Genomic DNA, 222,624 nt, shown 5'->3' with positions numbered 1-222,624 from the left:
TCGACAGGTTCTCGTCGACGATCTCCGAGGAGAACGATTCGAAGCTGAGATCGTCGGCATAGCCGATAGCGGTCAGCGCATCGAAGATCGCCGCGAAGTCGATGTTGCCGGTGCCGAGGAAGCCGCGATGGCTTTCGCCGATATGGACATAGCCGATCTTGGCCGCCGCGTGGCGGATGGCGAGCCCGACATCGGCCTCCTCGATGTTCATGTGAAAGGTGTCGAGATGCAGGAAGATGTTGTCTGAGCCGGTGTCCTCGATGAAGGCGAGCCCCTGCGCGGCGGTGTTGAGGAGGTTGCTTTCGAAGCGGTTGACGATTTCGAGATTGAGCGTGACGCCGGCGGCCTTGGCCGTCTCGGCGACCTTGGCCAGCGCTGCTGCGCTGCGGTTCCATTGATCGCGTGTCGGCGCCTCGGCCTGCAAGCCGTGGCTGGTCGACAGGATGCCGGCGACCTTGCGGCCGCCAAGGTCGCGCGTCAGCGCGATGGTCTGGTTGAGGATTTTGACGCCGCGCGCCGCGACCGCCTTGTCGGCGCTCGATATGTCGCCGTCGGCGGGCAGTCCGATGCTGATCGCCACCCCAAGCCCGAGATCGGCGATGCGCTTGGCAAGCCCGCCAATGTCGACATCCGCCGGGTCGAGATAGGAGAATTCGATCAGCTCGAAGCCGGCCTCCCTTGTGTTGGCCAGCGTGCGTTCGAGCTCGCCTTGCGCCGAGCTTGCCGACCAGACGAAAGAATGGATTCCGATGCGCGACATGATCGTCTCCGGATTGCGGCGAAAAGGATGGGCGCGGCCGGGATCAACCGGCCGCGCTTGTTGAAACGATCAGCGGGCCGCGGTCCAGCCCTTGTAGTCCTTGAGGTTGTCGGCGGTGATCAGCTTGGGATCGAGCAGCACGGTGGCTTCCGCCGGCTTCTTGCCGGCCAGCAGCTCGGCCGCCATGGTCAGCGACTGGCCGGCCATCACATAGGGATCCTGCGAGGCCGAGGCCTTGATCATCGACTTGCCGGAAGCGAGCTCCTTTTCGATATCGGGCGCGCCGTCGACCGCGGTGATGATGAATTCCGAACGGTTGAGCTGCTTGGCGGCAAGCTGGGCGCCGATGGCCGTCGGATCGTTGATGGCGAACACCGCGTCGATCTTGTCGAAGCGGGTGAGCAGCGACTGGAACACCTTCAGGCCGCCGTCGCGCGAGCCTTCGGCATTCTGGTCGTCGGAAAGGATCTTGATGTCGGGATGCTGCGCGAGCACGTTCTTGCAGCCCTTCACCCGCTCCAGGATCGACGACGACGCCGGGCCGTTGAGGATGACGTAGTCGCCCTTGCCGCCAGTGTTGTCGACCAGATACTGGCAGGCCTCCTCGCCGGCCTTGACGTTGTTGGTCATCACGGTGACGTCGGCGCCCGGCGCCGAAACGTCGAACGCGGCAACGATGACGCCGGCGGCCTGCGCCTTCTTCACCGCCGGCGCGATCGCCTTGGCGTCGACTGCGTTGAGCATGATCACGTCGACGCCGGCGGCGATGAAGGAATCGACCTGCGAAACCTGCTTGTTGAGGTCGTAGTCGGCGGATACCGACGTTACCTCGACCTTCGGGTTGATCTTCTTGGCCGCGTCCTCGATGCCCTTGATGGTGGCGACGAAGAAGGGATTGCCGAGCAGGCCGACAGAGATGCCCACCTTGTTGAGATCCTTGGCCGATGCCGGCGCGATGGCGACGGCCGCGAATGCGGCGCCGCAGAGCAGTTTGGCGATGGTCTTCATTACGCTTACTTCCTCCGATTGCCCGCGCCTCTCACGGTGCGTTACACAAGCCGGCATTTGCGCCGGCGACCAGGTCACTCACGTTCTTGCCCCTGCCTGGAGCCTGTAGCGGTCGAGGGCGACCGCCACGATGATGACCAATCCCTTGATGATGTACTGCCAGATGTCCGAGACACCGGCCAAGATGAGCCCGTTGGAGAGCACCGCGATGATCAGGCCGCCGATCAGCGTGCCCCAGATCGAGCCGACGCCGCCGACAAAACTGGTGCCGCCCAAAATCACGGCGGCGATGGCGTCGAGCTCGTAGGACTGCCCGAGCTGCAAGCCGTTGGCGGCGTAGAGCCGTGCCGCCGACATGGCGCCGCCGAGGCCGGCGAGCAGGCCCGAAACGCCATAGACGAAGAGCAGCACCAGCGGCACCTTGATGCCGGTCAGCCGCGCCGCCTCGGCATTGCCGCCGACGGCGTAGATCCAGGTGCCGAGCACCGTGCGCTTGAGCACCAGCCAGGACAGCACCACCACCGCCAGCGCGATGACGACCAGCCAGGGAATGCCGAACAGCGAGCCATTGCCGATGAAGTCGAACGGCAGGTCGGAGTTGAACACCGTCGTGTCCTGCCCGAGCAGGCGGGCAACGCCGCGCACCGCCGTCAGCGAGCCGAGCGTGACGATGAAGGGTGGCAGCTTGATGTAGGCGACGAGCAGCCCGTTGATGAGGCCGAAGCCGAGGCCGACGAGAATGGCTGCCGGCACGCCGAGCAGGCCCCAGTCCGGCACCAGGGACACCAGCACCGCCACCATCGCCGAGGCGGCGAGGATGGAACCGACCGACAGGTCGATGCCGCCGGTCAGGATGACGAAGGTCATGCCGGCGGCGAGCACGATGTTGATCGATGATTGCTGCGTGACGATCAACAAGTTGGTCTGGGTGAGGAAGCGGGGATTGATGAACTGGAAGCCGGCCGCCAGCAGCACCAACACCGGCAGCATGCCAAGCGCGGCGAAAACGGTGCTCAGCCGCCGGCTCCTGACCGCCGCCTGGTCCACTGCCGCCGTCCCGGTCGTCTTGTCGGTCGTTCTGTCGATCATTCCTGGGCCGCTCCCGTCGCAAGTTCCATGATCGCTTCCTGACGAAGCGGCTCGCCCCCGGATGCCGTCACCTCGCCCGATATGGCGCCGTCGCGCATCACCAGCACGCGGTCGGCGACGCCGATCACCTCGGGCAATTCGCTGGAGATCATCAGGATGGCGATGCCCTGGTTGGCGAGATTGTCGATCAGCCGGTAGATCTCCGACTTGGCGCCGACATCGACGCCACGGGTCGGCTCGTCGAGGATGACGACCTTCGGCTCGGTCTCCAGCAGCCGGGCGAGCAGCACCTTCTGCTGGTTGCCGCCCGACAGCGAGCCGGCATTGGCCTGTGCCGAGCGGGTGCGGATCGAGAGGTCCGCAATGGCCTTTGCCGCGCGCCTGTCGGCGGCGGTGAAGTCGCGGAATCCGCCCGCCCGTGCGTCCCTGGCCAGCACACCCATGCTGATATTGTCGGAGATCGACATGTCGAGGAACAGGCCGAGTTCCTTGCGGTCCTCGGTGAGGTAGGCGATGCCGGCGTCGAGCGCCTCGCGCGGCGAGCCGATGGAGATCGGTACGCCGTCGAGTTCAACCGTGCCGGCGCTGCGCTTGTCGGCGCCGAAGATCAGCCGGGCGAGTTCGGTGCGGCCGGAGCCGACGAGACCGGCCAAGGCCAGCACCTCGCCCTTGTGGAGATCGAACGAACAGTTCTTCAGCAGCCGCCCGTCGGACATGCCGCGCACCGAGAGCGCGACGGCCCGCTTCTCGTCCGGTGGGCGATGATCCTTCTTGTAGAAAGCCGAGAGGTCGCGGCCGACCATCATAGACACCAGGCGCGAGGCATTGAGGTCGGCGCGCTCAAGCGTGCCGACATAGCCGCTGTCGCGCAGCACACTGACGCGGTCTGCGAGCTGGTAGACCTCTTCCATGCGATGGCTGATGTAGATGATGGCGATGCCTTGCGCCTTCAGCGTCGCGATCACCTCGAACAGGCGGTCGGTCTCGCGCGAGGTCAGCGACGTCGTCGGCTCGTCCATGACGATGATACGCGCATTGGTCGACAAAGCGCGGGCGATCTCGACCAGCTGTCGCTCGCCGAGCGACAGGCTGGAGACCAGGACGCGCGCCGAGAAGGAGACGCCGAGCCGGCCGACGATCTCGCTGGCGCGCCGGTTGCATTGGTCACGATCGACGACGCCGAAGCGGCGCGGCTCATTGCCGAGAAAGATGTTCTGCGCCACCGTCAGATTGGGGGCCAGCGACAGCTCCTGATAGATCACCGCGATGCCGGCGGCGCGCGCCTTGATCGGATCGCCTGTCGCGGCGGGCACGCCGTCGATCAGGATCTCGCCACCGGGATCCGGCCGATAGGCGCCCGACAGGACCTTCATCAGTGTCGACTTGCCGGCACCATTCTCGCCCATCAGCGCGTGCAGCTCGCCAGCATGGACGCTGAGCGAGACATCGTGCAAGGCGCGGATCGCACCGAAGGTTTTGTAGATGTGGCGCATCTCCAGCACCGGCTGGCGTGTGTTTTCGACCTTGGCCGTCGCGGTCATCGCGCGCCTCCCGCCACTTTGCCCGCCGTGCCGCGGCCGGCGACGAGATCGCGCCAGTCGTCGCGGTAGCCGGCAAGGCCGGTGAAGCGCGCCGCTGTCACCGGTCCCGGTACCTCGGCGGCGAATTCGCGCCCGACACTCTCAAAGGCGAGCGCTGCCGCACCCGTGGCGCTGCCCTCCAGCGAGGCGCCCTGCATAAAACCCTGGCCGGGACGCAGCTGCGCCAGCAGCCCGGCAAGCAGTCCGCCAGCGTTCAGCCCGCCATCGACGATGACGGTGTTTTGCGAATGGATCAGGTCGAGGCAGAGATCGACCATCAGTGCGACATAGAGCAGTGCCACGGCCGCGCGCTCCCCGGCATCGGGCATGCGCCCAAGCAGCCGGCCGGGACGATCCGGCATCGGCCCGCCCGGCGCGAAGCTCGGCAGCGCCATGATGCCGGCGTCGATTGCCTGCTGGATCGAGCCATTCGGGATCGCGCGTTGCCAGCCATCGCTGATGACGGCGAATTCGCGCCCGCCCATGAAGCGGATGGTCGGCACCGGGCCGCCGTCGACATCGACATTGACCAGCATGTCGCGGTCCCGGTCGAGTGCCTCGAGCGGGCAGTCGGGATTGAGCACGACGACCCAGGTGCCGGTCGACACCACGGTCAGCGGGCCAAGCTCCTGCCGGCGATAGGCATGGAGAGCCGCATTCGAATCGTGGACGCCGTTGTGGATGGCGACCGGCCGCGCGGCGCCGCCAAGATGCCGCTCGCCGATGACGGCGCCGGCACGCGCGAAGGTCGGCATCCGGCCGCGCCACCCCTCGGCGTCGACCAGCGAAGAGAAATCACGCCGGCGCGGCGCCCACAAATGCGAATGGCAGCCGAGATAGGATACTTCCGAAACCGGCCTGCCGCCGAGACGCCAGCTCCAGTATTGCGGATAGCCGAGGATCGATGTCGCCGCCGCGAATGCGCCGGGATCGACCTCCTGCAGCCACAGCATATGGCGGCCATAGTTGAAACCGAGCGGCAGGCGCGGCGAGAACGTCTCGGCAAAATCCGGAATGCGAGGATCGATCCGAGCGGCGATCTCGGCCGGCGGCTCCTGCTCGTAGTCGAGAATCGGGTGCGTCAGCGCCTCATCGTCCACCAGGGCAAAGGTGCAGCCATGGCCGGATACCATCACCCCTTCGACACTATGGTTGTCGACCGCGTCAGTGACGGCGCTGAGCGCCCAATCGTGGAGGTCGGCCTCGTCAAGCACGCTGAAGCCGTTCTGGCGCGTCCATTTCGGCTGGGTCCGGCGCTCGTCGAGGATGCGTCCGTCCTGGCCGAAGACGAACAGCTTCGAATTGGTCTTGCCGAAGTCGAGCACCGCCAGTTTCATGGGACGGCTCCCAAGGTGGAAGCAATCCGCACCATGACGCCGGCATCGTCCAGCATGCGTGCATCGGTATCGGAGAGGCCATCATCGGTGATCAGCGTGCCGATGCGCGACAGTGGCAGCGAGACATTGCGTGCGTGGATGGAAAGCTTGCGGCTGTCGGCCAGCACCACGATCTGGTCGGCGCACAGGCTGAGATCTACGATCGAGCGCACCAGCAGCGGGTGCGACTCCAATAGCCCTTCCTGATTGAGACCTTGCGCGCCCAGAAAGAATTTCGAGGCGTAGAAGGAGGTGGCCTGGGTCGGCGAATGGATGATGCCGGGTTCGCGATGCAGCTCGCCGCCGGCAACCGTCAGGCTGCAATGGCCGTGATCGCTGAGATAGGCCGCGAGCGGCATCGAATTGGTGTAGAGCCGGATGTTGCGTTCGGCGAGCTTGACGCCGAGATGGAAACAGGTCGAGCCGCCATGGACGATGACCGCGTCGCCGTCGCGCACCATGGTCGCGGCAACGGCCGCGATCTGCCGCTTGGCCTCGACGGCGAGGTCACGGTTCTCGTCATAGGGCCGGGCATAGGCGACGCCCGCATGGGCAGCGCCGTCGAGCGCCGAGATGCCGCCATAGACCTTCCGTGCTTCCCCGGCTTCGTCGATCCTGTCGATATCGCGCCTGACCGTCGCCGCCGAAACGCCGAGCCGCTCCTGCAGCTCGCGTACCGAGGCGAACGGGCGGTCCCGCAGCAGTTCGACGATCTGACGCTGGCGGCCGAAGTCGCTCAACACTTCCCTCCCGAAATGCCATTTTTCATGACAATTGGCGCAACTTACTCAACATTAGTCGGATTGCAAGCTGTTTTGAGGATATTAGATCACTGTTGACGTAGATCACTCATATCTGCGATATCTCCGCCAAATGTCGGTCCCGGCGACGGGATTTCGTGCAGGGAGAAGAAGGCGGCATGGCAAACCAGGCTGATGCACAGGAACTGGCAGCCTTGCGGGCGCTTTCGGCCGGCATCGGGCTGAACCCCCACATGACCCAGGCGGCGGGCGGCAACACCTCGCTCAAGGCTGGCGATACGCTGTGGATCAAGGCTTCGGGCACTTGGCTGAAGGATGCGCTCAGCGACGACATCATGGTGCCGGTGGCGATGGCGCCGTTGCTCAAGGCGGTCGAAGAGCGCAATCCGGCAGCCGACAAGCCGCAGGCCTTTGCCATCTATGAACTCAATCCGCGCGGCCTGCGCCCGTCGATCGAGACTACGGTGCATGCGTTGATGCCGCAGCGCGTGGTTCTGCATGTCCACTGCGTGGATACGATTTCGCTTGCCGTGCAGGCCAACGGCGAGACCGAGGTCGCCAGGCGGCTGGACGGCATCGAATGGGCCTATGTCCCCTATTTCCGTCCAGGTCTGCCGCTCGCCCGCGGCATTGCCGAGAAGCTGCGGCCCGGTGTCGATGTGCTGATCCTTGGCAATCACGGGCTGGTCGTCGCCGCCAAAACCGTGGCCGAGGCTGACCTCCTGCTGCGCCGTGTCCGGTCGCTCCTGGCGCGACCGGCACGCGTTACCGCCGCGCCAGACATCGCGGCCCTGACAACGCTTGCCGGCGACAGCGTCTACCGATTGCCGGCGGATATCGAGGCGCATGCGGTCGCGCTCGATCCGGAAAGCCGCCGCATGGCCGAGGCCGGCAGCCTCTACCCCGACCATGTCATCTTCCTCGGCCAGGGCTCGGTCGTGGCCGAGCCAGGCGAGGACGCGGCCGGTGTCATCGCGCGGCTCGGCGCTGCTCCGGTGGCGATCCTGTTTCCCGGCGCCGGGATCCTGATGCGCGGCGACGCCAGTGCCGGCGCCGATGCCATGCAGCGTTGCCTCGCCGACGTGACGGCACGCGTCGACGTGGCGGCGCGGCTGAACTATCTCACTGCCGCCGAAAACAACGAACTGGTCAACTGGGACGCCGAGCAGTATCGCCAGAAGCTCAACGCGGCCGGCGGCTAGCAAAGGACTGAGATGATGCCCCTTGTGATCGGCATCGACATCGGCACATCGGGCGCGCGCGCCGTTGCCATGCGTCCGGATTTTTCCATTGCCGGCCAGTCCGCTGTCCGCCTCGACACGTTCAGCCAGGATCCACGCGCGCCCTCGGCATGGTGGCAAGCGGTCCAGGCGGCGCTGACGGAGCTGCTTTCGGGCATCGACGGCGCCGCGGTTCGTGCCATCGCCGTCGACGGCACGTCGGGCACGCTGCTGCCGGTCGACGCCGCCGGACGGCCGCTGGCGGAACCGCTGATGTACAACGACAAGGTCGCCGACGACGGAATCCTGGCCGCGGTCGCGCGCGAGGCACCGGAGGCTAGCGCCGCACACGGGGCGACGTCGGGCCTCGCCAAGGCTTTGCTGTTCCAGCATCTGCCCGGCATCGCGGCAGTGCTGCACCAGGCCGACTGGATCGCGGGAAACCTGTCCGGACGTTTCGACATCAGCGACGAGAACAACGCGCTGAAGTCGGGCTATGATGTCGAGGCCCGGCGCTGGCCGGACTGGATCGCGGCCGCCGGCATGCGCATGGGCTTGCTGCCGCGCGTGGTAGAGCCCGGCGATGTCACCGGCACCCTCACCCCAGCCATGGCGGATCTGTTCGGCCTGCCGCGCGACGTGGCCGTGGTTGCCGGCACCACCGACGGCTGCGCCTCGTTCCTGGCGACCGGCGCTACGGCCATCGGCGACGGCGTCACCGCGCTGGGATCCTCGCTGACCATCAAGATCCTGTCCGACCGGCCGATCTCGGCGCCGCGCTTCGGCATCTATAGCCATCGCCTCGGCGACACCTGGCTGGCGGGCGGCGCATCGAATTCCGGCGGCAAGGTGCTGATCCAGCATTTTCCGCTCGCGCGGATCATCGAACTCAGCGCGGCAATAGACCCGACGACCGAAACCGGCCTCGATTATTATCCGCTCGGCACAGCAGGCGAACGGTTCCCGATCGCCGATCCGGCCCTGCCGCCGCGCCTCACCCCTAGGCCGGCCGACGACGCCGACTATCTCAAGGCAATGTTGGAGGGCATGGCCGCGATCGAAGCGCTCGGCTACGGCAGGCTGGCAGAGCTTGGCGCACCGGCGCTGACATCGGTCAGGAGCGTCGGCGGCGGTGCGGCAAATCCGGCATGGACGGCGATCCGGCAGCGCAAGCTCGGCGTCGATTTCCTGCCCACGCTGTCTGACGAAGCCGCAGCCGGCACCGCGCGGCTGGCGCTAAAGGGTGCAAACAAGCAGGGACTCCTATGAGCGCGAAAACAATCGAACGTCTCGACGGCATCGCGCCGCTGGCTGAGCGTTACCAGGTCTTCCTGCTCGACCAGTTCGGCGTGCTGCATGACGGCCAGGCTCCTTATCCCGGCGCGGTGGCGGCATTGTCGGCGCTGAAGCACGCCGGCAAGACGGTGGTGCTGATTTCCAATTCCGGCAAGCGCGCCAGGCCCAACGAGGAGCGCCTGCTCAAGCTCGGCTTCGCCGCCGGAAGCTGGGATCATTTCGTCTCCTCCGGCGAGGTGGCATGGCGCTCCTTCAATGACATGGCGGCATCGGGAAAGCTGCGGCCGGGGACAAAATGCCTGCTGATCAGCCGCGACGGCGACCGCACGGCGATCGACGGCCTGCCCTTTGTGCTGACCGAGGCCGGCGAAGACGCCGAACTGGTGCTGATCTCGGCCAGCGAGGGCGACCGCTACGAACTCGACCACTACCGCGGGCTGCTTGCTCCGGCGGCGGCACGAAAGGTGCCCTGCTTCTGCACCAATCCCGACAGGATCATGCTGACCGCGGTCGGACCCCGCTTCGGCGCCGGGGAACTCGCCGATCTCTACGAAAGCCTTGGCGGCAGCGTCACCCGCATCGGCAAGCCCTATCCGGCGATCTTCGACGCCGCGCTTGCACTGGCCGGCGAGCCGGATCGTGGCAGCGTGGTCTGCGTCGGCGACAGCGTCGAGCACGACATAGCGGGCGGAAATGGCGCCGGCGTCGCCACGGCGCTGGTGCTGAGCGGAATCCTGGCCGACACATCGGATCTTGCCGCCATTTTCGACGAACAGCGGGCCTGGCCGGACTACATCACGGCTTCCTTCAGCTTCCGCTGACCGCATCGAGCATGCGCCTTGCGCTTTCCTCGTCGGTGATCAGGATCGTCGGTGCGATCAGGTTCATGGCGCCGAGCAGCGCCGCTGTCTTCTCCTCGCCGCCGGAAGTGAGGATGCGGATCGGCGCCTTGCGCAGGCGATCGACATCCACCGACATCACATGGCTGTTGACGGGATGGTCGACCAGATCGCCGTTGCGGTCGTAGAAATGGAACAGAAGGTCGCCGACGGCGCCACGCGCAAGCAGCGCCTCCCGGTCCGCTTCCTTGAGAAAGCCGCCGCGCGAGAAGGTGGTGGCCGAAGCGATGCCGCCAACGCTCAGCAGGACGGCATCAAGCGCGTCGGCCATTTCGAAAATCTCCTGCAGGCCGCAGCGCTCGACCAGCGCGATCTTGGTCTCGACGCTGTCGACGACGGCCGGCGTCGGCATCAGATAACCGTCACCCTGGAAGATCTGGGCGAAGCGCCACGCGAACTCGGCCGGGTTGACCCGGCGTGCGACGCCAACACCGCCAAGCAGCGATATCACGCTGAAATCGGTCAGCGACTTGGCGCTGATGAACGGCAAAGTGTGGAACAGCGTCACACCCCAGCCGACACCGACCCGCATGCCCGATTTCATCGCATCGGACAGGAACATGCCGGTCTTGGCGGCGATTGCCGGGATCGGATCGGCATTGGCCGCCGTCAGCGGCGCCACCAGCGCCTGCTGCAGGCCGAAGGTCTTTTCGAGCGCGCGCTCCAGCCGCACGATCTCCAGGAGTTCGCTCTCGATGGTGATCTTCACCTCGTTGCGCGCGCGGGCCTCCGCCAGCATGCGCACGATGGTGACGCGGCCGACGCCGAGCACGTCGGCAATCTCGTTCTGCGTCATCTGCTCGACGAAATACATCCAGGCGGCGCGGATCCTGAGGCGATCCGTCCGGCTCTCGCTGGCGACCTGCTCGATCGCTTCGGCTCCTATCCGCCCCTCGTCGGCCCGACCCTCTCCGGTTTGTCGTCGCCTGCCCAAATCATCCCTCCCCCGCAGCGATGGACCAGCACGCCATCGCCGATTCTGCATGCTGTTTTAGTATCGCCTATTGATCTGCCTATCGATAGGAACAATGTAGTGTTGGTGGCCGGCCGTTGCTGACGGCCCTCCACGGCACTTTCGAGGCGACCCGCGATGCTCCGACAAATCTCCGAAGATGTCCGCGTCAACCTGAAGGACCGGTTGCGGGAAGTCCGCGACATCATCCGCCAGAGCCGCCATGACGGCACCGGTGACGCCAGCCTCCTGCGCGAAGCCACCAGCCACCTGCCGTCATTTCCGGGCAAAGGCATCGAAGGCCTGCTCAGCCACGCCGCGAGTGCCGTCGACGAAGCGCTGTCGATCGCCGAATCCTTTGTCCCGCACGAGCGACCGATCAAGGTCGACGGAACGACCGTAAAGGGCCTCGGCACCTATTTCCCGGCCGGAAACGAGGACCGGCAGTTGAGCGCGGAGCGTCTGTTCCGGCGCGACATGTACTATCTGACCAAGGCGGTGCTTGCCGGGCTGAAGATCGACAATGCCCGTATCCATGAAGCCGATTTCGCCGCCGTTCATGCCACGATGCGCAAGCGGCATGGCGATCTGCTGGCCGCCCTGACCGCGACCGGTGCCGGCCTGCAGGCGATCGCGGCCACCTGTTCGGCGCTGCTGGTCGAGTGCCTCGGCCAGCGTCCGGTCCGCTTTGGCGAAACCGCCCCGGAAACGACGGCGGCGGGTGACCGGGCGCTCGACATAAGCTGCCTGGCGCCGGTCGTTCTGGCTTGCGGCCTGGCGACAACTGGCCGCGACGGCGCGCCGGAGCCCGACATGCTGGAGATCGCGATCCTGGCGGCCGATATCCGTCACGACCGCATCGTTCAGGCCTGCGGCAGGGCGAGCCCGGTCGCTGAACTGACCCCTGTCTTTGCCACCTTGCTTGCGCATTTGCCGTAGCTCAGGGATTTAGTCCCCGGCCATGGCCGTGATGGTTTTCTTGGCGCGCTGGATCGAGGCCGGGCTCATCGAAAGTTCGGTCAGCCCCATCTCGACGAAGGTGGGAATGAGATCCGGCCGCCCGGCCGCCTCACCGCACATGCCGACCATGATGCCGGCCGCGACGCCAGCCTTGGCCGTGAGCTCGATCGCCGACATGACGGCCGGATTGGTGACGTCGTTGAGCTTGGCCACCGTTGGGTTGAGCCTGTCGGCGGCCATGATGTACTGGGTGAGGTCGTTGGTGCCGATCGAGAAGAAGGCCACTTCTTTTGCCAGCGCCGGCGCGATCAGCACGGCGGCGGGGGTCTCGATCATCACGCCGAGGTCGAACGTTGCGTAAGGCACGCCTTCGGCCTTCAGCTCGGCGGCGCATTCGTCGACCAGTGCGCGGGTGCGCGTGACTTCGGAAATATCGGACACCATCGGCAGCATCACCTTGATGTTGCCGTGCACGGCTGCCCGGAGCAGCGCCCTGAGCTGGCGCTTGAAGATGTCGGGCCGGTCGAGGCACATGCGGATGCCGCGCCAGCCGAGGAAGGGGTTCTCCTCGTCGGGAAACTCGATGCCGGCAATCGGCTTGTCGCCGCCGATGTCGAGCGTGCGCACGATGACCGGGTGGGGCGCGAAGGCCTTGGCCAGCGCCGCATAGGTCTCGGCCTGCATGTCCTCCGAGGGGAGATGCATGTGGCGCATGAACAGAAGCTCGGTTCGGAACAGGCCGACCCCCATCGCGCCGGCTTCCTGCGCCGCCTCGATCTCTTCCAGCGAGCCGATATTGGCGGCGACCTCGATAACCGTGCCGTCGGCGCGCTTCGGCGTCACCGTCTTGAAGACGCTAAGCCCGGCACGCTCCTTTGCCGCCGCCTCGACGCGGCCCGCGAAATCGGCGCGCGTCGCCGCATCGGGGTCGACGATCACATGGCCGCTGTTGCCGTCGAGCGCCACCTCTTGAGCGGCACGCAGGGCATTGACCTTGTTGCCGAGGCCCAGCACCGCCGGAATGCCATGCGAGCGGGCGATGATGGCGATGTGGGAGGTGGCACCGCCATGGCCGCAAACCACCCCGCCGATGCGTTTCAGCGGCGCGCGCGCCAGATCCCAGGCGCCGATGTCGTCGGCGATGAGAATGGCGCCTTCGGGAATGTTTTCGAGGCTGACGTCGTCTTGGCCCAGCAGCACCAGGCAAATCTGCCGCCCGACGGCATGGACATCGTCGGCCCGGGCATTGAGATAATGATCGTCAACGGCGCTGAAATCGGCGGCGATGGTAGAGGCGGCGGTGATGACGGCCGAAACCGCGTCATTGCCGCCCCTGATGGCCTTTTCGGCCTCGCCGGTCAGGCTGTCGTCGGCGGCGATATCCCTGAGCGCGGCGACGATGCCGCGATCTCCGGCCGACAGGCTGTCCTGCGCCAACGCCCGGTCCATGCGCGCCTGGACGGCGGCAATGGCGGCGCGGAACCTGTCGATCTCGCCGGCGATCTCATCGGCCTGCAACAGGCGGCCTTGCCCGGCAATGTCAGGCGGGAAATGCGCGAAAGCCGGACCGATGGCGACGCCTTCGCTTGCGGCGACACCGCGCAGACCCCTGGCTTCGCTTGATATCGCCGGCGCGGAATGAGGCGCCGATGCAGGCGCGCCTTCGTGCCCGGCATCGTTCGCGGGGGTCTGCGGTTCTTCATCGTCGAGACCGGCCTTGGGGTTTTCCAGATAGCCGATCAGCGCCTCGATGGCCTCGCTGGCGTCGGCGCCATTCGCTCGCACCGTGACTTCCTGGTTTTCCTTGATCGCCAGCAGCATCAGCTTGACGGAGCTCTTGGCGCTGACCGCCTTGCCGTCCTTGACCAGCTCGACCTCGGATTCGAAACCCTTGGCGAGCTTGACGAACCGCGTGGCGGGACGGGCGTGCAGACCTTCATGCACTCTGACGATGGTCGAGCGTTCCATGGCAAATACTCTGCTTTTTTGCGCGCCAAAACCAGATGGGTCGCGGCGCGATGCTTTCAGGCGGCGATGGTGATGATCGCGTCTGTCTTCAGGGCGGTCACGAGCGCTTGTGTATCGACCTGCGATGCACAGATCTCGCCCGGCCTCTCGGCCTCGCTGGCGCCGTTGAACGAGATGACGACGTGGCCCATCTCCAGGACCTTGCTCCATGCGCTGGAGCCGACCGCGGTTATGGTCGCGGAAACATCGCCAAGGGTGATCGACGCGCCCTTCTGGGGCGCGCCGTCGCTGGGTCCGTGCTCCATCTTGTGGAGCACGGAAACCTCGGCGAGCTCGGGCGGCGAGCCATCCGCGAACAGGATGACCACGCCCCCTTCGGCAAGGTCCGCCACTTCGGGTCCGATGGCTGTGACCCGTGTTCTCAACAGAACCGTCATATGGCGAACCTCATTTTCCAACTCTCCTGAGATAGAGTGGCTCATCGCTTTATGGAAACGGCGAGCCACTCTATCTCTTTTGTTTTGAAGCAATTCCGGACGGAAAACCGTGGAACACTTTTCCTGGAATTGCTTCTTAGAACACGATCAGGCTGACGACCCAGGCGATCAGCACCGAGACCGGACCCATGATCTGGCGGCTGATGAGCACCGCCGGCACACCGATTTCGATCGTCTTCGGCTTGGCTTCGCCCAGCGCCAGGCCGACCGGAACGAAGTCGCAGCCGACCTGGGTGTTGTAGGCAAACAGCGCCGGCAGGGCCATCGCCGGCGAAATCGTGCCGTTGGCGATCTGCGGACCGATGATGGCGACGCCGATGACCTGCGCGATGACCGCGCCTGGCCCGAGGATGGGCGACAGGAACGGCAGGCCGCAGATCGCCGAGATGATCAGCAGGCCGACGATGTTGTTGGCCAGCGGTCCCATCGGCTGGGCCAGCACGTCGCCGATGCCGGTGTACAGGATCAGGCCGATGAGCATGGTCACGAAGGCCATGAACGGCAGCACGTTGCGCACGACCTGGTCGATGGTGCGGCGGCCGGAATTGAAGAAGATGCCGACCACACGACCCATGACGCGGCCGATCGAGCTGATCAGGCCGATAAGCCCGCCTTCGCTCGGCAGCGGCTGTGGTGCCGCGGCTGCATTGCTATTGCTTGAACCCATCGATGCTGCTCCCCCCGCAGTGGTGACCGTTTCGGATCCGTCCGCCATTGTGACGTTGGCCGGCTTCACGCCCGAAACGTAGATGTCTTCCGTGATGAACTGGGCGAGCGGCCCAGCCTGGCCGACCGGCGTCAGGTTGACGGTCGGGATGCGCTTGCGCGGGTAGACGCCGCAGCGGGCGGTACCGCCGCAATCGACGACGACGACCGCCATCTCGCCTTCGACAGGCGGCGCCTTGAAGCCGTCGACAGCCGTGGCGCCGGTCATGTCGGCGATGAGCTGTGCCACGGGATGGATGCCGCCTCCCGTAACGGAGACGATCTTGTCGCGCTGCGCGGTTGGCTCGATGACGAGCGGGCCGCCCCAGCCTGTGTTGCCCCTGGAGATGCGTACGGCTTTGTATGTCTTGGCCATGTTGTCCTCCCCGCCCTTACAGCTCTACGCCTTGGCGGCGTGCCATGATGGCGGTGATGCGCTCGGTCAGCATGCCCTTGAGCAGGATGACGACGAGGCCGACGATGGCGTACCAGATCGCCACCTTGACGTGGTAACCGGCAACGACCGCACCCTTCTTTTCCAGCTCCAGCAACGCGACGAGAATGCCGCCCCAGACGAAATATTCGCCGGGATTGATGTGCGGGAACAGGCCAAGCGGCGGGTGCACGTAGGACACGGCCGCGTCATAGAAGGCCGGCTTGTGCTTTTCTTCCAGGAACGATCCGAACGTATAGGCCATCGGATTGGTGAGGAAGAACACCGCCAGCAGCGGCAGCAGCGTATAGCGCGTCAGCGCGATACGGCCGGCACCGCGCGCCAGGCCATGCACGCGCTCTTCGCCGACCAGCTCGGTGACGGCATAGAAGGCGGTCATCAGCACCACCAGCGTCGGGATGATGCCGGTGACGAAGCCGGCGAACACTTCGCCGCCCTTCTGGAAGATGCCGATGAAGTATTTGCCGATGGCGGTCAGCCAGCCGAGCTGCTCTTCCTGCTGGACCTCTTTCAGCTTTTCCTTGAACTGATCGACTGTGATCGGTCCGCTGTCCGCCTGTGCGAGGACAACGAGATGGTCGGAGGCATGCTCGACAGCGAGCTTGCTATGCAAAGCAGCATCCGAGACCATGGCACCTGCGACATGCAGATTGTGCACGGCCATGTCGGCATGCTGCGCCAACAACGAAAATACAGACATTTCTCCTCCTTATGCCGCCCGCCGGTTTATCCCAGTCGGTGCGCGGCGTGCTTTAGGCCCTTGCTACGTTCAAACCGGATAGGCCCGGCTTCTTCCCCGGCTCCGACCGTGCCTTGTCGATCTGCTCGATCGCGCGCTTCACGGCCTCGGCCACACCGGGTTCCCCCTCCCCCATGATTGCAGGGTTGGACCGGAGTCGATCGAGGGCAACGCCCTCGAATTCTTGAAATCTCTTGAATTTGGTGAAGACGGAACGGCCGCTCATCACCATCACGCGGCGCACGACCAGGTCAGGCGTCACCACGACCAGCGCGATGGTGCCCTTGGCCAGCCGGCCGCGAAAATTGCCGGCTCCGACAAAACCATCCTTGTACTGGTCGGTGACACCGCGGAAGACATCCGAATAGTGCCGCATCTGCAGCCAGACGCCGAGCGACTGCAGCGCCCACACAATAACCAGCAGAAGCAGTCCCCACTGCCAAATCGCCATTCGGTTCTCCTCCCGAAGTCTCAGTTGAAGCTTACCTTGGACCGGCGCGCGACAACAGCAAAGTGAGAACATTTGTTTCCGCGAATGTCAATATGTATGATATTGACCCTGGTCACGGTCATCCACAGGGCCGTCGGCCGATTTCGGCGGCGGCACGGCTGTGCTAGCCTGTGACGAAACGGGATGCGTGAAATGGAACTGCCCTTCAGGGACGAACTGGCCCTCATGCCCGACCTGCGCCACCGGTTGCGGCAGCTGCGCTGGTTCCGCGCCACCTTCCGCGGCAGCGCCAAGGTGGTGTCGGACACGTTCGGCGTGCGTTTCGAGATCGACGAGGCGAAGCTGACCCGGGCTTTTCTCGACTGGGTCGAGATCATGGAAGAGCAGAAGCGCTTCGCCGCGGTCGACCGCGCCGACTTCATCGTCTTTGCCGCCGGCCTCGTGCTGCGCGAATTGATCAAGCAGGCGCCGGCCAGGGAAATCTCGGGCCTCGCGCAGCTCATCGAGACGGACCAGAATGCCGGCACGCTGGAAATCATCCGCTTCTGGCCGGAAGGCTTCCTCTACACCAACTACTGCGTCTCGGTGATTTCGGCGATCTATGAGCAGGAATTCGGCACGGCACCCAGCATCGACAAATGTGCCGACGATCTGCGCACCTGGTGGTCCTATCGCGAGAATGTCACCGAGATGCCGGCCTACGCGGTGGCTTTCCTCGACCGCTTCCTCGGGGCCGAACCGAACTGGATCACGCCGGACCGCGCGCAGTCCCGGCAAGCCATGCAACGAGCGCTCGGATCCGCCCGCGCCAGCGACGCGCTGCGCCAGCTTTGACCCCGCCAAAAACAGCCCGCTATTGAACATTTGACTTTTTGCCGATAGCGATGTGCGAAATCGAGTCCGGAGAGTAGCGCGTGGCGCGACCAAGGCCTATCATTTTCGATTGCGACGGCGTTCTCGTCGACAGCGAGCCGCTGGCCGCCAAGGCCTACGAGCGCGTCTATGAAAAGCACGGCATGCCCGGCGTCCATGGCGGCATCATCGCCCAGTGCGTCGGCATGAAGCAGTCCGACATCATCATCCGAATCAAAGAGTTAACCGGTCACCAGTTTCCCGCTTCGGCGGACGGCGACATCTGGGCCGAGACCAAGATCCTGTTCTCCGAAGAGCTGAACCCGACGCCGGGGATCGCGGCGTTCCTGGAAACGCTCGAGGGCGACCGCTGCGTTGCCTCGTCATCGTCGGTCGAGCGCATCAACCACAGCCTTGCCGTCACCGGCCTGGCAGGGTTTTTCGGCGACGCGATCTACAGTTCCTCGATGGTCAAGAACGGCAAGCCCGCGCCCGACATCTTCCTGTTCGCCGCCGCCAGGATGGGCGCCAATCCGGCGGATTGCATCGTCATCGAGGATTCCCCCTTCGGCATCCAGGGCGCGGTCGCCGCCGGCATGACGGCGATCGGCTACACCGGCGGCGGCCATACCTATGCCGAGCATGGCGCGCGGTTGACGGCGGCCGGCGCCGATTTCGTCTGCGCCGACTGGCATGAAGTTAGCCGACAATTGTCTGGGCTCGGCGTGCCCGCCTAATTTTGCGGTTAGAGCAATTCTGCAATTCTAAAGAGGCCGCGGCCACTGGCTCCTTGGGATCACGGCGCCGACACGGAAGTTGAACGACAAGACCCTAGTCGCCTCGGTATCGACCTCGCACCGGAAGCTCAGCTGGTACCAAGTGGTCATCGTGCTGAAGGCGGCCTCCGGTCGGCTGAGAACATTGCCCGCCTTGAGCGGAATAGTGGGCAGCCATTTGGGAGAATAGTCGGCCTGCTGCAATTCCTGGTTCAGTACGTTGGCGCAAAGGTTGGCAATGCGCTGATCGCGCGGCACGTTCTCCATGGAGCTTGTGGCGAACGCATTGCCGGTTGCCCCCTGCGAGTAAAGCTTCCTGACGCCCGGAAGGCCGGAATAGATCGGCGATCCCGCGACCTCTTTGTTCGTCGAACCTCGCTTCCCTGCATTCCCGCCTGGGGCCTTCAAGGCTCTTGCGGATTTGAACTTCATAGGCTTTGAAGGTTTGGGCTTTGCCTTTTCGGCCGAGGCTGGAGGCGCCGGCTTACCACCCGTCTCAGGCGGCAATGGCTCTGGCGTCACGGCCGCTTGCTTTTCGGCGGGTCGCGGTGCGACCTCCGGCGGCTGTTTGTCAGTGCCCTCGGCCGCCTGCTTCTCCTCGCTTTGCGCGGGCTTTTCGTCCGGCGCAACGGTGGCTGGCTTTTCGTCCGGCTTGCTGGGCTCTGCCTTCTGTTGTGGCGTTGCAGCCGGGGCAAGCTCGGTCGGCGTGGGTGTCGGTGCTACAGGCGGCTTCGCCGCCTCATCCTTGGCCAGCGACGGCGTGTTGGGCTTGGCGCTGCCACCGTCGAGCGATTTCTCCGGCCCGCTATCTTTCTGGCCGTACTGGAAAACGCGCTTCAGAACCTGTTCGTTTGGTGGTTTCGGCGGTTCCGGAGGCGGCTTTTGTTCAGGCGGCTTTTCAGCCTTCTTCTCAGGTTTCGGCTGCGGTGGCTTTGGGGCAGGTTTCGGCTTAGGCGTCTCGGGCGGCGGCACGATCGCGACATTGACCGGCTGCTCCTCCAGCGGCTGTGGGGGAGGCACGCGCAGGCCATAAACCAGCAGCGCCGCGATAAGCGCGTGCAGGATCAGCGATGCGGGAATGCCCCACAGCAGATTCCGACGCCGTTCTCGTGCCTCGTCCTTCATCCTGACCGATGTGGAATGAAATAGCGGCGGCTTCAAGCATAAGCACAGGATTGGCGCAATTTGGCCGCTGACAGCTTGGTGATCTGGATGATCACGCGCAGAAGATCAGCCCAGAATCCCGTCGAGAAACCGTTCGTCCAGCGGCGTTTCGCCAAACCAGTTCAGCCGGTTGATGCTGACAAAGCCGGCATCGATCGCCGCGTTATCGTCGCCCGGCTTGCTTGCATGGGCACGACCGCGCGGCACGGTGATGACGGTGCGATCGCCATCGCTTTCAAGGATTTCGGCGGTGCGGCCAATCTTGTCACGGCCGATGCGCGGCTGCCGGATTTCGGCCGGCAGCGAAGTCGGCAGGTTGACGCTGAGCCAATGTCCCTCGCTCGTCCAATCCCCGCGCGATTGCCACAATGAAGCAATCAACGTGCCGAGCCACTGGTCGTCGCCATCGGTGAAATCAGGATTCTTCACACGCGAAAAGCCGATCGCGGGGACGCCCCAGAAGGTCGCTTCTCGCGCAATGCCGAGCGTGCCGGAATAGGCGAGATCCTCGGCGACGTTGCGGCCGTCATTGACGCCCGACAGCACGAGGTCCGGCTTCTTCTCATCGGCGAAGAGCCATGTCATGGCGCTCACCACGCAGTCGGCCGGCGTGCCGGAGCAGGAATACCAATTCGGCTTGACGCGCAGCATCGTCAAAGGTCTCGCGATCGTCAGCGACGACCCGGCCGCGGTGCGCTTGCCATCGGGCGCGACCACCCAGACGTCGTCGCTCAGACCAGTGACCGCGTTGACGAGACGGGCAAGTCCCGGCGCTTCGATGCCGTCATCGTTGCAGATCAGGATTCTCATTGTTCGCTCCCCAGAGTATGATGCCGAAGAGTGTGAAGCGGTTTTTCGGACGACATCATGTTCTATCTCTTTGAATAAGAGCCGGCACCGCGATGCGTTGGCCGGTACGGCATTGCGCGCGCAGCGACGGAATGTGGCTTTTCAGGTCATCCAGGAGATCGGTGGTGCAGGAATGACCGAGCGCGTCGGGCCGTCCCGCCTTTTCCCAGATACCGACATTGCCGGAAAGCGTCGGATGGGTGGGCATGCGCACCCAGTCGGCACGGCCGGCCTTGTGCAGGAGATCGCCCGGTGAACCGGCGGGCAGATGCCCGGTAAGCAGCACCGGCAACCCTGCCTGGTCGGCGCGCGGCAGAAGGCGTGATGACGGACCGGCGGCGCCCATGCCGTCATCCGCGAGCAGCGGCAGAAGCGGCAACGGATCCGCATCGGTCCAGTCGGCGGCACTTGCCAAGCGGGCACGCAGCAGTTCGGAAACGCCGGGCAGCAAAGCCGCCGTGGCGCCGATCTGCGCTTCCAGCGACGTGCGCATGCCGGCGTGGACAGCGAACGGCCCCGGCAAGGCCGCGATCAGCTCCAGCGATCGTCCCGACAGCGGCGTCGGCAGCAGGCACCCATCTGAATGCCTTGCCACCCACTGCGAGATTTCGCGTGCCCGGACCGCGCCCGGCACAGGATCGGCGCCGTAGGAGGCATCAAGGACCAGAAGATCGCAGTGCGGGATCGTGTCCATGGCGAAGACATTGCTGTCCGGTACGACATCGGCCGAATAGGCGACACGGCTTTTCCCGTCATCGACGGCGAACCAGACGCCGCCTACGACATGCCCCGACCGTCCCGTCCTGATCGTCAGATTGCCGCTCTTCAGCGTGTCCCCGGGTTCGAAGATTTCAATACGATCGTCTGGAATTGGAAAACACCTGAAGCCCCCGGGATCGGCATAGGCGGCAAGTGTCGCCGGCGCCTCGTCGCGGGTTTCGGCCGTCATGAAGATCGGGCCGGCATAGCCGCGCGACAACAGCCAGCTCAGCGCACCGACATGATCCTCATGCGCATGCGAGACAAAGACCGCGTCGATGCCGGCAACCGAACCGTCGAGCGCCGGATAGTATTCCGCCCCCGTCGCGCCAACCTTGATGCCGATATCGAGCAGGATGCGATCACTGCCGCTGCCGACTGCGAGGCTGGTGCGGCCCTTTTCGCCAAAGCCGCCAAGCAAATCCAGCATCATCACGGTTGGGTCCCCGGGATCAGCCAACCGGACTTTATGCGCAGCCGTGCCTGGGCTCCGCTCTCCAGCACCACGGGATCGGGCTGTTCGAAATGCAAGGTGAGATCGGGACCGGCGGAAGGCGTGAATTCGATGCGCGCCGCACCTCCCTGGTAGATCACCCGCTTGACGAGGCCGTCGAAGCCGGGTCCGTCAGGCGAAACGTCGAGATCGGCGGAGCGGCAACAGATCTTTGCGCCGGCGCGTGGCTGCTCGCCGACCCGGCAGCGCACCACCAACTCGGTTCCGAGAACCCTGACCTTGCAATGACCGGCATTTTCGGCGCTCAGCACATCGGCAGGGAGCAAAATTCCTTGCGAAATGAACGAGGCCACCATTTCATTTGCCGGCTCATGATAAAGCTCGCGCGGCGTCGCCAGCTGCGCAAGGCGCCCATGGTCCATCACCGCGATGCGGTCGGCCAGCGCCATCGCTTCGGCCTGGTCGTGGGTGATGTAGACGATGGTCGTGCCCGTGCGCTTGTGGAAGGCGGCGAACTCGTCTTCCATCGAGGCTCTCAAATGCACGTCGAGATTGGCGAGCGGCTCGTCGAACAGCACCAGCGACGGCGCGGCGACCAGACAGCGCGCCAAGGCAACGCGCTGACGCTGGCCGCCGGAGAGATTGGCGGGCCTGCGATCGCCCAAGCCCTGCAGGTTGACCAGGGTGAGTGCATCCTCGACCTTCCGGCGCGCCACTGCTTTGTCGAGCTTCGCCACTTTCAGCGAATAGCCGATGTTTTCGGCGACCGTCATATGCGGCCACAGCGCGTAGTTCTGGAAGACGATGCCGACGCGCCGCTTTTCCGGCGCGACGCTGCCGCCCTTGGCCGACACGATTTCGCTGCCGATTCGGATCTCGCCTGACGTCACCTTCTCGAATCCGGCGACGAGCCGCAGCAGCGTGGTCTTGCCGCAGCCGGACGGCCCGAGCACCGCCAGGAACTCGCCGTCGGCGACGTTGATCGATACGTCCTTCACGGCGTCGAAATCGGCGAAGCTCTTGGTCACATGGTCCAGGGTCAGTCGCGCCATGGCAGAACTCCACTCGGAAGATGAGGGGCAAGCAGATTGGTCACCAGCATCAGCACGAAGGTGACCGCGACCGTGATGACCGACATCGCCGCCGCGTAGTTGGAATCGCCGCCCTGCTCGAAGGAAAACATCACGACGCCGATCGTCTCCGACCCGGACGACCACAGCAGCGCCGAGACGGTGAGTTCGCTGAGCGCCGTCATGAAGATCAGCAGTCCGCCCGCGATCGCCGCCGGTGCCACCAGTGGAAAGATGATGGTGCGCATGCGCGTGAACAGCCCGGCGCCCGCCACCTGCGCCGCCTCTTCCAGCGCCCGGTCGATCTGGTGATAGCCGCTGATGGTCGGCCGCAGCGCCAGCACCAGGAAACGGGCGAGATAAGCGTAGAGGATGATCCAGACGGTATTGTAGAGCTGGATGCCGGTCAGCGGGATCGGCCGCAGGAAGAGCAGCAGCGAAGCGATCGCCAGCACCACGCCGGGCAAGGCATAGGGCAGCTCCACCGACAGATTGAGCAGCCGCACCCAGCGCTGCTTGCCCCAGGCGATCAGATAGCCGATCGGCACTGCGACGAGGACCGCGAAGAAGGCCGCCGCGATCGACAGCCAGAAACCGTTGAAGAAGGCGCGGCTCGCCGCATCGTGCTCGAACAGCACGAAGCGATAATTGTCGAGCGTCGCCGTCTTGGCGGTGAGCGCAATGCCGTAGCCGGGCACCAGTGAGGTCAGCACCAGCCCGAACAGCGGCAGGAACAGCACCAGCACGATCAGCAGCCACATGCCCATCTGGACCACCAGTCGCCAGCGGCCAAGCTCGTAGGGCTCGGCCGACAGCGAGGTGGAACTGATGCGGTAGTCGCGGCGGCGGCTCATGAGCTCTTGGGCGAGAATGCCCGCCATGGCGATGACGCCGATCAGCACCGACAGGAAGGCCGTTTCGCCAAGCACGGCGGGGCCTCCGCCGGCCAGCTTCTGGTAGATGAGCGTCGGCAGCACGAGATAGTTGGCGGGAATGCCGAGGAAGGCCGGGATGCCGAAATTGCCGACGCAGGAGACGAAGGCGAGTGCCGCCGCGGCCATGATCGACGGCGTCATCAAGGGCAGCACGATGGTGACCAGCACGGTGAACCAGCCGGCGCCGCCGGCGCGGGCCGCCTCGACCAGTTCGCGCGGCAGCTTGCGCAGGCCGGCGCGCACGAGCAGGAAAACCAGCGGGCCATACTGCACGCCGAGCAGCAGGATGATGCCCGAGGTCGAATAGAGCGGGTTTTTGGTGCCTAGCGGCGGTGCTGCGCCGAACAGCTTGAGAAACGGACTGGCCGGGCCGAACAGTTGCAGCCAGGCCAGCGCCGTCACCTGCGGCGCGATCATCAGCGGCATGACATAGCAAAGCACCAGCGCGCTACGGCCGCGAATGTCCGTCAGCGAGACGAGAACTGCCACCAGCGTTCCCGACAGCACCGCAAGCAGGGTGCCGCCGATGCCGATGACCAGCGTGTGCCAGGTGGCGATCCAGGTCGCCGGGCTTCTCAGCCCGGCCTCGATGGCCACGGTCGACATCGTGCCGCCAGGCGCCACGATCTCCTTGAGGAGCCGCAGCATCGGCAGCAGGGAAAGCAGCACGATGACGACGGCCACCGCCGCCGTCAGGGCCGTTTCCTGGCCCCGACTTTCCCTTATCCGTGTGGACATGATTGATTTTCCTGAGATCGATCCGCGAACGGCTTTGTTCGTAGCGCTTCGGGATGCCGTCGAGGCGGCACCCCGAAGCGATTGCCGGCTCAGCCGCCGAACAGCTCGGAGAACTTCGCCTTGTCGGCGTCGGTCTTGGCGACGATCGCCTTGGTGTCGAACGACATCACCTTGACCTTGACGCCTTCCGGCATCCAGTCGGGACGGCCAATCGAGGCGCGCGCCGGCAGGTAGCCCATGGACAGCGCCAGCTTCTGGCCGTCATCGGAAAGAATGAAGTCGACGAACTTCTTGGCGCCTTCCACATTCTTGGCGGTCTTCATGATGGCGACCGGTTCGGTCACGGCGGGCACGCCCTCGCTGGGGAACACGAACTCGACCGGCGAGCCCTTCTTCTTGGCATTCATCGCCATGAAGTCGACCAGGATGCCATAGGGCTTCTCGCCCGATGCCACCGACTTCAGCACCGCGCCATTGCCGCGCACGCTGACGGTGTTGTTGGTCTTCAGCTTCTGGAAGAAATCCCAGCCATAATTGGCGTCGCCGACGAAGCCCGAGAGCAGGTAGGCGGCTGCTCCCGAATAGAGCGGGCTCGGCATGACCAGGCCATCGGCATAGGCGGGCTTGGCGAGATCGGCCCAATGCTCCGGCTTTTCGGCGGCCGCGGTGTTGTAGACGATGCCGGTGGTGATCAGCTTGCTTCCGAAATAGGTCTTGTCGGAATCATAGGCATCGGCCTCGATGCCGTCGAGCTTTGCCTCGGGATAAGGCATCAGCCGGCCGTCCTTCTTCAACAGCTCCATCGAGACCGCGTCGGCGATCAGAAGCACGTCGGGCTGCGGGCTGCCGGCGGCGAACTCGGCCGCCATCTTGGTCAGGATGTCGCTGGTTCCGGAGCGATAGATGGTCACGTCGATGCCGGGCTGCGTCTTCTTGAAGGCGTCCACGGTCTTGGCCGCGTCGGCCTCGGGCTGCGATGTGTAGAGCGTCAGTGTCTCGGCGTTTGCCACGCCGGCAAACAAAGTTGCCGCGAGCGCCAGCTGGCTGGCCAGCCGCTTGATGAAATGCGTCTTCATGAGACCTCCTGTCTTGTCTGTGCATGACCGGTCCGGCCCAGGCCGGCTCCCCGTCTCTTCCTCCCTGCACGGCGCATATGACTGGTGGATGACACAGCGCGTGAAACCCACAAAATATGTTCATATGTACAATGTCAATTACAAATGAACAGAGATGTGCAACTATCGGCATGCCGCAACCCGGCATCCGGTTGACATCCGGCCGGCGTTTCTCCGATGAGGGCAACGCGGCCTAGCCATGGCTGATGAGGGACGAGAAGACATGCCCACGCAAAAACCCACACCGGCCCGTTTGCCGATGGTGTCGTCGGATCTCAACGTCAAGACAGCCTGGCTTTATTATGTCGAGGGCTTCACGCAGGAGCAGATCGCCGAAAAGCTCGATGTCTCCCGGGTGAAGGTCATGCGCACGCTGGCCGCCTGCACCGCCGAAGGCATCGTCGTCACCATGATCAACGCGCCGACCGCCGAGCAGGTGGCCCTCGAACGGGCACTTGAGAAGCGCTGGGGCCTCAACGCCGCGGTCGTCATTCCGACGCCCTCGGCTCAGGACCGTCTGGAAAAGGCGATCGGCCACGCCGTCGCCGCCTTTCTCGGCGAGCAGATGCAGGACGGCATGACGCTCGCCATCGGCGGCGGCGCGACGCTGCATGCCAGCCTGGGCTTCCTCGCCCGCCGGCAGTTGAAGCGCGCCTCGGTGGTGGCGCTGGTCGGCAGCCTGCCGCATTCGCAATGGATCAATCCGTCGATCGTCGCCGCCAAGGTCGCCGATGTCTTCGAGGTCGACAGCTACCAGATCACCGCGCCGGTGACGGTCGACGATCCCTCGCTTCGCAATCTCCTGTGGGCGCAGCCAACCCTGCAGGACGTAAGGCAGCGCGCGGCCGCCGCCGACATCGCGTTGCTCACCGTCGGCGACATGTCGCCGGACGCCACCATCTTCCGGCACGGCATCGTCCCGTCGTCGCTGATCGCGTCGCTGAAGGCGAAAGGCGCGGTCGCCAACATGCTGTGCTACTTCGTCGATGCCGCGGGCAGGCTGGTCGACCACGAGGTCAATGGGCGCGTCATGGCCATCGATCTCGAAATGGTCGGCCAGGTGCCGAATGTCGTGCTGGCCGCCGGCGGAAAACGCAAGGTGGCCGCGATCCTCGCCGCGCTGAAGGCCGTCAGCACCAATGTGCTGATCACCGACAGCGACACGGCGACCGCGCTGCTGGCGAAAAGCGGTTAGGAGAGCTTCGATTCCTGTTCGAACTAGATAAGTCCGCGTTCGCGCAAAAAATCCTCGACGCCGACATGGGTCATGGATTCGAACTCGGCGATCGCCTCGGCCACCCGCTTGCGCTGGGCAGCCAGCAGCGTGAACACCTGCTTCATCTCGCCGGAAACGCCAAAACGGCTCCACCGCTCGGCGATATGCATGGGCAGGCCGATATCGGCACAGAATGCATCCAAGCTGTCGTAGCCGAGGCTTGCGACAAGCTGCTTCGTCTCTTCCGCCGACATGCGCGGTTCGAAGGCATGGTCGTGCAGGCGCTGCGCCACCAGCTTGATGTCGGATGGCGAGGCGCCCATGACCTTGCCAAACAGGGTTTTGACATCAGATGGGTCGAATGCGGGCATGCTGGCCTCCCTGGATCGCGGTCCACAGAAAAGATGGGGCAAGGGTCGGCGCCTGACAAGTCATTTCCGTCGTAAGCCGGCGCACCAATCGGCACCGGCTTGCAACAGAGGGCCTAGACCAGCATGCCCATCGGATTTTCGATCAGCCGCTTGAAGGCGACCAGCAGTTCGGCGCCGAGCGCTCCGTCGACGGCGCGATGATCGGTCGACAGCGTCACCGACATCACGGTGGCGATTTTGATCTCGCCATTCTTGACCACCGCCCGCTCCTCGCCGGCACCAACCGCCAGGATCGTCGCATGCGGCGGGTTGATGACGGCGGCAAAGTCCTTGATGCCGAACATGCCCAGATTCGAAACCGCCGTCGTACCGCCCTGATACTCTTCCGGCTTCAGCTTGCGGCTGCGGGCGCGGCTCGCCAGGTCCTTCATCTCGTTGGAGATGGTGGACAGCGTCTTTTCGTCCGCTTTGCGAATGATCGGCGTGATCAGGCCGCCGGGGATCGAGACGGCAACGCCGACATCGGCATGCTTGTGCTTGACCATGGCGCTTTCGGTCCACGAGGCATTGGCATCCGGCACCGCCTTCAGCGCCAGCGCCATCGCCTTGATGACCATGTCGTTGACCGACAGCTTATAGGCGGGAGCCTCGCCCTTATCGGTCTTCTTCATCGGCGCCGCCGCATTGATCTGCGTGCGCAATGCCAAGAGCGCATCGAGCTCACAGTCGAGCGTCAGGTAGAAATGCGGGATGGTGGTCTTGGCCTCGACCAGCCGCCGCGCAATGGTCTTGCGCATATTGTCGTGCGGGACGAGTTCGTAGGAGCCGGGTTCGAACAGGCGCAGCACGTCCCCCTCCCCCTTGAGGGGAGGGTGGCCGGCCGCAGGCCGGTCGGGTGGGGTCGGCTCGCCTGGGCTCGGCCCGACTGGACTCGGCGCGAAGGAGGTGCCTTCTGAGGCGACCCCCTCCGTCCGCTTCGCGGACACCTCCCCCTCAAGGGGGGAGGAAAGCACGGCGTCTATGTCGGCTTTTACAACACGGCCGTATGGGCCCGTGCCTGCGATATTGGAAAGTGCAATGCCTGCTTCACGAGCCAAGCGCCGAGCCAAAGGCGTCGCGCGGGTTTTCCCCTCCCCCTCGAGGGGAGGGTGGCCGGCCGCAGGCCGGTCGGGTGGGGTCGGTTCGACCGGGCTCAACGCAGGAGCGGTGCCTCCTGAGACGACCCCCTCTGTCGGCTTCGCCGACATCTCCCCCTCGAGGGGGGAGATTGGCGCCTTGTCCCCATACGCCTCCCCATCAGCATAGATCCAGGCAACAGCCGCGCCCACCGCGATATCGACGCCTTCCTTGCCGGTGACGTCGCGCAGCACGCCGCTGGCCGGTGCGTCGATCTCCATCGCGGCCTTGTCGGTCTCGATCTCGAACAGGACGTCGCCCTTCTTGACGTGGGCACCTTCCTCGGCGAACCAGCGCGAAATCTGTCCGGTCGCCATGTCCATGTCGACCTTGGGAAGAATGACTTCGGTCGGCATCTCTCAGCGAACCCCTTTCACGAGGTCGCGCGCGGCGCTGATGATGTCGGGAACCTGCGGCACGGTGGCCTTTTCCAGCTCCGGATTGTAGGGGATCGGCGTCTCGGCGCCGCCCAGCCGCACGATCGGCGCGTCGAGATAGTCGAACGCCTCGCTCTCGGCGATCATGGCGCTGACCTCGGCGCCGATGCCCAGCGTCTTGACCGCTTCGTAGACGCACATCAGCCGCGACGTCTTCTTGACGCTGTCGATGACGGTCTGCTTGTCCATGGGTCGGATGGTCCTGAGGTCGACGACCTCGACATCGATGCCTTCGGCTTCCAACGCGGCCGCGGCGTCGAGCGCCTTCTGCACCATGATCGAGGTGGCGACGATGGTGAGGTCGCGGCCCTCGCGGCGGATATCCGCCCTGCCGATCGGCACCGTGTAGTAACCTTCGGGCACCGGGCCCTTCATCTTGTAGAGCAGCTTGTGCTCGAAGATCATCACCGGATCGGGATCGGCGACCGCCGCCAAAAGCATGCCCTTGGCATCGTAGGGCGTCGCCGGCTGGATGACCTTGAGGCCGGGCACATGTCCGAGCCAGGCTTCCAGGCTCTGGCTGTGCTGCGCGGCGGCGCCGGTGCCGGAGCCGGCGGGAAAGCGCATCACCACGGGAACCGAAACCTCGCCGCCCAGCATGAAGCGCATCTTGGCCGCCTGGTTGACGATCTGCTCCATGGCGAGCGTCGCGAAGTCGGAAAACTGGAACTCGAAGATCGGCCGCATGCCGGTGAGGGCCGCACCGACCGCGACGCCCGCCCCGCCAAGTTCCGAAATCGGTGTGTCCATCACGCGGTCCGCGCCATAGCGCTCGACCAGGTCGCCGGTCACCTGGAAGGCGCCGCCATAGACGCCGATATCCTCACCCATCAGGAAGACGCGTTCGTCCATGTCCATGGCGATCGCCATGGCTTCCTGGATCGCCTGGGCGTAGCTCAGTTCACGCACCATCGCGTCCATCACGCCTGCTCCGTATAGACATAATTTCCGGTCTCGCTGATGTCCGGCGACGGACTTGCCTTGGCGAATTCGATGCCGTCGGCGATTTCCCGCGCCACCGCATCGCGGATGGCCTCGATGCCCTTGTCGTCGATGAAGCCGAATTCGCGCAGCTCGTTTTCGAACAGCGTGATCGGGTCGCGGTTCGACATCCAGTCCTCGATCTCCTCCTTGGTGCGATAGCGGTTGCGGTCGCTCTTGGAGTGGCCGCGATGACGGTACGTCTTGGATTCGATCAGCGTCGGCCCCTCGCCTGCACGGGCACGCTCGATGGCATTGTAGGACGCCTCGGCGACCTCGGAGAAGATGTTGCCGTTGACGATGACACCCGGCATCGAATAGGCGGCGGCGCGCTCGGCGATGTTCTTCACCGCGGTGGAACGGGCCGTCGACGTCGACATGCCGTAGCCGTTGTTCTCGCAGACGAAAATGACAGGCAGCTTCCAGATCGCGGCCATGTTGAGCGCCTCGTGGAAGGCGCCTTCATTGTTGGCGCCGTCGCCAAAGAAGGAGACCACGACCTTGCCGGTCTTCATCCTCTTGGAGGAGAGCGCTGCCCCCACCGCGATCGGAATGCCGCCGCCGACGATGCCGTTGGCGCCGAGATTGCCCTTGCCGACATCGGCAATGTGCATCGAGCCGCCGCGGCCCTTGCAGTAGCCCGCGGTCTTGCCGAAGAACTCGGCGAACATGCGCTTGACCTCGGCGCCCTTGGCGATGCAGTGGCCGTGGCCGCGATGGGTCGAGGTGATCTGGTCATCCTCGCCAAGCGGCATGCAGATGCCCATGGCGCTGGCCTCCTGGCCGATCGACAAATGCATGGTGCCGTGGATGAGGCCGCGCGTATAGCACTCCTCCGCGCCCTCTTCGAAGCGGCGGATGAGGTACATCTTGTAGAGCACCTGCTTGAGCTGCTCGGCGCTGTACTGGCGATAGACGAAGGGCAGGTTGGCACGGCTGTCCGCCACGGCTTTGCTCAATCCAGCCATGGTCAGGCTCCAACGGTTCCATAGACGAGCTTGTCCTGGCGGGCGCGCAGTTCGGCGATCTTGGAGCCCGGAGCCGGGGTCGCATTGGCATAGGTGATGAGTTCGCCCTTCTTGATCGGCGCCGTCACCGAGCCACCCTGCAGCAGGCCGCAGGGAATGGCCTTGGCGGCATGCGCTTCCGGCGCCGTCATGATCCAGGCGCGGTAGCAATATTCGCCGATCGCATCGAGTTTTTCGCCCGGCTGCATGTCCTTCTTGGCCACGGCGGCGACTTCCGCCACGGGCTTGGCCAGCGGCACCATATCGGCCTTGCCGTAGAGCACGACGCGGGCGCAGGTCAGCGGCACTTCGAGCGAGGTGAGGTGATAGGGGCGGTGGAAGGTGAAGTACGGGCCCTTGCCCATCTTCAGATCTTCCATGCGCTCCGAGATGCGCGGATGCGACATGTCGGCGACGACGAAGACGCCGGGTGCGACACCCTTGCCGATCGAGTAGTCGACGACGCCGACCCTGGACAGCACGCCGCCATCCTTCTGCGGCACCAGCACTTTCGAGAGTTCGCCGAGCGTCGCGGCCGGGCCATGCATGCCGGCCTTGTCGGGCACCAGCCCGGTGGCATTGGCGATCGCCGCCATCTCGACCATGGTCTTGGAGCCGTCGACGAATTCGACCAGCATGCGCACATTCATGTGCCGGCGCATGGCCTCTTCTTCATAGGCGGGCGGCGTGGCGTCGATATTGAGCGGGTTGTTCTTGCCCTTGCCGGCGGCGACGATCGGATGACCCATGGCCGAGACGAATTCGATCAGTTCCATGCAGGAGGACGGCTCGTCCCCGGCGCCAAGCGAATATGTGACGCCGAGCCTGTCGGCCTCGCTCTTCAGATAGGCGCCGATGGTGACGTCGGCCTCGACATTCATCATCACCAGGTGCTTGCCGTGCTCCATGGCGCGCAGCCCAATCTCGGCGCCGACGGCGGGAACGCCGGTGGCGTCTATGACGACGTCGATGAGATCATTGTTGATGACCAGGTTGGCGTCGTTGGTGACCGCCACCTTGCCGGCCTCCATGGCGGCCGTCATCGCCGACGCGTTCGACACCTCGCGCGCGTGGCCGGTTTCCTGGAAAGCAATGTCCACCGCCTTGCCGGCGGCGGGCAGGTTCAGTTCGGAAATCGCGCCGATCTCGATGCCGGACATATGCGCGACGCGGGTAACGATATCGGTTCCCATCTCGCCGGAGCCGATCAGGCCGATACGAATGGGCTTGCCCGACTTGCCGCGTTCCTCGAGATCGCGGGCAAGGCCCGTCAATGAAACATTGGAAGCCATACCGCTCATTCCTCCCGTAGTGCAGGCCATGTTCAAGTGCTTGACGGGTATTGAACATATGTATTCCTGTCAAGACTAATGTCCAAATTCGGTGCTTTTTGACGCGCCTTCGCGGAGGCCGCGTCGACCCCAGGCAATGGCGGCCGCACGCCGGACACATATCGACAGGCGGGCGCGGCGGCGGGGCCTCCCGACGCCGGGAACAAGCAGGCCGGTCCATGGCCATAACGACCGCTATGAAAGCGGACCGTCTCCAGTGTGGAGAGCCCTACGGATCGATCAGATGCCACCGGCAAGGGGAAAATCGTGGAAATGCACGACCACCCCATCGACATCGATGAAGACCACGGCATAGGCGGGCGGTTCGTGACCCAGGCTCCAGCTTTCCGAAAAATCGAGCGCCGTCTGGTGGTTGGTGCTGCGCAGCGTGCTGACCGGGATGCCGCGCCAGCTGCCGGCGATCAGCCGGTGAACGTGGCCGGCGAAGATGTGGCGGACATTGCCGTGGCGCGACAGGACGTCATGGAAGATATCGGCGCCGGCGAGCCTGGCCTCGTCGAGCACCGGAATCTGTATCCGGAACGGCGGGTGATGCATGAACAGGAGGACCGACCGGTCTCGCGCCTCTTGCAGCCGTTGGTCCAGCCAGTCGAGACGCGCTTGACATAGCCTGCCCTCGACATGTCCGCTGTCCAGCGTGTCGAGCAGGATCAGGCGGCCTTGGCTGCCATCGAAAACGCTCTGGACGAAGCCCCCTTCGGCGGCCGCCTGCGGAAACATCTCGAAAAACAGCGCCCGGTCGTCATGATTGCCGAGCATCAGCCGGCAAGGCGGGGCGAATGCCGCCAGTCTTTCCTTCAACGCCGCATAGGCGGCGCGCTCGCCGTCATTGGTGAGATCGCCCGAAATCACCACGAGTTCGGCGTCGGCGTGGTTCTTGCCGATATCGGCAAGGCAGGCGTCCAGCCGCGCCAGCGGATCGCCGCCGTAAAGGCGACCGCCAGGTGCCATCAGATGCGGATCGGAGAGCTGGATGACTTTCATGGTCCTGACCGTCGGCTTGCCTGCCGACGCCATGGGCATCAGCCGGCAAACGGAACGTGCTGGCTACCCTCTACTGCGCCGTCCAACCGCCGTCCATCGGCAAGGTCGTGCCGGTGATCTGCCTGGCCGCGTCCGAGCACAGGAAAAGCGCCAGCGCCGCAAGCTCCTCGACGGTGACGAATTCCTTCGTCGGCTGTGCAGCGAGCAGCACGTCGTGCTTGACCTGTTCCTCGGTCATGCCGCGCGCCTTCATCGTGTCGGGGATCTGCTTTTCGACCAGCGGCGTCCAGACATAGCCCGGCGCGATCGCGTTGACGGTGATGCCGTCCTGCGCAACTTCCAGCGCCACCGTCTTGGTCAGGCCTGCAATGCCGTGCTTGGCCGAGACATAAGCCGACTTGAACGGCGAGGCGACCAGCGCATGCGCCGACGCCGTGTTGATGATGCGGCCCCATTTGCGCGCCTTCATGCCGGGCACCACCGCCTTGATGGCATAGAAGGCTGCCAAAAGATTGATGCGGATGATCGCTTCCCACTTGTCGTCGGGAAAATCCTCGATCGGCGCGACATGCTGGATGCCGGCATTGTTGACCAGGATATCGAGACTGCCGAACGCGGCCTCGGCGTCGTGCACCATGGCGCTCACCGCAGCCCCATCCATCATGTTGGCGTCGGAGTAACGGCACTTGACGCCGAAATCCTTCTCGATGCCGGCGCGTTCCTGCTCGATCGCGGCGGCATCGCCAAGGCCATTGATGGTGACGTTGGCGCCTTCGGCGGCAAAGGCGCGGGCGATGGCCAGGCCGATACCGCTGGTCGAGCCGGTGACGAGGGCGTTCTTCGAAGACAGGGAACCCATGGTGATCTCGCGCGAAGTAGGAGGGAACATGACGATATAATTGTGCGTCGCAACATGACAATGACAGAGCCATGTGTCGATGCAATTACAGCCAGACGACACCGCCGGCACGGCCCCTCGCCCCCTTCGAAACCGTGGTCGTGAGCCTGACACGGCCCTGTCATGGTGCCATGCAACATAATCGCTTGCGCATTCGCGCGGTCATTCCTGACGAAAATATTGCCCGAAAAGAACTTCTGACAAACCTTGGGGGTGCAGCTTGGAAATCGCCGATGTCGTGAGGCGCGCCTATGCGATGCCGCTGACCAACCCGTCCTTCCCGCCAGGGCCCTATCGTTTCTTCGACCGTGAATACATCATCATCACCTATCGCACGACGCGTGAGGCGCTCGAGGCGGTCGTGCCGGCGCCGCTGGAGATCGACGAGCCGCTGGTCAAGTACGAGTTCATCCGCATGCCGGACTCGACCGGCTTCGGCGACTACACCGAGACCGGCCAGGTCATCCCCGTGCGCTACAAGGGCCAGCATGGCGGCTACGTCCATTCGATGTATCTCGACGACGACGCGCCGATCGCCGGCGGCCGCGAGTTGTGGGGTTTCCCGAAGAAGCTGGCCAACCCCAAGATCATCCATGAGGGCGAGGTGATCGTCGGCACGCTGCACTATGGCAGCGTTCTGTGCGCCACCGGCACCATGGGCTACAAGCACCGCGAGGCCGACCACGATTCCGTGCTCGCAGCGCTCGCCGCGCCCAATTTCCTGATCAAGATCATCCCGCATGTCGACGGAAGCCCGCGCATCTGCGAGCTGGTGCGCTACTACCTCACCGATATCACGCTGAAGGAGGCCTGGACTGCGCCGGCCGCGCTCGATCTGCGGCCCCACGTCATGGCCGACGTGGCGAAGCTGCCGGTGCTCGACATCTTATCCGCCGTTCATTTCAAAGCCGACCTGACGCTGGGACTGGGCGAGGTGGTTCACGACTATCTCGGCGATCACGGCCTGTCCGCCGCCAATCAGCTGGAGAAAGCCCGTGCTTGAACGCAACCGCAAGAAGGAGGCCACCGCCACCATCGAGGAAATCTCGGCGCAATACGACCGCATCGCGCTGGTGTTTCAGGGTGGCGGCGCGCTCGGCGCCTACCAGGCCGGGGTCTACCAGGCGCTGGCCGACGCCGGTTGCGAGCCGACATGGCTGTCCGGCGTCTCGATCGGCGCCATCAATGCGGCGATCATCGCCGGCAATGAGTCAAGCCGCCGCCTGCAGCGTCTGGAGCAGTTCTGGCAGACGATCTCGGGCCGCAAGATCTGGTCCTATACGCCCGAGGGCGATATCTATCGCGATATCCGCAACCGCACCTCCTCTTGGATGACGATGACCATGGGCCAGCCCGGCTTCTTCAAGCCGCGCAGTCCCAATCCCTGGTTCGAGCAGCAGGGCGCCGAGGGCGCCACCAGCTTCTACGACACCGCCGAGTTGAAGGACACGCTGGAAAGCCTGATCGACTTCGACGTGCTGAACGACGGCAAGAAGCGGCTGAGCGTCGGCGCGGTCAATGTCCGCACCGGCAACTTCGTCTATTTCGACACCGACAAGGTCCGCATCGGACCGGAGCACATCATGGCCAGCGGCGCGCTGCCGCCGGCCTTCCCCGCGATCCGCATCGAGGGCGAGTATTACTGGGACGGCGGCATCGTCTCCAACACGCCGCTGCAATATCTGCTCGACCAGGAAGAGGACCGTTCTTCCCTCGTCTTCCAGGTCGACCTGTTCAGCGCCCGCGGTGTCCTGCCGCGCAGCATGCCCGACGTGCTGTCGCGTCACAAGGACATCATGTATTCCAGCCGCACGCGCCAGAACACCGACAATTTCAAGCGCATCCACGGCCTGAAGATGCGCCTGCTCGACGCGCTGAAGCGGGTGCCCAAGGAGCAGCTGACGCCGGATGAGGAAGTGCTGATCGCGGACTATTCCGACGCCGGCATCGTCAACATCGTGCACCTGATCTACCAGCACAAGGGCTATGAAGGTCACGCCAAGGACTATGAGTTCTCCGGCACCTCGATGCGCGAGCATTGGGAGACAGGCCTTGAGGACACCCAGCGCACCTTGCGCCATCGCAAATGGCTGACCCTGCCGACCAATGTCGATGGCGTTGCCATCCACGACCTGCACCGCGAGGATCCGACTTAGAGTCGGGCAGAGGCGGTACCCCGCAACAATCCCGCCGTCGAGTTCCTTCACACCCCCCTCTGTCCCGCCGACACATCGGAATGAACAAGCAAAGGCAGCGCCGGTCGCCGGCGCTGCCTTTTTTCTGAAAGTGCATGTTCCGCTCAGAACACCTGGCGGAAGACGATGAACAGCACGAAGGCGAGCGCGACCGAGCACGGCAGGGTCAGCACCCAGGCCAGCAGCAAGTTGCGCACCGTCGACCATTGCAGGCCCGAGCCGTTGGCGGCCATCGTTCCGGCGACGCCCGACGACAGCACATGGGTTGTCGACACCGGCAGGCCGAGCCTGTCGGCCATGCCGATGGTCACCATCGCCACCAGTTCAGCGGCCGCACCCTGGCCGTAAGTCAGATGGCTCTTGCCGATCTTCTCGCCGACGGTGACGACGATGCGCTTCCAGCCGACCATCGTGCCGAGACCAAGCGCCAGGGCGACGGCGATCTTCACCCACAACGGGATGAACTTCGTCGCGTTGTCGACCGCCTTGTGGTAGTCGGTGACCGCCTTGAGGTCGGCCGCTTCCATCGGCAGCAGCTTTTTCTTGTCGATCAGCTTGAGCGCCTCGCCGATCAGATAGATGTCGTTACGGGCGTTGCTGACCAGATCGGTCGGCACGTTGTCGACCGAGGCATAGGGCTGCAGCCCGGCGGTCGTGTTGTGGACATAGGTCTGCAGCGCCACGGTGGTCTGGTCGCTCCACGTCCGGGTGCGAACGGCATCCTGGACAGCGGCCTTGGCGTCGTCGACGGTGATGCCGGGCTTTGCATATTTGCCGAGCGCCGTCTCGACATTGACGGAGGCCGACTTGTAGGCTTCGAGGTAGTTGATGTCGGGCGTCCTGTTCAGCGCATAGGCCGTCGGCACCACGCCGATCAGGATCAGCATGATCAGGCCCATGCCCTTCTGGCCGTCATTGGAGCCGTGCGCGAAGCTGACGCCGGTGCAGGTGAAGATCAGCAGGGCACGGATCCACCAGGGCGGCGGGGCATTGCCCTTCGGCGCCTCGTAGAGCGCCGGATTGCGCACCAGAAGCTTCATCGCATAGAGCAGGATGGCGGCGGCGAAGAAGCCGACGATCGGCGACACCAGCAAGGTGGTGCCGACATTGGTCGCCTGCGACCAGTCGACACCGCTGGTGGCGCTGCCGGCCGGCGCCATGAACTGGTTGGCAAGGCCGACGCCGATGATCGAGCCGACCATGGTGTGCGAGCTCGAGGCCGGCAGGCCGAGGAACCAGGTGCCGAGGTTCCACAGGATGGCGGCAACCAGCAGCGCGAACACCATGGCAAAGCCCGAGGAGGAGCCGACCTGCAGGATCAGCTCGACCGGCAGCAGCGACAGGATGCCGAAGGCGACCGCGCCACTGGAGGTGAGGACCCCGAGGAAATTGAAGACGCCCGACCACATGACGGCGAATTCGGCCGGCAGAGAGCGCGTGTAGATGACGGTTGCCACCGCATTGGCGGTGTCGTGGAAGCCGTTGACGAATTCGAAGCCGAGCGCGATCAGCAAGGCAATGCCGAGCAGGATCCACGGCACGGTCTTGGCCACCGCCAGATCCTGGCTGAGCGCGTAGGCGACATAGACGATGCCGACCAGCACCAGCACACCGAAGGCGGGCAGGAACCACTTCGCGCCACCTGAATGATCCAGCGGATGCTCCGGTCTCGGAATACCCGCCTCGCTAGAAACTATGTCCACCATGTCCCACTCCTATTGCATTGCAGCAAAGAACTGGGAACGACGCTATGTCCGGACGATGAACCCTGTGTGACGCCGGGGTGGACCCCTGAAGCTCCTAGGCCGGGCCGGAGCTTGTCTTCAGGATTGCCGAAAACAGCGGGTCGAAGGCGCGGCTGATCGGCGCCGCGGCGGCGCCGAGCGCGATCGACCAAGGGTCGGTGGTGCCAAGCTGCAGGCGCGGCAAGGTCCGGCCCGGCCGGTCGGCGATCGACGGCAGCAGCGGATGCATCGCCTCGACCAGCCGGCGGGCCAGTGCTTCCGGCGCGCCGCTGGTCAGGATGACGGTCTGCGGATCGAAGATCGTCTCGATCAGATGCACGCTCCAGCGCAAATCATGCGCCGCGCCGTCGATCCAGGCCATCATCCCGGGGTTCCCGGCCAGGACCAGGGCGTTCATCTGCTCGTAGATATCGCTGTCCGCCGGGTTGAGGCCGAGATGCTGGTAGAGCGAGGCCAGCGATGCGCGATGTTCGAGCGGCGTCGAGCCGGGGCCGGCCGGCGACAGCAAGGCCATGCCGATTTCGCCGGCATTGCCGTGGCCGCCGCTGTAGAGTTCGCCATTGAGGATCAGTCCGGTGCCGATGCCGTAGCCGACATAGAGGCAGACCGCGTGATCGACGCCATGCGCCGCGCCGACGATGCGCTCCGCCGTCGCACAAGCGGCGGCGTCGTTCTGCAGGCCGACGTTCAGCCCCGTGCCCGCGGCCAGCCTCTCCAGCAGCGGAAACTTCTGCCAGGCCGGCATCATCCATTTGTCGTCCGAATCCTTCAGTCCGAAAGGGCCGGGCATGGCCACGCCGAGACCGACCAGCCGTTTCTCCGACTGCGAGGAAATCCCGGCCAGGTCACGCCGGACGCCGTTGATCAGGCCGAGGATCACCTCGACGCCCTTCGACGGCTCATCGAACGGCAGGTTCGCCTCGGCGCGCGCCAGCACACTGCCCATCAGATCGACCGCGACCGCCCGCGTCAGGTAACGGTCGATCTGCAGGCCAATGGCGAAGGCGCCTTCGGGAACCAGCCTGTAGGGTGTCGAGGGCTGTCCCCTGCCCTTGCGCACCGCATCGAGCGCCACGACAAGGCCGTCGCTTTCGAGATCCTCGATGATGTTGGAAACCGCCTGCTTGGTGAGCTGCGTCGCCCGCGCCAGGTCGGCGCGCGACAGGGCACCATTGAGACGCAACGCCTCGATCATCACACGGCGATTGTGCGCGCTGGTGCCTTCCTGATTGGTGCCGCTTTTGGCGCGGATCGGGCTGATGTCATCCACCGGCGTTTCCCCTCTTGACTCCATTAGAATATTGATCGACTAATTAAGTCAAGCGAGTTGACTTAATGCGAACCGATTGCCGCAAAACAAGATGGCCAGGGCCTCGGCCCGTCGCCACTGGGCAGCCGGTAGTCACCAGGTCACGCGACATGGATCCGGGAAGACGATGCGAAACATCCGCACCGCCGGCCCGTCAACGCCGGAAATGGGAGAAGAAGATGCTTAAGACAATCACCAAAACACTGGTCGGCGCGGTCTTCGCTGGCGGACTGTTCGTTCCGCACGCTTTCGCCGAAACCACGCTCAACGCGCTTTTCATGGCCCAGGCCGCCTACAGCGAGGCCGATGTGCGCGCCATGACGGATGCCTTCACCAAGGCCAATCCGGACCTCAAGGTCAATCTCGAATTCGTCCCCTATGAAGGCCTGCACGACAAGACCGTGCTCGCCCAAGGCTCGGGCGGCGGCTACGACGTCGTGTTGTTCGACGTCATCTGGCCAGCCGAATACGCCACCAACAAGGTGCTGGTCGATGTGTCGTCCAAGATCACCGACGACATGAAGAAAGGCGTGCTGCCCGGCGCCTGGACCACCGTCCGCTACGACGGCAAATATTATGGCATGCCCTGGATCCTCGACACCAAATACCTGTTCTACAACAAGGAAATCCTGGAAAAAGCCGGCATCAAGACGCCGCCGAAGACCTGGGAAGAGCTTGGCGAACAGGCAAAGATCATCAAGGACAAAGGTCTGCTGAAGACGCCGATCGCCTGGAGCTGGTCGCAAGCCGAAGCCGCGATCTGCGACTACACCACGCTGGTCAGCGCCTATGGCGGCGACTTCCTCAAGGACGGCAAGCCGGACTTCCAGAACGGCGGCGGCCTCGAGGCGCTGAGATACATGGTCGACAGCTACAAGTCCGGCCTCACCAACCCGAACTCCAAGGAGTTCCTGGAGGAGGACGTGCGCAAGGTTTTCGAAAACGGCGATGCCGCTTTCGCCTTGAACTGGACCTACATGTACAACATGGCCAACGATCCGAAGGACTCGAAGGTCGTCGGCAAGGTCGGCGTTGTGCCGGCGCCGGGCGTTGCCGGCACCAGCGAGGTTTCGGCCGTCAATGGCTCGATGGGCCTTGGCGTCACGGCTGTCTCGAAGCATCCGGACGAGGCCTGGAAATACATCGAGTTCATGACCTCGCAGGCGACGCAGAACCAGTATGCCAAACTCTCGCTGCCGATCTGGGCCTCATCCTATGACGACCCGGCCGTCACCAAGGGCCAGGAAGAGCTGATCGCCGCCGCCAAGCTCGGCCTGGCCGCGATGTATCCGCGTCCGACCACACCGAAATACCAGGAGCTGTCGACCGCGCTGCAGCAGGCAATCCAGGAATCGCTGCTCGGCCAGTCCTCGCCGGAAGACGCCCTGAAGACCGCCGCGCAGAACAGCGGCCTCTGAGACCTTTCTCCAGTTGCGGGCGGCCTAGTGCCGCCCGTGCTATGTCTGAAATCACCATGAATGAAGAGAGGCTGCTCTGATGTCGGGCACCTGGATGACCACCCGTGCGTGGTTGCTGATGCTGCCGCTGCTCGTGGTCATGATCGCCGTCATCGGCTGGCCGCTGGTCGATACGGTCAGCCTTTCCTTCACCAATGCCAAGCTGGTCGGCACGGGTGGCGATTTCGTCGGCTTCGACAATTACACGAAGATGCTGTCGAGCACGAATTTCACGCGCACGCTGGTCACCACGGCGCTGTTCGCGGTCATCTCGGTTGCCGCCGAAATGGTGATCGGCGTTCTCGCGGCCCTTTTGCTCAATCAGGAGTTCCACGGCCGCGCCGTCCTGCGTGCCCTGATGATCCTGCCCTGGGCGCTGCCGACGGTGGTCAACGCCACCCTGTGGCGGCTGATCTACAATCCTGAATATGGCGCGCTGAACGCGGCTCTCACGCAACTCCATCTGATCGACGCCTATCGCTCCTGGCTCGGTGAACCCGGCACGGCGCTGGCGGCCCTGATCGTCGCCGATTGCTGGAAGAATTTTCCGCTGGTGGCGCTGATTGCGCTGGCCGCCCTGCAGGCGGTGCCGCGCGACATCACCGCAGCCTCGCTGGTCGACGGCGCCGGGCCCTTCAACCGCTTCCGCTTCGTCATCCTGCCCTATCTCGCCGGCCCGCTGATGGTGGCGCTGGTGCTGCGCACCATCGAGGCGTTCAAGGTCTTCGACATTATCTGGGTGATGACCCGCGGCGGCCCGGCCAACAGCACGCGCACGCTGTCGATCCTCGTCTACCAGGAGGCCTTCTCCTTCCAGCGCGCCGGCTCCGGCGCGTCGCTGGCGCTGATCGTCACGCTGCTCGTGACGGTGCTCGCCGTCGCCTATGCGACGCTGGTGCGAAAGACCGCCGGGAGTGCCGCCTGATGGAACGCAAGAGCCTCGGCTTCACCATCTTCATCCACGCCTGCGCATTGCTGCTCGCCGCAATCATCCTGGCGCCCATCGCCTGGCTGTTCATCATGAGCATATCGCCGGCCGCCGACCTTGCCGCTAAGCCGCTGCGCTGGTGGCCGCAGGCCGCCGACTTCTCGCGCTACCGGCAATTGCTGTCGACCGCTGAAAACAGCGCCGGCGCCGCCTTCACCTCGTCGCTGCGCAATAGCCTGGAGATCGCCGGCATGGCGACGCTGGCGGCATTGGCCCTCGCCATCCCCGCCGGCTGGGCGGTGTCGCGCACGCCGGCGATCGGCTGGTCGCTGTCGATGGTCATCGCCACCTACATGCTGCCGCCGGTGGCGTTGGCCGTACCGCTCTATATGGGCCTGTCGCATCTCGGCCTGCTCAACAATGTCTTCGGCCTGGCGTTGGTTTACCTGACCATACTGGCGCCCTTCACCACCTGGCTGATGAAATCGGGCTTCGATTCCATCCCGCGCGAAATCGAGGCGGCGGCGATGATCGACGGCGCCGGCCTGTTCCAGACCCTGCGCATCATCACGCTGCCGCTCGCCGCACCGGTAATGGCGACCTCGGCGCTGTTTGCCGTGCTGCTCGCCTGGGATGAATTCTTCTATGCGCTGCTGTTCACCTCCGACCAGCGCGCCAAGACCCTGACCGTCGCCATCGCCGATTTGGCCGGCGGCCGTGTTTCCGATTATGGGCTGATCGCCACCGCCGGCGTACTCGCCGCTCTGCCGCCGGTGCTGATCGGCCTGGTCATGCAGCGGGCGCTGATTTCGGGCCTGACCAGCGGCGGTGTGAAAGGATGATGATGACTGCGACAAAAACCCGGCCGGCCGGACTGGCCGCGATCGACAGCGAAATGGCGCGACAGCATGCCGACGCGCGCACTTCGTTCGAACAGAACGCCGCGGTGGCGCAACAGGTCGCCGCCGCGATCGGGAAGACCGGACGCCTGCTTCTGCTCGGCATGGGTGGTTCGCATGCGGTTGGACGCGCTGTCGAGCCGCTCTATCGCGCGCTCGGCATCGATGCCCTGGCGCTGCCGCTTTCCGAACAGCTCGGCCAGCCCCTGCCGCTGGCGGGACGGACGGTGCTTGTCACCTCGCAATCGGGCGAGAGCGCTGAGGTCGTCAGGTGGTTTGCAGAGGCCGGCAGTACTGTCGATGTTTTCGGCCTGACCCTGGAAAGCACCTCCTTCCTGGCGCGCACGGTGCCTTGCCTGGTCGGCGCCGGCGGCACCGAATTGGCCTTTGCCGCGACCCGCAGCCTGACCGTGAGCTTCGCCTTGCACCTGGCCATCCTTGCAGCCCTCGGCGACGACCCGAATGCCGCGCTCGGCGCGCTGGACCAGCCGCATGACACGGACATCAAGCAGGCGCTCGCGGCACTGGAGAAGGTGACGACCATCGTCACCTCCGGTCGCCGTCTGCAGGGCGTTGCCGAGGCCTTGGCGCTCGGCCTCACCGAACTGTCGCGGTTGCCGTGCTTTTCACTCGAAGGCGGCCAGTTGCGGCATGGGCCGATGGAGATGCTCGGCCCGCGGATCGGCGTCATCCTGTTCCGCGGCAACGACCCGACGGCGGAACTGGTGACCGCCATGGCCACCTCCGTGGTCGAGGCTGGCGCGCCACTCGTCATCTTCGAGGCGTCGGGGCAACCACCCGTGGCGGGTGCCGTCACGCTTCCGTTCAAGCCGGCCTCCGGCATGGCCGCCATCTTTGCCATGCTGCCGGTCGCCCAGCGCCTGATGATGGCTTTCGCCGATGCCCGTGTCGACAATGCCGGCACGCCTGTCCGCACCACCAAGATCACCAGGAGCGAGTGATGCGACCGCTTTCGGTGATCGGCAACGTCAATGTCGACCTGATCGTCGGCCCGGTCGCGCCATGGCCGAAGGCGGGAACCGAGACCGTGGTCGACCATGACGAATTGCGCGTCGGCGGCCAGGCCGGCAACAGCGCACTGGCGTGGCAGGCGCTGGGCGTCGACTTCGCCATTGCCGCCAATGTCGGCGACGACCAGTTCGGCCGCTGGCTTCGCGAGGCTTTCGCAAGCCGCGCCGAAAAATGGCCGGTGCGTCCCGAAGGCACGACGCTGTCGGTCGGCATGACCCATCCAGACGGCGAACGGACCTTCTTCACCACCCGGGGCCACCTGCCGCGCTTCAGCCTTGCCGACGTGCTGTCCGTTTTGGATGGCAACGCGCTTTCTGGCGGCTACGCGCTGTTGTGCGGCTCCTTTCTGACCGAAGACCTGACGCGTGACTACGAGGCGTTTTTCGACTGGGCGGACGGCCACGGCATTGCCGTCGCGCTTGACACCGGTTGGCCGATCGACGGCTGGACCGAGGCCAACTGCGCCACGACAAGAGCATGGCTCTCGCGCTGCCACCTCGCCCTTTTCAACGAGGTCGAGACGGTGACGCTGGCGGCAACCCCAAGCCCGGTGGAAGCCGCGCGCGAAATCCGCTCCAGCATGCGGCAGGGTGCGACCTTCGTCGTCAAGCGCGGGCCGGAAGGCGCCATCGCCATCGGTCCGGACGGGAACCTCGTCGAAGCCACGGCACCCGATGTCCGCGTTGTCGACACGATTGGCGCCGGCGACGTCTTCAACGCCGCCTTCCTGGCGGCCCTCGCCCAGGAACGGCCGCTGTCCGCCTGCCTTCGCGCCGCGACGCATGTCGCTTCGCGCGCCATTTCCACTCTGCCCCGCAACTATGGCGGGCCGATGCATCTCGAGGAGCCCATGCATGAGCGCGCTTGAAATCCGCGGCATCCGCAAGAGCTATGGCAGCGTCGAGACGTTGAAGGGCATCGACATCGCGCTGCAGAGCGGCGAATTCCTGGTGCTGCTCGGCTCGTCCGGCTGCGGAAAGTCGACGCTGCTCAACATCATCGCCGGGCTCGCCGAAGCGACCAGCGGCGATGTGCTGATCGGCGGCCGCTCGATCCTCGGCGTTCACCCCAAGAACCGCGACATCGCCATGGTCTTCCAGTCCTATGCGCTCTATCCGAACCTGACCGTGCGCCGCAACATCGGCTTCGGGCTCGAGATGCGCGGGGTTGCGGCCGATGAGCGCGAGACGGCCGTGAACGAGGCGGCGAAACTCCTGCAGATCGAGACCTTGCTCGACCGCAAGCCGAGCCAGCTTTCCGGCGGCCAGCGCCAGCGCGTCGCCATCGGCAGGGCGCTGGTGCGCAAGCCGCAGGTCTTCCTGTTCGACGAGCCGCTGTCCAACCTCGACGCCAAGCTGCGCCTGGAAATGCGCACCGAGCTGAAGCGGTTGCACCAGATGCTGGAGACCACCGTCGTCTACGTCACCCATGACCAGATCGAGGCGATGACGCTGGCGACGCGCATCGCGGTCATGCGCGACGGCAGGATCGAGCAGCTCGGCACGCCGGAAGAGATCTACAACGAGCCGGCAACGCTCTATGTCGCGGGCTTTGTCGGCGCACCGTCGATGAACATGCTTCAGGCCATCGTCATCGGCGGCAAGCTGGCCGTTGCCGAGTCCGATGTGCGGATGCCTCTGCCCGCGCGCTATGCGAACGCGGCTCGCGAAGGCGCTCCGGTGATCGTCGGTATCAGACCCGAAGCGCTTCGCGTGGCGAGCGACACCGCGACGGAACTGTCGTTGCCCGTGGAGATCGAGGTTGTCGAATTGACTGGCCCCGAACTGGTCACGACGGCACGGATCGGCACGCAAAGGCTGACCGCTTGCCTGCCGCCGCGAGCCCGGGTCGCCAAGGGCGAAAAACACAGCCTCACCTTCGATGAAGCAGCGCTTCGCCTTTTCGACCCTTCGACAGGCAAGGCCCTGACAGCGGCCTGAGACAAGCCGCAGGGGGCAGCGCTGTCGGCTCGCACCGCCCCGACTATTTGGCGATCTCAAGCAGGGAGGAGACCAGCAGCTCCCGCTCGTCTTTCGACAGCACATCGGAATCGAAGAGGTTCATGCTGCGCAGCCCCTCGATTGCGAGATAGCAGACCAGCAGCGATTTGAGGTCTGATGTTTCGCCCTTCAGCCGTTCGAAAAGCTGGCGCTTGAACGTCTTGATCGGCGTCATGAAATCGGGATCCTCGGCGATCGCCGAAAAGATCCAGGAGGCCGAGGGCTGCTTTTCCTCGCAGTCATTGGCCGACAGCCTGATGTAGACGGCGAGCGGGTTTTTACCCTCGCCATTGCGATTGGCGACTTCCAACGCCCGCTCGAATTCGCGCAGATAGTCCTCGACCAGCCCCTGCATCAATTTGGCCTTGGTCGGAAAATTGTAGAGCAGCCCGCCTTTCGACACGCCGGCGCGGCTGGCGACGGCCTCCAGCGAGAGGCTGCCTGGCCCGGTTTCCCGGGCAACATCTGCCGCCGCGGCGAGAATCTTCTCGCGCGAATTCGGTCGTTGGGCTCTCATGGCGCCTCCCTTGGCAAGCTTAGGCCCAATTGACAAGACCGTCCAGACGGTACAGTAAGACCGCCGCTATTTGAAATCGGGGCCTGCAGTCGATATGTGTCCCGATGTCCGCGCTTTGCGCCGGATTTCGACTGAGGGGACTTCCTTGTTCAAGCGCATACTCCGTATCATTATCATCATTGCGGTCCTGGCCGTGCTCGTCATCGTGGTCGGCGGCATCGTCGGCTTCAACTTCCTTCGCGACAACGGCATCAAGCAGTATTTCGCCACCATGAAGCCGCCCGCGGCGACCGTGTCGACGACCATCGTCAAGCCATCGAGCTGGACGCCCGGCGTCGAGGCGATCGGCACCGTGCGAGCCGTGCGTGGTGTCGACCTAACGGTCGAGACCGCCGGCATCGTCAAGGAAATCCCCTTTCATGCCAACGAGAAGGTGGCATCCAATGCGGTGCTGCTGCAACTTGACGACGCCGTCGAGCGCGCCGATCTCGACGCGCAGAAAGCGCAGGCCGCGCTCGATCAGGTGTCGCTGAACCGCGCCCTCGAACTGACAAAACGCGGCGTCGGCTCCGACTCGACACTGGACAGCGCGCGGGCGGCGGCGTCCGCTTCGGCGTCCCAGGTCACCAGGCTCCAGGCCGTGCTCGAGCAGAAGCAACTGACGGCTCCCTTCGCCGGTACGGTCGGCATCCCGAAGATCGACCTCGGCCAGTATCTGTCGCCCGGCACTTCCGTTGTGACACTGCAGGATCTCGACACGATGCGGGCCGACTTCACGGTTCCCGAACAGGAGCTCCCGCTGCTCAAGATCGGCCAGACGGTTCGCTTGGGACTTGGTGGCGACGACAAGCCGTTTGCCGGCGCCATTCGCGGCATCGACCCCAAGATCGACCCGTCCAGCCGACTGGTGAACATCCGGGCGGAGGTCGCCAACCCCGACGGCAAGCTGACTCCAGGCCAGTTCGTGCAGGTGCGTGTCGAACTGCCCGAGGAGCAGAACGTGCTGATACTGCCACAGACGGCGCTGACCACCAGCCTCTACGGCGACTACGTCTTCGTCGTGCAACCGGCCAAACCGGCTGCGGCAGCGCCGTCCAAGCCGGAAGAAAAGCCTGCTGCGGCTACCGACAAGGCGGCGGATGCCAAGCCAGCGGATGCCAGGCCGGCGGACGCGATGAAGCCGGCAACCGATGCCATGAAGCCGGCCGCTGAAGCGGCCAAGCCCGCGGCCGATGCGGCTAAACCTGCCGACCAGCCCGCTACCGATGCGGCCAAGCCGGCTGCGGAAGGCGACAAGCCAGCGCTGGTGTTGTCGCAGGTCTTCGTCAAGCCCGGTCGCCGCAACCAGGGCATGGTCGAGATCGTCAAAGGGCTGAAGGCAGGCGACGAGGTCGTCACCGCGGGCCAGAACCGCCTCTTCAACGGCATGTCCGTCAACGTCGACAACACCATCGACCCGACCAAATCGGCGAACAAGCAGGCCGACCAGCAATGAGCTTTTCCGATCTCTTTATTCGCCGGCCCGTCCTTTCGACGGTCCTTGCCTGCATGATCCTGCTGCTCGGGTTCCAGGGCATCTTCAACCTGTCGATCCGGCAGTATCCGAAGGTTGACGAAACGGCGATCACCATCACGACCGCCTATCCGGGTGCCAGCGCCGACCTGATCCAGGGCTTCATTTCCGCCCCGATCGCACGCGCCGTCGCCTCGACCGAAAACATCGACTACGTCACCTCGTCCAGCCGTCCGTCGTCCAGCACCGTGACGGTGCAGATGAAGCTCGGTTCCAACCCCGACGTGGCGCTGACCGAAGTGCTGTCCAAGGTCCAGGGCGTGCGTGGCACCTTGCCGGATGCGTCCAAGGACCCGGTCATCGTCAAGGGCACCGGCCAGCAGTTCGCGATGATGTACATCTCGATGCAGAATCCGAACATGACGAAGGAGCAGCTGACCGAGTATATCGAGCGCGTCATCAGGCCCCGCATGTCGACGGTCGAAGGTGTCGCCGACGTGCAGATCTTCGGCGCCCAGGAATATTCGATGCGCGTTTGGATCGACCCGGTCCGGCTTGCCGCGCGCGGGGTGACGGCAGCGGAAGTGCTGGCAGCGATCAACAACTCCAACTTCCTGTCTGCGCCCGGAAACACCCAGAACGAATATGTCGTTTCCTCCATTACGGTGCGTTCGACGCTGCAGACGCCGGAAGCCTTCGCCGAACTGCCGCTGCGCTCGACCGACGGCAATGTGGTGCGGCTGCGTGACGTGGCCCGCGTCGAACTCGGCGCCGAGAACACCGACACCAGGGTCTCCTTCAACGGCAAGCCCGGCACCTTCCTCGCCATCTTCCCGACCCCGGCGGCCAACCCGCTGACCACAGCGGCCGCGCTCACCAAGCTTGTGCCGCAGATCCAGGAAACGCTGCCGAAAGGCATGACGATCGAGGTCGTCTACGACGCCACCGGGCAGATCAGCGCCTCGATCGACGAGGTGTTCAAGACCATCGCCGAGGCGGTCGCCATCGTCGTCGTCGTCATCCTTCTGTTCCTCGGCTCTTTCCGTTCGGTGATGATGCCGATCATCACCATCCCGCTGTCGCTGGTCGGCGTCTGTTTCCTTCTGTTCGCGGTCGGCTATTCGATCAATCTTCTGTCGCTGCTGGCCATGGTGCTGGCAATCGGCCTTGTCGTGGACGACGCCATCGTGGTGGTGGAAAACATCCACCGCCACATGGAAGAAGACCACATGACGCCCATGCAAGCGGCGTTCAGCGGCATGCGCGAAATCGCCTCCGCTATCGTCGCCATGACCATGACGCTGGCCGCCGTGTTCGCGCCGCTGGCTTTCACGGGTGGCTTGACCGGTGCGCTGTTCCGCGAATTCGCCGTGACGCTCGCCGGCTCGGTGGTGCTGTCGGGCGTCATCGCCATCACCATCACGCCGATGATGTCGGCGCGTCTCTTGAAGCCCGGCAACGCCGGCCGTTTCCAGCGCATCGTCGACGGCGTTTTCTCGCGGGTCGAGCATGTCTACGAGCGTGCCGTCACCGGGTCGCTGAACTATCGCCCGCTGACGTTGCTCATCGTGCTGGCGCTGGTCGGCGTGACCGGCTTCATGTTCACCAAGACCTCGAGCGAACTGGCGCCGGAAGAAGACCAGGGCTTTCTGCTCTCGCTCGTGACCGCGCCGGCCTATGCGACATCCGATTACACCGAGACCTACGTGAACCAGATTCTCGGCCTGGTGAGGGACATTCCCGAAACACGGGCGCAGTTCTCCGCCGTGGCCTTCGGTGGCACGACAAACAGCGCTTTCGTCGGCTTCGCCTTCAAGGATTGGGCCGAGCGCAAGCGCAATTCCAAGGAGCTGCAGGCCGACATTACGGCTCGTATCAACAAGGTCGCGGGCGTCCAGGCCTTCGTCTTCGCCCCGCCGACGCTGCCGGGCTCGGGCGGCGGCCTGCCGATCGCCATGGTGGTGCGCTCGACCGGCGATTCCTCGGAAGTGTACCAGCAAGCCGAGCAGATCAAGAACAAGGCACAGGCCTCGGGCCGCTTCATCGTCGTGCAGAACTCGATGTCTTATGATTCGCCGCAGGTGACGGTCACCATCGACCGCGATCGCGCCGCGGCCCTCAACCTGCCTATCGCCGATATTGGCCGGACGCTGACGCTGCTGGTCGGCGGCGCCGAAGTGGCGCAATTCGACCGCGACTCCAACAGCTACGACATCATTCCGCAGGTGCCGCAGGAATTCCGCGACAACCCTGAAAAACTCGGCCAATACTTCGTGCGCAGCGTGACGGGCGAGATGGTGCCGCTGTCGGCTGTCGTGAAAATCTCGAACAATGCCTCGCCGGCCGCGATCGAGCAGTTCAACCAGCTGAATTCATCGACGATTTCCGCGCTGCCATTGCCCGGCGTTACCACCGGCGATGGTTTGAAAGTGCTCGAGGACATCGCCAGGGAGAGCCTGCCCGACACCTTCTTCATCGACTACTCCGGCCAGTCCCGGCAGGAGAAGGAGCAGGGCAACACGATCCTGATCGCTTTCGGGGCTGCCGTCATCGTCATCTATCTGGTGCTGGCGGCGCAGTTTGAGAGCTTCCGCGACCCGTTGATCATCATGATGGCGGTGCCGCTGTCGATCTTCGGCGCCATCGTGCCGCTCAATCTGGGCCTCGGCACCCTCAACATCTACACGCAAGTCGGCCTGATCACGCTGATCGGCCTAATCACCAAGCACGGCATCCTGCTGGTCGAGTTCGCCAATCAGCAGCGCGAACTCCACGGCATGCGACGGCGTGATGCCATCATCGCCTCGGCCAAGGTGCGCCTGCGGCCGATCCTGATGACGACGGCGGCGATGGCGCTCGGCGTCGTGCCGCTGATCACGTCCAGCGGTGCCGGTGCCGCGGCCCGCTATTCGATGGGCCTCGTCATCTTCACCGGGATCCTGGTCGGCACCATGTTCACGCTCTTCGTCGTGCCCATGTTCTACACCTTCATCGCCAGCAAGGACCTGCCGCATCTGGCGGAAAAGCCGGATCCGAAGCTGATGCCGGCCCTGCCGGACTGATAGAAAAGCCGAAGAACAAAAAAGAGGCCGGAAAAATCCCCGGCCTCTTTTTTTGGCTGTGCTCAGACCGCCGGTTTGAGCGGGCTCGATATCACCGGTTTGAGCGAGCTCGATACCGCGGACATTTCCGGCGGGAGCCTGAACACGGGCACGGCGGTAAACCGGCCGCTTCTTCAGCCTGCTACTTGACGATGACGATGCTGGTGTTGGCGGCCCCGAAGGTCTCGACCAGCTGGTAGAAATCCGCGGCATTGTCCGGGTGTAGCCGCACGCAGCCATGCGAGGCCGGCTGCCCGAGACGCTTGATGGCATAGGTGGCGTGGACCGCATAGCCGCCGCTGAAGAAGACCGAGTGCGGCATCGGCGCGTTGTCGTATTTCTTCGAATACCACATCTCATGCATGCGGGTCGGCTTGAACGAGCCGGTCGGAGTCACATGCGCCCTGTCACCGGTGGAGACCTTCCAGGCGAAAGTCGGCCGGCCATCGACCGAGATCTCCATGAGCTGCTGCGAAAGCGAGACCCGCGCCACGATCTTGTTGGCGGCGTGAGCGGCGTTGGCGCCGAACAGAAGCGCGGCGCCGGTGAGCGTGGCGGCGGTGATGTTGATGAGCTTCGCGGTGATGGTGGTGCGCATGTTGTCCCCTCTCTCTGCCGGTCTGGCCGGCTCCAATTCAATGGGGGGCTTATCGGCTCCGCATGTTTCGGAGAGATTTCGCGAAATGCTCGTTTGTGTTTCGAATCTGTTTCCTCTGATTAACGGCCCAAGTCATCGGGTGGCGCGATCGCTGTCGCCGAACGAGCGTGCAAATACCGCACATAGGTATTCAGCCCGAAACGAAAGTTCGAACTTCCCTTAATGAAAGGATAGAGGCGATTTCCCGAAACCAATCTGCAACAAAGCGCGGCTTCAAGCGGCATGAAGCCGATACAGCTGGCCGGCAAGGTTGACGTAACGAAAGCAGACGGCAACGGCCACGGGAACGAAAGCGAACACGCAGTTCTGGTTCTTCAGGATCAGCATCACGGCAGCGGCCATAGGTAGTGTCGGCATTCTTGCCGGCGCCCCCGTGACAAGGCTGGCGATGAGTTCGAGCGAGATCTCTACCCTGCACGTCGCTCTGTTTTCTGCCTCGGTCTGGATTACCACCAGCGTGCGCATCGCCCGATTGAAGGCCCTCTGGCGGGTTGGCCTTCGGCTGCTGGCATTGCGCGGCCCCTCCGGCAACTTGCTGCCGAGAGGACCGAAGGCCCGCGCCGCTGCGGGGGGCTCCGTGGGCGGCGCGGGCACTTCGGGAGTTTCCCGAGGCGACCCGCGACACATTCATTTTTTGAAGAATTGACATTCTGGGAGTCGGACGATGAAAACGAAATTCGCGGCCTCGGTGCTTTCCGCACTGCTTTATGCGCAGGGCCTGCTTGGCTTTGCCGCCCTTGCCACGGTGCTCCTCAAGGAGCGCGCCCAGGCAAACGAACTCGTCATGAGCAAAGACATGCCATCGGGTCCGTCGCTGCTGGTGGTACGCTGAACTCCGGGAGCATTGGCGAACAGGAAAATCCGATGCTCGGCCAAACCGTCACCGAGAGTGCCCAGCGGTCAGTCGGCGAATTGACGCGGCGGATCGAACCGGTAGCCTGCGCCACGGATGGTGGTGATGGTTTCGGTGTCGAGCTTGCGGCGCAGCCGCACGATGCGCGAATCGATCGAACGGTCGAAGGCGTCGGCGTTTTCGGCCGGCGCCGCCGCGATGATGTCGTCGCGCGTCAGCACCTTGCGCGGACTGGCCAGGAACAGCCTGAGCAGCGCCACCTGGCCGGGCGACAGCTGCTCTTCGGTGCCGGAGCGATGCATGACCATCGCCGACCTCAAGTCGACGGTCGCGTTCTCCAGCACGATCAGTTCCTGGTTGCCCCTGCCGCGTCGCGAAAGCAGGCCGCCGACACGGGCGGCGAGTTCCCTGACATTGAGCGGGCTCTCGACGACATCGGCAGCGCCAAGCTCGAGCGCCAGCACCTTGTCGACGAGGTCGGCCGGCCGGCAGATCAGGATGAAATCCGGTCCGTCCTCGCCGCCATTCCCCTGGCCGCCGTAACGCCGCAGCAGATCCCGGCCATCCGCCTGGCTGAGGCTGTCGCCGACGACCACGACATCGACGCCCTTCCCCGACAGCAACGATTCGGCTTCCCAGGGCTGCCGCGCCTGACGCACGTCATGGCCACGCCGCTCGAGATGATCGGCAAGTTCCGTCGCAATCACGTCGGCGACGGAAACAAGCGCAATGACGGCTCGTGGGGCCATATTCTCCAACCGTTCCCTGGCAACCCGATATGAGTGCTGGACATCATGTTTATACCCAATCTACTTTCCACTGAAAGTGGGAGCGAGAGCATCGTGCGGGCAAGAATTGTCATCGTCGAGGACGAGCCCGACCTGAGGGACGCGGTCGCCGAGTATCTCGACGCCGCCGGCTATGACGTTGCGACCGCGGAAACCGCCGCCGCGGCCCGCATTCTGATCGAGACGCAGCCCTTCCATCTGGCAATCCTCGACATCGCCATGCCGGGCGAGGACGGACTGTCGCTCGGCCGCTGGCTGCGCTCGAGAATGCCGATAGGCATCATCTATGCGACCGCCGCCGGCACCGCGCTCGACCGCATCGTCGGGCTGGAGCTCGGCGCCGACGACTATATCGTCAAGCCATACGAGCTGCGCGAAGTGCTGGCGCGGGTGCGCAGCGTGCTGCGCCGTGTTCCGCAGCCGTCGGAACTGCTGGACAGGAAAGCCAGGACGGATCGCCGCTCCGTTGCCTTCGGCCCCTTCCAGGCCGATCTCGACGGCAGGTTGGTGACCGGCGCCAACGGCGCGGTGATCGACATGGCAAAGAGCGAATTCGACGTGCTCGAGGTTTTCCTGACACGTGCCAACCGGCTGCTGACCCGCGCCGCGATTTCCGAGGCGATCGGCTTCACCGAGGATCCGGAATCATCGCGCGCGGTCGACATTCGCATCATGCGCCTGCGCAAGAAGATCGAGACCGACCCTGCCAACCCGAAATTCCTGCGGACGGTGCGCGGCGAAGGCTATATCTTCTCGCTGCCGACCGGCGACGGCAACTGAAAGCCAGGCCTACAGTTTCAGGTTCTCAGCCGTGGCTCGCCGAGCGAATTGGGCCGAGCGAATTGGCAGGACTTGGGAATAACGGCTGACGATGACCGCTGAAACAGCAAGCACGGATATGCAAGGGCTTAGGCAGGGCGCGGCGATGGCGGCCGTGCGCGTGGTTCGCCGGCTGCGCGAGGCCGGCGACTGGCAGCGCGAAATGGACGGCATACTGGAAACGCTGTGCCGCGCCATCGAATGCCAGCGCGGCATCCTGTTCCGCTTGCGCGAACTGCCCGGCCAGGGTTTTGCCCAGTCGGTCGCCGCCTATTGGATCGATCCCGACTTCGGCGGAGAGCTGGCGGCGCCGACCGTCATCATGCAGTCGATCGTCAATTCGGATCCGCTGCTGGAGCGGGTGGCCGAGGACGAACGCCAGGGCAAGATCTTCGCCGGACACACGCGCGATCTCGAGGGTTTCCTGAGGACCGACTTCGAAAAGCAGAACATCAAGTCGTTCCTGTCCGTGTCCGTCTTCGCGCATGGCCATCTGTGGGGCACGCTGGCGGTCAATGACTGCGTCGACGAGCGCGAGTGGACCGACGAGGAAGAGGCGACGCTGCATATCATCGCGCTCGCCATCGGCGACGCCATCGAACATTCGCTCTCCGACGCCCATGCCAGCGAGGTCATCCGCCGCACGATGCTGCAGGCCTCCCTGGATGCCATCATCGTCATCGACGAGGCCGGATCGATCATCGAATTCAATCCGGCCGCCGAAAAGATGTTCGGCTTCCAGCGCAGCGACATCCTCGGCAAGGATCTGCTCGACACCGTCGTGCCGGAATACTACCGCAAGGGCTATGCCTCGGGCGCCGACTACATGTCGGGGCGCGGCGCGCCGATGGTCGGCCAGCGGCTGGAAACGGTGACGCAGAATGCCGCCGGCGAGGTGTTTCCGATCGAGCTGACGGCGACCGAGATGCGCGTCGGCGACCGTCGCCTGATCTTCGGCTCGATCCGCGACCTGCGCGACCGGCTGCGCGCCGAGGAGGAAATCAACCGGCAGCGCGAAAAGCTGCACCAGAACGAGAAGATGGCGGCGATGGGCTCGCTGCTGGCCGGCGTCTCGCACGAGCTCAACAACCCGCTGGCGGTGGTGGTCGCGCAATCGACGCTGCTGCACGAATTCGCTTCCGACCCCCAGACCAAGGTTCGTGCCGAGAAAGTCCGCGCCGCCGCCGAGCGCTGCGGGCGCATCGTCAAGAGCTTCCTGTCGATGGTCCGCCTTCATCCGGCGGCACAGGCCGAAACCGACCTCAACCAGGTGATCCGCGCCGCTCTCGAGGTCACCGCCTATGGCGCACGATCGAGCGGCATCATCATCGACACGGATTTTGCCGCTGGCCCGCTGCTGGCCATGGCCGATGCCGACCACGTGACGCAGGTGGCGGCGAATTTCCTCATCAACAGCCAGCATGCGCTGGCCGGTGTCGCCGGCGACCGGCTGATCAAGGTACGGACGTTCCGCGGCGACCTGGGCAAACCCGGCTTTTCGGTCGAGGACAACGGGCCCGGTGTGCCAGAAGCCATCCGCTCCCGCATCTTCGAATCCTATTTCACCACCAAGCCGGTTGGGGTCGGCACCGGCATCGGCCTGTCGATCTCGAAGTCGATCATCGAGCGGCACAATGGCAATGTCTGGTTCGAGGAAGTGTTGCCGAGAGGCGCGCGTTTCGTCGTCCAACTGCCGGCCATTGAAGCCGGCATCGCTGCCGCCGGCGAGAACCAGCCGCGCTCGAGTGGCCTGCGCCATGCCCTGATCATCGACGACGAGCCTGACGTCGCCGGCTCGCTGTCCGACATTCTCGAATTGATGGGGATCAAGTCGCGGGTCGCGCTCGTCTGGGAATCGGGCGCCGCCACCTTGAGCGGCTACATGCCGCCGGACATCGTGTTTTCGGACCTGCGCATGCCTGGCATCAGCGGCATCGCCATCTATCGCGAACTGCTGGCCGAAAGGCCTGATCTGGCGCGGCGTTTCGTGCTGGTCACCGGCGACCTGATCGGTGCGAAAGCGGAGATCGAAGCCTTGCCGGCGCAGCAGCGGCCACAGATCCTCGAAAAGCCGTTCAGCACGCTCGATGTGCGTAGCGTGCTGTCCGCCATTGCCGAACAGGCGACGGTCAAAGGATAAAAAAGTGGCCCCCGGCGGATTGCGCCGCGGGAGCCGAATGGAGCGCTGGAGGAGCGCTCGGGGAGGTCAGGACACGATCCCGAGAGGGAACCGGTTCGGGATCATGCCTCGACGGAAATCAGAAAACGTTCGGCGTGTCGGTCAACGGTGCGGCGTTGGCGATCATGCGGATGGCGCGGTTCTTGTGCGTACCGGACTGCTCGGCAATGGCGCGCAGGCAATCCACGCTCTCGGCGCCCCAGGACTGGCCCTTGCAGGCGAAGTCGATTGCGCGCATCGGCAGGCGCGCGGTCTTGATGGTTGTCGGCGCGCCATCGATGGCGTTGGCCGGCGGGTTCAGCGAAGCGAAAGCCGGCCCGACCGTCGGCGTAAGCGCCATGCCGAGGAAGGCGCAAGCAGCCAGCCCCATGAACATGGCCATCGGGTGGTCGCTGGCGCGTTGGCGTAACGCCAGTTTCGGGCGGATGTCAGCGCGCTCTGGAGCCTCAAGGCGGTGCTCGCTGCTGATGATCTCAACTTTCGCATACATTGCCTTCCCCTTCGCTGAGTTTCTTTTTGGTGATGAAACGAACCTAGCCGCACTTTGTAACGGCGCAAAGGTGACGCGAGCCTGGCAATGTAACCGAAACGAAACATGGTTCCGGGCAAAATCGGGCAAAAACGGTCACAACCCAGCCCGCACGCTCGTCGAACCAAGGTTCGCGCCGCCGGTTTCGGACCCGATCCGTTCCAGGGCGCCGCAGCAGCGCGGACAGAGCCGGCCACGCCATTTTGATCCCTCGCAACAAGCCTTGTCCGTCCGTCGGCACGCCATGCGGAATCGAGCAGGGACAGCACCTTGGAAACCGTGACTAACGCCCGGATTCTCCGGGATTTTCCCGGCCAACTGCCCGATCGGATTCAAGCGGGAACGGCGCTCGGATTTCAGTGAGAAATCAGAACGATTTTCGCAAGCCATTGCATTTCAATGCAAAATATGCTTTTATTGAATGATTATTCAATAAAAAGAAGAGACTTTTATGAACCCGCACCTCCGTGACGTGGCGATCCCCAACGATTGGGACCGGCGGGGACTACCGGGCTGGAGTTACCATTCCGATGCCCTTCTCGAGCTTGAGAAGGAGCATGTCTTTCGCAACCACTGGCAGATCGTCGGACATGTCTCCGACGTACCCAACGCCGGCGACTATCTGACCATGGACGTGGTCGGCGAGCGTGCCTTGATCGTGCGCGGCAAGGATGGCGTGGTGCGCGGCTTCAACAACATGTGCCGCCATCGCGGCAGCCGCGTCGTCGCCGACAGCCAGGGCAATTGCAAGAATGCGCTGGTGTGCCCGTTCCATGGCTGGGTCTACAATCTCGACGGCACGCTGCGCGGCGCCGCGCGCCCGCGCTCTTTCCCCGATCTGGACAAGACCGAGTTCGGACTGATGCAGCTCGATCTCGAAATCTGGATGGGTTTCATCTTCATCCGTTTCCGCAATGGCGGGCCGCAGCCTTCGGTCGCCGAACTGATGAAGCCGATCGAGCCCGAATTCGCGCACTACAAGGCCGCCGACCTGGTGCCCTCCTGGGGCATCTGGACCCAGAAGACGCCGGTCAACTGGAAGTCGGTGCGCGATGTCGACAATGAAGGCTATCATGTCGCCATGGCCCATCCTGCCTTGCAGGATCTTTATGGCGCGACCTATTTCGACGAGCCGTTCATCAACGGCGTGTCGCGCTCCTTCGCCACCTACAACCCGCATGCCGGCCGCCGCTGGAGTGTCCGGAACTACGTCAAGATCGCGCCCGAGCCGACGCATCTGCCCGACTATCTGAAGAAGGCCTGGGTCTATTACGGCATCTTCCCCAATGCGGTCATCTCGGTGATGCCGGAATCGGTGCAGTTCTACCAGGAGTTTCCGCTGTCGACCGGGCAGACGCTGCTGCGCGGCGCCATCTACCGCTACCGCGACGAGAGCCGCGAGCAGGCCGTCGCCCGCTACCTCTCCTTCCGCATCGACCGCGACACCATGTCGGAAGACGTGCAGCTCTCGGTGTGGTCGAACGAATCCATGCTGTCCGAAGCCTTCGAGGGTTTTTACCTCTCCGACCTCGAATATGGCGTGCGCACCCACCACGACCACCTGCGCAAGATGCTGCCGGTGCTGGGCCTGGAGACAGCGCCGGAGGAGAAGGACATGTGGAACTTGAACGGCGCGCTCAGGTCGCGTTCGTAAGATGCTGACCGCGAAGCGAGCGTCCCTCTCGCCCGGTCTACGGGAAGGGGATGCCGGCAGGCAGGTGAAGGGCAGCCTTGCGGAATTGCATCGGGCAGGCAACGAGATGCGAATGCGAACAATCGCCAACGCTGGCGCCGCCTCTCATCCGCCTGCCGGCACCCTCGCCCCGTGAAACGGGAGAAGCCTCACCCCCGCCACACGCCCTCTTTCCTGAGATCGTCCATGGTGCGCGAAATGCCTTCGCGCAGGATGGCGACCATGTCGTCGATCTGCTCTCGCGAAATGATCAGCGGCGGCGACATCACGCACATGTTGATCAGCGGCCGCACCAGCAGGCCGAGCTCGTGGCAATGCGCGTCGATGCGTTTGCCGACATCCTTGTCGAGCTGCAGCGGGTCCTTGCTTTCGCGGTCGGCGACGCATTCGACGCAGCCCATCAGCCCGACGCCACGAACCTCGCCGACCAGCGGCAGCTCTTCCAGTGTCTTCAACTGCGCCTGGAAATAGGGCGCGACCGCCTGCGTGTGCGCAAGCACGCCCTGTTCCAGCAGGTCGAGGTTTTTCAGCGCCACCGCGCAGCCGACAGGATGGCTGGTGTAGGTCAGGCCATGGCCGAACAAGGCGTCGGGATGGTTCGAGCGGCGCAGTTCCTCCAGCAGCCGTTCCGAGATGATGACGCCGCCGAGCGGGAAATAGCCCGAGGTGACGCCCTTGGCGAAGGTGATCATGTCGGGATCGATGCCGAACACGTCGCCCGAGGCAAAAACATGGCCAAGCCGGCCGAAACCCGTCACCACCTCGTCGGAGACATAGAGGATATCGTTGTCGCGGCAGATCTCGCGGATGCGCTTGAGGTAGCCGTCGGGCGGCACGACGACGCCGCCGGAGGCCTGCACCGGCTCGCCGACGAAAGCGCCGATCTTGTCGGCGCCGACGCGGGCGATGGTGTCGCGGAACTGGTCGACAAGGAAATCGGTGAAGGCGGCAAGGCTCATGCCGTGCGGGCGGCGGAACGGATCGGGCGAAGACAGCTTGATCACCAGTTCGTCGGCGCCGTCCATCCAGTCGCGGTCGCGCGGGCGGCCGTTGAGCGAGGCCGACAGATAGGTCGAGCCGTGATAGGCGCCGCCCCGGCTCAGGATCAGCTTCTTTTCCGGCCGGCCGCGCACATTGTTGTAGAACTGCATGAAGCGCAGCGCCGTCTCGACGGCCGAAGAGCCGCCGGTGGTGTAGAAGACGTGGCTGAGATCGCCGGGCGCATGGCCGGCGATGCGCATGGCAAGCTCCGCCGACGGCGCGTTCATCGTGTACCACGGCGTGTTGTAGGACAGCGCCATCGCCTGGTCGTACATCGCCCGGGCCAGTTCCTCGCGGCGGTGGCCGACATTGACGCACCACATGCCGGCAGGCCCATCGATCAGCCGCTTGCCTGTGCTGTCGGTAATGTAGATCCCGTCGCCCTCGCCGATCAGCGCGCGCGCTTCGGCACCGACGGAACCGGCATACGGCCAAGGCTGGATGAGGTGGCGCTTTCCCAGTTCGATCGCATCGTCGCGGCCATGCGCTGCCATTTCAGTCGCCTTCAGGTCTCTCACCGCCGCCATCGTCGCCTCCATACCGCCTGTCAATCTTTTCTCGGACTGGAAATCGGCGGAAATGCCGGAAATGGCGGCTTTCTTCACCTGATTTTGAATGTCCATTCAATCAATATCTCAGAAATAGCGCTTGATTTCAATCGGCGGATGCGCGCATGATGAAAGAAAGCCGGCAAGCTAGGAACGCGATCAGCAAAAGTGGTCACCGGTTTTGCGTCCGATCGCGCTCCGAAACCAAAATGGGAACACAGCCGGCGCTAGCACAATGGGATGCCGCATGGCGGGACAGTCCAGGCCAGCAACCGAGATCACACCCGGAGACCTGCCCTCCGGAGTCTTGTTCCCCGGAGTCTGGCTCCCCGGAGTCTGGCCCCCTGGAGTCTGGCCCCCCGGAGTCTGGCAATGACGGCGGCCGCGGAAGGGGCGCCTCCGTTGCGCATGACGCGAGCCAGACGAAATGCCCTTTTGCAATCCGAACCCGTACAGGGCTTTGCGCTGATCAGTCCGACCTTTCTCTACGCGCTGATCCTGCTGGTCCTGCCGATCCTGGTGGTCATCGCCCACTCCTTCTGGACGCAGCACTATCTGACCATCGACCGCACCTTCACGCTGGAGAACTACCGCGTCGCGCTGACCGAGCCGATCTATCGCGATCTGTTGTGGCGCTCGCTCTACATCTCGCTGACGGTCAGCCTGTTCACCGTCGTCCTGGCCTACCCGATCGCGTATTTCATTTCCTTCCATGGCGGCCGTCATAAGAGCCTCTGGCTGTTCCTGATCACCATCCCGTTCTGGACCAGCTATCTCCTGCGCGTGATGTCGTGGAAGGTCATTCTCGGCTACAACGGAGTCTTGAATTCCGGCTTGATGGGCCTCGGCATCATCGACGAGCCGTCGACCGCGCTGCTCTACAATTCGAGCGCCGTCATCATCACGCTGACCCATGCCTGGGCGGCCTTCGCCATCCTGCCGATCTTCGTCTCGCTGGAAAAGGTCGACCGCACGCTGGTCGAGGCGGCGACCGACCTCGGCGACGGTCCGCTGCGTTCGTTCCTGCGCGTGACCTTGCCGCTGTCGGCGCCGGGCGTCATCTCGGCGGCCCTGATCGTCATGATCCCGACCGTCGGCGACTATGTCACGCCCAAGCTCGTCGGCGGCAAGGACGGCGTCATGATCGCCAACGCCATCCAGGCACAGTTCGGCAAGGCCTCTAACTGGCCGCTGGGCGCCGCCCTTTCCGTCACCACCATGGTGATCGTGACGCTGATGGCCGGGGCGACGGTGCTGATCATTCGCGCGCTGCAGAGGCTGGCACGATGACGGCGGTGCGGCGCTTCCTGTCCAGCGGCTGGCTGTCCGCCTATGCCTTCCTCTATGTCGCCTTCCTCTATCTGCCCGTGATCTTCCTGCCGATCTTCTCGATCAACACGGCAGCGACGCCGAAGTTTCCGCTCTCCGGCTTTACGCTGAAATGGTATGAGGATCTGCCCAACACCCCGGCCCTGCTCGACGCCGCCTGGAACAGCCTGAAGGTCGGCGTCTGCGCCTCGGTTCTCGCCACGGTGCTCGGCATCCTCGCCGCCCGCTCGATCACCCGCTACCGCTATCCCGGCCGCCGCACCATCAACGGCCTGATCATGGCACCGCTGGTGCTGCCCGAAGTGATCGTCGCCATCTCGATGCTGCTGGTGATGCTGCAACTCGGTTTGAGCCTCTCGCTGTTCACCGTGGTGCTCGGCCACGTGTTGATCTGCATTCCCTATTCGATGACGGTGCTGACCTCCGGCTTCGAAGGCTTCGACCGCAGCCTGGAGGAAGCCTCCGCCGATCTCGGCGAAAGCGCCTTCGGCACCTTCCGGCGGGTGACGCTGCCGATGGTGGCGCCGGCCATCATCTCCAGCCTGCTGGTCTGCTTCACCATCTCGCTCGACGAATTCATCATCGCTTTCTTCCTGACCGGCACCGAAGCGACGCTGCCGATCTACATCTGGGGCCAGTTGCGCTTCGCGGCGAAGCTGCCGGGCGTGCTGGCATTGGGCACGCTGCTTCTGGTTGCCTCCTTCCTGCTGATGACAATCGCCGAAATCCTGCGTCGGCGCGCGGCCAGACGCACCCAGAACGAGGGAGGCCTTTATGCCTGAGCAGGCGCAGCGATCCATGATCGAGATCCGCAACGTCACCCGCAGCTATGGAGCATTCAAGGCGCTGGACGATGCTTCGCTGACCATCAGGGAAGGCGAGTTCTTCTCGCTGCTCGGCCCGTCCGGCTGCGGCAAGACCACGCTGCTGCGCATGATCGCCGGCTTCGACAATCCGACCAGCGGTTCGATCGCGGTCGGCGGCCAGCCGATGGAAGGCATCCCGGCCAACCGCCGGCCGACCAACATGGTGTTCCAGAGCTACGCGATCTTCCCGCATCTCAATGTCGAGCAGAACGTCGCCTACGGGCTGAAGCGGCTGAGGCTGCAAGGCGGCGAGGAGAAGCGCCGCGTCGAGGAAGCGCTGGCGCAGGTGTCGCTGACCGGGCTCGGCAAGCGGCTTGCCACCGAACTCTCCGGCGGCCAGCGGCAGCGCGTGGCGCTCGCCCGCGCGCTGGTGATGCGGCCCAAGGTACTCTTGCTTGACGAGCCGCTGTCGGCGCTCGACAAGAAGCTGCGCGAGCAGATGCAAGTCGAACTGCGCCGCCTGCAGCAGGCGGTCGGCATCACCTTCGTGCTGGTCACCCACGACCAGTATGAGGCGCTCGCCATGTCGGACCGTATCGCCGTGATGTTCGGCGGCCGCATCGCGCAGGTCGCCTCGCCGAAGGAGATCTACCAGCGCCCGGTCAATCGCCAGGTCGCCGATTTCCTCGGCGGCATGAACTTCGTCAAGGCCGAGATCGTCGAGGAGAACGGTGCCTCGCTGGTCGTCGACACGCTGGGCTTCGGCCGCGTCAAGACCGACAAGCCGAAGGCTTTCGTGCGCAATGGCGGTGGCGCTACGCTGGGTATCAGGCCGGAGCGCCTGCGCGTGCTGTGGGACAATGCAACCGCGAAATTCGAGGTCGCCGGCAAGGTGGTCGAGCGCCACTATTTCGGCGAGATCACCCATCTGATCGTCGAGGTACCGGGCCTGGAAAAGCCGCTGTCGGTGACCGAGACCAACGATTTCGGTGCCGACGACATTCCGGTCGGCACCCCGATCCGCCTCGCCTACGACCCAGAGGCCTTGGTGGCGATGTCGGACTGAAGCGCGGCCGCGATCTTCCTGGCAGCGATGCGCCCCGCCACGATCGCGCCCTCGACATAGCCCGGAAATGACGGCGACAGTTCCGACGCGGCGAAATGCACGGGCGGCGCGCCGGCAAGGATCGTTCGCTCGGCGTCCCTCGCCGTCACGTCGACGACGAGATCGCTGTAGGCGCCGCCGCTCCAGCGGTCATGTGTCCAGTCTCGCGAACTGAAATCGACGACGGCGCCGGCATCCGGGCCGAGGGCTGCCTCCAGGCGGGCGGTGACTTCCGCGCGCAGCCCAGGCTCGCCAAGATCACGCCAGCGCAGCGCCAGCGGGCCGCCGATGAACACGACGAGCGCGGCATGGTCGACATCCTTGCTGGCGTCGCAGGCAAACAGTCCCGGCAGGTCGCGCCACATCACCATGCCGCACAAGTCGCGATCACGCCAGAACGGCCTGGCATAGCGCACCAGGATCTTGATCACCGCGCCGCTTTCCCACACGCCAAGCGCCTTGTTGAGGACCGCCGGCAAAGCAGGCGCGAAATCGAGCTTCGCGGCCGTCGCTGGCGGCAGCGCGACCAGCACTTCTCGCGCCTCTATGGCACCGCCGACCGAGACGACACGAACCCCTCGCGGACCGTGCTCGACGCGCGTGACCGGTTCGCCGAGCCGCACCCGGGCGCCCAGATCGCCCGCCAGATCGTCGGCCAGCGATTGCATGGTGTCGCGCAGGAAATATTGCAGCTCCGGCACCTCGTTGGTGATGCGCCGGTCGTTGTCGATCAGATGCCAGAGCGGCACCTGGTCCAGCGCCAGGCACCACAGGCCTTCGATCATCGAACGGAAGGCCGCCCTTGCATCGGCCGGATCGTGCTGGCGGGCAAGCCAGTCGGCGACGGTCAGTCCGGCAATCGAGGCCTCGTCCGGATCGATCCTGTTCATCCGCTCGCGGATCGCCATCGCGCCATGATAGGTTCGCTCGGCCTCTTCGATCGACATCGATGGATGGGTGATGAAATCGCCATTCACATAGGTTTCGACGAAGGCCTTGCCGCGCGCCGCGGCCAGCGACGTCACTTCCGGCATGTCTTCGCAGAAAAACTGGCCGCCACTATCGATCCGTTCGCCAAGCCCGTTGCGAACAGCTTCGACCCTGCCGCCGACGCGGTCGCGTGCTTCCAGCAGCAGGAAATCGATGCCGGCCTTCTTCAGCTCGAGCGCTGCCGATAGGCCGGTGAAACCGGCGCCGACGATGACGACATCGGTGCTTTCCAATTCGCTCGTCAATAGCCGGCCTTGATCTTCTCGAACTCGGCGACCATGCGCTGCTTCAGTTCCGGCGCCACCGGCTGCTGGAACAGCGTCTTGTCGAGAAACTTGTCGAGATTGTCGAAGCCGCGGTCGGCCAGCACCTTGTGGTCGATCGCGGCCATGCCGGCGCCGTTGCCGTGGCCATAGCCGAAGGTCTTGACCAGATAGTCCGAAACAGCGGGAGCGTTGACCGCGTTGAGAAAGTCATAAGCCTCATCCAGCTTGCCCGGCGCATCCTTCATCACCACATAGCCACACACCCAGGTCGAAATGCCTTCCTTGCTGTCGCGGTTCATGGCGATCGGCAGGCCCTGCCCCTTCAGCGTCACATAGGTCTCGTTCCAGCCCCAGACGAGATCGACCTCATTGCCGATGAAGGCCTGGTTGAGATCGGTGTCATCGGTCCAGTAGAAACGGATGTTCTTGTGCACATCGCGCAGGAAGGCCGACGCCTCCTGGAACTGGGCATCGGTCATCTTGGTCCAGTCCTTCAGCCCGATGACCAGGCTTGCCAGCGCATAGGCGTCGTCGACATTGTCGCCGATGGCGACACGGCCCCTATACTTCGGGTCGGCGAATATCCTGAGCGACTGCGCCTCGTCGGCCGTCACCTTGTCGGTGCGGTAGAGCAACGACGTGTTGCCCCAGTCGAAGGGCATGAACCAGGCCTTGCCATCGGCGGTGACGGCAAGGTCCTTCATCGCCATGATGCCGGGATTGAGGTCCTTCCAGCCCGCGATCCGGGAGGTGTCGAGCGGCTGCAGCATGCCGGCCTCGCGCCACTTGACCACGCTTTGCGAGCAGGGATGGGCGATGTCGGCCTTGAAACCCGCCCGCATCTTCTCGAAGGCTTCATCCTCGTCGCCGAAGAAGGCGAAGGTTGGCTCGGCGCCATATTTGGTCGTGTAGGCCGGGTGCAGCAGCGGGTCCTCATAGCCCGACCAGTCGAACACCACGAGATCGCCACCGCCTTCGGCGAAGGCATGGAGCGGACCGGCACCGATCATGCAGACAGTGGCAAGGGCAAGGCGGCGTAGCACTGACTTCATGGCAAACTCCCCCATCGCGAAAAAAGCTGCTGCGAGGTTAGGAGAATTCGGCTCTCTTGGCGAGCCCGTCCACCCGCTATCCCGGCGAGTGGACGGATAGTCGAAACCGGCTCAGTAGCCGGCTTTGATCTTCTCGAACTCAGCGATCATCTTGAGCTTGAGATCCGAGGGAACCGGCGACTGGAACAGGGTCTTGTCGATGAATTTCTGCACGTCGTCATAGCCCTTTTCCTTCAGGATCGCCTGATCGACGCCGGCCATGCCCTTGGCGTTGGCCTGGCCGTAGCCCCAGTCCTTGACCAGCACCTTGGCGGTCTCCGGATCGTTGACGGCGTTCAGATAGTCGTAGGCCTTGTCGATATTGCCGGGCGCATCCTTGAACAGCACATAGCCGCAGACCCAGGTCGAAATGCCCTCATTGGTGTCCTTCTTCGACTTGATCGGCACGCCGGCCGCGACCGACTGCACCGTCGCATCGTTCCAGGCCCAGGCGAGGTCAACCTCGCCACCGCTCAGCAGTTGAACGACGTCGGTGGTGTCGGTCCAGTAGGAGCGCACGTTCTTGTGCACCTGGCGCAGGAAGTCGGACGCCTGCTTGAACTGGTCGTCCGTCATCTTGGTCCAGTCCTTGAGACCGATGGCGAGGCTCGCCAGCGCATAGGCGTCATCGACATTGTCGCCGATCGACACTCGGCCCTTGAACTTCGGATCGGCAAACGCCTTCAGCGACTGGACGTCCTTCTCGTCGATCTTGGAGGAGTTGTAGGTCAGCTGCGTGTTGCCCCAGTCCCAGGGCATGAACCACGCCTTGCCATCATCGGTCGTGGCAAGGTTCTTCATCGCAATGATGCCGGGATTGAGGTCCTTCCAGCCGGTGATCTTCGACGTGTCGAGCGGCTGCAGCAGGCCTGCCTCGCGCCATTTCACGACGCTCTGCGAACAGGGATGGCCGAGATCGGCCTTGAAGCCGGAGCGCACCTTCTCGAACGCTTCGTCCTCGTCGCCGAAGAAGGCGAAGGTCGGCGAATCGCCGTTCTTCTCGACATATTTCGGGTGGAAGCTGGGGTCTTCATAGCCGGACCAGTCGAACACGATCAGATCCTTGTCGGCGGCGATCGCCAATGCGGCGGCCGAAGCCGCCAGCGTTCCCGCCAGAGCAAGCGTCAGTGTCAGGCGTCTCGTCAATGTCTTCATTGCTGTTCCATCCTCTGTGGTTTTCTTATGCTTTGGTCGCGCCTTTCAGCGGGTAGTGCTTCGGGAAAGCAGCCGACAGGAATTCGTTGGCCGCCAGCAGGGCGGTTTCGCGGGTGGTGTCCTCGGTCCCCATCATCAGCCGCAGCCACAGCCCCTCCAGCATGGCGCTGAGCGCCAGCGCCATCACCTGCGGCTCATAGGCATACGAGCCGCTCTGCTTGAGCGTCGTGCAGAGATCGATGAAGACCTGCTGGTAATAAGCATCGCGCGAACTGCTCAGCGCCTGATAGGTCGGCCGCGACTTGGCCTCGCCCCAAAAGGCCAGCCATGCGGCGAGCTTGCGCTTGTTGCAGATCGAGCGGTCGAAGTCGGCCCACACCAGTTGCTGCAGCTGCCGCGCCGGATCGTCGCCTGCCTTCTGCAGGGAGGCGCGCCAATGCACCGAATACTCGTCATACATATGCTGCAGCGTCGCGATCAGCAGCTTTTCCTTGCTCTCGAAATGGAAGTTGACGATGCCACGCGAGAGGCCCGCGCCATCGGCGACATCGGCCATCGTCGTCTCGGCGTAGCCGCGCTTGGCCAGCGAATCGATCGTCGCCTCGATCAGCTGCAGCCGACGGACCTCCTTCGAAGCCTTGCGGCCGCGCTTTTCGGCATCGCCCTTTGGCGCCGTTTCAGCGAGAATGTCCCTGGCTTCGGAAGTCTTCATGGGTGTGACGGTCTCCAGCATTGCCGGCTATCCAACCGGCTTCCAACCGCGCAGATGAGTGGGACGGTGCTCGCCACTGTCAAGCACCTTCTGCATGGCTTCCCAGGTCGTGATGTTCTTGTCGACATAGGCCGCGCCGACCGCGGCTGCGACCGGCGCATAGAGTGGTCCTTTCAGCCTTTCCAGCTCGCCGCGCGCCACCTCGCGATACCAGGGATTGCGGTCCCTGATGGTGACATCGGCAAAGCCTGCACCGCGCATCGCCTGTGCATAGCGCGCCGGCGATGCCATGGCGAAGGACAGCCCCTCGGCGGCGACATACGCCTTCATCTCGGGTGACGGTTCGCCGTCATGCCCAATCATCCAGTTGGAGGCCGCGAAGACACCGCCGGGCTTCAGCACGCGGAATATCTCGGCGAACAAGGCGTCCTTGTCAGGCACATGCAGCAGCGCGTCCTTGGAAAAAACGACATCGAAGGAGCGATCGGCGAAAGGCAGCGGTCCCGGTGGCGCCTGGATGAAGCTGGCGCGATGCGTGAGCCCGCGCGCGGCGGCTCGCCGTCGGGCCGCCTCGGTCACCGGCTGTTCGACATCGAAACCGGTGGCGTGGGCGGCGCCGTGGCGCTCGACCAGATGCAGCGTGATGCCGCCCGAGCCGCAGCCGATATCGAGGTCGTCCTGCCCTCAAGCGAAAGACCCTCGACCACCCGGTCGACCTCCTCGGGTCCACCCGGCGATAGGTAACCATCGCCCCACAGCGCTTCGAGGAAGCGGATGGCGGTGTCGTCATACTCCGGCTCGGCATCTGCCGTTTCGATCATTCGATCCCCAATCGATGAATGCCCGTTTCGAACGTCGGCAAAGCGTAGCGCATGCGAGGGAAAACGCAACATCATTTGTTGAACATTCATTCAGTATGGCTAGACAGAATGGCCAATGCCATGCCAAATTCCGCGCAATCGGGAACAGATCACGCAAAAATGAACAGCGGGTCGCACGTGAGAATTGAGCCAAAATGAAAGCTTGGGATGCGATCATCATCGGCGGCGGACACAATGGACTGGTCAACGCCTGCTATCTGCAGCGCGCCGGCCTCGACGTGCTGGTGGTCGAGAAGAACGACTGGGTCGGCGGCGCCGCCACCAGCCGCGAATTGACCCCAGGCTTCCTCTATTCCAATTGCTCCTATGTCTGCTCGCTGTTCCGTCCCGAGATCATGCGCGACCTGGAACTGCCGCGCTTCGGCCTGCAGGTCATCTCCTACGAAGGCGGCGCGGTGTTCACCCGCGACGGCGACTACCTCGCCAATTACCGCGACCATGATGCCCATCGACGCGAATTCGCCCGCTTCTCCAAACGCGACGCCGAGGCCTATGACCGCTACGCCCGCGATGTGACGCGGCAGTGCCGCTTCATCCAGCCGCTGTTGATGCGCACCGCGCCCGACCCGACCAGCCTCAAGCCACGCGACCTCGGCGAACTGCTCTACCTCGGCAAGAAGTTCGCCGGCCTGTCGGCGGAAGAAATGGCGCTGACGCTGCGGTTCTGGACCATGTCGATCTCGGAATTCCTCGACGAATATTTCGAGACCGATGTCATCAAGGCGAACTTCGCTTTGTCCGGCATCATCGGCACCGCGCTGGGGCCGATGTCGCCGGGCACGGCTTACGTGCTGCTGCACCACTATATGGGCGAGGTCGACGGCTCGGTCGGCGCCTGGGGCTATGCACGCGGCGGCATGGGCGCGGTGACCAAGGCGCTGGCCGCTTCGTTCAAGGCCTCGGGCGGCACCATCCGCACCGGCGCCGAGGTCGACCATGTGCTGGTGAACCGAGGCAAGGCCAAGGGCGTGGTGCTCGTCGGCGGCGAGGAGATTTACGGCAAGCTCGTCGTCTCCAATGCCGACGTCAAGCGCACCTTCCTGAAACTGGTCGAGGAGAAGGAACTGCCCGACATCTTCCTGCGCCGGGTCAGGAACTTCAAGATCCGCGGCTCCTCCGGCAAGGTCAACATCGCGCTCGATTCGCTGCCGGAATTCCCGGCGCTGCCGAAGGATTCGCCGGTCTATCGCGGCGACATGCATTTCACCGATTCGATGGAGCGCATGGAGCGCGCCTACGACGACTGGAAGGCCGGTCGCTGGTCGGCCGACCCGTTCCTCGACATGGTGATCCCGACAACGCTCGACCCGACGATGGCGCCGCCGGGCAAGCACTTCATGAGCTGCTTCGTGCAGTATGCGCCGCCCAAGATAGACGGACGCGACTGGACCGACGCCGATCGCGACGGCTTCGCCGAAAGCGTGATCGCGCAGATCGCCGAGTACTCGCCGGGTTTCCGCGACCGCATCGTCCATATGGAGGTGCGCACGCCGCGCGAGATCGAGGCCGAGGTCGGCCTGACCGAAGGCAACATTTTCCAGGGCGAACTGACCTTCGACCAGCTTCTGTTCAACCGCCCGGTGCCGGGCTACGCGCAATACCGTTCGCCGCTCGGTGGCCTTTATATGTGCGGCTCCTCCACACATCCCGGCGGTGGAGTCATGGGTGCGCCCGGCCGCAACGCGGCGGCGGAAATCCTGCGCGATCTTGCCAGATCGACCTCGCACATGAGCCCGGCCCATGACGTCATTTGATGCAATCGTCATTGGCGGCGGCCACAACGGCCTCGTCGCCGCCGTCACGCTGGCCAAAGCCGGCCGCAAGGTGCTTGTGCTGGAAGCTGGAGCCGAAATCGGCGGCGCCGCGCGCACCGAGGAATTCGCGCCCGGCTTTCGTGTGTCGTCCGTCGCTCATCTGCTGAACCGGCTGCATCCCGATGTGATCAAAACGCTGGAACTGGAGAAGCACGGGCTAAAGATCCTGCGCACCGACTTCATGCCGTCGGTTGCTCTGTCCAAGGATGGTCCGCCGCTTGTCCTGCATGGCGCCTATGGCGAGGTGCTGACCGGTGCCAGTTCGTCCGAACAGTCGGCCTGGAAGGAATTGCGCGCGCAGCTGCTGCGCTATGCCGGCATATTGAAGCCGTTCCTCTCCCGCCGCGCACCCGATCTTGCCGGCATGTCGCTGCTGGAGACCGCAGCCCTCGGCCAGGCCGCGCTGGCGCTGAAGAAGCTCGGCAAGGAAGACATGCGCGATTTCCTGCGCGTGCTGTTGATGAATGTCGCCGACCTGCTTGACGAACAGCTCACCGATATCAGGCTGAAAGGCCTGCTTGCCTTCGACGCGACGCTCGGCAGCCATCTCGGTCCACGCTCGCCGACTTCGCTGCTTGGCCTCTACTATCGCCTGGCCGGCGAGACCGGCGGAGCGGCCGGTGCGCAGATGCTGCCAAAGGGCGGCATGGGCGCGGTCGTCGCCGCAATCCGCGCTGCGGCGGAGAAGGCCAGCGTCACTATCCGCACATCGGTTCCGGTCGCAAAAATCATTGTCGAGAACGGCCGCGCCGTTGGTGTCGGGCTCGACAATGGCGAGGAACTGCGCGCCAGAACGATCGTCTCCGCCATCAACCCGGCGACCACCTTCCTCGATCTTGTCGGCCCGCGCCAGATCGACACCGGCTTCGTGCGCAAGGTGAAGAACATCCGCATGAAGGGTGATGCAGCCAAGCTCAATCTGGCGCTCGACCGGCCGCCGCAATTCACCGGCGTCGATGCCGCCGGCCACAAGGGCCGCCTGATCATCGCGCCCTCGCCCGATCATGTCGAGCGCGCCTTCAACCCGTCCAAATATGGCGCGTTCTCGCCCGAGCCGGTAATGGAAATCACGCTGCCCAGCCTTGCCGATCCGTCGCTCGCGCCTGATGGCGCCTGCGTGCTGTCGGCGGTGGTGCAATATGCGCCCTACGCGTTGAAGGAAGGCTGGGCGGCCGGCAAGCCGAACTTCCTCAAGGCTATCATGATGCAGCTCGAGGCTTACGCGCCGGGCATCGGCAAGAGCGTCGTGCACGCCGAGCTTCTGACACCGGCCGACATCGAGGCGCGCTACCGCATGCCGGGCGGCCATTGGCACCATGGCGAATTGCAGGCCGACCAGATGCTGTTCTCGCGTCCCGTCTCCGGCTGGTCGGGCTACGACACGCCGGTCGACGGACTGTTCCTGGCCGGCGCCGGCTCGCATCCCGGCGGCGGTGTCTCCGGGGCACCCGGGCTCAATGCCGCGCGGCGTATTATTGCGATGAAGGGGTAGGTCATGGTCCAGGCAACCAGGAAGAAGCCTGTCTCGAAGGCAGTCGACCCCGCCGTTTCCGATCGGATCGCCGCGCAATCGCATTTCCGCACCCTGCGCCCCGGCACACCGTTCCAGCCGCGCCTCGATGCGCTGGCCAAAACCCAGGACTGGTACAATTGGGCCGGCTACCGCGCGCCGCATTCGCTGTGGGACGAGGAGCTCGAATATTTCGCCATCCGCAGCCAGGCGGCGCTGTTCGACATTTCGCCGATGACCAAATACCGGATCGAGGGGCCGGACGCCGAAGCCTTCCTCGACCGCGTCACCTTGCGCGACGTGACGAAACTCAAGCCCGGCCGCGTCCACTATACGGCTTGGTGCGACGACGAGGGTTTCGTCCTCGATGACGGCACGCTGTTCCGGCTGTCGCCGACACGCTTCCGGCTCTGTTCGCAGGAGCGGCATCTGTCCTGGCTGCTCGACAGCGCTGTTGGCTTCAGCGTTACGGTCGAGGAAGAAACCGAGGCCGTCGCCGGCCTTGCGCTGCAAGGGCCGACCTCCTTCGCCGTGCTGCGCGATGCCGGCTTCGCCGGCGTCGAGAAGCTCAAGGTCTTCGACCTCGCCGATTTTCCCCATGACGGCGGAGCCGTCAGCATCTCGCGCACCGGTTTCACCGGCGATCTCGGCTACGAACTGTTCGTGCCGGCCGACAGAGCGCTGGGCCTCTGGGACCGGCTGATGGCGGCGGGCGAACCGCGCGGCATCAGGGCCATCGGCTACACCGCGCTCAATCGTGCGCGGCTCGAGGCCGGGCTGATCGTCGCCAATGCGGACTTCACCACAGCCGAGCACGCCATTCGCGCCGACCGCTTGCGCATGCCGGACGAGATCGGGCTCGGCTTCATGATCGATCCCGAAAAAGGCTATTTCAACGGCCGCCGCGCCATTCTCGGGGCCCGCGCGAAACGCAAGCTCCGCCATGTGCTGGTCGGGCTGGAGATCGAAGGCAACATCCCGGCCGAACACGCCATCGTCTACCACAAGAAAAGCCAGGAAGTCGGTCTGGTCAGCGCCGCCATGTGGTCGCCGATGGCCAAGCGCAACATCGCCATCGCCTCGCTGGCGCGGCCCTACGGTGATACTGTGGTGGAGGACCTCTGGGTCGAGATCTACGCCATGCGCGAGCTGCAATACCAAAAGCTGATGAAGCGGGCCAAGGTGGTGGCGCGACCCTTCATAAAACTCGATCGTCGCACCGCCAATCCGCCGGCGGATTTCTGACCATGGCCGGCGAGACAGAAGAAGATGGGGAAGCCACCGAGCAGTGGGAGCTGGTCAACACGCCGCTCGGCGAGAAATGGTCGGGACGCACGCGCTATGCCGCCGCCATGTACTTCTACAAACGCGACGAGATGAGCGCCGAGACGCTCGAAGTCTATCGCATCTGCGCAAGGCTCGATTCGGAGAACCCGCTGCCGATCATCAGGGATCGTGGCGTCGGCAAGGACTGGCTGAAGCGCATCGGCTTCGAATAGGTCGTTCAGCCTATCGTTCTTTCGAGCATGCTCAACCAATTGCGATAAGCAATCTTCTCGATCAGCGCGCGGCCGAAACCGCGTGCCGCGAGCGCATCGATCAGCTTCGGCAGGCCTGCCACATCTCCGATGACTGCCGGGATCATGGCGCCGTCGAAATCCGAGCCGAGACCGACGCCATCCTCGCCCAAGGCCTGCAGCAGGGAATCGACATGGCGCACCATGATGTCGAGGCTGGTGTCGGCATTCATGCGGCCGTCCTCGCGCAGGAACCCGGTGGCAAAGTTCAGCCCGACCATGCCGCCGGACTCACGGATCGCGCCGAGTTGCCAGTCGGTGAGGTTGCGGGAATGGCCGCAGATCGCATGCACGTTCGAGTGCGTGGCAACCAGCGGTGCATCACTAAGCGCAACCACGTCGCGAAAGCCTTTCTCGTTGAGATGCGAGAGGTCGATCATGATCTTCAGCTCGTTGCAGGCCTTGACCAGCGCCTTGCCGGCATCGGTCAGTCCGGGTCCGGTGTCGGGCGAAGAAGGAAAGCGGAACGGCACGCCATGGCCAAAGGCATTCGGCCGGCTCCAGACGATGCCGAGCGAACGCAGGCCCGCGGCATGCAGCACATCGAGCATGGTGAGTTCGGGATCGATCGCCTCGACGCCTTCGATGTGGAATACCGCCGCGATCGTCTCGCGCGCCATGGCGTCGCGGACATCGGCGGCGCTGCGGCAAACGGCAAGTGCTCCGGCCCGTTCCAGCCGAAACAGGATCGAGGCCATCGCGATCGTCGAGTTGAGCGCATCAGTGCGCGGGACTTCGGGAGGCAAAGGCTCGCTGTCGCTCGGTGCCGAGGGCACGGCGCTGCGCCTGGCTTTCTCGACCGGCGGCGGGAAGATGGCGAACATGCCGCCGGCAAAGCCGCCGGCCTTGGCGCGCGGCAGATCGATGTGGCCGCCCGATTTCCCCTCGACAAACAGCTTTTCGACGTCGGTGTCCTTGGACTGATACAGCCTGAGCAGCGTGTCGTTATGGCCGTCGAAGACGGGGACGAGATCGGATGCGGTCATTGGGGGATCATTCGGTTCGTTTGTCGGCGCGGGAGCGATTATCATACCCACTTAGGCACGATGTGCTACCCGCGCAAATTACAAAGCCGTGCCGGTGGCTGCCCTTTTATCCCCGCGCACCTGGTCACCCACCTGTCTGATCCTATTGTTTCAGCACGTCGGCCCATTCCTTATGCCGGCGGAATTGGGCGTTGGCAAACGGACAAAGCGGGATGATCTTCTTGCCCGCCGCACGCGCATCCTCGACGGCGCGGGTGACGAGCCGAAGCCCGGCACCCTGGCCGCGAAAGGCGTCCGGCACTTCTGTGTGATCGATGATGATCTGGTGCTCGCCGATCTTGGTGAAGGTCATCTCGGCCTCGGCGCCACCGGGGCCGCGCAAGACATAGCGCCCCTTGGAGCCGCGGTCCTCCAGTTCGATCTCAGGCAGTTGGTCGGGCATCTCTAGACTCCTTGCGCGGCACCGGCAAAAAACCGCCGGGCCGCCTCGATTTCGTTCGGCCGCACCTCGTGCCCGCCATCGTGCCACTCCACTGTGACATCGGCGCCGTCGGCACGCAAATAGGCTTCGAGCCGTGTCGTCAGGTTCGGCGGGCAGATCGGATCGCGCTTGCCGGCGGTCACCAAGATGTGACGGCCGGCGAGGCTGCCGTTGACCTGTGGTTCGAACGGGATCAGCGGATGCATCAGCACGGTGGCATCGAACTGCTCTGATGCGGCAAACATCACCGAGGCCAGGATGTTGGCGCCGTTGGAGTAGCCGAGACCGAGCACGGCCGATGGTTTCGCAGCCTCGACATGCGCCTTGACGAAGCCGGCCATCTTGTCCGTCGCCCGCGCCAAATCGTCCATGTCGTAGACGCCCTCTCCGGTACGGCGGAAGAACCGCGTCGCGCCTTGTTCGGACACATCGCCACGCGGCGAGATGATGGTGGCCTGAGGCGCGAGATCGCGCCCCAGTGAGACAAGCTGGCTCTCGTCGCCTCCCGTGCCGTGGAAGACGAAGAGCAGCGGACCGCCGGGCGAGCCGGGCAGCACCTTGTGGATGTAGGCGTCTTTGCTCATGGCTTCAGCCTTCCAGTTTCTGCAGATGCTGTTCGAGATAGGGTCTGAGGTGCTGGTGCTGCGTCGGCAGCTTCAGCGCCTCACCGAGATGAGCGGTATCCTCATCCCTGTCGAAACCCGGTTCGTTGGTGGCGACTTCGAACAGCACACCGCCCGGCGTGCGGAAATAGATCGCCCAGAAATAGTCGCGGTCGATCACCGGCGTCACCCCATAGCCGGTGTCGATCAGCGCCTTGCGCACTTCGAGCTGCTTGGCGCGGTTCTCGACGGCAAAGGCGACATGGTGGACGGAGCCGGCGCCAAGATCGGCGAAGGCCGCCGTCGGCAGCGATTCGATGTCGACGACATCGGCGCCGTTGCCGTTTTTCAGCGCCAGCCGCCTGATCGTGCCCGATTTCTCGACTTCCTCGTAGCCCATGAACTTCAAGAGCTCCTCGGTGGCGCCGCCATCCTTTAACCTGAGCGCAACCGAGTGAAAGCCACGGATCGCCTCGTCGGCGGGAATGCCGCCCTTGGCCCAGGGCGCACGGCTGTCGGCCTTGTCCTCGACCAGCGCGAAACCGTCGCCGTCGGGACCATCAAACCTGATCCGCTTCTCACCGAAGCTCTCCTCGTGCGAGACGCCGGTCACGCCTTCATCGGCAAAGCGCTTTTCCCAATAGGCGAGCGTGCCCTGCGGCACGGAATAAACCGTGGTGCCGACTTCGCCGACGCCGCGACGGCCCTTGCCGATGTTGGGAAACGGGAAATAAGTCATCACCGAACCGGGCGAGCCGACCTCGTCGCCATAATAGAGATGGTAGACGTCGGGCGCGTCGAAATTGACGGTTTTCTTGACCCGGCGCAGGCCGAGCTTATGGGTGAAGAAATCATTGTTCTGCCTTGCATCCCTGGCCATCGAGGTGACGTGGTGCAGGCCCTTGATCTGATCGAGCATTGTCTGCTCCTTCCCTTGGTATCAGTGCGGCCCTCGCCGCTGTCCACGCCAATATGAGGACACCACCGTTTGTGGCAAAGGCGGCAAACACAGAATGGACTGTGCTGCAAAAGTGAACAATCGAAAGATATTTGTTCACCAATCGACTCACAGAAGCGGTCTTGCGCCGCTACCGGAAATCGGTTCCATGAGCGGCGTTCGAACATGCAGCGAAAGGTATAACACGTGGCTGGAACAGGCAGGCGCCCCAACGTTCTCCTGATTACCTGCGACCAGTGGCGCGGCGATAGCCTCTCGGCCGCCGGCCATCCCGTGGTGAGGACGCCGAATGCCGATGCGCTGGCCGCCGAAGGCGTGCTGTTCAAGCGCCACTATGGCGGCGCCGCACCTTGCTCGCCGGCCCGCGCCTGCCTCTACACCGGCCTCTACCAGATGAACAATCGCGTCTGCCGCAACGGCACGCCGCTCGACGCTCGCCACGGCAACATTGCGCTGCATGCGCGCAGCCTGGGCTACGACCCGACGCTGTTCGGCTACACCGACGTCTCGCTCGATCCGCGCTTGCTGGCGCCAGGCGACCCAAGGCTGCAGAGCTACGAAGGCGTGCTGCCGGGTTTCACGGTGCGCCAGCTGCTGCCCGAGCATCAGAAGCAGTGGCTCTCCTGGTTGAAGCAGCAGGGCATCGAGGTCAGCGCCGGATCGCCCGGCATCCATCGTCCCCTGGAAGACCACGCCGACGCAGTGACGGAGGCGCCGCCAGCCTATTCGAAAGACCATACGCCGACGGCTTTCCTTACCGGTGAGTTCATCCGCTGGCTCGGCGAGCAGGAGCAGGCCGCGCCCTGGTTCGCGCATCTCTCCTTCATCAGCCCGCACCCACCCTTCATCGTGCCGGAGCCGTACAACACGCTATACGATCCAGCCGAAGGCCCGGCCTTTCACCGCGCGGAGAGCTGGCGGGCTGAAGCGCAGAGCCATCCCTATCTCGCCTATGATCTTGGCGGGCAGAAACGCGCGAGGTTCCGCCCCGGCGCTGTAGGCAAAGTGCACGACTGGAGCGAGGATGATTTCCGCCAGATCCGCGCGATCTATTACGGCATGATCGCGGAGATGGACGCGCAGCTCGGCCGCATCTGGCAAGCAGTCAAGGCCGCGGGTGCGTGGAACGACACCGTCATCGTGCTGACCTCGGACCACGCCGAGATGATGGGCGACCATTTCATGCTGGGCAAGGGCGGCTACTTCGACGGCAGCTATCACATCCCGCTGATCATTCGCGATCCACGACATCGCAAGGCCGCCGGCAGTTCGGTCGATCGCTTCACCGAAGCGGTCGACATCTTGCCCACGCTCATGGATCTGCTTGGCGAAGCCCCTGAACCGCATCTCGACGGATGTTCGCTGAAACCATTCCTGAGCGGCGGAACGCCCGCTGTCTGGCGCGACGCCGCGCATTGGGAGTTCGATTTCCGCTCGATCGCGGACGGCGAAGCCGAGCGGCATTTCGGCATTGCCTCGCGCCAATGCAATCTGGCTGTCATCCGCACCAAAAAATTCAAATACGTGCATTTTGGCGGCGGCTTGCCACCCTTGCTCTTCAACGTCGAGGCAGACCCTGGCGAACTGACCAATCTCGCCACCAGCCCTGCACATCTGTCCACCCGTCTGGAATTCGCCGAGCGGCTTCTCGCCTGGCGTGCCGAACATCTCGACCAGTCGCTGGCGCTGGCGGAGCTGACGGACAATGGTGTGGTGGGGTATGTGAGTGAGGGCAAATAAGGAAGTAGGGCAGTAAGGGCGACATGGCCGGCGCCGACTTGGCACCCTACTGCCCTACTGCCCTACTGCCCTACTGCCCTACTGCCCTACTGCCTATCGTACAACCATCCGCTGCTGGTCGCGCTTTTCGGCATAGCTGCCCTTGTCATAGGCAGTTTGCGCTTCCAGCTGTTTCTTGGTGAACGTCGTGTAGAGGTACTTCTTGCCGTTCTTGTCGGTCATGAATTTCAAATTATCCATGCCGACAGCCACTTCCTTCGAGCCTATGCCGAGGAAGCCGCCGACGTCGACGATGACCGCGTCTGGTTTCTTGTCCGGGGTCAGCACCACATCGCCGATCTCACCGACCTTGGCGTCATCGGCGCCGTAAACGGTTGTGCCCTTAAGGTCGTCGACCCTGATCTCACCGATGGGCATGGGGGTCAGCGACGACTTGTCGATGGCTGCGGTCTGTGTCTGATCGGGAGCCGTAGCCGCGGGGGCCTCGGCGGTCTTGTCTGCGGGAGCGGCGGCAGGTGCGGTGGTGGCGGAGGGCGCCGTGGCCGGAGCGGTTGCAGCCGGCGCATTGGATGCCGTCGTCGCCGGCACAGGATCATAGGCCTTGCGGTTGAAATCCGGTTGCGCCTGCAGCTCTTCCTTGGTGGTCTGCGCGACCAGCCAGCGGTCACCGTTCTTCTCGGCCCACTTTGCCTTGCTGAAGTCGTAGGTCACGTTCTTGGCCCCGAGGCCCAGGAACCCGCCTACCCCGATGACCAGGGACTCGGCCTTGCCTTCCTTGGACAGCACGATGTCATTGACCTCGCCGATGTTCTGGGCGTCATCTCCGGTGCCGTTGTAGACGGTCTCACCGATGATGTTGGTGGCAAGATTGCCATCGGCGCGCTTTACCGGCTCGGCCGGAGCGGCGGCAGGTGCCTGTGCCGTATCGGTTGCCGCGGGTGCTGCCGCGTTGGAAGCCGCAGGCGCTGGCGCGGGTTCATAAGGCTTGCTGTCGAACTCCGGATGGGCCTTCAACTCGTCCTTGGTTGTCTTGGCAATCAGCCAGCGGTCGCCATTCTTCTCGGCCCATTGCAGCTTGTCGTAGTCGAAGGCGACATTCTTCGTTCCGACACCGAGAAAGCCGCCGACGCCGATGACGACGGATTTCGTCATGCCATCCTTGTCGAAGACGACATCGGTGACCTTGCCGATATTTTCGGCGTCGTCACCGGGGCCGTTATAGACGGATTCGCCGATGATGTTGGTGACGATGCTACCTTCGGCGCGTATCGCCGAACCAGCGGCGGGCTGCTGGACGGAAGGTGTGGCCGGTCCGGGGCTTGCCTCGGTCTGCGCAAAGGCGCCGGTCGCGGCCATCGCTGCGAGTGCGGTCGAAGCTAAAAGGGTGCGGATCATGATCATCTCTCCTGCGTGCCTGAGTGCATCATTGCGTACACGCCGCGCCGGGTTTTGACCGTCGCCGAGCACGGCATTTCTACAATTCACAACGTCGTGAGCATGCTGTTGTTCCGACAAAAAGCGCGGCGTTCGTGATGAAAACCTGAAGCGAAATGCGGGGCAGCCCACTGGATGCAACGGCGGATTCCGGCGCCGCCGGAACCTTTCCCGCTTCGCTGCGTTTCAGCCTTTGGCTGGGCAAGTTCCGGCCAAACTGTGTCTTAGACAGCGGAGCGGGCATGAAATTTGCGGCGGTGCTGAACCGGGACGGTGGCACCCTGCGTACCACCGACCTCGCGGCTTTTTCCGACCGGATGCGTCGGACCTTGGAAAGCGCGGGCCATTCTCTCAGCATCGATGTCGTTGCCGGCAAGGACGTGGTCGAAACCCTCGACAGCGCTGCCTCGCGCCGTGCCGTCGATATCGTGTTGGCCGGTGGCGGTGACGGAACCATTTCCGCCGCGGCCGCCAGGCTGATGGGCAAGGAGAAAGCGCTTGCCATATTGCCGGCTGGCACGATGAACCTGTTCGCACGCGGCCTGGGCATTCCACAGTCGCTCGATGCCGCGCTGAAATCCTTCGCCGACGGCGAAATCATCGCCGTCGACATGGCCACGGCCAACGGCCAGCCCTTCATCCATCAGTTCTCCATCGGCATGCATGCGAGGATGGTTCAGTTGCGCCAAAGGATGGAATTCGGTTCGCGCCTGGGAAAGATCGGGGCTTCGGCTAAGGCGGCGTGGGCGACGATCAAGAATCCGCCGGCGATGAACGTCACGTTAAATATCGGCGAAACCGAGATCGCGGCGCGCATCACCGGCATCGGGATTACCAACAATTTGTTTGGCGAAGGCCACCTGCCCTATGCCGACAACCCTGCTGGCGGCGTGCTCGGTATCTACGTCACGGTGGCGCAGCAGCGTGCAGAACTGGTCAAATTCTTCTTCGACGTGGCGCGTGGCAAATGGCGCGACAACGAGCATGTCGAAATCCACCAAGCCGACCGGGCGGTTCTGAAAATCCACTCGGGCAGTAAGAAGTTCCACGCCGTGATGGATGGTGAACTGGTCAGGCTCGACCGCGAGACGACGCTCGAAATCCGGCCTGGCGCGCTCAATGTCCTGGTGCCGGCCAGCATTGCCGAGGCAAAGGCCGCCTGATGCGATCTCGGACGATGACGGTCAAGGCTCTAGTTGCTCGGCGCGCTTCCTTGCTCTGTCGCCGGCGTCTTGGCGACCTCGCCATAGATTTCGGCGATGCCCCAGGCCGCGAAGGCGAGAAGCAGTGCGGCGATCAGGATACGCAAGCCATGCCTGCCCCATCGCCCCTGACGCGCTTTGTTTTCGGGAATGATCTTGATCATGGCCGGTCCTTGTTTCGTTCCGCGCCTGTTGACGTTCTCGGTAACGGTTCCTTGCTAGGATGGTTCCGAGACGAGCCGATCGGCCGCAGGCCGGCGAAGCGGCCAGGACCGGGGCTGGGCTTTGGGGACTTGGGTGGATAGCAAGGTGGAAACAGTGCCGGCTCTGCCGGCCGCGGTTGCGCGCGCGGTGAGGGACGAAAGCCGTCTGGCCGTGCTGCACGGGCTGGAGATGCTGGATACGGCCGCGGACCCGGACTTCGACAGCATCAGCAGCCTTGCCGCGACCGTCATGCGAGCGCCGATCGCCCTGGTCACACTCGTCGATATCGAGCGGCAATGGTTCAAGTCCTGCTTTGGCCTGGACGAGACCGAAACGACGACCGACATCTCATTCTGCGCCCATGCCATCGCCGCCGGCGACGAACCCATGGTGGTGACGGACGCAACGACGGATCCACGCTTCAAAACCAACCCGCTGGTCACGGGCAAGCACCATGTGCGCTTCTATGCCGGCGCGCCGATGCTGGTGGCCGGCGCAAGGATCGGCACGCTATGCGTCCTCGACCGCAAGCCGCACGCCTATCCGTCCCCCGCCACGCTCGACCAGTTGAAAAGGCTCGCCGGCCTCGCCGCCAGCCTGTTCACCCTGAAGGATGCAACCCGCAGCGGCGCTATCGCCGAGGCCGCGCTGGCGCGCGAAGAAAAACGCCGCGCCATCGCGCTCGACGCGGCCTCGCTTGCCAGTTGGGCATGGGACATCCGCACCGACATCATCGAATGCGATGTCCGGCTGTCGGAACTGTTCAACCTGCCGCGCTCGACCCGGCTGCGGGCACGAGACATCCTTACCGCCATCGATCCGCGCGACGTCTACCAGACCGAGACCCGCTTTCGCGACGCTTTGACCGGCAGTGACGACTACTTCGGTGAATATCGCGTGAAGGGCTTCCATCCGCCGCGTTGGGTCGCGACGCGTGGCCGTGTCATCGAACGCGACGGCGAGGGCAAGCCGACGCTGATTTTCGGCGTCAACTACGACATCTCCGAACGCAAGCTCGGCGACGAACGGCAGCGGCTGTTGCTGCGCGAACTCAACCATCGCGTCAAGAACACGCTGGCGACCGTCCAGGCGCTGGCGACGCAGACCGTGCGTCATGCCCGCCAGCCGAGCGAATTCCTGGAAGCCTTCGGTGCCCGGCTTCAGGCCCTGGGCATCGCGCACAATCTCTTGTCCGACCGAGAGTGGCGCGGCATCGGCATCCGCGAACTCGTCCAGATCGAGACCGGACCCTTTGACACAGCCGGCCAGCCGCGCATGACGATTTCCGGCGCCGACCTACTGCTGTCGCCCGATCAGGCCGTCGGTCTCGGCCTTATCCTGCACGAATTGGCCAGCAACGCATTGCAATATGGATCACTGTCGGTTGCGTCGGGCAAGGTCGATCTCGGCTGGAAGGCGCAAGGCAGGAAGAGCGACCGTCGCCTGGTGCTGACCTGGCGCGAAACCGGCGGCCCGCAGGTTGCCCCGCCCCAGCGCCACGGATTTGGCTCGATCCTCATCCGGCGCAGCCTGGCCAAGGTCCTTTCAAGCGAAGTGACCCATGAATTCCGTCAGGAGGGCGTATTCGCCGAAATATCGATGCCCCTGGAAGACCTGTCGAGATGACGGACCCATCCGGGCCGAAGCGGCGGCGTTATTTCCCCTCGCCGGCATCATCCGGATGGTCAGCGCCGGGCTTGGAGTTCTCGCGGTAAATGGCATAGGCCGCGAGCGCCACGGCCGGGCCCAGAATGATCCCGAGGCCGCCTTTCCCCTTGAGTCCCCCTGTTCCCTTGAGCAATGTCGGCAGCAGGGCCAGTGCGGCCGTGACGCCGATCGCCTTCATGTCGGTTTTGCGCCGCTTTGCCGCGCGGCGGGCGCGGGACATCAACCGATGGATCAGGAGAACGAGGCCCGCGACCACCAGAAAGCCGACGCCGAAACCGAGCGCCGCCGCCAGCGATCCATAGCGGGCCGCCGCCCAGATATAGGCGGCCCCCACCAGAAAGCCGAGACCGCACAATGCCGCCAGAGCGGCGAGCGCGTAGACGATGGCCGCCGTGCGCGCGCGGCGCAGGGCGGCCATCGTTTCACCTGAAGCGAAACCCGAGAGCAGCGATGCCAGAAGTCCCATCTGGGGCGGAACTAGCGACGCGCGAGCAGCGCGAAGAGGAAGCCGACGCCGGCGGCGATTGCCAGTGACGTCACAGGCTTTTCGCGTACGCTCGCCACCATCTGCGCCTCGATATCCCTGGCGTTGCCGCGCAGGCTGTCGAAAGCCGCTTCACCCTGGACCCGCAACTGCTCGACACCTTCGGCCGCCGCACGACGCGCGGTGCCGTAGCCGTGTTCACCGGTCTTGGCCAACTGTTTGGTAAGCTTGTCGATATCGGCCTTCAACTGCCTGATATCGGCCTCGAGGTCCGAATTCGCCCGCGCCTCGTTGGCGGTCTTTCCTGCGGCAGCTGCCATTGCTTAACTCCTTGTGATTGCTCGATTTCAAACGCGCCGTGCGGCTTAACGTTCCGGCATAGGTCCAAACTACCTGGAAAGCTGCCCGCGCGCACCCGATCTGGCAAGATGCATTGCGTCAGAGCTCGGCGGCCCTCCCGAGCTGCTTTAGCGCCTCGCAACCGCCGTCGCGCCTGACGACCAGCTTGCGATCCATCAGCTGAAAAGCGCCCATTCTGGCTTGGCATTTCGACCCCTCCTCGAGAGCCCGCCGGGCGGCAGGCAAGATTTGAAACGCTTTGCCGGGATCGAAGTTCCGACGAGCGGCGGGATGTCTCTGTTAGACGAGCGGCGGCATGTCTTTTTTAAATGACAACGGCCCAAATAACCATCATGACTTCCACCGTTTCAAGGAGCCATTGCCTGTGCCCCCGTTACTTGATGGATTGCGCATTCTTGTCTTGGAAGACGAGTTCCTCATAGCCATGGACGTCGAGCAGCTTTGCCGTGACCACGGTGCAGGCGAGGTGGTGATTGCCCGCGACCTGACCGAGGTCGATGGCCGAAAGGTCGCAACGCAATTCGACGCGGCCATCGTCGATCTGATGCTGGGCGGCACTTCCACGCTCGAATTCGCCGCGGGTCTGCGTGAAACAGGCGTCCCCTTCGTGTTTGCCTCCGGCTATTCGGATGCGGACGAGATCAAGGCAACCTTTCCAGGGGTGAGGCTGGTCACCAAACCCTATTCAGGCGAAGATCTGGTCGAAGCGGTGGCGCTGGCCTACGGACGTGGCCGGCCTGATTGAGACCGACGCGGCGGCATCCGGGTTCCTGCTACTGGGCACGCTTCAATGCGCTGCCGTCCCTGTGACCTGGGTCGAGATCGCATCGGGACCATATTCGTCTTCACCGGAGATCTTCAGGATTTCCTGCAGGCGCGTGCGGGCCCTGCTGACCCGGCTCTTGATCGTTCCGACCGCGCAACCGCAGATTTCGGCGGCCTCCTCGTAGGAGAAGCCCGAAGCACCGATGAGGATGATGGCCTCACGCTGGTCTTCCGGCAATTGCTCGAGAGCGCCACGAAAATCCTTGAGGTCGAGTTGGCCGTGCTGGGCCGGATGCACCGCAAGCCTGGCCGTCATGATGCCGTCGCTGTCCTGCACCTCGCGGCCCCGCTTGCGCATTTGCGAATAGAACTCATTGCGCAGGATGGTGAAAAGCCATGCCTTGAGATTGGTGCCGGGCTGGAAGCTCTCATGCTTGTCCCACGCCTTGACCAGCGTCTCCTGAACGAGGTCGTCGGCCTTGTCGGCATTCTGCGTCAACGACACGGCAAAGGCCCGCAAGCTTGGGATCGCCCCAAGCAGATCGGTCTTGAAGCCTTGGGAGACCGCTGCCATGCCTCAGTCCTTCTTCTGCGCGGGTTCGGTCCGTTCCAGTTGCCGGAGCAACTGGGCAAAGCGATCCGGCACATCGTCGGAGACCAGCTCGTCGTAATACTGCTTGAGTTTGCGTCCGATTTCGGAATTCGGCCCGAGCGGGTCGCCCGAACCGTTCCGGCGCCTGCCCGCGGCGCCAGTCAAAATTTCTTTGGTCATATCCTTCATTTCGCCCTTATATTCCCAGCACGGAAGCCGCTTGAATTCAACTCGACACAAGGCAAGCGGCATCCTCGTCTGGTCGCCCATCCCAACCCCAAACGCCGTTCGCGCCCATTCGTTCCATTTGCGCCGGAACTTTTTCGGAGAGCCCGCGTTATGTTAGCTGGGCCTGCAATCAGCTCGACCTGCAAATCCAGGCAATCGCGTCATTCTGAGGGAGACGTCCTACCATGAGTTTATCCGCCACCATCGCCCCGCACCTGCCGTTCCTGCGCCGCTTCTCGCGCGCCGTTTCCGGGTCCCAGGAGAGCGGAGATGCGCTGGTCGCCGCGATGCTCGAGGCCATCATTGCCGATGTCGATATTTTTCCCGAAGCATCGAGCGACCGTATCGCCCTCTACAAGGTTTTCGCCAAACTGTTCACGTCGGTCGCCATCCGCGTTCCGCAGGAGCAGGCACAATCGGCATGGGAGCAGCGCGCAGCCGCCAATCTCAATGCGATCGCGCCGCTTCCCCGACAGGCCTTCCTGCTGGTCGCCGTCGAAGGCTTCAGCGAGGACGAGGCGGCCGAGATCCTCGACGTCGGCGACCAGGAATTCTCCGAGCTGCTTGCCCAGGCGAGCAATGAAATCTCTCGCCAGGTGGCAACCGACGTGCTGATCATCGAGGACGAACCGTTGATCGCCATGGACATAGAGGAGATGGTCGAGAGCCTCGGCCACCGCGTCGTGGGAACGGCGCGCACCCATGCCGAAGCGGTGACGCTGTTCGGCAAGACGCGGCCGAAGATGGTGCTGGCCGACATTCAGCTCGCCGACGGCAGTTCGGGTATCGAAGCGGTCAACGAGATCCTGTCATCAACGTCGGTGCCGGTCATCTTCATCACCGCCTTTCCCGAGCGCCTCCTGACCGGCGAGCGCCCCGAGCCGGCTTTCCTGGTGACCAAGCCATTCAACCCCGACATGGTCAAGGCGCTGATCAGCCAGGCGCTGTTCTTCGACCGTCAGGCCAAGGCCGCCGCATAGGCTCGGCCGTCTGGCCGAGAGATCCGACCGATAGCTTCACGGCAAGGCCGCCCGATGCCGCATCGGGCGGCCTTTGCAAGCCGGGGTTCCCTCATCAGCGATTTCCCCGCAACCGTTTGCAAGCGTCGTCTTTTTCAGCAAATGGTGGAACAAACCGCAACCACCCACGTTTTGCTCGCACCATTCGGAAGGAGATGAACCATGCTTTACTGGGCGCTCGTATTTCTCGTCGTGGCCATCATAGCCGGCGCGCTTGGTTTCGGCGGCATCGCCGGCACGTCTGCTGGCATCGCGCAGATATTGTTCTTCGTCTTTCTCGCCTTCCTGATCATCTCGCTGCTTGCCGGTCTGTTCAGGCGGGCATGAGGCGACCTTCATTCAGGCGAACACTGGAAGCCGCACCCCTCAAACGGTTTCCAGCCACCGCCGGGCGGTGTCCCTCAAACGGACGCCGTCCGGCGGACCGCTATTTGGAAGCTGGTTTTCCTTGGGAACCCATTTGCCGGGGAACCGTTCAGCCTAGCAGGGGTGGACAGATTGACCGATGCGCTCCAAGACTTCAGATAGGACGGAAGGCGCGGGGAGTGACGAAGTCATCGCGCTGCATCCGGCGGAAAGCGGCATGCAGCTTGGCCGGGCGCTTCTCCACGCGCTGCACAATGCCGGCATTTCCGTCCTCTATCAGGATCGCGAGATGAAGACCGTATGGGCTCGCAACATGCGTGCGCCCTGGGTCTCCGACAACGCCGAGGGCAATGGCATCTTGCCGGTAGCGCAGGCCGACCGCATCCGCGCCGCAAAGGGCGATGTGGTCGCGACCGGCAATCCGGAGCGGCTTGAGATCAGTGTCCCGGGCGAAGATGGCATCCGTTGGTTCCAGGTATGGGTCGATGCCGACCATGGCGACAGCGGCGATGTGCAAGGCGTGGTCACCACAATGGTCGAGACGACCGAGCAGAAGCGCCGCGAACAGACATTGACGACGCTGTTACGCGAAGTCAGCCACCGCTCGAAGAACCTGCTGGCGATCATCCAGAGCATAGCGACCCAGACCGGCCGCTATTCCGACGGCATCAGCGATTTCCTGACCCGTTTTCGTGGCCGGCTGCAGTCGCTGGCGTCCTCCCAGGACCTGGTGACTTCTTCCAACTGGCGCGGTGCGGCCCTCCATGAACTGGTGGCAAGCCAGGTCGGTCGCTATGGCACGAGCACATCGCACAGCCTTCACTTCCGAGGCGCCAATCCCTACCTCAATCCCAACGCCGCACTGCATATTGGCCTGGCGATGCATGAGCTCGCCGTCAACTCGGTCAGCTATGGTGCCCTGTCCCGGCCGGACGGTTTCGTCGAGGTGAGCGCCGATCTCAATACCGCAACCGCCGGTGAGGTCGTCCTGTCGCTGACCTGGGCCGAAGCGATTGGAACCAATGGCGGTCGAGGCAGTCAAAAGCGTTTCGGCAGCGTCGCGCTGGAGCGGGTGGTGCCCACGTCCCTGAATGGAACCGCGAATCTCGATATCGTGGATGGCCACCTCGAATACCGCCTTGTCGTTCCGCACAGCAATTTCGAGACATAATGAGCGCGGTGGCCGGGAACGCCCGCGCCGGCCAGCGATTCTTAACCGGCTGTTCACCATAAGGGCGGATGCTGTTTTACCCAGATACTGCTGCAACCTGCTTGGGTTGCGACAAGGTATTGGGAGGAATGCTTGACCGTCTCCGACGTGAACAGACTGGAACAGGCGGCCCGTGTTTCGATGGGCGAATTCCAGGATCCCGAAGCATCCGCGGAACCGCTTTCCCCGCCTCATCACGGTCTGCTGTGGGGGGTGGTCCTGGCCGCGGCCGCGACGATTCTCCTGGTCACCGTGTTCCGGCTGACCTGACTGCGATCTATCCTGCCCCGCCGGCAACGGGGACGTGATGTTAGCTGCTCGCGACAGCCATTATTCGCTAGCCACCCCCCATGAACCAGGAACTTTTGGCCGATCTGGACCGTTATTGTGGCGAGAGGGTTCGCCATGGAACACATCGCTGCACTGTTGCTGGTCATCGGCTGCACCAACTCGATGGCCGATTGTCACGAGCTGCAGGTTCCGGTCAGCGTCTTTGCGACCGCCGACGAATGCACCGCCGAGCGTCCCTTCGCCGTGGGCGATGTGCGGGGGCAGGCGCAACACGTCGTCGCCAAGTGCCTCGCGGTCGATCCCGCGCTCGAGGATGACTATGATCGGATCGTCTGGAATGTGCATACCGATGGCAGTCTCGACGCCTCGCTGGCGATATCCAGCCTCGTCGTGGCATCGAACGCGGCGCGCCCAGAAAAAGGCGACCTTAGCCAACAATAAATTGGAGCAGCAAAGCCCGTTATTTCATGCTAAATGGCTGCTGGTGCTTACCAAAGTGTGGACACAAAGTGAGGAGTGACTCAATGCGGAAGATGATTATTGCCATAGTTGCGGTGGCTGCTCTAAGCGGCTGCACCTCCACCGAGCAGGACGTGGTTGGCGGCGGCTTGATCGGCGCCGGCATCGGCGGCTTGGTCGGCGGTGGCAAGGGCGCGCTGATTGGTGCGGCCGTCGGCGCCGGTTCCGGTCTGCTGGTGCGCAAGCTGCAGAACGGCTACTGCCAGTATCGCGACCGCCATGGCCGCATCTACACGGCACGCTGCAACTAATCCGCGATAATGGAATGCAAATCCGGAGGCCGTGTCCGGCCTCCGGATTTTTTTTATGACCGGCAATCCGTGGCTGTCCCTGCTGACAGGCTGAACCTCAGCCGACCAACGGAATTCTGATCTCCACCTTCAGACCATCGGCCTGGAAATCGCGTTTGATCGTGCCACGCAGTTCGCGCGTGACGTTGAGGTCGATCAGCTTGGTGCCGAATCCGGTTTCGACCGGCGCCTCGACTTTCTTTTTGCCGGCCTCCCGCCAGTTCAGCGCCAGCGTCCGCTCGCGCCCACGCCCTTCCAGCAACCAGTCCACCTTGAGCGCCCAGTCACTCCCAAGCGAATTGGCGGAATTGCCGGCTTCGCCATATTTCAGCGCATTGGTCGCCAGCTCATGGAAGGTCAGCCCAAGCGCCTGCGTCGTCGTCTCGTCGAGCAGTACCTCCGGCCCCGACAGCAGCCCCTCGGGCAGTTCTTTGCCGAACACCTGGCCAAGCTCGATGCGCAGCAGATCGGCGAGATCGGCCTTCTGCCAGCGCGAGCGCGTCAGCATGTCCTGGGAAGCCGCCATCGCCTGCAGCCTGGCCGAGAAGGATGCGGAAAACTCGTCGACGTCGGCCGCCCGCGACGCCGTCTGTCGCGCGATAGCCAGCACCCTGGTGATCGAATTCTTGATGCGATGCTTCATCTCCTGCAGCATCAGGTCCTTTTCGAGCAGGCTCTTTTCGGTCGTCTCGTGCAGACGCGATGCCGCCTCGTAAGCCCGTTCCTGATAGCGCGCCACCAGCGCGATGGCGCCTGCCGCGAGCAGGCCGAACAGCCCCAGCATCACCGGGATGGCGCGCGACGACGGTTGCAAAAAGGCGCTGGTCGGCCTGAACAATATGGTCCATGCGCGGCCGGCCACCATGATCTTGCGAGTAACCAGCAGCCCGTCGCCAAACGACGAAGCCGGTGGCGTCTCCGACCGGAACAGCAGGTTGTCGCCATTCACCGTGCCGTCATAGATCTCGGTGTTGACCGGCAGCAGCGGCGTGCGGCTGAGCGCGATCTGGAACAGGTCGCGGGCCCGGAAGGCCGCGTAGAGAAAGCCCGCGGTCGAGGATCGCGATGCGTTGATGACCTCGGGCGCGGTTTCGACGTTGAGCCGCACGAAGACCAGGAAGCCGGTGAAGGTCTGCGCGGCGCCGGTGCCTTGGCCGAGTTGCACCAGCCCGCTCGCGTGCTGCTGGTCGTCCGCCATTGCCTTTTCGATCGCCGCGCGCCGCACCGGCTCGCTGAACATGTCGTAGCCGATACTCGCCTGGTTGGAGGGATCCAGCGGTTCGAACAGAGTGATGGGGGCGCGCCAGGGCTGCGTCGTATCCGGATAGACCGGATGGCTGGCACCGAAATCGTGGAGGATATCGCGTTCGACCGCCGCCTCGTCGCCCGTCTTGACGAGTTGGAGGAACCCTATGCCGCGCAGGCCGGCGAAATTGTCCTTCATATCCAGCGCGTTGAAGAATGCCTTGAACTCATTCTGCGATATGTCGCCGTTGCGGGCGTCGAACAGAGCCTGCGTGGAGCGCAGCAGCGACAGATGCAGGTCGATACGGCTCTCGATTCGGTTGAGCGCATCGTCGGCCGCCCCTTCGAACTTGATGCGGGCGGCTTCCTGCGTCGCGAAATAGGCAAACCCCGCCATGGTCATGCTGATCAGCGCGACCACGATGAACGCGACGATTGGAAAAAGCTTCTTCAACGGATGATGCGGTCCATGAGCGATATCAGGCCTTTATGGGCAAATCGCCGGGTCAACACAATGGCAATGCCATGCCATCGTGATCACTGATACATCACGTGAGCGGCAACCGTGCCCGACGGGTCGATGGGACCGCCAAAAGGCCTCAGGCGGCGATCTTCAGCGCACCCGGCCCAGGACTGGCTCCCGGAGGACATTTACCCAGAATGATCATGCCGAGCACCTCGTCCTGCGTCACGTCGGTGGTACGCGCGGTGCCGACGACCTGGCCGTTCTTCATCACGCAGACCCGGTCGGCCAGTTCGAACACATCATGGATGTCGTGGCTGATCAGGAAGATGCCGATGCCATCCGACTTGAGCTGCCTGACCAGTTCGCCGACCTGCGCCGTTTCCTGTGGACCGAGTGCGGCGGTCGGCTCGTCCATGATCAGGATGCGGGCGTTGAACAGGATCGCGCGCGCGATCGCCACCGATTGCCGCTGTCCGCCAGACAGCTTGATCACCGGCTCCTTGAAGCGCTGGAAGCGGGGATTGAGCCGCCCCATCACCTTGCGCGCCTCGGCCTCCATGGCGACGTCGTCGAGCGTGCCCCAGGCGGTCATCAGCTCGCGGCCGAGGAACAGGTTGGCGGCGGCGTCGACATTGTCGGCCAGCGCCAGCGTCTGGTAGATCGTCTCGATGCCGTATTTCTTGGCGTCGCGCGGGTTGGAGATCGCCGCTTCCTCGCCATTGACGAAGATCTGGCCGACATCGCGCTTGTAGGCGCCGGACAGGATCTTGATCAGGGTCGACTTGCCCGCGCCGTTGTGGCCGAGCAGCGCCACGACCTCGCCGGGGAAAAGATCGATCGAGGCGTCGTCGACGGCACGGATGCCGCCAAAGGCGATCGAGATGTTGCGCATATCGACCAGCGACGTGCCGGCGGGAGCAGATGCGGGAGCGGTGTTGTCGGCCATGATGGTTCTCCTTCCCTAGACCCGCTTGCGGTAGACGGTATCGAGCCAGACCGCGACGACGAGCACGGCGCCGACAACGATGCTCTGCAGCGGTGAGTCGATGCCGAGCAGCACCATGCCGGACTGCAACGACTGCATCAGCAGCGCACCGAGCATGGCGCCGAGCACCGTTCCGGAGCCGCCGGCAAGCGAGGTGCCGCCGATCACGGCGGCGGCAATCACCAAAAGCTCGTCCAGCGTGCCCAGCGCATTGGTCGACGCGTTAAGACGGGCCGACGAGATCGCCGCGCTGATCGCGGCCAGCACACCCATGATCATGAACACTTTCATCGTAACCCAGCGGGTGTTGATGCCGGCGAGATTGGCGGCCTCCGGATTGCCGCCGATGGCAAAGACGTAGCGGCCGAAACGGGTGCGCTTGGTGATGAACGTCATGACGATGCCGACCGCGACCGCCATCAGCACCGGTATGGCAATGCCGTGGGCGATGAACAGTCCATTTTCAGGAATGGCGATGCCGTTCTGCTGTGCGTACTGGCGTACGATGCCGATTGGCCACGGATAGGAATTGGCGATCCACACCGCGCAAAGGATGGCGGCGCAGGCGACTACGCCGAGAAAGGTTTCCGCCCAGACCGGACGCAGCGGAAAGTTGAACCGTTTGCGCTGCGACCGACCGTTGAGCAGCGCGAAAGCGACAGCCGCGCAAGCAACGGCGCCGATGATCCAGCTGGCGGTGGCGCCGATCGAGCCCCTCGGTCCGCCCCCCATCAGCTGGAATGTGGCGTCGAGTGGCGCGACCGTGCGCCCGTTGGTGATGAGCCATGCCATGCCGCGCCAGACCAGCAGGCCGCCCAGTGTCACGATAAAGGCCGGAACTTCGAGGTAGGCGATGACGAAGCCCTGGAATGCGCCGATCAGGAGACCGAGCACCACGCCGGCGGCCAGTGCAATGATCCAGAGCCAGGGATTTCCAAGCTGGAAGCCGATGACGCGAATGAGGGATTCGGCTTGCGCCACGCCCATGATCATGCCGATCACACCTTCGACGGAGCCAACCGAAAGGTCGATGTTGCGCATGACGATGACCAGCACCATGCCAGTCGCCATGATCGCGACCGAGGACGTCTGCACCGACAGGTTCCAGAGATTGCGCGGCGTCAGGAACAGTCCGCCCGACAGGATGTGAATGCCGATCCAGATGACCAGCAGCGCACCGACCATGCCAAGCATGCGTGTGTCGAGTTCGGTTGCCTTCAGAAACCGGGCGACCGCGCCAAGTTCCGATGCCCGCGCGGTGTCGGCCGGTGCATTTGAGGTCGTGTCGGTCATGAAATCCTCCCGCCGGCTTGCCGTCTGGCGCGGATGCCGGAATAGAGCCTGGAAGTTACCCGCCAGCGGCGGAAACACAAATCTTCTTGAAAAAACGCCGCGGCCTGGCAGCCGCGGCGTTTCATTGTCTGACGTCTTCGAGATCAGTTGCAGGCCGCGACGCTGCCAGCGGCGACGCCCGCGCAGACCTCGTCCTTCTTGATCCAGCCGGCGTCGATGACCACGTTGAGATTGTCCTTGGTGATCGCAACCGGTGTCAGGAACAGCGACTTGACGGTGTTGCCGCCAGGCGTCGTGAAGTCCTTCGCACCGGCGATGTCGGCCATCTTCTTGCCGTCGGCCAGCTGCGAGGCGATCTCGGCGGCATTCTTGCCGAGCTCGCGCGCGTCCTTCCACACCGACACGGTCTGGGTGCCGAGCGCGATGCGGTTGAGTGCCGCATGGTCGCCGTCCTGGCCGGACACCGGCACGGTGCCGGAAAGGCCTTGCGCCGTCAGCGCCGCGACGACGCCGCCTGCGGTGCCGTCATTGGCCGCGACCACCGCGTCGACCTTGTTGTCGTTGGCGGTCAGGAACTGTTCCATGTTCTTCTGGGCGTTGGCGGGCAGCCAGCCGTCCGTATAGGCTTCGCCGACATTCTTGATCTTGCCGTTGTCGATGGCTTCCTTGAGCACTTCCATCGAGCCCGAGAACAGGAAGTCGGCATTCGGATCGGCACCCGAGCCCTTGATGAAGACGTAGTTGCCTTCCGGCTTGGCCTTGAACACCGCGCTGGCCTGCAAGCGGCCGACTTCCTTGTTGTCGAAGGTCAGGTAGAAGACGTCCTTGTTCTCGATCAGGCGATCATAACCGACGACCGGAATGCCTTCGTCCAATGCCTTCTGCACCGCCGGGCCGATGGCCGAGGCGTCCTGCGCCAGGATGATCAGCGAATTGGCGCCTTGCGAGATCAGGCTTTCGACATCGGTGAGTTGCTTGCCGGGATTGGACTGCGCGTCGGCGGAAATGTACTTGTCGCCGGCGGCCTCGATCGCTTTTTTCATCGCGGCCTCGTCGGTCTTCCAGCGCTCTTCCTGGAAGTTGGACCAGGAAACACCGATGACCTTGTCCTTCGCCTGCGCGACCGACGCAAGCGTCAGCGACATGGCGACACCCGCCAGGATGGCGGCTGTGAATTTCTTCATGATATTCCTCCCTGCGCCGCGTATGGCGCGACCAAACTGACCCTAAGGCCGGCACAAAGGCCCTATTTTTTCGAGCCTCGAAAAAACACTGGTCCATCGCCGGAACACTGTCAACAATGATTCTGATGGATTTTGAGGTGCCTCGGACTTTTTTTCGAGCTCCGGAATAAATAATGACAGCGTGCGGCGCTTCTGCCAGTATTTGGCGGCTTCGCTGGCGGCCTTCGGGAGGCACGAAAGGCCGCGGCGACCGGGAGGATGTGGGAAACATGTCGGTCGGAATCCGCCACGACGATCTGCGCCGGCGCAACCGCGCCATGGTGATCTCGGCCGTGCGCCGTGCCGGTCAGCCTTCGCGCACCGAGATCGCCGCCACCACCGGTCTCAGCCACTCGACCATCTCGGCGATCTCCTCCGACCTGATCGGCGAAGGCGTCCTGACCGAGGGCAAGCCGAGCGAGGCCGGGTCGCTGAAACGCGGCCGACCGCAGGTCGGCCTCACACTCAACCCGGAGGCGGCGGCGGTGATGACCGTGGTGCTGTCGCTGAATTTCCTGTCGGTCGCCGTCATCGACTATGCCGGCCAGGTGATATCGGAGGAACAGCGCCGGCTGGACACGCTGACCATGTCGCGCGAGGCGCTGATCGGCGAATGCGTTGCCATCGTGCGGCGCCGCATCGACGATCCCGACGTCGACGTCCGCAGCGTCGCCCGCATCGCACTGGCCATCCAGGGCATCACCGACACCGAGGCGCGCGCCATGCTGTGGTCGCCGATCACGCCGCAGACCGACATCGCCTTCGCCGACATATTCGAAGCCGAGTTCGGCATCCCCGCCACCATGGAAAACGACTGCAACATGATGGCGGTGGCGCTGCGCTGGCGCGATCCCGAGCGCTACCGCGACGACTTCATCGCCATCCTGTTGTCGCATGGCATCGGCATGGGCCTGGTGCTGAAGGGCGAACTGTTCACCGGCACCCACTCCTCGGGCGGCGAGTTCGGCCACATGATCCACCGGCCGGGCGGCGCGCTCTGCCGCTGCGGACGGCGCGGCTGCGTCGAGGCCTATGCCGGCAACTATGCTATCTGGCGCAATGCGAGGCAGCTTGGCGAGGACACCGAACCGGTCGACGTCAGCGACGCCGACATGCGGACGCTGGCGGCCTCGGCGCGCGACAAGGACGGCCCGGAGCGCCAGGCCTATCGCAAGGCCGGCGAGGCGCTCGGCTATGGCCTGGGCAGCCTGTTCGCGCTAATCGATCCCGCCCCCGTCGCCATGGTCGGCGTCAGCGCCGCCGCCTTCGACCTGATCGAGCCGGCCTTGCGCGAGGCGATTGCCCGGACCGCCGGTGGCCAGCACTCGGAATCGATCTCCTTCGACACCGAGCCGAACGAACTGCCGCTGATCCGCGAAGGCTGCGCCATGCGCGCTCTGACCTTCGTCGACCAGGAAATTTTCGCGCCAGGCGCGCAGGCGAGAGGGGGCGCCGCTGGGAAGAACGTGGCGTGAAATCGAAGCCATCGTAACACCCGTGGGTTGGACAAAGCCTCACGACTTCGTCATCCCTGGGCGGAGCAGGAGCGAAGCTCCGTCGCGGAGACCCTGGGATCCATGCCGCGACCTTGGCCACGGAGTGCAGCGGAGCAGAATTCCGCACCGAGGCAACGCTTCGAAGTCGCGGCATGGATCCTCGGGTCTACGCCGCGTCGCTTCGCTCCTTGCTCCGCCCGTGGAGGACGAAGCAATGGACGTTTTCGCGAATCGCCAAGGTAAAGCGATCCGGCTTAAGCACGAAATCCGACTGTCTAACCTTCCGCGCCGAAGAACCTAATCTTCCCGGATCGCGTAGCCCGCCCCACGAATCGTGCGGATCACATCCGGCATGCGGCCATTGTTGACCGCCTTGCGCAGCCGCCCGACATGCACGTCGACGGTGCGCTCGTCGATGTAGATCGTCTCGCCCCAGACATTGTCGAGCAACTGGCTGCGCGAGAACACGCGGCCGGGATGGCGCATCATGAATTCGAGCAGGCGGAACTCGGTCGGTCCGAGCCGGATCTCGCTCTTTTTGCGGTAGACGCGGTGCGATTCGCGGTCGAGCACGATATCGCCGACCTTGAGCACGCTGGACAGCACTTCAGGTTTGGCGCGGCGCAGCAGCGCCTTGACGCGTGCCATGAATTCCGGCGTCGAGAACGGCTTGACCAGATAGTCGTCGGCGCCGGTCGACAGGCCGCGCACGCGGTCGCTCTCCTCGCCCCGCGCGGTCAGCATGATGATCGGCAGCCGCTCGGTCTCGGGCCGCATCCGCAGGCGCCGGCAGAGTTCGATGCCGGACACCGCCGGCACCATCCAGTCGAGCACCAGAAGGTCGGGCACGTTCTCCTGCAGGCGGATCTCCGCCTCGTCGCCGCGCGTCACCACCTCGACCTGGTAGCCTTCCGATTCCAGATTGTAGCGGAGCAGCACCCCTAGCGGCTCCTCATCCTCCACCACCATGATGCGTGGCGCGATCATCGGCTGGTCACCCCTGCTATGCCGCCGGCGCCGACATCGCGGTTTCGTCCTGCTTCGGGCGATTGGCGGGCAGCTGCGTGCCGGTCAGCACATAATACGCATTCTCGGCGATATTGGTCACGTGGTCGCCGATGCGTTCGAGGTTCTTGGCACAGAACAGAAGATGCGTGCAGGCGGTGATGTTGCGCGGATCTTCCATCATGTAGGTCAGCAGTTCTCGGAACACCGAAGTGTATTTGACGTCGATACGCTCGTCGTCGGCGCGCAGCTTGGCCAGTGCGGCGGCATCGCGCGCCGCATATTCCTCGATGACACCTTGAACCTGGATCAGCACCAGCTGCGCCATCGCGTCGATGGAGTGCGACAGGTCGCGCGGCGTGGCGGAGAGCCCGACCGTGCCGACGCGCTTGGCGATGTTCTTGGCAAGGTCGCCGATGCGTTCGAGATCGCCGGCCATGCGGATCGAGCCGACGACGTGGCGCAGATCGTCGGCCATCGGCTGGCGCTTGGCGATCAGCGTGATGGCGCGGTCGTCCAGCTCGCGCTGGCGCGCGTCCATGATCGCGTCATCGGAGACGACGCGTTGGGCGAGCGCATTGTCGGAGTTCAGCAGCGCCTTGGTGGCACCGCCGACCATCGAGCCGGCGAGGTCGCCCATGTCGCTGATCAGCCTGCTGATCTGTCCGAGATCTTCGTCGAAGGCTGCAACCGTGTGTTCGGCCATGATCCTGGTCCTCGTATGCGTGATCAGCCGAAGCGGCCGGTGATGTAGTCCTGCGTGCGCTTTTCGCGGGGCGACGTGAAGATCTTCTCCGTCTTGTCGAACTCGACCAGTTCGCCCAGATACATGAAGGCCGTCTGCTTCGACACGCGCGCCGCCTGCTGCATGTTGTGGGTGACGATGACGATCGTGTAGTCGGCCTGCAATTCGTCGATCAGTTCCTCGATCTTGGCGGTCGACAGCGGATCGAGCGCCGAGGCCGGCTCGTCGAGCAGGATGACTTCCGGCTTCACCGCCACGGTACGGGCAATGCAGAGCCGCTGCTGCTGGCCGCCCGAAAGGCTGAGGCCGCTGGCATTGAGCTTGTCCTTGACCTCGGTCCAGAGTGCCGCGCGCTTCAGCGCCTGTTCGACGCGGCCGTCCATCTCGGCCTTGCTGATCTTCTCATAGAGCCTGACGCCGAAGGCGATGTTCTCGTAGATCGACATCGGGAACGGCGTCGGCTTCTGGAACACCATGCCGATCTTGGTGCGCAAGAGGTTGAGGTCCTGCGAACGGTCGAGAACGTTCTTGCCGTCGAGCAGCACCTGGCCCTCGGCGGTCTGCCTGGGATAGAGCTCGTAGATGCGGTTGAAGACGCGCAGCAGCGTCGACTTTCCGCAGCCCGACGGTCCGATGAAGGCGGTGACGCTGCGTTCGGGCAGCGACAGCGTGATGTCCTTCAGCGCCTTCGACTGGCCGTAGTAGAAATTGAGGTTCTTGACCTCGATCTTTGCCTTGGCGGCTGCCTCGGCGGCGATCGTCATGTCTGGAGACAACATCTGGCTCATTTGTCCTCTCTGCGTCCGGTCAGGCTGCGCGCAAAGATGCTGAGCGCGAGAACCGTCAATGTAATTATGAGTGCGCCGGTCCAGGCCAGTTGCTGCCATTCCTCGTAGGGGCTGAGAGCGAACTGGAAGATGGTGACAGGCAGGCTGGCCATCGGCGCGTTGAGATTGCTCGACCAGAACTGGTTGTTGAGCGCGGTGAACAGCAGCGGCGCCGTCTCGCCGGAGATGCGGGCAATGGCCAGTAAAATGCCGGTGACGATGCCGGAAAGCGCGGCGCGGTAGGCGACCGAGCGGATCACCACCCAGCGCGGCGCGCCGATCGCGGTGCCGGCTTCGCGCAAGGCGTTGGGCACCAAATTGAGCATGTCCTCGGTGGTGCGCACGACGACGGGGATGACCAGGATGGCCAGCGCGACGGCGCCGGCGATCGCCGAGAAGTGCCCCATCGGCCGGACCATCAATTCGTAGACGAACAGGCCGATGATGATCGACGGCGCCGACAAAAGGATATCGTTGATGAAGCGCACAACGGTGGTGAGCTTCGAAAAGCGGCCGTATTCGGCCATGTAGGTGCCGGCCAGCACACCGATCGGCGTGCCGACGATGATGCCGATGACGGTCATCACGATGCTGCCATAGATGGCGTTGAGCAGGCCGCCCGCGTCGCCTGGCGGCGGGGTCATTTCCGTGAAGACTGAAAGATTGACACCCGACAGGCCCTTGTAGAGCAGGGCGCCGAGAATGAGCGCCAGCCAGGCAAGGCCGATGCCGGCCGCGGCGACGCACAGCGTCATCATCACGCCGTTCTTGCGCTTGCGGCTCTGGTGAAGCGACGTGGCTGTCGACATCGGTTCAGGCTCCGGTGCGGGCGTCGATGCGCATCAGCATGTAGCGTGCGATGGCAAGGATCAGGAAAGTGATGACGAACAGGATCAGGCCGAGCGCCACCAGCGAAGACGTGTAGAGATCGCCGACCGCCTCGGTGAATTCATTGGCGATGGTCGCGGAGATCGTCGTTGCGGGCGCAAACAGCGACGTCGAGATGCGGTGCGCGTTGCCGATGACGAAGGTCACCGCCATGGTTTCGCCGAGCGCGCGGCCAAGGCCGAGCATGACGCCGCCCATGATGCCGATCCGCGTGTAGGGAATGACGACGCGGCGGGTCACTTCCCAGGTCGTGCAGCCGATGCCGTAGGCCGATTCCTTCAGCACGGGAGGCACCGTGTCGAAGACGTCCTTCGTGATCGAGGTGATGAAAGGCAGCACCATGATGGCGAGGATCATCGACGATGTCAGCAGGCCGATGCCGTAGGGCGGGCCGGCAAACAGGCTGCTGAGGCCGGGGACGCCGTGGAACACGCTTATGATAAACGGCTGCACCGTGGTCTGCAGGAACGGCGCCAGCACGAACAGGCCCCAGATGCCGTAGATGATCGAGGGAATGCCGGCGAGCAATTCCACCGCCATGCCGATCGGGCGCCGCAGCGGGCGCGGGCAAAGCTCGGTGAGGAAGATGGCGATGCCGATGCCGAGCGGCACGGCGATCAGGATGGCGATTGCCGAGGTGATGATGGTGCCGTAGATCGGCGCCAGCGCGCCAAATTTCTCCGTCACCGGATTCCAGCTTTCGCTGGTCAGGAACGAGAAGCCGAAGGTCGAGAGGGCTTGCCAAGAGCCGGCAAACAGCGAGATCGCGACGCCGCCGAGCAGCACCAGCACCAATATCGCGGCGGCGCGGGTCATTGCGTGGAAGATCGCGTCTGTCAGCGCAAACCGCCTGACGATGGCGTCGCGCGAACCTCGGATGGCTGGCAAGGCTTCCTGGACAGCGCTCATGTCAAGCTCGGCTCTTTCGAGTTGAAGGAAAAGGAGCGCCGCGGGCGCGGCGCTCCTCCAGAGATGTTACTCGCCGGCGTAGACGGGCTTGCCGTCGGCCTGGATGTCGGTCTTCCACGAAGCCTTGATCAGGTCGACGACGCTGTCGGGGATCGACACATAGTCGAGCGCCTTGGCGGTTTCCTTGCCGTCCTTGTAGGCCCAGGCGAAGAATTTCAGCGCTTCGCCGGTGGCAGCAGCGTCATCGGGAACCTTGTGGATCAGCACCCAGGTCGAAGCCGCGATCGGCCAGGTGGTGTCGCCGGGCTCGTTGGTGATGATGACGTTGAAGTTCTTGGCAGTCTTGAAGTCGGCGTTCGAAGCGGCAGCGCCGAAGGATTCGAGCGACGGCTCGACGACCTTGCCGGCTGCATTCACCATCTTTGAGTAGGACAGGTTGTTCTGCTTGGCATAGGCGTATTCGACGTAGCCGATGCCGCCGTCGGTCTGCTTGACGGTATTTGCAACGCCTTCGCTGCCCTTGGCGCCGACGCCGGTCGGCCATTCGACGGCCGTGTCCGAGCCGACCTTGTCCTTCCAGTCAGGCGAGAGCTTCACCAGGTAGTCGGTGAAGTTGAAGGTGGTGCCCGAGCCGTCCGAGCGGTGCACGACGGCGATGGCGGTCGACGGCAGGGTGAGGGTGGGGTTCAGCGCCTTGATCGCGGCATCGTCCCAGGTGGTGATGGCGCCGAGATAGATCTGGGCCAGCGTCTTGCCGTCGAGGACGAGTTCGCCCGGCTTGACGCCGGAGAGGTTGACGATCGGCACGATGCCGCCCATCACCATCGGGAACTGCACGAGGCCGTTCTTTTCCAGATCGGCATCGGACATCGGCTTGTCGGTGGCGCCGAAGGTCACGGTCTTGGCGATGACCTGCTTGATGCCGCCGCCGGAACCGATCGACTGGTAGTTGAGGCCGACGCCGGTGTCTTTCTTGTAGGTGTCGGCCCACTTGGCGAACACCGGATAGATGAAGGTCGAGCCGGCGCCTGAAAGGTCAGCTGCCTTTGCCGCGGAAAGGGTGATGGTGGACGCCGCAGCCATTGCAATCGCAACGGCCGCCGAGCGGATGAAATGTCTCATGTGGCCTGCTCCTGTTCGGAAGATGGTCTCTCGGCGCCATTTCTTGCCAGCGCCCGCTGAGGCCAATAGCCTCCGATTATAACAGTCGCATGACAGTTTCATGTCAGCCCGGTAACGCGTCGCCGGAGCCGGCAAAGGCGGTGGCGCGGCTGGTTCGCGAGCCGATCCGAGTTTGTCCCCGGAATCATGGGCTTGGGCCGTCCGCCGGGCGCAGCCACCGCCGGATTCGACGGGGCTTTCAAGGATGAAGAAAATCCGGACGGGAGTGCGTTGCTCGAGGCCAGAGCGTGTCGTGGCCGGGCCATCGCCGAAAACAGGTCCGTTGGGGTAGAGTGACGCTGTTCCTTGCCGGCGGTCGCTGCTCCCGCCCGTAACTGGATGAGCGGAATTCGATGTCGCCATTGTCCCGGCTAGGCACAGCCTTTGATATGGTGCGATCGCACCATAGCCATTGCACGCGGGGGTAGCAGGGAATCTCCTACTGATTCCCTCGGCTTGCGTCGTCAGATGCCGCGAATCCGCGACGCGGTGCTATCCCGCGTTGCGCTGGACCTGGCGGCTGGCGCCGACCCAGCGCTCGACCTTCTCCAAGAGGGCCCTGGGGCTGATCGGTTTGGGCAGATAGTCGTCCATGCCCGCCTCCAGGCACCGTTCGCGATCGCCCTTGAGCGCATGCGCGGTGACGCCGACGATCGGCACATGCGTGCCGGTTTCTTCCTCCAGCCGGCGGATCGCGGCCGTCGCTTCAAGACCGCTCATCTCCGGCATCGAGACGTCCATCAGGATCATGCACGGATTGAGCTTGCCGAAGGCGTCGAGTGCCTTGCGGCCGTTGCTGACGATCTCGAAGCCGTAGCCGGTCTCGCCAAGGATCTGGGTGAAGACCATCTGGTTCACCTCATTGTCCTCTGCCACGAGGATATCAAGCCTCTGTCCGTCACCGCCGACGGCGGGCAGCCTGGGACGAACCGCCGGCGGCTGCAATTGCGCGCGCTGCTCGGACAGCGCCAATTGCGGCCGCTGAGGCGCATTAGGCGCCTCGCCTGCCGATGGCTGGGCGGCGTGGCCAACCGTGGTGTGGCGATGGCGCTGGACGGTCGCGACCAGCGTTTCCAGCAGCACCGACGAGCGCGCCGGCTTGATCAGCTGTGCGTCGATGCCGAGATCGCGGTAGCTGGTGTTGGCGAGCGACTGGTCGACCGAGGTCAGCATGATGATCGGGGTGTTGGCGAGGCCGGCGGTGTTTCGCACGATGCGCGCCATTTCGGCGCCGCTCATCCCAGGCATCTGGTAGTCGAGCACGACGCAGTCGACCGGTACGCCATAGGCCGCGGCGGCGATCAGCACCTTGAGCCCCTCGGCGCCGCTTTCAGCCGCGCATGAATCGAATGTCCACGACGTCATCTGCTCGGTCAGGATTGCGCGGTTCACGGCATTGTCGTCGACGATCAGCACGCGAGCGCCGGTCACATCCACCGGCATGATGCGCTGCCCGTTCTGCTGTTCGGCGCTGGGCAGCGTCACCTCGAACCAGAAGGTCGAACCCTTGCCCTCGGCGCTCTCCACGCCGATTTTGCCACCCATCAGCTCGACCAGCCGCGAGGTGATGGCGAGACCAAGCCCGGTGCCCTCGTGCCGCCTTGTCGAGGAGGTGTCGACCTGGCTGAATTTCTCGAACACCAGCTTCAGCTTTTCCTCGGGTATGCCGATCCCGGTGTCGGTGACCGAGATCGTCAGTTTGGTTCCGGTCGGCATCCGTTCGCCGGTCACGTCGACCAGCACATGGCCTTCGTCGGTGAATTTCACCGCATTGCCGAGCAGGTTGGTGACGATCTGCCTGATGCGGCCGACATCGCCGATGAACAGGCTTCCGAGCCTCGGCTCGATGCGCACGATGAGTTCGAGATCCTTTTCCTTGGCGCGTGTCGACACCAGCGTCGCGACGTCCTCGATCGCCTCCGCGAGATTGAAGGGCGACGGATCGAGCACCAGCTGGCCGGCATCGATCTTGGAGAAGTCCAGGATGTCGTTGATGATGGTCAAAAGCGCGTTGCCCGATTTGACGATGATATCGGTGAACGTCTTCTGCTTTGGATCGAGATTGGATTTGGCCAGGAGTTCGGCCATGCCCAGCACGCCGTTCATCGGCGTGCGGATCTCATGGCTCATGTTGGCGAGGAATTCCGACTTGGCGCGGTCGGCGAGCACCGCACGCTGGCGCGCCTCACGCAATTCGGCCTCGCGCATCTTCAATTCGGTGATGTCGGTGGTTGATCCGATCAGATAGAGCGAACCGTCGGACGCGATCATCGCGCCCTTTCGGGCGAACTGGTGGCGCACGCTGCCATCGGCAAGCGTCACCGTCTCCTCGATCTCCTGGGTTTCGCCGGTGCGCAGCACGGCCAGGTCGCCGGCGACGAAGGCCTCGCCGTCCGGCCCGAAGATCTCGACGTCGGTCTTGCCGATCGCCTCTTCCTTGCCGAGACCGGTGAGGTCGCACCAGCCCTTGTTGACGTAGAACTGCCTGAGGTCGGAACGCTTGGCGTAGATCGACACCGGCACGTTGTCGATCAGGCTGCGGAACACCTCGTTCTCGCGCATGCTTTCTTCCAGCGCCCGCTCGCGTGCCTTGACATCGGTGATGTCGGTGCTGGAGCCGACAAGGTGCACCGAGCCGTCGCTGGCCACCAGGCGGCTCTTGCGCGTCATCAACTGCCGCACCGTGCCGTCGCGATGGGTGACCGGCTCCTCGACCTCGCGCACATTGCCGGTCGCCACGACATCGGCGTCGTCATGGCTGAAGCCTTCCGCTTCCTCGGCGCCGAACAATTGCCAGTCGGTCCGGCCGATGACGTCTTCCTTGGCGAGGCCGGTCAGCGCGCACCAGGCCTTGTTGACGAATTCGATGTTCAGGTCCTGCGCCTTGATGAAGGCGGCCACCGGCAGCTCGTCCATGACGTGCCGGAACAGATCGATCTGGCGCATCGAGTCGCGCAAGGCGGCCTCGCGGCTCTTGAGGTCGCTGATGTCGACGCGCACGCCGATGAACGTGCCGTCATCGGTGCGCATGTCGTAGACCTGGTACCAGCGTCCATCCGCATTGAGACGCTCATAGGAAGAATTTGGCAAACGGTAGCGCCTCAGCATGCCGTCGAGCCAGCGTTCGGTATCGACCGCATAAAGGCTGTCGACCACGGCATCGCCGCTCGAGCGGAAATAGCCGACCGAGTGGCCGAACTCCAGCGCCTCTCGGAAAGTGCGCCCAGGCTGCCAGTATGGCTTCAGTGCCGGCAGCGAATCCTGCAGCTTGCGGTTGGCGAAGACGAACTTGTCATCTCGGTCGTAGATGATGACGCCTGCCGGCAGCGATTCCAGAACGGTTGCAAGGTTTTTGCGGGCATCCTCGGCTTCCGTCTCGCGGCCCTTCATGTCGGTGACATCGACATAGGAAATGAGCCGCTTGCCACCGGCCAGCGATGCCAGTGAGGCGACCAGCGTGCGCCCATCATTGTGCGGCAATTGCCTGGAGCCGGCGACGCCGGCCTTGATCTCGGCTTCGCGCTCGGCGACATGGCGCTGCCAGGCAGTCTCGTCGGCACCGAAAGGATCGATGGCACGGCTGGCTTCCATCAGCTCGCGGAAGCTGGAGCCGATCCCGGCGCGGTTTGGATCGATCCTCCAGAAGTCATGGAAGGCGCGGTTGATCACCTCCGCGCGCATGTGGGCATCGAGGACGAGCACGCCGATCGGTATCGAATCGACCATCGTGCGAAGGTTGGCTAGGCTTTGCGAGGAAACGTCTTCGCCCTGTTTCGGCGCCATCTCCTCGAAGGCGGCGGCCAGCGCGGTGACGTTGCGGCCGATGCCGCGATAGCCGGCAAATTTTCCTTCGCTGTCGAAGCGTGGAAAGCCTGAGGTCAGCACCCAGCGGCAGTCGGCGCCGCCGCCCTTCAGCTCATAGACGAAGTCGCGGAACGGTCGGCGCGCCTGCATATCCTTCAGATGCGCTGCCGCGCTGCGATTGCCCTTCAGGACCTGGTTGAGGAAATCGAAGCGGAACCGGCCAAGCACATCGGCCGGATCGATGCCCGTCGCCGCCTGGTAGCCCTGCGAAAGCCAGGAGAAGCGCAGCTCCGCATCGGTCTCCCAGATCCAGTCCGAGCCGGCTTCGACAAGCTGGCGAAGCCCCTCGGCGCGATCCATGTCGGCAGTATGTGGCAAGGCGTCGCCATGCACTGCTGCCTTGCCGGGCTCGCGCTTGCCGCGCGCGCCGATTGCTTCGTCCGCTTCCGCCATGCTGTCCCCACCCCGAAAATCAAGGCCGAACCCTCCCTCCGCGGTTCGTCGGCGGAATGTGCCCGAGAAGCATTAACGATCCGCTAACCTTAACGAGCAACCGGACCGTTGTTGCTGCGTTGTTCCGTGCGGTTGCCGGGTCGGCCAACGCTGCGTTATAAGCGCCCGCAGGGGTGTTGCTTATGTCTGGACGGATAGGGCCTTTTTTGCTGGGCGTGGCGCTGCTTTTCGGCAGCGGCTGTTCGCGCAGCTATGACGGCACGGTCATCATCCCGCGGCCGCTCGATGCCAGGCGCTTCTGGGACCGGCCGCCACCCAATGTCGATTACGGACCGTCGCAGGTCGACAATGGTGCCTTTCCGGCGCCACCACAGCCGCCCGAACGGTTTTCCGAGCGCAGGGTTGTGAAGCCTGCCTTGCAGAAACGGCATCAAAGGAGGCTTTCCTCCCCGGCTCCGGCGTCTTCCGGCCCGGAAAAGCAGCTGGCGTGCAGGAATGTAAGCGCTCCAGGCCAACGCGTTCGCATGGTCTGCGACTAGGCTAACTTCTTCAGAAAGCGCCTGCCGGAACCCTACAGCAGATAGGACTCTATAGCGTTGCCGCGCCCTTCTTGGGTTCTTTTGCACCGAGCTTGTCGAGCGCTAGGCGAACCTGGCGCAGATCATCCTGCCAGCCGTCATCGTCGCCCATTGGGCTCTCCGACGCTGCCCGCTGCAGCCCGCGCGCCTCGGATTCGATCTTGCGCAATTCGGCGATCTTCTCGTCCTTGGTCAAGGAGCCGTCTTCGAGGATCTCCAGAACCCGCATTTCCCTGAACGTGGCCATGGCGTTGCTCCCAGCTGATGTCGATCACAACGCCGGGAGCAGGCACCTGTTCCAGCCGGATCGCGGCGGCCAGGATCGCGGCCAGGTAAGCGACAGGCTCATCGCGGCGGTCGGCCCGCCGGGTTCGAAACCGTCGCTATTCCACGGGGAAGAAGGCAGGGCCAACCACGCGCACCGACCGCTTGCTGGCCTCGATCGATTGCAACTGGGCGGTGCCCGGAGCCTCGCTGCCGGATCCCGGAATTGCCCCGACACTGCCGAGGTCCGGCTTTGGCTGCGGCAGGGGGATGATGGCATTGCTCATGTTCGTGGGCGTGACCGTCCTCGCTCTCAGTTCGGCTACCCGCTGGTGATAGCGCTTGACGTCACAGGCCTTGAAATTGGCATCCTCACGGTAGCGGAAAGCCGTCGGCAATTCCGTGTAAGGCTTGCGCGTATCAAGCGCGGCCATTTTTTCGGTTTCCAGACTGGCATCGCTCAGCGTGTAGAGGTCGACCGCCGGATCGTCACAGATGTAGCGGCATTGATCGGCCATATCCTTGAGATCGTCGTTGCCGGCGAATTGCGACTTGGGCGCCGGGAAGAAATATCCATCCCAAAGGCGCACGCAAAACAGCATCGTGTTGCCGCTGTACGTTGGCACCGCCGTTGCCGCCGCGGACTGCGCCTTCGGCGCCGGGCGCTGCTCCTTGCCCCGGGATGTGCAACCGAGCGCCACGAACTGTGCCTGCAGGCCCGAAATGTCCCGGCCGGAATTGGACGCGGCCGCGATCTGGCGCTGCACGTCCGACCGGTTCCTGGCAAGGTCGGCGCAAGCGTTGAAGAAACCTCCCGTCGCACTTTGCGCGGTGCATTTGCGCTGCCTCTCCAGACCCTGGATCGCCGCGAGCTGGCGGCGCAGCTGCGCCAGTTCCGGGCTCACGCCGCCGCCGCGGCCGGCGGAAAACAACTGGCCTCTGATCGCGCTGCAACTGTCCGCGTAGGAAGACGTTGTGCCGAGCGCAAAGGCGGTCACCATAGCCAGTGCGATCATCATGAGAAACCAGAAACGGGTCATCGGGACGACATGATACTTGTTGCGGATAGTCTGGAATCACGTTCTTTAGACTGATCTAACCTTTCACTAAATGAGCTTAGTCTAATATTTTAAGACTTTCGACCTAAGCAGACCTTCATTTAGTGTAATAGGACCACCTCTGTGAATTCGATATTACATTTTTATTTCAACATTGAGACGAACCGGAAACAGTGCGGCCCGATCGGTGAGCGCCAATGCTGCAAGGGCAGGACGCCAGGCGCGCGACTAAATCCGATACCTGACCTGAAACCTTTGCCTGGGCCGCGGCGTTGAAAGGCAAAGGAGAACGCTGATGTCGATCCACTTCACGGTATCGGAACTGACAAGAAACCTTTTTCATTCCCTCGGGCTTGACCATGAGGGCGCGCCACGGCCGCTCAATGCCGAGCAGAACCTGTTGCTGGAGTGCTATCTGGCCGGGCAAATTCCTGAATCGGCCTGGAGCGACTACGTCTTCGAGACCCCGGATCTGGCACGGCATGCCGAGGCGCGGCGCTTGAGCCATTGAGCCATTGAGCCATTTATCCCAAAAGCGCCGGGCTATTGAGCCGTTGGTCCCGGAGGGTACCGGCCAGAGGCATAAAGCCTGCCGGGCACCCTGCTTTCCGCGAGACGCCCCATTGGCGTCAGTATGGTCACCTAGCTTTTCGCTGTAAGGTCGGCGAAGGCAGCTCTTACTTCGGGGAGACCGATTGCAACTGCTTCGGGGAAACCAATTGCAACGTGAACACCTTGCCGCCAATGCCCTGTGCCAGCGTCGGCGAGAAAGTCAGGGGCGTGCAATTCTTGACGGCCGCGGTGGCCGCGTCGATGAAAGCCTGCCGCGCCTTGTCATCGCCGGCCACCTTGACGGCAGTCGCCCTTGGTGGACCGATCAGCGTGCCGTCGCGCTTGAAGCTGAAGCTCAGGGTTACGGTCGAATTCCCGGCATCCGCTGGGGGCGTCCAGCATGCCTGGATCGCGGCGCCGACATCAGCCATTGTATTGAGCGTCGCGGCCTGTGACGGGAGAAGGGTCCCGGCCAGCGTTCCAACGGCGATCATCAGCCTTGCCGCGACGCACTTCATTGCATTCCCTCATTTTACTGCCGGCCGGCATTCATGGCTGGCCCCGCTGTAAGGGATGTTAGAGCCGACGTTGGCAATGACAATATCTCGACGCAAAAGTTGATGCTTCGGCGTTGCTGAGTTTCGTGCCGCGATGTCCCGGCACCACCACCCCAAAAAGCAAAAGGCCGGCGCGGGGCCGACCTTTCCTTCCACCTCGGCGCCAGTACATCCGTGGTCGCGCGGTGAATTCCGGGCAGTAGACAGGGCTTTGGTTAACGAATCCCTAACTCTTGGCCTGCGACTTCACATGGGCGATATAGCCGCGCACGTCGCCGGCCGGCTCGGCGTAGGCCTTGCCGAGCTTCTTCTCGATCGCCGCCATGTACTCCCTTGTCCATCTGGGCAGCGCGTAGTCGATGACGGCCAAGAACTCGAGCGTCGCCGCCAGCCGGATGTCGGCGATCGACGGATGCTTGCCGCCGATGAACGGCTTGCCGTCCCTGAAGAAGCTGTGGAAGACCTCCAACGGCTCGGCGATTGCCGCCATGGCTGCCTTCTGCGCTTCGGACTTCTTGTCGGGATGGGCGTCGCTGTGGCCGACCTCGCCGGCATAGTGCGGGAAACCCAGCGCAGGATAGGTGGCGCGCGCCACGTAGGGGTAGAGGGTGCCGATCAGGTAGAACATGGCGCTGTCGACCATTGCCCGCTTGGCCGGGGCCGTGGGATAGAATTTCTCCAGCCCGTGCTTGTTGGCGAGATACTGCATGATGGCGCAGCTTTCCCAAAGCACGCCTCTGGGCAGCCCCTTGTCCTCGATCATCGGCGTCAGGTGCGCCGGATTGCGCGCCATATATTCGGGCGAGCGCGTGTGGCCCCAGGCGTCGGTCTCGGCGGCATCGAACCCGGCCGCGCGCGCGAAAACCCGCACCGTCATGTTGTTGACGCTCGGCTTCAGCATGCTGAGCTTCAGCCCCGGTTTCTTCGCCGGCTTGGCCTTGGCCTTCGCAGCGGGTTTTGCGGTGGCCTTTGCCGTCGGTTTCGCCGCTGCTTTGGCCGCCGCCTTTGGGGTCGTCTTTGCGGCCACCTTGGCCGCGGGTTTCTTCGCCTTTATTGTCGCTGTCTTGGCCATTTGTTCCTCCCTCTGTGTCCGTTCAGTATGGGTTCTTCGGCGCCCGGTCATCCGACAGGGTTGCGCGCGAACGCTCGACGAGCGCCTGGATCGCATCGGCGAGATGCACTTCGGCTATGTTGTAGTCGCCGCGCGCGACCCGCAGCCTGTGCGCTTCCATCAGCACGTCGGCATGGGTAAAGCCGGCCGGCGGCTCGAAGCGATAGGAGGCGAGTTCGATCAGCAGCCCGAGCGGATCCTCGAAGTAGATCGAATCCATGAAGCCGCGATCCTTGACGCCGCTGTGCTTGATGCCGCGCTCGTCGAGCCGAGCGACCGCCTGCAGGAAGGTGACACGCGATACGGAAAAGGCGATGTGATGGACACAGCCCGTATCGGTCGGCGTGCGTCGCTTCTCCGGCGTGCGGCTTTCGTCGGTGAAGATGGTGATCAGCCGGCCGTCGCCGGGATCGAAATAGAGATGGCTCTCCTTGGGCTTGTCGAGGTTGGGCTGCTCGAAGATGAACGGCATGCCGAGCACGCCCTCCCAGAAATCGATCGAGGTCTGGCGGCCGGCGCCAACCAGCGTGATGTGGTGGACACCCTGCGACTGCAGTTTCTGCATTGGCCCCTCCCGAGGCATCAGCTGCCCGTGCGGATCTGCCCGGCACGCGGCGTTCTGCGCGCCACTCGAGCCGTGCCTCAAGACCCAGAAGGTAATGCTAATGCAATCGGCTCCGCCGCGCCAGAAGCGGCGAACCCTAATGTTGGCACGCCGGCGAAACCGTTCCTGGTTGTAAAAGCCAGGGAAACGTTTTTAAGGATTGCGGTTATCAGCCCTAGCCAAAGCCGCGCTCGTAGCACCATGGCCGAAACCGCGATTACGCGACGGCCCTGAGCTCGGCCACGGCCAGCATCCCCACGCCGCCACATTCGGCGCATGCGATGGTCTTCCCCGGGCAGCTTGTCTGATGCGTCCCCTGCGGGCAGCAATGCCCTTTTGACGCAGACCATCTCGAGCAATCGAAAACCTTGCCGCCGCCATGGCAGCGCGAGCAAATAATCTTGACTGAGGACATCCCAACTCTACCCGACCCAAAATCCGCCATCCGCGGACGCTACCCGCATGCCAAGTAACAGAGATCGTTGCGCTTTCAAGCGTCGCGGCCTGACTTAAATTGGGTGGATTCGGCCATGCGGCCGCCGGATTTTCGCGGACTTTGCCGCTTCTTTCGGTGAACGCAACCCACACGGGTACTTTGTCAGAATGTGATCCGAAACTGTGGGAAGGAACGGCCGAGCCGTTGTTGCGCCGGACGGACCGCTGCACAGCAGTCTAAAAGCAAAAGGGGCCGGCATTGCGCTGGCCCTCCACTTCCACTTGGAGCGCGAGGTGGTCGCGAATACCGCCAAGGCTAGTCGAGAAATCTGATCTTCGTGAAGGACATCATCTCTCCCATCACGTTGCCGCTGTCATCGATCTGCTGCCCTTGTCCGACTGTAACGGTCACGCGTTTTCCCTTGTAGCGGGACGGCATCGCGGTTTGCTCGTTCCAGCTTCCGCACTCGGGAGCGGAACACAGGCCGACTTGCTCCTGCTTCCTGCGGTCGACAATGGTCAGATAGCAATTATCGCCACATTCGAAACCTCGAATGGTGCCGGTGATCTTCCTGTCCTTGGAGAACGACGGACTGCACTGGGCGATCAGGGACGCGGAAATGAGGAGCGGCAAAGCCAATTGTTTCATCCAGCCAACTTGCTGCAACAGGCCGTATAGCGCAAGCATCGCATCTGGCAGAAAATCCTTGGTACGCCCAAGGGGAATCGAACCCCTGTTCCCGCCGTGAGAGGGCGGTGTCCTGACCGCTAGACGATGGGCGCGTTCAAGAACCGGCGATATAGGCTGACGGCTGGGAAAAAGCAACTGGGGTTTCGGCTGCTTTGCCGCATCGGACAAAAAGCAGCTAACGCGTTACCGTTTGGGCTCGATCAGGTCCCAGAGATTGCCGTGCAGATCGGCGAAAACCGCCACCGTGCCATAGGGTTCGAAACGCGGCGCCTCGCGGAATTCGACGCCCTTCTCCAGCATCGCCGCGTGATCGCGGGCAAAGTCGTCGGTTTCGAGAAAGAGAAAAACCCGGCCACCGGTCTGGTTGCCGATGCTTTTGCTTTGTGCCTCGTCGGAAGCCTCGGCCAGAAGCAGCCTGGCGCCCTGGCCGTTGGCCGGCGCCACCGTGACCCAGCGCTTGCCGCCGCCGAGATCGACATCCTCGACGAGATCAAAACCCAACCGCCCGACATACCAGGCGATCGCCTCGTCATAGTTGGCGACGACCAGCGCAACGGTCGCGACGCGACGATGTTGGGCGAAACCCGTCATCTGTTGCGAATTGCAAAACGGCCGATCAGGCGGCGCTCCGCGATATCATAGATGAAGATCGCGCGGCCGCCGTCGGTGAGCTCGGCATCGATGGAGACGCGGTTGCCGGACAGCGACTGGCTCACCACCTTGGCCCCGACCGGCAGCACGATGTCGCCGCTGGCAAGCTCGCCGGCGGGGGTCTGGATATCGCCGGCCAGCGGCGGGCTCGTCGCTGGCGCGTTGCGCGCTTTGTAGACAAGGGCGCCGATCACCACCATAAGGGCAAGAAACAGCAGGCCGAGATTGATGCCGACGAAACGGACGAGTTTCCTGCGCACCTTTTCGACTTCGGGGTCGAGCGGCTTTTCCTGATCTTCCTCGGCGGTTGGGCTGGCCATGGCAAACATTCCGGAACGGTTTTTCAATGAGCGCTCATAGCGAAGAGGCCCCTCAATTGATAGAGGACGGATTGATGGAGGCACCCACCGTGCTGGTGGCGGGCGCGGATGCGGCGGGCCAGCGCCTCGACCAATGGCTGGCTGCCAGCCTTGGCCCGGACATGTCGCGCAGCCGCGTGCAGATGCTGATCCGGCAAGGCGCGGTCTCCATCAACGGCAAGCCGGTTGATGAAACCAAGCGCAAGATGCTTCCAGGCGAAAGTGTCTCGGTCGCCATGCCGGAGCCCGAGCCGGCCGAGCCGCGGGGCGAGAACATCGCGCTCGATGTGCTCTATGAAGATGACGCCCTGATCGTCATCAACAAGCCGGCCGGGCTTGTCGTGCACCCCGGCGCAGGCAACTGGACCGGCACGTTGGTCAATGCGCTGATCCATCACTGCGGCGAGAGCCTTTCCGGCATTGGTGGCGTGCGCCGGCCGGGCATCGTCCATCGCCTCGACAAGGAGACCAGCGGCGTCATGGTGGTGGCCAAGACCGACCGCGCCCACAAGGCCCTATCCGAAGCCTTCGCCGATCATGGCCTGACCGGCGATCTCGAACGCGCCTATCTGGCTTTGGTCTGGGGCATACCGCAAAGGCCGACCGGAACGGTCGACGCGCCGCTCGGCCGCGCCGCCGACCGGGTGCGCCGCGCCGTGGTGCCGGAAGGCCGCGACGACGCCCGCCACGCCGTCACCCATTTTGCAGTCAAGGAGCGTTTTGGCGAGAAACAGCAGGAGTTCGCCACCGCAAGCCTGGTCGAATGCCGGCTGGAAACCGGCCGCACCCACCAGATACGTGTCCACATGGCCCATATCGGTCATCCGGTGATCGGCGACCCCGACTACGGCCAGGCCTTCCGCACCAAGACCAACCGGCTGCCCGAACCGTTGAAAAGCCAGGTCAAGGCATTTTCCCGGCAGGCTTTGCATGCCTGGCTCCTTGCATTTCGTCATCCCGATACCCATCTAACGATGAGGTTCGAGGCGCCGATACCGAGGGACATGGAGGAACTCGTCGGCGGCTTTCGCAAGTTCTGAACCTGCCGACGACAGGCGTTGAGCCAGCCACCAAAAACCTGACTGACATTGTTCACTTCAGCGTGACACACCGTTTCGTGTTGAACAAATGCTGTCTTTTCTGGTTTTGTTCCTGTATATGATCCGATGTCGCGGGCGAGCCTTTTGGTGCTCGCGTCACATGCCCGCCGCGTTTCGGGGGCATCACTCCAATAGAGAGGGGGCGCTATCATGGCCCAGTCACTACCCAGTATCGTTTCCGGCGAAGGCGGCCTCAGCCGCTACCTGGAAGAAATCCGCCGCTTTCCCATGCTTCAGCCGCAGGAAGAGTACATGCTCGCCAAGCGTTATGCCGAGCATGAAGACACGTCCGCCGCGCACAAGCTCGTCACCAGCCATTTGAGGCTCGTCGCCAAGATCGCCATGGGCTATCGCGGCTACGGCCTGCCGATCGGCGAAGTGATCTCGGAAGGCAATGTCGGCCTGATGCAGGCCGTCAAGAAATTCGAACCCGAGCGTGGCTTCCGCCTCGCGACCTACGCCATGTGGTGGATCAAGGCCTCGATCCAGGAGTACATCCTGCGCTCGTGGAGCCTGGTCAAGATGGGCACGACCGCCAACCAGAAGCGCCTGTTCTTCAACCTGCGCAAGGTGAAGGGCAAGATCCAGGCGCTGGATGACGGCGACCTAAAGCCAGACCAGATCGCCGAGATCGCCACGCGGCTCAACGTTTCCGAAGCCGAAGTGGTGTCGATGAACCGCCGCCTGTCCGGCGACGCCTCGCTCAACGCCCCGATCCGGGCGACGGAAGGCGAGTCCGGCGAATGGCAGGACTGGCTGGTCGACGACCACGAAAGCCAGGAAGAGATGCTGATCGAGCAGGACGAGCTGGAAAACCGGCGCGGCATGCTGTCCGGCGCTCTGGCCGTGCTCAACGATCGCGAGCGGCGCATCTTCGAGGCGCGTCGCCTTGCCGAGGAGCCGCTGACCCTGGAAGAGCTGTCGGCCGAGTTCGACATCAGCCGCGAACGCGTGCGCCAGATCGAGGTGCGCGCCTTCGAGAAGGTGCAGGATGCGGTCAAGGCCGCCGCCAAGCGCCAGATGCAGGCGTTGCGCACCATCGAGGCGCAGCCGGCAGCGTAAAGCCGGGTTCGGCAACAAGGTCAAAAGGCGGCGTCAGGAAACTGGCGCCGCCTTTTTCATATTCGGCTGGCGGTTGGCGAAAACCGGGACCATGGCCAATCTCCCCCCTTGCGGGGGAGATGTCCGGCAGGACAGAGGGGGGTGTGAAGGAACGCTACTTTTCGATTTCAGCCATCTCCGGCCGGACGTCAGTTTAGACGGCCAGCTACAATTGGTTGAAAGGTCATGTGGGAGATCGGCAGTTTCACCGGCGGTGACGCACAAAAATATCCCTCAAAGCCCATCCAGCGGAAACTTCAGATATCGCCGGCCATTGGCCTCCGGTTCCGGCAGCCGTCCGCCGTTCATGTTGACCTGCAGCGCGTGCAGGATCAGCCTGGGCATCGGCAGGGACCGGTCACGCGCCTCGCGCAAGGCGACGAACTCGGCCTCGCTGTGCGCGGCGACCAGATGGATGTTCGTGGCCTTCTGCGCGGCCACCGTGCTTTCCCACAGAGGCTCGCGGCCGCCCGCCTGATAATCATGGCCGACGAAGACGCGCGTTTCATCTGGCAAAGCCAGGATGGCCTGGATCGAATGCCAGAGCCGCAAGGCGCTGCCGCCGGGAAAATCCGCCCGCGCCGTGCCGCTGTCAGGCATGAACAGTGTATCGTGGATGAAGGCGGCGTCGCCGACCACATAGGTGATCGACGCCAGCGTATGTCCGGGCGAGAACAGCACCTTGACCGGAAGGGTGCCGATCCGGAAGGTTTCGCCCTCCCCGAACAGCCTGTTCCACTGCGAGCCATCAGCAGGAAAATCCGGCCAGTTGTAGATTGCCTTCCACAGGTTCTGGACATCGACGACCCTGTCGCCGATCGCTGTCGGCGCCCCGGTCTTCTCCCTCAGGTAATGCGCGGCGGAGAAATGGTCGGCATGCGGGTGAGTGTCGAGGATCCACTCCAGCTCCAGCCCGTTTTCCCTCATGAAATCGAGCAAGGCATCCGCGCACTTCGTACCCGTTGCGCCGGATTTCTCGTCGAAGTCGAGGATCGGGTCGATGATGGCGCAGCGCTTCGTGGCCGGATCGGCGACGATATACTGGATGGCCCCGGTCGGCTTGTCATAGAAGCCCCTGACCTGCGGTCTTGCCAAAGCAATGTCCAAACCCAGCTCCCAACCCAACGCCGCGGCAGGAATGATTTTCTCCGCCGAACCCCGACAGAGGCATGCTTGTCCACCCCCACTGGCCAGTCAAGCATGACGTGGCCCGTAGGGGTGAAAAAGACGAAAAACGTTCCGGCGCCTGTTCAGGCCGATGGCTGCTTGGTCTTCCTGAGATAGGGCAGGATGGTTTCGTAGGCGCCGAAACGCTTGATCGCATCCTCGTTGGAAACGGCGGCCGTGATGATGACGTCCTCGCCCTGTTTCCAGTTCGCCGGCGTCGCCACTTGGTGCTTGGCGGTCAGTTGCATGGAATCGACCGCGCGCAGGATCTCATCGAAGTTGCGGCCCGTGGTCATCGGATAGGTCAGCACCAGCTTGATCTTCTTGTCCGGCCCGATGACATAGACCGAGCGCACCGTGGCGTTGTCGGCGGGTGTGCGGCCTTCCGACGTCTCGCCGGCGCCGCCTGGCAGCATATCGTAGAGCTTGGCGACTTTGAGATCCTTGTCGCCGATCAGCGGATAGTTCACGGAATGGCCGGTCGCCGTCTTGATGTCGGCCTGCCATTTGTCGTGGCTTGCAACCGGATCGACCGAAATGCCGATGATCTTGACGTTGCGCTTCTTGAACTCGCCTTCGAGCCCCGCCATCGTGCCGAGCTCGGTCGTGCAGACCGGAGTGAAGTTCTTCGGGTGGCTGAACAGGATCGCCCAGCCGTCGCCGATCCAGTCATGGAATTTGATCACCCCTTGGGTGGTCTCGGCGGTGAAGTCCGGTGCGATATCGTTGATACGAAGGCTCATGATCTATCCCTACCCTTGACAATGCCGCAAACCCGCTGCCGCGGCCCGACACCTTTTTAGCACTCCCGGCAGCGCCGACAAAATGCTTATACCTGCCAGCTGCAGCGCTGGCGGCGAAAAAGATTCTGTCCTCGATGGAAATTGCGGCAGGATTTTCGGATGTCCCCCGAAGTCGAAGCTGTCTCTGCCGGAGACAGGTCTGCATGAAACAACAGATCCGGCGCGCGATGCCGTTCAACCGCGACTTGCTCAGGCCTTGTTGACCGCCAGCGTCGCCGTGAGATCTTCCATGCGCTGCGCCAGCGCGCCGAGCGCATTGGTCAGCACGCTGTCGCTCTTGTCGGCCTTGGTCAGCGCCTCGTCGCGCGTCTTGCGCAAGGTCAGCACTTCGCTTTCCATGCCCTTGACGCGTTTCTGCAGCTCGGAAAGCTCATCCATCACCATGATCCCGGCCATCACGGTCAGCCGCTGGTCGCCGATCTCGCCGAACGAGTCCTTCAGGTGTGAAACATAACGGTCGAAGCGTTCGGCAAGGTCGATCAGATGCTCTTCCTGGCCCTCGTCGCAGGCCATGCGATACTGCTTGCCGTCGATTGAAACCGTGACCTGTGCCATCGGGCCAGCTCCTATCTGTCCAACACGGCGCGGATGGTTTCCATGGCGGTTACCAGCCGTCGCGAGACTTCCTTGTTGGCGTCTTCCAGCCGTTCGGCGCGTGCTTCGGAATTGTCGAGTTCCTGCGCCAGCCGCGAGCGGTCGGCATTCATCCGCTGCACCTCGGCCTCGGCTTCCGAATAGTCGCGTTCGTGCTCGAGCTTGGCCGCGACGGCGTTTTCCAGCCCCTCCATGGCCTTGCCCAGCCTGGCGATCACTTCCTTGAGCGTGGTTTCCCCGGTCATGGCGTTCGTCCTGTGCCCTGCCCATCACCGAATCGTTCGCGTTCAGAACGCGTTATATCGGAAACATTAGGCACCGGGTGAAGGCGACGTCAACAAAGCTCTCGCGACTGTCCCCCGCTAACGCTAATGTAGGCCCGCCGTCGGCATCACAAGACCGGCAAATATGCACCCGATTTGTTGACTAAAAGCCCGCGCCTGCTATGTGTCGCGCACCCTTTTCAAGGGCTCTCCCAAGCCCCAAACCCCCATTTCTGGAGGAACCATGACGTCGCGTGAACAACATGACCGGATGGCCAATGCGATCCGTTTTCTCTCCATGGACGCCGTCGAAAAGGCGAATTCCGGCCATCCCGGCCTGCCCATGGGTTGCGCCGATATCGCCACGGTGCTGTTCACGCGCTTCCTGAAATATGACCCCAAGGCCCCGCACTGGGCCGACCGCGACCGTTTCATCCTGTCGGCCGGCCATGGTTCGATGCTGCTCTATTCGCTGCTTCACCTGACCGGCTACGAGGACATGACCCTCGACCAGATCAAGCACTTCCGTCAGCTGGGCTCGAAGACGGCTGGCCATCCCGAATACGGCCATGCCACCGGTATCGAGACGACCACCGGCCCGCTCGGCCAGGGCCTCGCCAATTCGGTCGGCTTCGCGCTCGGCGAGCGCATCATGAATGCCGCCTTCGGCAACGACCTCGTCGACCACTACACCTACGTGCTGGCCGGCGACGGCTGCCTGATGGAAGGCGTTTCCCAGGAAGCCATCGCGCTGGCCGGCCACCTCAAGCTCAACAAGCTGATCGTCTTCTGGGACAACAACAACATCTCGATCGACGGCCCGGTCTCGCTCGCCGACAACACCGACCAGGTCGCCCGCTTCCAGGCCTCCGGCTGGAACGCCAGCCACATCGACGGCACGGATCCTGAAGCCATCGCCTATGCCATCGAAGCCGCCCGCCATTCCGACAAGCCGACGATGATCGCCTGCAAGACGACGATCGGATTCGGCGCACCGACCAAAGCCGGCACCAACAAGGCGCACGGCTCGCCGCTTGGCGCCGACGAGATCGCCGGCGCGCGCAAGTTCTTCAACTGGGACTCGCCCCCCTTCGAAATCCCGGCCGACATCCTCGAGGCCTGGCGCACCGCCGGCAAGGCTGGCGTCAAGGCACGCACCGATTGGGAAGGTCGCCTCGCCAAGGCCGACGCCAAGCTGAAGGCGGAGTTCGAGCGTCGCACCAGCGGCAAGCTGCCGTCCAATTTCGACGCCGTCATTGCCGACTACAAGAAGAAGCTCTCGGCCGACAAGCCGAAGGTCGCCACCCGCAAGTCTTCGGAAATGGCGCTCGAAATCATCAATGGCGCCGTGCCCGAAACCATCGGTGGCTCCGCCGACCTCACCGGCTCCAACAACACCAAGACCAGCCAGACCAAGAACATCACGCCGGACGATTACGGCCAGCGCTATGTCCACTACGGCATTCGCGAGCACGGCATGGCCGCCGCGATCAACGGCCTGACGCTGCATGGCGGCCTCATCGCCTATGGCGGTACCTTCCTGTGTTTCTCCGACTATGCCCGCCCCTCGATGCGGCTTGCCTCGCTGATGGGCATCCGCTCGATCTTCGTCATGACCCATGATTCCATCGGCCTGGGCGAAGACGGCCCGACCCACCAGCCGGTCGAGCATATGGCGGCGCTGCGCGCCATCCCGAACCACAATGTCTTCCGTCCGGCCGACGCGGTGGAAACCGCCGAATGCTGGCAGATCGCCCTTGAATCGGAGAAGACCCCGTCGACCCTGGCGCTGACCCGCCAGAACCTGCCGACGGTGCGCACCGAGCACTCGGACAAGAACCTGAGCAGCCAGGGCGCCTACGAACTGGCCGCGGCCAGCGGCGAGGCGGCGGTGACGATCTTCGCCACAGGTTCCGAAGTCGAGATCGCGCTTGGCGCCCGCGACTTGCTGGAGAAGCACGGCCACCCGACCCGCGTCGTGTCGGTGCCTTGCTTCGAACTGTTCGACAAGCAGAGCGATGACTATCGGAAGAAGACGATCGGCAACGCGCCGATCAAGATGGCGATCGAAGCCGGCATCCGCCAGGGCTGGGATCATCTCATCGGCTCCGACGGCATCTTCATCGGCATGACCGGCTTCGGCGCCTCGGGCACCATCGAGCAGCTCTATCCGCATTTCGGCATCACCGCCGAGGCGGCTGCCAAGGCGGCGGAAGCCCGCCTGCACGGCAAATAACCGATTGAAGTGCCCAGGCCCACGAAACTGCGTTCGCCCTTTCGTGGGCTGGCCTAACCTAATCGATTTAAATCCATGCCTCGAATGGCTGGATTCTTCGGCCGTCCGCCGCTATGAAGCTGCGGACCAAATTACCTTCCAACTCCCAGGGAGAGAAACATGACCGTCAGAGTTGCCATCAACGGATTCGGCCGCATCGGCCGCAACATCCTGCGCGCCATCCATGAGTCCGGCCGCAAGGACATCGACGTCGTCGCCGTCAACGATCTCGGCCCGGTCGAAACCAACGCGCACCTGCTGCGCTACGACAGCGTGCACGGCCGCTTCCCGCACGAGGTGAGCGTCGATGGCGACCAGATCACCGTCGGCAAGGAAAAATTCAAGGTCACCGCGATCAAGGATCCGACGCAGCTGCCCTGGAAGGAACTCGGTGTCGACATCGCCCTCGAATGTACCGGCATCTTCACCGCCCGTGACAAGGCCGCCGCGCACCTAACCGCCGGCGCCAAGCGCGTGCTGGTGTCCGCACCCGCCGACGGCGCTGACCTCACCGTCGTCTACGGCATCAACCACGACAAGCTGACCAAGGACCACATCGTCATCTCGAACGCGTCCTGCACCACCAACTGCCTGGCGCCGCTGGCCGCCGTGCTGCACGAGACGGTCGGCATCGAAAAGGGCATGATGACGACGATCCATTCCTACACTGGCGACCAGCCGACGCTGGACACCATGCACAAGGACCTCTACCGCGCCCGCGCCGCCGCGCTCTCGCAGATCCCGACCTCGACCGGTGCCGCCAAGGCGATCGGCCTCGTGCTGCCCGACCTCAAGGGCAAGCTCGACGGCATCTCGATCCGCGTGCCGACCCCGAACGTCTCGGTCGTCGACTTCAAGTTCATCGCCAAGCGCGCAACCACGGTGCAGGAAATCAACGAAGCGGTGATCGCCGCCTCCAACGGCAAGCTCAAGGGCATTCTCGGCGTCACCCATCACCCGAATGTCTCGATCGACTTCAACCACGATCCGCGTTCCTCGATCATGGCGCTCGACCAGACCAAGGTGATGGATGGCAACTTCGTTTCGGTGCTGTCCTGGTACGACAATGAATGGGGTTTCTCCAACCGCATGGGCGACACCGCGGTCGCCTTCGGCAAGACCATCGCCTGATCGAAGGTCCGTCTTCGCAAGACCCTGAAACGCCCGGCTTCGCCCGGGCGTTTTTCATTTGCCGGAGCCGCAACGGCTAGCCGCCCGAAAATCAGCGGCATAGGCCAAAAAACCACCCTCCCGCCTTGCACTGGCCATGCCTTCGCCCCACTCTCCGTTGAATCGGGAAAGCATTACAGCGCCACGCGTCCTCGGACGCGCAAAGGACGCTGTAACACTTTGACTTGGCGCATGATCCTTTCCGAAATCGATCCCGATTTCGGGGTCATGCGTCAGGAATTCGAGGGGCAAATCACGGATGGAGCATGCGATCTATCTCGTCACGCTGGTCGGCACAGCGCTTGTCGTCGCCGCCGCGTTTTCGAGCCTGATCGCCTTCCGCTTCGGCGCCCCCCTCCTGCTTCTGTTTCTCTGCATCGGGCTCGCCACCGGAACCGACGGCCTCGGCATCGAATTCGACAATGCCCGCGTCGCCTATTTTGCCGGCTCACTGGCGCTTGCCGTCATCCTGTTCGATTCCGGTTTCGGCACGCCGCTCAATGCCTTGCGGCAGGCGGCGGGGCCGGCGCTGTCGCTGGCGACCTTCGGCGTGCTGCTCACCACTGGCCTGTTCGGGGCCGCCGCCTACTATCTGCTCGACCTCAGCTGGCTGGAATCCTTCCTGTTGGGAGCTGCCGTCGCGTCCACCGACGCGGCTGCGGTGTTCTTCCTGCTGCGCGCCGGCGAGATCAATTTGCGCGAGCGCGTGCGCTCCACGCTCGAGGTGGAATCCGGCACCAACGACCCGATCGCCATCTTCCTCACCATCACGCTGGTCGAGGTCATCGCCGCCCATGCCAATCCTGAAACCAACGTCCTGATCACCAACCTGGTGCTGGGTTTCCTCGTCAACATGGGCCTCGGCGCCGTTGTCGGTGTGCTCGGCGGCCTCGGCATCGTGCGCCTCGTCGACCGGCTCAATCTCGACCATGGCCTGCTGCCGATCTTCGTGCTGACGCTATCGCTGATGGTTTTCGCCGCCGCCGGCGCCATTGGCGGCTCGGGCTTCCTGGCGGTCTATCTTGCCGGTCTCATCGCCGGCAATTCCGACATCCGCGCCGTCACCATCCTCAAGCGCTTCCAGGATGGCATGTCGTGGCTGGCACAGATCATCATGTTCCTGATCCTCGGCCTGTTCGCGACGCCCTCGCAATTCCCCGCGATCATGCTGCCGGCGATAGCGCTTGGCCTGTTCCTGATGTTCATCGCCAGGCCGATCGCGGTCTGGCTCTGCCTGATCCCGTTCCGCTTGCCTCGCCCTGAGGTCGCCTTTGTCTCCTGGGTCGGCCTGCGCGGCGCGGTTTCGATCCTGCTGGCCATCACCCCGCTGCTCGGCGGACTGGAGAATGGCCGCACCATCTTCAACGCCGCCTTCATCATCGTGCTTGTGTCGCTGGTCATCCAGGGCTGGACGGTCGGCCCGCTGGCGCGTCGCCTTGGCCTCATTGTGCCGGCGCGCCTCGGCCCGCTGGACAAGGTCGAGCTGGAATTGCCGGGGTCCGCCCACCACGAGCTGCTCGCCTATCGCGTAGCACAAGGCAGCCCGGTGGCACGCGGCGAGCGCATTCCGCGCTGGGCGCGGCCCTCGCTGGTGCTGCGCGACGGCCGCTCGATGCGCTTCCAGGACATGGGCCGGCTCGCCGCCGGCGACCAGGTCTACATCTTCGTACCCGACCGCTATCCGCGCCTGCTCGACAAGCTGTTCGCCAGCCGCGCGGTCGTCGATCCCGAGGACGCCGATTTCTTCGGCGCCTTCGCCGTCGACCCGGCGCGCTCGGCCGCCGAACTGGAAGCCGCCTACGCGCCGGGCCTGACCGAAGCGGAGCAGAAGCAGACCGTCGGCGCGCTGGTCACCGCGCGGCTCGGCGGCCATGCCGAATATGCCGACCGTGTGCTGATCGGTCCGATCGAGCTGATCGTCAGGGATGTCGATGACAAGGGCAGGATCACCGGGCTGGGTCTCTCCTTCGAGCCCACCGCGCCGGTGGCGCGGGTGCCGGTCTTCCTCAGTGCCGGCGAGATCGTCGACCGCCTCGCTGCCTTCATCCGCGATTGGCGCAGACCGGTGGTACCGCAGGTGGCGGCAAAGACAGATGACGCCCCTGAGCCGCCGGTCGAAAAGGCAGCGACAGGAAGCTGACCGCGGCGCTCGTTTGCGCCTCCCTCATCCACGTCGGCGCTGTCTTCACGGACTGTGTGCCCGCCCGCCTCAAAATTTCGTCCCGAAGCCAGCCCAAGTCTTGCATCGTAGCCGATGCGGGGTATGGTCCCGGCGATTTTTCGAGGAAAGGGATCGGCATGGCTGCCTTCAGGACACTGGACGACATCGGCAACATCAGCGGCAAGCGCGTGCTGGTGCGCGTCGACCTCAACGTTCCCGTCGCCGGCGGCAAGGTCACCGACGCCACCCGCATGGAGCGCATCGCGCCGACCATCGCCGAGCTGTCCGGCAAGGGCGCCAAGGTCATCCTGCTCGCCCATTTCGGCCGCCCCAAGGATGGCCCCTCTCCCGAATTCTCGCTGGAGCCGATCGCGAAAGCGACGGCGCAGGTGCTCGGCCGTCCCGTCGGCTTTGCCTCGGACTGCGTCGGCGACACGGCGGGAAGCGCGGTCGCTGCAATGAACAAGGGCGACGTGCTGCTGCTCGAAAACACCCGCTTCTACAAGGCCGAGGAGAAGAACGATCCGGCCTTCACCGAACGGCTCGCCGCCAATGGTGACATCTTCGTCAACGACGCCTTTTCGGCCGCGCATCGCGCCCACTCCTCGACGGAAGGGCTGGCACACCTCTTGCCAGCCTTCGCCGGCCGCACCATGCAGGCCGAACTCGAAGCATTGGAGAAGGGCCTGGGCAACCCGGTCCGTCCGGTCGTCGCCATCGTCGGCGGCGCCAAGGTCTCGACCAAGATCGACCTGTTGATGAACCTGGTGAAGAAGGTCGACGCGCTGGTCATCGGTGGCGGCATGGCCAACACCTTCCTCGCCGCGCGCGGCACCAATGTCGGCAAGTCGTTGTGCGAGCACGATTTGGCCGCGACCGCCAAGCAGATCATGATCGAGGCGGCCGAGGCCGGCTGCGCCATCATCCTGCCGGTCGACGGCGTCGTCGCCAAGGAATTCAAGGCGGGCGCTGCCTGCGAAACCGTCGCCATCTCGGAGGTGCCGGCCGACGGCATGATCCTCGATGTCGGCGAAAAGACCGTGACGGCCGTCGGCGAATGGATCGACCGCGCCGCGACGCTGGTCTGGAACGGCCCGCTCGGCGCCTTCGAGATCGCACCCTTCGATCACGCCACGGTGGCCGCGGCCAAGCATGCCGCGGCGCGCACCAAGGCCGGCAAGCTGGTCTCCGTTGCCGGGGGCGGCGATACGGTGGCAGCGCTCAACCACGCCGGTGTCGCCGACGACTTCACCTATGTCTCGACCGCCGGCGGCGCGTTCCTGGAATGGATGGAAGGCAAGCCGCTGCCCGGCGTCGACGTGCTGAAGCGGTAGGCATTCCAGGAAAAACGGGCAATCCGATCAACTCGGCGAGAGCCGGAGAGGCGGCCCGGGACTTTCAATCGATTCGAGCTTTCCGATGCCATTCCTTTGGCGGTAGACTTCCGTTATGCGCGGAAGAACCCCTTCAGGAGGAAGCAAGTATGAGCGAACGTCTCGAAGACATTGCCGCCGCGATGGTGGCGGGCGGCAAGGGCCTGCTGGCCGCCGATGAAAGCTCGGGCACGATCAAGAAGCGCTTCGACGTCATCGGCGTCGAATCGACCGCCGATAGCCGCCGCGACTACCGCGAGATGATGTTCCGCGCCAAGGACGCGATGACGAAGTATATTTCCGGCGTGATCCTCTACGATGAGACCATCCGCCAGAAGGCCGCCGACGGCACGCCGCTGGTCGACATCATCAAGGCTTCAGGCGCCATTCCCGGCATCAAGGTCGATGCCGGCGCCAAGCCGCTGGCCGGCTTTCCCGGCGACACCGTCACCGAAGGCCTCGATGGCCTGCGCGAGCGGCTTGCCGACTATTACCAGCTCGGCGCCCGCTTCGCCAAATGGCGCGCGGTGATCGACATCGATACCGGCAAGGGCGTGCCCTCGGCCAGCTCGATCGCTGCGAACACCCACGCCCTCGCCCGCTACGCAGCGCTTTGCCAGGAAGCCGGCATCGTGCCGATCGTCGAGCCGGAAGTGCTGATGGACGGCGCCCACGACATCGACACTTGCTACGAGATATCGAAGGCGACGCTGATCAAGCTCTATGACGAACTCCACGCAGCCCGCGTCGTGCTCGAAGGCACGATCCTGAAGCCCAACATGGTCCTGTCGGGCAAGAAGTCAGGCACGGTGGACAGCCCTGAGGAAGTCGCCGAGAAGACCATAAAACTGTTCCGCCAGACGGTGCCCGCGGCGGTGCCGGGCATCGCCTTCCTTTCCGGGGGCCAGGAGGACGAGGAGGCGACCGCAAACCTCAGCGCGATCAACGCCATCGGTCCGCACCCGTGGAAGCTGACCTTCTCCTACGGCCGCGCGCTGCAGGCCGCCCCGCAGAAGGCCTGGAGCGGCAAGGCTTCGAACGTCGCCGCCGGCCAGGCCGCCTTTACCCACCGCGCCCACATGAACCACCTTGCGGCGCTGGGTAAATGGAAAGCGAGCCTCGAACAGGCCGCCTGACCACATCTTTTTCGTCTTCCTTCAAACCCGGGCCGCCGCGCCCGGGTTTTTGTTCGTGGCATGCCGGGCTTGGGACGGCGCGTCTCCATCCTTATCTCCTTGGCGGCGATGTCGGTTTTCGCTCGTCCCGAACGTCCTTGGGATGCAGACAGGGAGAGATACATGCATCGCAACAAGGTTGTTTCACGCGAAGACTGGTTCCAGGCGCACAAGGCGCATCTGGCTCGCGAGAAGGAACTGACGCGGCTTCGTGAGCGCGTCGCGGCCGAGCGGCGCGGACTGCCGTGGCTGAAGATCAGGAAGGACTATGTCTTCGAGACCGGGCAAGGACCGAAGAAACTGGCCGACCTGTTTGGCGCCAACAGCCAGCTGATCGTCTACCATTTCATGTTCGGTCCGGGCTGCTCGCATCATTGCGAGGGCTGCTCCTTCCTTGCCGACCACATCGACGGCGCCAATCAGCACCTCAAGCACCACGACGTGTCGCTGGTCGTGGTCTCGCGCGCGCCGCTGGCCGAGCTTCTGCCCTACAAGCAGCGCATGGGCTGGAAGTTCGACTGGGTGTCGTCCTATGCGTCGGATTTCAACTTCGACATGCAGGTCTCCTTCACCGACAGGCAGATCGCCGCCGGCGAAACCACCTACAATTTCGAGACCCGCCCCCGCACCTCGAAGGAACTTCCCGGCACCAGTGTTTTCTACAAGGACGAGACCGGCGACATCTTCCTCACTTTCATGTCGCGGGCCCGCGGCGGCGAGGCGCAGATCGGCACCTATCACTATCTCGACATGACGCCGAAGGGCCGCAACGAGAACGGTCCCTATCACGGCCTGATGGACTGGGTGCGGTTGCATGACGAATATCAGGACAACCAGGCCGGCAAGTCCAACTGCTGCGACTGAAGGCGTTCACCTCGGCCCGAACATGCGCTAAGCCTGCCTGATCATTTCACGGTATCGCCATGCGCTTCCCGGCCCTTCTCACCTGGCTCGCCTACCCCGTCTACGTCTGGCAGGGCTTGGGCGTGCGCCGTCGCACCACCCGCATGCTGCCGGCGCAGGGACCGGTCATGCATGAAATATCAGGCGAAGCACCTGCGATCTCGCTGCTGGTGCTGGGCGACTCCTCGGCCGCCTCGGTCGGCATCGGCAATTCCGAGGACGGGCTTGCCGCGCAACTCGCCGTGATGATTTCGCGGCGCACCGGCCGCACGGTCCGCTGGCGCGCCGCCGGCTTCAATTCGGCGACATCGGGCCAGGTCCGCGATCATGTCCTGCCCAATCTGTCGGCCGATCCGTGGACGCACATCGTGCTGGCCATCGGCACCAACGACACCAAGAATTTCCACTCGGTGCCGCGCTTCAAGAAGGAGTTCGGCGGCCTGCTCTACGGCCTGCGCGCCAAATGGCCGGAGGCGCGCGTGGTGTGGTCGCCGGTGCTGGAGTTCACGCGGGCACCGGCGATGCCGTCGCTGCTCGGCAAGATCCTGGAAGTCCGCGCCACCGCGATGAACCGAATGGGCGAGCGCCTGTGCCTAGAGCGCGGCGCGGTGCCCGCACCTCGCCTGCCGATCACCGATCCCGAGGCCGGCTTTGCCTCTGACGGCTTCCACGCCTCGGAGGCCGGCTACCGGGCTTGGGCCGAGCATCTTGTCGGCCCTGTGATCGCCGGCTGAACGCCAACCGGGTAGGCTCTGTCTTGGCCGCCCTATGTCAAATGCCCGAGCACGGCGGCCAGCGAGATCGCGGCCATGGCGAGCAGCGCCAGCTTCCAGAAATCAGCCCGTCGCTTGAGCCCGGGCCAGCCGAGCGGCTTGATCAGCTGGATGACCATGAAGCCGATAATGACAAGGGCGAGGAATTTCGTCATGCCGCCTTTGACCAGCAACGTGGCTGGCTGTCAAAGCGGATCGTCCGGTCTCCGGGAAAGAACCGGCGCCGCGATCCCGAACCGGGACGAGGCGCCGGCCTTGAGCACGCAGCGGCCTATTTCAGCGGCTTCAGCCCAGCCTCGATCGAAGCGCGCATTGCTTCGAGGAATGGCGGCAGGGCCAGGCTTTCGCCCAGCGTCTCCAGCGGCTCGTCGGCGGTGAAACCCGGCCCGTCGGTGGCGATCTCGAACAGGATGCCGTTCGGCTCGCGGAAATAGAGCGAGCGGAAGTAATAGCGCTCGACCTCGCCGCTCGACGGCAGGCGGAATTCGGCCAGGCGCGCCGTCCACTGATGCAGCGTCTCCTGGTCCGGCGCCCTGAACGCAACGTGATGGACCGCACCGGCGCCTTGCCTTGCCGGCGCGACACCTGGCTGCACCAGGACATGCAGCTCCGCCGCCGGCCCACCCTCGCCCATTTGAAAGACGTGAACCTGGCCTTTCGGCGACGCATACTCCCGCGCCTTGCGCATGTTCATGACCCCCCTCACCACCGCCTCGGTGTTGGTGATGTCGGGGACACTGATGACGATCGGTCCGAGCCCGCGGATCTGGTGCTCGGCCGGCACCGGACTTTGCGCCCAGGAATGACTGTCGCCCTTGCCGCCATCGCTGACCAGCCGCAGGCGCTGGCCCTCGGGGTCTTCGAAATCCAGGCTGGCATAGCCGCCAATCTCGGCGATTTCTCCTGTCGCGATCATCTCGCCGGTCAGGCGCTGTTTCCACCAGGCAAGACTTTCCCGGCTGCCGACCCTGAGGCCGGTCCGCACGATGCTGTGCGTCCCGCGCCGCTCGCTCCCGACCGGCCAGTCGAAGAAGGTGAGGTCGGTGCCCGGCGTAGCCTCGCCGTCAGCGTAAAAAAGGTGGTAGGCCGACGTGTCGTCCTGGTTCACCGTCTTCTTGACCAGCCGCAACCCCAGCACCTTCGTGTAGAAGTGAAGATTGCCGGGCGCGTTGGCCGTGATGGCGGTGAGATGGTGGATTCCTGTCAGTTGCAGGCTCATGGGTGTCTCCCTGTTGTTGGGGGGAATTTTCTCCTTCCATATCGGAACGGCAGCCATGACGCTGAAGGCCACGCGCTCCGACAGTCCGTCGCCGCTGATTGAACAACGGCAGATTGATTTTCCCCTAATCAGTGAACAATCCGCTGTCGGTAAGCTGGTCGGAAGCCGTGGTCCCAAGAACCACACCCCGGCGACCCGCGCCCGTCCGCGCTATTGTCGTGCGCCTGCCATCCTCCTGACAGACTGCTGTCAGGAGGGGTATGCGATACTGCCTCCAGTCAGAGAGAGGAGAATAGTCATGAACGGGTTTACCATTCTTCGCGGCGTGCAGCACTATGTCGGCAAGGTGCGGACCATGCGCAACGAAATCCGCACCCAGCGCTTCATGAATTCGCTGCCGGCGGACATCCGCAAGGATATCGGCTGGCCGGACATGTGTGCCGATCGTCGCCATCGCGGCAATTGAGACAAGATTTTCGAGACAGCGCGTTGGACATGGGCGCGTCAACGCCCAGATATATCGCGACATGCATGAAAACAAAGTCCGGCGCTAAAGGGATGGAGCGAGCTTATGCCTGATCGGAAGACAATCGGCTTTCTGTTCATCGAAGGCTTCGCCGACTGGGAATATGGCTTGCTGGCGGCCTCGGCGGTGGAATGGTTCGGCGCCCGCGCCGTCTCGCTGACGCCTGAAGGCAAGCCGGTAACCGGAATCAGCGGTTTTCGGCTAACGCCCGACCGCTCCGCGAGTGTCGATGAGAATGCAGATCTCGATGCCGTCGCCGTAATCGGTTCCGATCAATGGGCGGGCAAGGCACAGCCGGATGTCGCAGGACTGCTTACGGCCGTCGCGTCCCGCGACGGCGTCGTTGGCGGCATCTGCGCCGGGACGCTTGCGCTGGCCCGGGCCGGCCTGTTCGCGAAGGCCAGGCATACCAGCAATGGCCGCGACTGGATCAACCGCCACGAAGCCGGTTATGCCGGCGACATCAACTACCAGGACGTCCTGCATGCCGTGGCCGACGGCAGGATCGTTTCCGCGCCGGGTTCGGCGCCCGGCACCTTCGCCCTTGCCTTTTTGCAGACGCTCTACCCCGAAAAGGGCGGCGATCTCGCGCAGATGCGGGGGCTGTTCGCCAGGGAGTATGCTGAAGCCTCCTGACAGTATGCTGTCAGGAGCTGCGTGCGATGGTGGGATAATGCGCATGGCCGGCCGAGAGGACGATCGATGAAAAGCTGGAACGACAGGCTGAACACGCCGGGCGTCAACGGCGTGAAACCAACGCCGCGCACGATGGGAGACGTCGTCGAAGGCCAGCCGATGCTGGTGCCGACGGCGCGGCAGGTCGACGATTTCATCCGTTCCATTCCCCAAGGGGTCGAGATGGACGTGCGCGCGTTGCGCACCGCGCTTGCCGTCGAACATGGCGCCGAAGTGACATGCCCGGTCACCATAGGCTATCATCTGCGCACCGTTGCCGAAGCCGCCAGGGAGGACCTCGAACGCGGCATGACGCTGAGCGACATCGCCCCGTTCTGGCGCGTGCTCGATGCGAAGACGCCGACAACGAAAAAACTGTCCTTTGGCGCGGAGTTCGTTGCCGCGCAGCGCAAGCGCGAAGGGCTGAAACCTTAATGCATGTCATTTGGAAGTGGATCCTGTCCGGGAGCCACTGCATGCAGGGAGCAATTCCGGTGTGGAACGGTTTTCCGTCCGGAATTGCATCAAGACAAAGAGTTGGAGCACGTCGCCGTTTCCATGAAACGGTGAACTGCTCCGGGAAAAACACTGGGGAAGCAAACGATGCGCCGCGCCGACAGGCTCTTTCAGATCGTGCAGCATCTGCGTGGTGGCCGTCTGGTCACCGCCCAGAAGCTCGGCACGTGGCTCGAGGTTTCCGAGCGAACGATCTATCGCGACATAGCCGACCTGCAGTCGACCGGGGTGCCGATCGACGGCGAGGCTGGCGTTGGCTACATGATGAGGGAGGGTTTCGACCTTCCGCCGCTGATGTTCACGCGTGACGAGATCGTGGCGCTGGTTGCCGGCGCGCGCATGGTGCGCGCCTTCGGCGGCGCCGCCATGGCGCGTGCCGCCGACGAGGCGCTGGTCAAGATCGGCGCCGTGCTTCCCGATGCCGAGAAGGACCGCATTGCCCGCACCGAGATCCACACGCCAATGTGGGTGGTCAGCGATGCCGCCCGCGAGGCGATCGACCTGATCGAGCGCGCGGTGGAAAAGCGCCAGGTGCTGACCATCGACTATTCGGACGAGGCAGGGCGCGGCACCGCGCGCGATATCCGGCCGCTCGGCCTGTGGTTCTGGGGCAAGGTGTGGACGCTGGTCGCCTGGTGCGAGATGCGCGACGACTTCCGCGCCTTCCGCATCGACCGCATCGCCTCGGTGGTCATCGCCGGCCGCATCTTCAAGCCGGAGCGCGGCAAGCAGCTCGCCGACTTCTACCGCGCGGTGGAACGCAGCGAGGACTACGGCATGGCGCCGGACCGCGCCGCGCGAAACTGACAAAAAAGCCCGCTCGAGCGGGCCTTTTTGTCGTCATGTTGCGGGCGCTCATTCCTCGTCGCCGAAATCCTCATCCTTCGACTTCAGTGCCGAGAGCTTGGCGAACACGGCGTTGGCATCGAGTTCGGCGTCCTCGTCCTTCGGCTTCTCCGGAGCCGGCACCAGCCGCTCGGTCAGGGCCGCCGGCAACAGCGTGTCGCCGACCGGCTGCGCCTGTTCGCGGCCACGCGAAGCGCGGTTGACCTCCATGTCGAGGTCGATCTGCGAGGCAAGGCCCAGCGTCACCGGGTCCATCGGCTGCAGGTTGGCCGAATTCCAGTGCTTGCGTTCGCGGATCTGCTCGATCGTCGACTTGGTGGTGCCGACGAGGCGCGAAATCTGCGCGTCCTTGAGTTCGGGATGGTTGCGCACCAGCCACAGGATGGCATTCGGCCGGTCCTGGCGCTTCGACAGCGGCGTATAGCGCGGGCCTTTGCGCTTGGATTCGGGCACGCGAACCTTGGGGTCCGAAAGCTTCAGCCGATGGTTGGCATCCTTCTCGGCGCGCGCGATCTCGTCGCGGGTCAGCTGGCCGGTCATGATCGGGTCCATGCCCTTGATGCCTTGCGCCGATTCGCCATCGGCGATCGCCTTGACCTCGAGCGGATGCAGCCCACAGAACTGCGCGATCTGCTCGAAGGAGAGCGCGGTGTTGTCGACCAGCCAGACGGCGGTCGCCTTGGGCATCAGCAGCGTATTGGCCATTTTTAAAAATCCTTCTCGTTCGCCCGCGTTCCCGCGCGGGCGGTGGTTTAGAGCCACCAAAATGGGAAATTCGCGGCCTGTATAACCGTTCCCTGCCCGTTTCGCAACGTTTTTGGATACACTCGCCGGAAACCGCGAACCGGAGGCTAACGGAACGGCTCGGCGCCCTTGAGCAGCGCCACCGGCCGGGTCTGCTGGCGGGTTGGCGTCACCACGCCTCACGCGGCAACCGCCGGCCAAAGTGGCATGCTGAAAAGTGGGGCAAGCCCGCCGCCGCCGAAATCGCAAAATGGCTGGCCGGCCGCTTTCTCGGCCCCAAAAAGACAAAACCCGCCGGACAGTGTCCAGCGGGTTCGGAACCGGAGACGGGTAACGTCTCGACGGCTCTACTTCCAGGCGTGAGCCCGGCCCTGCGGCCGGGTCGCGCTTGAAGTCAAATCGCCTGACGGGCGATCCGTTCGATGTCGCCACGGTTGATGCCGAGGTCGCTGAGCTGACGTGCGTTGAGGCGGTTCAGTTCACGCACGGTCTCGTTGTACATACGCCAGTTACGGAAAGCGCGGATCGGGTTCATGGTAGTCCTCCAAATGGGGTGTTCGTTTCGATGATGCTCAAATAGTCATCATCGAGGGCGACTTGAATGGCTGATTTTGCATAGCAATGATGCAAATGCTGCATTGCAGCATTAAGCTCTTGTTCATCTTGTAGGCAGGCGGACGCGCAGGCCCAGGACGCAGAGATACCGGTCAGGCAGGCATCACCGAATGTCGATACACCTTATTCAACAGCCTGCTAGCCGACGTCGAGCACGATCTTGCCGATGTGCTCGCCCTCTTCCATCCGCTCGTGCGCGCGCCAGGCTTCGCCAAGGGGGAAGATCATGTCCATGACGGGAGCAACCTTGCGTGTGCCAAGCAGGGGCCACACCTGCGCTTCGAGCGCCGCCGCGATCGCCGCCTTGAATTCGACGGTACGCGGCCTCAGCGTCGAACCCGTATGGGTCAGCCGCTTGACCATGATTTTCGAAAAATCGGCGCTGGCGACAGCACCGGCCTGCACGGCGATCTGGACGATGCGGCCCTCGACCGCCGCGGCCTCGTAGTTTCGCTGGACATAATCGCCGCCGACCATGTCGAGGATGACATTGGCGCCCTTGCCATCCGTCGCCTCCTTGACCGCCGTGACGAAATCCTCCTCGCGATAATTGATCGCCCGGTCGGCACCGAGCTTCAGGCAGGCGTCGCACTTCTCCTTGCTGCCGGCGGTGGTGACGACATAGGCGCCGAAGGCCGAGGCAAGCTGGATCGCCGTGGTGCCGATGCCGGACGAGCCGCCATGCACAAGCAGTGTCTCGCCCTTTTTCAGGCCACCGCGTTCGAACACATTGTGCCAGACGGTGAAGTAATTCTCCGGCACCGCCGCCGCTTCGGTGTGGGTGAAGCCGGCCGGCAGCGGCAGCACACTGCCGGCATGGACCTTGACATATTCGGCATAGCCGCCGCCCGGCGTCAGCGCGCAGACCCGGTCGCCGATGCGCCAGCGCGATATCTCGTCGCCAAGGGCGGCGACTTCACCCGACGCCTCGAGGCCCGGCAGGTCCGATGCGCCGGGCGGTGGCGGATAGGCGCCCTTGCGCTGCTGCACGTCGGGCCGGTTGACGCCGGCGGCATGCACCTTGATCAGGATCTCGCCGGGACCGGGCTGCGGCACGTCGCGCATTTCCGGTTTCAGCACCCGTGGGCCGCCCGGCTCCGAAATCGCGATCGCCGTCATCCTTGCCGGAATTTTCTGTCCGCTCGCCATGAAGTTTCCCGTCTTTCCTCGCCGCATTCTTACCGGCTGTTTGCATCGACACCCCCGCCCTATGTATGCTCATTGCCAAATCAGGCAAATGGCCAATCTGGTGTGGCGGAGGAGGAGCAACGATGGCGATCTTCGACGACGAACCCAAGAAGAAGGCGCGCCCGCACGAAATCGGGCAGGATCTGGCGCTGCTGTCCGTCGGTGAACTGTCGGAGCGGATAGGCATCCTGCGCGACGAGATCGCCAGGCTGGAGGCGGAACTCAAAACCAAGGACAGCACCAAGTCGGCGGCCGAGGCACTGTTCCGCCGCGGATAATCCGTCAGCGGCACGGGCCGCCGCCGAAAAGCCCGAATGCGACTGTCTTCAGACCCTGTCACCCGTTCCAGAGTCCAGCCGGATCAAAAAATGCTCGCATCCTACAGACCGATCCTTTCCCTGCTTCGCGGCACCGCCTTCCTGCTGGCGGCATCGGGGCTGCACGGGCTGTTGCTGCCGCTGCGCGGCCAGGTGGAGGGCTTCTCGACCGCATCGCTCGGCCTGATGGGCACGGCCTGGGCAGGCGGCTTCGTCACCGGCTGCTTCTTCGCGCCGCGCATCGTGCGCCGTGCCGGACATGTGCGCGCCTTCGGCGCCTTTGCCGCCTCCGGTGCCATCGTGGCGCTGCTCACCGGTCTCATCATCGACGAATATGTCTGGATCCTGCTGCGCGCCTTCACCGGCTTCACCATGGCCGGCGCCTTCATGGTCATCGAGAGCTGGCTGAACGAGAAAGCCACCAACGAGAACCGCGGCACCGTCTTCGGCCTCTACATGATGGTCACCTATGCCTCGATCATGGGCGGACAGATGATCGTCGCCGGCGGCGACGTGAAGTCGGCGTCGCTGTTCATGATCACCGGCATCCTGTTCTGCCTGTCCTTGATCCCGACCGCGGTATCGACGGCGTCGCACCCCAAGCCGCTGCAGGACGTCAAGCTCGACGTCAAAGGGCTTTACGCCAACTCGCCGGTCTCCGCGATCGCCTGTCTATTGATCGGCATCGCCAATGGTGCCTGGGGCACGCTCGGTGCCGTCTATGGCGCCCGCATCGGCATCTCCACGGCGGAAATCGCCTTGATGATGAGCCTCGTGGTCGTTGCCGGCGCCGCCATGCAGCTTCCCGCCGGACGCCTGTCCGACAAGACCGACCGTCGTTTCGTGCTGGCGGGTGCCGCCTTCGGCGCGGCGCTCGTCGCGCTCATGATCTTCGTGTTCGAACCGCGCTCCGGTGTCTTCGTCATCGTCTTCACCGCAGCCTACGGCGCCTTCGCCTATACGCTCTATTCGATCGCCGTCGCGCATGCCAACGACCACGCCCGGTCGGAGGATTTCGTCAAGGTATCGGGCGGGCTGCTGCTGCTCTACGGCTTCGGCACCATGATCGGGCCGTTGCTGGCCGCGGCCCTGATGGGCTGGATGCGTCCGGAGGGCCTGTTCCTGGCAACCGCCTTCGCGCATCTCTGCCTTGGCGGCTACACGCTGCTGCGCATCAGCCGCCGCGCCCCGGTGCCGATCGAAGGCCGTGACGCGTTCAAGACCCAGCCGGCCGACCGCTCCGTGACGCCGGAAGCACTGCGTCTTGACCCAAGAAGAAAAGCAGAAGCAAGCAGTTGAGATTCGAAAGACTTTGCCCCACAAATAAGCGATGATGTTTTCCGACGCCTTCATGGCGATCGCCGACCCCAATCGGCGCCACCTTCTGGAAGAACTTCGACGCGGCCCGAAGACCGTCAACGAGTTGGCAGCCGGGCTGCCGGTTTCACGCCCGGCCGTCTCACAGCATCTGAAAGTTTTGCTCGACGCCGGTCTGGTCCATGCCAAGGCCGAAGGCACGCGGCGTGTCTATACAGTAAGCAACGCCGGCTTCCTGAGACTCAACATCTGGCTCGATCAATTTTGGGAAGCCTGATTTTTTGATGTGCTTGCCGGCTTCTCGTCCTTCAGTTGCCGGAGCTTAAAAAAGCGCCAAGCAAATCGAGCAGCACCCCGGTCCCGTGCTCACGTGTGTCCGACGTGTCGTGACCGTCGAGGAAAGCACCCTGCTCGGTCAATACCAGCCGCGTGCCCTTGCCTTCGGCGCGAAGTTCGATCGTGGCCAGCGATACCGAGATGCGGGTTGCGCCGAACAGCATGTCATAGCTGTAGACGATGCGCTGGTCCGGCACGATGTCCTGATAGGTGGCGGTGTAGACGTGGATCGGCCCGTCCTTCGGCCCGCCGGCATTGACCTCCTTGCCGCCGACGCGAAAGTCCAATTCAAAACGGCCGGGCATCGGGTTGTTGGGATCGGTGAACCAGCGCCGCTTGGCGTCCGGGTTGCTGAGCGCGAAGAAGACTTTCGACGGCGGCGCCGGATAGAGGCGCTCGATGACGAAGGTGGAGTGGACAACGGATCGTTCGGTCATGGAATGCGTCCTTGTTGGTCAGCTGGATTGGTTCTGTGGAATGAAACCGCCGCAGCGGTGGTCCGATCTGCTTTTGCCGGGCATCAGGTGCCTCCTGCCTGGTTTCAGCTTTCGGCGAGAAAGTCGCCGAGCCGATCCAGCCGGCGCTCCCAGGACAGACGTCGCTCGTTGATCCAATGTTCGGCCGCTCTCAAGGCTTTCGGCTCGATCTGGCAGGTCCGCACCCGCCCAACCTTGCGCGTGCGCACCAGCCCGCTTGCCTCCAGAAGGTTCAGGTGCTGGACGACGGCCGACAGCGACATCGCCAGCGGCTCGGCCAGCTGGCTGACCGAGGCAGGGCCGCGCGACAGCCGGTCGACCATCTGCCGCCGCGCCGGATCGGCGAGCGCCTGGAACATCAGGTCGAGCTGGGCGGGATCGTGCAGCATCGCGGTCAGCCGTTATTGTAGGGGAAGAGCTTGAAGTAGGGCTGCGCCTCCTCGATCACCCTGCTGAAGGCGGGGCGCTGCAGCAAGCGGTCGTGATAGCCTTTCACGGCCGGGTATTTGTCGCCGAACGGCTCCACCTTGTTGGCATAGAAGAGCGCCGGAGAGGCCGCGCAATCGGCCATGGTGAAGGCATCGCCCATCGCCCAGACCTTCGACTGCATCTCCTGCTCGACGATGGCGTAGGAATTGCGCAGCTGGTCGCGCGCCTGCTCGACGCCGAACGGATCGGTCTTGTCCTGCGGCCGCAACCGGTCGCCGACGATCTTCTGCATCGGCTCCTGCACATAGAAATCATAGAAGCGATCGGCTTGGCGGACCGCCAGCGCCTGGTCAATATCGGCGGGAACGAGTTCGACCGGCCCTGGATAGTGCGCGGCCAGATATTCGACGACGATGGTCGATTCCAGCACCGTGCGGTCGCGCGTATCGTCGCGCAGCGCCGGCATCTTCCCGGTCGGCGAAATCTTCAGGAAGGTGCCCCGCGAGCAGGCATCGCCGAGATCGACGATGACTGGCGTGAATGGCGTGCCGTTCTCGTAAAGCGCGATCAGCGGCTTCCAGCAGAAGGAGGCCAGAGGATGGAAGTGAAGGGTCAGGGACATTCTTTTCTCGTCCGTTTCTGGTTTATCGGAGGCCGGATGCTCGCGCCTTTAACACTGAAGCGTTTACTTAACTATTGCGGCAAGCTTGTCCGTCAAGGCTCGCCCGGGACGTCTCAATTGGATCGGATATGCGCGACAATGGCGGCGGCGATCGCCGGCCAGTCTTGCGGATGCATCTCGTGGCCCCCGCCTTCGACGCGCAGGAGTTTCGCGCCGGCGACCGCCTTGGCGAGTGCCTCGCCATGCTCGACCGGGAAGATCGGATCGGTCGTGCCGTGGATGACCAGCAGCGGCGCCGTCATCTCGTGCAGGCGGCCGTTCCATTCATCACTTCCCTTGAGCAGGAAGTGATTGGTGGCGCTCAGGAAACCACCGGAACGGTCATAATCCCGTTCGATAAAGTCTCTCATTCCGGCCTCGTCGAAGGGATGCGCCGTGCTGGCGATCGCCCTGATATCCCGGACCATGAAATCGATCACCTGGCCGCGATCCGACCAGTCGACACCAGCGCCCTCGGCCGAATGCTCGGCGTAAGCATCGCTCATATGCGGCAGATGCGAGGTGTCCATGCCCATCGGCGAGCTGCTGATCACGATCAGCGACGCGACACGGGAGGGATGCTTGAGCGCCACGCGTTGCGCGATCATCCCGCCCATCGACATGCCGGCGACATGCGCCTTGCCGATGCCATGGCTGTCGAGGACACCGATCGCATCATCGGCCATGTCGTCGAATGTGTAGGGCGGCTCGCCGGGCGGATATTTGGTCGAGCGGCCGGTATCGCGATTGTCGTAGCGGATCACGTAGAGGCCGGCATCGGCGACTTTCCGGCAAAGCGCCTCCGGCCACCAGAGCATCGAGGCCATCGCGCCCATGATCAGCAGCAGCGGGGGATTTTCAGGATCGCCGAAAGCTTCGGATATGATCTCCGGGCGATTGATCGTCGTCATCGTATGGCCTCCCGATCCGATTGCATTTTGCAATCGGTTGCACCATAATAAAACTGATACGATAATGCAACTGGTTTTGTGGAGAGAATCGAATGAGCCTTGATCGCCGGTCCGGCTGTCCGATCAACCTGTCGCTGGAAGTGTTCGGCGACCGCTGGAGCCTGATCATCCTCCGCGACATGATTTTCGGCGGCAGGCGCCATTTTCGCGAACTGCTCAACGGATCGATGGAAGGCATCGCCTCCAACATCCTCGCCGACCGGCTGAAGCGGCTGATGGAATTGGGCATGCTGACCAAGGCCGACGACCCCTCGCACAAGCAGAAGGCGATCTACAGCCTGACCGAGATGGCCATCACGCTGGTGCCGATCCTTGCCCATCTCGGCGCCTGGGGTCGCGTCTGGCGGCCGACCAGCGAGGAATTGTCGATCCGCGCCGAGCTTCTGGAAAAGGGCGGACCGCCGATGTGGGAAAAATTCATGGACGAGTTGCGCCATGAGCACCTCGGCGAACCGGCCGCCCCGACGGCCGGCCCATCCGTGCGGGCGACCCTGCAAGCGGCCTATGAGGCCGTCGTCGCCAGCAAGGCGCGCGCCGCCAGCCCGGCCGCGTGACCAACTATTTTCCCCGTTGAGAGGCCGCCTCTGCTACAAGAGGCGGAAAACGCACTTTACGGGATTGGACAGGCTGTTGGTTGAGAACTCCAGGGATACGGCCCGCGCTCGCGCCGATCTGCGCTTCAAGAAGCAGGAAGAAGCAGCGACCGTCCGCCAGAAGGCGATGGCGGAATACGTCGCCGAGAGCGACGCCCGCAAGGCCAAGACCGACAAGCTGCGCGCGCTGCGGCTCGCCAAGGAAGCCGAAGACCTTGCCAACGCGCCGGCAGTGCCCGCCAAGAAGCCCGCCCGCGCCAAGAAAAAGTAACGCACGACGCCGCCAGCAGCTTCGACCTGGTTCTGAACCGAACGATTGTCGATCGCATATCGGGTCCATCTCGCTCCACGGCCGTCCATCACACCGCTTCACGAGAAGCAATTTCAACCGAAAGCGGGATTGCTTCATCCGGCTGGCGGTCGAAGATTGACTCATTTCAAACAGGAGACTGCAATGACCGCACTGCCGCTGGAAAAAGCCAATGACATCATCGCCGCGGCCTTCGCCAAGGGCGCTGATCTCAAGCTCAAGCCGCTTGGCGTCTCGGTGCTCGATGCCGGCGGACATCTGGTCGCCTTCCAGCGCCAGGACGGCGCCTCGTTCCTGCGCCCGCAAATGTCGGCCGGCAAGGCGTACGGCGCGCTGGCCATCGGCATGGGTTCGCGCAAGGTCGAGGCCTTCGCCAAGGAGCGCCCGCATCTCGTCGCCGGCATCTCCGACGTGTCGGGCGGACGCGTGCTGCCGGTGGTCGGCGGCGTACTGATCCGCGACAAGGCCGGTGCCGTCATTGGTGCCGTCGGCATTTCCGGCGATACGTCGGACAATGACGAGGCAGCGGCCATCGCCGGCATCGAGGCGGCCGGCTTCACCGCCGATCCTGGCTAAGGATCGGTCCTAGTTGACGTTGATGTCCCGGCTGGCCGACCGCATCGACACCGCGAACCCGGCCAGCACATCGAACAGCGCGATGATCATCAGCGTGAAGAAGATGGAGTGCGCCGCGCCCTTCACCAGCAGGAACTCGACCAGGAAGGCGACGAAGACCAGCGTCGACAGGAGATGATCCATGATCGAGGCGCTGGTGGTGCGTGCCGACTTCACCATTTCGAGGAACAGGAAGATCAGCCCGATCAATATCATCAGGTCGCCGAGCGTCATCGAGAACACCCCGCCCGACATCATGCGGAACGAGAACACCTCGCTCGCCCACGGATCGTCACCGCCGCCGAAAATTCCGAGCAGTCCTAGATTGTAGAGAATGAAAGGCACGATCAAGAGCGGGACGGCACCGAACATTTGGCGTCTCCATATGGGGCACCTTCTGTAGAATGCGCCGCAGGCACGCCGTCAAGATTTTTCGTGCAAAGCCGCAAACACGGTCGAAGACCGGATGCAACAACCCTGTCAGCCGGTTGTCCGGCTGACAGGGTTTCGGTTCTAGCGCTTGGTTTCAGTTTTGGCGCTTGAATTGACCGGCGCGAACGGCGGCGCCGATGACATTGAGGATGATGTTGCCTGCCGTCATCGACGTGATCTCGTTGATATCGCGTGCCGGCGCGATCTCGACGATGTCGACGCCGGCCACTTCGCCCTTGGCGAACAGCCCCTTGATCAAGTCGATCGTCTGGCGATAGGTGACGCCGCCGGGCGACGGTCCCTCCACCGCCGGCATCACGGCCGGATCGAGACCGTCGGCGTCGATCGTGAGGTAGTAACGGCCGCCATCGGGAATGCGCTCGAGCAGGGCCGCCGTGCCGATATCCTGCCACTGGCCAGCGGTGATGATGTTGGAGCCGTAGGCCCGCGCCGCTTCGACTTCTTCCATGCGGGCGCTGCCCTGGCCGCGAATGCCGAGTTGGAAGATCGCGTCGATATGCGCCATTTCGGATGCCCGTCGGATCGGGCTGGAGTACCCTTCCTTGACGCCGTTGACATTGTCGCGCCAGTCGAGATGGGCATCGATCTGCACCAGCGTGATCGGCCCCTCGCCATCGAGCGCCCGGAAGATCGGGATCGGAATGCCGTGGTCGCCGCCGATGGTGATCGGCAGCGCGCCGGCGGCGCGTATCTTGCGGATTGCCGCCTCGGCTCTGGCGTAGTGCCCGGTGGAATCGGACGCTTCGCCCGGCACGTCGCCGACATCGACCACCTTGACGTCCTGCCCGTCGAACAGGGTGCCGCCAATGTCGAAATCATAGCGATCGAGCCCAAGGCTGATACGTTGCGAGGCACGCCGCACCGCGGTCGGCGCATTGGTCTGGTCGTTGATGGTCTCGTCGATCGTATAGGGCGCGCCGTAAGGCATGCCGATGATGGCGACATCGGCACTCAAACGGTCGAGATCCTCGACCAGCGGAAAGTCCAGGAATGTCTGGAAGACGGTGCGCGGCGTGACGGTCAGCTTGGACATGGGGTCTCCTCTGTTGCCTCGCCTTCGCCATCATCCGCGGCTCGAGCGGCCGGGTCCCGGGTGTTTCAGCCACATGAAATAGTGGCGACGAAAGCGTTCAAACCCCAGTACAGCACCGTCGCTCCGGTGAATATCGCCACCGACGGCCTTGCCTTTGGCATAGGGCGAAGGCCATGCCGGCCCGGACGCCCTCCAAACGCAAAAAGACCGGCCACTGGCCGGTCTTTTTTTGCAACCAAAACCGTGGGAAAAGCTGGTCTCAGCTTTCCTTGGGGGTCAGCACCTGGCGACCGCGATACATGCCGGTCTTCAGGTCGATGTGGTGCGGGCGGCGCATTTCGCCGGAATTCTTGTCCTCGACATAGGTCGGGGCCTTGAGGGCGTCGGCCGAGCGGCGCATGCCGCGCTTGGACGGAGAGGTTTTGCGTTTCGGAACGGCCATGGATATGCTCCACTACATGGTCAAAAGCCCCGCCCGCCCTCGTGAAAGGGCCATGTCGGGGCCTAAATCTGAGAAAGTCGGGTGCCTATACACGCCTGATGCTGTTTTGGCCAGCGCTGCCGTGAATTTTTTTGAGCAAGCCTACCGGAGACAACCGACATAGGCACCGGAACGGCCGGCCCTGCGTTCGATCAGATTGGCAAGCCTTCTCAGACCCGGCCCGGGTTTCGCCGGGTTGCGGGCGATCGGGTTTGGCAGTGTGACGGCCAGAAGTGCCGCCTGCCGTCTGGACAGCTGTTTTGCCGAAACGCCGAAATGGTGCTGCGCCGCGGCCTCGATGCCATAGATGCCCGGTCCCCATTCGGCGATGTTGAGATAGATCTCCATGATGCGCCGTTTCGACATCACCGCGTCGAAGTAGACGGCCAGCGGCAGTTCGACGACCTTGCGCACCGAGCCCAGCGGCCGCGACCACAGGAAAAGGTTCTTCACCGTCTGCATGGTGATGGTCGAGGCACCGCGCGTCGCCTCGCCGGCCAGCGCGTCGTCGACGACGCCCCTGAGTTCGCCGAGATCGACGCCGCGGTGGAAGCAGAACTGTCCGTCCTCCGACATGATGACCGAATGGGCCAGCACCGGCGCGACATCGTCGATCGATACCCAGCGCCGGTCATAGCCGGAGAATGTCGTCAGATCCTTCAGCATCAGCGTCGACACCGGATGCACGAAGGGTGGCAGGTAAAGAAAGGTGAATACCACCGGGATGAGCGCCAGTACGGCGGCCACGACGATGCCACGCCGGACCCAGCGCCTGAGACTGCGGCGGTTCACGCCGCGCGATCTCGGCGCCATGTCCAGCTTTTCGGTTTCATGATCGACGATCGGTTCCGCCAAGCCGCCCAACCCGTGCTTCTCCCTGCCCCCGGCATAATGGCGCTTGCCTTCTTGCGCAACGTCTGAGTGTCGGCTACCGCTCCCGGCCATGACGAATGACGACGAAATGGCGTTCGAAATGGCGCTCATCAGGCGGGCAGCCGCCGTCGAGGTGCTGCTGCGGCGGCTGCTCGACGACCGTCCGCTTACAGGTGAGATCGCGCGGCCCGGCCGTCTGATGGCGGCGATGCGCCATGGCGTGCTGAACGGCGGCAAGCGCCTGCGTCCGTTCCTGGTGATGGAAAGCGCGGCGCTTTTTTCAGCCGATGGCGAGGCGGCGCTGCGCGTCGCCGCGGCACTTGAATGCGTGCACTGCTATTCGCTGATCCATGACGACCTGCCGGCGATGGACGACGACGATCTGCGCCGTGGCCAGCCGACCGTCCACAAGGCCTTCGACGAGGCGACCGCGATCCTGGCCGGCGATGCCTTGCTGACGCTAGCCTTCGACATCATTGCCGGCGAGGCGACAGTGCTGCCGGCCGAGCGGCGGGCAGCCCTTGTGCTGGCGCTCGCCCGCGCCGCGGGAGCCGGCGGCATGGTCGGCGGCCAGACGCTCGACCTCGAGGCCGAGCGCACGTCGCCGGACGAAGCCGGCATCATCCGGCTGCAGGCGATGAAGACCGGCGCGCTGATCCGCTTCGCCTGCGAGGCGGGCGCCATCATCGCCGGCGCTCCGGCCGAAGACCGCGAGCGGCTGGCCGAATACGGCTCGGCCGTCGGCCTTGCCTTCCAGCTTGCCGACGACCTGCTCGACCTGACGGCCGACGCCAGCCAGATGGGCAAGGCCACCGGCAAGGACGCCGCCGCCGGCAAGGCAACGCTGGTTGCGCTGCACGGGACGAACTGGGCGCGCAGCCAGTTGCACGGGCTTGTCGAGCAGGCGCACGCATTGCTCGAACCCTATGGCGAGAACGCAGCCTTGCTGAAGGCCGCCGCCACATTCGTCGCGACGCGGAACAACTGACGGGCGGCCGCCGATATCGGGACCGCATGGCGAGAACCAACGGAGATCAGCGTAGATGTCATCCAATCTGTTCGATCTCGCCGGGCGCCGGGCGCCGGGCGCTGGTAACCGGCTCCTCGCAAGGCATCGGGTTCGCTTTGGCCAAAGGGCTGCGCCAAGCCGGCGCCGTGGTGATCCTCAACGGCCGTGACGCGGAAAAGCTCGACGCCGCGGCAGCGCAGATCCCCGGAGCGGAAACGCTCGCCTTTGACGCCACCGACCACGACGCGGTCCGCTCCGCGATCGACAGTTTCGAGCTGTCAGGCGGGCCGATCGACATATTGGTGAACAATGCCGGCATGCAATTCCGCACGCCGCTCGAGGACTTTCCCGCCGACGCGTTCGAACGCCTGCTGCAGACCAATGTCGCCAGCGTCTTCCATGTCGGCCAGGCCGTCGCCCGGCACATGATCCGTCGTGGGCGCGGCAAGATCATCAACATCGCCAGCGTCCAGACGGCGCTTGCCCGCCCCGGCATCGCGCCCTACACGGCGACCAAAGGCGCGGTCGGCAATTTGACCAAAGGCATGGCGACGGACTGGGCCAGGTTCGGCCTGCAATGCAACGCCATCGCGCCCGGCTATTTCGACACGCCGCTGAATGCCGCACTGGTCGCCGACCCGGCATTCACCGAATGGCTTGAAAAGCGCACGCCGGCCGGCCGCTGGGGCAAGGTCGAGGAGCTGGTCGGGGCCTGTGTCTTCCTCGCCTCCGATGCCTCGTCCTTTGTCAACGGCCATATCCTCTATGTCGATGGCGGCATCACGGCATCGATCTGATCTCGCTCCTCCGTTGTCGAGCAACTCGCCGGTCCGCGCGAACGAAATCTTAATGTAAATGAAGCGTAATCCCGACCATTAAAATAATGCGTATGTGTTGGGGTTGCGCATGCCGGAATATTCTTCCTTCATCCGATTGGTCCGGATTCGTTATCTTTCAGGATTGTTGGCCTTCGCGCTGGCTTCGGCCATCATCATTTTCGCGCTCAATCGCGTCAATTCCTTCCGCCATGAGGTCGATGCGCTGAGCGCCAATCTCGTGATCTTCACCCGCGACCTGCGCAACGCAACCAGCTTCTCCGAGACAACCAGCTCCGCCTGGCGGGCAGAAACACGCGATGCCCTGACCACCGCGGCGCGTGGCCATTCGGAGCGCCTGACCGGCGAGATCGAGACACTGAGCGCGCAGCTCGCCGCGATCCGCTCGCGCCTGTCCGTAGGGACCCTGAACGAGCTCGAAGCGGCCTCCGTCAACGGCGACCTGTTCTGGTCGCCGCGCGACATGGTGCGCAACTTCAACCTGATGTCGGTGGCGCAAAAGACCGACGAATGGAGCTCCCGCGAAATCCGCAACCAGAACGATCTGTTCGTCCAGCCCATGCTGGTCCGCGTCCGCACCGCCATGGATGAAGAGCGTCACCTGGCCGATATCGCCAGCGACCGGCTGCTGCTCTGGGCGAGCGGCCTTTTGTTCGCGGTCCTGGCCGTCGTCGCCTTCTGGATCTTCCGGCCGATGGAACAGGCGATCCGCCGCGCCTTTGCCCAATCGGCCGAATCCCTGTTCAAGGCCGAGGCCGCCGACCGTGCCAAGTCAGAATTCCTGGCCAATATGAGCCACGAGATCCGCACGCCGATGAACGGCGTGCTCGGCATGGCCGAACTCCTGGCCAAAACCGAACTGACCGCTCGCCAGAAGACCTTCACCGACGTGATCGTCAAATCGGGCAACGCGCTGCTCACCATCATCAACGACATTCTCGATTTTTCCAAGATCAATGCCGGCCAGCTGACGCTGGACCCCGCACCCTTCCGCCTTTCCGAAGCGGTCGAGGACGTGGCGACGCTGGTATCGGCGCGCGTCGCCGAAAAGAACCTCGAGCTGATCGTGCGTGTCGACCCGCGCCTGCCGGCCTATGTCGTCGGCGACGCCGGCCGGTTCCGGCAGATCGTCACCAACCTGGTCGGCAATGCGGTGAAGTTCACCGAGAAGGGCCATGTGCTGATCGATGTCGGCGGCGAGACCGTCAACGGCGTCGTCCAGCTCAAGCTGCGTGTCGAGGACACCGGCATCGGCATCCCGGCCGAGAAGCTGCAGAACGTGTTCGAGAAGTTCGCCCAGGTCGACGGATCGTCGACCCGCCGCCACGAAGGCACCGGGCTTGGACTTGCCATCGCCGCCCGTCTCGTCGACCTGATGGCCGGAAAGATCGGCGTCGAGAGCGAGATCGGCCGCGGTTCGGTGTTCTGGTTCGCAGTGCCGCTGCCCCTTCACACTGCCCAGGCGCGCGACGAGATCGTGCCGGTGGACGTCACCGGCGCACGCGTGCTGGTCATCGACGACAATCCGGTCAACCGCGAGATCCTGCTCGAACAGCTGAGGAGCTGGAGCTTCGACTGCGCCGCCGCCGAAAGCGGTGCGGTGGGGCTGGCCTTCCTCGACCGCGCCTACCAACTGGGTGCGGCCGTCGACTGCATCATCCTCGACTACCAGATGCCCGGGATGAACGGTGCCGACGTCGCCCGGGCCATTGCCGCCGACAGCCGGCTGTCGGCCATTCCTATCGTCATCCTGACCTCCGTCGACCAGGTCGATTTCGGCAAGATGATCATCGACTTCGGCATTGCCGCGCATCTGACCAAGCCGGCGCGTTCCGCGATTCTGCTCGGCACCGTCATCTCGGTCGTCCAGAAGGCCCGCTCCCAGGTCGGCAAGGCGCAATTCACGCGTGAGCCTGTCCAGCCTCAGCCCCAGGCGGCACCGCTCCCCTTCACCGTCATCCGTGGCCCCGCCTTGCCCGTGGTCCCGGCGCCGGAATCGACCGCCACGCCGAACGGGCCGATCGACATCCTCATTGCCGAGGACAATGACGTGAACCAGCTTGTGTTCGGCCAGATCCTCAACGGCCTGGGCCTCAGCTACCGCATCGCCGGCAATGGCCGTACGGCGGTCGAGATGTACCGGTCGCTGCGTCCCAGGCTGATCCTGATGGACGTCTCGATGCCCGAGATGAACGGCTATGAAGCGACCCTCGCCATCCGGGCGATCGAGACCTCTTCGGGCGGCCACATCCCGATCATCGGCGTCACCGCGCATGCGCTGAAGGGCGACCGGGACAAATGCATCGAGGCCGGCATGGACGACTATCTGCCCAAGCCGGTTTCACCCGATCGCCTCGGCGCCAAGATCGGCACATGGCTGAGCGAGACGGTGGTGGCCAAGACGGCCTGAGCACCCTCCGTCGACACCTCAGACGGCTGCGTCCACATGAAAGCGGTGCATCCAGTCCAGGCTCGTCTCGTCGGAGAGCTTTGCGACGCCCGGCCGCACCGCCTCGGCGTCAGGCGCTTGAACGCCCAGGGCTTCGCAGATGGCTAGCAACGCCGCGGCCGGATCGGCGGAAAGGCGCTCATAGGCTACCCGCAACGGGGTGACGCCGTGTTTTGCGAACCATGTGTTCCAGGCCGCGTCATACGCTTCAAGCTCGGTGAGCTCGCCCTTGATCCGCTGGAAATCATACCGAGGTTGCCCGGGAATTCCGACCCTCTCGATTTCGGTTCCGTCGGGCGCGACATGCCAAAGGCCGGTCTGCTGCGCCTTCACCAGCGAGACAGCCTGCGCCAGCTTGTCCTCGCGCGACAGGTGTATGTAGAGGATACGACCAAAGGCCTTTTCGAAGCGCGCTGTGTCCGACGCAAGCCCAGGAAAAATCCTGTCGAGGATCGCCGAAAGCTCATCCAGGTTTTCGCGCATCAGGCGCAGGCCGAAGATGCCTGTCCCGCCCTTCCCTGCAGCGATTGCCGCTTCGAGATAGGCAACACTGAATTCGAGCTCGTCCATCGTCTCGCGGGCTGGCAGTTTCCACTCCTGCGCCCACTCCGGCAAATCCTGCCGCCGGTAGAAGGAGTGGGGATCGCCTGATGCCCCGGTGGAGGCCAGCAGCTTGCACAGCAAAGTGCTCCCGGTTCTCGGCGTGCCGCAGATAATATAGGCGTCGAACATATGGCCGCTCTTGTCGTGTTTGAGGCAGGGCAAGCCCGGCAATCGATCGCCGCCTATAGTCGAAATTGTTGCTGGATGCGACGGGCGCATTCGAGCGGCGTGAGCACGCTGGTGTCAACTTCGAGGTCGTAGCGTATTCCCTTGTGCACACGCCCATATTGCCAACGTGCCAGGCCGGGCAGCCGGTCGGCCCGTTGGGTTTCGCGGGCTTCCAGAACGTCCAGCGGCGCCATGACGCCGACCCGATGGAGATCGAAGGCCGACAGCAGCTCGACATATTCCGATATTTCGCCGTTGCACAGCACGTCGTCGACGATGAGGTTGTTGCCTTGTCCGGCCATGGCTGCAACGGCGTGGCGCATGCCGCGCAGGGTCCGTGCACCGATCGGTCCAGTCTTGATCACGACCGAAGGCTTGCCGTCCTGCCGGATGGTTTCATAGGAAAAGCCATCGGCATGGTCCTGCAAGGCATCGGGCAGCATCGCGATGAAACTGTCCATCTGGACATGCAGGAATGGTTCGGCGGTGATCTGCTGCAGCGCCCTGGCAATCGAGGATTTGCCGGCACTGCCGACGCCGTTGAGCAGAACGATCCTGGCTGGCAATTTCAACCGCCTCCTTCAGTCCTGTCGGCTATCGGTTGCGCACCACCACGCAGGCTCCGCCGACACTCTGCAGTTTCTGGCAGATGAGATTGGCGTCGGCGCGGTCATTCACCCCGATCCTGACGGCATAGATGCCGCGCCGGCCGATCGGCGTACGCACACGGCTCACCACCGGATCATGGCCGCTGAGCAGGGCCGGGAAACGGCCTCTCACCCGCAGCCATTGGCCGATCGCCGCGCTGCGGCGGAAATTGCCCGCCACCTGGACGCCCCACGGCTTGACGTTGATCGAAGCCATCGCGACGGTCCTCGACATGATCACGGGCAGCTTGCGGCAGGCGGCGGCAAAATCCCTCTTTGCGTCGAGGGGTTCGATCTTACCGGCATAGGCACGGTCGGTGAACTTGTCGACCGGCTCGCCCATGACGTCGAAGACATAGCTCTCGGTCTCCATCGGCAGGAAACCGCCCGAACCCAGCCAGCGCGACACCCGGCTTTCGCCGGCATTGTAGGCGGCCGCCGCCAGGCCGAGATTGCCGTAGCTGGTTTTCATTTCGGCCAGGTATTTCGCCGACGCCGGGATCGCCTGGTTGATGTCGAAGGAATTGGCGAGCCCGCGCATCTTGGCGGTGCCCGGCATGAACTGGGCGATGCCTTCGGCGCCGACGGGGCTGACCGCGTTGGGATCGAACCGGCTTTCCTTCCAGATCAGCCGGGCGAAGAAATCCCGGGGCAGCCCGTTCTGGTCGGCATGGGCCTGGATCAGGTTGCAGACCTTGTCGATCAGCCTTTGCTTGGCCGATTGCGGCGGGTCCGCCTGAACCATCGTCGACCAGGCCAGCCCGCATAGGGAAATCAGCGCCACCCAGAGGAAACGCTGCATTTGCCCTACTCTGCCGCGGCCTTGCCGCCGCGACCGAACCTCTGCTCGATATAGTCGGCGACCATTTTCTCGAAATCCGATGCGATCGACGGCCCTCGCAATGTCGCCGCCTTCTTGCCGTCGACGAAGACGGGAGCCGTCGGCGTCTCACCGGTGCCGGGCAGCGAAATGCCGATATCGGCATGCTTGGATTCACCCGGGCCGTTGACGATGCAGCCCATCACCGCGACCTTGAGGTTCTCGACACCGGGGTATTTTTCACGCCACACCGGCATGTTCTTGCGCAGGTCCGCCTGGATGTTCTGGGCGAGTTCCTGGAACACGGTGGAGGTGGTGCGGCCGCAGCCGGGGCAAGCGGCGACGATCGGCACGAACTGCCGGAAACCCATGGTCTGCAGCAGCTCCTGCGACACCTGCACCTCACGCGTGCGGTCGCCATTCGGCTCCGGCGTCAGCGAGATGCGGATGGTATCGCCGATGCCTTGCTGCAAGAGGATGCCCATCGCGGCGGACGAGGCGACGATGCCTTTCGAACCCATGCCGGCTTCGGTCAGGCCGAGATGCAGCGCGTGGTTGGAGCGGGTGGCAAGTTCGGTATAGACCGCGATCAGGTCCTGCACGCCGCTGACCTTGGCCGACAGGATGATCTTCTCGCGCCCGAGGCCGATCTCTTCGGCCATCTCGGCCGACAGGATCGCCGACTGCACGATCGCCTCGCGAGTGACTTCCTGCGCGGTCAGCGGGAAACCCTTGTCCTGGTTGTCGTCCATCAGCTGGGTCAAAAGCTCCTGGTCGAGCGAGCCCCAGTTCACCCCGATGCGTACCGGCTTGTCGTACCTTATCGCCATTTCGACAATCGCCGCGAACTGCCGGTCCTTCTTGTCCTTGAAGCCGACATTGCCGGGATTGATGCGGTATTTGGCAAGCGCCTCGGCGCAGGCCGGATGGTCGGCCAGGAGCTTGTGGCCGATATAGTGGAAGTCGCCGACCAGCGGCACGTTGATGCCAAGCCGCAGCAAGCGCTCGTGAATACGCGGCACGGCGGCCGCGCTCTCGTCGCGGTCGACGGTGATGCGCACGATCTCGGAGCCGGCGCGGTGCAGCGCCGCGACCTGCGCGACCGTCTGGTCGATGTCGGCTGTATCGGTGTTGGTCATCGACTGCACGACGACCGGCGCGCCGCCGCCGACGACCACGCCGCCGACATCGACGCCGACCGAGGTGCGGCGAGGGAAGGGAAAGGAAAAATATCCGGTCATGCCGGCAGCCTTTTGTCTCTGAAGCCCCATGCGTCCACTTGGACACACGAACGCTCCCCGGGGCCGATACGCTGAAGTTCGGGCATGAGGTGGATGAGCAAAGATGGCTTGTCAATGGCGACAGGTCGCCACTGGCAGCAATTGATCCCCGCCGGGGACCTGAAACGGTCCACGACCCGGGGTCAAAAGCGAGACCGGAAAGGATATTAGCTGCGGCTCATGGTGGAGCGGTGAAAATTAAAACTCACACCGGCGGCGCTTGCCGCCGGCAAGGAAAACCGCAAGTAACGAGCGGCTATATCAGGTGAGCGTCAATGCGTGGTCGCCCTCAGTTTTTCAATCTCGTCCTTGAGTGCCAGCTTGCGTCGCTTGAGATTCACGATTTCGAGGTCGTCCACCGACGGGTGGTTCATCGCGTCATCGATCTCGCGTTCGATGTCGCCGTGTTTCCGCTGCAACTCATCAAGATGGGATGCAAGAGACATGATTGGTTCTCCCTTTCATGGTTTCCTCGATTGCAGCCGTCAAAGGCACGTCCACCGCAGGTCGCTTCTGTGACGGCACGATGACACTGTGCCACCTTCCGGCTGGGATGTCGAATGCTGCGTGGTAGCATTCCACGACAATGTGAAATGTGATATGGCCTGCGCGCCGGTGGCAGAAATTGCCGCCCCCGCCCAATCAGGCCCAGTTTTGGGCGCCGCAGACGTGCAGACGGTAGAGAATGTCCGATCAGGAACAGGCCGATATTCGCCTCGAATTTTCCCGGCTGAAGCAGGAACACGCCGATTTCGACGCGGCGATCAACGCGATGATCGCCATGGGTTGTGATCCGCTGCAAATCCAGCGCATGAAGAAGAAGAAACTGGTCCTCAAGGATCGGCTGATGGCGTTGGAAGACAAGATCATCCCCGACATCATCGCTTGAGCCGCGGGCACCAAGCGTTCTCCATCACGTTTGGCCTATCCGGCGATCGATAGCCTGGCGGCGCGGTCGCGCAGCAGGCCGATGAGGCTGGCGGTCCGCTCATCGGTGGTGTCGATGGGAACCACCAGGCACATCGTCGCCTCGACCTTGCCCGGCGCTGAAAAGACCGGCACGGCAAGGCATTTCGTATAGGCATCGACTAGCCCCGAAGTGACGCAGTAGCCGGTGACCCGCGCCTTTGCGATGTCGGCGACGAAATCGTCGAGCTTGAGCTTGCGCCCGTCGGGCAGTACGAGATCGTCGTCCGACACCATGGCTTCGATCGCGACCCTGTCCAGCCCCGTCAGCAGCAGCCGCCCCGAAGCGGTCCACGGCAGCGGTATCTGCAGGCCAGTCGCCGAACTGATGCGGAACGGCCTGGTGCCAGGGCTCGCGTGGACGATGGTGTAGCGGCCACTTTGCAGCATGCACAGTTCCGAGGTCTCGCCGGTCTCGCGCGACAGATTGTCGACCTCCTGGCGCCCGCGCCGCATCAGGTCGTTTCCGCGCACATAATCCATCCCGTAGAGGTAGAGCTTCTTGCCGAAATAGACGCGGTTGCCGTCGCCTTCCATTTCCAGTAGGCCGGCGTCGACCAGCGACCGCACCAGCGTGTAGGTCGTCGAGCGCGGTGCGTTCACCCCCTTGGCAAGGTCGCCGATGCCGATGGCGCGCTGTGTCGTATGAAGAAACTCCAGGATTTCAAGCACCCGGTTGAGGCCCTTTTCCCGGGAGCCTGAAATCTTCTCGCCGGCTGAAACAGCCAGGGCATTGGTATCTTGCATTGTCAATTCCTGATGTTAGTATCTGTCTTGTACAGGATACATACGTCTCTTGTAAGAGACAATCGCTGTGAAAACAATGACGTGTCTTGCCTGTGCATAGGGGAACACAACACGAAAGGAGGTCGCCGTGAACGACACATCCGGAAGACGTGATTTTCTGAAATTGGGAATGGCGGGACTGGCGACGGCCGGCGTTTTGGCAACCGTCGATGCCCAGAAGGCCGCCGCCCAGGCAGCGTCCGACAGCTTGCTGCGCACCGTGCTCGACCGCGGCAAGCTCATCGTCGGCACCGGCAGCACCAACGCGCCCTGGCATTTCGAAAACGATGCCGGCGAGTTGGTCGGCATGGACATCACCATGGGGCGCATCCTGGCCAAGGGCCTTTTCGACGATCCGACCAAGGTCGAGTTCGTCATGCAGGATCCGGCGCAGCGCATTCCCAACGTCACCACCAACAAGGTCGACATCACCATCCAGTTCATGACGATGACGGCGCAGCGCTCGCAGCTGATCAACTTCACCAGGCCGTATTACGTCGAAGGCGTCGCCTTGCTGACGCTTCCCAACGCCGAGAACAAGACCTTCGACAAATTGCTTGCCGGCGGTTCGGCGACGCGCATCTCGATCCTGCAGAACGTCGATGCGGAAACTTCGGTCCATTATGCCTTGCCGCAGGCGCAGGTGATGCAGATCGACACCCAGGCCAACGTGCTGCAAGCCCTGGAATCCAAGCGTGTCGATGCGGCCGCGGTCGATCTCTCCACCGTGCGCTGGCTCGCCTCGCGCAATCCCGACAAATATTTCGATGCCGGCAAAAGCTGGTACTCGATGCTCTATGGCGCGGCCCTGCGGCAAGGCGATCTCGATTGGCTGACCTTCGTCGACCAGACCTTCACCATCGCCATGTTCGGCCATGAATCAGCGCTCTACGACGCTGCCTTCAAGGACTATTTCGGCCAGGAGCCGCCGGCGCGCCACCCGGGCTTCCCGGTCATCTGACCCAGCAGGCGGAGGGGCGGCATTCGCCCTTCCGCTTTTCTTCCGACGCCCTTCACACCGAGGCGGAAGCATGGGCTATGCCCTCAATTTCAACCTGATCTGGCGGCATTTCGACAAGCTTTGGGGCGGCCTGCTGCTCAGCCTCGAGCTTGCCGTGATCTCGATCGCCATCGGCGTCGTCATCGGGCTGGTGCTCGCGGTCTGGTATGTCTCGGCCGGACGCGTGGTGCGGGCGGTGATCGCCGCCTATGTCGAATTCATCCGCAACGTGCCGCTGATCCTGCTGGTCTATCTCGTCTTCTACGGCTTGCCGACCGTGGTCGACCTCGCCTACAGCGCGCCGACCTCGTTCGTCCTGACGCTGTCGGTCTATAGCGGCGCCTATCTGGTCGAGGTGTTTCGCTCGGGCCTCGAAGCCGTCCCGCGCGGCCAACTCGATGCCGGCAAGGCGATCGGCCTGACACCGTGGCAGAGGCTGCTGCATGTGCGCCTGCCGACCATGCTGCGCATCACGCTGCCGGCGCTGTCCAACACCTTCATATCGCTGTTCAAGGACACCTCGATCGCCTCGGTCATCTCGGTGCCGGAGCTCACCTACGGCGCCCAGTGGATCAACTTCAACACCTTCCGCATCGTCGAGGTCTATCTGGTCACCACGGCGATGTACCTGGTCACCGGCTATGCCCTGCTTTTCGCGCTCAGGCTCGTCGAGCGCCGGTTCAGGGCGGCGCGCTGACATGCTTGGCCAGATCTTCTACGCCTTGCCGTTCCTCGCCGAAGGCTTCGCCGTGACCTTGTGGGTGTCGCTGCTGGTCGTCGTCCTGTCGCTCCTCGCCGGTGTCCTGCTGGGGGTCGGCCTGGTCTATGGCCCCACTCCGTTGCGCTGGGCGGTGCGCATCTTCTCGGACACCATCCGCGGCATCCCGATCCTGGTGCTGATGTTCTTCGTCTATTACGGCCTGCCGGCGATCGGGCTTCATCTGCCATCGTTCTGGGCCGCCGTGTTCGCGCTCACCTTGTTTAAGACCGCGCAAGTGGTCGAATATGTGCGCGGCGCCGTCGGCTCCATCCCGAAGGGCCAGTCCGAAGCGGCGATGGCGATCGGGCTGACCTTCCGCCAGCGACTGGCCTACGTCATCTTTCCGCAGGCCTTCCGGCGCTTCCTGCCGCCGTGGATCAACGGCGTCACCGACGCGGTCAAGGGCAGCGCGCTGGTGTCGCTGCTCGGCATCACCGACCTGATGCAGGCCATCAACCAGGTCATCGGCCGCACCTATGAGGCGATGCCGCTCTATATACTGGGCGCGCTCATCTACTTCGCGGTCAACTACGCGCTCTCGCTCGCCAGCCGGCGGCTCGAACGGCGCTTCTCCTTCATCCGGGAATAGCACGATGTCCGAAGCCTCAACCGCCAGTCCCGCGCTGCTCGACGTGCGCGATGTCTCCAAGGCCTTCGGCGCTGTCGAGGTGTTGCGTTCCGTCAGCCTTGAGGTCAAGCGCGGCGAGGTGGTCACCGTCATCGGCCCCTCCGGCAGCGGCAAGACCACGCTGCTGCGCTGCGTCAACTTCCTGGAGAGCTACGACAGCGGCTCGATCCGCATCGACGGCAAGGAGGTCGGCTACCGCGAGGCCGCAACGCGCCAGCGCCGCAGCGAGCGCGACTTGGCCGCGATGCGCGCCGAGACCGGAATGGTGTTCCAGAGCTTCAACCTGTTTCCGCATCTGACGGCGGCCGGCAACATCATGCTCGGGCTCACCAAGGTGCGGGGAAAGAGCGAGGCCGAGGCGCGCCAGGCGGCCGAACACTGGCTCGGCCGCGTTGGTTTGGCCCACAAGGCCGACAGCCTGCCGGCCGAACTCTCCGGCGGCCAGCAGCAGCGCGTCGGCATCGCGCGTGCGGTGGCCATGGAGCCGAAGATCCTGCTGCTCGACGAGATCACCTCGGCGCTCGACCCCGAGCTGGTCGGCGAGGTGCTGGCCGTGGTGCGCAGCCTCGCCGAGGATGGCATGACCATGCTGATGGTGACGCACGAAATGGCCTTTGCTCGCGACGCATCGAGCCGCATCGTCTTCATGTCCGATGGTGGCGTCAGCGCTGTTGGTCCGCCCAAGGAAATCCTCGCGGCGGAGACCAGCAACGAGCGCCTCCGCACCTTCCTGGCGCGCTTCCGCGCTTCGCATTTCTGACATCGGACGGCCGACACCGCCCATTTTTTGAATATCGGATGGCTGAAGCCATCCAAGGGAGCCTTCTTCCATGACGCCTTACATCCGGCTCGCCGAACTCGGCCTGAAGCTGCCCGAGCCGCCGACACCCATCGCCAACTTCGTCACCCATGCCGAGAGCGGCCGGCTGATCTTCCTCTCCGGCCAGGGGCCGCTGCGCGCCGACGGCACGCTTTGCACCGGCAAGGTCGGCTACGACGTGACGGTCGAGCAGGCGTATGAGCATGCCCGCCTGACCGGGCTCAACCTGCTCGCCGTCATGCATGCCGCCGCCGGCGATCTCGGCCGCATCGTTCGCGTCGTCAAGCTGCTCGGCTTCGTCAACGCAACGCCGACCTTCAGCGACCATCCGAAGGTGGTCAACGGCTGCTCGGACCTGTTCGCCGATGTCTTCGACAAGATCGGCGGCCATGCGCGCTCGGCGATCGGCGTCGGCTCGCTGCCTGGAAACATCACTGTCGAAATCGAGGCGGTCGTCGAGATCGCCGCAGCCTGATTTGTCACTCACGGGACCTGCTGACATGAAAACCTATTCCGACACCGGCTCCAACACCACGATCCGCGAAAGGCTGGGATTGCGGCCGATCATCAATGTCTCCGGCACAATGACCGCGCTGGGCGCATCGATCATCGTTCCCGAAGCGATCAGCGCCATGGCCGAAATGGCCTCGCAATGGGTGGAGATGGACGATCTGCAGCGCGCCGCGAGCACGGTGGTCGCGCGCCTCACCGGCGGCGAGGCCGGCTTCATCACCGCCTGCTGCGCCAGCGGCATCACCATGGCGATCGCCGGGGCGATGACCGGAACCAGCCTTCTCGCCATCGAGCGCCTGCCTGACGACACGGGCGACCTCAAGTCGGAGGTCGTCATCCAGCTTGGCCACATCGTCAATTACGGCGCGCCGATCGACCAGTCGGTCCGCGTCGCCGGCGCCAAAGTGATCCCCGCCGGCACCGTCAGCGTCACGCAGGACTATCACGTGCGCGAAGCGGTCAACGAGCGCACGGCCGCCGGCCTCTACGTCGTCGCCCACCACACGGTTCAATACGGCATGCTGTCGCTGGAGGAGTTCTGCGAGATCTGCCACGCCAAGGGCGTGCCGGTGATTGTCGATGCCGCGTCCGAATATGACCTGCGCGGCTTCCTCGCGCGCGGCGCCGACATCGTTATCTACAGCGGCCACAAATTCCTCTCAGGCCCGACCAGCGGCATCGTCACCGGACGCAAGGATCTGGTACGCTCCGCCTATCTGCAGAACCGAGGCGTCGCGCGCGCCATGAAGGTCGGCAAGGAGAGCATCGCCGGCACCATGGCGGCGCTGGAAGCCTGGGAGAAGCGCGACCACGCCGGCATCCGCCGTCGCGAGGAGGCTGCGCTCAACCTCTGGTTGGACGCTTTGCAGGGACTGCCGGGCATCTTTGCCAACATCATCCCCGATCCGACCGCCAATCCGCTCGACCGGCTGCAGATCTTCGTCTCGCCGGAGAGCCGGTTCAGTGCCGCCGGCCTCGCCTCGGCGCTCGCGGCAGGATCGCCGCCGATCATCGTGCGCAACCACGAGGTCGAGCGCGGCCATTTCTTCCTCGACCCCTGCAACCTTCACCCCGGCGAGGCCGAGATCGTCGCCGAACGGCTGCGCGCTGTACTAACCGCGAAGGACCGGCCTGCCGATGCGATGAAAGCCGCCCGCAAGGATTCGTCGGGCGTCTTGCGCTGGCCGGATTGAACGCGGAACCAGCATCGACTGGCTAAAGGCTGATCACGCGACTGTGAACAGCCTGATTTGCGCGCTGCGGGAATAAACCCCAGCCGCAACAAGTCTCCTTGTCATACGCCACTGCTGGCGTTGAGGAGATCGCATGCCCTATCATCGCGAGCCCGGCGAACATGGTTGCGGCGCCAGCCGTCGCCATGTGCTGGAGCGCATGATCGCCATCGGTCCCTCCTCTGTGGTTCTTGACACCGGTGACGCAGATGAATTCACTTCCAGCAAGGCAGGCGACCTTGCCTGCTCCTGGGGGCTTTACCCCGGCGAGCAAGGCAAACTCGCTGTCGCGTCCTGAGGCGGCACGCCCGGTCTTGTCCGGAGTATCGGATCATGGTGCTGCTTTGAGCGAGAGGGCGCTGGCGGAACGCTTCAATGAGGTGGTGCTGCCGCATCTTGGCGACGCGCTGGCACTTGCCCGCTGGCTGACCGGCAATGCCGCCGATGCCGAGGACGTCGTGCAGGACGCCTGCATCAAGGCGCATGCCGGGATCGCAGGCTATGCCGGCGGCAATTCGCGCGCCTGGCTGCTGACCATCGTGCGCAACACCTCCTACACCTGGATGGCGCGCAACCGGCCGCGCGGCATGACGGCCGTCGGCGACCTCGGCGATCTCGACGACATGGCCGCCGCGCACGGCACCAGCCTGCCGGACGAGGATGGCCCGGAAGCGAGCCTGATCGCCAGGGCGGACACAGCGGCACTCGAGGCCGCAATCGCTGCGCTGCCGCAGCCGTTTCGCGAAACGCTGGTGCTGCGCGACATCAATGGCCTGAGCTATCGCGAGATAGCGGCCATGCTTGCCGTGCCGATCGGTACGGTGATGTCCAGGCTGGCCCGTGCTCGCGGCCTGCTGGCGTCTGAACTGGGGAGAGCGTCATGACACACGACGACGGACTGCCCAACGATCCCGAAGGTATCAGACTGATGATCCATGCCCTTGTCGATGGTGAGCTCGATGCGGCCGCCGCACTTGCCGTGGAGCGGCGCATCGCCGCCGACCCGCGGCTTGCCGCCGAGCATGCCCGTATCATGGCCTTGCGGGGAGCGGTGAGCCGCTTGCCGCGCCCCGATGTCAGCGATGCCTTTCGAGCCCGCATCGCGGCGATCGGCATGGCCGGCACCGAACAACAGGAGCAGGCCGGGGCGACGGAGCCGCAGCGGGGCGCGCCGCCGGCGCTGCCAGGGTTGATTGCGGGCGCCGGCGGCGGCCAGCGCCGGGAAGCCGGGACACGGCCTTCCCAGGCGCGGCCATCGCCAAGGGCGCGCCGTTTCGGCTCGTTCGACTGGCGCGCCATGGCCGCGTCGATGATGGTCAGCGCGGTGCTGGCCAGCGGGGCGACGCAGTGGGTGATGTTCAGCGGCGCGGAAGATGGCTTTGCCGCCGCGGTCGCCAGTGGCCACCGCCGCAGCCTGCTTGCCGCGAGCCCGATCGACATCGTCTCGTCCGACCGCCATACGGTCAAGCCCTGGCTCGATGCCCGGATCGGCGTCTCGCCGCCAGCGCCCGACCTTGCCCAGGACGGTTTCGCGCTGATCGGCGGCCGGGTCGAGGTGATATCGGGCCGGCCGGTGCCGGCACTGGTCTACCGGCACCGCGAGCACCTGATCACACTGGTCGCCGAGCCGCAGCAAGGCGGCAAGACCGCCCAGCCGGACGACCTTTCGTCGGGCGGCTTCTCGATGGTCCACTGGAGCGATGGCGCCTTCTCCTTCTGGGCGATCTCCGACATGGAGCGGCCGGAGCTTGACGACTTCGTCGCCCGCTTCCGCAAGGCTGCGGTGTGAGCCAATACGCGGCCACTTCGGCTGCCTATCCTTGCCGTGGCGCGCGAATTCCGCTAAGGCGCGCCTTTGTCGCCGGGAGCATTAGCTTGAACGATCAACGCGCCGACGTCGCCATCATCATGGGCAGCCAGTCCGACTGGGCGACCATGCGCCAGGCCGCCGAAACGCTGGAGGCGCTGGGTGTTCCGCACACGCGGCTGATCATCTCCGCGCATCGCACGCCCGACCGGCTCTATGAATTCGCCAAGGGCGCCAAGGCCGCCGGCTACAAGGTCATCATCGCCGGCGCCGGTGGGGCCGCTCATCTGCCGGGCATGACGGCGGCGATGACGCCGCTGCCGGTGTTCGGCGTGCCGGTGGAATCGAAGGCGCTGTCCGGACAGGATTCGCTGCTCTCCATCGTCCAGATGCCCGCCGGCATTCCGGTGGGGACGCTCGCCATCGGCAAAGCTGGTGCGGCCAACGCCGCCCTGCTGGCCGCTGCCGTGCTGGCGCTGAACGACGACAAGCTCGCCCAGCGGCTCGATGCCTGGCGCGCCTCGCAGACCGCCAAGGTCGCGACCGAGCCGACGGACACGCCGTGAGCCTGCCCTCAGGATCGACCATCGGCATCATTGGCGGCGGCCAGCTCGGCCGCATGCTGGCGATGTCAGCCGCCCGCCTCGGCTACCGCACCGTGGTGCTGGAGCCGCAAGCGGATTGTCCGGCCGCGCAAGTCGCCAACCGGCAGATAACGGCCGCCTATGACGACCCGGCGGCCCTTGCCGAACTGGCAGCGGCAAGTGCCGTCGTCACCTACGAGTTCGAGAACGTTCCGGTTGCCGCCGCAGGCGCACTTGCCGCCAAGGTGCCGGTCTACCCGCCGCCACGCGCCCTCGAAGTGGCGCAGGATCGGGTGAGCGAGAAGACGTTCCTTAACGACATCGGCATTGCCACGGCCGATTTCCACCCCGTCGACACTGACGACGGACTGACGGCGGCGCTGAAAGTATTCGGCGGCAGCGGCATCCTGAAGACGCGGCGCATGGGCTATGACGGCAAGGGCCAGCGCGTCTTCCGCAACATGGAAACCGGCGGTTTTGCCGGCACCTGCGAGGCGATGGGCAATGTCCCGCTGATCCTTGAAAGCTTCGTGCCGTTCGAGCGCGAGATATCCGTGATCGCGGCGCGTGGACTGGACGGAACCGTGGCTGCCTACGACCCGGCCGAAAATGTCCACCGCAACGGCATCCTCCACACCTCGAGCTTGCCGGCCGCCATCAGGCTTGAAACAGCTCAGGCGGCGCGAGCGGCGGCGGCAAAGATCGTGTCGGCGCTCGACTATGTCGGCGTCATCGGCGTCGAGTTCTTCGTGCTGGCCGATGGCTCGCTGCTGGCCAACGAGATCGCCCCCCGCGTCCACAATTCCGGCCATTGGACGGAGGCCGCCTGCACCGTCTCGCAGTTCGAGCAGCACATCCGCGCCGTCGCCGGCCTGCCGCTGGGAGACCCGAGGCGTCATTCCGATTGCGTGATGGAGAACCTGATCGGCGATGACGTGCTGCGTGTTCCCGAACTGCTCGCCGAGCCCGACCTAATGCTGCATCTCTATGGCAAGGCCGAGGCGCGGCTCGGTCGCAAGATGGGCCATTTCACCCGCATCGGCCGCTTGGCTTAGTCCAAGGGCTATTGCACCTCGTCGCTGTCCTCGTCGGGGCTGGCGCAACTGACATCGCCTTCCTCGCAATTGGCCGCGGCGGCGAGTTGCTTGATGCGATCATCGGTCAGCCTGGTGAGGCATTGCGAAACCGCCATCGCGTGAATGGAACCGCCTGCGCTGGCGGCTGTGGAGTGCGCGCACTCGGCGTCGCGGAAGGCGATCCAGGCACGCTGTGCCGCCTGCAGCAATCTCTTGCCGTCGGCATCGTCCGAGCTGATCAGGTCCTGGTAGGCCGCATTGAGCCTGGCGTCGGCGGCCTGGTAATCCTCGCCGGCACAGATGTTCATCATCTGCTGGCTGTCGTCCGAGCGGTCGCATTCCTGCGCCCGGACAATCGAGGTTCCGGCCAGCAGGACAAGGCAGGCGGACCGGAAAATTCGGCGCATGGCTATCCCCCAAATCACGTCGCGGCTGGCGGATCATTCCAGCCGGGCCACGACCATGCAATGCCGCAAGGCCGATATGGCGTATATTTGATGATAAGGCGGAGTGGAGCACGCTTGCGGTTGACACGGACAAGCCTCCTCGTTTATGAGCCACCCACAGTTCAAAGGCGCGTCCTCTGGCGCGCCTTAAAATTTCGACCCGGCACCGGGTCCACACCGACAGGCAAGACCATGAAGATCAAGAATTCGCTCAAGGCGTTGAAGGCGCGTCACCGCGACAACCAGCTGGTTCGCCGCAAAGGCCGCGTCTACATCATCAACAAGACCGCCCCCCGCTACAAGGCGCGCCAGGGCTGAGTTTTCGGCCGGAGGCTTTGCCTCCGCCAATTGATGCTTGTCGGCCTGCCGGCCTCTCACGCTAAAATCACTTTGATGTTCCGCCGCCCGGGACTAGGATCGGGCGATGCGGATTCTTTTTGCATTCTTGACAGCTTTGCTCGTTTCGGGCGCCCTGCCGGCCTTGGCGGATGACGAGGCGGCTCCGCCGGCAGCCCCGAATGCACCGGCCGCGCCGATGACGAAGCAGGACCGGCTCGACAAGCTGTTCACCGACCTGAAGCGCGAGCGCAACGAAAAGGCGGCCGAACGCATCGCCGGCAACATCTGGAACGAATGGTCCCAGTCAGGCAGCGCCTCGATCGACCTCATGATGCAGTGGTCGCAAAAGGCGATCGAGAACCAGAAGTTCGACGTCGCGCTCGATTTCCTCGATCAGGTGGTGACCTTGCAGCCGAGCTACGCCGAAGGCTGGAACCGGCGCGCCACGGTGCATTTCATGATGAAGAACTACGGCAAGTCGATGTCCGACATCGATCGCGCGCTGCAGCTCGAGCCGCGCCATTTCGGCGCGCTGTCGGGCCTGGCGCAGATCATGGCATTGACCGGCCACAAGCAGTCGGCGCTCGAGGCCTGGCAGAAGGTGCTGGTCATCTACCCGATGATGCGCAGCGCCCAGGACCAGGTCGCGACGCTTTCGGAAGAGCTTGCCGGCGAAGGGATTTGAACTGGGCAGTAGGGAATAGGCACTAGGCGCTTGAGCTTCCCCTACGGCCCTAATCCCTACTGCCTACTGCCTATTCCCTGTTCCAGAACTTATCCCTCCCCACCCCCGTATCTCCCCGAATGAACCTGATCTCCGCCGTACTCGCCTTCCTGATGGCGCTTGTCTTTGGCCTTGCCGGCGTCACCCGCGTCGGCTCATGGCTGATCGAGCGCCGCAATCCGCCGATCGGTGAATTCGCCGACATCAACGGCGCGCGCATCCACTATGTCCACGTCCCGGCGCCCGCCAATGCGGACCTGCCGCCGATCGTCTTCATCCATGGTGCCAGCGCCAATCTCCGGGATCAGATGCTGCCGCTGCGGCCACCGCTCGAAGGACGCGCCGAAATGCTGTTCTTCGATCGGCCGGGGCACGGCTGGTCAGGGCGCGGCCCCGGCAACAATGAGGATCCGTCGGCTCAGGCAAGAACGCTGGCCGCACTCATGGATCATCTCGGCATTCGCAAGGCAATCATCGTCGGCCATTCCTTCGGTGGCGCCATAAGCACCGCCTTTGGCCGCGAACATGCCGACAAGACGCTCGGTCTCGTCTTCCTCGCACCCGCGACCCATCCCTGGCCGGGCGGCGCGACTGCCTGGTACTACGATCTGACCACCATTCCGGTGATCGGCCGGCTGTTCTCCGAAACGCTGGCCTATCCCGCCGGAACGCTGCAGATGGCCGATGCCACCACCTGCGTGTTCTCGCCCAACAAGGTGCCGGACAATTATCCCGGCATGGCCTCGATCCCGCTGGTGCTGCGGCCGGCGGCCTTTCGCGCCAACGCCACCGACGTCGCCGGGCTCTATCGCTATGCGCTCGGCGCGGCACCGCGCTACAACGGGATTACGGCGCCGACCGTGATCATCTCCGGCGATCGCGACAAGGTCGTCTATGCGCATATCCATTCCATCGGCCTGGCGCGCGACATATCGGGTGCTGAACTGATCTGGGTGCGCAATCTCGGCCACAAGCCCGACTGGATCGCCGCCGACCTCGTGGTCGGCGCCATCGGGAAGGTCGCCGGCAAGACCGTCGATCTGGAGGCGATGGCCAAGGTGGTGGAAGCACGGATTGCAGGCGATACATACGGTGCCGGCAAGTGCGCCGACATCAAGGAACCTGAAGCGGAGCTGGCACCGACCTGATGCGCGTCTCCCGAAAACCGTCATCGCAAGGCGCCATCAGGACCCGAGCGGCATGTACGTCCTGAAGCACGGCATAAAGAGAAACCCCGAAAAGCGATGGGCACTGCCGGATCGCATCTTCTTCGGTCATGGCGCATGCGCCATTCTCGCCGGCACCTTCCTCAAGCATCCCCCTCTGGAGGGATTCTACGCAGAGCGGATCATTCCAGAAGGTTTTTCGGGAAACCATATCTATGTGACGAACGGCATCGTCGCTTTCGACTACCACGGCTACTCCAGCCGTGAGCGGCTCCTGGTACACCACAGCAAAGGATGGTCCTCGCACAGTGCGGGATGGCATTGCACGATTGAGAAGGTCGATTTCGATCTGCTCGACACGGCCGAACTCAACCGGCGAAAGACACTGGGCCCGGATCAGTACCTGCACGACCCTATTCCTCGCGCACGTACGTTTCTTCAGCGCAGGGATCACGCCGAAGCCGCGGCACGAGCACTCAGAATTGCGACAGGCTGAAGCCGCGCTTTACCGGCCGGCCGTTTCCGATCCGACATAGGCGATGCGCAGCATATTGGTCGATCCGGGCGTCCTCAGCGGAACGCCGGCCGTGATGATGACGCGGTCGCCAGGCTTGCCGAATTCCTCTTCCAGCGCGATGCGACAGGCGCGGTTGACCATGTCGTCGAGGTCGGTGGCATCGGGCGAGACGACGCAATGCGTGCCCCACAACAGCGACAGCCGCCTGGCCGTGTTGAGGATCGGCGACAACGCGATGATCGGCACCTGCGGCCGTTCGCGCGCCGCACGCAGGCCGGTGGTGCCGGATGCTGTGTAGGTGATGATCGCCGACAGTTTCAGCGTTTCGGCGATTTCGCGGGCGGCCAGCGAAATGGCGTCGGCGCCGGTCGCTTCGGGCTCGGAGCGCTGCGCGTTGATGATGCCGGCATAGGTCGGATCGGTTTCGACCTTGGCGGCGATGCGGTTCATCATTGCCACCGCTTCGACGGGATAGGCACCAGCCGCCGATTCGGCCGACAGCATGATGGCGTCGGCGCCTTCGAACACGGCGATCGAGACGTCGGACACCTCGGCGCGGGTCGGCACGGGCGCGGTGATCATCGATTCCAGCATCTGCGTGGCCACCACCACTGGCTTGCCGGCCCGGCGCGCGGCGCGCGTGATCTGCTTCTGGATGCCAGGCACGGCCTCGAGTGGCATCTCGACGCCGAGATCGCCACGGGCGACCATCAGCGCGTCGGACAATTCGATGATCTCGGCCAGCCGGGCAACGGCTTGCGGCTTTTCGATCTTGGCCATGATCAGCGCCCGGCCGCGTGCGATCTTGCGCGCCTCGGCCAGATCCTCGGGCCGCTGCACGAAGGACAGCGCGACCCAGTCGACGCCCGTGGCGAGCACCGCGTCGAGATCCTTGCGGTCCTTTTCGGTCAGCGCACCGACCGGCAGGTCGGTATCGGGCAGGCTGACGCCTTTCTTGTCGGAAATCGTGGTGCCGGCAACGACGGTGCAGACGATCGACTTGCCGTTGCTCTTCACCGCCTTCAGTTCGAGCTTGCCGTCGTCGATCAGCAGGCGGTGGCCTGGTTCAACCGAGCTCAGGATTTCCGGATGCGGCAGATAGACCCTGGCCGACGTACCCGGCTCGGGATTGTCGTCGAGCGTGAAGGTCTGGCCCAGCGTCAGCACTTCCTTGCCATTGGCGAACTTGCCGACGCGCAGCTTCGGACCTTGCAGGTCAGCGAGGATGCCGATCGGCCGGCCGACCTGTTCCTCGACGGCCCGGATGCGGCCGACCAGCGTGCGCATCAGTTCGTGATCGGTATGGCTCATGTTGATACGGAAGACATCCGCACCGGCTTCGAACAGCTTCTTCAGCATCTCCTCGGAGGAGGAGGCCGGACCGATGGTGGCTAGGATCTTGACCTTGCGGCTGCGTCTCATTGACTATTTGTTCCCGGGGCGGCTGGAGCGCCTCCCGTTGCGGGCTCATCGGTCAGCTGGACCATCCAGCTTGCCTGTTCGCCCGTGTCATATTCCTGGAATCCGGCGCGTTGGAAGCCCCGGGCGACGCAGTCGTTTACGCCGGCGATCTTGAACTCTTTTTCAGCCACGCACATGTTGATCGGGCCGTCCCAGCGTCCACCGCGCTCGGCGTCTTCTGCATAAAGATAGTAAAACCTTGATGACAGCGGCCCTTCGATCAACGTCTTGCAGCTCGATCCTTCGATGTGCCACCAGCCTTCGGTGATCCAGCCGGCCTTGGCGCGATAGCCGATGCCGACTCCGATCAGGTTCTGCGTGGCGTTGCAGACACGGAAATCGGCACGCGCCGGCGAGGCCATGACCATTGCCGACATGCCGACGGTCAGGGTCAGGAGCGGCATGGCAAAGACAGAGCGCATGCGCTGCCTGCCGGCGGAACCCATTCCAAAACCCCTCAAGAACCACATCAGCATCTCTCTGCGCCCCTTTTCGGAAAAGTCCGGGCGCATGTCAACGCACCGTTTTGTTCAATTCCAATCGATTTAGAAAGGCTCCGGCGCACAATTCGCCGACCTCCGCCAGATTTCCCGGGAAACCTTGGCCAAACAACGGCATTGCGCAAGCGTCGCCTTCGTGGAATGACGATAGCACCCTCCCCGGAAGCCAGCGAACAGACCATTTCCCGCCAATGACCCGATCCACAGTTTTCGCGCCTTTCGACATTGTCGAGGGCGATCGCAAGCGAGGCATCGTGCTCCTGGCCGATCATGCCCGCCGCGACCTGCCCGACGAGTATGGCAGCCTCGGCCTGCCCCCGGCGGAGTTCGACCGCCACATCGCCTACGATATCGGTGTCGAAGCGGTGACGCGCGAACTCGCCGCCTTGCTCGACGTCCCGGCGGTGCTCGCCAATTTCTCGCGGCTGCTGATCGATCCCAATCGCGGTGAGGACGACCCGACGCTCATCCGCCAGCTCTACGACGGCACGGTGGTGCCCGGGAACTATCCGCTTGCGCCTGAGGAGCGTGAAAGGCGGCTCGACCGCTTCTACCGGCCCTATCACGATGCGGTCGGGGCCATGATAGCTTCGGTTGCGCAAGCGTCCGGGCAGGCACCTTTCATTTTCTCCGTGCATTCCTTCACGCCGGTCATGCAGGGCAGGCAGCGTCCGTGGCATGTCGGGATCCTCTGGGACCGGGACGACCGGGTGGCGCGGCCGCTGATCGACATGCTGGCCGAGGACGAGGGTCTCGTGATTGGCGACAATGAACCCTATGACGGCGCGCTGCGCGGCGACACCATGTTCAAGCATGCCATCGTCAACGGCTATGCCCATGCGCTGATCGAAATCCGCCAGGATCTGATATCGGATCAGAAGGGCGCCATCGCCTGGGCCGAACGCCTGGCGCCGATCGTTGACGCCATCGACCGCCGTCCCGATATACATGCGGTAAAGATGTTCGGCTCGCGCACCGGGCCGTTATGACGGAGGTTTCGATGACCAAACTCAGCGATGAGCAGAAACGCGACTTCGAAGCCGCCGCCTTTCGCCGGCTGGTCGAGCATCTCAGGGAACGCAGCGACGTGCAGAACATCGACCTGATGAACCTCGCCGGCTTCTGCCGCAACTGCCTGTCGAACTGGTATCGCGAGGCGGCAAACGCCGAAGGCGTCGATCTCGACAAGGACCAGTCGCGCGAGATCGTCTACGGCATGCCCTATGCGCAATGGCAGGCGCTTCACCAGACCGAAGCTTCCGAAGCCAAGAAGGCCGAATTCGAGGCAAGGCGGCCCACGGATCATTAGAGCAATCCACGTTCTTCATCGATAATGCTACGCGCCTTGGATCCTCGGGTCTGCGCCGGGTCGCTTCGCTCCTTGCTCCGCCCGTGGATGACGAAGAGAGAAGCGTTTTCGCTAATCTCCAACGCGGATAAGTCCGCTACGAACGATACCGGCCTTATTTGCGTCTTTGGTCCAAACACTTCCAGGCACGCTTGACTGCAAATTGAATCGATCTAATTTCCCGCGCAAAGTCCAATTCTCGACCGGATTCGCCGTATGATTGCGTCAACCGCCATGCAGACTGCCATTCGCGGACGGTGGGCCGTCGCGGCCATTTTTCTGGCCAACGGCTTTCTAACCGGCAGTTGGGCGCCGCAGATCCCGGTGTTCCTGACCCGGCTGGATATCTCGAAGTTCACGCTCGGCCTTTTGATCCTGCTGTTTGGCGCCGGCGCGGTCACGGCCATGACCTGGTGCGGCCACCTGATCTCGAGACATGGTTCGCGCACCGTGCTGCGCTGGTTCGGTCTTTGCGGCAGCCTTGGCTTGCTGGTCGTGGCGCTGGCGCCCAACGTGCCGCTGGCGGCGATCGCCATGTTCATCTTCGGCGGCTCGATCGGCGGCATGGATGTCGCCATGAACGCCAATGCCGTGGTGGTGGAGCGAAAATTGTCGCTTGCGATCATGTCTTCCTCGCATGGCTTCTGGAGCCTCGGCGGTTTCGCCGGTGGCGCCCTTGGCGGCTTCGCCATCCAGAACTATGGCCATCTCGCCCATGCCGGGGTGGTGACCGCCCTCGCTTTCGTGGTGATCGCGTTGGCGATCGGCCATCTCATCGCCGAGGGCAAGCCGCAGGCGGCCGAGCATCACAAGTTCGCCCTGCCGGCGAACCCGCTGGTCTATCTGGTCGGGCTGATGGCGTTGCTGACGATGGTCTCCGAGGGCGCGGTGCTCGACTGGGCAGCACCTTACCTCAGGCAGGAACTCGGTGCCGACCTTGCCATTGCCGGCCTCGCCTATGCCGCCTTTTCCGGCGTCATGGCCATCATGCGCTTCTTCGGCGACGGCGTGCGGAACCGTTTCGGTGCCGTGACGACCCTGCGTGGCTCCGCAGTTGTCGCCGCCGCCGGCATGCTGGTTGCCGGCCTGTCGCCCTCACCCTGGATCGCCATCGCGGCCTTTGCCCTTTGCGGCTTTGGTATCGCCAACATGGTGCCGATCATCTTTTCGGCCGGCGGCAACCAGGAAGGCATGTCGTCCGGCACGGGCATGAGTGTCGTGACGACCATGGGCTATTCCGGCATCCTCGTGGCGCCATCGGCGATCGGCTTCGTCGCCGAGCATTCCAGCTTCGGCCCGATCTTCATTGCCATGTCTGGTCTGCTGATTGTCGTGCTGTTGATGGCGGGCCTTGCTCACCGCGCCGAATTCGCGGCCGCGCCGGCCGAATAGCATTTCAGTTCCTCGTGGAGGAAATCCGCCACGCGGCGGAGGCGCACGCTGCTGCGCACGTCGCGATGCATGGCCAGCCAGACCGGCAAAGCGGGTAGCGGCAGGCCGGGCAGCACCTTCTCCACCAGCGGGTCACGCTCGGCCAGCGGCTCCTGGCCGAGGCCAATGCCATTTCCCGCCCGCACCGCTTCCCACAGAACCATCTGGTTGTCGGCCCTGAAGCGGAAACTGTTCCGCGTGACCGGGATGCCGAACTGCGTGAAGCCTCGGATCATCTCGTCGCTGCGGTCGAAGCCGATCAGGGCGTGATCGACGAGGTCGCCCGGCTCCAGGGGGCGACCGCGCCTGTCGAGATAGGAAATGGCCGCACAGGCGCAGAGCTTGATATCGCAGACCTTGCGCGCCACCAGTTCGTTCTGCGCCGGCTTGACCATGCGGATGGCGATGTCAGCATCCCGGCGCAGCAGGTTCTCGACCTGGTTCGAGGCGACGATCTCGACCTCGATGCCGGGCTCCTCGATGCCCAGCCGTGCCATCATCTCCGGCAGCACATAGGCCGCCACCACTTCGCTGGCGGCAATGCGCACCGTGCCTTCGATGGCCTCGACCGAGCCCAGCGCCAAGAGTGAGAAGGCACTTGCCTGCTCGCTCACCGTCTTGCCACGCTCGAACAGCGTGGCCCCGGCTTCCGTCAGCGCATAGCCGCTTCGCCCGCGCCGGAACAGGGTAACGCCGAGCGCCTGTTCCAATTCCGAGATGTGACGGCCAAGCGTCGGCTGGCTTGACGACAGCCTTCTCGCCGCGGCCGACAGGCTGCCGGTTTCCGCCACCGTGACGAAGCTCTTGATCAGGTTCCAGTCGATATCAACCATTCAATAATGAATATCAAGACTGCATCCATGGTCAATTTCAATTCATCCGTGCGGCAATCATATTCGGCCTGCAAACACCGATACCGACCGCAACAAACCAGGAGTAACTCAAATGACCAAGATCGCAATTCTCGGCGCCAATGGTCGGCTCGGCCGCGTCGTCGCCAAGGCATTCATTGATACCGGCTTCGACGTCCGCGCCGTCACCCGCACCGGCAAGCTGCCGGTCGAACTCAAGGGGGCGACCGCAATTGCCGGCGACGCGCTTGACCGCGAGGCCCTCATCCGCGCCACGCAAGGTGTCGACATCGTCTTCAACGGCCTCAATCCGATCTACACCGACTGGGGCAAGTGCCTGCCGATGGCCGAGAACGTCATGGCCGCCTGCCATGCCAACGGCGCGCTGCATCTCTTCCCCGGCACCGTCTACAACTACGGCTCGCCGATGCCGGCGGTGATCACCGAGGACACGCCCTTCCACCCGACGACGGAAAAAGGCCGCATCCGCTGCGCCATGGAGGCGCTTTTTCGCAGCGAGGCCGACGCCGGCCGCGTGCGCACCATTGTTCTGCGGGCCGGCGACTTCTTCGGTGGCACTGGCAGCGGCTCGTGGTTCGACCTGATCGTCGCCGCCAAGATCGCCAAGGGCATCTACACCGCGCCCGGCCCGGCCGATCTGGTGCATGAATGGGCCTATCTGCCTGACTTCGCCGTGGGCTTCGTCGCGCTGGTCAAGAATCTCGACAAGCTCGGCTCCTACGAGGCGCTGAACTTCCCGGGCCACGCGGTCACCGACCTGGAGATCAAGGCGGCGGCCGAGAAGGCTGTTGGCCGCCCGCTCAGGATGACCTCGATGCCTTGGTGGGTGCTGCGCGCCGGCAGCCCGTTCGTGGCGATGTGGCGTGAGATCGTCTCGATGTCCTATCTGCGCTTCGAGCCGCACCGGTTGGCCTCGACGCGGCTGGAAGGCATCATCGGCGGGATCCCGCATACGGCGCTCGACCAGGCTGTCGCCGAGGCTCTGGAGGACATCGGCATCGCGACGGCCGGAACTTTGGCCAAGACGGCCTGAGCTCACCGCCAGGGGCTGCGCGTCAGCTCAGATCCGGCCCATCAGCACAAGTATCAAAACCACCACCAGCACCACGCCAAGAATGCCCGACGGCCCATAACCCCAGGAGCGTGAATGCGGCCATGCCGGCACCGCGCCGATGAGGACAAGGACCAGGATGATAATGACGATGGTGGTGATCGGCATGAGACTTCCCCGCATTTGAACCCATGAGGCTGAGGGACAATGCAAAAGGCCGCCCGGTTGTTCCGGACGGCCTTTGCACTCAAATCGGGAAGTCGTGCCTATTCGGCGGCTTTCGGGAAGGCGATCGCTGGTTCCGAACCGGCATCCGGTTTTGGCGCATCCGACGAGATCTCGCCCTTGCCGCGCCGGAACAGCCGGCTGAACAAGCTGCGCCGGGCGCCGGGCTTGACCTTGGCGCGGGTGAACACCATCAGCATCGAGGGTGTCACCACCAGCGTCAGCACCGTGGCGAAGGACAGGCCGAAGACGATCGCCGAGGACAGCGAAATCCACCATTGCGTCGACGGCGCGTTGATCGTCGTCTCGTGGTGGAAGATTTCCAGGCCAAGGCCAAAGGCGATTGGCAGCACGCCGAGAATGGCCGACACCGCCGTCAGCACCACCGGGCGCGCGCGCTCGCGGCAGGTCTGCAGCACGGCCTCCATCTTGTCCCAGCCCTCTTCGCGCAGCCGGTCATAAGTGTCGATCAGCACGATGTTGTTGTTCACCACCACGCCGGCCAGAGCGATGACGCCGATGCCCGACATGACGATGCCGAACGTCTCGCCCGTTATCAGCAGTCCGAGGAACACGCCGATCGTCGCCATGACCACGCAGGACAGCACCAGCCAGACGCTGGTGAACTTGTTGAACTGCGCCAAGAGCACCAGGAAGATCAGGAAGATCGCGGCGCCGAAGGCCTTGCTGAGGAAGGCGCTGGCTTCGGCGCTGTCCTCGTTCGAGCCGGCCAGCTTCCAACGGATGCCGCTGCCGAGATCCATGTCGGCGACCGCCTTGGTGACCTCCTGCTGGACAGCCGCGACCTGTTGGCCGGCGGCAACGTTGGCCTGCACCACCACCGTACGCGCGCCGTCGATGCGGTTGAGGATACCGACCGTCGGCTCGGGCTTGCGGATGACGAAGTTCGAGATCGGCACCGAGCCTTGCGAGGTCTGCACACGAAGTTCGTCGAGCGTCGACAGTGTGCGCCGGTCTTCGGGCAGGCGCAGTCTGATATCGACGGCGTCGTCAGCGCCGGCCGGCCGGTATTCCGAGAGTTTCAGCCCGTTGGTCACCAGCTGGACGACGGTGCCGACAGCGGTCGGACTGATGCCGTATTGCGCCGCCTTGGCGCGGTCGACCTCGAGCGCCCAGTCCACGCCGGGTGGCGGCAGGCCATCGGAAATATCGATGACGCCGGGCACTTTGGCCACGCGCGCCGCAACGGCCCGGGCCTTGTCGTCGAGCCCCTTGGGATCGACGGCCGACAGCCTGATCTGGATCGGCTTGCCAGTCGGCGGTCCGGCCTCGGGCACGCGAACCTCGACGTCGACGCCCGGAATGCCGGCCATTACGCCGCGCAGATCGTTCAGGATCTGGTTCGCCGATTTGCGCTCGCGCCAGTCGATGAATTCATACTGGATGACGCCGACCACGTCTTCGGGCACATCCTGGCCGCCGCCCTGCGTCTTGCCGACGCGGGTGTAGACGGATTTGATCCCGGGCCAGCCAAGCATCCGATTTTCCGCGATCTTCGTCGCGGTGTCCATTTCGGCCAGCGAAAGGTTGCCACGGGCGTGCACATAGAGCAGGCCGTAGTCGGGCTCGACGCTCGGGAAGAACTCGACGCCTGCGCCGTATTTCGAATAGCCGACGAAGATGCCGGCCAGCAGGACGACGGTGAGCACCATCACGGTGATGGGGAAGCGCACCGCTTGCTTGACGACGGCCATGTACCAGCCGTCGCGATTGTCATCCTCGTGATGCTGCGGCGCCTTGGCGAAGATCGCGCCCAGCGTCGGCGCGAAGACCAGCGCGTAGAGCATCGACGCCGACAGCGTGACGATCAGCGTGATCGGCATGTACTTCATGAAATCGCCGATGATGCCGGGCCAGAACAGGAGCGGCGAGAAGGCGGCAATGCGCGTCATCGTCGCCGCGATGACCGGACCGGCCATGCGCTTGGCGGCCAGCGCGAATGCATCCTGCTTCGGCATGCCCTCGCTCATGCGCCGTTCGGCGAATTCGGTGACGATGATGGCATCGTCGACCAGCATGCCGACGGCCAGAATGAGGCTGAACAGCACGATCATGTTGATCGTGTAACCCATCATCGCCAGCAACAGGATGCCGATCAGGAAGGACGACGGGATGGCCAGGCCGATGAGCAGCGAGGCACGGCCGGACAGCGCATAGAGGATGACGATGAACACCAGGATCACCGCGATCATCACATGGTTCTGCAGGTCGCCAAGCAACTGGTTGACGAAGACCGACTTGTCCTGCGTGTAGGTGACGTGCATGCCCTCGGGCATCGTCTTGACGAAGCCGTCGGACACCTCCCTCACCTTGGTGAGCGTGTCGATCAGATTGGCGCCGATGCGCTTCTTGACTTCGATGGCGATGGCCGGCTTGCCGTTGAGGCGGGTGATCGTCTCTGCATCGGCGAAGGTCGAGCGGATCGTCGCGATATCCTTGGCCTGCACCACGGCATTGGGACCGGCGACCACCGGCAAGGCCGCAACATCCTCGGGCGTCTCGATCAGCGATGGCACCTTGACCGCGTATTTGCCTTCGGAGCCTTCGATGTTGCCGGCGGCGACCAGGCTGTTGGAAGCGCCGACGGCGCCGATCAGCTGGTCGAGCTGCAAGCCATAGGAAGACAGTTTCATCGGATCGATGACGACTTCGACGAGATCGTCGCGCGAGCCCTGCAGCGAGCCTTCGAGAACGCCGGGCACTTCCTCGATACGGTCGCGCAATTCGCGCGCCGCGGCGGTCAGGACGCGTTCGGGCAAATCGCCCGACAGTGTCACGACGAGCACCGGAAATTCGGAAATGTTGACCTCGGTAACGACGGGCTCCTCAGCCGCCTGCGGCAGGTCGGCCTTGCCGTCCTGCACCTTGGAGCGCGTATCCTGCAGCGCCGTCGCAAGATTGGTCTGCGGCTGGAACTCGACCAGCACGTAGCCGCCGCCCTGGAAGGCGGCTGAGCGCATCTCCTTGAGCCCCTTCAGGCTTTTCAGCTTGCTTTCCATCGGCCGCAGCAGAAGGCGCTCGGAATCTTCAGGCGAAATGCCTTGATAGATCAGGCTGACATACATCATCGGAATCGGAACGTCGGGTTCCGCTTCCTTCGGCGTCGACTGATAGGCGACCCAGCCTGCAATCAGCAGGAAGACCAGGACCGAAATGGTCAGGCGGGCATTGTTGATTGCGAGTCTGACGATATCCATGACATCTGCCTGCTGTTGCTTCGGGAGTGGCGAACGGACAACGTCGCCGGGCAAGGCCCGGCGCCGGCGCTCCTTACGCTACTGCGTCCCGGCGGTGGCTTCGCCGATCAATTTGTTGATGGTCGCCTGGTCGGCCTCGACCGGCTTGACCTCGTCGCCTTCCTTCACCAATTCCTGGCCGGCGACGATGATGCGCGCATCGGCCGGGATACCGCCGAGCACGAGACCGGTCGGCGTGTCGTCAACCAGGTCGATCGGGAAGAACGCCACCTTGTTGTCCTTGCCGACGGCGCGGATGCCCAGATCGCCCTTGTCGCCGAGCGTCACCACCGAACGCGGCAAAAGCACCGCGTCGGTGGGCAGCGCGCTGAGCTGGATTTCCGCCGTCATGCCGGCCGGCACGGAGCCGTCGGCATTGGGGATCGCCACCTCGACGCGGAAGGTGCGGGTCGCCGACGACGCGTCGCGGCTGATGTAGCGCACGGTGCCTTCCACGGTCTGACCGCTGACCAGCCGGACTTTGGCCTTGTCGCCGAGCTTGAGATAGCCCAGGTCGCGCTCGCTGATCTCGCCACGGGCAATCACCGGATCGAGCTTGAGGATGGTCGCCACCTCGCCGCCCTGCATGACGGAACTGCCAAGTTCCACCGGCACCCGGTCGATGACGCCGTCGAACGGCGCCTTGACTTCGTTACGGTCCAGTTCGGCCTGCGCGGTATCCAGCTGCGATTGTGCCTGGGTCAGATTGGAGCGAGCGGTGTCGAGCTGCAGCTTGGGCAGATTGCCGGTCTTGGCGAGCCGCTCCGCCGCATCGAGCTCGGCCTTACGCTGAACAACGAGCTGCTTGGCGTTGTCGACCATCGAGATCTTTTCTTCGGCGGCCAGCATCAGCACCAGGTCGCCGGTCTTGACGTGATCGCCTTGCTTGACCGGCAGCTTGTCGATGACGCCGGCGACGCGGGTTGCCAGCACCGCGCGCTTGTCGGCCTCGGTCAGCCCGGAAACGCGGATGGCGCGCGCATAGGTCTTGCGCGGCGGCGTCACCACCGCGACGGTGCGCAACGGCGCCTTCGGCTCGGCTTCAGCCTTCGGCTTGCCAGCGTCCTGCGGCTTGGCGGCGTCCTGCGGCTTGGCGGGCTCGCCTGCCTTCTGGTTGTCGATGGCGGCGCTGCCCACCGACGAGAACTCGCCTGTGGCCATCCAGGCCGCGAAACCAATAAGCACAACAACGGCTGCAAGCTTGTGAAACCTGATTCTCGGCATCGTCGTTTTTTCCACTGCGGGTTCGGCCAGCACCGCGCCCTCATGACGCGGGCGCGTCGCCGATATGGGTGCGCGCCTGACCGTGTTCAAATTGCCGTGATCGGCGAGCGGGCTTTTACATCAAAGTTGCACCGCAATATAGTCGGAAAGTTGCAACGGCATTGCGGAACCGGACAGAGTGTGGCAGCCGCGAAACGGTCCGTGACGTCCTGGCCAGCCCCTGAGGAGCGCCTGCTGCCGGCTCATGATCTGCCCTCACGACAAGCCCGGACGACTGGCTTGGCATTGCCGACGGGCAGCGTGGGGTTCTCGAAAACATAGCTGCCGTCGCGCGCCGGATCGTTGATCCGGACGCTGATTTTCATGAATGAACAAATCATTTCGGCCGTCGGCAGGCAACTGATACCCGAGACCGGAAAATCTAAGCAACGCACTGGAATTAATAATGAAATGGCCGGGACTGTCATTCCGGTCTAGATTGCCAAAAACCAGTCCGTCGGCATCGAGCTTGGCGTCGAAAGCGCCTGTGCGTCCAACACCGGAGGGGCGCCGGACCTGCCATTCATGACGCATCCCCGAATGCCCTGTGGGTGCGGCAACGCCGGTCATTGTCCATGCGACGCGCAACGACGGTGCCAACCGTTCCGCTCGCCGTTTCCGGCAATATCGCGCGACAGCGCACGGCATCGCCGGAAGGTCGGTGGCAGCAGGCGTCAGCATGATGATGCGCCATTCACACGCACTGGTTGTCGGTCTGCCCGACATTCATGGATACCGAAATCCCTCGCTAATGCAGATCGGCTATCGCTCTTCGGAAACAGACGGGCTCAGGCCCGACGGCGCTCCGCCTCCGGGTTCTTGCGCGCCGCCAGGAATTCCTTCACCCGCCGGCCGGGTGCGGGACCGCGCACCGGCTTGAAACCATCATCGAGTTCGCCGGAAAGATCGAGCGTCGCCCGTTTGCCGACGGCGTCGTAATTCTCCTCCAGCCAGTCGCTGGCGGCGGTGCGGCCGAGATCGCGCAGATAGGTCAGGAATGCCCATTCGGCATTGACCTTCGATGACGCCGACAGATCCTTGAACGCCTCGTCGGCATCGATGCGATGCATGCGGATGTCGCGGTATTCGCCATGCGGCAGGCGGCCGGCGGCGATCAGTTCCTTGACGAAGGCGATCGAGCGGAATTCGCGCAGCAGCCCGGCGTTGAAGGTGATCTCGTCGATGCGGTTCTGGATCTCGTTGGCGCTCCTGGGCGTTCCCTCCCGCACCACCGGATTGATCTGCACCAGGAGCACATCCTCGGTCGCCGCCGTCTTGAAGAACGGATAGAGCGCCGGGTTGCCGCCATAGCCGCCGTCCCAATAGGGCACGCCCTTGATCTCGACGGCGCGGAACAGTTGCGGCAGGCAGGCCGAGGCCATCACCGTGTCGAGATCGATCTCGCCATCGGAGAACACCCGCAGTTGTCCGGTCTCGACATTGGTGGCGGAGATGAACAGTTCCATCGACTTGCAGGCGTGGACATTCTTGAAATCGATCTCCTGCTGAACCACGTCGCGCAGCGGATTGAGGCCAAGCGGGTTGGCGACATAGGGCGAGAACACCCGCGACATGGTGTCGAAGAAGACATAGCCCGGCGAGTTCTCGATCGACCAGTTGCCCCAGGCGACATCCCACGGCATGCGCTGAACTGGACTGAACCGGCCCTTTGCCGCCACCGCATGCCAGAAATCATCGAGCTTTTGTCGCGCGCCGTCGACCCCGCCGCGCACAAATCCATCGGCCAGTGCCACCGCGTTCATGGCCCCGGCGCTGGTGCCGGACACCGCCGAAATCTCCAGCCGTCCATCCTCCAGCAGCTGGTCGAGCACGCCCCAGGAAAACGCGCCGTGCGAGCCGCCTCCCTGAAGGGCGATGTTGATCTTTTTCTTTTCCTCCGCCTTGCCGTTCTTCGTCATGGCGTTCCTGTCACCTCGGTGCCCGACCCATCCGATCCGGGAATCGGAGCGGCAGGGTCACGGCAGGCCTATGTTGCAGTGCAGCATATAAGGGCAGACCAAGGCAAGAACACGAACACGGTCGCGTGATCACATGAAATTTCGATCATGCAGAAGCCTCTCCGCTGCAAAGCGAAGAAGCGGCGTCTTTTGAAACAGACAGGAGGCTTAGGCGACGAGGTTCGGCACCGGCCCTACATAGCGCGATTGCGGCCGGATCAGCCGGCCGGTCGTTTGCTGCTCACGCGCATGCGCGATCCAGCCGGCGACACGCCCGGCGGCGAAGACATTGCTGAATGCTTTTGGCGCAAAACCCGCCGCTTCCAGCACGAGCGCGGTGTAGAACTCGACATTGGTCTGCAGCGAGCGCTGCGGCTTGGCGAGCCGAAGCACATCGAGTGCCGTTTGCTCGACCTTTTCGGCGAAGGCCAGCCGGCGGCCGGTGTCGCCCTCGCCGCCAATCTGCCGCACGACGGCCTTCAGCACGTCGGCACGCGGATCGCGCACACGGTAGATGCGATGGCCGAACCCCATGATCCGCCTGCCATGTGCGATCTCGTCGCGCAGCCAGCCGGCCGCGTCGCCATGCGCCTGGATGGCATCGAGCATCTCGATCACCGGGCCGGGCGCGCCGCCATGCAGCGGGCCCTTGAGCGCGCCGAGGCCGGCAAGCACCGATGAGGTCAGCCCGGCCAGTGTCGAGGCAACGACGCGGGTGGCAAAGGTGGAGGCATTGAGGCCGTGGTCGCAGACCGTCACCAGATACGTGTCGAGTGCTTTTGCCAATGCCGGTGGCGGGACGGAACCCCTGAGCATCCTCAACATGTCGGCGGCATGGTCGGCCTTGCCGTCCGGCGCAACCGGCTGCTCGCCGCGCTGCAGGCGCAACAGGGCTGGCGTCAGCACCGCGGGCGCCGCGATCAGCCGCAAGGCATCCTTCAGCGTCTCGCCGTCCGGCAGCAGCGCCATGCCGGCGCGCATAGCGCTGTAGACGTCAAGCGGCGCCAGCAATACCAGCGAAGGCTGGAGCCGGTCGAACACCTCGACGCGTGCCTCGCCCAGGCTCGCCGCCAGTTCGGCATCGCCGGGCAGGTCGTCGAAGAAGCCGTCCAGCAGCAAGCGGACGACCTGCGGATAGGTCCATCGTCCCGCCAATTCCGGCAAGGAATGGCCACGGATCGTCAGGCGGCCGCCCAGGCCATCCACGTCCGACAGGATTGTTTCGGCCGCCACCACGTCATCGAGCCCGTTCGCCATAGCTGTCTCCTTGAAGCTTTTGCGCATGGGAGATAAGGGTGGGCGACACAGGCATCAATCTTGATCAACAGAATCAATATCAAGGCTCGACATGTCCGAATGGCTGTCACGGGAAGAGGCGCTGGAACGGCTCAAGGTGCGGCCGCAGACGCTCTACGCCTATGTCAGCCGCGGGCGCATCGGCATGCGGCCCGACCGTGCCGATCCGCGCCGCAGCCAGTACCGCGCCGACGATGTGGCGGCGCTGGCGACGCGAAGGGCGCGCGGACGCAGCCCCTCGGCCATCGCCGAAAGCGCCATCGCCTGGGGCGAGCCGTCGATCGCAACGGCGATCTCGACCGTTTGGCACGGCAGGCTCGTCTATCGGGGCCGGGACGCCGTTGCGCTCTGCGAACATGCCACGCTGGAGGAAACTGCCGCCCTGCTTTGGGCCCGGCCAGAACCGGTGAGTTTCGAAGCGCAGGCGTCGGATGCCTCCGGCCAGCTTGGCCGGGTCCCGGCCTTCGCGCACCTTGCCACGCTTGCCGGCCAGGGGCGGCCCTCGCTTGGACGCAGTGCCGCCTCGCTCTGCGCCGATGCCGCGCGCGCGATCGGCGTGCTGGCCGGCACCATTGGTGCCTCGCCGGGATCCGACCCGTTGCATCGGCGATTGGCCCGGGGCTGGTCGGTGGATGATGGCGGTGCGGAAGCAATCCGGCGCGCCCTTGTGCTGCTCGCCGACCACGAACTCAACGCATCGACCTTCGCCGCCCGCGTCGCGGCCTCGACCGGAGCCTCGCCTGCCGCTTGCCTGCTGGCGGGCCTGGCAACGCTTTCCGGCCCCCGGCACGGTGGCGCCAGCGAAGCGGTGATGCAACTTGCCGACGATGCGGCACGGCACGGCGCCGATGCCACGATCCGGCGCTGGCTCGGCCACGACCGGCCGCTGCCGGGCTTCGGCCATCCGCTTTATCCCGAGGGCGATCCCCGCGCCACGGCGCTCTTGGCGGCCATCGACGACACCGACGAGACATTGCGATCGCTGGAAACCGCCGCCATGGCCGCGACCGGCGCTTCAGCGAATATCGATTTCGCCCTGGCCGTGCTGACGCGCAGTCTTGGTTTGCCCCGCGACGCACCGTTCCATTTGTTCGCGCTCGGACGCAGCGTCGGCTGGGCCGCGCATGTGGTCGAACAGATCGTGAGCGGCAGCATCATCAGGCCGCGCGGTCGCTATGAGGGATTGCTGCCGTAGATTGCGTGAATGATAGCGCTCACGACATCGTGTCGAGCTTGCGCTGCATGGCAGCGATCTGGTCCTTCAATTGCTGCAGGTCGTCGGGTTTCTCCGGCGCTTCCTTCCTGGCCGGCTCGGCGGGAGCCGCGGCAGGCGCCGAGCCCGCGGGCGGGAATGGCGTGAACAGCCGCATCGCGTTCTGGAACATTTCCATGTTGCGGCGCGTCTGTTCTTCCAGCGCCTTGATCGGGGTCGCCATCTTCATCACGTCGAGCGGCGACTTGCCGATGGCGCCTTTCATCTGCTCGCGAAAGCGTTCCTGCTCCTTGGAAAAGGCGATCATCGACTGTTCGAGGAAGCTCGGCACGATCATCTGCATCTGGTCGCCATAGAAGGCGATCAGCTGGCGCAGGAACGGGATCGGCAGCATGTTCTGCCCGTCCTTGTTCTCCAGTTCGAAGATGATCTGGGTCAGCACCGGATGCGTGATGTCATCGCCGGTCTTGGCGTCCTGGACGGTGAACTCCTCGCCCTTCTTGACCATCTCGGCCAGATCCTCGAGCGTCACATAGGTGCTCGTCCCCGTATTGTAGAGGCGGCGATTGGCGTATTTCTTGATAACAATTGGATCGTCTTTAGCGGCCATCTGCATCCTCCCCGGACACCGGCGCGCCTGAGTAAGCGGCCGGTAACGATTGCGCCCTTTTTAAGGATATGCGCAAAAGCCTCATAATTCCAAGCAGTTTGTGCAGTGCGGGATCATATATTGCTGCATAGCAGGCAAAATATGTTGCGCAGCAGCGCCCGCCCTGCCGTCACGCCGATGCGCGGCCTGCTTGCGGCGCATGGGCGCCATGCCCATTTCCGGTTTGACTTGGGATTGGGAAAGGGCAAGAAAAGTCCTCAACGGCAGAACAAACTCATGAAGTCTGGAGAAGAAAATGTCCGCTTCCATCGTCATTGCCAGCGCCACGCGTACCGCGGTCGGCTCCTTCAACGGCGCCTTTGCCGCCACTCCGGCGCATGAGCTCGGCGCTGTTGTCGTCAAGGAATTGCTGGCCCGCGCCGGTGTCGATGCGGCCGAGGTCGACGAGGTCATCCTCGGTCAGGTGCTGACTGCGGCTCAGGGCCAGAACCCGGCCCGCCAGGCTTCGATCATGGCCGGCCTGCCGAAGGAAACCACAGCCTGGAGCCTCAACCAGGTTTGCGGCTCGGGCCTGCGCGCCATCGCGCTCGGCATGCAGCAGATCGCCACCGGCGACGCCAAGGTGATCGTTGCCGGCGGCCAGGAATCGATGTCGATGTCGCCGCACGCCCAGCACCTGCGCGCCGGCGTCAAGATGGGCGACTACAAGATGATCGACACCATGATCAAGGACGGGCTATGGGATGCCTTCAACGGCTATCACATGGGCAACACCGCCGAGAACGTCGCCCGCCAGTTCCAGATCACCCGTGAAGACCAGGACCATTTCGCGCTCGCCTCGCAGAACAAGGCCGAAGCCGCCCAGAAGGCCGGCAAGTTCAAGGACGAGATCGTCGCTTTCACCATCAAGGGCAAGAAGGGCGACACCATTGTCGACCAGGACGAGTATATCCGCCACGGCGCGACGCTCGATGCCATGACCAAGCTGAGGCCGGCCTTCGACAAGGACGGCACGGTGACCGCCGCCAACGCGTCCGGCATCAATGATGGTGCCGCTGGCGCGCTGCTGATGAGCGAGGCGGAAGCTGCCAGGCGCGGCATCACCCCGCTGGCGCGCATCGCCTCCTGGGCAACGGCCGGCGTCGATCCGGCGATCATGGGCACTGGACCGATTCCCGCCTCGCGCAAGGCCTTGGAAAAGGCCGGCTGGTCGGTCGGAGATCTCGACCTCGTCGAGGCCAATGAGGCGTTTGCCGCGCAGGCCTGCGCCGTCAACAAGGACATGGGCTGGGATCCCTCGATCGTCAACGTCAATGGTGGCGCCATCGCCATCGGCCACCCGATCGGCGCATCCGGCGCCCGCGTCTTCAACACGCTGGTCTTCGAGATGCGCCGCCGTGGCGCCAAGAAGGGCCTGGCCACCCTGTGCATCGGCGGCGGCATGGGCGTCGCCATGTGCGTGGAAGCGCTCTAACAAAGAGAAGTGAATAGCGAATAGGGAGCAGCTAATAGGGAAGAATTGCGTCAGCGCGACGGGACATTTGATCCCTACTCGCTATTCGCTACTCCCTATTCGCTCTCCCGACCAAAGGGAGGGAGCGCATGACCAAGGTTGCAATCGTCACGGGTGGATCGCGCGGCATCGGCGCCGCGATTTCGATCGCATTGAAAAACGCCGGCTATTCGGTTGCCGCGAACTACGCCGGCAACGACGAGGCGGCGGCGAAGTTCAAGGCCGAGACCGGCATTCCGGTCTACAAATGGTCGGTCGCCGACTATGATGCCTGTGCCGTCGGCATCAGGCAGGTCGAGGCCGATCTCGGCCCGGTCTCGGTGCTGGTCAACAATGCCGGCATCACTCGCGACGCCATGTTCCACAAACTGACGCGCGAACAGTGGAAAGAGGTCATCGACACCAATCTGTCCGGTGTTTTCAACATGACGCACCCGCTGTGGAGCGGCATGCGCGACCGCAAGTTCGGCCGCGTCATCACCATCTCCTCGATCAATGGCCAGAAGGGCCAGGCCGGCCAGGTCAACTATTCGGCAGCCAAGGCCGGCGACATCGGGTTCAGCAAGGCCCTCGCTCAGGAGGGGGCTCGCGCGGGCATCACCGTCAACGTCATCTGCCCCGGCTACATCGCCACCGAGATGGTCAAGGCGATCGACGAGAAGGTGCTCAACGAGCGCATCATCCCGCAGATCCCCGTCGGCCGCCTCGGCGAACCGGAAGAGATCGCGCGCTGTGTCGTCTTCCTGGCTTCGCCGGATGCCGGCTTCATCACCGGCTCGACCCTCACCGCAAACGGCGGCCAGTATTTCGCCTGAGGCGGTGGTTTCGGCGGGACAAGCTGCGACAGCGAGAAATCGGGCGGGCCGGGAAACCGGTCCGTTTTTCTTTGATATGCTGGTCGCAGCAAAATGCCTCGTTCCAGCGCGATTGATCCAATCCGGCACGCAAAGGTTAATGGCGGCAGCGGCATCTGTGCAAAACCCGTCGCCAAGCCTGTGGATTCTCGGTGGATAAGCTGTTCACAACACAAGATATTGGGAGAACAAAAGGGGAAAGTATCGCCGGCGCCGTTTTGTCGCCGATTCGTTCCGGCTTTGAGCGGAAGTTAACATTAACGGCCCGAAATCATCGGCAATGCTTTAACGGTCAATTCAGAAAGATTAACAATCTCATAATCTTGAGTGGGGCAGATCGAGCCACCCTCCTCATTTGCCGGCAAAGATTAACGACGGAGGCCACCTAGCATAAAACGGGCCAGTTCAACGATTCAGCATGTGGTGAGACTCATCGTCAAAAAATCTATATCTAGCCGTGAACAAAAGCTGAATCTGACAGAGTCAGCGATTCGTCGCCGATTCGTTCCAGACTCGTTCCAACTCTTAATCCGCAACCGATTGGGAGCTTGACAAAGGCGCCTTCGAACCGACGGCGGAACATTCCGCTTTCGCTTCGCGCCCGAAATCCCTATGTGTCGCCTGTCATACGCGCCGTCCAGGGCACGCTCCCGACAATGAGAGGCCAGAAAGCCCTATTTCCGAGCCGATGAACATCCAGCCGAAACACACCGAGCCGCTGATCCTGTCGGGCCGCGACGTGACCGCCGTGCTTGGGCCGACCAACACCGGCAAGACCCATCTCGCCATCGAGCGCATGGTGGCGCATGAGACCGGCATCATCGGCCTGCCGCTTCGGCTGCTGGCGCGGGAGGTCTACACCCGCGTCTGCGAAAAGGTCGGAGCTCACAAGGTGGCGCTGATCACCGGCGAGGAGAAGATCCAGCCGAAAGGCGCTAAATATTCGGTCTGCACCGTCGAGGCCATGCCGCGCGAGACCGATGCCGCCTTCGTCGCCATAGATGAGGTGCAACTGGCCGGCGATCTCGAGCGCGGCCACATCTTCACCGATCGTATCCTGCATCTGCGCGGCCGCCAGGAGACGTTGCTGCTTGGCGCGGCCACCATGCATGGCATCCTGCAGCGGCTGCTGAAGGGCGTCTCGGTGGTGACACGGCCACGGCTGTCGCATCTCGCCTATGCCGGCTCCAAGAAGCTGACCCGGCTGCCGCGTCGCACCGCGATCGTCGCCTTCTCCGCCGATGAGGTCTATGCCATCGCCGAGTTGATCCGCCGCCAGCAAGGTGGCGCCGCCGTCGTGCTCGGCGCGCTGTCGCCGCGCACCCGCAACGCTCAGGTGGCGCTGTTCCAGTCCGGCGATGTCGACTATCTCGTCGCCACCGATGCTATCGGCATGGGTCTCAACCTCGATCTCGACCATGTCGCCTTTGCCCAGAACCGAAAGTTCGACGGCTACCAGTACCGCAATTTGACGGCGGCCGAGCTTGGCCAGATCGCCGGCCGCGCCGGCCGGCATCTGCGCGACGGCACCTTTGGCGTCACCGGCCAGGTCGATCCGCTCGACGAAGAGCTGGTCAAGAAGATCGAGGGCCATGAATTCGATCCGGTGAAGGTGCTGCAGTGGCGCACCGCACGTTTCGACTTCGCCAGCCTCGACGCGCTGAAGCGCTCGATCGAGACCAACGCCCCGGTCGAGGGTTTGACGCGCGCGCTGCCGGCGGTCGACGCACAGGCGCTCGAATATCTGTCGCGCGACGGCGACATCCGCGCGCTGGCCACCGATGCCAGGCGCGTGGCGCTGCTGTGGGAGGCCTGCGCGCTCCCCGACTACCGCAAGATCGCGCCGGCCCAGCATGCCGACCTCATCGCCTCGATCTACATGGACCTTGCCCGGCACGGCCATGTCGACGAGAATTACATGGCCGAGCAGGTGCGCCGCGCCGACACCACCGAGGGCGACATCGACACGCTGTCGCACCGCATTGCCCAGATCCGCACCTGGACATTCGTGTCGAACCGGCCCGGCTGGCTGGCCGATCAGGCACACTGGCAGGAAAAGACGCGCGAAATCGAAGACAGATTGTCGGATGCGCTGCATGAGCGGTTGACGAAACGCTTCGTAGACCGCAGGACTTCCGTCCTCATGCGGCGCCTTAGAGAAAATACCATGCCTGAAGCCGAAATTAGTCCTACCGGAACCGTCCTTGTCGAAGGCCACCATGTCGGCGAGCTGCAAGGGTTCCGCTTCACCGCCGACCAGACGGCCGGCGGCGAAGACGCCAAGGCCGTGCGCACGGCCGCGCAAAAGGCGCTGGCCGCCGAATTCGAGGCGCGCGCCGAACGCTTCGGCGCCTGCGCCAATGGCGACCTTGCGCTTGGTTCGGACGGCACGCTACGCTGGATCGGCGCACCGATCGGCACGCTGGTTTCAGGCGAGGACGCACTGAAGCCGCGCCTAGTGCTGCTGGCCGACGAACAGTTGACCGGCCCGGCGCGCGACAAGGTCGCCGCGCGTGCCGAACGGTTCGTCAATTTCCAGATCGAAACGCTGCTGAAGCCACTGGTCGATCTGAAGAATGCCGACCAGATTTCCGGCATCGGCCGTGGCATCGCCTTCCAGCTCGTCGAGAACTTCGGCCTCATCAACCGCCGCGACATCGCCGACGAGATGAAGTCGCTCGACCAGGAAGGCCGTGCGGCATTGCGCCGGCTTGGCGTGCGCTTCGGCGCCTACCATGTCTTCGTGCCGGCGCTGATCAAGCCGGCACCGGCCGGACTGGTGACCTTGCTGTGGGCGCTGAAGAACGACGGCAAGGACAAGCCCGGCTTTGGCGACGTGGTCCACGCGCTGGCATCGGGCCGCACCTCGGTGGTCATCGATCCGGCCTTCGACAAGGCCTTCTACAAGCTTGCCGGCTACCGCAATCTTGGCCGCCGCGCCGTGCGCATCGATATTCTGGAGCGGCTGGCCGACCTGATTCGTCCGGCGACCAACTGGAAGCCCGGCCTTGGCCAGCGGCCGGACGGCGCCTATGACGGCCAGTCCTTCATGGTGACGCCGCCGATGATGTCGATCCTCGGCGCCACCGCCGACGACATGGAAGAGATCCTGAAGGGCCTCGGCTACCGCGCCGAGCCGAAGCCGGTGGCCGAGGTCAAGGCACGGCTGGAGGCGCAGGACAATGCCGCGCGCGAAGCGGCAGCCGCCAAGCTCGCGGCGGAAGAGGCCGCACGCGCCGAACAGGCCAAGGCAGCCGAAGCCGCCGTCGAAGGTTCTGAGCCGGCGGCCGCCGAGGCGGCCGTCGAAGCTCCGGCCGAAGCCATCGCGGAAACGGCCGCACAGCCTGTCGTGGAAGAGCCAACCGAAGCTCCGGCCGGAGTTACGGAAGAGGCTCCTGCAGTAGCGGAAGCCATCGCTGACGTCGCTGTCACCGAAAGCGCCGACGCCCTCACCTCCCCCTCGATGGGGGAGGTCGCGGCGCGAAGCGACGCGGGTGGGGGTGATGGCGCAGACGATGCACGTCGTGCTGATGAAGCCAGTGATGCAGGCGGTGCTGACGGTGCTGGCGCTCCCCCCACCCCGGCGCTGCGCTCCGACCCTCCCCACGAGGGGGAGGGTGAGGCCAGCGAGCCCGCCGAAGCCGAGGCACCCAAGCCGATCCTGTTGTGGCGTCAGGGCCGTTTCGACCAGCGCCCCCGTCACCAGGAGGGCCGCAACAATCGCCAGCGCAACGGCCCGGCGCGCGGCCGAGGCAATGCACCGGCCGATGCCGTCGGAGCCCAGGCAACGGGCGCGCCAGGCGAGCGTCCGGCCCATGAAGGCCGCCGCGACGGCGCCGGCAAACCGCGCTTCGACCGCTCGAAGTTCAAGCCCAAGCCGCAGGGCGAAGGCGAACAGCGCCGCGACGGCCGCCCGCAAGGCGAGCGTCCCGAACGCCGCGACGGCCGGCCCGACTGGAAGGGCGGCAGGCCGGAAGGCAAGGGCGGTCGCCCCGATCAAGGAAGCGCGAAACCCGTCTTCCAACCAAAGCCGCGCGAGGAACGCCCGGTCCGCTTCGATCCGGACTCACCCTTCGCCAAGCTCGCCGCCTTGCGCGACCAGCTGAAGAAGTAGGCCCCTAGACCAAGAGATAGCGCTTCGATGGTTGCTGAAGGCCGCCAGCGCATTGACAAATGGCTCTTCTTCTCGCGGGCCGTGAAATCGCGCTCGCTGGCGGCGAAGCTGGTGGTCGCCGGCCGCGTGCGTATCAATCGCGACAAAGCAGCGCAGGCCTCGGATCTGGTCAAGCCGGGCGATGTGCTGACCATCACACTCGACCGGCGCATTTTCGTCTGGAAGGTGCTCGGTGCCGGTGTGCGGCGCGGCCCGGCCGAGGAGGCTCGCACCCTCTACGAGGACATGTCGCCGCTGCCTACACCGAAGGCCGACAGCGTGCCCGATGCCATCCCGGCGCTGCGCGAGGCCGGCAGCGGCCGCCCAACCAAACGGGAGCGCCGCCAGACCGACCGCTTGCTCGGCGAAGATTGAGGTTTGTCGCCCAAGAGGTTGTGGTCAAGCGCGCCACTAGCGATTTTGGGACGGCGACAGACGCCAGACGGAAACCGGACCCGGCAAACAGGACATCAAATGCCCCTGCCGTACCCGGCGTGCTGGAATTTCATTCCGGAAACGCCGATGCCGCCGGGCATGGCTGCCCTTGCAAGCGACGGACAAAGGCGTTACCTCACGGAAAAAGCCCAACAAAACTGGCCCAATAGAGCTGGGACGTCCCGGAGCCGACCGATGACCTATGTCGTGACCGACAACTGCATCAAATGCAAATACATGGATTGCATCGAGGTCTGTCCGGTCGACTGTTTCTATGAAGGCGAGAACATGCTCGTCATTCATCCCGACGAGTGCATCGATTGCGGCGTCTGCGAGCCGGAATGCCCCGCCGACGCGATCAAGCCCGACACCGAGTCGGGCCTCGACAAATGGCTGCAGATCAACACCGAATACGCCGAGAAATGGCCCAACATCACCGCCAAGAAGGAGCCGCCGGCCGACGCTAAAACCTTCGACGGCGAGGCTGGCAAATTCGAGAAATACTTCTCCGCCGAGCCTGGCGAAGGCGATTGACAAGCCGGCCGCCAAGGCCGGTATTACGCAAGTTAAGAGCCATGCTGCATTGACCGCCTTGACAGGCGGCACGGACCTGTGGCCTTCGCTTACGCAGCAAAACCTTGATTCTTCCGACTTTTTGTGTTACATCAGCCAAACATGCCGGTGACACACGTCGATTTATGGCGCAGACGCCCCAAATCACTGAAAGGTGAAAATCCCATTCCGGACCAGAGCGATCTGGGCCAGGCGGTCGCAATCTGTGCGGTTTGCCGGTCCGGCTTTTCCGATGGGTTCATCTGTTGTGCGGCTAAGGATCGGGTCCCCCGATCGCACGAGTTCGGGCCGGCAGGACGCCGGCACCACAACAAGGAGTTCACGGCGTAATGGCTACGATCACCCCGCAGAAGAAGTCCACCGGTGCGCGTCATGGTTTCAAGACCGGTGAGTACATTGTCTATCCGGCGCACGGCGTCGGCCAGATCGTGTCGATCGATGAGCAGGAAGTGGCCGGTCACAAGCTGGAACTGTTCGTCATCGACTTCCAGAAGGACAAGATGCGCCTGAAGGTGCCGGTCGCCAAGGCGACCTCCATCGGCATGCGCAAACTCTCGGAAGAGGATTATGTCGAGCGCGCGCTGAAGGTCGTTCAGGGCCGCGCCCGCGTCAAGCGCACCATGTGGTCGCGTCGCGCCCAGGAATATGATGCCAAGATCAATTCGGGCGACTTGATCTCGATCTCCGAAGTCGTGCGCGACCTCTACCGTGCCGACAATCAGCCGGAGCAGTCCTATTCCGAACGCCAGCTCTATGAGGCGGCGCTGGACCGCATGGCCCGCGAGATCGCGGCCGTCAACCGCATGTCGGAAACCGAAGCCGTGCGCCTGATCGAGGTCAATCTCAACAAGGGCCCTAAGCGCGGCGCCAAGGCCGACAACGAGGAAGCCGAGCAGGAAGAAGCTGCCTGAGCCTTTGAACCTTCGAGTTCTGAAAAACCCGGCCTCGCGCCGGGTTTTTGCTTACCCTCCCCCTTGTGGGGAGGGTCGCTGCAAAGCAGCGGGGTGGGGGGCAGCGCCTACCCTCCGGACCTTTGGGTCCGACCTCCACAACGAGAGGTAGAGGACTCAGCCCCCGCCCTCCTTCTCCGCCTCCTGCTTCAGCGTCGCGATGAACCGCTTGGTCCGTTCCCGCTCCGGATTGCCGAACAGAACGGCGGACGGCCCCTTTTCGACGACGACGCCGGCATCGAGGAAGACCACTTCCTGGGCGATCTTGGAGGCGAGGCGCAGGTCGTGCGTCGCCATCACCATGGTCGTGCCCTCGCTGGCGAGCTTGCCAAGCACGTCGACCACTTCCTGTGCCAATTCCGGATCGAGCGCCGAGGTCGGCTCATCGCAGAGCAGCACTTTCGGCGACGGCGCCAGTGCCCGGGCAATGGCCACGCGCTGCTGCTGGCCGCCCGACAGCGTCGCCGGCCACGCATCGGCCTTGTGCACCATGCCGACCTTCTCCAGCAGCGCCAGCGCCCGCTCGCGCGCCCTCTGCGGCGACCATTTCAGCACCGTCACCAGGCCTTCCATGACATTCTCGATCGCGGTGCGGTGCGGAAACAGCTGGAAATTCTGGAACACCATGCCGGTCTGCAGGCGCAGGCGCCTGATGTCGGCGGTCGCCACCTTGATGCCCGGGCGGAATTCCAGCGTTTCGTCGCCAATGCGCACCGTGCCCGATGTCGGGATCTCCAGAAGGTTGATGCAGCGCAACAGCGTGCTTTTTCCCCCACCCGAAGGGCCGACAAGTGCGGTGACGCTGCCTTCGTCGATGGCGACGGTCACACCCTTCAGCACCAGATTGTCGCCGAAGCGCTTTTCGATGTCGGTGAGGCCGATCATGAGCGTGCCTCCAGGAAGCCGCCATAGCGGTTGAGCCGTTCCTCCAGCCGCGTCTGCAGGGCCGACAGCACCGAGCTCATCGCCAGATAGAGGATTGCCGCCTCGACATAGAGGATCAGCGGCTCGTAGGTGGTGGCGACGATGCGCTGCGCCGCCTGGAACATCTCCGGCACGGTGATGGCGGCTGCCAGCGAGGTGTCCTTGACCAGCGAGATGAAGGTATTGGACAGCGGCGGCACCGCGACCCGGCCGGCTTGCGGCAGGATGGTGCGCCGCATCGCCTGGCTCCAGGTCATGCCGATCGAATAGGCGGCTTCCCACTGGCCTTTCGGCACCGAGCCGATGGCGGCGCGGATGATCTCCGACGTGTAGGCGCCGATGTTGAGCGTGAAGCCGATCAGCGCCGCGGTGAAGGCATCGAGCAATATGCCGACCGACGGCAGGCCGTAGAAGATCAGGAACAACTGCACCAGGAGCGGTGTGCCGCGAAATATCCAGACATAGAAGCGCACGAGCGCGACCAGCGGCTTGGGTCCGAACAGACGGCCGAGCGCCGCGCCCAGGCCGACCGTCAGGCCCAGCACGAAGGACAGCAGCGTCAACGGCACGGTGAAGATCAGCGCGGCCCAGAGCAGCGAAGGCAGCGACTCCAGCATCAGTTGCAGCCAGTGCGGCACGAAAGACCCTCCAGAATGCTAGACGTCAGCCATATCACGGCAAAAGCGGCAAACCGTCAAAGACGGCTCGCCGCTGGATGCATCGCACGGGCCGGCAACCGGCCCATCCCAGGAAAACCTACTTCGAAACGTCCTGGCCGAAATAGGTGTCGGCGATCTTCTGATAGGTGCCGTCCGCCTTGATGTCGGCCAGCGCCTTGTTGATCGCGGCGACCAGCTCGGGATCGCCCTTGCGCACGATGACGCCGGAATAGTCGGCGTTTTCCTCTTGCGCGGCGATCTTCACATTGGCGTCGGGCTTGTGCTTCTTGAAGTCGAGGAACGACAGGCTGTCGTTGATGGTGGCGTCGGCACGGCCGGTCAAAAGCAGCTGGATCGACTGGTCGAAGCCATCGGTGCCGACCAGCTCGGCGCCGTTCGTCTCGGCCAGCTTGCCGAAATTCGAAGTCAGCGACTGCGCCGACTTCTTGCCTTTGAGATCGGCGAAGGTCTTGATGTCGGTGTTGTCGCCGCGCACGATCAGCACCGCCTTGGACGCGATGTAGGGGTCGGAGAAATCATACTTGGCCTTGCGGGCGTCGGTGATGCCGACTTCGTTGATGACGGCATCGTAACGGTTGACGTCGAGGCCGGCGATCAGCCCGTCCCACTTGCCCTCGAGAAACTCGACCTTCACCCCGAGCTTGTCGCCGATCGCCTTGGCGATTTCGACGTCGAAACCGACCAGCGCGCCGGAAGCGTCATGATAGGTGAAGGGTGCGTAAGTGCCTTCCGTGCCCACCTTGATGACCCCGGCCTGCTTGATCTGGTCGAGATTGGCGCCGGCATGGCCCGATGCGACAGCCAGGGCTTGCAGCGTTCCGGCGATGATGAGCGACTTGAGCCATTTCATTTTTCTGTGATCCCGTCCTTGGCCGGCAACCCGGCATGTTGTGAGGGCTGGAAAATGACAGATGCAGGTCGAAAAAATAAGGAACGAGATTTCAAAAACGATGGATTTCTGAAACCGCATTCTCCGAAGGAAACTTGTTCGCAGCATCCTGATGGTCCAGGCAACCGCTGCGAAATCGCCCGGATGATACCGCTCGCCTGCCCGCGCGGGCGGAACTTTTCTCGCGCATGGCAGTTTTGGCTGTTCTAGGGCACGACGCCGCGATTTCAACCCGACGCCCTGCCAGTTCGTTATTCGCATCGCCTGAGCCAGGGAGTGCCTCATGATGGAAGACACGGCAGGACGGACCATGGTCCGCGCGGCCATGAAGGCCCCCTACCTGGAGCGCGACGAGGAGCATCGGCTGGCCCTGCTCTGGAAAGAAGACAACGACCAGAACGCTTTGCACAGCATCACCGTCGCCCATATGCGGCTGGTCATTTCCATGGCTTCCAAATTCCGCCATTACGGCCTGCCGCTTGGCGACCTGATCCAGGAAGGCCATGTCGGCCTGCTCGAGGCCGCCGCGCGCTTCGAGCCCGAACGCGAGGTTCGGTTCTCGACCTATGCGACATGGTGGATCCGCGCCTCGATGCAGGACTACATCCTGCGCAATTGGTCGATCGTGCGCGGCGGCACGAGTTCAGCGCAAAAGGCTCTGTTCTTCAATCTCAGGCGCTTGCGTGCCCGTTTGGCAAACGGCGCCGAGCCGCTCTCCAACGAAACCTTGTATCGCGAAGTGTCGGTTGCGCTTGGTGTTTCCGAAGCCGATGTGGCGATGATGGATTCGCGGCTGTCGGCTCCGGATTCCTCGCTCAACGTGCCGCTGGCCGACGATGCGGGCGCCACCGAGCGGATGGATTTCCTGGTCTCGGACGATCCGCTGCCCGATGAGGTCGTCAGCGACCGCATCGATGTCGCGCGCCGCTCCGTCTGGCTGAAAGCGGCTCTCGCCGCCCTCAACGCCCGCGAACTGCGCATCATCGAGGAACGCCGGCTCAGCGACGAGGGTGCGACGCTTGAGGCACTCGGCGAAACGCTCGGCATTTCCAAGGAACGCGTACGCCAGATCGAGGCCCGCGCCATGGAAAAGCTCAAGGTCGCGCTGGTAAAGCAGAATCCGGAGTTTCTGGCGACAGCCGCCTGATCGCGAAGCCGGCTCTTACTTGTCGGTGACGATCTTGACCTTGTCACCGGCCGAAACAGCGGCACCCGGCGACAGCGCATTGAGCACGCGGAACAGGTCGAGCTTGCGGTCGACGCCCACCATCTGCGCGGCGAGCGAGCCCATGGTCTGTCCCGGCTGCACGGTGAGCACGCGGATGTGCAGCGGCTTCAGGGCCGCTTTTTCAGCAGGGCTCAGGATACGGAACGACCCGCTGACCGAGCGTGCCACCGTGTCGAGCGAGGTGCTGGCCGAGGGTGCAGCGGTGAGCAGCCGGTAGACCTGGCCGCCGGCGCGGATCACCGCGATGTCGAACTGCCAGCCTTCGGCGCCGGCATGCGCGGTCGCCGCCTCGTTGCCGTTGATCGTTTCCTGCTTGACGGTGCTGTCGTCGAGACCGGCGACCCAGCCGCTGCGGATGTAGTCGGTCAAGGCGCGGTTCTTGTCGATCGAAACGCCGTCGAAGCGGATGGCTATGTCACCCGGCCCGGTCGCCGTCACCGCTGCCGCGGAATTGTCGATGATGAAGCCGTCCGGCACCGTGAATGACACACCGAGGCCCGGATGCAGGAAGGTCTCGCCGCGCACATAGCCTTCCTCCGGCGTATCTCCGTAGAGCAGGCCGTCTATGCCGGCGAGGAAGGAATCGCGGTCGCGCGTGCCGACGCCGGGTGCGCCGAACTGGCGGGCATGGCGCTGCGCCAGATCGATGCGCTGCGGCGTGTTGGGGTGCGTCGCCAGGAAGTCGAGGCTGGCGTCGGTGGCACCGCTGATCGAGCGGAAATCGGTATAGGCCGACATCGACTGCAGGAACCGGCCGGCGGCGTATGGATCATAGCCGGCTTCGCCGATCGACTTGATGCCAATGGCGTCCGCTTCCAGCTCCTGGTTGCGCGAGAACTGCGCCAGCCTGAGCTTGCCGCGGATCAGTGCGGCCTTGGCGGTCGGGCTGTCGCCGAGCACGTCCGAGACCACCTTGGTCGCCAGGCCTTCCTCGGCCTCCAACTGCTGGCGTTGCAGGCCGTGGTTGGCGGTGACGTGGCCCATCTCGTGCGCGATGACCGCGGCGAGTTCGGACGAATCGTTTGCCAGCGCCAGCAGGCCGCGCGTGATGTAGAGATAACCGCCCGGCAGCGCGAAGGCGTTGACGTTGGGCGAATTCAAGATGGTGATGCGGTAGGTCTGGGTCGGATTGGCCGACACCACGGTCAGGCTGCCGACCACCTTGGCGACCATGCGCTCGAGCTTGGGATCGGAATATTCCCCGCCATAGGTCGCCAGGATGCGCGGATGCTGCGCCTTGGCCAGTTCGGCGAGTTTGTTGTTGGCGCCGACATTGTCGACCGTGATCGGCCTGTCGGACGGCTGGAAGCCGGATTCCTGGACTGCCGGAGGTGTGAACATCTGGCAGCTTGCGAGCGCCACGGCAAAACCGGCCAGCGCCAGAAAGCGCGCCAGCGGGTTCCATCTTGGTCTGTCAACGCCGATCGCCAGAACGGCTTCCTTTCGGGTCCCGGCGCATGACCGCGAAAATCGGGGGCGATCTTCTGAATTGTCATGCGCAAACAAACTACTACAGCATCCGTCACACGTGCCTCGGGGCGTGCGGCGGATGCTGTAGGCAAATCACGGCCTGTGCCGGACCAATAGGGCGGACCTAGCCACACTACGTCTGCCATGGCAAGCAAGCGCCACTTCGCCCGAAGCCGGTTTGACCGTAAATTATGTCCGCTTCCGGGCAATATCTCGTGATACGGCATCCCCAGCACCGGCACCGATATAGCGCCGGAACGCCTCGGGACCAGCCCCGGCAAAGAAATCGTCGGCGGAGCCGGTGGCCGCGACGGCGCCATTGTCCAGAAACACTACATTCTGGCCGATCCGGCAGGCATCCTGCGGCTGGTGCGTGACGAACAGCACCGTCATGCCATGGTCGGCATGGACGCCGGCAACCAGGTCGAGCATGTCGTCGCGCAAAGCGGGCCCGAGCGAGGCGAAGGGTTCGTCGAGCAGCAGCACCGGACGATCGCGCACCAGCACGCGGGCCAGGGCGACGCGCTGGCGCTCACCGCCAGAGAGTTCGCGCGGCACGCGTTGTTCCTTGCCGGCAAGGCCGGTCCGCGCAAGCGCGTCGGCAATCGCCGCGCGGTCGGCCTTGGTCAGCCGCAGCGACGGCGAGCGGCCGAGCCCGACATTCTGCTCGACGCTGAGATGAGCGAAAAGGTTGTTTTCCTGGAACACCATCGACACCGGCCGCGCCGCCGGAGGCGCGCCGCCGACATCGGCCCCACCGATCAGCACACGGCCGGAGCGTGGCGTCTCGAACCCGGCGACCAGGTTGAGCAGCGTCGATTTGCCCGAGCCGCTCGGCCCCATAATGGCGGTGATTTCCGCCGCCGCGAACGCGACATCGAAGGCAAGCGGCGCCTCGCCATAGCTGAATGAAACCTTATCCAGCCGCACCGGAACACCTTTCCTGCCAATCGCCCCGTCTTTCCTGCCAATTGCCCCGTCAGACATCGCGGGCCATTCCTTTTCCCAGCCGGTCCGCTGCCAGGACCAGCGCCAGGCAAACCAGGCCGAGCAACAGTGCCAGGCCGGCGGCGTCCGCGGTGCGGTAGCTGCCCATGCGCGCCAGCAGAAGGTAGGGCAATGTCTGCACGGAATCACTGCCGAACAGCGCGATGACACCGAGATCGCCAAGCGACAGCGCCATGGCGAAGGCGAAGGCGGTGGCGAGCGGCCGCCGCAGCGACGGCCAGTCGACCAGCCGCAGCCTGGCCCAGCCAGCCATGCCGAGCTGCGCGCAGAGCCGTTCGTGACGCTCGCTGCCCGCATCATAGGCGGGACGGACGGCGCGCAACGCGAAAGGCATCGCCATCACCGCATTCACGGTGACGACCATGACCGGGGTGATAGCGAAGACATCGCCGGCATGGCGCAGCAGCAGGAACCAGCCGGCGCCGATGACGATCGGCGGCACGACCAGGACGAACCCCGCGCCGGTATCGGTGGCGTGTTCGAGCAGCGTCCTTGGCCCGGAGCGGCGGTTCAGCGCCAGCGCCCGGCGCGCCATGGTCAAGGCCAGCGACAGCATCACCGAAAGCAGCGCCGACAGGAAGGCCAGCACCGCACTCGTCAGCGTCGCCTGCCGGACTGCGGCCTCGCCGGCGAGCCGGCCGAGATCGGCGCCAAGCCCGGCGATCACCGTGGCCGCCATCGGTCCGGCAACGAACAGCAGCGCCAGCACGATGAGCGTCGCGTTCAGCCAGGTCTCGGTCCGGTTGACGGAGAGATAACGGCGCGGCGCGACCGGCAGGTTGGTGTCGCCGACGATATTGGCGCCAAGCCGCGTCAGCGTCAGCACCACGATAAAGGTCAAGGCGATCTGCAGCAGCGTCAGCGCGACCGCCCGCGCGGGATCGAAATCGAAGCGCAGCGCCTGATAGATGCCGACTTCCAGCGTCGTCGCGCCTGGTCCGCCGCCGAGCGTCAGCACGATGGTGAAGGAGGTGATGCAGAGCATGAAGACGAGCCCGGCGACGCCGGGCAAGGCGGCGCGCAGCGTCGGCCATTCGATCAGCCGGAACGCCGGCCGCGCGCCCATGCCAAGCTGGCTCGCCAACCGCCACTGGTCGGCAGGAATGGTCTGCAGCGCCTCGAGGAACAGCCGCGTGCTGAGCGGCAGGTTGAAGAAGACATGGGCGACGAGGATGCCGGACAGGCCGTAAATGCCTGGCCAGCCCTGGCCGCCGACCGCGCCGAACAGGCCGGCGAAATAACCGGCGCGGCCGTAGAGCGCCAGGATGCCGAGAGCCGCGACGATGGCCGGCAGCGCCAGCGGCACGGCGAAGAGCTGCAGCATGAAGGCGCGGCCCAGGAAGCGAGGATGCCGCGACAGTGCACGCGCCACGAACAGCGCCGGTATCACCGACAGAAGTGTCGAAAGGGCGGCCTGCCAGAGCGTGAAGCGCACGACGCGCAGCAGATAGGGATCGAAGGCCGCCCAAGCGCCGGAGAAATCGTCAGCGCCTTCGACGAGCAACCCGGTAAACGCGCCACCGATCAGCAGCGCGATCGCGGCGAGCCCGACGATGCCTGCGCTGACGCGGGGGTCAGACGCGCGTTGCACGCTGGACCGCCTGTCTTCGCGTCGCGGCAATTACAAAGGATTGTGCTCTACGGCGCCCCCCTCTGTCCTGCCGGACATCTCCCCCACAAGGGGGGAGATCGAACGTCATCGGTGATTTCGCAAATCGCCGACGCTGCAGATATAAGCTAAGCGCGGAAACTGCCAATCTCCCCCCTTGTGGGGGAGATGTCCGGCAGGACAGAGGGGGGCGCCGTAGAGCAATCATCTTCGCTCGGTTTGCCTCAACCGCCTCAACCCTACTTGCTCATCACCGAAAGCCATTCATCGACCCAGGCCTTGCGGTTGGCGGCGACCTCCTCGGGGCTGAACAGCAAGGTCTTGGTCGGCTTGACCAGTTTGTCGAAGGCCGGGTTGAGCGGCTTGTCGGTCTTGCCGGCGGGGAACATCCAGTTGGTCTCGGGGATGGCGTCCTGGAACTTCGGGCTGGTCATGAAGGCCATGAACTTTGCCGCCAGCGGGTTCTTGGCGCCCGTGGTGGTGATGCCGGCAACCTCGATCTGCAGGTATTCGCCCTCCTCGAAGGACGCCGCCTGGTAGCGCTCGGTGTTCTCGGCGATCATGTGATAGGCCGGCGACGTGGTGTAGGACAGCACCATCGGCGCCTCGCCCTTGGTGAACAGGCCGTAGGCCTCGCTCCAGCCCGGCGTCACCGTCAGCACCTTCGCCTTGAGCTTGGCCCAGGCCTCCGGCGCCTTGTCGCCATAGACCGACTTCACCCACAAAAGCAGGCCGAGACCCGGCGTGGAGGTGCGCGGATCCTGGATGATGATCTTGTCGTCGGCACTGCCCTCGACCAATTCCTTCAGGCTCTTGGGCGGTGTCTTGAGCTTCTGCGTGTCATAGACGACGGCGAAGTAGCCGTAGTCGAAGGGGACGAAAGTATCGTCGCTCCAGCCGCCCGGCACATCGACGTCGCTGACAGCGCCATGCGGCGCGAACAGGCCGGAAGCCTTGGCGTCGGCGGTGAGATTGGTGTCGAGGCCGAGCACGATATCGGCCTTGGTCGAGGCCCCTTCGAGCTTGACGCGATTGAGCAGCGCCACGCCGTCGGCGACCGAGACGAACTCGACATCGCAACCGCATTCGGCCTCGAATTCCTTCTTCACCACGGGGCCTGGACCCCAGTCGGCGGTGAAGCTTTCATAGGTGTAGACGGTGAGCTTGTCCTTGGCCAAGGCCGGCCCGGACAGCGCCAGAACCGCTGCCGAGACAAGAGAGTATAAAAGCATGCGCATCGGCGCCTCCTTCGTTCGAGTTGAAAGGAATTGAGGCGTCGGACTGTCCGAAACGTCTAATCCCTCCGCCGGTACAAACCGGATCAGGTTCAGCGGGTTGGCGAGACTGCCTCTCAGCCGGTCCGCGAAGATCGCGTCCGGCACCCCGTTAGAGCGTTTCGACACATAGGCCGGGCCAATGAACCGCGCAAGTGGAGTTTGCCGCCTTCCGTTTCGCGTGTCGGGCTGGTAAGGGCCACACGATATGAGCACATTCACCATCCTGCTTGGCGGCGATCTCATCCGCACGCCGCGGCTCGACCGCCAGATCGAAGGCTGCCGCGTGATCGCCGCCGACGCCGGCATCGGCCATGCGCGGCTGCTCGGCCTTGTCCCGGAACTCTGGGTGGGTGATTTCGATTCGGTGCCGGCAAATCTGCCTGACGATCTGGCCGCCGTGCCCCGCCAGACCTTTCCGCCGGAGAAGGACAAGACCGATGGCGAACTGGCGATCGCCGCCGCGCTCGCGCGCGGCGCGACCCGGCTGGTGCTGGCAGGCGCTTTCGGCGGCAAACGGGCCGACCATGCTTTCCTGCATCTGTCGCTCGCCCTGCGGCTGGCCCAGACCGGCACCGGAGTGGTGCTGACCAGCGGCGCCCAGGAAGGCGTGCCCTTGCTGTTGGGAAAGACGGGCTTCGACTATGCCGACGGCACGCTGTTTTCGATCCTCGGCTTTTCAGATCTTGCCGGCCTGACCGTCACCGGCGCCAAATGGCCGCTGAACCAGGTCGAGGTGGCCTTCGGTTCATCGCTGACCATCTCCAACGAAGTCCGGGGGGGCCTCGAAATCGCGCTCGGCCATGGCCGCGCGCTGCTGCTCGCTCATCCCTATCCCTTGCCCGAAAGCTGACATGGCCCCGCCTCTTCTCAATCTCGACGGGATAAAACTGACCTTCGGCGGCACGCCGCTGCTCGATGGCGCCGCCTTGACCGCTTCGGCCGGCGACAAGATCGCGTTGGTCGGCCGCAACGGCTCGGGCAAGTCGACGTTGCTCAAGATCGCCGCCGGCCTGATCGAACCCCAGGACGGCGAGGTGTTCCGCCAGCCTTCGGCGACCGTGCGCTATCTGCCGCAGATGCCCGACATGGAAGGCTTCGCGACGGCCCGCGCCTATGTCGAGGCAGGCCTCGGCCCCGCCGATGATCCCTACCGCGCCAGCTATCTGATGGAGCATCTCGGCCTGTCGGGCGAGGAGCGGCCGAACGATCTGTCCGGCGGCGAGGCCAGGCGCGCCGCCCTTGCCCGCGTCATGGCGCCGGAACCGGACATCCTGCTGCTTGATGAGCCGACCAACCATCTCGATCTGTCGGTCATCGAGTGGCTGGAAGAAGAGCTTGTCCGCACCTCGTCGGCACTCGTCGTCATCTCGCACGACCGCCGTTTCCTCGAACGCGTCTCGCGCGCCACCATCTGGCTCGACCGCGGCCAGACCCGCAGGCTCGACAAGGGTTTTGGCCATTTCGAGGAATGGCGCGATCAGGTGCTGGAAGAGGAAGAGCGCGAGCAGCACAAGCTCGGCCGCCAGATCGTGCGCGAGGAGCACTGGCTGCGCTATGGCGTAACGGCGCGGCGCAAGCGCAACATGCGCCGCCTCGGCGAGTTGCAGACCATGCGCAAGAATTTTCGCGGCCATCGCGGCGCCGAGGGTTCGGCGACCATGGTGGCCAGCGACGCCGCCGAATCCGGCAAGCTGGTGATCGAAGCCAAGAACATCGAGAAGAGTTTTGGCGATCTCACCGTCGTCAAGGGGTTCTCGACCCGCATCCAGCGCGGCGACCGCGTCGGCCTCGTCGGGCCGAACGGCGCCGGCAAGACGACGCTTTTGAAGATGCTGACCGGCGAACTGACGCCGGATGCAGGCTCGGTCCGGCTCGGCACCAATCTCGAAATCGCCACGCTCGACCAGAAGCGCGAAGCGGTCGACCCGCAGGAAACCCTGGCGCAATACCTCACCGATGGGCGCGGCGAAAACCTCGTCATCAATGGCGAGCAGCGCCATGTCGTCTCCTACATGAAGGATTTCCTGTTCAAGCCCGAACAGGCGCGCACGCCGGTGCGCGAACTGTCCGGTGGCGAGCGGGCGCGGCTGATCCTGGCGCGCGTGCTGGCGCGGCCGGCGAACCTCCTGGTGCTCGACGAGCCGACCAACGATCTCGACATGGAGACGCTGGAACTCCTGCAGGAACTGGTCGCCGGTTTTGCCGGAACCGTCATCCTGGTTAGCCACGACCGCGATTTCCTCGACCGCACCGTCACCAGCATCATCGCGCCGGACGGCGGCGGCCGCTGGGTCGAATATGCCGGCGGCTATTCCGACATGCTGGCCCAACGCGGCGGCACGAGGCTCGACGACCGCAAGGCGCGCGCCAAGGCGGAGGTCGGCGATACGCCGGCACCGGGCAAGAGCGAGCCGGCTGCCCCAAAAGGACCGGCGAAGAAACTGTCGTTCAAGCAGAAATTCGCGCTGGAATCGCTCCCCAAGAAGATCGAGGCGGTGACCGCCTCGATCTCTCGGCTTGAAAACAACATCGCCGATCCGGCCTATTACGAGCGCGATCCAGCCTCGTTCCAAAAGACCATCGCCGCCCTCGACAAGGAACGCGCTACGCTGGCGGCGCTCGAAGAGGAGTGGCTGGAACTGGAGATGTTGCGGGAAGAGATGGAAGGGTGAACGATTGCATGCGGTCTTTTATGCGCGTATATTATGCGCATGGAAGAAGGGCATCCCCATGCTTCAATCGACGCCAAAACCTCAGAGGACGTCCGTCAACACGTCCATTGACTCTCAGTTGATCAAAGACGCCAAGGCGTTGGGCATCAACATCTCCCGCGCTGCCGAGGCAGGTATCGCGAAAGCGATAGCGGCGGAGAAAACGCGTCGATGGCAGGAAGAAAACAACGAAGCCATCGAAAGCTCCAACGAGTATGTTAGGCGCAACGGACTGCCATTGGCCAAACATCGGCCGTTCTGATGGCACGTTACGATTTTTATCGGAATGCCGACGGTAACGGTTATCTTCTCGATGTGCAGTCCGACCTTCTTGAGGGGCTGAACACGAGGGTCGTCGTTCCCCTGATGCCGCCCCAAATAGCTCCGGTTCCTGGCCGCCGACTAAACCCGACCTTCGCTATAGACGGCAAAGATCATGTGATGGTCACGCAGTTTATATCAGCTTTCACCGCATCTGAACTATCGGACGCGGAGGGAAACCTCTCAAAGCATCACGACGACATCGTCGCAGCGCTCGACATGCTGTTCCAGGGTTTCTGAACGAAGGCGATCGTTAGGCCGCCTCCTCAGCCCGCCGTCTTGGCCTGCCAGGCCTTGATCGCCTCGTCGAACACCTTCTCGCCGGGTATGCCTTTTTCCATGGTCAGCAGCGCCCGCCGTCCGGTCTTGTAGACGACCGGCACGTCGATCCAGTCCTGGCCGCGCAGCAACGTCATGTTGGCGTCCTCGTCGGCCTTGGTGTCGTTGAGCGCGACGAGGAAGAAGCCGTCGGCGATCTTGGCCGGAATGCCGATCAGCGGGCTGCCGGCATCCTGTTCGGAGCTTTTCATGGCGACGCGCAGGATGTTGTCGACACCGCCGCCCTCGAAACCGTCGGGCGTCAGGAAGATCATCTCGATGATATGGCTCGCCGGCAGCGTCTGGTCGGTGTTGCGGCGGATGGTCATGCGCAACTGGATGTCCTTGCCGGGGATGGTCGCTTCGGCGCGGATCGCCGGCTCGGGCGGCAGGTCGCCGCCGGGCGATTCCTGCACCAGCGACCAGATGATGCTGCCGGGCTCGGCCGAACCCTGCGCGGTGCTGGTGCGCTCCTCATAGAAGATCGCCTTCTGGCCAACCGGCACCGCGGCTTGCGTCGCCGGAGCGGCGGCCGCGGGAGCCGGCGGCGTGGCGGCTGCGGGCGGCGTGGCGGCCGCGGGAGCCGGCGGCGTAGCGGCGGCATCGGCCGGTGCCGCGGGTGCGGTGCCGTTGGCGGGCGGCGTTGCCGGCGCAGCACCCGCCTCAGGCGGGGTCGCGGCGGGGGCAGGCGTGGCGGCGGCCGGAGGCGTATTGGCCGGCGCGTTCGTTGCCGTTGGCGGCGTCGTCAACGCGGCGACGGATTCGCCCTCGCCTATGCCGCTTTGCCCACCGGCCGGGCCGGGATCGGTTTCGCCGCCTTCAGGGGTCAGCCGCTGCGTGAATTTCGTCGCTTCGGCGCCCGCCGCCGGCGGCGTCGCCGCGTCGGTCGCCGGCTTGGCCGGCGCCGGTTTCACCGGTTCGGTCTTGGCAACCTTGCTGCCGTCCAGGCCCAGCATCTTGCCGAAGGCATCCTTGTTCAGCCAGATGCCATAGCCGCCGCCGGCAACGACCAGCAGGGCGACGACGGCGGCAATCAGCCCGCCATAGCTGCGCTTGCGCTCGGCGGGACGCAAACGCTGGAAGGTGTCGGCCGTGGCCGGCTCGTCATCATTGGGAAAGACATCCGGCTGGTCGTGTTCCTGGTCCGCGTCCATGCCTGGCAGGTTCTTGTCAGCCAGATTGAAGGATGCCGGCTGCACCGACGCGGGCTTCGGCCAGCTTGGCTCGGGCTTGGCGGCGGGCGGCGGCGCGGGCCGGTAGGGTTCCGGCTTTGCGGTGGGCGCCGCTGCGGGCGCTGGCCACGACGGCCCCGCATTCGCCGGCTGGCGTGTGTGGTTCGGCTGGTTCTTGTTGCGGTCGATGGAGGAAAAGATGTTTTCCAGCTCGGCGAGCGGATCCGTCTCCGGCACGCTCTTGGTGTAGTCGCGCTCGACACTGGAGATAGCATCTTCCAGACCGCGCTTCTGCTTGGCGGCATCCGACGGCGACAGCGGCGGATCGCGCAGGGCAATCTTGGCTGCGATCGTCGAGCGGGCCTTGTCATAGACCCTCGCCCGCATCTCCGGCGATTGATCGCTGAGGTTGTCTATCGTTTTCTTCAGAACAGCAACGAAATCTGCCATGCTTCAGTCGACCTGTATTTTTGCTTCCGCGCCGGCCCCCGCAAATCAGCCGCAATGCCCGGAAAGGCTTCAGAAACTAGTCTTGAAACGGATCGGTCACAAGTATCGTATCGTCCCGTTCCGGACTGGTGGAGAGGAGTGCTACCGGTGCGCCGATGAGCTCCTCGATGTATCGGACATATTTGACGGCCTGGGCCGGAAGATCGTTCCAGCTGCGCGCCCCGGCGGTGGTGCCTTTCCACCCCTCCAGCGTCTCGTAGACCGGTTCGACACGGGCCTGCGCGCCCTGGCTCGCCGGCAGATAGTCGATCGCCTCGCCGTCGAGGCGGTAGCCGGTGCAGACCTTGATCTCATCCAGCCCGTCGAGCACGTCGAGCTTGGTCAGCGCAATGCCCTTGATGCCGTTGACGGCGACGGCCTGGCGCACCAGCACCGCGTCGAACCAGCCGCAGCGGCGCTTGCGCCCGGTGACGACGCCGAATTCATGGCCGCGCGTGCCGAGGAACTCGCCGATCTCGTTCTTCTGTTCGGTCGGGAAAGGTCCCTCGCCGACGCGTGTCGTGTAGGCCTTGGTGATGCCGAGCACATAGCCGATGGCGCCTGGACCAACGCCCGCGCCGGCGGCCGCTTGCCCGGCGACCGTGTTCGACGAGGTGACGAAAGGATAGGTGCCGTGGTCGATGTCGAGTAGCGTGCCTTGCGCACCCTCGAACAGGATGCGCTCGCCAGCGCGGCGCTTGTCATCGAGGATCTTCCAGACCCGGTCCATGTAGGGCAGGATCTCGTCGGCGACCGAGGTCAATTCCGTCATGATCGCATCATGCGTGACTTCGGCATGGCCAAGCCCGCGACGCAGCGCATTGTGATGCGTCAGCAGCCTGTCGACTTTCAGGGGAAGCGTTTCCAAATCCGCCAGATCCATCACCCGAACCGCGCGTCGCCCCACCTTGTCCTCGTAGGCGGGGCCGATGCCACGGCGGGTCGTACCAATCTTCGTTCCGGAATTTGAGGCAGCGTCCTCGCGGAATCCGTCCAGCTCCCGGTGCAGCGACAGGATAAGCGCCGTGTTTTCGGCTATTTTCAGGCGATCGGGCGTCACTTCGACGCCTTGCGCTTTGAGCTTCGCCACTTCGGCCACGAAAGCATGCGGATCGAAGACCACGCCATTGCCGATGATGGACAGCTTGCCTTGCCGCACGACGCCGGACGGCAACAGCGACAGCTTGTAGACCTTGCCGTCGACAACCAGCGTGTGGCCGGCATTGTGGCCACCCTGGAAACGCACCACGACATCGGCGCGCTCCGACAGCCAGTCGACGATCTTGCCCTTGCCTTCGTCGCCCCACTGCGAGCCGACGACCACCACATTGGCCATGTTTCTTTTCCCTTGAGACGCCGCCGAGCGGCTTGGATTTGGTTCGAAACGACAGGCCTCTATAGCGTCAAGACCTCGCGAGTGCGACCTTTCTTTGCCGCCGAAAATGCCCTGAGGCACAACAATTTTCGGCTTTGACATCATTTACTTGGGCTGACGGGGGCAATAGGCCGGCAAACACCGTGGCCATCCCCACGGCCGGAATCCCGCGATGCATCGAAGCGCCTACATATTCCTGCTGCTCACCACGCTGCTGTGGGGTGGCAATTCGGTGGCCGGCAAGCTGGCGGTCGATCACGTCTCGCCGATGACGCTGGTCTTCCTGCGCTGGGTTCTGGCGGTGGCGATCCTGCTGCCGATCGGCTGGCGCACGATCCAGGAGGACTGGCCTGTCGTGCGCCGGCATTGGTTCGTGCTGGCCGCACTTGGGGCCAGCGGCTTCACCCTGTTCAACACCATCTTCTACACCGCGCTCAACTACACGACGGCGATCAATGTCTCGATCGAACAGGCGGCGATGCCGGTCTTGATCATCGTCGCCAATTTCATCTTCTTCCGCTTGCGTGTGAGCTGGGCGCAGATTGCCGGCGTGGTGCTGACCATCTTCGGCGTAGTCCTGACTGCCTGCCATGGCGATCCGCGCCGGCTGCTCGCATTGGAACTCAATTTCGGCGACGCCATCATGCTGGTGGCGGTCGTCCTCTACAGCGGCTATTCGGTCGGGCTGCGGATGAAGCCGGTGATGCGTTGGCAGAGCCTGATGCTGTCCCTGGCGGTCGCCGCGCTCATCACCTCGCTGCCCTTCTTCCTGTGGGAGGTCGTCGCCGGCAAGGTCATCGTGCCCGACGCACGCGGCTGGACGGTCATCGTCTACACCGCGATCGGCGCCTCGGTCATCTCGCAGATAACCTATATCAGGGGCAACGAACTGATCGGCGCCAACCGCGCCGGCCTGTTCATCAATCTGGTGCCGATCTTCGGCACGCTGCTCTCGGTGCTGATCGTCGGCGAGACGTTCCAGCTCTATCAGGCGCTGGCACTGGTACTCGTGCTGGGCGGCATCGCGCTCGCCGAATACAGCGGGCGAAAGACGGCGATACTTAACCGCCCCAGGGTGCCGAACCGCCCCGCATAGGTTCGCTCTGGCCGCTTACAGCCGCTACTGCACCAGTTCCTTGCGCACCGCCGCGATGTCGTCGGATGAGACGGCCGGAGCGGAATTGCCCCAGCTGCCGCGCACATAGGTCAACACGTCGGCGATTTCCTGATCCTTCAGGCGCCAGGCCAGAGAGGGCATGGCAGGCGTCGTCGGCGCACCGGCCGTGTGGACGGCCTGGCTGCCGGCCAGAATGACACGGGCAAGTGTTTCGGGACTGCCCTGCGCGACGATCGAGTTGCCGACAAGCGTCGGGAAAAGCGCGCCGGCCCCGACACCATCGCCACCATGGCAGGCCGAGCAATTGTCGTGGTAGATCGCCTCGCCCGCCGCCATGCGCGCTTCGTCGGGTTTTGGCGCTTGAGAATTGCCGGCATCCGAGCCCAAGCTCTTGAGATAGACGGCGACCGCCTTGAGGTCGGGTTCCGTCATCTTCGAGGTCGAGTTTTCAACCGCCTCCGCCATCGGGCCGGACGCGATCGAATGCGCGTTGACGCCGGTCCTGAGGTAGGCGACTACATCGTCCTCCGACCATTTCCCGAGGCCGGATTGAGCATTGTTGGTGATATCAGGCGCGAACCAGCCCTGCAGCGATGCGCCTTGCAGGAAAACGCTGTCCTGATCAGCTCCAAGGAAGGATTTGGGCGTATGACAGGTGCCGCAGTGGCCTGCCCCCTGTACGATATAGGCGCCACGGTTCCATTCCGCCGACTTGGACGGATCCGGCTTGAAGCCGTCCTCGCTGAAGTTGAGCAGATTCCAGCCCCACATCGCCAGCCGGACATTCAGCGGGAATGGCAGTTGATTGGCTTCGACCTTGTTCGAAACCGGCTCGACCGTTGTCAGGTACGCCCACAGGTCCGAAATGTCCTGCTCGTTCATCCTGGTATAGGCAGGGTATGGCATGGCGGGATAGAGCCGCACGCCATCGTGGCCGATGCCCGTCTTCATCATGCTGCGGAAATCGGCCTCAGACCAATTGCCGATGCCCGTCTCGTGATCGGGTGTGATGTTGGGCGGCACCAGCGCGCCGAACGGTGTTTCCAGCGGCAGGCCGCCGGCTAGAGGTTTGCCGCCCGGTCTAGTGTGACAACCCGCGCAGTCGCCGAGCACGGCCTGGTATCGGCCGCGTATGATCTGGTCCGCCTGGTCGGCAGCCATTGCCGGGGCGATCGCGAGCAGCGCAGCGCTGGCGGCGAATGTGAGAGCGAGCGTTCTCACGCTTGCACCAGCGGTGCGCCGGGATTGCGCAGATACTGGTTGCGGATGGCATCGGCGGCCCGGAAGGCCAGCGCGCCGACCGTTCCTGTCGGGTTCTTGCCGGCATTTTGCGGAAAGGCCGACGCGCCGATGACGAAGACGTTGGGCACGTCCCAGCTCTGCAGGAAGGTATTGACGGCACTTTTCCTGGGGTCCGTGCCCATGATGGCGCCGCCAGTGTTGTGGGTGCTCTGATAGGGTACGCTGTCCCAGCCCTTCTTGCGGCGGCCGACGCTGTACTGCTTGCCGCCGAGCGCTTTGGCGATGTCCTCCATCCGGTCGCAGAGATAGTTCGACATGCGGATATCGTTGTCGGGAAAATCGAACGTCATGCGCATCAGCGGCCGGCCGAAGCGATCCTTGTAGGTCGGGTCGAGGTCGAGATAGTTGGTGCGCGTCGCGTAGCTGCTGCCCTGCGACGAGAAGCCGAGCGTGCTCTTGTAGCCTGCGACGGTGGCCTTCTTCCAGGCGCTGCCCCATTTCGGCGTGCCGGGCAGCGTCGGCCTGGTGGCGATCGGGCGGCCATTGGTGGGGATGCAGTTGATGCCCGCGCCACCGACGAAATCGAGTGCGCCGTGATCGAATGCGTCGCCATTATAGTCGTCGATCGTCTGTCCGAGCGCGCCTGCGGCGATGAACGGATTGAAGTTTTTGTCGTCGAAGAACACCTGAACCCCGGCATTTGTCTGGTAGCAGTAATTGCGGCCGACCGTTCCTTCGCCGGTGACGGGGTCGTAGATCTTTCCGATACCCGACAGCATCATCAGGCGGGCATTGTGCAGGCCGTAGGCGCACAAAAGCACGAGATCGGCCGGCTGGAAGAATTCCTGCCCCGACGTATCGACATAGGTCACGCCGCGCGCCGACTTGCCGCCGGAGGCGAGATCGACATGCAGCACTTCGCTGTCGGTGCGGACCTCGAAATTGGCCTTCTTCATCAGGACGGGAAGGACGGTGGTCTGGGCGCTCGATTTGGAATAGTTGGCGCAGCCAAAACGCTCGCAGAAACCGCAATAGGTGCATTGCCCCATCGTGATGCCGAGCGGATTGACATAGGTCCGCGACATGTTGGCGGACGGCGTCGGGAACGGGTGCAGGCCGATCGACCGGCCGGCATTGGCAAACATGGTCGGTGCGTAGGTCATTTCCATCGGCGGGTTCGGATAATCCCGCGCCCGGGGATCCTCGAATTGATTGCCGCCTTCCTGCAACTTGCCCTTGATGTTGCCGGCCTTGCCCGAGATCCCCGCCAGATATTCGAACTGGTCGTAATAGGGCTCCATTTCGGCGCCGGTCACGCCCCAGTCCTCGACCTGAAGGTCCGCTATCCTCGCCGCGCCGTATTTCCGGGTCAGGTTGGTCTTGATCTGAAAGTCCGAATCCCAGAACCGCCACGTGTGGCCGTTCCAGTGGACACCGGCGCCGCCGACACCATTGCCGGGCAGGAACGAGCCGAAATCGCGCATCGGCAACGCCGTCTGCGACGGGTCGTTGCGCATCGTCATGGTTTCCACGGCCGGCTGCAGGAACAGGTCGCGCCGGACGCTGTAGCGCAATTCGTCCTGCGCATAGCCGATGTTGAAATCGGTTGCCGTGTCGCGCCATGGACCGCGCTCGATGGCAAGCACGTCGAGGCCCTGATCGGTGAGTTCATGCGCGAGGATGGCGCCGGTCCAGCCGAGGCCGACGATCACGACATCTTTGCGGGGCAGGATCGTCGTCATCGTCAGCTCCTCTTCGTGAACCATTCCGGGCTGCCCTCTATGGAGACAGGCGGCCGCGGATAGGGCTGATTATGGTTGCTGACATGGTCACGATAATCATAGCGCGCGCCGGGAAAACCGAGCATGCGCCACGACACCATGTCCTTGTTGCCGCCATAGACCGGATCGGCGAAGAACCCTTCCATGGTGTTCTGCAGCAGCAGCCCAAAGAAGCCGGCAGCCTTGACGCCGTCAGGCAATTCGACCTTTCCGGCTTCCATGGCGGTCAGGAATGCATCCTGCTCGGCCGGCTGAAGCTCGGCGAATGTCTTGCCATCCCGCTGCTTCAGGAAGGCGTCGATGGCAGCGAGCCCGGTGCGGTAGCGCTGGGCGGGATTGGCGTCGCCCTGATAGCCCTGCGTGGGCAATCCCGGCGCGAATGGCCCTTGTGTGTAGAGCCGGCTCGAGGTTCCGAACGCGCCCGTCAATTGCCTGTCGATATAGACGGCACAGCCGGCTTCCTTGCCCCCCATGCTGAGATCGTCGGCGGGAACGAGGCGGTCGACGATGGCCTCGACCAAGGCCGCTTCCTGTGGCGTGAAGAATTGCCAGCCGCCAGGAACGACCCGCATCGGCGGATCGGACGACAAGGGCGTCCAAGGCAAGGATCCCGAGAACGAGCGGGCGAAGCTTGCCGAGGTCGCCGTTACCGTAAACATCGCGACTGAAGACAGGAAAAGGCGCCGGCTCAGCCGGACAGTATTGCGATGATCCATCGAAGGCTCCTCGACAGCAACAGGCACACGCCGAAAGCCGCAGCCAAATTCATGACGAAAACTGTAAAGTTTAAGCCGCACCAATCAGTTGGCGATAACCTGCGAAAAGAAAGCGGGATCGTCAAGCAGAACACTGGATCGTTGGATTGGGCCAGGCTTTTTGCTTATCGTCACCTGCTAATGTACCAGAAACTGAACAAACAATCCTTGGATCAGTCCGGAACTTGCTGCCGTCAAGCCCGATCCCGGGGACGGCCTGGATTTCCGGGATCGCGCACACCGAAGTCCACCACAGGCGTAATCCGCCGGCTGACTAAGGGCCAAAAACCAAAACGCGCCCGCGTGCTCGCCGGGCACGCGGGCGCGCTTCATCACAATGCGCCTGCCGGTTATGAAGGTACGGGCCTAAACACCACCGACGTCGAACTGCAGCCGCTTGGCCGAATCGATCGACTTGTGCGCCCGCACCTGTTCCAGCACCTTTTCCGGGAACGGCGCGTCGAGGTAGAGCAGCGCGATGGCGTCGCCGCCCGGCCGGTTACGGCCGAGCTGGAAGTTGGCGATGTTGACGTCGTTCTCGCCGCACACCGTGCCAAGCAAGCCGATGATGCCGGGCGCGTCGGCATTGGTCGTGTAGAGCATGTGCTGCCCGACCTCTGCATCGAGATTGATGCCCTTGATCTGGATGAAGCGCGGCTTGCCGTCGGAGAAGCAGGTGCCGGCGATCGAGCGCGTCCTGTGCTCGGTCGTGACGGTGAGCTTGATATAGCCGTCGAACACGCCCGACTTGTCGCGCTTGACCTCGGCGACGATGATGCCGCGCTCCTTCACCATGATCGGCGCCGACACCATGTTGACGTCGGAGACCTGCGGCCGGATCAGGCCGGCAAGTGCGGCACTGATCAGCGCGCGCGTGTTCATCGTCGCGGTCGACCCGTCGAACAGGATCTCGACCTCCTTGATCGGATCCTCGGTGACCTGGCCGACAAAGGCGCCGAGCACTTCCGCCAGCTTCACGAAGGGCTTCAGCCGCGGCGCTTCCTCCGCCGTGATCGACGGCATGTTGATGGCGTTGGAGACGGCGCCCTTGATCAGATAGTCCGACATCTGTTCGGCGACCTGCAGCGCGACATTCTCCTGCGCTTCCGCCGTCGAGGCGCCGAGATGCGGCGTCGCCACCACGTTCTCCATGCCGAACAGGGCGTTCTGCTCGGCCGGTTCGACCTCGAACACGTCGATGCCCGCACCCGCGACCTTGCCGCTTTTCAGCGCCGCGATCAGGTCGGCCTCGACGACCAGCCCGCCGCGGGCGCAGTTGATGATGCGCACGCCGTTCTTCATCTTGGCTATTGCAGCGGCATCGATGATGTTGCGCGTCTTGTCGGTTAGCGGCGTGTGCAGCGTGATGAAGTCCGCGCGAGCGAAAAGTTCGTCGAGTTCCACCTTGTCGACGCCGAGTTCCTCGGCACGCTTGTCCGACAGGAACGGGTCGAAGGCGATGACATGCATCTTCAGGCCGACGCCGCGCGTGGCGACGATCGAACCGATATTGCCGCAGCCGATGACACCCAGCGTCTTGCCGGTGATCTCGACGCCCATGAAGCGGTTCTTCTCCCATTTACCGGCATGGGTCGAGGCATTGGCTTCCGGGATCTGGCGCGCCAGGGCGAAGATCATCGCGACGGCATGTTCTGCCGTCGTGATCGAATTGCCGAAAGGCGTGTTCATCACGATGATGCCCTTGCGGCTGGCCGCAGGGATATCGACATTGTCGACGCCGATGCCGGCGCGGCCGACGACCTTGAGTTTGGTGGCGGCGTTGATCAGCTTTTCGGTGACCTTGGTCGCCGAACGGATGGCAAGGCCATCATACTGGCTGATCACCTCAAGCAGCTTTTCCTTGTCCTTGCCGAGGTCCGGCAGATAGTCGACCTCGATGCCGCGATCCTTGAAGATCTGGACTGCGGTGGTGGAGAGTTTATCCGAAACGAGAACGCGGGGCGCCATGGCGGCCTCCTTGAAATGGATTGTCGGGAAATGGCGGCCCGCGGGCCGCCACGAAATCTCAGGCCGCCGCTTTCAGCGACGCCTTCTGCGCGGCGAAGGCCCAGTCGAGCCAGGGCAGCAGCGCTTCGAGGTCCGAAGCCTCGACCGTTGCGCCACACCAGATGCGCAGGCCGGGGGGCGCGTCGCGATAGGAGCCGATGTCGTAGGCGACGCCCTCCTTGTCGAGCGCCGAGACCAGTCCCTTAGCGAAAGCCCCCTGCGCGTCGGCATCGAGTGCGGCGACTTGCGGATCGGTGAAGGACAGGCAGACGGAGGTGTTCGACCGCGTTGCCGGCAGGGCGGCAAGATGGCCAAGCCATGCCGACCTGTCGACGAAGCGATCGAGCACCGCGGCATTGGCGTCGGCCCTGGCGACCAGGGCATCGAGGCCGCCGATCGACTTCGCCCAGTTGAGCGCGTCGAGGTAATCCTCGACGCACAGCATCGACGGCGTGTTGATGGTCTCGCCCTTGAAGATACCTTCGATCAGCTTGCCGCCCGAGGTCAGGCGGAAGATTTTCGGCAGCGGCCATGAAGGCTTGTAGCTCTCCAGCCGCGCGACGGCGCGCGGCGACAGGATCAGCATGCCGTGCGCGCCCTCGCCGCCCAGCACCTTCTGCCAGGAGAAGGTGACGACATCGAGTTTCTCGAAATCGAGCTTTTGCGCGAACGCGGCCGAAGTGGCGTCGCAGATGGTGAGGCCCTTACGGTCGGCCGGGATGAAATCGCCGTTCGGCACGCGCACGCCCGACGTGGTGCCGTTCCAGGTGAAGACCACGTCGCGGTCGAAATCGATCTTGGTGAGATCCGGCAGTTCGCCGTAGCCGGCCTCGATCTTGCGCACGTCGGCGAGCTTCAGCTGCTTGACCACGTCGGTGACCCAGCCGGAGCCAAAGCTTTCCCAGGCGACCATGTCGACACCACGCTCGCCGAGCAGCGACCACAGCGCCATCTCGACAGCGCCGGTGTCCGACGCCGGCACGATGCCGATGCGGTAGTCAGCCGGGACGTTGAGGATTTCGCGCGTCAGCTCGATTGCTCGTTCGAGCTTGGTCTTGCCGATCTTGGCGCGATGGGAACGGCCAAGCGCGGCATGCTTCAGCGCCTCGACCGACCAGCCGGGGCGTTTTGCGCAGGGACCTGAGGAAAAATTGGGATTTGCCGGACGGAGTCCGGGCTTCGTATGCGTCGTCATCGTGGTCTATCCTTCCAGATAGTGGCCCCTCGTTGGGGAGGGGTGGCCCACGGACGGCGATATGCGTTCAGGCCTCGGGCGTCAAGAGGAAAGTTTTTGTCGCTGGCAGGATACCGGCGATCCTTGATCAGGATCTCGTGATTTCAAACGCAAACGGCGGACCCCAGGATCCGCCGCCAAAATCCTAGTCTGCCCCAAGTCTACCAGAGATCGTATCTCAGGCCGAGCTTGACCTGGTGATTGCTGATGCCCTTGCGGATCGGAAACGATGTCGGGCTCGCTGCGGTCACATATTCGGCATCTGGTGCCGAAAAGTACTGATATCCGAGATCCACCGCGACATTCTTGGATACCTGATATGCGAGACCCGCATTCAGCGTATAGGCCAGGGAATACTGGGTCTTGTTGTCGTTAAAGACATAGTCGTCCGTGCTGTCGTTGTTGTCGGTGAAATAGCTTCCCGAGAGCTTGCGCGTGCTGCGGACCACGCCAATACCGGCGCCGAGATAGGGCGTGATCCCGACATAGGTGCCAAGATCGACATAGCCATTGAGCATGCCCGAGAAGGCATAGTTCTTCAGGGACCCCGATGCCACCGTCGCCGTTGCCGGTAGTGCCACGATCGTCGAATCGTCATAACCGGCGCTGGCCTTGTTGCCAGGCAAGTACCCGAGATTGAGGTCGGCACGCAGATAGTCGTTGAAGTGATAACCGAAGCCGATGCTGGCAAAGACGGAATCTTCTTTCTCGTCGAAGCTGGCGGGCGTGAAGGCGAAATCATCGTTCTTGAAACTCTTCTCCACCAGGTAGGAGACATCGCCGCGCAGGTACCAGCCGGAGCCAACCTCGACTGGCACGTAATCGGGCGCCTGGTCGACATAGATCGGAGGATCGTAGTCGGCGGCCAGGGCTGGTGTCAGCGGCAACAGGGTGAGCGCGGCAAGCGCCTGCGCCATACGCGATGTGAGTGTCATGGTCCCCGGCTCCCGCATTCGGCCCCGTCCGCGATCGTGACGGCTGCCATCGTTTCAAGGAGCATTGTTAACCATAGTGGTTAAGTCGGGGTTAAGGCTAACAGAGCGTTAGCGGATTGATTTGGAACGCGAACTCATCCGGGCCGCCCGGCTCGAGACCGCCAAACGAAAACCGCCCGGCTGAGCCGGGCGGTTCGCGATTGTTCCGATGTCGGAGGTTACTTGGTGTAGATCGGCTCGGGTTCGGGCTGGTAGGCCACCACCGGTGCGGCGCATCCGTTGTTGCCGCCGAACTGGTAGCGCAGGCCACCGCGCACTTCGTGGGTGTTGATGCCACGGTCGAAGCCAGGACCGGCGCTGCTTGCATCCCACTCGAACATGCGGCCGCCCTGGATATGCGAGAAGCGATAGCCTGCATCGAGGATGACCTTGTCGGTCAGGCAGTAGGAGGCACCGGCCATCAGGGCATAGGCGAAGCGCCAGTTGGACGAGCCGGGATTGGTCTCGGCGGTGTTCGGGTCGTAGACGGTGTCCCATTTGACATGCGCGCCGCCGATACCGGCGCCGACATAGGGCGTAATGCCGTGGTAGGTGCCGATATCGACATAGGCGTTGGCGAGCAGCAGGAAGGCGCTCATCTTCGACACTTCGACTGAGGTCGTGGGGTTGCCACCCAAGTCCACGCCGGAGGTGCTGCCATTGAAGTTCGACTTGAACCAGTAGTCAGCGGTCAGATCGGTGCGGAAGTGATCGTTGATCTTGTAGCCGACGCCGCCGCCGAGCGAGAAACCGCCCTTGAGCTTGCCGGAATCGAAACTGTTGCTGCCCGGCGTGACCACGTTACAGGGACAGATGGTGTAGGTCGTGTAGTCGATGCCGCGCACGTCCGACTTGTGATAGTCGATGTCGCCGCGGATATACCAGCCGCCGACATCGGCAACCGGTTGTTCGTAAACCGGCGGCGGTGCCTCTTCGACCTGCGGCTCCGGCAGGTCGGCCGCGAGCACTGGCCAGGCCAGACCCGCGAACAGCAACGCGAACAGGGCCTTTCTTGCTGTATTGAACATGCTTGTCACCCCTAGACCCTCGGAACGGCGATCGTGTCCGAATAAGATTGGCTTTCAGGCGTGGATAATGAATTGCAAAAGTTAAAAGGCATTTAACCCTGTCGATTAACCACGAATCTCTAAAATCCGAAGCATTCGGGGGTAATTATCGAGAGCGGGATCGGTCCTGCCGCCAACGAGAAAAGCCCGCCGGAGGGGGCGGGCTTTCGATGTAAACAGGGCGACGCACTCGGCGCGCCGGAGATCAGGCGGCGCTGCGGGTTTCCGAGATGACCTCGACGATGTCGTTGACGACGGCCTCGACCAGTTGTGGATCGTCACCCTCGGCCATGACACGGATCAGCGGTTCGGTGCCCGACGGCCGGATGACCAGCCGCCCGGCCTTGCCGAGGCGATGACGGGCATCCTCGATGGCGGCCTTGACCGGGGCTTCCTCGAGCGGCTTGCCACCAGCGATGCGGACATTCTTCAGGAGTTGCGGCACCGGCTCGAACTTCTTCGACAGCTCGCTGACCGGCCTGCCCTGCCGCTTGATGCAGGCCAGCACCTGCAGGGCCGAGACGAGACCGTCGCCGGTGGTCGAGAAATCCGACAGCACGATGTGGCCCGACTGTTCGCCGCCGACATTGAGCCCGTGCGCGCGCATATGCTCCACGACGTAGCGGTCGCCGACCTTGGTGCGGTGCAATTGCAGCTTCATGTCGCCGAGGAAGCGTTCGAGGCCGAGATTGGACATGACCGTCGAAACGACCCCACCGCCGGCAAGCCGCCCGCTCTGGTGCCAGGACTCGGCGATCAGCGCCATGATCTGGTCGCCGTCGACGATGGCGCCATTTTCATCGACGATGACGACGCGGTCGGCGTCGCCGTCGAGCGCGATGCCGATGTCGGCGCGCACTTCGTGCACTTTCTTCTGCAGCCCCGCCGGATGGGTCGAGCCACATTCCTTGTTGATGTTGAAGCCGTTGGGTTCGACATTGATGGCCACGACTTCGGCGCCGAGTTCCCACAGCGCCTCGGGCGCCACCTTGTAGGCCGCGCCATTGGCGCAATCGACGACGATCCTGAGGCCCGAAAGCGACATAGAGCGGGGCAAGGTGCGCTTGGCGAATTCGATGTAGCGGTCATGCACGCCGTCGACGCGCTTGGCCCGGCCAAGCCCGTCGGAATCGGCGAGCGCCAGTTCGATATCCTTGTCGAGCATGCTCTCGATGCGCTCCTCGATCTCGTCGGAGAGCTTGTAGCCATCGGGCCCGAACAGCTTGATGCCGTTGTCGTAGTAGGGGTTGTGCGAAGCCGAGATCATGACGCCGATGTCGGCTCGCAGCGAACGCACCAGCATGGCCACCGCCGGCGTCGGGATAGGGCCGAGCAGGAACACATCCATGCCGGCAGCGCAAAGACCGGCCACCATGGCGTTTTCGATCATGTAGCCGGAAAGCCTGGTGTCCTTGCCCAGAACGACACGATGGCGATGGCTGCCGCGCTGGAACGAAAGGCCGGCGGCCATGCCGACCCGCATGGCGATTTCCGCGGTCATTGGAAACTTGTTGGCGCGCCCGCGAATGCCGTCCGTGCCGAAGTAATTTCCCGCCATGCTAACCAGCATCCCTGATTGTTCTTAGCCGGCACGTCATGCCACAATTGGCCCGCGCCCTATGATCACATTGTGTGATTATATGTTACCATTCCTTAGAAAATCATTGTTGTGCACCGCACACAACCTGATTGCATCCTGACCTGCTGAGACTGCCACGCCGCAATACACCAGTCACGTTAGCCTTTCAGCGTAGATGCACCTGGAAAATCTTGTCCTCAAGTCCAACAGTCCGAACAATTTCATCACCTTGCCGCGAGGCTCCTGCTTTCGGCGACATATACGCTACTTAGCATCTGGCGCAACCGACCGTTGAGCGTTATTGATTCGCAGGGACGTATCATGGGCTGCTGCAACGGAGAAACGCTATGCTCATCCACCGACTTGCCACTTTGACCGGCCTCGCCGTCGTGACGTTGTTCCTGGCCGCGCCAGCCAACGCACTGACGATGGCCGAATGCAGCACGAAGTATAACGCGGCCAAGGACGCGGGGACCCTTTCCGGACAGACCTGGAACCAGTTCCGCAAGGCGCAGTGCGGCACCGACGCCGCCGCCACCACCGACACCAAGCCGGCCGCCACCACAAAGGCCACCACCAAGGCCGAAACCAAGGCTACCGAAACCAAGCCCGCCAAGGCAGCAAAGGCTGCCGCCGCCGACAGCACGGCCAAGGGCCTGACGGCCAAGGAATGCAGCGCCAAGTACCAGGCGGCGAAGTCCGCCGGCACGCTGAACGGCATGAAGTGGAACGACTTCCGCAAGGCCGAGTGCGCCGCCGGCGCATCCGCTGCCACCGACACGACCAAGCCGGCCACCACAAAGGCAGCCGCGGCTCCCGCAGACGGCGGCAAGGGCCTGAGCATGGCCGAGTGCAGCACCAAGTACCAGGCTGCCAAGACGGCAAACACGCTGAAGGGCATGAAGTGGAACGACTTCCGCAAGGCCGAATGCGGTGCCGGTGCCTCCGATGACGACACCGTGCCTGCCCCCAGCGAGGCGAGCTACACCAAGGAGCCGGCAAAGCCGACGACGGTCGCGCCCAAGGGCGTTACCTTCCCGTCCGCGATCTCGCCGAAATATGCCAGCGAGACCCCCGGAAAGGGCCGCATGCATACTTGCCTTGACCAGTATTACACCCTCAAGGACGCCAACGCGCTTGGCGGCCTGAAATGGATCCAGAAGGGCGGCGGTTTCTACAGCCTGTGCAATGCCAAGCTGAAGAGCTGATCTCCAGCAGCATTCTGAAAAAATATAGGCCCGCGAGCCGCAAGGTTCGCGGGCTTTTTGTTGCGCATGACAGCGCCCCGGCTTGCTCGCTTTTGTACATGACGGAGTTGTTGGTCCCATCAGTTCGTGTGCTCTTTGCGAAAGATTCCTGTTGAACATAACAAGAACAAAAAGTATACAAAAAGACGTCAAACTTGTTATCAACCAGGAGGGTCTTATGTCCAGTTTGAAATTGGCGGTATTGGCCGCGACGGCATTGGTTTCTTGGAGCGTCGCCCCTGCAAGCGCACTGACGATGAAGGAATGCGGCGAAACCTATCGAACCGCCAAGGAGGGCGGCACACTGAACGGCATGGACTGGACCGCTTTCCGTAAGGAGAAATGCGCGACGTCCCTCGCGGAGGGTGTCAGCGCAGATGCGGCCAAAACCGCGCAGCAGCCGAAGGACGAAGCCAGTCCGGCGTCCGCCCCCACCGTGGCGCCGGCGGGCGTCACATTCCCGACTACCCTCGCCGCCGAGTTCAAGACCGAAAGGCCGGCCAAGGCACGGATGAAAACCTGCCTGCAGGGTTACCACGGCAACAAAGAGGCGGGTACGTTGAACGGCCTTCGCTGGATCCAGAAGGGCGGCGGCTATTACAGCCTGTGCAATGCGCGGCTGAAAGCTGAATCATGAGGAACCATGCGGCAAACCCCGAAGCGCCAAGCGCCTGAGCGAATGCAGGCGGGGTGCTTGAAAAGCGAATGATTTCAGGTCGATCGACCTGAAATCATTCCGCCTCCATCGCAAAGATGCAGCGCATTCAGCTTGACGGCTGCGGCTCCATGCCGCCTTCGGGCTCGGGACCCTTCTTGCGGCGGCCACCAGACTTCGGCACGGCCGAGCCGCGGCTTGGAGGGGTATCATCCCCCAAATCTCGCGCGGGCTTGTTGCCCGCGATCAGTTGCTTGATCTCGTCGCCCGACAGCGTCTCGTATTCGAGCAGGCCCTGCGCCAGTGCGATCCATTCCTTCTTCTTCTTGGTCAGGATGGACTTCGCCGTCGAATAGGCCTCGTCGATCAGGCGGCGCACTTCGGCGTCGATGATCTGCGCGGTCTCTTCCGAGATGTTCTGCGTGCGCGCCACCGAATGGCCGAGGAAGACTTCCTCCTGGTTGTCGCCATAGGCGACATGGCCGAGCTTGTCGGAGAAGCCCCAGCGCGTGACCATGGCGCGTGCCAGCTTGGTCGCCTGCTCAATGTCGGAGGACGCGCCCGAGGTGATGTTCTCCTTGCCGAACTTGAACTCCTCGGCGACGCGGCCACCCATCATGATAGCAAGACGCGAGATCATGTATTTGTAGCTCATCGAATAGCGATCGCCTTCCGGCAACTGCATGACCATTCCGAGCGCGCGGCCGCGCGGGATGATGGTGGCCTTGTGCAGCGGATCGGCCGACGGCACGTTGAGCGCCAGGATGGCGTGACCGGCCTCGTGATAGGCGGTCAGCTCCTTCTCGGCCTGGGTCATGGCCGACGAGCGGCGCTCCGCGCCCATCATGATCTTGTCCTTGGCGTCCTCGAACTCAGCCATGGTGACGAGGCGCTTGTTGCGCCGCGCCGCCATCAGCGCCGATTCGTTGACGAGGTTCATCAGGTCGGCGCCGGAAAAGCCGGGCGTGCCGCGGGCCACGACCTTGAGATCGACATTCGGCGCCAGCGGCACGTTGCGCACATGCACCTTGAGGATCTTCTCGCGGCCGACGATGTCGGGGTTCGGAACCACCACCTGGCGGTCGAAACGGCCCGGACGCAACAGCGCCGGATCGAGCACGTCGGGACGGTTGGTGGCGGCAATCAGGATGATGCTTTCGTTGGACTCGAAACCGTCCATCTCAACCAGCAATTGGTTCAGCGTCTGCTCGCGCTCGTCATTGCCACCGCCGAGGCCGGCGCCGCGATGGCGGCCGACAGCGTCGATTTCGTCGATGAAGATGATGCAGGGCGCATTCTTCTTGGCCTGGTCGAACATGTCGCGCACGCGGCTGGCGCCGACGCCGACGAACATTTCGACGAAGTCCGAGCCGGAAATGGTGAAGAACGGCACATTGGCTTCGCCGGCGACCGAGCGGGCAAGCAGCGTCTTGCCGGTGCCGGGAGGGCCGACCAGCAGCACGCCGCGCGGAATCTTGCCGCCGAGGCGCTGGAACTTCTGCGGATCGCGCAGGAATTCGACGATCTCTTCCAGGTCTTCCTTGGCTTCGTCGACGCCGGCGACGTCCTGGAAGGTGACGCGGCCATGTGCCTCGGTCAGAAGCTTGGCCTTCGATTTGCCAAAACCCATGGCGCGCCCGGATCCGGACTGCATCTGGCGCATGAAGAATATCCAGACGCCGAGAATGAGGATCATTGGCAGCCAGGAGATCAGGTAACCGAACAGCGAGTTGGAGCCGTCGGTCTCGGGCCGCGCGTTGATGGTGACGTTCTTGTCCTGCAGCCGCGAGACCAGCTGGGGATCGCCGGGTGAATAGGTCTGGAAGCCGCTGGAATTGTCGGTGTAGGTGCCTGTGATGCGGGCACCCGCGATGGTCACCGTCTTGACCCGGCCGGCCCCGACATCCTGGAGGAACTGCGAATAAGGCACATCGCTCGAAGCCCCGCGCGTCTGCGGCGTCTGGAACAGATTGAACAGGGCGATGAGCAGGACCGCTATGATCGCCCAGAGCGCGAGGTTGCGATAGTTCGGATTCATCAATTGTCCCGTTGGCGTCCGCTTTCGGACAGCATCATGAGAGGAAACTTGGGCCTAACATAGGGAGAGCGTCCCCCCTTGCCAAGCAGAACAGCATGTCTGGGTTAAGCTTTCGACCACCGTCAACCGGCACTGTGGCCGCCGCAAGGCAAGGCGGGAAGCGATGGCGCGCCAATCAGGCCGGCGACGGCCCGCGCCGGCGCCAGGTCGAAGGACGGCAGGAAGCGGGCAAAAGGCGCAACGACCGGCCGCGCGTCGAACCCTGACGATGCCGGTTCGCCCTGCTGCACATCAGGGTTTTCAAAGGCTTGCCGCGATGTCGGTTCCGCGGCCAACGCAGCGCGCATCAGGCTTGCCGGGGTTTCTCCCGCGTCGGTCGGCAGCCGCTTCGCTGCTGCCGCACCCAGCGGCGCGATCAACAATCCGGCGGAGCTGTCGTTCAATGTGATGTGGCGGCGGCCATCCCAGATGGTGTTGTCGATAGCCGCGGCGGCAGGCGGCAAGCCACGCGCCTCGCGGCGCAGGAAGATACCGGCACGCCGGAAATCGACCACCGTCCGCGACAATGTGGCACAAAGAAATCCGGCCTTCAGCCGGGCGAACAGTGCCTCGCCGCGGGCCTGGTCCGGCAGGAAGGCAATCCCCCCGACAGTCGCCAGCAGGATGCGCAACGCATAGATGGCCCCGCGCTCGTCGCCGGTCGAGAGCAGTTGCGGGTCGAGGCGCACAAGGCCCGTGGCCGGCTGGCTGGCAAAACGCCGGATCAGGTCGGCGGCATCAAGGCCAAGCTGTCCGCGCTCGATGGCAGCCTGGCTGGCCAGGACCAAAGCCTCGTCCATGCGCCGGACATTATCGCCGGCAAGTGCCGCTCTCACGCGCGGCCGCTCGAAGCTCTCGTCGCTGTTGGTCGGATCCTCTGCCCAGCCGACATGTTTGCTTTGCAGGAACTCGCGCAGTGCCGCGCGCCGCGTGCCCAGCAGCGGCCGCACGATCCATTCGCGCCAGTCGTAGAGCGTGGCCGGCGCCATGCCGGCCAGCCCCCGTCCCTGCACATTGCCCAGGCTCCCGTCGCGGGCGTGGCGCATCAGCACCGTCTCAGCCTGGTCGTCGGCGGTATGGCCGGTCACGATCAGGCCGATGCCTTCCGCCCGGGCTGCGCTTGCCAGCAACCGGTAGCGCGCCTCCCGTGCCGCCGCCGGCAGGCCGGTCGAAGGCTTGCGCCCGGACCAGACCATGGTGCGGTGGGCGATGCCCCGCTCCGCGCACAGCTTCGCCACGGCTTGCGCCTCCGCCGCCGAGCCCTGCCGCAGGCCATGGTCGATGGTCACCGCCAACAGCTTGGCGGACGGCGCGGATCGATCGAGATGATGTTTGAGAAGCAGAAGCAGGGCGGTCGAATCGCTGCCGCCGGATACGGCCGCAACAGCGCCGTTGGTGAAATCGATATGCGAAAAAAGTCTGGTCGAAAGATCAGGCCCGGAATCGAGCATCAACATCCCGGTTCTTGGGCTGGGACATGCAGGCGAAAAATCAGCACGCAGCCAGTGCCTTCTCCTGCTTGACGCGTTCCTTGAGGGCGCTGGAAATGTCGGGATAACGCTTGCCGATCTCGCCGAAAGTAGCGCAGGCGACGTCATGCTGCTTGAGGCCGACCAGCGACACGCCGAGCTTCAGCAGCATGTCCGGCGCCTTCTTGGCCTTGGGATAGTCCTTGCTGGCCGAGAGGAACACCTCTGCCGCGTCGCGGTATTTCTGCTGACCCAGCAGCGACTCGCCCAGCCAGTAATGCGCGTCGGCCGTCTTGGCATCCCTGGGGAAGCGCGAGATGTGATCGCGGAACCCCTGCTCGGCCGTGCCGTAGTCGCCCGACAGGATGAATTGATAGGAATTGCGGTAAAGTTCTTCCGGATCGTTGGTGGCGGGCAGCGCCGCGACCACGGTGCCGTCCGACTTGCCGGCCTTGGCCGGCGCACCGGTGGCCGGAGCGGCATCCTGCGCCGGCGCGGTCGCCTGGTTGCCGCCGGCGTCGATCACATTGCCGTTCTTGTCGACAGTGATGGAACCAAAGGTCTTTTCCGGTGCTCCGGTTCCGGGGATCACCTTGCCCGGGTCGCCATCGGGCGATTCGACGATGACGTCCTCGACCGTCTTGCCGCCGGTGGACTGATTGCTGCCGGCCCCGGCGCCGGCATCGGCCGGCGCCTTGGCTGCGGGGGCCGAGGCCACGTCGTTGTTGGTGCCGGCATCCGACTTCTTCTGTGCCGGTGCTTGTCCGCCTTGCGCCCCGCCTTCGAGCTGCTGGAAGCGGAACTCGTTGTCTTCCTGCTGCTTGCGGATCTGTTCCTGCATCTGCAGGATCTGGAAATTGAGTTCCTCGATCTTGCCGTTCATCTGCCGCAGCTGATCCTCGAGCGCGGTTGCGCCGGCGCCATTCGACTGCTGCGCAAGCTGGACCTGATCCGGTTTCTTCTTGTCGCCGAACAGGCTGGGCAACTCGATCGACGGCAGATGGAAGGAAAATCCGCTGTCGGTTGATTGCCCCGGGCCACTAGCCCCCAGGCCGCTAGCCGAGGCTGTGACGCCTGATAGGAGCAGCAGCGCAAGCGTGCCGCTCAGAACCGATCTCAAATGCATGTGCCTCTCGCGTGTGTCGTTAGTTGTCCGCGCCTTCCAATCACCATGAGACCAGCCAAGCGCCCTCGGCTCATAGCAGGGCGCGAGACTTCGGCCAAATTTTGTTTCGGGCAGCCGGATACGAAAAAGGCGGCCCGGAGGCCGCCTTTCGCAAAGCTGTGTTGCATTTCTGCCGCTACCGTAGCGCCCTCTCCTGGCGCACCGCTGGACGGCCCTGCGCCGATCAGGAACCGGCGCCGCTGAGCGTGGTGACCGCGCGGCGGTTCTGCGACCAGCAGGAGATGTCGTCGCACACTGCGACCGGGCGTTCCTTGCCGTAGGAAATGGTCTTCAGGCGGCTGGAAGCGACACCCTTGGAAACGAGGAAGTCGCGGGCCGCCGCGGCGCGGCGGGCGCCAAGCGCCAGATTGTATTCACGCGTGCCGCGTTCGTCGGCATGGCCTTCTACGACGATGGCATACTGCTTGTATTGGTTCAGCCACTGCGCCTGGCGGGCAAGCGTCGTCTGCGCATCGGCGCGGATCGAGGACGAGTCCGTGTCGAAGAAGATGCGGTCGCCGATGTTGACGGTGAAGTCCTGCGCCGAGCCGGGCGTTGCGGCACCGGCGCCGTTGAGGCCGAGATCAGCGGCGCTGTTCGGCGTCTTCTTCGAGGCGCAACCGGCGATGGCGAGCATCGCCACCAGCGCGATCATGACCGGGTTTCTGGTAAGTGCTGCGATACGGCCCATGCCGCCTCTCCTTCGTATTTCGAGTGATCGTATTCGAGTGATTTCGTTGATCACCCAGTAACCACGTTTGGGTTAACCGGTATTCAAGAAACACGGTTAATATTAGGTTTAGCTGCCCGTCCGCAGCTGTTTGGCTTGAGGCCACAATTGGCGCGGACCCTAGGCGGAAATACGGCCAAAACGCGACGAAGGCGTGGAAAAAGGGGAATTGCGCTGCTCTGAGATTCACCAGCATCCCGTAGATTTGGCTATAG

The 222,624-nt window shown here is 63.9% G+C and carries 223 protein-coding genes, 1 tRNA gene, 1 pseudogene and 1 riboswitch (2 of these 226 cut by a window edge); of the genes and pseudogenes, 98 read left to right on the top strand and 127 right to left on the bottom strand.

Annotation, left to right across the window (positions count from 1 at the left end; genetic code table 11):
- From AC0NIH_RS07385 to AC0NIH_RS07360, 6 genes are all read right to left on the bottom strand, one after another.
- Positions 1-760, bottom strand: the 5' portion of a protein-coding gene (locus AC0NIH_RS07385) for a sugar phosphate isomerase/epimerase family protein (RefSeq protein WP_473463101.1). It extends 134 nt beyond the left edge of the window; the window shows 760 of its 894 coding nt (coding positions 1-760); its start codon is at positions 758-760; its stop codon lies beyond the left edge, outside the window.
- A gap of 69 nt (positions 761-829) precedes the next feature.
- Complete coding sequence (locus AC0NIH_RS07380) at positions 830-1,768, bottom strand: ABC transporter substrate-binding protein (protein ID WP_023763825.1); 939 nt, start codon at positions 1,766-1,768, stop codon at positions 830-832.
- Positions 1,769-1,846: 78 nt separating this feature from the next.
- Entirely contained in the window at positions 1,847-2,857 is a 1,011-nt protein-coding gene (locus tag AC0NIH_RS07375) for an ABC transporter permease subunit (RefSeq protein WP_023763824.1), read from the bottom strand.
- Positions 2,854-4,398: a sugar ABC transporter ATP-binding protein gene (locus tag AC0NIH_RS07370; protein WP_473463098.1), complete on the bottom strand. Its 1,545-nt coding sequence runs from the start codon at positions 4,396-4,398 to the stop codon at positions 2,854-2,856. Before AC0NIH_RS07370 ends, AC0NIH_RS07375 begins: the two co-directional genes overlap by 4 nt.
- On the bottom strand, positions 4,395-5,774 hold the full coding sequence (locus AC0NIH_RS07365) for an FGGY-family carbohydrate kinase (protein WP_473463094.1): 1,380 nt from the start codon (positions 5,772-5,774) through the stop codon (positions 4,395-4,397). Before AC0NIH_RS07365 ends, AC0NIH_RS07370 begins: the two co-directional genes overlap by 4 nt.
- Positions 5,771-6,553, bottom strand: coding sequence for a DeoR/GlpR family DNA-binding transcription regulator (locus tag AC0NIH_RS07360; protein ID WP_023776816.1), 783 nt, complete (start codon positions 6,551-6,553; stop codon positions 5,771-5,773). The genes AC0NIH_RS07365 and AC0NIH_RS07360 overlap by 4 nt, the downstream gene beginning before the upstream one ends.
- A gap of 179 nt (positions 6,554-6,732) precedes the next feature.
- Between AC0NIH_RS07360 and AC0NIH_RS07355 the strand changes: the two genes are divergently transcribed.
- The 3 genes from AC0NIH_RS07355 to AC0NIH_RS07345 are packed head-to-tail and all read left to right on the top strand — an operon-like array spanning position 6,733 to position 9,911.
- Positions 6,733-7,776, top strand: coding sequence for a class II aldolase/adducin family protein (locus AC0NIH_RS07355; RefSeq protein ID WP_473463091.1), 1,044 nt, complete (start codon positions 6,733-6,735; stop codon positions 7,774-7,776).
- A 12-nt stretch (positions 7,777-7,788) separates the two neighbouring features.
- Entirely contained in the window at positions 7,789-9,063 is a 1,275-nt protein-coding gene (locus AC0NIH_RS07350) for an FGGY-family carbohydrate kinase (protein WP_473463088.1), read from the top strand.
- Positions 9,060-9,911, top strand: a complete 852-nt coding sequence (locus AC0NIH_RS07345) for a TIGR01459 family HAD-type hydrolase (RefSeq protein ID WP_473463086.1) — start codon at positions 9,060-9,062, stop codon at positions 9,909-9,911. Before AC0NIH_RS07350 ends, AC0NIH_RS07345 begins: the two co-directional genes overlap by 4 nt.
- On the opposite strand, the gene AC0NIH_RS07340 is transcribed toward AC0NIH_RS07345, so the two are convergent.
- Complete coding sequence (locus AC0NIH_RS07340) at positions 9,898-10,923, bottom strand: sugar-binding transcriptional regulator (protein ID WP_473463083.1); 1,026 nt, start codon at positions 10,921-10,923, stop codon at positions 9,898-9,900. The two genes, AC0NIH_RS07345 and AC0NIH_RS07340, sit on opposite strands and share 14 nt — an antisense overlap.
- 156 nt (positions 10,924-11,079) lie before the next feature.
- Here AC0NIH_RS07340 and AC0NIH_RS07335 point away from each other — a divergent pair, with 156 nt between their 5' ends.
- A complete protein-coding gene (locus tag AC0NIH_RS07335; protein WP_473463081.1) occupies positions 11,080-11,880 on the top strand; it encodes a hypothetical protein in 801 nt (266 codons plus the stop codon).
- Between the two features lie 9 nt (positions 11,881-11,889).
- On the opposite strand, the gene ptsP is transcribed toward AC0NIH_RS07335, so the two are convergent.
- The 5 genes from ptsP to AC0NIH_RS07310 all read right to left on the bottom strand — a co-directional run bounded on the left by ptsP (position 11,890) and on the right by AC0NIH_RS07310 (position 16,715).
- The gene (gene ptsP / locus AC0NIH_RS07330) at positions 11,890-13,869 is read right to left on the bottom strand and encodes a phosphoenolpyruvate--protein phosphotransferase (protein WP_473463078.1); all 1,980 of its coding nucleotides are present in this window, start codon (positions 13,867-13,869) and stop codon (positions 11,890-11,892) included.
- Positions 13,870-13,925: 56 nt separating this feature from the next.
- Positions 13,926-14,306 (bottom strand): PTS glucitol/sorbitol transporter subunit IIA, encoded by a 381-nt coding sequence (locus tag AC0NIH_RS07325; protein WP_023776823.1) that lies wholly within the window; start codon positions 14,304-14,306, stop codon positions 13,926-13,928.
- Between the two features lie 136 nt (positions 14,307-14,442).
- The gene (gene srlE, locus AC0NIH_RS07320) at positions 14,443-15,447 is read right to left on the bottom strand and encodes a PTS glucitol/sorbitol transporter subunit IIB (protein ID WP_023776824.1); all 1,005 of its coding nucleotides are present in this window, start codon (positions 15,445-15,447) and stop codon (positions 14,443-14,445) included.
- Between the two features lie 16 nt (positions 15,448-15,463).
- Positions 15,464-16,225: a PTS glucitol/sorbitol transporter subunit IIC gene (gene srlA, locus AC0NIH_RS07315; protein ID WP_473463074.1), complete on the bottom strand. Its 762-nt coding sequence runs from the start codon at positions 16,223-16,225 to the stop codon at positions 15,464-15,466.
- A gap of 52 nt (positions 16,226-16,277) precedes the next feature.
- Positions 16,278-16,715 carry a transcriptional regulator GutM gene (locus AC0NIH_RS07310; protein WP_013892732.1) on the bottom strand — a complete coding sequence of 146 codons (438 nt, stop codon included), beginning with the start codon at positions 16,713-16,715 and terminating at the stop codon, positions 16,278-16,280.
- 192 nt (positions 16,716-16,907) lie between these two features.
- On the opposite strand from AC0NIH_RS07310, the gene AC0NIH_RS07305 reads away from it, so the two are divergent.
- Positions 16,908-17,549, top strand: a complete 642-nt coding sequence (locus AC0NIH_RS07305; RefSeq protein ID WP_023763811.1) for a hypothetical protein — start codon at positions 16,908-16,910, stop codon at positions 17,547-17,549.
- An 80-nt stretch (positions 17,550-17,629) separates the two neighbouring features.
- Positions 17,630-18,304, top strand: a complete 675-nt coding sequence (locus AC0NIH_RS07300; RefSeq protein WP_473463071.1) for an HAD family hydrolase — start codon at positions 17,630-17,632, stop codon at positions 18,302-18,304.
- Between the two features lie 27 nt (positions 18,305-18,331).
- On the opposite strand, the gene AC0NIH_RS07295 is transcribed toward AC0NIH_RS07300, so the two are convergent.
- From AC0NIH_RS07295 to AC0NIH_RS07270, 6 genes are all read right to left on the bottom strand, one after another.
- On the bottom strand, positions 18,332-19,468 hold the full coding sequence (locus tag AC0NIH_RS07295; RefSeq protein WP_473463068.1) for a DUF930 domain-containing protein: 1,137 nt from the start codon (positions 19,466-19,468) through the stop codon (positions 18,332-18,334).
- Between the two features lie 105 nt (positions 19,469-19,573).
- Positions 19,574-20,317, bottom strand: coding sequence for a 5'/3'-nucleotidase SurE (locus AC0NIH_RS07290; protein WP_473463066.1), 744 nt, complete (start codon positions 20,315-20,317; stop codon positions 19,574-19,576).
- Between the two features lie 55 nt (positions 20,318-20,372).
- Positions 20,373-21,548 (bottom strand): MBL fold metallo-hydrolase, encoded by a 1,176-nt coding sequence (locus AC0NIH_RS07285; RefSeq protein WP_473463064.1) that lies wholly within the window; start codon positions 21,546-21,548, stop codon positions 20,373-20,375.
- Positions 21,548-22,621 (bottom strand): ABC transporter ATP-binding protein, encoded by a 1,074-nt coding sequence (locus AC0NIH_RS07280; protein ID WP_473463061.1) that lies wholly within the window; start codon positions 22,619-22,621, stop codon positions 21,548-21,550. The genes AC0NIH_RS07285 and AC0NIH_RS07280 overlap by 1 nt, the downstream gene beginning before the upstream one ends.
- Positions 22,609-24,312, bottom strand: coding sequence for an ABC transporter permease (locus AC0NIH_RS07275; protein WP_473463059.1), 1,704 nt, complete (start codon positions 24,310-24,312; stop codon positions 22,609-22,611). The genes AC0NIH_RS07280 and AC0NIH_RS07275 overlap by 13 nt, the downstream gene beginning before the upstream one ends.
- Before the next feature lie 89 nt (positions 24,313-24,401).
- Positions 24,402-25,388, bottom strand: coding sequence for an ABC transporter substrate-binding protein (locus AC0NIH_RS07270; protein ID WP_023763804.1), 987 nt, complete (start codon positions 25,386-25,388; stop codon positions 24,402-24,404).
- A 262-nt stretch (positions 25,389-25,650) separates the two neighbouring features.
- Between AC0NIH_RS07270 and AC0NIH_RS07265 the strand changes: the two genes are divergently transcribed.
- A complete protein-coding gene (locus AC0NIH_RS07265; RefSeq protein ID WP_473463056.1) occupies positions 25,651-26,622 on the top strand; it encodes a sugar-binding transcriptional regulator in 972 nt (323 codons plus the stop codon).
- Between the two features lie 23 nt (positions 26,623-26,645).
- Here the strand turns inward: AC0NIH_RS07265 and AC0NIH_RS07260 are convergent, their stop codons facing one another.
- From AC0NIH_RS07260 to AC0NIH_RS07230, 7 genes are all read right to left on the bottom strand, one after another.
- Positions 26,646-27,014: a hypothetical protein gene (locus tag AC0NIH_RS07260; RefSeq protein ID WP_013892722.1), complete on the bottom strand. Its 369-nt coding sequence runs from the start codon at positions 27,012-27,014 to the stop codon at positions 26,646-26,648.
- A gap of 113 nt (positions 27,015-27,127) precedes the next feature.
- On the bottom strand, positions 27,128-28,546 hold the full coding sequence (locus AC0NIH_RS07255; RefSeq protein WP_473463053.1) for a pyruvate dehydrogenase complex dihydrolipoamide acetyltransferase: 1,419 nt from the start codon (positions 28,544-28,546) through the stop codon (positions 27,128-27,130).
- A 3-nt stretch (positions 28,547-28,549) separates the two neighbouring features.
- Positions 28,550-29,548 (bottom strand): alpha-ketoacid dehydrogenase subunit beta, encoded by a 999-nt coding sequence (locus tag AC0NIH_RS07250; protein ID WP_473463050.1) that lies wholly within the window; start codon positions 29,546-29,548, stop codon positions 28,550-28,552.
- The gene (locus tag AC0NIH_RS07245) at positions 29,548-30,576 is read right to left on the bottom strand and encodes a thiamine pyrophosphate-dependent dehydrogenase E1 component subunit alpha (RefSeq protein ID WP_473463048.1); all 1,029 of its coding nucleotides are present in this window, start codon (positions 30,574-30,576) and stop codon (positions 29,548-29,550) included. The genes AC0NIH_RS07250 and AC0NIH_RS07245 overlap by 1 nt, the downstream gene beginning before the upstream one ends.
- Positions 30,577-30,578: 2 nt before the next feature.
- Positions 30,579-31,907, bottom strand: a complete 1,329-nt coding sequence (locus AC0NIH_RS07240; protein WP_473463045.1) for an NAD(P)H-dependent oxidoreductase — start codon at positions 31,905-31,907, stop codon at positions 30,579-30,581.
- Positions 31,908-32,186: 279 nt separating this feature from the next.
- On the bottom strand, positions 32,187-32,984 hold the full coding sequence (locus AC0NIH_RS07235; RefSeq protein ID WP_473463043.1) for a phosphodiesterase: 798 nt from the start codon (positions 32,982-32,984) through the stop codon (positions 32,187-32,189).
- Between the two features lie 37 nt (positions 32,985-33,021).
- A complete protein-coding gene (locus AC0NIH_RS07230; RefSeq protein WP_473463040.1) occupies positions 33,022-33,810 on the bottom strand; it encodes a 3-hydroxybutyrate dehydrogenase in 789 nt (262 codons plus the stop codon).
- Between the two features lie 259 nt (positions 33,811-34,069).
- Between AC0NIH_RS07230 and AC0NIH_RS07225 the strand changes: the two genes are divergently transcribed.
- Positions 34,070-34,852 carry an acetoacetate decarboxylase gene (locus tag AC0NIH_RS07225; RefSeq protein ID WP_473463038.1) on the top strand — a complete coding sequence of 261 codons (783 nt, stop codon included), beginning with the start codon at positions 34,070-34,072 and terminating at the stop codon, positions 34,850-34,852.
- Positions 34,845-36,005, top strand: a complete 1,161-nt coding sequence (locus tag AC0NIH_RS07220) for a patatin-like phospholipase family protein (protein ID WP_013892714.1) — start codon at positions 34,845-34,847, stop codon at positions 36,003-36,005. Before AC0NIH_RS07225 ends, AC0NIH_RS07220 begins: the two co-directional genes overlap by 8 nt.
- 143 nt (positions 36,006-36,148) lie before the next feature.
- On the opposite strand, the gene AC0NIH_RS07215 is transcribed toward AC0NIH_RS07220, so the two are convergent.
- Both AC0NIH_RS07215 and AC0NIH_RS07210 read right to left on the bottom strand, forming a co-directional pair.
- Positions 36,149-37,750 carry an inorganic phosphate transporter gene (locus AC0NIH_RS07215; protein ID WP_473463035.1) on the bottom strand — a complete coding sequence of 534 codons (1,602 nt, stop codon included), beginning with the start codon at positions 37,748-37,750 and terminating at the stop codon, positions 36,149-36,151.
- A 94-nt stretch (positions 37,751-37,844) separates the two neighbouring features.
- Positions 37,845-39,059, bottom strand: a complete 1,215-nt coding sequence (locus AC0NIH_RS07210) for an ROK family transcriptional regulator (protein ID WP_473463033.1) — start codon at positions 39,057-39,059, stop codon at positions 37,845-37,847.
- 218 nt (positions 39,060-39,277) lie between these two features.
- Here AC0NIH_RS07210 and AC0NIH_RS07205 point away from each other — a divergent pair, with 218 nt between their 5' ends.
- The 6 genes from AC0NIH_RS07205 to AC0NIH_RS07180 all read left to right on the top strand — a co-directional run bounded on the left by AC0NIH_RS07205 (position 39,278) and on the right by AC0NIH_RS07180 (position 45,354).
- Complete coding sequence (locus AC0NIH_RS07205; RefSeq protein WP_023763793.1) at positions 39,278-40,516, top strand: extracellular solute-binding protein; 1,239 nt, start codon at positions 39,278-39,280, stop codon at positions 40,514-40,516.
- A gap of 79 nt (positions 40,517-40,595) precedes the next feature.
- Positions 40,596-41,480 carry a carbohydrate ABC transporter permease gene (locus AC0NIH_RS07200; protein ID WP_473463030.1) on the top strand — a complete coding sequence of 295 codons (885 nt, stop codon included), beginning with the start codon at positions 40,596-40,598 and terminating at the stop codon, positions 41,478-41,480.
- Positions 41,480-42,325 carry a carbohydrate ABC transporter permease gene (locus tag AC0NIH_RS07195; protein WP_140780163.1) on the top strand — a complete coding sequence of 282 codons (846 nt, stop codon included), beginning with the start codon at positions 41,480-41,482 and terminating at the stop codon, positions 42,323-42,325. Before AC0NIH_RS07200 ends, AC0NIH_RS07195 begins: the two co-directional genes overlap by 1 nt.
- Entirely contained in the window at positions 42,322-43,344 is a 1,023-nt protein-coding gene (locus AC0NIH_RS07190; RefSeq protein WP_473463027.1) for an SIS domain-containing protein, read from the top strand. Before AC0NIH_RS07195 ends, AC0NIH_RS07190 begins: the two co-directional genes overlap by 4 nt.
- Positions 43,344-44,282 (top strand): PfkB family carbohydrate kinase, encoded by a 939-nt coding sequence (locus AC0NIH_RS07185; protein ID WP_473463025.1) that lies wholly within the window; start codon positions 43,344-43,346, stop codon positions 44,280-44,282. The genes AC0NIH_RS07190 and AC0NIH_RS07185 overlap by 1 nt, the downstream gene beginning before the upstream one ends.
- Positions 44,269-45,354 (top strand): ABC transporter ATP-binding protein, encoded by a 1,086-nt coding sequence (locus tag AC0NIH_RS07180; protein ID WP_473463022.1) that lies wholly within the window; start codon positions 44,269-44,271, stop codon positions 45,352-45,354. Before AC0NIH_RS07185 ends, AC0NIH_RS07180 begins: the two co-directional genes overlap by 14 nt.
- Before the next feature lie 43 nt (positions 45,355-45,397).
- Here AC0NIH_RS07180 and AC0NIH_RS07175 read toward each other — a convergent pair whose 3' ends face one another.
- Positions 45,398-45,931 (bottom strand): TetR/AcrR family transcriptional regulator, encoded by a 534-nt coding sequence (locus tag AC0NIH_RS07175; RefSeq protein ID WP_023763787.1) that lies wholly within the window; start codon positions 45,929-45,931, stop codon positions 45,398-45,400.
- Between the two features lie 145 nt (positions 45,932-46,076).
- Between AC0NIH_RS07175 and AC0NIH_RS07170 the strand changes: the two genes are divergently transcribed.
- Both AC0NIH_RS07170 and AC0NIH_RS07165 read left to right on the top strand, forming a co-directional pair.
- Entirely contained in the window at positions 46,077-47,426 is a 1,350-nt protein-coding gene (locus tag AC0NIH_RS07170; protein ID WP_473463020.1) for an efflux RND transporter periplasmic adaptor subunit, read from the top strand.
- Positions 47,423-50,506, top strand: coding sequence for an efflux RND transporter permease subunit (locus tag AC0NIH_RS07165; RefSeq protein WP_023763785.1), 3,084 nt, complete (start codon positions 47,423-47,425; stop codon positions 50,504-50,506). The genes AC0NIH_RS07170 and AC0NIH_RS07165 overlap by 4 nt, the downstream gene beginning before the upstream one ends.
- 181 nt (positions 50,507-50,687) lie before the next feature.
- Here AC0NIH_RS07165 and AC0NIH_RS07160 read toward each other — a convergent pair whose 3' ends face one another.
- Positions 50,688-51,143, bottom strand: coding sequence for a L,D-transpeptidase (locus tag AC0NIH_RS07160; protein ID WP_473463017.1), 456 nt, complete (start codon positions 51,141-51,143; stop codon positions 50,688-50,690).
- A gap of 273 nt (positions 51,144-51,416) precedes the next feature.
- Positions 51,417-51,668 (bottom strand): hypothetical protein, encoded by a 252-nt coding sequence (locus AC0NIH_RS07155; protein ID WP_023763783.1) that lies wholly within the window; start codon positions 51,666-51,668, stop codon positions 51,417-51,419.
- 199 nt (positions 51,669-51,867) lie between these two features.
- On the opposite strand from AC0NIH_RS07155, the gene AC0NIH_RS07150 reads away from it, so the two are divergent.
- A complete protein-coding gene (locus AC0NIH_RS07150) occupies positions 51,868-52,035 on the top strand; it encodes a hypothetical protein (protein WP_023763782.1) in 168 nt (55 codons plus the stop codon).
- A gap of 68 nt (positions 52,036-52,103) precedes the next feature.
- On the opposite strand, the gene AC0NIH_RS07145 is transcribed toward AC0NIH_RS07150, so the two are convergent.
- Complete coding sequence (locus AC0NIH_RS07145) at positions 52,104-52,805, bottom strand: response regulator transcription factor (protein WP_023763781.1); 702 nt, start codon at positions 52,803-52,805, stop codon at positions 52,104-52,106.
- 45 nt (positions 52,806-52,850) lie between these two features.
- Between AC0NIH_RS07145 and AC0NIH_RS07140 the strand changes: the two genes are divergently transcribed.
- Both AC0NIH_RS07140 and AC0NIH_RS07135 read left to right on the top strand, forming a co-directional pair.
- The gene (locus tag AC0NIH_RS07140; RefSeq protein WP_224686796.1) at positions 52,851-53,624 is read left to right on the top strand and encodes a response regulator; all 774 of its coding nucleotides are present in this window, start codon (positions 52,851-52,853) and stop codon (positions 53,622-53,624) included.
- 91 nt (positions 53,625-53,715) lie between these two features.
- Positions 53,716-55,803 (top strand): PAS domain S-box protein, encoded by a 2,088-nt coding sequence (locus AC0NIH_RS07135; RefSeq protein ID WP_031249865.1) that lies wholly within the window; start codon positions 53,716-53,718, stop codon positions 55,801-55,803.
- Positions 55,804-55,921: 118 nt separating this feature from the next.
- On the opposite strand, the gene AC0NIH_RS07130 is transcribed toward AC0NIH_RS07135, so the two are convergent.
- On the bottom strand, positions 55,922-56,332 hold the full coding sequence (locus tag AC0NIH_RS07130) for a hypothetical protein (RefSeq protein ID WP_023763778.1): 411 nt from the start codon (positions 56,330-56,332) through the stop codon (positions 55,922-55,924).
- 490 nt (positions 56,333-56,822) lie between these two features.
- Between AC0NIH_RS07130 and AC0NIH_RS07125 the strand changes: the two genes are divergently transcribed.
- Positions 56,823-58,025 carry an aromatic ring-hydroxylating oxygenase subunit alpha gene (locus AC0NIH_RS07125; RefSeq protein WP_473463013.1) on the top strand — a complete coding sequence of 401 codons (1,203 nt, stop codon included), beginning with the start codon at positions 56,823-56,825 and terminating at the stop codon, positions 58,023-58,025.
- Between the two features lie 188 nt (positions 58,026-58,213).
- Here AC0NIH_RS07125 and AC0NIH_RS07120 read toward each other — a convergent pair whose 3' ends face one another.
- Both AC0NIH_RS07120 and AC0NIH_RS07115 read right to left on the bottom strand, forming a co-directional pair.
- On the bottom strand, positions 58,214-59,632 hold the full coding sequence (locus AC0NIH_RS07120; protein ID WP_473463144.1) for an aminotransferase: 1,419 nt from the start codon (positions 59,630-59,632) through the stop codon (positions 58,214-58,216).
- 299 nt (positions 59,633-59,931) lie between these two features.
- Positions 59,932-60,063, bottom strand: a complete 132-nt coding sequence (locus tag AC0NIH_RS07115; protein ID WP_473463011.1) for a pentapeptide repeat-containing protein — start codon at positions 60,061-60,063, stop codon at positions 59,932-59,934.
- Between AC0NIH_RS07115 and AC0NIH_RS07110 the strand changes: the two genes are divergently transcribed.
- From AC0NIH_RS07110 to AC0NIH_RS07100, 3 genes are read left to right on the top strand one after another with little or no spacing between them, the layout of a single operon-like run.
- Positions 60,026-60,943, top strand: coding sequence for an ABC transporter permease (locus tag AC0NIH_RS07110; protein ID WP_473463008.1), 918 nt, complete (start codon positions 60,026-60,028; stop codon positions 60,941-60,943). The genes AC0NIH_RS07115 and AC0NIH_RS07110 overlap by 38 nt on opposite strands.
- Positions 60,940-61,764: an ABC transporter permease gene (locus AC0NIH_RS07105; protein ID WP_140573285.1), complete on the top strand. Its 825-nt coding sequence runs from the start codon at positions 60,940-60,942 to the stop codon at positions 61,762-61,764. The genes AC0NIH_RS07110 and AC0NIH_RS07105 overlap by 4 nt, the downstream gene beginning before the upstream one ends.
- 16 nt (positions 61,765-61,780) lie before the next feature.
- Positions 61,781-62,854 (top strand): ABC transporter ATP-binding protein, encoded by a 1,074-nt coding sequence (locus tag AC0NIH_RS07100; protein WP_041164024.1) that lies wholly within the window; start codon positions 61,781-61,783, stop codon positions 62,852-62,854.
- On the opposite strand, the gene AC0NIH_RS07095 is transcribed toward AC0NIH_RS07100, so the two are convergent.
- The 6 genes from AC0NIH_RS07095 to AC0NIH_RS07070 all read right to left on the bottom strand — a co-directional run bounded on the left by AC0NIH_RS07095 (position 62,818) and on the right by AC0NIH_RS07070 (position 67,928).
- Positions 62,818-64,128: a flavin monoamine oxidase family protein gene (locus AC0NIH_RS07095; protein WP_473463005.1), complete on the bottom strand. Its 1,311-nt coding sequence runs from the start codon at positions 64,126-64,128 to the stop codon at positions 62,818-62,820. The two genes, AC0NIH_RS07100 and AC0NIH_RS07095, sit on opposite strands and share 37 nt — an antisense overlap.
- Positions 64,125-65,201, bottom strand: coding sequence for an extracellular solute-binding protein (locus AC0NIH_RS07090; protein WP_473463002.1), 1,077 nt, complete (start codon positions 65,199-65,201; stop codon positions 64,125-64,127). The genes AC0NIH_RS07095 and AC0NIH_RS07090 overlap by 4 nt, the downstream gene beginning before the upstream one ends.
- Positions 65,202-65,312: 111 nt before the next feature.
- On the bottom strand, positions 65,313-66,395 hold the full coding sequence (locus AC0NIH_RS07085; RefSeq protein ID WP_473463000.1) for an ABC transporter substrate-binding protein: 1,083 nt from the start codon (positions 66,393-66,395) through the stop codon (positions 65,313-65,315).
- A 25-nt stretch (positions 66,396-66,420) separates the two neighbouring features.
- The gene (betI, locus tag AC0NIH_RS07080; protein ID WP_473462997.1) at positions 66,421-67,128 is read right to left on the bottom strand and encodes a transcriptional regulator BetI; all 708 of its coding nucleotides are present in this window, start codon (positions 67,126-67,128) and stop codon (positions 66,421-66,423) included.
- Between the two features lie 6 nt (positions 67,129-67,134).
- Entirely contained in the window at positions 67,135-67,740 is a 606-nt protein-coding gene (locus AC0NIH_RS07075) for a class I SAM-dependent methyltransferase (protein ID WP_473463141.1), read from the bottom strand.
- A complete protein-coding gene (locus AC0NIH_RS07070; protein WP_473462994.1) occupies positions 67,683-67,928 on the bottom strand; it encodes a hypothetical protein in 246 nt (81 codons plus the stop codon). Before AC0NIH_RS07070 ends, AC0NIH_RS07075 begins: the two co-directional genes overlap by 58 nt.
- Before the next feature lie 194 nt (positions 67,929-68,122).
- Here AC0NIH_RS07070 and AC0NIH_RS07065 point away from each other — a divergent pair, with 194 nt between their 5' ends.
- Genes AC0NIH_RS07065 through AC0NIH_RS07050 form a run of 4 tightly spaced genes read left to right on the top strand, consistent with a single transcriptional unit; the run spans position 68,123 to position 72,811 of the window.
- Positions 68,123-69,742, top strand: coding sequence for a phytoene desaturase family protein (locus tag AC0NIH_RS07065; protein ID WP_473462992.1), 1,620 nt, complete (start codon positions 68,123-68,125; stop codon positions 69,740-69,742).
- Positions 69,729-71,294, top strand: coding sequence for a phytoene desaturase family protein (locus AC0NIH_RS07060; protein WP_473462990.1), 1,566 nt, complete (start codon positions 69,729-69,731; stop codon positions 71,292-71,294). The genes AC0NIH_RS07065 and AC0NIH_RS07060 overlap by 14 nt, the downstream gene beginning before the upstream one ends.
- A 3-nt stretch (positions 71,295-71,297) precedes the next feature.
- The gene (locus tag AC0NIH_RS07055) at positions 71,298-72,557 is read left to right on the top strand and encodes an aminomethyl transferase family protein (RefSeq protein ID WP_473462987.1); all 1,260 of its coding nucleotides are present in this window, start codon (positions 71,298-71,300) and stop codon (positions 72,555-72,557) included.
- Between the two features lie 2 nt (positions 72,558-72,559).
- Entirely contained in the window at positions 72,560-72,811 is a 252-nt protein-coding gene (locus AC0NIH_RS07050; protein WP_473462985.1) for a hypothetical protein, read from the top strand.
- Positions 72,812-72,816: 5 nt separating this feature from the next.
- On the opposite strand, the gene AC0NIH_RS07045 is transcribed toward AC0NIH_RS07050, so the two are convergent.
- The 4 genes from AC0NIH_RS07045 to AC0NIH_RS07030 all read right to left on the bottom strand — a co-directional run bounded on the left by AC0NIH_RS07045 (position 72,817) and on the right by AC0NIH_RS07030 (position 75,877).
- Positions 72,817-73,875 carry a dipeptidase gene (locus AC0NIH_RS07045; protein WP_473462983.1) on the bottom strand — a complete coding sequence of 353 codons (1,059 nt, stop codon included), beginning with the start codon at positions 73,873-73,875 and terminating at the stop codon, positions 72,817-72,819.
- 142 nt (positions 73,876-74,017) lie between these two features.
- Positions 74,018-74,317, bottom strand: coding sequence for a GNAT family N-acetyltransferase (locus tag AC0NIH_RS07040; protein WP_023763762.1), 300 nt, complete (start codon positions 74,315-74,317; stop codon positions 74,018-74,020).
- Between the two features lie 2 nt (positions 74,318-74,319).
- Positions 74,320-74,940: an alpha/beta hydrolase gene (locus AC0NIH_RS07035; RefSeq protein WP_287271682.1), complete on the bottom strand. Its 621-nt coding sequence runs from the start codon at positions 74,938-74,940 to the stop codon at positions 74,320-74,322.
- Positions 74,941-74,944: 4 nt separating this feature from the next.
- Positions 74,945-75,877 (bottom strand): VOC family protein, encoded by a 933-nt coding sequence (locus tag AC0NIH_RS07030; RefSeq protein ID WP_473462980.1) that lies wholly within the window; start codon positions 75,875-75,877, stop codon positions 74,945-74,947.
- Positions 75,878-76,102: 225 nt separating this feature from the next.
- Here AC0NIH_RS07030 and AC0NIH_RS07025 point away from each other — a divergent pair, with 225 nt between their 5' ends.
- A complete protein-coding gene (locus tag AC0NIH_RS07025) occupies positions 76,103-77,656 on the top strand; it encodes an alkaline phosphatase family protein (RefSeq protein ID WP_473462978.1) in 1,554 nt (517 codons plus the stop codon).
- Positions 77,657-77,749: 93 nt separating this feature from the next.
- Here the strand turns inward: AC0NIH_RS07025 and AC0NIH_RS07020 are convergent, their stop codons facing one another.
- Positions 77,750-79,051 carry a PRC-barrel domain-containing protein gene (locus AC0NIH_RS07020; protein ID WP_023763758.1) on the bottom strand — a complete coding sequence of 434 codons (1,302 nt, stop codon included), beginning with the start codon at positions 79,049-79,051 and terminating at the stop codon, positions 77,750-77,752.
- A 281-nt stretch (positions 79,052-79,332) separates the two neighbouring features.
- On the opposite strand from AC0NIH_RS07020, the gene AC0NIH_RS07015 reads away from it, so the two are divergent.
- Positions 79,333-80,253 carry a diacylglycerol/lipid kinase family protein gene (locus AC0NIH_RS07015; RefSeq protein WP_023763757.1) on the top strand — a complete coding sequence of 307 codons (921 nt, stop codon included), beginning with the start codon at positions 79,333-79,335 and terminating at the stop codon, positions 80,251-80,253.
- 29 nt (positions 80,254-80,282) lie between these two features.
- On the opposite strand, the gene AC0NIH_RS07010 is transcribed toward AC0NIH_RS07015, so the two are convergent.
- On the bottom strand, positions 80,283-80,456 hold the full coding sequence (locus tag AC0NIH_RS07010) for a hypothetical protein (protein WP_013892673.1): 174 nt from the start codon (positions 80,454-80,456) through the stop codon (positions 80,283-80,285).
- Between the two features lie 133 nt (positions 80,457-80,589).
- On the opposite strand from AC0NIH_RS07010, the gene AC0NIH_RS07005 reads away from it, so the two are divergent.
- Positions 80,590-82,122 carry a sensor histidine kinase gene (locus tag AC0NIH_RS07005; protein ID WP_473462974.1) on the top strand — a complete coding sequence of 511 codons (1,533 nt, stop codon included), beginning with the start codon at positions 80,590-80,592 and terminating at the stop codon, positions 82,120-82,122.
- A gap of 28 nt (positions 82,123-82,150) precedes the next feature.
- Here the strand turns inward: AC0NIH_RS07005 and AC0NIH_RS07000 are convergent, their stop codons facing one another.
- Together AC0NIH_RS07000 and AC0NIH_RS06995 are read right to left on the bottom strand one after the other, a co-directional pair.
- Entirely contained in the window at positions 82,151-82,630 is a 480-nt protein-coding gene (locus tag AC0NIH_RS07000) for a hypothetical protein (RefSeq protein WP_473462971.1), read from the bottom strand.
- A gap of 11 nt (positions 82,631-82,641) precedes the next feature.
- Positions 82,642-82,968: an ElaB/YgaM/YqjD family protein gene (locus AC0NIH_RS06995; RefSeq protein WP_473462969.1), complete on the bottom strand. Its 327-nt coding sequence runs from the start codon at positions 82,966-82,968 to the stop codon at positions 82,642-82,644.
- Positions 82,969-83,303: 335 nt separating this feature from the next.
- Between AC0NIH_RS06995 and AC0NIH_RS06990 the strand changes: the two genes are divergently transcribed.
- Positions 83,304-83,753 (top strand): response regulator, encoded by a 450-nt coding sequence (locus AC0NIH_RS06990; protein ID WP_224686819.1) that lies wholly within the window; start codon positions 83,304-83,306, stop codon positions 83,751-83,753.
- 42 nt (positions 83,754-83,795) lie between these two features.
- Here the strand turns inward: AC0NIH_RS06990 and AC0NIH_RS06985 are convergent, their stop codons facing one another.
- Both AC0NIH_RS06985 and AC0NIH_RS06980 read right to left on the bottom strand, forming a co-directional pair.
- Positions 83,796-84,347: a sigma-70 family RNA polymerase sigma factor gene (locus tag AC0NIH_RS06985; RefSeq protein ID WP_013892668.1), complete on the bottom strand. Its 552-nt coding sequence runs from the start codon at positions 84,345-84,347 to the stop codon at positions 83,796-83,798.
- 3 nt (positions 84,348-84,350) lie between these two features.
- Positions 84,351-84,554: a NepR family anti-sigma factor gene (locus tag AC0NIH_RS06980; protein ID WP_013892667.1), complete on the bottom strand. Its 204-nt coding sequence runs from the start codon at positions 84,552-84,554 to the stop codon at positions 84,351-84,353.
- A gap of 224 nt (positions 84,555-84,778) precedes the next feature.
- On the opposite strand from AC0NIH_RS06980, the gene AC0NIH_RS06975 reads away from it, so the two are divergent.
- The 6 genes from AC0NIH_RS06975 to AC0NIH_RS06950 all read left to right on the top strand — a co-directional run bounded on the left by AC0NIH_RS06975 (position 84,779) and on the right by AC0NIH_RS06950 (position 88,249).
- Positions 84,779-85,573, top strand: a complete 795-nt coding sequence (locus AC0NIH_RS06975) for a response regulator (protein WP_023763751.1) — start codon at positions 84,779-84,781, stop codon at positions 85,571-85,573.
- A gap of 201 nt (positions 85,574-85,774) precedes the next feature.
- Positions 85,775-85,939 carry a DUF1328 domain-containing protein gene (locus tag AC0NIH_RS06970; protein WP_013892665.1) on the top strand — a complete coding sequence of 55 codons (165 nt, stop codon included), beginning with the start codon at positions 85,775-85,777 and terminating at the stop codon, positions 85,937-85,939.
- Between the two features lie 178 nt (positions 85,940-86,117).
- A complete protein-coding gene (locus AC0NIH_RS06965; protein WP_023776878.1) occupies positions 86,118-87,149 on the top strand; it encodes a sensor histidine kinase in 1,032 nt (343 codons plus the stop codon).
- 132 nt (positions 87,150-87,281) lie between these two features.
- Complete coding sequence (locus AC0NIH_RS06960; RefSeq protein WP_023776879.1) at positions 87,282-87,458, top strand: hypothetical protein; 177 nt, start codon at positions 87,282-87,284, stop codon at positions 87,456-87,458.
- 135 nt (positions 87,459-87,593) lie between these two features.
- Positions 87,594-87,920 (top strand): hypothetical protein, encoded by a 327-nt coding sequence (locus AC0NIH_RS06955; RefSeq protein ID WP_023776880.1) that lies wholly within the window; start codon positions 87,594-87,596, stop codon positions 87,918-87,920.
- Positions 87,921-88,003: 83 nt separating this feature from the next.
- Positions 88,004-88,249 carry a membrane lipoprotein lipid attachment site-containing protein gene (locus tag AC0NIH_RS06950; protein ID WP_473462963.1) on the top strand — a complete coding sequence of 82 codons (246 nt, stop codon included), beginning with the start codon at positions 88,004-88,006 and terminating at the stop codon, positions 88,247-88,249.
- A 97-nt stretch (positions 88,250-88,346) separates the two neighbouring features.
- On the opposite strand, the gene AC0NIH_RS06945 is transcribed toward AC0NIH_RS06950, so the two are convergent.
- The 4 genes from AC0NIH_RS06945 to xylF all read right to left on the bottom strand — a co-directional run bounded on the left by AC0NIH_RS06945 (position 88,347) and on the right by xylF (position 93,461).
- Positions 88,347-89,987, bottom strand: coding sequence for a CHASE domain-containing protein (locus AC0NIH_RS06945; RefSeq protein WP_473462961.1), 1,641 nt, complete (start codon positions 89,985-89,987; stop codon positions 88,347-88,349).
- 145 nt (positions 89,988-90,132) lie between these two features.
- On the bottom strand, positions 90,133-90,945 hold the full coding sequence (locus tag AC0NIH_RS06940) for an ATP-binding cassette domain-containing protein (protein WP_473462958.1): 813 nt from the start codon (positions 90,943-90,945) through the stop codon (positions 90,133-90,135).
- A 15-nt stretch (positions 90,946-90,960) separates the two neighbouring features.
- Complete coding sequence (locus AC0NIH_RS06935) at positions 90,961-92,277, bottom strand: sugar ABC transporter permease (RefSeq protein WP_023763745.1); 1,317 nt, start codon at positions 92,275-92,277, stop codon at positions 90,961-90,963.
- Positions 92,278-92,420: 143 nt separating this feature from the next.
- The gene (xylF, locus tag AC0NIH_RS06930; RefSeq protein ID WP_473462956.1) at positions 92,421-93,461 is read right to left on the bottom strand and encodes a D-xylose ABC transporter substrate-binding protein; all 1,041 of its coding nucleotides are present in this window, start codon (positions 93,459-93,461) and stop codon (positions 92,421-92,423) included.
- Between the two features lie 269 nt (positions 93,462-93,730).
- Here xylF and AC0NIH_RS06925 point away from each other — a divergent pair, with 269 nt between their 5' ends.
- Positions 93,731-94,975 (top strand): ROK family protein, encoded by a 1,245-nt coding sequence (locus AC0NIH_RS06925; protein WP_473462953.1) that lies wholly within the window; start codon positions 93,731-93,733, stop codon positions 94,973-94,975.
- A 318-nt stretch (positions 94,976-95,293) separates the two neighbouring features.
- Here AC0NIH_RS06925 and phoB read toward each other — a convergent pair whose 3' ends face one another.
- The 9 genes from phoB to AC0NIH_RS06880 all read right to left on the bottom strand — a co-directional run bounded on the left by phoB (position 95,294) and on the right by AC0NIH_RS06880 (position 106,670).
- A complete protein-coding gene (phoB, locus tag AC0NIH_RS06920; protein ID WP_010911896.1) occupies positions 95,294-95,983 on the bottom strand; it encodes a phosphate regulon transcriptional regulator PhoB in 690 nt (229 codons plus the stop codon).
- Between the two features lie 16 nt (positions 95,984-95,999).
- Entirely contained in the window at positions 96,000-96,707 is a 708-nt protein-coding gene (gene phoU / locus AC0NIH_RS06915) for a phosphate signaling complex protein PhoU (protein ID WP_010911897.1), read from the bottom strand.
- A 23-nt stretch (positions 96,708-96,730) separates the two neighbouring features.
- A complete protein-coding gene (gene pstB, locus AC0NIH_RS06910; RefSeq protein ID WP_013892654.1) occupies positions 96,731-97,534 on the bottom strand; it encodes a phosphate ABC transporter ATP-binding protein PstB in 804 nt (267 codons plus the stop codon).
- Complete coding sequence (pstA, locus tag AC0NIH_RS06905; protein ID WP_140573307.1) at positions 97,531-98,382, bottom strand: phosphate ABC transporter permease PstA; 852 nt, start codon at positions 98,380-98,382, stop codon at positions 97,531-97,533. Before pstA ends, pstB begins: the two co-directional genes overlap by 4 nt.
- Before the next feature lie 4 nt (positions 98,383-98,386).
- Positions 98,387-99,370: a phosphate ABC transporter permease subunit PstC gene (gene pstC, locus AC0NIH_RS06900; RefSeq protein WP_023763740.1), complete on the bottom strand. Its 984-nt coding sequence runs from the start codon at positions 99,368-99,370 to the stop codon at positions 98,387-98,389.
- A gap of 66 nt (positions 99,371-99,436) precedes the next feature.
- A complete protein-coding gene (pstS, locus tag AC0NIH_RS06895; protein WP_473462947.1) occupies positions 99,437-100,492 on the bottom strand; it encodes a phosphate ABC transporter substrate-binding protein PstS in 1,056 nt (351 codons plus the stop codon).
- A gap of 531 nt (positions 100,493-101,023) precedes the next feature.
- A complete protein-coding gene (locus tag AC0NIH_RS06890) occupies positions 101,024-104,788 on the bottom strand; it encodes a PAS domain-containing protein (protein WP_473462943.1) in 3,765 nt (1,254 codons plus the stop codon).
- Between the two features lie 588 nt (positions 104,789-105,376).
- Positions 105,377-105,613: a hypothetical protein gene (locus AC0NIH_RS06885; RefSeq protein ID WP_023776889.1), complete on the bottom strand. Its 237-nt coding sequence runs from the start codon at positions 105,611-105,613 to the stop codon at positions 105,377-105,379.
- A gap of 136 nt (positions 105,614-105,749) precedes the next feature.
- Entirely contained in the window at positions 105,750-106,670 is a 921-nt protein-coding gene (locus AC0NIH_RS06880; protein WP_473462941.1) for a DUF2865 domain-containing protein, read from the bottom strand.
- Between the two features lie 313 nt (positions 106,671-106,983).
- Between AC0NIH_RS06880 and AC0NIH_RS06875 the strand changes: the two genes are divergently transcribed.
- On the top strand, positions 106,984-107,199 hold the full coding sequence (locus AC0NIH_RS06875; RefSeq protein ID WP_023776891.1) for a hypothetical protein: 216 nt from the start codon (positions 106,984-106,986) through the stop codon (positions 107,197-107,199).
- Positions 107,200-107,365: 166 nt separating this feature from the next.
- Here the strand turns inward: AC0NIH_RS06875 and AC0NIH_RS06870 are convergent, their stop codons facing one another.
- The 7 genes from AC0NIH_RS06870 to AC0NIH_RS06840 form a co-directional block, all read right to left on the bottom strand.
- Positions 107,366-107,758 carry a hypothetical protein gene (locus tag AC0NIH_RS06870; RefSeq protein ID WP_352706457.1) on the bottom strand — a complete coding sequence of 131 codons (393 nt, stop codon included), beginning with the start codon at positions 107,756-107,758 and terminating at the stop codon, positions 107,366-107,368.
- Between the two features lie 265 nt (positions 107,759-108,023).
- A complete protein-coding gene (locus AC0NIH_RS06865; protein ID WP_023763733.1) occupies positions 108,024-108,869 on the bottom strand; it encodes a glutathione S-transferase family protein in 846 nt (281 codons plus the stop codon).
- Positions 108,870-108,891: 22 nt separating this feature from the next.
- Positions 108,892-109,473, bottom strand: a complete 582-nt coding sequence (locus AC0NIH_RS06860) for a VOC family protein (RefSeq protein ID WP_023763732.1) — start codon at positions 109,471-109,473, stop codon at positions 108,892-108,894.
- Positions 109,474-110,263: 790 nt separating this feature from the next.
- Positions 110,264-110,635: a hypothetical protein gene (locus AC0NIH_RS06855; RefSeq protein ID WP_473462937.1), complete on the bottom strand. Its 372-nt coding sequence runs from the start codon at positions 110,633-110,635 to the stop codon at positions 110,264-110,266.
- A 20-nt stretch (positions 110,636-110,655) separates the two neighbouring features.
- Positions 110,656-110,730: transfer RNA gene (locus AC0NIH_RS06850), tRNA-Glu, on the bottom strand.
- A 91-nt stretch (positions 110,731-110,821) separates the two neighbouring features.
- The gene (locus AC0NIH_RS06845) at positions 110,822-111,229 is read right to left on the bottom strand and encodes a VOC family protein (RefSeq protein ID WP_473462934.1); all 408 of its coding nucleotides are present in this window, start codon (positions 111,227-111,229) and stop codon (positions 110,822-110,824) included.
- Positions 111,226-111,609 (bottom strand): fimbrial protein, encoded by a 384-nt coding sequence (locus AC0NIH_RS06840; protein ID WP_473462932.1) that lies wholly within the window; start codon positions 111,607-111,609, stop codon positions 111,226-111,228. Before AC0NIH_RS06840 ends, AC0NIH_RS06845 begins: the two co-directional genes overlap by 4 nt.
- A 26-nt stretch (positions 111,610-111,635) precedes the next feature.
- Here AC0NIH_RS06840 and AC0NIH_RS06835 point away from each other — a divergent pair, with 26 nt between their 5' ends.
- Complete coding sequence (locus tag AC0NIH_RS06835; protein ID WP_473462930.1) at positions 111,636-112,688, top strand: RluA family pseudouridine synthase; 1,053 nt, start codon at positions 111,636-111,638, stop codon at positions 112,686-112,688.
- A gap of 210 nt (positions 112,689-112,898) precedes the next feature.
- Positions 112,899-113,810 (top strand): RNA polymerase sigma factor RpoH, encoded by a 912-nt coding sequence (rpoH, locus tag AC0NIH_RS06830; RefSeq protein WP_013892638.1) that lies wholly within the window; start codon positions 112,899-112,901, stop codon positions 113,808-113,810.
- 273 nt (positions 113,811-114,083) lie between these two features.
- Here the strand turns inward: rpoH and AC0NIH_RS06825 are convergent, their stop codons facing one another.
- The 4 genes from AC0NIH_RS06825 to AC0NIH_RS06810 form a co-directional block, all read right to left on the bottom strand.
- Positions 114,084-114,944 (bottom strand): MBL fold metallo-hydrolase, encoded by an 861-nt coding sequence (locus AC0NIH_RS06825; protein WP_473462927.1) that lies wholly within the window; start codon positions 114,942-114,944, stop codon positions 114,084-114,086.
- Positions 114,945-115,099: 155 nt separating this feature from the next.
- The gene (locus tag AC0NIH_RS06820) at positions 115,100-115,759 is read right to left on the bottom strand and encodes a peroxiredoxin (protein ID WP_013892636.1); all 660 of its coding nucleotides are present in this window, start codon (positions 115,757-115,759) and stop codon (positions 115,100-115,102) included.
- 249 nt (positions 115,760-116,008) lie between these two features.
- A complete protein-coding gene (locus AC0NIH_RS06815; RefSeq protein WP_013892635.1) occupies positions 116,009-116,374 on the bottom strand; it encodes a cell division protein ZapA in 366 nt (121 codons plus the stop codon).
- An 11-nt stretch (positions 116,375-116,385) separates the two neighbouring features.
- Positions 116,386-116,658, bottom strand: coding sequence for a DUF4164 domain-containing protein (locus AC0NIH_RS06810; RefSeq protein ID WP_023763725.1), 273 nt, complete (start codon positions 116,656-116,658; stop codon positions 116,386-116,388).
- A 262-nt stretch (positions 116,659-116,920) separates the two neighbouring features.
- On the opposite strand from AC0NIH_RS06810, the gene tkt reads away from it, so the two are divergent.
- The 7 genes from tkt (at position 116,921) to AC0NIH_RS06775 (ending at position 126,467) form a co-directional block, all read left to right on the top strand.
- A complete protein-coding gene (gene tkt / locus AC0NIH_RS06805) occupies positions 116,921-118,912 on the top strand; it encodes a transketolase (protein ID WP_023776928.1) in 1,992 nt (663 codons plus the stop codon).
- Between the two features lie 159 nt (positions 118,913-119,071).
- On the top strand, positions 119,072-120,082 hold the full coding sequence (gene gap / locus AC0NIH_RS06800) for a type I glyceraldehyde-3-phosphate dehydrogenase (protein WP_013892632.1): 1,011 nt from the start codon (positions 119,072-119,074) through the stop codon (positions 120,080-120,082).
- A gap of 298 nt (positions 120,083-120,380) precedes the next feature.
- Complete coding sequence (locus AC0NIH_RS06795; RefSeq protein ID WP_473462922.1) at positions 120,381-122,261, top strand: potassium/proton antiporter; 1,881 nt, start codon at positions 120,381-120,383, stop codon at positions 122,259-122,261.
- 158 nt (positions 122,262-122,419) lie between these two features.
- Positions 122,420-123,616, top strand: a complete 1,197-nt coding sequence (locus AC0NIH_RS06790; protein ID WP_473462919.1) for a phosphoglycerate kinase — start codon at positions 122,420-122,422, stop codon at positions 123,614-123,616.
- A gap of 149 nt (positions 123,617-123,765) precedes the next feature.
- Complete coding sequence (locus AC0NIH_RS06785; protein ID WP_224686839.1) at positions 123,766-124,791, top strand: class I fructose-bisphosphate aldolase; 1,026 nt, start codon at positions 123,766-123,768, stop codon at positions 124,789-124,791.
- A gap of 162 nt (positions 124,792-124,953) precedes the next feature.
- A complete protein-coding gene (locus AC0NIH_RS06780) occupies positions 124,954-125,694 on the top strand; it encodes a DUF899 domain-containing protein (protein WP_473462917.1) in 741 nt (246 codons plus the stop codon).
- 59 nt (positions 125,695-125,753) lie between these two features.
- The gene (locus AC0NIH_RS06775; RefSeq protein ID WP_023763719.1) at positions 125,754-126,467 is read left to right on the top strand and encodes an SGNH/GDSL hydrolase family protein; all 714 of its coding nucleotides are present in this window, start codon (positions 125,754-125,756) and stop codon (positions 126,465-126,467) included.
- Between the two features lie 32 nt (positions 126,468-126,499).
- On the opposite strand, the gene AC0NIH_RS06770 is transcribed toward AC0NIH_RS06775, so the two are convergent.
- Together AC0NIH_RS06770 and AC0NIH_RS06765 are read right to left on the bottom strand one after the other, a co-directional pair.
- A complete protein-coding gene (locus AC0NIH_RS06770; RefSeq protein WP_023763718.1) occupies positions 126,500-126,661 on the bottom strand; it encodes a hypothetical protein in 162 nt (53 codons plus the stop codon).
- Positions 126,662-126,777: 116 nt separating this feature from the next.
- A complete protein-coding gene (locus AC0NIH_RS06765; protein ID WP_473462913.1) occupies positions 126,778-127,725 on the bottom strand; it encodes a ring-cleaving dioxygenase in 948 nt (315 codons plus the stop codon).
- A 55-nt stretch (positions 127,726-127,780) separates the two neighbouring features.
- On the opposite strand from AC0NIH_RS06765, the gene AC0NIH_RS06760 reads away from it, so the two are divergent.
- The 4 genes from AC0NIH_RS06760 to AC0NIH_RS06745 all read left to right on the top strand — a co-directional run bounded on the left by AC0NIH_RS06760 (position 127,781) and on the right by AC0NIH_RS06745 (position 130,249).
- Complete coding sequence (locus AC0NIH_RS06760; RefSeq protein WP_473463147.1) at positions 127,781-128,191, top strand: hypothetical protein; 411 nt, start codon at positions 127,781-127,783, stop codon at positions 128,189-128,191.
- Positions 128,192-128,296: 105 nt separating this feature from the next.
- Positions 128,297-128,887 carry a DJ-1/PfpI family protein gene (locus tag AC0NIH_RS06755; protein WP_224686844.1) on the top strand — a complete coding sequence of 197 codons (591 nt, stop codon included), beginning with the start codon at positions 128,297-128,299 and terminating at the stop codon, positions 128,885-128,887.
- 66 nt (positions 128,888-128,953) lie between these two features.
- The gene (locus tag AC0NIH_RS06750; RefSeq protein ID WP_473462911.1) at positions 128,954-129,361 is read left to right on the top strand and encodes a hypothetical protein; all 408 of its coding nucleotides are present in this window, start codon (positions 128,954-128,956) and stop codon (positions 129,359-129,361) included.
- A 168-nt stretch (positions 129,362-129,529) separates the two neighbouring features.
- Positions 129,530-130,249: a helix-turn-helix transcriptional regulator gene (locus AC0NIH_RS06745; RefSeq protein ID WP_013892621.1), complete on the top strand. Its 720-nt coding sequence runs from the start codon at positions 129,530-129,532 to the stop codon at positions 130,247-130,249.
- Between the two features lie 48 nt (positions 130,250-130,297).
- On the opposite strand, the gene AC0NIH_RS06740 is transcribed toward AC0NIH_RS06745, so the two are convergent.
- The 3 genes from AC0NIH_RS06740 to AC0NIH_RS06730 all read right to left on the bottom strand — a co-directional run bounded on the left by AC0NIH_RS06740 (position 130,298) and on the right by AC0NIH_RS06730 (position 132,796).
- Positions 130,298-130,993 carry a DUF1013 domain-containing protein gene (locus tag AC0NIH_RS06740; RefSeq protein WP_473462908.1) on the bottom strand — a complete coding sequence of 232 codons (696 nt, stop codon included), beginning with the start codon at positions 130,991-130,993 and terminating at the stop codon, positions 130,298-130,300.
- A gap of 433 nt (positions 130,994-131,426) precedes the next feature.
- Positions 131,427-131,567, bottom strand: a complete 141-nt coding sequence (locus tag AC0NIH_RS06735; protein ID WP_013892619.1) for a DUF1127 domain-containing protein — start codon at positions 131,565-131,567, stop codon at positions 131,427-131,429.
- Between the two features lie 218 nt (positions 131,568-131,785).
- Positions 131,786-132,796, bottom strand: coding sequence for an NAD(P)H-quinone oxidoreductase (locus tag AC0NIH_RS06730; protein ID WP_473462906.1), 1,011 nt, complete (start codon positions 132,794-132,796; stop codon positions 131,786-131,788).
- Positions 132,797-132,918: 122 nt separating this feature from the next.
- Between AC0NIH_RS06730 and AC0NIH_RS06725 the strand changes: the two genes are divergently transcribed.
- From AC0NIH_RS06725 to AC0NIH_RS06715, 3 genes are all read left to right on the top strand, one after another.
- Positions 132,919-133,113, top strand: coding sequence for a DUF1192 domain-containing protein (locus AC0NIH_RS06725; protein WP_023763713.1), 195 nt, complete (start codon positions 132,919-132,921; stop codon positions 133,111-133,113).
- A 90-nt stretch (positions 133,114-133,203) separates the two neighbouring features.
- Positions 133,204-134,451, top strand: a complete 1,248-nt coding sequence (locus tag AC0NIH_RS06720) for an MFS transporter (RefSeq protein ID WP_287387774.1) — start codon at positions 133,204-133,206, stop codon at positions 134,449-134,451.
- Positions 134,452-134,482: 31 nt separating this feature from the next.
- The gene (locus AC0NIH_RS06715) at positions 134,483-134,746 is read left to right on the top strand and encodes an ArsR/SmtB family transcription factor (RefSeq protein WP_023763711.1); all 264 of its coding nucleotides are present in this window, start codon (positions 134,483-134,485) and stop codon (positions 134,744-134,746) included.
- A 31-nt stretch (positions 134,747-134,777) separates the two neighbouring features.
- Here the strand turns inward: AC0NIH_RS06715 and AC0NIH_RS06710 are convergent, their stop codons facing one another.
- The 4 genes from AC0NIH_RS06710 to AC0NIH_RS06695 form a co-directional block, all read right to left on the bottom strand.
- Positions 134,778-135,242 carry an SRPBCC family protein gene (locus AC0NIH_RS06710; RefSeq protein ID WP_287270905.1) on the bottom strand — a complete coding sequence of 155 codons (465 nt, stop codon included), beginning with the start codon at positions 135,240-135,242 and terminating at the stop codon, positions 134,778-134,780.
- A 104-nt stretch (positions 135,243-135,346) separates the two neighbouring features.
- The gene (locus tag AC0NIH_RS06705) at positions 135,347-135,670 is read right to left on the bottom strand and encodes an ArsR/SmtB family transcription factor (RefSeq protein ID WP_031257398.1); all 324 of its coding nucleotides are present in this window, start codon (positions 135,668-135,670) and stop codon (positions 135,347-135,349) included.
- 5 nt (positions 135,671-135,675) lie between these two features.
- Positions 135,676-136,332 (bottom strand): glutathione S-transferase family protein, encoded by a 657-nt coding sequence (locus AC0NIH_RS06700; RefSeq protein ID WP_473462902.1) that lies wholly within the window; start codon positions 136,330-136,332, stop codon positions 135,676-135,678.
- 113 nt (positions 136,333-136,445) lie between these two features.
- Positions 136,446-137,282, bottom strand: coding sequence for an alpha/beta fold hydrolase (locus tag AC0NIH_RS06695; protein ID WP_224686849.1), 837 nt, complete (start codon positions 137,280-137,282; stop codon positions 136,446-136,448).
- Between the two features lie 92 nt (positions 137,283-137,374).
- On the opposite strand from AC0NIH_RS06695, the gene AC0NIH_RS06690 reads away from it, so the two are divergent.
- From AC0NIH_RS06690 to AC0NIH_RS06680, 3 genes are all read left to right on the top strand, one after another.
- Entirely contained in the window at positions 137,375-137,896 is a 522-nt protein-coding gene (locus tag AC0NIH_RS06690) for a winged helix-turn-helix transcriptional regulator (RefSeq protein WP_473462900.1), read from the top strand.
- A 76-nt stretch (positions 137,897-137,972) separates the two neighbouring features.
- Entirely contained in the window at positions 137,973-138,206 is a 234-nt protein-coding gene (locus AC0NIH_RS06685) for a hypothetical protein (RefSeq protein WP_013892611.1), read from the top strand.
- A 183-nt stretch (positions 138,207-138,389) separates the two neighbouring features.
- On the top strand, positions 138,390-138,821 hold the full coding sequence (locus tag AC0NIH_RS06680) for a GlcG/HbpS family heme-binding protein (RefSeq protein WP_023763706.1): 432 nt from the start codon (positions 138,390-138,392) through the stop codon (positions 138,819-138,821).
- 9 nt (positions 138,822-138,830) lie between these two features.
- Here AC0NIH_RS06680 and AC0NIH_RS06675 read toward each other — a convergent pair whose 3' ends face one another.
- From AC0NIH_RS06675 to AC0NIH_RS06660, 4 genes are all read right to left on the bottom strand, one after another.
- Positions 138,831-139,232, bottom strand: coding sequence for a hypothetical protein (locus tag AC0NIH_RS06675; protein WP_023776944.1), 402 nt, complete (start codon positions 139,230-139,232; stop codon positions 138,831-138,833).
- 154 nt (positions 139,233-139,386) lie between these two features.
- Positions 139,387-140,346, bottom strand: a complete 960-nt coding sequence (locus tag AC0NIH_RS06670; RefSeq protein WP_473462897.1) for an agmatinase — start codon at positions 140,344-140,346, stop codon at positions 139,387-139,389.
- 259 nt (positions 140,347-140,605) lie between these two features.
- Complete coding sequence (rpmF, locus tag AC0NIH_RS06665; RefSeq protein ID WP_008834724.1) at positions 140,606-140,788, bottom strand: 50S ribosomal protein L32; 183 nt, start codon at positions 140,786-140,788, stop codon at positions 140,606-140,608.
- Positions 140,789-140,929: 141 nt separating this feature from the next.
- The gene (locus AC0NIH_RS06660) at positions 140,930-141,691 is read right to left on the bottom strand and encodes a biosynthetic peptidoglycan transglycosylase (RefSeq protein ID WP_031249896.1); all 762 of its coding nucleotides are present in this window, start codon (positions 141,689-141,691) and stop codon (positions 140,930-140,932) included.
- Between the two features lie 79 nt (positions 141,692-141,770).
- Between AC0NIH_RS06660 and AC0NIH_RS06655 the strand changes: the two genes are divergently transcribed.
- From AC0NIH_RS06655 to AC0NIH_RS06645, 3 genes and pseudogenes are all read left to right on the top strand, one after another.
- Positions 141,771-142,688, top strand: a complete 918-nt coding sequence (locus AC0NIH_RS06655; protein WP_473462893.1) for a polyprenyl synthetase family protein — start codon at positions 141,771-141,773, stop codon at positions 142,686-142,688.
- Between the two features lie 55 nt (positions 142,689-142,743).
- A pseudogene (locus tag AC0NIH_RS06650) lies at positions 142,744-143,506 on the top strand (SDR family oxidoreductase).
- Positions 143,507-143,615: 109 nt separating this feature from the next.
- The gene (locus AC0NIH_RS06645) at positions 143,616-145,955 is read left to right on the top strand and encodes a response regulator (protein WP_473462891.1); all 2,340 of its coding nucleotides are present in this window, start codon (positions 143,616-143,618) and stop codon (positions 145,953-145,955) included.
- Between the two features lie 18 nt (positions 145,956-145,973).
- On the opposite strand, the gene AC0NIH_RS06640 is transcribed toward AC0NIH_RS06645, so the two are convergent.
- The 5 genes from AC0NIH_RS06640 to AC0NIH_RS06620 form a co-directional block, all read right to left on the bottom strand.
- Positions 145,974-146,726, bottom strand: coding sequence for a Stf0 family sulfotransferase (locus tag AC0NIH_RS06640; RefSeq protein WP_473462888.1), 753 nt, complete (start codon positions 146,724-146,726; stop codon positions 145,974-145,976).
- 53 nt (positions 146,727-146,779) lie between these two features.
- Entirely contained in the window at positions 146,780-147,331 is a 552-nt protein-coding gene (locus AC0NIH_RS06635; protein ID WP_473462886.1) for a phosphotransferase-like protein, read from the bottom strand.
- A gap of 28 nt (positions 147,332-147,359) precedes the next feature.
- On the bottom strand, positions 147,360-148,214 hold the full coding sequence (locus AC0NIH_RS06630) for a lytic transglycosylase domain-containing protein (RefSeq protein WP_473462883.1): 855 nt from the start codon (positions 148,212-148,214) through the stop codon (positions 147,360-147,362).
- A gap of 5 nt (positions 148,215-148,219) precedes the next feature.
- The gene (gene ispG, locus AC0NIH_RS06625) at positions 148,220-149,473 is read right to left on the bottom strand and encodes a flavodoxin-dependent (E)-4-hydroxy-3-methylbut-2-enyl-diphosphate synthase (protein ID WP_224686858.1); all 1,254 of its coding nucleotides are present in this window, start codon (positions 149,471-149,473) and stop codon (positions 148,220-148,222) included.
- A gap of 311 nt (positions 149,474-149,784) precedes the next feature.
- The gene (locus AC0NIH_RS06620; RefSeq protein ID WP_013892599.1) at positions 149,785-149,958 is read right to left on the bottom strand and encodes a YdcH family protein; all 174 of its coding nucleotides are present in this window, start codon (positions 149,956-149,958) and stop codon (positions 149,785-149,787) included.
- A gap of 239 nt (positions 149,959-150,197) precedes the next feature.
- Here AC0NIH_RS06620 and AC0NIH_RS06615 point away from each other — a divergent pair, with 239 nt between their 5' ends.
- Complete coding sequence (locus tag AC0NIH_RS06615) at positions 150,198-150,401, top strand: YdcH family protein (protein ID WP_013892598.1); 204 nt, start codon at positions 150,198-150,200, stop codon at positions 150,399-150,401.
- Positions 150,402-150,436: 35 nt separating this feature from the next.
- Here the strand turns inward: AC0NIH_RS06615 and AC0NIH_RS06610 are convergent, their stop codons facing one another.
- Positions 150,437-151,225: an IclR family transcriptional regulator gene (locus AC0NIH_RS06610; protein WP_473462879.1), complete on the bottom strand. Its 789-nt coding sequence runs from the start codon at positions 151,223-151,225 to the stop codon at positions 150,437-150,439.
- 169 nt (positions 151,226-151,394) lie between these two features.
- Between AC0NIH_RS06610 and AC0NIH_RS06605 the strand changes: the two genes are divergently transcribed.
- The 11 genes from AC0NIH_RS06605 to AC0NIH_RS06555 all read left to right on the top strand — a co-directional run bounded on the left by AC0NIH_RS06605 (position 151,395) and on the right by AC0NIH_RS06555 (position 159,663).
- Positions 151,395-152,225 carry a transporter substrate-binding domain-containing protein gene (locus tag AC0NIH_RS06605; protein WP_174324795.1) on the top strand — a complete coding sequence of 277 codons (831 nt, stop codon included), beginning with the start codon at positions 151,395-151,397 and terminating at the stop codon, positions 152,223-152,225.
- Between the two features lie 70 nt (positions 152,226-152,295).
- Positions 152,296-152,961 (top strand): amino acid ABC transporter permease, encoded by a 666-nt coding sequence (locus tag AC0NIH_RS06600; RefSeq protein ID WP_013892595.1) that lies wholly within the window; start codon positions 152,296-152,298, stop codon positions 152,959-152,961.
- A 1-nt stretch (position 152,962) separates the two neighbouring features.
- Positions 152,963-153,613 carry an amino acid ABC transporter permease gene (locus tag AC0NIH_RS06595; RefSeq protein ID WP_287270870.1) on the top strand — a complete coding sequence of 217 codons (651 nt, stop codon included), beginning with the start codon at positions 152,963-152,965 and terminating at the stop codon, positions 153,611-153,613.
- 4 nt (positions 153,614-153,617) lie between these two features.
- A complete protein-coding gene (locus AC0NIH_RS06590) occupies positions 153,618-154,412 on the top strand; it encodes an amino acid ABC transporter ATP-binding protein (RefSeq protein WP_473462876.1) in 795 nt (264 codons plus the stop codon).
- Positions 154,413-154,482: 70 nt separating this feature from the next.
- Positions 154,483-154,947 (top strand): RidA family protein, encoded by a 465-nt coding sequence (locus AC0NIH_RS06585; RefSeq protein ID WP_473462873.1) that lies wholly within the window; start codon positions 154,483-154,485, stop codon positions 154,945-154,947.
- A gap of 25 nt (positions 154,948-154,972) precedes the next feature.
- Entirely contained in the window at positions 154,973-156,178 is a 1,206-nt protein-coding gene (locus AC0NIH_RS06580; protein WP_031249898.1) for an aminotransferase class V-fold PLP-dependent enzyme, read from the top strand.
- A gap of 133 nt (positions 156,179-156,311) precedes the next feature.
- Positions 156,312-156,515 carry a hypothetical protein gene (locus tag AC0NIH_RS06575; RefSeq protein WP_473462870.1) on the top strand — a complete coding sequence of 68 codons (204 nt, stop codon included), beginning with the start codon at positions 156,312-156,314 and terminating at the stop codon, positions 156,513-156,515.
- Positions 156,516-156,561: 46 nt separating this feature from the next.
- Positions 156,562-157,101, top strand: a complete 540-nt coding sequence (locus AC0NIH_RS06570) for a sigma-70 family RNA polymerase sigma factor (protein ID WP_023763692.1) — start codon at positions 156,562-156,564, stop codon at positions 157,099-157,101.
- Positions 157,098-158,006 carry an anti-sigma factor family protein gene (locus tag AC0NIH_RS06565; protein WP_473462867.1) on the top strand — a complete coding sequence of 303 codons (909 nt, stop codon included), beginning with the start codon at positions 157,098-157,100 and terminating at the stop codon, positions 158,004-158,006. The genes AC0NIH_RS06570 and AC0NIH_RS06565 overlap by 4 nt, the downstream gene beginning before the upstream one ends.
- A gap of 86 nt (positions 158,007-158,092) precedes the next feature.
- Entirely contained in the window at positions 158,093-158,590 is a 498-nt protein-coding gene (purE, locus tag AC0NIH_RS06560; RefSeq protein ID WP_023763690.1) for a 5-(carboxyamino)imidazole ribonucleotide mutase, read from the top strand.
- A complete protein-coding gene (locus AC0NIH_RS06555; protein WP_473462864.1) occupies positions 158,587-159,663 on the top strand; it encodes a 5-(carboxyamino)imidazole ribonucleotide synthase in 1,077 nt (358 codons plus the stop codon). Before purE ends, AC0NIH_RS06555 begins: the two co-directional genes overlap by 4 nt.
- Before the next feature lie 8 nt (positions 159,664-159,671).
- Here the strand turns inward: AC0NIH_RS06555 and AC0NIH_RS06550 are convergent, their stop codons facing one another.
- Positions 159,672-160,091: a lysozyme inhibitor LprI family protein gene (locus AC0NIH_RS06550; RefSeq protein ID WP_473462861.1), complete on the bottom strand. Its 420-nt coding sequence runs from the start codon at positions 160,089-160,091 to the stop codon at positions 159,672-159,674.
- A 231-nt stretch (positions 160,092-160,322) separates the two neighbouring features.
- Between AC0NIH_RS06550 and ykgO the strand changes: the two genes are divergently transcribed.
- The 4 genes from ykgO to AC0NIH_RS06530 all read left to right on the top strand — a co-directional run bounded on the left by ykgO (position 160,323) and on the right by AC0NIH_RS06530 (position 162,855).
- On the top strand, positions 160,323-160,448 hold the full coding sequence (gene ykgO, locus AC0NIH_RS06545) for a type B 50S ribosomal protein L36 (RefSeq protein WP_006327841.1): 126 nt from the start codon (positions 160,323-160,325) through the stop codon (positions 160,446-160,448).
- Between the two features lie 106 nt (positions 160,449-160,554).
- Positions 160,555-161,154: a tetratricopeptide repeat protein gene (locus tag AC0NIH_RS06540; protein WP_023776960.1), complete on the top strand. Its 600-nt coding sequence runs from the start codon at positions 160,555-160,557 to the stop codon at positions 161,152-161,154.
- Positions 161,155-161,273: 119 nt separating this feature from the next.
- On the top strand, positions 161,274-162,341 hold the full coding sequence (locus AC0NIH_RS06535) for an alpha/beta fold hydrolase (protein ID WP_473462856.1): 1,068 nt from the start codon (positions 161,274-161,276) through the stop codon (positions 162,339-162,341).
- Positions 162,342-162,393: 52 nt separating this feature from the next.
- Positions 162,394-162,855, top strand: a complete 462-nt coding sequence (locus AC0NIH_RS06530; protein WP_473462854.1) for a hypothetical protein — start codon at positions 162,394-162,396, stop codon at positions 162,853-162,855.
- Between the two features lie 9 nt (positions 162,856-162,864).
- On the opposite strand, the gene pyk is transcribed toward AC0NIH_RS06530, so the two are convergent.
- Together pyk and AC0NIH_RS06520 are read right to left on the bottom strand one after the other, a co-directional pair.
- The gene (gene pyk / locus AC0NIH_RS06525) at positions 162,865-164,298 is read right to left on the bottom strand and encodes a pyruvate kinase (RefSeq protein WP_013892581.1); all 1,434 of its coding nucleotides are present in this window, start codon (positions 164,296-164,298) and stop codon (positions 162,865-162,867) included.
- The gene (locus AC0NIH_RS06520) at positions 164,295-164,741 is read right to left on the bottom strand and encodes a DUF1036 domain-containing protein (protein ID WP_411969250.1); all 447 of its coding nucleotides are present in this window, start codon (positions 164,739-164,741) and stop codon (positions 164,295-164,297) included. Before AC0NIH_RS06520 ends, pyk begins: the two co-directional genes overlap by 4 nt.
- Between AC0NIH_RS06520 and AC0NIH_RS06515 the strand changes: the two genes are divergently transcribed.
- The 4 genes from AC0NIH_RS06515 (at position 164,698) to AC0NIH_RS06500 (ending at position 167,577) form a co-directional block, all read left to right on the top strand.
- Positions 164,698-164,886 (top strand): hypothetical protein, encoded by a 189-nt coding sequence (locus AC0NIH_RS06515; RefSeq protein WP_198028412.1) that lies wholly within the window; start codon positions 164,698-164,700, stop codon positions 164,884-164,886. The two genes, AC0NIH_RS06520 and AC0NIH_RS06515, sit on opposite strands and share 44 nt — an antisense overlap.
- 142 nt (positions 164,887-165,028) lie before the next feature.
- The gene (locus tag AC0NIH_RS06510; protein ID WP_473462851.1) at positions 165,029-165,826 is read left to right on the top strand and encodes an N-formylglutamate amidohydrolase; all 798 of its coding nucleotides are present in this window, start codon (positions 165,029-165,031) and stop codon (positions 165,824-165,826) included.
- 11 nt (positions 165,827-165,837) lie between these two features.
- Positions 165,838-166,146: a DUF1244 domain-containing protein gene (locus tag AC0NIH_RS06505; protein ID WP_013892578.1), complete on the top strand. Its 309-nt coding sequence runs from the start codon at positions 165,838-165,840 to the stop codon at positions 166,144-166,146.
- Positions 166,147-166,401: 255 nt separating this feature from the next.
- Positions 166,402-167,577 carry an MFS transporter gene (locus tag AC0NIH_RS06500; protein ID WP_473462848.1) on the top strand — a complete coding sequence of 392 codons (1,176 nt, stop codon included), beginning with the start codon at positions 166,402-166,404 and terminating at the stop codon, positions 167,575-167,577.
- Here the strand turns inward: AC0NIH_RS06500 and AC0NIH_RS06495 are convergent.
- Positions 167,541-168,449, bottom strand: a complete 909-nt coding sequence (locus tag AC0NIH_RS06495; protein WP_473462846.1) for a LysR family transcriptional regulator — start codon at positions 168,447-168,449, stop codon at positions 167,541-167,543. The genes AC0NIH_RS06500 and AC0NIH_RS06495 overlap by 37 nt on opposite strands.
- A gap of 112 nt (positions 168,450-168,561) precedes the next feature.
- Between AC0NIH_RS06495 and AC0NIH_RS06490 the strand changes: the two genes are divergently transcribed.
- Positions 168,562-169,521, top strand: a complete 960-nt coding sequence (locus AC0NIH_RS06490) for an SDR family oxidoreductase (protein ID WP_473462844.1) — start codon at positions 168,562-168,564, stop codon at positions 169,519-169,521.
- Between the two features lie 27 nt (positions 169,522-169,548).
- On the opposite strand, the gene AC0NIH_RS06485 is transcribed toward AC0NIH_RS06490, so the two are convergent.
- From AC0NIH_RS06485 to AC0NIH_RS06460, 6 genes are all read right to left on the bottom strand, one after another.
- Positions 169,549-169,707 carry a DUF3309 family protein gene (locus AC0NIH_RS06485; RefSeq protein ID WP_023763678.1) on the bottom strand — a complete coding sequence of 53 codons (159 nt, stop codon included), beginning with the start codon at positions 169,705-169,707 and terminating at the stop codon, positions 169,549-169,551.
- A 98-nt stretch (positions 169,708-169,805) separates the two neighbouring features.
- On the bottom strand, positions 169,806-172,982 hold the full coding sequence (locus AC0NIH_RS06480; protein ID WP_023776967.1) for an efflux RND transporter permease subunit: 3,177 nt from the start codon (positions 172,980-172,982) through the stop codon (positions 169,806-169,808).
- A 78-nt stretch (positions 172,983-173,060) separates the two neighbouring features.
- On the bottom strand, positions 173,061-174,245 hold the full coding sequence (locus AC0NIH_RS06475) for an efflux RND transporter periplasmic adaptor subunit (protein WP_473462841.1): 1,185 nt from the start codon (positions 174,243-174,245) through the stop codon (positions 173,061-173,063).
- Positions 174,246-174,487: 242 nt separating this feature from the next.
- Positions 174,488-174,610, bottom strand: coding sequence for a hypothetical protein (locus AC0NIH_RS06470; RefSeq protein ID WP_473462839.1), 123 nt, complete (start codon positions 174,608-174,610; stop codon positions 174,488-174,490).
- Between the two features lie 462 nt (positions 174,611-175,072).
- Complete coding sequence (locus AC0NIH_RS06465) at positions 175,073-176,203, bottom strand: patatin-like phospholipase family protein (RefSeq protein WP_023763675.1); 1,131 nt, start codon at positions 176,201-176,203, stop codon at positions 175,073-175,075.
- Between the two features lie 207 nt (positions 176,204-176,410).
- Entirely contained in the window at positions 176,411-177,499 is a 1,089-nt protein-coding gene (locus AC0NIH_RS06460) for a citrate synthase/methylcitrate synthase (RefSeq protein WP_473462836.1), read from the bottom strand.
- A 91-nt stretch (positions 177,500-177,590) separates the two neighbouring features.
- On the opposite strand from AC0NIH_RS06460, the gene AC0NIH_RS06455 reads away from it, so the two are divergent.
- Positions 177,591-178,733 (top strand): citrate/2-methylcitrate synthase, encoded by a 1,143-nt coding sequence (locus AC0NIH_RS06455; RefSeq protein ID WP_473462834.1) that lies wholly within the window; start codon positions 177,591-177,593, stop codon positions 178,731-178,733.
- Positions 178,734-178,752: 19 nt separating this feature from the next.
- Here AC0NIH_RS06455 and phaR read toward each other — a convergent pair whose 3' ends face one another.
- Together phaR and AC0NIH_RS06445 are read right to left on the bottom strand one after the other, a co-directional pair.
- Complete coding sequence (phaR, locus tag AC0NIH_RS06450; RefSeq protein WP_013892569.1) at positions 178,753-179,361, bottom strand: polyhydroxyalkanoate synthesis repressor PhaR; 609 nt, start codon at positions 179,359-179,361, stop codon at positions 178,753-178,755.
- Between the two features lie 81 nt (positions 179,362-179,442).
- Entirely contained in the window at positions 179,443-179,670 is a 228-nt protein-coding gene (locus tag AC0NIH_RS06445; RefSeq protein WP_287270833.1) for a hypothetical protein, read from the bottom strand.
- On the opposite strand from AC0NIH_RS06445, the gene AC0NIH_RS06440 reads away from it, so the two are divergent.
- The 6 genes from AC0NIH_RS06440 (at position 179,657) to AC0NIH_RS06415 (ending at position 187,800) form a co-directional block, all read left to right on the top strand.
- The gene (locus AC0NIH_RS06440; protein ID WP_352706112.1) at positions 179,657-180,835 is read left to right on the top strand and encodes an acetyl-CoA C-acetyltransferase; all 1,179 of its coding nucleotides are present in this window, start codon (positions 179,657-179,659) and stop codon (positions 180,833-180,835) included. The genes AC0NIH_RS06445 and AC0NIH_RS06440 overlap by 14 nt on opposite strands.
- Before the next feature lie 128 nt (positions 180,836-180,963).
- Positions 180,964-181,689, top strand: coding sequence for an acetoacetyl-CoA reductase (gene phbB, locus AC0NIH_RS06435; protein WP_473462830.1), 726 nt, complete (start codon positions 180,964-180,966; stop codon positions 181,687-181,689).
- Between the two features lie 727 nt (positions 181,690-182,416).
- Positions 182,417-185,842 carry a helicase-related protein gene (locus tag AC0NIH_RS06430; protein ID WP_473462828.1) on the top strand — a complete coding sequence of 1,142 codons (3,426 nt, stop codon included), beginning with the start codon at positions 182,417-182,419 and terminating at the stop codon, positions 185,840-185,842.
- Positions 185,843-185,869: 27 nt separating this feature from the next.
- Positions 185,870-186,256, top strand: a complete 387-nt coding sequence (locus tag AC0NIH_RS06425) for an RNA-binding S4 domain-containing protein (RefSeq protein ID WP_023769389.1) — start codon at positions 185,870-185,872, stop codon at positions 186,254-186,256.
- Positions 186,257-186,511: 255 nt separating this feature from the next.
- On the top strand, positions 186,512-186,850 hold the full coding sequence (gene fdxA, locus AC0NIH_RS06420; protein ID WP_013892564.1) for a ferredoxin FdxA: 339 nt from the start codon (positions 186,512-186,514) through the stop codon (positions 186,848-186,850).
- 368 nt (positions 186,851-187,218) lie between these two features.
- Complete coding sequence (locus AC0NIH_RS06415) at positions 187,219-187,800, top strand: CarD family transcriptional regulator (protein WP_010911999.1); 582 nt, start codon at positions 187,219-187,221, stop codon at positions 187,798-187,800.
- 156 nt (positions 187,801-187,956) lie between these two features.
- Here AC0NIH_RS06415 and AC0NIH_RS06410 read toward each other — a convergent pair whose 3' ends face one another.
- The 3 genes from AC0NIH_RS06410 to AC0NIH_RS06400 form a co-directional block, all read right to left on the bottom strand.
- Complete coding sequence (locus tag AC0NIH_RS06410) at positions 187,957-188,724, bottom strand: amino acid ABC transporter ATP-binding protein (protein WP_352706077.1); 768 nt, start codon at positions 188,722-188,724, stop codon at positions 187,957-187,959.
- Positions 188,721-189,401, bottom strand: coding sequence for an amino acid ABC transporter permease (locus AC0NIH_RS06405; protein WP_013892562.1), 681 nt, complete (start codon positions 189,399-189,401; stop codon positions 188,721-188,723). The genes AC0NIH_RS06410 and AC0NIH_RS06405 overlap by 4 nt, the downstream gene beginning before the upstream one ends.
- Positions 189,402-189,519: 118 nt before the next feature.
- Positions 189,520-190,293 (bottom strand): amino acid ABC transporter substrate-binding protein, encoded by a 774-nt coding sequence (locus AC0NIH_RS06400; RefSeq protein ID WP_013892561.1) that lies wholly within the window; start codon positions 190,291-190,293, stop codon positions 189,520-189,522.
- A gap of 322 nt (positions 190,294-190,615) precedes the next feature.
- On the opposite strand from AC0NIH_RS06400, the gene AC0NIH_RS06395 reads away from it, so the two are divergent.
- Positions 190,616-191,479, top strand: a complete 864-nt coding sequence (locus tag AC0NIH_RS06395; protein WP_023769392.1) for an RNA polymerase factor sigma-32 — start codon at positions 190,616-190,618, stop codon at positions 191,477-191,479.
- 15 nt (positions 191,480-191,494) lie between these two features.
- On the opposite strand, the gene AC0NIH_RS06390 is transcribed toward AC0NIH_RS06395, so the two are convergent.
- From AC0NIH_RS06390 to thiB, 4 genes are all read right to left on the bottom strand, one after another.
- On the bottom strand, positions 191,495-192,901 hold the full coding sequence (locus AC0NIH_RS06390; protein WP_224686885.1) for a M48 family metalloprotease: 1,407 nt from the start codon (positions 192,899-192,901) through the stop codon (positions 191,495-191,497).
- A 318-nt stretch (positions 192,902-193,219) separates the two neighbouring features.
- A complete protein-coding gene (gene thiQ / locus AC0NIH_RS06385) occupies positions 193,220-194,017 on the bottom strand; it encodes a thiamine ABC transporter ATP-binding protein (protein ID WP_473462823.1) in 798 nt (265 codons plus the stop codon).
- Entirely contained in the window at positions 194,010-195,629 is a 1,620-nt protein-coding gene (gene thiP / locus AC0NIH_RS06380) for a thiamine/thiamine pyrophosphate ABC transporter permease (RefSeq protein ID WP_473462821.1), read from the bottom strand. The genes thiQ and thiP overlap by 8 nt, the downstream gene beginning before the upstream one ends.
- Before the next feature lie 257 nt (positions 195,630-195,886).
- Entirely contained in the window at positions 195,887-196,885 is a 999-nt protein-coding gene (thiB, locus tag AC0NIH_RS06375) for a thiamine ABC transporter substrate binding subunit (protein WP_473462818.1), read from the bottom strand.
- Positions 196,886-196,928: 43 nt separating this feature from the next.
- A riboswitch (TPP riboswitch) is annotated at positions 196,929-197,043 on the bottom strand.
- Between the two features lie 86 nt (positions 197,044-197,129).
- Between thiB and AC0NIH_RS06370 the strand changes: the two genes are divergently transcribed.
- The 4 genes from AC0NIH_RS06370 to AC0NIH_RS06355 are packed head-to-tail and all read left to right on the top strand — an operon-like array spanning position 197,130 to position 200,196.
- A complete protein-coding gene (locus AC0NIH_RS06370; protein ID WP_473462816.1) occupies positions 197,130-197,774 on the top strand; it encodes a thiamine diphosphokinase in 645 nt (214 codons plus the stop codon).
- A 1-nt stretch (position 197,775) separates the two neighbouring features.
- Entirely contained in the window at positions 197,776-199,596 is a 1,821-nt protein-coding gene (locus tag AC0NIH_RS06365; RefSeq protein WP_473462813.1) for an ABC-F family ATP-binding cassette domain-containing protein, read from the top strand.
- 58 nt (positions 199,597-199,654) lie between these two features.
- Complete coding sequence (locus tag AC0NIH_RS06360) at positions 199,655-199,897, top strand: type II toxin-antitoxin system CcdA family antitoxin (protein WP_140573096.1); 243 nt, start codon at positions 199,655-199,657, stop codon at positions 199,895-199,897.
- Positions 199,897-200,196: a CcdB family protein gene (locus AC0NIH_RS06355; RefSeq protein WP_473462810.1), complete on the top strand. Its 300-nt coding sequence runs from the start codon at positions 199,897-199,899 to the stop codon at positions 200,194-200,196. Before AC0NIH_RS06360 ends, AC0NIH_RS06355 begins: the two co-directional genes overlap by 1 nt.
- Before the next feature lie 26 nt (positions 200,197-200,222).
- Here AC0NIH_RS06355 and AC0NIH_RS06350 read toward each other — a convergent pair whose 3' ends face one another.
- Together AC0NIH_RS06350 and AC0NIH_RS06345 are read right to left on the bottom strand one after the other, a co-directional pair.
- Entirely contained in the window at positions 200,223-201,896 is a 1,674-nt protein-coding gene (locus AC0NIH_RS06350; RefSeq protein WP_473462807.1) for a hypothetical protein, read from the bottom strand.
- Between the two features lie 76 nt (positions 201,897-201,972).
- Positions 201,973-203,271 (bottom strand): adenylosuccinate synthase, encoded by a 1,299-nt coding sequence (locus tag AC0NIH_RS06345; protein ID WP_023766155.1) that lies wholly within the window; start codon positions 203,269-203,271, stop codon positions 201,973-201,975.
- 211 nt (positions 203,272-203,482) lie between these two features.
- Between AC0NIH_RS06345 and AC0NIH_RS06340 the strand changes: the two genes are divergently transcribed.
- Positions 203,483-204,406, top strand: a complete 924-nt coding sequence (locus tag AC0NIH_RS06340) for a DMT family transporter (RefSeq protein WP_473462805.1) — start codon at positions 203,483-203,485, stop codon at positions 204,404-204,406.
- Between the two features lie 24 nt (positions 204,407-204,430).
- Here the strand turns inward: AC0NIH_RS06340 and AC0NIH_RS06335 are convergent, their stop codons facing one another.
- The 8 genes from AC0NIH_RS06335 to glmM all read right to left on the bottom strand — a co-directional run bounded on the left by AC0NIH_RS06335 (position 204,431) and on the right by glmM (position 215,045).
- Positions 204,431-205,648: a cytochrome c gene (locus AC0NIH_RS06335; protein ID WP_473462802.1), complete on the bottom strand. Its 1,218-nt coding sequence runs from the start codon at positions 205,646-205,648 to the stop codon at positions 204,431-204,433.
- Positions 205,645-207,411: a GMC family oxidoreductase gene (locus AC0NIH_RS06330; protein ID WP_473462799.1), complete on the bottom strand. Its 1,767-nt coding sequence runs from the start codon at positions 207,409-207,411 to the stop codon at positions 205,645-205,647. Before AC0NIH_RS06330 ends, AC0NIH_RS06335 begins: the two co-directional genes overlap by 4 nt.
- A 2-nt stretch (positions 207,412-207,413) precedes the next feature.
- Positions 207,414-208,166, bottom strand: a complete 753-nt coding sequence (locus tag AC0NIH_RS06325) for a gluconate 2-dehydrogenase subunit 3 family protein (RefSeq protein ID WP_473462797.1) — start codon at positions 208,164-208,166, stop codon at positions 207,414-207,416.
- Positions 208,167-208,571: 405 nt separating this feature from the next.
- Positions 208,572-210,173, bottom strand: a complete 1,602-nt coding sequence (gene serA / locus AC0NIH_RS06320; RefSeq protein ID WP_473462795.1) for a phosphoglycerate dehydrogenase — start codon at positions 210,171-210,173, stop codon at positions 208,572-208,574.
- Between the two features lie 58 nt (positions 210,174-210,231).
- A complete protein-coding gene (locus tag AC0NIH_RS06315) occupies positions 210,232-211,407 on the bottom strand; it encodes a phosphoserine transaminase (protein ID WP_473462792.1) in 1,176 nt (391 codons plus the stop codon).
- A 200-nt stretch (positions 211,408-211,607) separates the two neighbouring features.
- Positions 211,608-212,381, bottom strand: coding sequence for an outer membrane protein (locus tag AC0NIH_RS06310; RefSeq protein ID WP_287270797.1), 774 nt, complete (start codon positions 212,379-212,381; stop codon positions 211,608-211,610).
- Between the two features lie 218 nt (positions 212,382-212,599).
- Positions 212,600-213,448: an outer membrane protein gene (locus AC0NIH_RS06305; RefSeq protein ID WP_473462790.1), complete on the bottom strand. Its 849-nt coding sequence runs from the start codon at positions 213,446-213,448 to the stop codon at positions 212,600-212,602.
- Between the two features lie 244 nt (positions 213,449-213,692).
- A complete protein-coding gene (gene glmM / locus AC0NIH_RS06300) occupies positions 213,693-215,045 on the bottom strand; it encodes a phosphoglucosamine mutase (protein WP_023777672.1) in 1,353 nt (450 codons plus the stop codon).
- 368 nt (positions 215,046-215,413) lie between these two features.
- Here glmM and AC0NIH_RS06295 point away from each other — a divergent pair, with 368 nt between their 5' ends.
- Positions 215,414-216,274, top strand: a complete 861-nt coding sequence (locus AC0NIH_RS06295; protein WP_473462787.1) for a hypothetical protein — start codon at positions 215,414-215,416, stop codon at positions 216,272-216,274.
- A 217-nt stretch (positions 216,275-216,491) separates the two neighbouring features.
- Entirely contained in the window at positions 216,492-216,950 is a 459-nt protein-coding gene (locus AC0NIH_RS06290; RefSeq protein ID WP_473462785.1) for a hypothetical protein, read from the top strand.
- A 127-nt stretch (positions 216,951-217,077) separates the two neighbouring features.
- On the opposite strand, the gene ftsH is transcribed toward AC0NIH_RS06290, so the two are convergent.
- The 5 genes from ftsH to AC0NIH_RS06265 form a co-directional block, all read right to left on the bottom strand.
- A complete protein-coding gene (gene ftsH / locus AC0NIH_RS06285) occupies positions 217,078-219,006 on the bottom strand; it encodes an ATP-dependent zinc metalloprotease FtsH (protein ID WP_013892541.1) in 1,929 nt (642 codons plus the stop codon).
- Positions 219,007-219,128: 122 nt separating this feature from the next.
- Positions 219,129-220,496 (bottom strand): tRNA lysidine(34) synthetase TilS, encoded by a 1,368-nt coding sequence (gene tilS, locus AC0NIH_RS06280; protein WP_473463137.1) that lies wholly within the window; start codon positions 220,494-220,496, stop codon positions 219,129-219,131.
- A gap of 40 nt (positions 220,497-220,536) precedes the next feature.
- Positions 220,537-221,640: a tol-pal system protein YbgF gene (ybgF, locus tag AC0NIH_RS06275; protein ID WP_473462782.1), complete on the bottom strand. Its 1,104-nt coding sequence runs from the start codon at positions 221,638-221,640 to the stop codon at positions 220,537-220,539.
- Positions 221,641-221,863: 223 nt separating this feature from the next.
- On the bottom strand, positions 221,864-222,370 hold the full coding sequence (gene pal, locus AC0NIH_RS06270; protein ID WP_013892538.1) for a peptidoglycan-associated lipoprotein Pal: 507 nt from the start codon (positions 222,368-222,370) through the stop codon (positions 221,864-221,866).
- Positions 222,264-222,624, bottom strand: partial view of a four helix bundle protein gene (locus tag AC0NIH_RS06265; RefSeq protein ID WP_473462778.1) — the 3' portion only. 326 nt of this gene lie beyond the right edge of the window; 361 of the gene's 687 nt are visible here — the last part of the coding sequence; its start codon lies beyond the right edge, outside the window; the stop codon is at positions 222,264-222,266. Before AC0NIH_RS06265 ends, pal begins: the two co-directional genes overlap by 107 nt.

Source organism: Mesorhizobium sp. WSM1386 (assembly GCF_055901595.1).
Note: the sequence above shows the minus strand (reverse complement) of the source record. Positions and strands in the feature narration are given on the sequence as shown.

Excerpts from the sequence above, each read along its gene's own strand:
- AC0NIH_RS07380 (WP_023763825.1), bottom strand. The coding sequence starts at position 1,768 with ATGAAGACCATCGCCAAACTGCTCTGCGGCGCCGCATTCGCGGCCGTC.
- AC0NIH_RS07375 (WP_023763824.1), bottom strand. The coding sequence starts at position 2,857 with ATGATCGACAGAACGACCGACAAGACGACCGGGACGGCGGCAGTGGAC.
- AC0NIH_RS07370 (WP_473463098.1), bottom strand. The coding sequence starts at position 4,398 with ATGACCGCGACGGCCAAGGTCGAAAACACACGCCAGCCGGTGCTGGAG.
- AC0NIH_RS07365 (WP_473463094.1), bottom strand. The coding sequence starts at position 5,774 with ATGAAACTGGCGGTGCTCGACTTCGGCAAGACCAATTCGAAGCTGTTC.
- AC0NIH_RS07355 (WP_473463091.1), top strand. The coding sequence starts at position 6,733 with ATGGCAAACCAGGCTGATGCACAGGAACTGGCAGCCTTGCGGGCGCTT.
- AC0NIH_RS07350 (WP_473463088.1), top strand. The coding sequence starts at position 7,789 with ATGATGCCCCTTGTGATCGGCATCGACATCGGCACATCGGGCGCGCGC.
- AC0NIH_RS07345 (WP_473463086.1), top strand. The coding sequence starts at position 9,060 with ATGAGCGCGAAAACAATCGAACGTCTCGACGGCATCGCGCCGCTGGCT.
- AC0NIH_RS07335 (WP_473463081.1), top strand. The coding sequence starts at position 11,080 with ATGCTCCGACAAATCTCCGAAGATGTCCGCGTCAACCTGAAGGACCGG.
- ptsP (WP_473463078.1), bottom strand. The coding sequence starts at position 13,869 with ATGGAACGCTCGACCATCGTCAGAGTGCATGAAGGTCTGCACGCCCGT.
- AC0NIH_RS07325 (WP_023776823.1), bottom strand. The coding sequence starts at position 14,306 with ATGACGGTTCTGTTGAGAACACGGGTCACAGCCATCGGACCCGAAGTG.
- srlE (WP_023776824.1), bottom strand. The coding sequence starts at position 15,447 with ATGGCCAAGACATACAAAGCCGTACGCATCTCCAGGGGCAACACAGGC.
- srlA (WP_473463074.1), bottom strand. The coding sequence starts at position 16,225 with ATGTCTGTATTTTCGTTGTTGGCGCAGCATGCCGACATGGCCGTGCAC.
- AC0NIH_RS07310 (WP_013892732.1), bottom strand. The coding sequence starts at position 16,715 with ATGGCGATTTGGCAGTGGGGACTGCTTCTGCTGGTTATTGTGTGGGCG.
- AC0NIH_RS07305 (WP_023763811.1), top strand. The coding sequence starts at position 16,908 with ATGGAACTGCCCTTCAGGGACGAACTGGCCCTCATGCCCGACCTGCGC.
- AC0NIH_RS07295 (WP_473463068.1), bottom strand. The coding sequence starts at position 19,468 with ATGAAGGACGAGGCACGAGAACGGCGTCGGAATCTGCTGTGGGGCATT.
- AC0NIH_RS07290 (WP_473463066.1), bottom strand. The coding sequence starts at position 20,317 with ATGAGAATCCTGATCTGCAACGATGACGGCATCGAAGCGCCGGGACTT.
- AC0NIH_RS07285 (WP_473463064.1), bottom strand. The coding sequence starts at position 21,548 with ATGATGCTGGATTTGCTTGGCGGCTTTGGCGAAAAGGGCCGCACCAGC.
- AC0NIH_RS07280 (WP_473463061.1), bottom strand. The coding sequence starts at position 22,621 with ATGGCGCGACTGACCCTGGACCATGTGACCAAGAGCTTCGCCGATTTC.
- AC0NIH_RS07275 (WP_473463059.1), bottom strand. The coding sequence starts at position 24,312 with ATGTCCACACGGATAAGGGAAAGTCGGGGCCAGGAAACGGCCCTGACG.
- AC0NIH_RS07270 (WP_023763804.1), bottom strand. The coding sequence starts at position 25,388 with ATGAAGACGCATTTCATCAAGCGGCTGGCCAGCCAGCTGGCGCTCGCG.
- AC0NIH_RS07265 (WP_473463056.1), top strand. The coding sequence starts at position 25,651 with ATGCCCACGCAAAAACCCACACCGGCCCGTTTGCCGATGGTGTCGTCG.
- AC0NIH_RS07260 (WP_013892722.1), bottom strand. The coding sequence starts at position 27,014 with ATGCCCGCATTCGACCCATCTGATGTCAAAACCCTGTTTGGCAAGGTC.
- AC0NIH_RS07255 (WP_473463053.1), bottom strand. The coding sequence starts at position 28,546 with ATGCCGACCGAAGTCATTCTTCCCAAGGTCGACATGGACATGGCGACC.
- AC0NIH_RS07250 (WP_473463050.1), bottom strand. The coding sequence starts at position 29,548 with ATGGACGCGATGGTGCGTGAACTGAGCTACGCCCAGGCGATCCAGGAA.
- AC0NIH_RS07245 (WP_473463048.1), bottom strand. The coding sequence starts at position 30,576 with ATGGCTGGATTGAGCAAAGCCGTGGCGGACAGCCGTGCCAACCTGCCC.
- AC0NIH_RS07240 (WP_473463045.1), bottom strand. The coding sequence starts at position 31,907 with ATGGCTTCCAATGTTTCATTGACGGGCCTTGCCCGCGATCTCGAGGAA.
- AC0NIH_RS07235 (WP_473463043.1), bottom strand. The coding sequence starts at position 32,984 with ATGGCGTCGGCAGGCAAGCCGACGGTCAGGACCATGAAAGTCATCCAG.
- AC0NIH_RS07230 (WP_473463040.1), bottom strand. The coding sequence starts at position 33,810 with ATGGGTTCCCTGTCTTCGAAGAACGCCCTCGTCACCGGCTCGACCAGC.
- AC0NIH_RS07215 (WP_473463035.1), bottom strand. The coding sequence starts at position 37,750 with ATGGTGGACATAGTTTCTAGCGAGGCGGGTATTCCGAGACCGGAGCAT.
- AC0NIH_RS07205 (WP_023763793.1), top strand. The coding sequence starts at position 39,278 with ATGCTTAAGACAATCACCAAAACACTGGTCGGCGCGGTCTTCGCTGGC.
- AC0NIH_RS07200 (WP_473463030.1), top strand. The coding sequence starts at position 40,596 with ATGTCGGGCACCTGGATGACCACCCGTGCGTGGTTGCTGATGCTGCCG.
- AC0NIH_RS07195 (WP_140780163.1), top strand. The coding sequence starts at position 41,480 with ATGGAACGCAAGAGCCTCGGCTTCACCATCTTCATCCACGCCTGCGCA.
- AC0NIH_RS07190 (WP_473463027.1), top strand. The coding sequence starts at position 42,322 with ATGATGATGACTGCGACAAAAACCCGGCCGGCCGGACTGGCCGCGATC.
- AC0NIH_RS07185 (WP_473463025.1), top strand. The coding sequence starts at position 43,344 with ATGCGACCGCTTTCGGTGATCGGCAACGTCAATGTCGACCTGATCGTC.
- AC0NIH_RS07180 (WP_473463022.1), top strand. The coding sequence starts at position 44,269 with ATGAGCGCGCTTGAAATCCGCGGCATCCGCAAGAGCTATGGCAGCGTC.
- AC0NIH_RS07175 (WP_023763787.1), bottom strand. The coding sequence starts at position 45,931 with ATGAGAGCCCAACGACCGAATTCGCGCGAGAAGATTCTCGCCGCGGCG.
- AC0NIH_RS07165 (WP_023763785.1), top strand. The coding sequence starts at position 47,423 with ATGAGCTTTTCCGATCTCTTTATTCGCCGGCCCGTCCTTTCGACGGTC.
- AC0NIH_RS07160 (WP_473463017.1), bottom strand. The coding sequence starts at position 51,143 with ATGCGCACCACCATCACCGCGAAGCTCATCAACATCACCGCCGCCACG.
- AC0NIH_RS07155 (WP_023763783.1), bottom strand. The coding sequence starts at position 51,668 with ATGCGCACGCTGGTGGTAATCCAGACCGAGGCAGAAAACAGAGCGACG.
- AC0NIH_RS07150 (WP_023763782.1), top strand. The coding sequence starts at position 51,868 with ATGAAAACGAAATTCGCGGCCTCGGTGCTTTCCGCACTGCTTTATGCG.
- AC0NIH_RS07145 (WP_023763781.1), bottom strand. The coding sequence starts at position 52,805 with ATGGCCCCACGAGCCGTCATTGCGCTTGTTTCCGTCGCCGACGTGATT.
- AC0NIH_RS07140 (WP_224686796.1), top strand. The coding sequence starts at position 52,851 with ATGTTTATACCCAATCTACTTTCCACTGAAAGTGGGAGCGAGAGCATC.
- AC0NIH_RS07135 (WP_031249865.1), top strand. The coding sequence starts at position 53,716 with ATGACCGCTGAAACAGCAAGCACGGATATGCAAGGGCTTAGGCAGGGC.
- AC0NIH_RS07130 (WP_023763778.1), bottom strand. The coding sequence starts at position 56,332 with ATGTATGCGAAAGTTGAGATCATCAGCAGCGAGCACCGCCTTGAGGCT.
- AC0NIH_RS07125 (WP_473463013.1), top strand. The coding sequence starts at position 56,823 with ATGAACCCGCACCTCCGTGACGTGGCGATCCCCAACGATTGGGACCGG.
- AC0NIH_RS07120 (WP_473463144.1), bottom strand. The coding sequence starts at position 59,632 with ATGGCGGCGGTGAGAGACCTGAAGGCGACTGAAATGGCAGCGCATGGC.
- AC0NIH_RS07110 (WP_473463008.1), top strand. The coding sequence starts at position 60,026 with ATGACGGCGGCCGCGGAAGGGGCGCCTCCGTTGCGCATGACGCGAGCC.
- AC0NIH_RS07115 (WP_473463011.1), bottom strand. The coding sequence starts at position 60,063 with ATGCGCAACGGAGGCGCCCCTTCCGCGGCCGCCGTCATTGCCAGACTC.
- AC0NIH_RS07105 (WP_140573285.1), top strand. The coding sequence starts at position 60,940 with ATGACGGCGGTGCGGCGCTTCCTGTCCAGCGGCTGGCTGTCCGCCTAT.
- AC0NIH_RS07100 (WP_041164024.1), top strand. The coding sequence starts at position 61,781 with ATGATCGAGATCCGCAACGTCACCCGCAGCTATGGAGCATTCAAGGCG.
- AC0NIH_RS07090 (WP_473463002.1), bottom strand. The coding sequence starts at position 65,201 with ATGAAGTCAGTGCTACGCCGCCTTGCCCTTGCCACTGTCTGCATGATC.
- AC0NIH_RS07085 (WP_473463000.1), bottom strand. The coding sequence starts at position 66,395 with ATGAAGACATTGACGAGACGCCTGACACTGACGCTTGCTCTGGCGGGA.
- betI (WP_473462997.1), bottom strand. The coding sequence starts at position 67,128 with ATGCTGGAGACCGTCACACCCATGAAGACTTCCGAAGCCAGGGACATT.
- AC0NIH_RS07070 (WP_473462994.1), bottom strand. The coding sequence starts at position 67,928 with ATGATCGAAACGGCAGATGCCGAGCCGGAGTATGACGACACCGCCATC.
- AC0NIH_RS07065 (WP_473462992.1), top strand. The coding sequence starts at position 68,123 with ATGAAAGCTTGGGATGCGATCATCATCGGCGGCGGACACAATGGACTG.
- AC0NIH_RS07060 (WP_473462990.1), top strand. The coding sequence starts at position 69,729 with ATGACGTCATTTGATGCAATCGTCATTGGCGGCGGCCACAACGGCCTC.
- AC0NIH_RS07055 (WP_473462987.1), top strand. The coding sequence starts at position 71,298 with ATGGTCCAGGCAACCAGGAAGAAGCCTGTCTCGAAGGCAGTCGACCCC.
- AC0NIH_RS07050 (WP_473462985.1), top strand. The coding sequence starts at position 72,560 with ATGGCCGGCGAGACAGAAGAAGATGGGGAAGCCACCGAGCAGTGGGAG.
- AC0NIH_RS07045 (WP_473462983.1), bottom strand. The coding sequence starts at position 73,875 with ATGACCGCATCCGATCTCGTCCCCGTCTTCGACGGCCATAACGACACG.
- AC0NIH_RS07040 (WP_023763762.1), bottom strand. The coding sequence starts at position 74,317 with ATGCCCGACCAACTGCCTGAGATCGAACTGGAGGACCGCGGCTCCAAG.
- AC0NIH_RS07035 (WP_287271682.1), bottom strand. The coding sequence starts at position 74,940 with ATGAGCAAAGACGCCTACATCCACAAGGTGCTGCCCGGCTCGCCCGGC.
- AC0NIH_RS07030 (WP_473462980.1), bottom strand. The coding sequence starts at position 75,877 with ATGCTCGATCAGATCAAGGGCCTGCACCACGTCACCTCGATGGCCAGG.
- AC0NIH_RS07020 (WP_023763758.1), bottom strand. The coding sequence starts at position 79,051 with ATGATCCGCACCCTTTTAGCTTCGACCGCACTCGCAGCGATGGCCGCG.
- AC0NIH_RS07015 (WP_023763757.1), top strand. The coding sequence starts at position 79,333 with ATGAAATTTGCGGCGGTGCTGAACCGGGACGGTGGCACCCTGCGTACC.
- AC0NIH_RS07010 (WP_013892673.1), bottom strand. The coding sequence starts at position 80,456 with ATGATCAAGATCATTCCCGAAAACAAAGCGCGTCAGGGGCGATGGGGC.
- AC0NIH_RS07000 (WP_473462971.1), bottom strand. The coding sequence starts at position 82,630 with ATGGGACTTCTGGCATCGCTGCTCTCGGGTTTCGCTTCAGGTGAAACG.
- AC0NIH_RS06995 (WP_473462969.1), bottom strand. The coding sequence starts at position 82,968 with ATGGCAGCTGCCGCAGGAAAGACCGCCAACGAGGCGCGGGCGAATTCG.
- AC0NIH_RS06990 (WP_224686819.1), top strand. The coding sequence starts at position 83,304 with ATGTCTTTTTTAAATGACAACGGCCCAAATAACCATCATGACTTCCAC.
- AC0NIH_RS06985 (WP_013892668.1), bottom strand. The coding sequence starts at position 84,347 with ATGGCAGCGGTCTCCCAAGGCTTCAAGACCGATCTGCTTGGGGCGATC.
- AC0NIH_RS06980 (WP_013892667.1), bottom strand. The coding sequence starts at position 84,554 with ATGAAGGATATGACCAAAGAAATTTTGACTGGCGCCGCGGGCAGGCGC.
- AC0NIH_RS06975 (WP_023763751.1), top strand. The coding sequence starts at position 84,779 with ATGAGTTTATCCGCCACCATCGCCCCGCACCTGCCGTTCCTGCGCCGC.
- AC0NIH_RS06970 (WP_013892665.1), top strand. The coding sequence starts at position 85,775 with ATGCTTTACTGGGCGCTCGTATTTCTCGTCGTGGCCATCATAGCCGGC.
- AC0NIH_RS06965 (WP_023776878.1), top strand. The coding sequence starts at position 86,118 with ATGCGCTCCAAGACTTCAGATAGGACGGAAGGCGCGGGGAGTGACGAA.
- AC0NIH_RS06955 (WP_023776880.1), top strand. The coding sequence starts at position 87,594 with ATGGAACACATCGCTGCACTGTTGCTGGTCATCGGCTGCACCAACTCG.
- AC0NIH_RS06950 (WP_473462963.1), top strand. The coding sequence starts at position 88,004 with ATGCGGAAGATGATTATTGCCATAGTTGCGGTGGCTGCTCTAAGCGGC.
- AC0NIH_RS06940 (WP_473462958.1), bottom strand. The coding sequence starts at position 90,945 with ATGGCCGACAACACCGCTCCCGCATCTGCTCCCGCCGGCACGTCGCTG.
- AC0NIH_RS06935 (WP_023763745.1), bottom strand. The coding sequence starts at position 92,277 with ATGACCGACACGACCTCAAATGCACCGGCCGACACCGCGCGGGCATCG.
- xylF (WP_473462956.1), bottom strand. The coding sequence starts at position 93,461 with ATGAAGAAATTCACAGCCGCCATCCTGGCGGGTGTCGCCATGTCGCTG.
- AC0NIH_RS06925 (WP_473462953.1), top strand. The coding sequence starts at position 93,731 with ATGTCGGTCGGAATCCGCCACGACGATCTGCGCCGGCGCAACCGCGCC.
- phoB (WP_010911896.1), bottom strand. The coding sequence starts at position 95,983 with ATGATCGCGCCACGCATCATGGTGGTGGAGGATGAGGAGCCGCTAGGG.
- phoU (WP_010911897.1), bottom strand. The coding sequence starts at position 96,707 with ATGGCCGAACACACGGTTGCAGCCTTCGACGAAGATCTCGGACAGATC.
- pstB (WP_013892654.1), bottom strand. The coding sequence starts at position 97,534 with ATGAGCCAGATGTTGTCTCCAGACATGACGATCGCCGCCGAGGCAGCC.
- pstA (WP_140573307.1), bottom strand. The coding sequence starts at position 98,382 with ATGTCGACAGCCACGTCGCTTCACCAGAGCCGCAAGCGCAAGAACGGC.
- pstC (WP_023763740.1), bottom strand. The coding sequence starts at position 99,370 with ATGAGCGCTGTCCAGGAAGCCTTGCCAGCCATCCGAGGTTCGCGCGAC.
- pstS (WP_473462947.1), bottom strand. The coding sequence starts at position 100,492 with ATGAGACATTTCATCCGCTCGGCGGCCGTTGCGATTGCAATGGCTGCG.
- AC0NIH_RS06890 (WP_473462943.1), bottom strand. The coding sequence starts at position 104,788 with ATGGCGGAAGCGGACGAAGCAATCGGCGCGCGCGGCAAGCGCGAGCCC.
- AC0NIH_RS06885 (WP_023776889.1), bottom strand. The coding sequence starts at position 105,613 with ATGGCCACGTTCAGGGAAATGCGGGTTCTGGAGATCCTCGAAGACGGC.
- AC0NIH_RS06880 (WP_473462941.1), bottom strand. The coding sequence starts at position 106,670 with ATGACCCGTTTCTGGTTTCTCATGATGATCGCACTGGCTATGGTGACC.
- AC0NIH_RS06875 (WP_023776891.1), top strand. The coding sequence starts at position 106,984 with ATGTCGATCCACTTCACGGTATCGGAACTGACAAGAAACCTTTTTCAT.
- AC0NIH_RS06870 (WP_352706457.1), bottom strand. The coding sequence starts at position 107,758 with ATGAAGTGCGTCGCGGCAAGGCTGATGATCGCCGTTGGAACGCTGGCC.
- AC0NIH_RS06865 (WP_023763733.1), bottom strand. The coding sequence starts at position 108,869 with ATGGCCAAGACAGCGACAATAAAGGCGAAGAAACCCGCGGCCAAGGTG.
- AC0NIH_RS06860 (WP_023763732.1), bottom strand. The coding sequence starts at position 109,473 with ATGCAGAAACTGCAGTCGCAGGGTGTCCACCACATCACGCTGGTTGGC.
- AC0NIH_RS06855 (WP_473462937.1), bottom strand. The coding sequence starts at position 110,635 with ATGCTTGCGCTATACGGCCTGTTGCAGCAAGTTGGCTGGATGAAACAA.
- AC0NIH_RS06845 (WP_473462934.1), bottom strand. The coding sequence starts at position 111,229 with ATGACGGGTTTCGCCCAACATCGTCGCGTCGCGACCGTTGCGCTGGTC.
- AC0NIH_RS06840 (WP_473462932.1), bottom strand. The coding sequence starts at position 111,609 with ATGGCCAGCCCAACCGCCGAGGAAGATCAGGAAAAGCCGCTCGACCCC.
- AC0NIH_RS06835 (WP_473462930.1), top strand. The coding sequence starts at position 111,636 with ATGAGCGCTCATAGCGAAGAGGCCCCTCAATTGATAGAGGACGGATTG.
- rpoH (WP_013892638.1), top strand. The coding sequence starts at position 112,899 with ATGGCCCAGTCACTACCCAGTATCGTTTCCGGCGAAGGCGGCCTCAGC.
- AC0NIH_RS06820 (WP_013892636.1), bottom strand. The coding sequence starts at position 115,759 with ATGAGCCTTCGTATCAACGATATCGCACCGGACTTCACCGCCGAGACC.
- AC0NIH_RS06815 (WP_013892635.1), bottom strand. The coding sequence starts at position 116,374 with ATGGCACAGGTCACGGTTTCAATCGACGGCAAGCAGTATCGCATGGCC.
- AC0NIH_RS06810 (WP_023763725.1), bottom strand. The coding sequence starts at position 116,658 with ATGACCGGGGAAACCACGCTCAAGGAAGTGATCGCCAGGCTGGGCAAG.
- tkt (WP_023776928.1), top strand. The coding sequence starts at position 116,921 with ATGACGTCGCGTGAACAACATGACCGGATGGCCAATGCGATCCGTTTT.
- gap (WP_013892632.1), top strand. The coding sequence starts at position 119,072 with ATGACCGTCAGAGTTGCCATCAACGGATTCGGCCGCATCGGCCGCAAC.
- AC0NIH_RS06795 (WP_473462922.1), top strand. The coding sequence starts at position 120,381 with ATGGAGCATGCGATCTATCTCGTCACGCTGGTCGGCACAGCGCTTGTC.
- AC0NIH_RS06790 (WP_473462919.1), top strand. The coding sequence starts at position 122,420 with ATGGCTGCCTTCAGGACACTGGACGACATCGGCAACATCAGCGGCAAG.
- AC0NIH_RS06785 (WP_224686839.1), top strand. The coding sequence starts at position 123,766 with ATGAGCGAACGTCTCGAAGACATTGCCGCCGCGATGGTGGCGGGCGGC.
- AC0NIH_RS06780 (WP_473462917.1), top strand. The coding sequence starts at position 124,954 with ATGCATCGCAACAAGGTTGTTTCACGCGAAGACTGGTTCCAGGCGCAC.
- AC0NIH_RS06775 (WP_023763719.1), top strand. The coding sequence starts at position 125,754 with ATGCGCTTCCCGGCCCTTCTCACCTGGCTCGCCTACCCCGTCTACGTC.
- AC0NIH_RS06770 (WP_023763718.1), bottom strand. The coding sequence starts at position 126,661 with ATGACGAAATTCCTCGCCCTTGTCATTATCGGCTTCATGGTCATCCAG.
- AC0NIH_RS06765 (WP_473462913.1), bottom strand. The coding sequence starts at position 127,725 with ATGAGCCTGCAACTGACAGGAATCCACCATCTCACCGCCATCACGGCC.
- AC0NIH_RS06760 (WP_473463147.1), top strand. The coding sequence starts at position 127,781 with ATGACGCTGAAGGCCACGCGCTCCGACAGTCCGTCGCCGCTGATTGAA.
- AC0NIH_RS06755 (WP_224686844.1), top strand. The coding sequence starts at position 128,297 with ATGCCTGATCGGAAGACAATCGGCTTTCTGTTCATCGAAGGCTTCGCC.
- AC0NIH_RS06750 (WP_473462911.1), top strand. The coding sequence starts at position 128,954 with ATGAAAAGCTGGAACGACAGGCTGAACACGCCGGGCGTCAACGGCGTG.
- AC0NIH_RS06745 (WP_013892621.1), top strand. The coding sequence starts at position 129,530 with ATGCGCCGCGCCGACAGGCTCTTTCAGATCGTGCAGCATCTGCGTGGT.
- AC0NIH_RS06740 (WP_473462908.1), bottom strand. The coding sequence starts at position 130,993 with ATGGCCAATACGCTGCTGATGCCCAAGGCGACCGCCGTCTGGCTGGTC.
- AC0NIH_RS06735 (WP_013892619.1), bottom strand. The coding sequence starts at position 131,567 with ATGAACCCGATCCGCGCTTTCCGTAACTGGCGTATGTACAACGAGACC.
- AC0NIH_RS06730 (WP_473462906.1), bottom strand. The coding sequence starts at position 132,796 with ATGGCGAGCGGACAGAAAATTCCGGCAAGGATGACGGCGATCGCGATT.
- AC0NIH_RS06725 (WP_023763713.1), top strand. The coding sequence starts at position 132,919 with ATGGCGATCTTCGACGACGAACCCAAGAAGAAGGCGCGCCCGCACGAA.
- AC0NIH_RS06720 (WP_287387774.1), top strand. The coding sequence starts at position 133,204 with ATGCTCGCATCCTACAGACCGATCCTTTCCCTGCTTCGCGGCACCGCC.
- AC0NIH_RS06715 (WP_023763711.1), top strand. The coding sequence starts at position 134,483 with ATGATGTTTTCCGACGCCTTCATGGCGATCGCCGACCCCAATCGGCGC.
- AC0NIH_RS06710 (WP_287270905.1), bottom strand. The coding sequence starts at position 135,242 with ATGACCGAACGATCCGTTGTCCACTCCACCTTCGTCATCGAGCGCCTC.
- AC0NIH_RS06705 (WP_031257398.1), bottom strand. The coding sequence starts at position 135,670 with ATGCTGCACGATCCCGCCCAGCTCGACCTGATGTTCCAGGCGCTCGCC.
- AC0NIH_RS06700 (WP_473462902.1), bottom strand. The coding sequence starts at position 136,332 with ATGTCCCTGACCCTTCACTTCCATCCTCTGGCCTCCTTCTGCTGGAAG.
- AC0NIH_RS06695 (WP_224686849.1), bottom strand. The coding sequence starts at position 137,282 with ATGACGACGATCAATCGCCCGGAGATCATATCCGAAGCTTTCGGCGAT.
- AC0NIH_RS06690 (WP_473462900.1), top strand. The coding sequence starts at position 137,375 with ATGAGCCTTGATCGCCGGTCCGGCTGTCCGATCAACCTGTCGCTGGAA.
- AC0NIH_RS06680 (WP_023763706.1), top strand. The coding sequence starts at position 138,390 with ATGACCGCACTGCCGCTGGAAAAAGCCAATGACATCATCGCCGCGGCC.
- AC0NIH_RS06675 (WP_023776944.1), bottom strand. The coding sequence starts at position 139,232 with ATGTTCGGTGCCGTCCCGCTCTTGATCGTGCCTTTCATTCTCTACAAT.
- AC0NIH_RS06670 (WP_473462897.1), bottom strand. The coding sequence starts at position 140,346 with ATGTCCAAGCTGACCGTCACGCCGCGCACCGTCTTCCAGACATTCCTG.
- rpmF (WP_008834724.1), bottom strand. The coding sequence starts at position 140,788 with ATGGCCGTTCCGAAACGCAAAACCTCTCCGTCCAAGCGCGGCATGCGC.
- AC0NIH_RS06655 (WP_473462893.1), top strand. The coding sequence starts at position 141,771 with ATGACGAATGACGACGAAATGGCGTTCGAAATGGCGCTCATCAGGCGG.
- AC0NIH_RS06645 (WP_473462891.1), top strand. The coding sequence starts at position 143,616 with ATGCCGGAATATTCTTCCTTCATCCGATTGGTCCGGATTCGTTATCTT.
- AC0NIH_RS06640 (WP_473462888.1), bottom strand. The coding sequence starts at position 146,726 with ATGTTCGACGCCTATATTATCTGCGGCACGCCGAGAACCGGGAGCACT.
- AC0NIH_RS06630 (WP_473462883.1), bottom strand. The coding sequence starts at position 148,214 with ATGCAGCGTTTCCTCTGGGTGGCGCTGATTTCCCTATGCGGGCTGGCC.
- ispG (WP_224686858.1), bottom strand. The coding sequence starts at position 149,473 with ATGACCGGATATTTTTCCTTTCCCTTCCCTCGCCGCACCTCGGTCGGC.
- AC0NIH_RS06620 (WP_013892599.1), bottom strand. The coding sequence starts at position 149,958 with ATGTCTCTTGCATCCCATCTTGATGAGTTGCAGCGGAAACACGGCGAC.
- AC0NIH_RS06615 (WP_013892598.1), top strand. The coding sequence starts at position 150,198 with ATGTCCGATCAGGAACAGGCCGATATTCGCCTCGAATTTTCCCGGCTG.
- AC0NIH_RS06610 (WP_473462879.1), bottom strand. The coding sequence starts at position 151,225 with ATGCAAGATACCAATGCCCTGGCTGTTTCAGCCGGCGAGAAGATTTCA.
- AC0NIH_RS06605 (WP_174324795.1), top strand. The coding sequence starts at position 151,395 with ATGGCGGGACTGGCGACGGCCGGCGTTTTGGCAACCGTCGATGCCCAG.
- AC0NIH_RS06600 (WP_013892595.1), top strand. The coding sequence starts at position 152,296 with ATGGGCTATGCCCTCAATTTCAACCTGATCTGGCGGCATTTCGACAAG.
- AC0NIH_RS06595 (WP_287270870.1), top strand. The coding sequence starts at position 152,963 with ATGCTTGGCCAGATCTTCTACGCCTTGCCGTTCCTCGCCGAAGGCTTC.
- AC0NIH_RS06590 (WP_473462876.1), top strand. The coding sequence starts at position 153,618 with ATGTCCGAAGCCTCAACCGCCAGTCCCGCGCTGCTCGACGTGCGCGAT.
- AC0NIH_RS06585 (WP_473462873.1), top strand. The coding sequence starts at position 154,483 with ATGACGCCTTACATCCGGCTCGCCGAACTCGGCCTGAAGCTGCCCGAG.
- AC0NIH_RS06580 (WP_031249898.1), top strand. The coding sequence starts at position 154,973 with ATGAAAACCTATTCCGACACCGGCTCCAACACCACGATCCGCGAAAGG.
- AC0NIH_RS06575 (WP_473462870.1), top strand. The coding sequence starts at position 156,312 with ATGCCCTATCATCGCGAGCCCGGCGAACATGGTTGCGGCGCCAGCCGT.
- AC0NIH_RS06565 (WP_473462867.1), top strand. The coding sequence starts at position 157,098 with ATGACACACGACGACGGACTGCCCAACGATCCCGAAGGTATCAGACTG.
- AC0NIH_RS06550 (WP_473462861.1), bottom strand. The coding sequence starts at position 160,091 with ATGCGCCGAATTTTCCGGTCCGCCTGCCTTGTCCTGCTGGCCGGAACC.
- ykgO (WP_006327841.1), top strand. The coding sequence starts at position 160,323 with ATGAAGATCAAGAATTCGCTCAAGGCGTTGAAGGCGCGTCACCGCGAC.
- AC0NIH_RS06540 (WP_023776960.1), top strand. The coding sequence starts at position 160,555 with ATGCGGATTCTTTTTGCATTCTTGACAGCTTTGCTCGTTTCGGGCGCC.
- AC0NIH_RS06535 (WP_473462856.1), top strand. The coding sequence starts at position 161,274 with ATGAACCTGATCTCCGCCGTACTCGCCTTCCTGATGGCGCTTGTCTTT.
- AC0NIH_RS06530 (WP_473462854.1), top strand. The coding sequence starts at position 162,394 with ATGTACGTCCTGAAGCACGGCATAAAGAGAAACCCCGAAAAGCGATGG.
- pyk (WP_013892581.1), bottom strand. The coding sequence starts at position 164,298 with ATGAGACGCAGCCGCAAGGTCAAGATCCTAGCCACCATCGGTCCGGCC.
- AC0NIH_RS06515 (WP_198028412.1), top strand. The coding sequence starts at position 164,698 with ATGACCATTGCCGACATGCCGACGGTCAGGGTCAGGAGCGGCATGGCA.
- AC0NIH_RS06520 (WP_411969250.1), bottom strand. The coding sequence starts at position 164,741 with ATGCCGCTCCTGACCCTGACCGTCGGCATGTCGGCAATGGTCATGGCC.
- AC0NIH_RS06510 (WP_473462851.1), top strand. The coding sequence starts at position 165,029 with ATGACCCGATCCACAGTTTTCGCGCCTTTCGACATTGTCGAGGGCGAT.
- AC0NIH_RS06505 (WP_013892578.1), top strand. The coding sequence starts at position 165,838 with ATGACCAAACTCAGCGATGAGCAGAAACGCGACTTCGAAGCCGCCGCC.
- AC0NIH_RS06500 (WP_473462848.1), top strand. The coding sequence starts at position 166,402 with ATGATTGCGTCAACCGCCATGCAGACTGCCATTCGCGGACGGTGGGCC.
- AC0NIH_RS06495 (WP_473462846.1), bottom strand. The coding sequence starts at position 168,449 with ATGGTTGATATCGACTGGAACCTGATCAAGAGCTTCGTCACGGTGGCG.
- AC0NIH_RS06490 (WP_473462844.1), top strand. The coding sequence starts at position 168,562 with ATGACCAAGATCGCAATTCTCGGCGCCAATGGTCGGCTCGGCCGCGTC.
- AC0NIH_RS06485 (WP_023763678.1), bottom strand. The coding sequence starts at position 169,707 with ATGCCGATCACCACCATCGTCATTATCATCCTGGTCCTTGTCCTCATC.
- AC0NIH_RS06480 (WP_023776967.1), bottom strand. The coding sequence starts at position 172,982 with ATGGATATCGTCAGACTCGCAATCAACAATGCCCGCCTGACCATTTCG.
- AC0NIH_RS06475 (WP_473462841.1), bottom strand. The coding sequence starts at position 174,245 with ATGCCGAGAATCAGGTTTCACAAGCTTGCAGCCGTTGTTGTGCTTATT.
- AC0NIH_RS06470 (WP_473462839.1), bottom strand. The coding sequence starts at position 174,610 with ATGAAAATCAGCGTCCGGATCAACGATCCGGCGCGCGACGGCAGCTAT.
- AC0NIH_RS06465 (WP_023763675.1), bottom strand. The coding sequence starts at position 176,203 with ATGACGAAGAACGGCAAGGCGGAGGAAAAGAAAAAGATCAACATCGCC.
- AC0NIH_RS06460 (WP_473462836.1), bottom strand. The coding sequence starts at position 177,499 with ATGGCGAACGGGCTCGATGACGTGGTGGCGGCCGAAACAATCCTGTCG.
- AC0NIH_RS06455 (WP_473462834.1), top strand. The coding sequence starts at position 177,591 with ATGTCCGAATGGCTGTCACGGGAAGAGGCGCTGGAACGGCTCAAGGTG.
- phaR (WP_013892569.1), bottom strand. The coding sequence starts at position 179,361 with ATGGCCGCTAAAGACGATCCAATTGTTATCAAGAAATACGCCAATCGC.
- AC0NIH_RS06440 (WP_352706112.1), top strand. The coding sequence starts at position 179,657 with ATGTCCGCTTCCATCGTCATTGCCAGCGCCACGCGTACCGCGGTCGGC.
- AC0NIH_RS06445 (WP_287270833.1), bottom strand. The coding sequence starts at position 179,670 with ATGGAAGCGGACATTTTCTTCTCCAGACTTCATGAGTTTGTTCTGCCG.
- phbB (WP_473462830.1), top strand. The coding sequence starts at position 180,964 with ATGACCAAGGTTGCAATCGTCACGGGTGGATCGCGCGGCATCGGCGCC.
- AC0NIH_RS06430 (WP_473462828.1), top strand. The coding sequence starts at position 182,417 with ATGAACATCCAGCCGAAACACACCGAGCCGCTGATCCTGTCGGGCCGC.
- AC0NIH_RS06425 (WP_023769389.1), top strand. The coding sequence starts at position 185,870 with ATGGTTGCTGAAGGCCGCCAGCGCATTGACAAATGGCTCTTCTTCTCG.
- fdxA (WP_013892564.1), top strand. The coding sequence starts at position 186,512 with ATGACCTATGTCGTGACCGACAACTGCATCAAATGCAAATACATGGAT.
- AC0NIH_RS06415 (WP_010911999.1), top strand. The coding sequence starts at position 187,219 with ATGGCTACGATCACCCCGCAGAAGAAGTCCACCGGTGCGCGTCATGGT.
- AC0NIH_RS06410 (WP_352706077.1), bottom strand. The coding sequence starts at position 188,724 with ATGATCGGCCTCACCGACATCGAAAAGCGCTTCGGCGACAATCTGGTG.
- AC0NIH_RS06400 (WP_013892561.1), bottom strand. The coding sequence starts at position 190,293 with ATGAAATGGCTCAAGTCGCTCATCATCGCCGGAACGCTGCAAGCCCTG.
- AC0NIH_RS06395 (WP_023769392.1), top strand. The coding sequence starts at position 190,616 with ATGATGGAAGACACGGCAGGACGGACCATGGTCCGCGCGGCCATGAAG.
- AC0NIH_RS06390 (WP_224686885.1), bottom strand. The coding sequence starts at position 192,901 with ATGTTCACACCTCCGGCAGTCCAGGAATCCGGCTTCCAGCCGTCCGAC.
- thiQ (WP_473462823.1), bottom strand. The coding sequence starts at position 194,017 with ATGTCTGACGGGGCAATTGGCAGGAAAGACGGGGCGATTGGCAGGAAA.
- thiB (WP_473462818.1), bottom strand. The coding sequence starts at position 196,885 with ATGCGCATGCTTTTATACTCTCTTGTCTCGGCAGCGGTTCTGGCGCTG.
- AC0NIH_RS06370 (WP_473462816.1), top strand. The coding sequence starts at position 197,130 with ATGAGCACATTCACCATCCTGCTTGGCGGCGATCTCATCCGCACGCCG.
- AC0NIH_RS06365 (WP_473462813.1), top strand. The coding sequence starts at position 197,776 with ATGGCCCCGCCTCTTCTCAATCTCGACGGGATAAAACTGACCTTCGGC.
- AC0NIH_RS06360 (WP_140573096.1), top strand. The coding sequence starts at position 199,655 with ATGCTTCAATCGACGCCAAAACCTCAGAGGACGTCCGTCAACACGTCC.
- AC0NIH_RS06355 (WP_473462810.1), top strand. The coding sequence starts at position 199,897 with ATGGCACGTTACGATTTTTATCGGAATGCCGACGGTAACGGTTATCTT.
- AC0NIH_RS06350 (WP_473462807.1), bottom strand. The coding sequence starts at position 201,896 with ATGGCAGATTTCGTTGCTGTTCTGAAGAAAACGATAGACAACCTCAGC.
- AC0NIH_RS06345 (WP_023766155.1), bottom strand. The coding sequence starts at position 203,271 with ATGGCCAATGTGGTGGTCGTCGGCTCGCAGTGGGGCGACGAAGGCAAG.
- AC0NIH_RS06340 (WP_473462805.1), top strand. The coding sequence starts at position 203,483 with ATGCATCGAAGCGCCTACATATTCCTGCTGCTCACCACGCTGCTGTGG.
- AC0NIH_RS06330 (WP_473462799.1), bottom strand. The coding sequence starts at position 207,411 with ATGACGACGATCCTGCCCCGCAAAGATGTCGTGATCGTCGGCCTCGGC.
- AC0NIH_RS06325 (WP_473462797.1), bottom strand. The coding sequence starts at position 208,166 with ATGGATCATCGCAATACTGTCCGGCTGAGCCGGCGCCTTTTCCTGTCT.
- serA (WP_473462795.1), bottom strand. The coding sequence starts at position 210,173 with ATGGCGCCCCGCGTTCTCGTTTCGGATAAACTCTCCACCACCGCAGTC.
- AC0NIH_RS06315 (WP_473462792.1), bottom strand. The coding sequence starts at position 211,407 with ATGACGACGCATACGAAGCCCGGACTCCGTCCGGCAAATCCCAATTTT.
- AC0NIH_RS06310 (WP_287270797.1), bottom strand. The coding sequence starts at position 212,381 with ATGACACTCACATCGCGTATGGCGCAGGCGCTTGCCGCGCTCACCCTG.
- AC0NIH_RS06305 (WP_473462790.1), bottom strand. The coding sequence starts at position 213,448 with ATGTTCAATACAGCAAGAAAGGCCCTGTTCGCGTTGCTGTTCGCGGGT.
- glmM (WP_023777672.1), bottom strand. The coding sequence starts at position 215,045 with ATGGCGGGAAATTACTTCGGCACGGACGGCATTCGCGGGCGCGCCAAC.
- AC0NIH_RS06295 (WP_473462787.1), top strand. The coding sequence starts at position 215,414 with ATGCTCATCCACCGACTTGCCACTTTGACCGGCCTCGCCGTCGTGACG.
- AC0NIH_RS06290 (WP_473462785.1), top strand. The coding sequence starts at position 216,492 with ATGTCCAGTTTGAAATTGGCGGTATTGGCCGCGACGGCATTGGTTTCT.
- ftsH (WP_013892541.1), bottom strand. The coding sequence starts at position 219,006 with ATGAATCCGAACTATCGCAACCTCGCGCTCTGGGCGATCATAGCGGTC.
- tilS (WP_473463137.1), bottom strand. The coding sequence starts at position 220,496 with ATGCTCGATTCCGGGCCTGATCTTTCGACCAGACTTTTTTCGCATATC.
- ybgF (WP_473462782.1), bottom strand. The coding sequence starts at position 221,640 with ATGCATTTGAGATCGGTTCTGAGCGGCACGCTTGCGCTGCTGCTCCTA.
- pal (WP_013892538.1), bottom strand. The coding sequence starts at position 222,370 with ATGGGCCGTATCGCAGCACTTACCAGAAACCCGGTCATGATCGCGCTG.